General features: G+C 71.6%; 203 protein-coding genes, 1 tRNA gene, 5 pseudogenes and 1 riboswitch (1 of these 210 only partly in view). Of the genes and pseudogenes, 107 read left to right on the top strand and 102 right to left on the bottom strand.

The window, feature by feature from the left end:
- The first annotated feature begins 281 nt into the window (after window positions 1–281).
- Complete coding sequence (locus ACFVS9_RS06145; protein ID WP_389930456.1) at window positions 282–845, top strand: GNAT family N-acetyltransferase; 564 nt, start codon at window positions 282–284, stop codon at window positions 843–845.
- A 16-nt stretch (window positions 846–861) separates the two neighbouring features.
- On the opposite strand, the gene ACFVS9_RS06150 is transcribed toward ACFVS9_RS06145, so the two are convergent.
- From ACFVS9_RS06150 to ACFVS9_RS06195, 10 genes are all read right to left on the bottom strand, one after another.
- On the bottom strand, window positions 862–2511 hold the full coding sequence (locus ACFVS9_RS06150) for a type VI secretion protein (RefSeq protein WP_389930458.1): 1650 nt from the start codon (window positions 2509–2511) through the stop codon (window positions 862–864).
- Between the two features lies 1 nt (window position 2512).
- On the bottom strand, window positions 2513–3931 hold the full coding sequence (locus ACFVS9_RS06155) for an ATP-binding protein (RefSeq protein ID WP_383115364.1): 1419 nt from the start codon (window positions 3929–3931) through the stop codon (window positions 2513–2515).
- A gap of 18 nt (window positions 3932–3949) precedes the next feature.
- Entirely contained in the window at window positions 3950–5500 is a 1551-nt protein-coding gene (locus tag ACFVS9_RS06160; protein ID WP_383115365.1) for an SCO6880 family protein, read from the bottom strand.
- On the bottom strand, window positions 5497–6840 hold the full coding sequence (locus tag ACFVS9_RS06165) for a hypothetical protein (RefSeq protein WP_389930462.1): 1344 nt from the start codon (window positions 6838–6840) through the stop codon (window positions 5497–5499). Before ACFVS9_RS06165 ends, ACFVS9_RS06160 begins: the two co-directional genes overlap by 4 nt.
- Window positions 6830–7696: a hypothetical protein gene (locus tag ACFVS9_RS06170; protein WP_389930465.1), complete on the bottom strand. Its 867-nt coding sequence runs from the start codon at window positions 7694–7696 to the stop codon at window positions 6830–6832. Before ACFVS9_RS06170 ends, ACFVS9_RS06165 begins: the two co-directional genes overlap by 11 nt.
- A 193-nt stretch (window positions 7697–7889) precedes the next feature.
- Window positions 7890–8198 carry a hypothetical protein gene (locus tag ACFVS9_RS06175; RefSeq protein WP_014047394.1) on the bottom strand — a complete coding sequence of 103 codons (309 nt, stop codon included), beginning with the start codon at window positions 8196–8198 and terminating at the stop codon, window positions 7890–7892.
- Between the two features lie 356 nt (window positions 8199–8554).
- The gene (locus ACFVS9_RS06180; protein WP_389930467.1) at window positions 8555–9304 is read right to left on the bottom strand and encodes a DUF402 domain-containing protein; all 750 of its coding nucleotides are present in this window, start codon (window positions 9302–9304) and stop codon (window positions 8555–8557) included.
- Between the two features lie 59 nt (window positions 9305–9363).
- Entirely contained in the window at window positions 9364–10275 is a 912-nt protein-coding gene (locus tag ACFVS9_RS06185; RefSeq protein WP_389930470.1) for an oxidoreductase, read from the bottom strand.
- A gap of 9 nt (window positions 10276–10284) precedes the next feature.
- Entirely contained in the window at window positions 10285–10815 is a 531-nt protein-coding gene (locus tag ACFVS9_RS06190; RefSeq protein WP_389930473.1) for an AAA family ATPase, read from the bottom strand.
- Between the two features lie 26 nt (window positions 10816–10841).
- Window positions 10842–13418: a polysaccharide lyase family 8 super-sandwich domain-containing protein gene (locus ACFVS9_RS06195; RefSeq protein ID WP_389930815.1), complete on the bottom strand. Its 2577-nt coding sequence runs from the start codon at window positions 13416–13418 to the stop codon at window positions 10842–10844.
- A gap of 237 nt (window positions 13419–13655) precedes the next feature.
- Here ACFVS9_RS06195 and ACFVS9_RS06200 point away from each other — a divergent pair, with 237 nt between their 5' ends.
- Both ACFVS9_RS06200 and ACFVS9_RS06205 read left to right on the top strand, forming a co-directional pair.
- Window positions 13656–14492, top strand: a complete 837-nt coding sequence (locus ACFVS9_RS06200) for an alpha/beta fold hydrolase (protein WP_383115371.1) — start codon at window positions 13656–13658, stop codon at window positions 14490–14492.
- A 22-nt stretch (window positions 14493–14514) separates the two neighbouring features.
- Entirely contained in the window at window positions 14515–15048 is a 534-nt protein-coding gene (locus ACFVS9_RS06205) for a TetR/AcrR family transcriptional regulator (protein ID WP_383115409.1), read from the top strand.
- A gap of 128 nt (window positions 15049–15176) precedes the next feature.
- Here ACFVS9_RS06205 and ACFVS9_RS06210 read toward each other — a convergent pair.
- Window positions 15177–15302: pseudogene (locus ACFVS9_RS06210) on the bottom strand (DUF397 domain-containing protein); the annotation flags it as partial.
- A gap of 25 nt (window positions 15303–15327) precedes the next feature.
- Here ACFVS9_RS06210 and ACFVS9_RS06215 point away from each other — a divergent pair.
- Entirely contained in the window at window positions 15328–15606 is a 279-nt protein-coding gene (locus ACFVS9_RS06215; RefSeq protein WP_389930475.1) for a hypothetical protein, read from the top strand.
- Here ACFVS9_RS06215 and ACFVS9_RS06220 read toward each other — a convergent pair.
- Window positions 15594–17159, bottom strand: a complete 1566-nt coding sequence (locus ACFVS9_RS06220; protein WP_389930817.1) for an adenosine deaminase — start codon at window positions 17157–17159, stop codon at window positions 15594–15596. The two genes, ACFVS9_RS06215 and ACFVS9_RS06220, sit on opposite strands and share 13 nt — an antisense overlap.
- 126 nt (window positions 17160–17285) lie before the next feature.
- Entirely contained in the window at window positions 17286–17918 is a 633-nt protein-coding gene (locus ACFVS9_RS06225) for a histidine phosphatase family protein (protein WP_389930478.1), read from the bottom strand.
- Between the two features lie 363 nt (window positions 17919–18281).
- Here ACFVS9_RS06225 and ACFVS9_RS06230 point away from each other — a divergent pair, with 363 nt between their 5' ends.
- From ACFVS9_RS06230 to ACFVS9_RS06250, 5 genes are all read left to right on the top strand, one after another.
- Complete coding sequence (locus tag ACFVS9_RS06230; protein ID WP_383115374.1) at window positions 18282–18539, top strand: hypothetical protein; 258 nt, start codon at window positions 18282–18284, stop codon at window positions 18537–18539.
- Window positions 18536–20320 (top strand): alpha/beta hydrolase, encoded by a 1785-nt coding sequence (locus tag ACFVS9_RS06235; RefSeq protein WP_389930480.1) that lies wholly within the window; start codon window positions 18536–18538, stop codon window positions 20318–20320. The genes ACFVS9_RS06230 and ACFVS9_RS06235 overlap by 4 nt, the downstream gene beginning before the upstream one ends.
- A gap of 359 nt (window positions 20321–20679) precedes the next feature.
- Window positions 20680–20856: a hypothetical protein gene (locus ACFVS9_RS06240; protein WP_389930483.1), complete on the top strand. Its 177-nt coding sequence runs from the start codon at window positions 20680–20682 to the stop codon at window positions 20854–20856.
- Window positions 20857–20971: 115 nt separating this feature from the next.
- Window positions 20972–21961 (top strand): NlpC/P60 family protein, encoded by a 990-nt coding sequence (locus ACFVS9_RS06245; RefSeq protein ID WP_389930819.1) that lies wholly within the window; start codon window positions 20972–20974, stop codon window positions 21959–21961.
- A 301-nt stretch (window positions 21962–22262) separates the two neighbouring features.
- Complete coding sequence (locus ACFVS9_RS06250; protein WP_383115376.1) at window positions 22263–22994, top strand: phosphatase PAP2 family protein; 732 nt, start codon at window positions 22263–22265, stop codon at window positions 22992–22994.
- 268 nt (window positions 22995–23262) lie between these two features.
- Here the strand turns inward: ACFVS9_RS06250 and ACFVS9_RS06255 are convergent, their stop codons facing one another.
- Entirely contained in the window at window positions 23263–23496 is a 234-nt protein-coding gene (locus ACFVS9_RS06255; RefSeq protein ID WP_389930485.1) for a hypothetical protein, read from the bottom strand.
- A gap of 384 nt (window positions 23497–23880) precedes the next feature.
- Between ACFVS9_RS06255 and ACFVS9_RS06260 the strand changes: the two genes are divergently transcribed.
- From ACFVS9_RS06260 to ACFVS9_RS06275, 4 genes are all read left to right on the top strand, one after another.
- On the top strand, window positions 23881–25092 hold the full coding sequence (locus ACFVS9_RS06260; RefSeq protein WP_389930488.1) for a glycosyltransferase: 1212 nt from the start codon (window positions 23881–23883) through the stop codon (window positions 25090–25092).
- A 755-nt stretch (window positions 25093–25847) separates the two neighbouring features.
- Window positions 25848–28901 carry a tetratricopeptide repeat protein gene (locus ACFVS9_RS06265; protein WP_389930490.1) on the top strand — a complete coding sequence of 1018 codons (3054 nt, stop codon included), beginning with the start codon at window positions 25848–25850 and terminating at the stop codon, window positions 28899–28901.
- 348 nt (window positions 28902–29249) lie between these two features.
- Complete coding sequence (locus ACFVS9_RS06270; RefSeq protein WP_389930493.1) at window positions 29250–30137, top strand: hypothetical protein; 888 nt, start codon at window positions 29250–29252, stop codon at window positions 30135–30137.
- A gap of 99 nt (window positions 30138–30236) precedes the next feature.
- Complete coding sequence (locus ACFVS9_RS06275) at window positions 30237–30446, top strand: hypothetical protein (protein ID WP_383115381.1); 210 nt, start codon at window positions 30237–30239, stop codon at window positions 30444–30446.
- Between the two features lie 772 nt (window positions 30447–31218).
- Here ACFVS9_RS06275 and ACFVS9_RS06280 read toward each other — a convergent pair.
- Window positions 31219–31566, bottom strand: coding sequence for a metal-sensitive transcriptional regulator (locus tag ACFVS9_RS06280; protein ID WP_383115382.1), 348 nt, complete (start codon window positions 31564–31566; stop codon window positions 31219–31221).
- A 221-nt stretch (window positions 31567–31787) separates the two neighbouring features.
- On the opposite strand from ACFVS9_RS06280, the gene ACFVS9_RS06285 reads away from it, so the two are divergent.
- Both ACFVS9_RS06285 and ACFVS9_RS06290 read left to right on the top strand, forming a co-directional pair.
- A complete protein-coding gene (locus ACFVS9_RS06285) occupies window positions 31788–32408 on the top strand; it encodes a DUF47 domain-containing protein (protein WP_073743490.1) in 621 nt (206 codons plus the stop codon).
- A 5-nt stretch (window positions 32409–32413) separates the two neighbouring features.
- Window positions 32414–33412 carry an anion permease gene (locus tag ACFVS9_RS06290; RefSeq protein ID WP_383115383.1) on the top strand — a complete coding sequence of 333 codons (999 nt, stop codon included), beginning with the start codon at window positions 32414–32416 and terminating at the stop codon, window positions 33410–33412.
- Between the two features lie 232 nt (window positions 33413–33644).
- Here ACFVS9_RS06290 and pstB read toward each other — a convergent pair whose 3' ends face one another.
- The 11 genes from pstB to mshD all read right to left on the bottom strand — a co-directional run bounded on the left by pstB (window position 33645) and on the right by mshD (window position 45334).
- Window positions 33645–34421: a phosphate ABC transporter ATP-binding protein PstB gene (gene pstB / locus ACFVS9_RS06295; RefSeq protein ID WP_383115384.1), complete on the bottom strand. Its 777-nt coding sequence runs from the start codon at window positions 34419–34421 to the stop codon at window positions 33645–33647.
- Between the two features lie 37 nt (window positions 34422–34458).
- Entirely contained in the window at window positions 34459–35550 is a 1092-nt protein-coding gene (pstA, locus tag ACFVS9_RS06300; protein WP_389930497.1) for a phosphate ABC transporter permease PstA, read from the bottom strand.
- Entirely contained in the window at window positions 35547–36539 is a 993-nt protein-coding gene (pstC, locus tag ACFVS9_RS06305; protein ID WP_389930500.1) for a phosphate ABC transporter permease subunit PstC, read from the bottom strand. Before pstC ends, pstA begins: the two co-directional genes overlap by 4 nt.
- A gap of 132 nt (window positions 36540–36671) precedes the next feature.
- The gene (gene pstS, locus ACFVS9_RS06310) at window positions 36672–37808 is read right to left on the bottom strand and encodes a phosphate ABC transporter substrate-binding protein PstS (protein ID WP_383115387.1); all 1137 of its coding nucleotides are present in this window, start codon (window positions 37806–37808) and stop codon (window positions 36672–36674) included.
- 308 nt (window positions 37809–38116) lie between these two features.
- Window positions 38117–38542 (bottom strand): NUDIX hydrolase, encoded by a 426-nt coding sequence (locus ACFVS9_RS06315; protein ID WP_389930504.1) that lies wholly within the window; start codon window positions 38540–38542, stop codon window positions 38117–38119.
- Window positions 38539–39531 (bottom strand): CHAD domain-containing protein, encoded by a 993-nt coding sequence (locus ACFVS9_RS06320; RefSeq protein ID WP_389930507.1) that lies wholly within the window; start codon window positions 39529–39531, stop codon window positions 38539–38541. The genes ACFVS9_RS06315 and ACFVS9_RS06320 overlap by 4 nt, the downstream gene beginning before the upstream one ends.
- Window positions 39518–41764: an RNA degradosome polyphosphate kinase gene (locus ACFVS9_RS06325; RefSeq protein ID WP_383115390.1), complete on the bottom strand. Its 2247-nt coding sequence runs from the start codon at window positions 41762–41764 to the stop codon at window positions 39518–39520. The genes ACFVS9_RS06320 and ACFVS9_RS06325 overlap by 14 nt, the downstream gene beginning before the upstream one ends.
- A 270-nt stretch (window positions 41765–42034) precedes the next feature.
- On the bottom strand, window positions 42035–43021 hold the full coding sequence (locus tag ACFVS9_RS06330) for a hypothetical protein (RefSeq protein WP_389930509.1): 987 nt from the start codon (window positions 43019–43021) through the stop codon (window positions 42035–42037).
- Window positions 43018–43911 carry an ABC transporter ATP-binding protein gene (locus tag ACFVS9_RS06335; RefSeq protein ID WP_383115392.1) on the bottom strand — a complete coding sequence of 298 codons (894 nt, stop codon included), beginning with the start codon at window positions 43909–43911 and terminating at the stop codon, window positions 43018–43020. Before ACFVS9_RS06335 ends, ACFVS9_RS06330 begins: the two co-directional genes overlap by 4 nt.
- Window positions 43908–44318 carry a GntR family transcriptional regulator gene (locus ACFVS9_RS06340; RefSeq protein ID WP_383115393.1) on the bottom strand — a complete coding sequence of 137 codons (411 nt, stop codon included), beginning with the start codon at window positions 44316–44318 and terminating at the stop codon, window positions 43908–43910. Before ACFVS9_RS06340 ends, ACFVS9_RS06335 begins: the two co-directional genes overlap by 4 nt.
- 92 nt (window positions 44319–44410) lie before the next feature.
- Window positions 44411–45334: a mycothiol synthase gene (gene mshD / locus ACFVS9_RS06345; protein ID WP_389930513.1), complete on the bottom strand. Its 924-nt coding sequence runs from the start codon at window positions 45332–45334 to the stop codon at window positions 44411–44413.
- Window positions 45335–45853: 519 nt separating this feature from the next.
- Here mshD and ACFVS9_RS06350 point away from each other — a divergent pair.
- The 3 genes from ACFVS9_RS06350 (at window position 45854) to ACFVS9_RS06360 (ending at window position 49361) form a co-directional block, all read left to right on the top strand.
- On the top strand, window positions 45854–47659 hold the full coding sequence (locus tag ACFVS9_RS06350; RefSeq protein WP_383115395.1) for a bifunctional metallophosphatase/5'-nucleotidase: 1806 nt from the start codon (window positions 45854–45856) through the stop codon (window positions 47657–47659).
- 155 nt (window positions 47660–47814) lie between these two features.
- The gene (locus ACFVS9_RS06355) at window positions 47815–48261 is read left to right on the top strand and encodes a helix-turn-helix domain-containing protein (protein WP_383115396.1); all 447 of its coding nucleotides are present in this window, start codon (window positions 47815–47817) and stop codon (window positions 48259–48261) included.
- Between the two features lie 209 nt (window positions 48262–48470).
- Complete coding sequence (locus tag ACFVS9_RS06360) at window positions 48471–49361, top strand: phosphatidylinositol-specific phospholipase C (RefSeq protein ID WP_383115397.1); 891 nt, start codon at window positions 48471–48473, stop codon at window positions 49359–49361.
- 6 nt (window positions 49362–49367) lie between these two features.
- On the opposite strand, the gene ACFVS9_RS06365 is transcribed toward ACFVS9_RS06360, so the two are convergent.
- The 6 genes from ACFVS9_RS06365 to ACFVS9_RS06390 all read right to left on the bottom strand — a co-directional run bounded on the left by ACFVS9_RS06365 (window position 49368) and on the right by ACFVS9_RS06390 (window position 54905).
- Window positions 49368–50786, bottom strand: a complete 1419-nt coding sequence (locus ACFVS9_RS06365; protein ID WP_383115398.1) for a sensor histidine kinase — start codon at window positions 50784–50786, stop codon at window positions 49368–49370.
- Window positions 50783–51514, bottom strand: a complete 732-nt coding sequence (locus ACFVS9_RS06370) for a response regulator transcription factor (RefSeq protein WP_389930518.1) — start codon at window positions 51512–51514, stop codon at window positions 50783–50785. Before ACFVS9_RS06370 ends, ACFVS9_RS06365 begins: the two co-directional genes overlap by 4 nt.
- 47 nt (window positions 51515–51561) lie before the next feature.
- Window positions 51562–51744 (bottom strand): hypothetical protein, encoded by a 183-nt coding sequence (locus tag ACFVS9_RS06375; RefSeq protein ID WP_389930521.1) that lies wholly within the window; start codon window positions 51742–51744, stop codon window positions 51562–51564.
- 13 nt (window positions 51745–51757) lie between these two features.
- Window positions 51758–52939 carry a S1C family serine protease gene (locus tag ACFVS9_RS06380; RefSeq protein ID WP_389930523.1) on the bottom strand — a complete coding sequence of 394 codons (1182 nt, stop codon included), beginning with the start codon at window positions 52937–52939 and terminating at the stop codon, window positions 51758–51760.
- 94 nt (window positions 52940–53033) lie between these two features.
- A complete protein-coding gene (locus ACFVS9_RS06385; RefSeq protein WP_383115402.1) occupies window positions 53034–54077 on the bottom strand; it encodes a LacI family DNA-binding transcriptional regulator in 1044 nt (347 codons plus the stop codon).
- 24 nt (window positions 54078–54101) lie between these two features.
- The gene (locus tag ACFVS9_RS06390) at window positions 54102–54905 is read right to left on the bottom strand and encodes a response regulator transcription factor (RefSeq protein ID WP_383115403.1); all 804 of its coding nucleotides are present in this window, start codon (window positions 54903–54905) and stop codon (window positions 54102–54104) included.
- Between the two features lie 297 nt (window positions 54906–55202).
- Here ACFVS9_RS06390 and ACFVS9_RS06395 point away from each other — a divergent pair, with 297 nt between their 5' ends.
- The 8 genes from ACFVS9_RS06395 to ACFVS9_RS06430 all read left to right on the top strand — a co-directional run bounded on the left by ACFVS9_RS06395 (window position 55203) and on the right by ACFVS9_RS06430 (window position 60873).
- Complete coding sequence (locus ACFVS9_RS06395; RefSeq protein ID WP_389930527.1) at window positions 55203–56153, top strand: alpha/beta hydrolase; 951 nt, start codon at window positions 55203–55205, stop codon at window positions 56151–56153.
- Between the two features lie 41 nt (window positions 56154–56194).
- Window positions 56195–56449 carry a MoaD/ThiS family protein gene (locus tag ACFVS9_RS06400; protein ID WP_383115405.1) on the top strand — a complete coding sequence of 85 codons (255 nt, stop codon included), beginning with the start codon at window positions 56195–56197 and terminating at the stop codon, window positions 56447–56449.
- Window positions 56450–56459: 10 nt separating this feature from the next.
- Window positions 56460–57875, top strand: coding sequence for a hypothetical protein (locus ACFVS9_RS06405; RefSeq protein WP_389930530.1), 1416 nt, complete (start codon window positions 56460–56462; stop codon window positions 57873–57875).
- A gap of 133 nt (window positions 57876–58008) precedes the next feature.
- Window positions 58009–58704: a DUF2993 domain-containing protein gene (locus tag ACFVS9_RS06410; protein ID WP_389930532.1), complete on the top strand. Its 696-nt coding sequence runs from the start codon at window positions 58009–58011 to the stop codon at window positions 58702–58704.
- A gap of 253 nt (window positions 58705–58957) precedes the next feature.
- Window positions 58958–59038 carry an Ms5788A family Cys-rich leader peptide gene (locus ACFVS9_RS06415; RefSeq protein ID WP_350751515.1) on the top strand — a complete coding sequence of 27 codons (81 nt, stop codon included), beginning with the start codon at window positions 58958–58960 and terminating at the stop codon, window positions 59036–59038.
- Between the two features lie 148 nt (window positions 59039–59186).
- Complete coding sequence (locus tag ACFVS9_RS06420) at window positions 59187–60026, top strand: sulfurtransferase (RefSeq protein ID WP_383115750.1); 840 nt, start codon at window positions 59187–59189, stop codon at window positions 60024–60026.
- 48 nt (window positions 60027–60074) lie between these two features.
- Complete coding sequence (locus ACFVS9_RS06425; protein ID WP_383115749.1) at window positions 60075–60362, top strand: DUF1416 domain-containing protein; 288 nt, start codon at window positions 60075–60077, stop codon at window positions 60360–60362.
- Window positions 60363–60483: 121 nt separating this feature from the next.
- Complete coding sequence (locus ACFVS9_RS06430; RefSeq protein ID WP_383115748.1) at window positions 60484–60873, top strand: DUF3099 domain-containing protein; 390 nt, start codon at window positions 60484–60486, stop codon at window positions 60871–60873.
- An 18-nt stretch (window positions 60874–60891) separates the two neighbouring features.
- Here ACFVS9_RS06430 and ACFVS9_RS06435 read toward each other — a convergent pair whose 3' ends face one another.
- Window positions 60892–61254, bottom strand: a complete 363-nt coding sequence (locus tag ACFVS9_RS06435; protein WP_383115747.1) for a DsrE family protein — start codon at window positions 61252–61254, stop codon at window positions 60892–60894.
- A gap of 335 nt (window positions 61255–61589) precedes the next feature.
- On the opposite strand from ACFVS9_RS06435, the gene ACFVS9_RS06440 reads away from it, so the two are divergent.
- Genes ACFVS9_RS06440 through ACFVS9_RS06450 form a run of 3 tightly spaced genes read left to right on the top strand, consistent with a single transcriptional unit; the run spans window position 61590 to window position 63675 of the window.
- On the top strand, window positions 61590–62162 hold the full coding sequence (locus tag ACFVS9_RS06440; protein ID WP_383115746.1) for an FABP family protein: 573 nt from the start codon (window positions 61590–61592) through the stop codon (window positions 62160–62162).
- Between the two features lie 52 nt (window positions 62163–62214).
- A complete protein-coding gene (locus tag ACFVS9_RS06445) occupies window positions 62215–62679 on the top strand; it encodes a Fur family transcriptional regulator (RefSeq protein ID WP_383115745.1) in 465 nt (154 codons plus the stop codon).
- A 30-nt stretch (window positions 62680–62709) separates the two neighbouring features.
- On the top strand, window positions 62710–63675 hold the full coding sequence (locus tag ACFVS9_RS06450; protein WP_389930537.1) for a YgfZ/GcvT domain-containing protein: 966 nt from the start codon (window positions 62710–62712) through the stop codon (window positions 63673–63675).
- A 37-nt stretch (window positions 63676–63712) separates the two neighbouring features.
- On the opposite strand, the gene dtd is transcribed toward ACFVS9_RS06450, so the two are convergent.
- Window positions 63713–64162 (bottom strand): D-aminoacyl-tRNA deacylase, encoded by a 450-nt coding sequence (dtd, locus tag ACFVS9_RS06455; protein ID WP_383115743.1) that lies wholly within the window; start codon window positions 64160–64162, stop codon window positions 63713–63715.
- Window positions 64163–64277: 115 nt separating this feature from the next.
- Between dtd and ACFVS9_RS06460 the strand changes: the two genes are divergently transcribed.
- The 3 genes from ACFVS9_RS06460 (at window position 64278) to ACFVS9_RS06470 (ending at window position 67321) form a co-directional block, all read left to right on the top strand.
- Window positions 64278–64955, top strand: a complete 678-nt coding sequence (locus tag ACFVS9_RS06460; protein WP_383115742.1) for an ABC transporter substrate-binding protein — start codon at window positions 64278–64280, stop codon at window positions 64953–64955.
- Between the two features lie 52 nt (window positions 64956–65007).
- On the top strand, window positions 65008–65985 hold the full coding sequence (locus ACFVS9_RS06465) for an asparaginase (protein WP_383115741.1): 978 nt from the start codon (window positions 65008–65010) through the stop codon (window positions 65983–65985).
- A gap of 79 nt (window positions 65986–66064) precedes the next feature.
- On the top strand, window positions 66065–67321 hold the full coding sequence (locus tag ACFVS9_RS06470; protein WP_383115740.1) for a GNAT family N-acetyltransferase: 1257 nt from the start codon (window positions 66065–66067) through the stop codon (window positions 67319–67321).
- Window positions 67322–67352: 31 nt separating this feature from the next.
- Here ACFVS9_RS06470 and ACFVS9_RS06475 read toward each other — a convergent pair whose 3' ends face one another.
- Window positions 67353–68180: an alpha/beta fold hydrolase gene (locus ACFVS9_RS06475; protein WP_383115739.1), complete on the bottom strand. Its 828-nt coding sequence runs from the start codon at window positions 68178–68180 to the stop codon at window positions 67353–67355.
- 199 nt (window positions 68181–68379) lie between these two features.
- On the bottom strand, window positions 68380–68748 hold the full coding sequence (locus ACFVS9_RS06480) for a nuclear transport factor 2 family protein (protein ID WP_383115738.1): 369 nt from the start codon (window positions 68746–68748) through the stop codon (window positions 68380–68382).
- A gap of 88 nt (window positions 68749–68836) precedes the next feature.
- On the opposite strand from ACFVS9_RS06480, the gene ACFVS9_RS06485 reads away from it, so the two are divergent.
- Complete coding sequence (locus ACFVS9_RS06485; RefSeq protein WP_389930543.1) at window positions 68837–69760, top strand: helix-turn-helix domain-containing protein; 924 nt, start codon at window positions 68837–68839, stop codon at window positions 69758–69760.
- Here ACFVS9_RS06485 and ACFVS9_RS06490 read toward each other — a convergent pair.
- A complete protein-coding gene (locus ACFVS9_RS06490; RefSeq protein ID WP_389930546.1) occupies window positions 69728–70501 on the bottom strand; it encodes an ABC transporter permease in 774 nt (257 codons plus the stop codon). The two genes, ACFVS9_RS06485 and ACFVS9_RS06490, sit on opposite strands and share 33 nt — an antisense overlap.
- The gene (locus ACFVS9_RS06495) at window positions 70494–71462 is read right to left on the bottom strand and encodes an ATP-binding cassette domain-containing protein (protein ID WP_383115735.1); all 969 of its coding nucleotides are present in this window, start codon (window positions 71460–71462) and stop codon (window positions 70494–70496) included. Before ACFVS9_RS06495 ends, ACFVS9_RS06490 begins: the two co-directional genes overlap by 8 nt.
- Window positions 71463–71558: 96 nt before the next feature.
- Here ACFVS9_RS06495 and ACFVS9_RS06500 point away from each other — a divergent pair, with 96 nt between their 5' ends.
- Both ACFVS9_RS06500 and ACFVS9_RS06505 read left to right on the top strand, forming a co-directional pair.
- Window positions 71559–72332: a TetR/AcrR family transcriptional regulator gene (locus ACFVS9_RS06500; RefSeq protein WP_383115734.1), complete on the top strand. Its 774-nt coding sequence runs from the start codon at window positions 71559–71561 to the stop codon at window positions 72330–72332.
- On the top strand, window positions 72329–72961 hold the full coding sequence (locus tag ACFVS9_RS06505; RefSeq protein ID WP_389930551.1) for a TetR family transcriptional regulator: 633 nt from the start codon (window positions 72329–72331) through the stop codon (window positions 72959–72961). Before ACFVS9_RS06500 ends, ACFVS9_RS06505 begins: the two co-directional genes overlap by 4 nt.
- A gap of 202 nt (window positions 72962–73163) precedes the next feature.
- On the opposite strand, the gene ACFVS9_RS06510 is transcribed toward ACFVS9_RS06505, so the two are convergent.
- A complete protein-coding gene (locus ACFVS9_RS06510) occupies window positions 73164–73757 on the bottom strand; it encodes a DinB family protein (RefSeq protein ID WP_389930554.1) in 594 nt (197 codons plus the stop codon).
- A 482-nt stretch (window positions 73758–74239) separates the two neighbouring features.
- Complete coding sequence (gene map, locus ACFVS9_RS06515; RefSeq protein ID WP_383115731.1) at window positions 74240–75016, bottom strand: type I methionyl aminopeptidase; 777 nt, start codon at window positions 75014–75016, stop codon at window positions 74240–74242.
- Window positions 75017–75113: 97 nt separating this feature from the next.
- Here map and ACFVS9_RS06520 point away from each other — a divergent pair, with 97 nt between their 5' ends.
- Window positions 75114–75380, top strand: a complete 267-nt coding sequence (locus ACFVS9_RS06520) for a helix-turn-helix transcriptional regulator (RefSeq protein WP_383115730.1) — start codon at window positions 75114–75116, stop codon at window positions 75378–75380.
- A gap of 501 nt (window positions 75381–75881) precedes the next feature.
- Here ACFVS9_RS06520 and ACFVS9_RS06525 read toward each other — a convergent pair.
- Window positions 75882–76574, bottom strand: coding sequence for a TetR/AcrR family transcriptional regulator (locus tag ACFVS9_RS06525; protein ID WP_389930557.1), 693 nt, complete (start codon window positions 76572–76574; stop codon window positions 75882–75884).
- 53 nt (window positions 76575–76627) lie between these two features.
- On the opposite strand from ACFVS9_RS06525, the gene ACFVS9_RS06530 reads away from it, so the two are divergent.
- Complete coding sequence (locus tag ACFVS9_RS06530; RefSeq protein WP_383115728.1) at window positions 76628–77746, top strand: FAD-dependent oxidoreductase; 1119 nt, start codon at window positions 76628–76630, stop codon at window positions 77744–77746.
- An 85-nt stretch (window positions 77747–77831) separates the two neighbouring features.
- Here the strand turns inward: ACFVS9_RS06530 and ACFVS9_RS06535 are convergent, their stop codons facing one another.
- Entirely contained in the window at window positions 77832–78686 is an 855-nt protein-coding gene (locus ACFVS9_RS06535; RefSeq protein ID WP_383115727.1) for an alpha/beta fold hydrolase, read from the bottom strand.
- Window positions 78687–79060: 374 nt separating this feature from the next.
- Window positions 79061–80131, bottom strand: coding sequence for a hypothetical protein (locus tag ACFVS9_RS06540; RefSeq protein ID WP_389930561.1), 1071 nt, complete (start codon window positions 80129–80131; stop codon window positions 79061–79063).
- A 292-nt stretch (window positions 80132–80423) separates the two neighbouring features.
- Here ACFVS9_RS06540 and ACFVS9_RS06545 point away from each other — a divergent pair, with 292 nt between their 5' ends.
- From ACFVS9_RS06545 to ACFVS9_RS06555, 3 genes are all read left to right on the top strand, one after another.
- Window positions 80424–80933 (top strand): helix-turn-helix domain-containing protein, encoded by a 510-nt coding sequence (locus tag ACFVS9_RS06545; protein ID WP_383115725.1) that lies wholly within the window; start codon window positions 80424–80426, stop codon window positions 80931–80933.
- Window positions 80934–80961: 28 nt separating this feature from the next.
- On the top strand, window positions 80962–81648 hold the full coding sequence (locus tag ACFVS9_RS06550; protein WP_389930564.1) for a hypothetical protein: 687 nt from the start codon (window positions 80962–80964) through the stop codon (window positions 81646–81648).
- Window positions 81649–82100: 452 nt separating this feature from the next.
- Complete coding sequence (locus tag ACFVS9_RS06555; RefSeq protein ID WP_383115723.1) at window positions 82101–82436, top strand: DUF2516 family protein; 336 nt, start codon at window positions 82101–82103, stop codon at window positions 82434–82436.
- Here ACFVS9_RS06555 and ACFVS9_RS06560 read toward each other — a convergent pair.
- The 3 genes from ACFVS9_RS06560 to ACFVS9_RS06570 all read right to left on the bottom strand — a co-directional run bounded on the left by ACFVS9_RS06560 (window position 82418) and on the right by ACFVS9_RS06570 (window position 86870).
- Window positions 82418–83767, bottom strand: a complete 1350-nt coding sequence (locus ACFVS9_RS06560) for a PP2C family protein-serine/threonine phosphatase (RefSeq protein ID WP_383115722.1) — start codon at window positions 83765–83767, stop codon at window positions 82418–82420. The two genes, ACFVS9_RS06555 and ACFVS9_RS06560, sit on opposite strands and share 19 nt — an antisense overlap.
- Before the next feature lie 771 nt (window positions 83768–84538).
- A complete protein-coding gene (locus tag ACFVS9_RS06565) occupies window positions 84539–85606 on the bottom strand; it encodes an NlpC/P60 family protein (RefSeq protein WP_389930567.1) in 1068 nt (355 codons plus the stop codon).
- 478 nt (window positions 85607–86084) lie between these two features.
- The gene (locus ACFVS9_RS06570) at window positions 86085–86870 is read right to left on the bottom strand and encodes a class I SAM-dependent methyltransferase (protein WP_389930570.1); all 786 of its coding nucleotides are present in this window, start codon (window positions 86868–86870) and stop codon (window positions 86085–86087) included.
- A gap of 183 nt (window positions 86871–87053) precedes the next feature.
- Between ACFVS9_RS06570 and mshA the strand changes: the two genes are divergently transcribed.
- Both mshA and ACFVS9_RS06580 read left to right on the top strand, forming a co-directional pair.
- Entirely contained in the window at window positions 87054–88403 is a 1350-nt protein-coding gene (mshA, locus tag ACFVS9_RS06575) for a D-inositol-3-phosphate glycosyltransferase (protein WP_383115719.1), read from the top strand.
- A 439-nt stretch (window positions 88404–88842) separates the two neighbouring features.
- Window positions 88843–89349 carry a YbjN domain-containing protein gene (locus tag ACFVS9_RS06580; RefSeq protein ID WP_383115718.1) on the top strand — a complete coding sequence of 169 codons (507 nt, stop codon included), beginning with the start codon at window positions 88843–88845 and terminating at the stop codon, window positions 89347–89349.
- Window positions 89350–89467: 118 nt separating this feature from the next.
- On the opposite strand, the gene ACFVS9_RS06585 is transcribed toward ACFVS9_RS06580, so the two are convergent.
- Window positions 89468–90436 (bottom strand): phosphotransferase family protein, encoded by a 969-nt coding sequence (locus ACFVS9_RS06585; RefSeq protein WP_389930574.1) that lies wholly within the window; start codon window positions 90434–90436, stop codon window positions 89468–89470.
- Window positions 90437–90657: 221 nt separating this feature from the next.
- Between ACFVS9_RS06585 and ACFVS9_RS06590 the strand changes: the two genes are divergently transcribed.
- Window positions 90658–91437 carry a hypothetical protein gene (locus tag ACFVS9_RS06590; RefSeq protein WP_383115716.1) on the top strand — a complete coding sequence of 260 codons (780 nt, stop codon included), beginning with the start codon at window positions 90658–90660 and terminating at the stop codon, window positions 91435–91437.
- Between the two features lie 21 nt (window positions 91438–91458).
- On the opposite strand, the gene ACFVS9_RS06595 is transcribed toward ACFVS9_RS06590, so the two are convergent.
- Entirely contained in the window at window positions 91459–91701 is a 243-nt protein-coding gene (locus tag ACFVS9_RS06595; RefSeq protein WP_383115715.1) for a hypothetical protein, read from the bottom strand.
- The gene (locus ACFVS9_RS06600) at window positions 91698–91946 is read right to left on the bottom strand and encodes a hypothetical protein (protein ID WP_383115714.1); all 249 of its coding nucleotides are present in this window, start codon (window positions 91944–91946) and stop codon (window positions 91698–91700) included. The genes ACFVS9_RS06595 and ACFVS9_RS06600 overlap by 4 nt, the downstream gene beginning before the upstream one ends.
- Before the next feature lie 1756 nt (window positions 91947–93702).
- On the opposite strand from ACFVS9_RS06600, the gene ACFVS9_RS06605 reads away from it, so the two are divergent.
- A complete protein-coding gene (locus ACFVS9_RS06605; RefSeq protein ID WP_042163773.1) occupies window positions 93703–94065 on the top strand; it encodes a VOC family protein in 363 nt (120 codons plus the stop codon).
- Between the two features lie 261 nt (window positions 94066–94326).
- On the opposite strand, the pseudogene ACFVS9_RS06610 reads toward ACFVS9_RS06605, so the two are convergent.
- The 3 genes and pseudogenes from ACFVS9_RS06610 to ACFVS9_RS06620 form a co-directional block, all read right to left on the bottom strand.
- Window positions 94327–94944, bottom strand: a pseudogene (locus ACFVS9_RS06610) (DUF6039 family protein); the annotation flags it as partial.
- A 32-nt stretch (window positions 94945–94976) separates the two neighbouring features.
- Entirely contained in the window at window positions 94977–95180 is a 204-nt protein-coding gene (locus tag ACFVS9_RS06615; protein ID WP_389930578.1) for a hypothetical protein, read from the bottom strand.
- Between the two features lie 106 nt (window positions 95181–95286).
- Window positions 95287–96048 (bottom strand): phosphoglyceromutase, encoded by a 762-nt coding sequence (locus ACFVS9_RS06620; protein WP_351326922.1) that lies wholly within the window; start codon window positions 96046–96048, stop codon window positions 95287–95289.
- Between the two features lie 199 nt (window positions 96049–96247).
- On the opposite strand from ACFVS9_RS06620, the gene ACFVS9_RS06625 reads away from it, so the two are divergent.
- Entirely contained in the window at window positions 96248–97732 is a 1485-nt protein-coding gene (locus tag ACFVS9_RS06625; RefSeq protein WP_389930582.1) for an MDR family MFS transporter, read from the top strand.
- 112 nt (window positions 97733–97844) lie between these two features.
- Here ACFVS9_RS06625 and ACFVS9_RS06630 read toward each other — a convergent pair whose 3' ends face one another.
- Together ACFVS9_RS06630 and phoU are read right to left on the bottom strand one after the other, a co-directional pair.
- Entirely contained in the window at window positions 97845–97985 is a 141-nt protein-coding gene (locus tag ACFVS9_RS06630; protein ID WP_329231296.1) for a hypothetical protein, read from the bottom strand.
- 539 nt (window positions 97986–98524) lie between these two features.
- Window positions 98525–99202 (bottom strand): phosphate signaling complex protein PhoU, encoded by a 678-nt coding sequence (gene phoU / locus ACFVS9_RS06635; RefSeq protein WP_014154896.1) that lies wholly within the window; start codon window positions 99200–99202, stop codon window positions 98525–98527.
- Between the two features lie 198 nt (window positions 99203–99400).
- Between phoU and ACFVS9_RS06640 the strand changes: the two genes are divergently transcribed.
- Together ACFVS9_RS06640 and ACFVS9_RS06645 are read left to right on the top strand one after the other, a co-directional pair.
- Window positions 99401–100666, top strand: coding sequence for a sensor histidine kinase (locus ACFVS9_RS06640; RefSeq protein WP_383116353.1), 1266 nt, complete (start codon window positions 99401–99403; stop codon window positions 100664–100666).
- Entirely contained in the window at window positions 100663–101343 is a 681-nt protein-coding gene (locus ACFVS9_RS06645) for a response regulator (protein ID WP_383116354.1), read from the top strand. The genes ACFVS9_RS06640 and ACFVS9_RS06645 overlap by 4 nt, the downstream gene beginning before the upstream one ends.
- Window positions 101344–101400: 57 nt before the next feature.
- Here ACFVS9_RS06645 and ACFVS9_RS06650 read toward each other — a convergent pair whose 3' ends face one another.
- On the bottom strand, window positions 101401–102027 hold the full coding sequence (locus ACFVS9_RS06650) for a DUF461 domain-containing protein (RefSeq protein WP_389930587.1): 627 nt from the start codon (window positions 102025–102027) through the stop codon (window positions 101401–101403).
- A 664-nt stretch (window positions 102028–102691) separates the two neighbouring features.
- Between ACFVS9_RS06650 and ACFVS9_RS06655 the strand changes: the two genes are divergently transcribed.
- The 10 genes from ACFVS9_RS06655 (at window position 102692) to ACFVS9_RS06700 (ending at window position 114502) form a co-directional block, all read left to right on the top strand.
- The gene (locus ACFVS9_RS06655) at window positions 102692–103174 is read left to right on the top strand and encodes a CarD family transcriptional regulator (RefSeq protein ID WP_006380568.1); all 483 of its coding nucleotides are present in this window, start codon (window positions 102692–102694) and stop codon (window positions 103172–103174) included.
- Between the two features lie 322 nt (window positions 103175–103496).
- Window positions 103497–104261: a 2-C-methyl-D-erythritol 4-phosphate cytidylyltransferase gene (gene ispD / locus ACFVS9_RS06660; protein ID WP_389930590.1), complete on the top strand. Its 765-nt coding sequence runs from the start codon at window positions 103497–103499 to the stop codon at window positions 104259–104261.
- Window positions 104251–104769, top strand: a complete 519-nt coding sequence (gene ispF, locus ACFVS9_RS06665) for a 2-C-methyl-D-erythritol 2,4-cyclodiphosphate synthase (protein ID WP_383116357.1) — start codon at window positions 104251–104253, stop codon at window positions 104767–104769. The genes ispD and ispF overlap by 11 nt, the downstream gene beginning before the upstream one ends.
- Before the next feature lie 143 nt (window positions 104770–104912).
- Window positions 104913–105524, top strand: coding sequence for a GNAT family N-acetyltransferase (locus ACFVS9_RS06670; protein ID WP_389930594.1), 612 nt, complete (start codon window positions 104913–104915; stop codon window positions 105522–105524).
- 27 nt (window positions 105525–105551) lie between these two features.
- Complete coding sequence (locus tag ACFVS9_RS06675) at window positions 105552–107072, top strand: ABC transporter substrate-binding protein (protein WP_389930597.1); 1521 nt, start codon at window positions 105552–105554, stop codon at window positions 107070–107072.
- Between the two features lie 4 nt (window positions 107073–107076).
- The gene (locus tag ACFVS9_RS06680; RefSeq protein WP_389930600.1) at window positions 107077–108789 is read left to right on the top strand and encodes an ABC transporter permease subunit; all 1713 of its coding nucleotides are present in this window, start codon (window positions 107077–107079) and stop codon (window positions 108787–108789) included.
- On the top strand, window positions 108786–110042 hold the full coding sequence (locus ACFVS9_RS06685; protein ID WP_389930603.1) for an MFS transporter: 1257 nt from the start codon (window positions 108786–108788) through the stop codon (window positions 110040–110042). The genes ACFVS9_RS06680 and ACFVS9_RS06685 overlap by 4 nt, the downstream gene beginning before the upstream one ends.
- Window positions 110043–110102: 60 nt before the next feature.
- A complete protein-coding gene (gene cysS / locus ACFVS9_RS06690) occupies window positions 110103–111503 on the top strand; it encodes a cysteine--tRNA ligase (RefSeq protein WP_383116362.1) in 1401 nt (466 codons plus the stop codon).
- 106 nt (window positions 111504–111609) lie between these two features.
- A complete protein-coding gene (rlmB, locus tag ACFVS9_RS06695; RefSeq protein WP_383116363.1) occupies window positions 111610–112566 on the top strand; it encodes a 23S rRNA (guanosine(2251)-2'-O)-methyltransferase RlmB in 957 nt (318 codons plus the stop codon).
- A 298-nt stretch (window positions 112567–112864) separates the two neighbouring features.
- Window positions 112865–114502, top strand: coding sequence for a DoxX family membrane protein (locus ACFVS9_RS06700; RefSeq protein WP_383116364.1), 1638 nt, complete (start codon window positions 112865–112867; stop codon window positions 114500–114502).
- Between the two features lie 71 nt (window positions 114503–114573).
- On the opposite strand, the gene ACFVS9_RS06705 is transcribed toward ACFVS9_RS06700, so the two are convergent.
- From ACFVS9_RS06705 to ACFVS9_RS06715, 3 genes are all read right to left on the bottom strand, one after another.
- Entirely contained in the window at window positions 114574–115293 is a 720-nt protein-coding gene (locus tag ACFVS9_RS06705) for an NDP-sugar synthase (protein WP_383116365.1), read from the bottom strand.
- Between the two features lie 36 nt (window positions 115294–115329).
- Window positions 115330–115743: a hypothetical protein gene (locus tag ACFVS9_RS06710; protein ID WP_389930608.1), complete on the bottom strand. Its 414-nt coding sequence runs from the start codon at window positions 115741–115743 to the stop codon at window positions 115330–115332.
- 224 nt (window positions 115744–115967) lie between these two features.
- The gene (locus tag ACFVS9_RS06715; RefSeq protein ID WP_383116367.1) at window positions 115968–117104 is read right to left on the bottom strand and encodes an ABC transporter ATP-binding protein; all 1137 of its coding nucleotides are present in this window, start codon (window positions 117102–117104) and stop codon (window positions 115968–115970) included.
- Window positions 117105–117282: 178 nt separating this feature from the next.
- On the opposite strand from ACFVS9_RS06715, the gene ACFVS9_RS06720 reads away from it, so the two are divergent.
- Window positions 117283–117357, top strand: a tRNA-Thr gene (locus tag ACFVS9_RS06720).
- Window positions 117358–117487: 130 nt separating this feature from the next.
- On the opposite strand, the pseudogene ACFVS9_RS06725 reads toward ACFVS9_RS06720, so the two are convergent.
- A pseudogene (locus tag ACFVS9_RS06725) lies at window positions 117488–119010 on the bottom strand (tyrosine-type recombinase/integrase).
- A 5-nt stretch (window positions 119011–119015) separates the two neighbouring features.
- Complete coding sequence (locus ACFVS9_RS06730) at window positions 119016–119696, bottom strand: helix-turn-helix domain-containing protein (protein ID WP_389930611.1); 681 nt, start codon at window positions 119694–119696, stop codon at window positions 119016–119018.
- A 93-nt stretch (window positions 119697–119789) separates the two neighbouring features.
- On the opposite strand from ACFVS9_RS06730, the gene ACFVS9_RS06735 reads away from it, so the two are divergent.
- From ACFVS9_RS06735 to ACFVS9_RS06760, 6 genes are all read left to right on the top strand, one after another.
- Window positions 119790–120020, top strand: coding sequence for a hypothetical protein (locus ACFVS9_RS06735; protein WP_389930614.1), 231 nt, complete (start codon window positions 119790–119792; stop codon window positions 120018–120020).
- A gap of 233 nt (window positions 120021–120253) precedes the next feature.
- On the top strand, window positions 120254–121564 hold the full coding sequence (locus tag ACFVS9_RS06740; RefSeq protein ID WP_389930617.1) for a DUF3631 domain-containing protein: 1311 nt from the start codon (window positions 120254–120256) through the stop codon (window positions 121562–121564).
- Window positions 121565–121933: 369 nt separating this feature from the next.
- Window positions 121934–122761, top strand: coding sequence for a DUF2637 domain-containing protein (locus ACFVS9_RS06745; protein ID WP_389930620.1), 828 nt, complete (start codon window positions 121934–121936; stop codon window positions 122759–122761).
- A 309-nt stretch (window positions 122762–123070) separates the two neighbouring features.
- The gene (locus ACFVS9_RS06750) at window positions 123071–123622 is read left to right on the top strand and encodes a MobC family plasmid mobilization relaxosome protein (protein ID WP_389930623.1); all 552 of its coding nucleotides are present in this window, start codon (window positions 123071–123073) and stop codon (window positions 123620–123622) included.
- Window positions 123623–123627: 5 nt separating this feature from the next.
- Window positions 123628–125337: a relaxase/mobilization nuclease domain-containing protein gene (locus tag ACFVS9_RS06755; protein WP_389930626.1), complete on the top strand. Its 1710-nt coding sequence runs from the start codon at window positions 123628–123630 to the stop codon at window positions 125335–125337.
- 604 nt (window positions 125338–125941) lie between these two features.
- Window positions 125942–126235: a hypothetical protein gene (locus ACFVS9_RS06760; protein WP_389930629.1), complete on the top strand. Its 294-nt coding sequence runs from the start codon at window positions 125942–125944 to the stop codon at window positions 126233–126235.
- Window positions 126236–126500: 265 nt separating this feature from the next.
- Here ACFVS9_RS06760 and ACFVS9_RS06765 read toward each other — a convergent pair.
- A pseudogene (locus tag ACFVS9_RS06765) lies at window positions 126501–127382 on the bottom strand (SUMF1/EgtB/PvdO family nonheme iron enzyme).
- Window positions 127383–127512: 130 nt separating this feature from the next.
- Window positions 127513–128286 carry an aminotransferase class IV family protein gene (locus ACFVS9_RS06770; protein ID WP_389930632.1) on the bottom strand — a complete coding sequence of 258 codons (774 nt, stop codon included), beginning with the start codon at window positions 128284–128286 and terminating at the stop codon, window positions 127513–127515.
- 339 nt (window positions 128287–128625) lie between these two features.
- Between ACFVS9_RS06770 and ribA the strand changes: the two genes are divergently transcribed.
- From ribA to ACFVS9_RS06790, 4 genes are read left to right on the top strand one after another with little or no spacing between them, the layout of a single operon-like run.
- Window positions 128626–130161 (top strand): GTP cyclohydrolase II, encoded by a 1536-nt coding sequence (ribA, locus tag ACFVS9_RS06775; RefSeq protein WP_389930635.1) that lies wholly within the window; start codon window positions 128626–128628, stop codon window positions 130159–130161.
- Between the two features lie 47 nt (window positions 130162–130208).
- Window positions 130209–131528 carry a glycosyltransferase family 2 protein gene (locus ACFVS9_RS06780; RefSeq protein ID WP_389930638.1) on the top strand — a complete coding sequence of 440 codons (1320 nt, stop codon included), beginning with the start codon at window positions 130209–130211 and terminating at the stop codon, window positions 131526–131528.
- A complete protein-coding gene (locus tag ACFVS9_RS06785; protein ID WP_389930640.1) occupies window positions 131528–132637 on the top strand; it encodes a hypothetical protein in 1110 nt (369 codons plus the stop codon). The genes ACFVS9_RS06780 and ACFVS9_RS06785 overlap by 1 nt, the downstream gene beginning before the upstream one ends.
- The gene (locus tag ACFVS9_RS06790) at window positions 132597–133241 is read left to right on the top strand and encodes a hypothetical protein (RefSeq protein WP_389930642.1); all 645 of its coding nucleotides are present in this window, start codon (window positions 132597–132599) and stop codon (window positions 133239–133241) included. The genes ACFVS9_RS06785 and ACFVS9_RS06790 overlap by 41 nt, the downstream gene beginning before the upstream one ends.
- A gap of 2 nt (window positions 133242–133243) precedes the next feature.
- Here the strand turns inward: ACFVS9_RS06790 and ACFVS9_RS06795 are convergent, their stop codons facing one another.
- Window positions 133244–133744 (bottom strand): hypothetical protein, encoded by a 501-nt coding sequence (locus ACFVS9_RS06795; protein WP_389930645.1) that lies wholly within the window; start codon window positions 133742–133744, stop codon window positions 133244–133246.
- 202 nt (window positions 133745–133946) lie between these two features.
- Between ACFVS9_RS06795 and ACFVS9_RS06800 the strand changes: the two genes are divergently transcribed.
- The 3 genes from ACFVS9_RS06800 to ACFVS9_RS06810 are packed head-to-tail and all read left to right on the top strand — an operon-like array spanning window position 133947 to window position 139663.
- Window positions 133947–134432, top strand: a complete 486-nt coding sequence (locus ACFVS9_RS06800; protein ID WP_389930647.1) for an NUDIX hydrolase — start codon at window positions 133947–133949, stop codon at window positions 134430–134432.
- Between the two features lie 31 nt (window positions 134433–134463).
- Complete coding sequence (locus ACFVS9_RS06805) at window positions 134464–135549, top strand: glycosyltransferase family 4 protein (protein WP_389930650.1); 1086 nt, start codon at window positions 134464–134466, stop codon at window positions 135547–135549.
- Window positions 135524–139663, top strand: coding sequence for a hypothetical protein (locus ACFVS9_RS06810; RefSeq protein ID WP_389930652.1), 4140 nt, complete (start codon window positions 135524–135526; stop codon window positions 139661–139663). Before ACFVS9_RS06805 ends, ACFVS9_RS06810 begins: the two co-directional genes overlap by 26 nt.
- 97 nt (window positions 139664–139760) lie before the next feature.
- Here the strand turns inward: ACFVS9_RS06810 and ACFVS9_RS06815 are convergent, their stop codons facing one another.
- A complete protein-coding gene (locus tag ACFVS9_RS06815; protein ID WP_389930655.1) occupies window positions 139761–140459 on the bottom strand; it encodes a hypothetical protein in 699 nt (232 codons plus the stop codon).
- Window positions 140456–144370, bottom strand: a complete 3915-nt coding sequence (locus ACFVS9_RS06820; RefSeq protein WP_389930657.1) for a CHAT domain-containing protein — start codon at window positions 144368–144370, stop codon at window positions 140456–140458. Before ACFVS9_RS06820 ends, ACFVS9_RS06815 begins: the two co-directional genes overlap by 4 nt.
- A gap of 610 nt (window positions 144371–144980) precedes the next feature.
- Between ACFVS9_RS06820 and ACFVS9_RS06825 the strand changes: the two genes are divergently transcribed.
- On the top strand, window positions 144981–145607 hold the full coding sequence (locus ACFVS9_RS06825; RefSeq protein WP_389930660.1) for a hypothetical protein: 627 nt from the start codon (window positions 144981–144983) through the stop codon (window positions 145605–145607).
- A gap of 244 nt (window positions 145608–145851) precedes the next feature.
- Here ACFVS9_RS06825 and ACFVS9_RS06830 read toward each other — a convergent pair whose 3' ends face one another.
- The gene (locus tag ACFVS9_RS06830) at window positions 145852–147261 is read right to left on the bottom strand and encodes an NAD(P)/FAD-dependent oxidoreductase (protein WP_383116382.1); all 1410 of its coding nucleotides are present in this window, start codon (window positions 147259–147261) and stop codon (window positions 145852–145854) included.
- 63 nt (window positions 147262–147324) lie between these two features.
- On the opposite strand from ACFVS9_RS06830, the gene ACFVS9_RS06835 reads away from it, so the two are divergent.
- On the top strand, window positions 147325–148236 hold the full coding sequence (locus ACFVS9_RS06835) for an aminoglycoside phosphotransferase family protein (protein WP_389930662.1): 912 nt from the start codon (window positions 147325–147327) through the stop codon (window positions 148234–148236).
- Between the two features lie 29 nt (window positions 148237–148265).
- Window positions 148266–148751, top strand: coding sequence for a GNAT family N-acetyltransferase (locus ACFVS9_RS06840; RefSeq protein ID WP_389930665.1), 486 nt, complete (start codon window positions 148266–148268; stop codon window positions 148749–148751).
- A 91-nt stretch (window positions 148752–148842) separates the two neighbouring features.
- Here the strand turns inward: ACFVS9_RS06840 and ACFVS9_RS06845 are convergent, their stop codons facing one another.
- Window positions 148843–150039 carry an NAD(P)-binding protein gene (locus ACFVS9_RS06845; protein ID WP_389930667.1) on the bottom strand — a complete coding sequence of 399 codons (1197 nt, stop codon included), beginning with the start codon at window positions 150037–150039 and terminating at the stop codon, window positions 148843–148845.
- A 98-nt stretch (window positions 150040–150137) separates the two neighbouring features.
- Between ACFVS9_RS06845 and ACFVS9_RS06850 the strand changes: the two genes are divergently transcribed.
- Window positions 150138–150845 (top strand): pentapeptide repeat-containing protein, encoded by a 708-nt coding sequence (locus ACFVS9_RS06850; RefSeq protein WP_389930670.1) that lies wholly within the window; start codon window positions 150138–150140, stop codon window positions 150843–150845.
- A gap of 45 nt (window positions 150846–150890) precedes the next feature.
- Here the strand turns inward: ACFVS9_RS06850 and ACFVS9_RS06855 are convergent, their stop codons facing one another.
- The 3 genes from ACFVS9_RS06855 to ACFVS9_RS06865 all read right to left on the bottom strand — a co-directional run bounded on the left by ACFVS9_RS06855 (window position 150891) and on the right by ACFVS9_RS06865 (window position 154061).
- Window positions 150891–151388 (bottom strand): hypothetical protein, encoded by a 498-nt coding sequence (locus ACFVS9_RS06855; RefSeq protein ID WP_383116387.1) that lies wholly within the window; start codon window positions 151386–151388, stop codon window positions 150891–150893.
- Window positions 151389–151884: 496 nt separating this feature from the next.
- Complete coding sequence (locus ACFVS9_RS06860; protein WP_383116388.1) at window positions 151885–152511, bottom strand: response regulator; 627 nt, start codon at window positions 152509–152511, stop codon at window positions 151885–151887.
- A complete protein-coding gene (locus ACFVS9_RS06865) occupies window positions 152508–154061 on the bottom strand; it encodes a sensor histidine kinase (protein WP_389930821.1) in 1554 nt (517 codons plus the stop codon). The genes ACFVS9_RS06860 and ACFVS9_RS06865 overlap by 4 nt, the downstream gene beginning before the upstream one ends.
- Window positions 154062–154726: 665 nt before the next feature.
- Between ACFVS9_RS06865 and ACFVS9_RS06870 the strand changes: the two genes are divergently transcribed.
- The gene (locus tag ACFVS9_RS06870) at window positions 154727–155284 is read left to right on the top strand and encodes a heme-binding protein (RefSeq protein ID WP_383116389.1); all 558 of its coding nucleotides are present in this window, start codon (window positions 154727–154729) and stop codon (window positions 155282–155284) included.
- 35 nt (window positions 155285–155319) lie between these two features.
- On the opposite strand, the gene ACFVS9_RS06875 is transcribed toward ACFVS9_RS06870, so the two are convergent.
- The 5 genes from ACFVS9_RS06875 to ACFVS9_RS06895 all read right to left on the bottom strand — a co-directional run bounded on the left by ACFVS9_RS06875 (window position 155320) and on the right by ACFVS9_RS06895 (window position 161805).
- Entirely contained in the window at window positions 155320–156339 is a 1020-nt protein-coding gene (locus tag ACFVS9_RS06875; RefSeq protein ID WP_383116390.1) for a hypothetical protein, read from the bottom strand.
- Between the two features lie 6 nt (window positions 156340–156345).
- Complete coding sequence (locus tag ACFVS9_RS06880; RefSeq protein WP_389930674.1) at window positions 156346–158538, bottom strand: hypothetical protein; 2193 nt, start codon at window positions 158536–158538, stop codon at window positions 156346–156348.
- Between the two features lie 39 nt (window positions 158539–158577).
- A complete protein-coding gene (locus tag ACFVS9_RS06885; protein ID WP_383116392.1) occupies window positions 158578–159027 on the bottom strand; it encodes a hypothetical protein in 450 nt (149 codons plus the stop codon).
- 233 nt (window positions 159028–159260) lie between these two features.
- A complete protein-coding gene (locus ACFVS9_RS06890) occupies window positions 159261–160850 on the bottom strand; it encodes a M4 family metallopeptidase (protein ID WP_389930677.1) in 1590 nt (529 codons plus the stop codon).
- Window positions 160851–161229: 379 nt separating this feature from the next.
- A complete protein-coding gene (locus ACFVS9_RS06895) occupies window positions 161230–161805 on the bottom strand; it encodes a TerD family protein (RefSeq protein ID WP_014047525.1) in 576 nt (191 codons plus the stop codon).
- Window positions 161806–161978: 173 nt separating this feature from the next.
- Here ACFVS9_RS06895 and arfB point away from each other — a divergent pair, with 173 nt between their 5' ends.
- On the top strand, window positions 161979–162413 hold the full coding sequence (arfB, locus tag ACFVS9_RS06900; RefSeq protein WP_383118296.1) for an alternative ribosome rescue aminoacyl-tRNA hydrolase ArfB: 435 nt from the start codon (window positions 161979–161981) through the stop codon (window positions 162411–162413).
- Between the two features lie 336 nt (window positions 162414–162749).
- On the opposite strand, the gene ACFVS9_RS06905 is transcribed toward arfB, so the two are convergent.
- Window positions 162750–163256, bottom strand: a complete 507-nt coding sequence (locus ACFVS9_RS06905) for a flavin reductase family protein (protein ID WP_383118295.1) — start codon at window positions 163254–163256, stop codon at window positions 162750–162752.
- 347 nt (window positions 163257–163603) lie between these two features.
- Here ACFVS9_RS06905 and cdgB point away from each other — a divergent pair, with 347 nt between their 5' ends.
- Complete coding sequence (cdgB, locus tag ACFVS9_RS06910; RefSeq protein ID WP_383118294.1) at window positions 163604–165247, top strand: diguanylate cyclase CdgB; 1644 nt, start codon at window positions 163604–163606, stop codon at window positions 165245–165247.
- Window positions 165248–165379: 132 nt separating this feature from the next.
- Complete coding sequence (locus ACFVS9_RS06915; RefSeq protein WP_383118293.1) at window positions 165380–166375, top strand: carbohydrate-binding protein; 996 nt, start codon at window positions 165380–165382, stop codon at window positions 166373–166375.
- Window positions 166376–166513: 138 nt separating this feature from the next.
- On the opposite strand, the gene ACFVS9_RS06920 is transcribed toward ACFVS9_RS06915, so the two are convergent.
- The 3 genes from ACFVS9_RS06920 to ACFVS9_RS06930 form a co-directional block, all read right to left on the bottom strand.
- A complete protein-coding gene (locus tag ACFVS9_RS06920) occupies window positions 166514–167446 on the bottom strand; it encodes a 1-phosphofructokinase family hexose kinase (RefSeq protein WP_389930682.1) in 933 nt (310 codons plus the stop codon).
- Window positions 167447–167608: 162 nt separating this feature from the next.
- The gene (nagA, locus tag ACFVS9_RS06925) at window positions 167609–168763 is read right to left on the bottom strand and encodes an N-acetylglucosamine-6-phosphate deacetylase (RefSeq protein WP_389930685.1); all 1155 of its coding nucleotides are present in this window, start codon (window positions 168761–168763) and stop codon (window positions 167609–167611) included.
- A complete protein-coding gene (locus ACFVS9_RS06930; RefSeq protein WP_389930822.1) occupies window positions 168763–169656 on the bottom strand; it encodes an ROK family protein in 894 nt (297 codons plus the stop codon). Before ACFVS9_RS06930 ends, nagA begins: the two co-directional genes overlap by 1 nt.
- A 245-nt stretch (window positions 169657–169901) precedes the next feature.
- Between ACFVS9_RS06930 and ACFVS9_RS06935 the strand changes: the two genes are divergently transcribed.
- The 3 genes from ACFVS9_RS06935 (at window position 169902) to otsB (ending at window position 172416) form a co-directional block, all read left to right on the top strand.
- Window positions 169902–171179, top strand: a complete 1278-nt coding sequence (locus ACFVS9_RS06935) for an extracellular solute-binding protein (protein ID WP_389930687.1) — start codon at window positions 169902–169904, stop codon at window positions 171177–171179.
- Between the two features lie 39 nt (window positions 171180–171218).
- Window positions 171219–171461, top strand: a complete 243-nt coding sequence (locus ACFVS9_RS06940) for a DUF3263 domain-containing protein (RefSeq protein ID WP_383118289.1) — start codon at window positions 171219–171221, stop codon at window positions 171459–171461.
- A gap of 106 nt (window positions 171462–171567) precedes the next feature.
- Window positions 171568–172416, top strand: a complete 849-nt coding sequence (gene otsB / locus ACFVS9_RS06945; RefSeq protein WP_389930691.1) for a trehalose-phosphatase — start codon at window positions 171568–171570, stop codon at window positions 172414–172416.
- On the opposite strand, the gene ACFVS9_RS06950 is transcribed toward otsB, so the two are convergent.
- Together ACFVS9_RS06950 and ACFVS9_RS06955 are read right to left on the bottom strand one after the other, a co-directional pair.
- Window positions 172413–173792, bottom strand: coding sequence for a trehalose-6-phosphate synthase (locus ACFVS9_RS06950; RefSeq protein ID WP_389930694.1), 1380 nt, complete (start codon window positions 173790–173792; stop codon window positions 172413–172415). The two genes, otsB and ACFVS9_RS06950, sit on opposite strands and share 4 nt — an antisense overlap.
- 70 nt (window positions 173793–173862) lie before the next feature.
- Complete coding sequence (locus ACFVS9_RS06955) at window positions 173863–174813, bottom strand: glucosyl-3-phosphoglycerate synthase (RefSeq protein ID WP_389930824.1); 951 nt, start codon at window positions 174811–174813, stop codon at window positions 173863–173865.
- 153 nt (window positions 174814–174966) lie between these two features.
- Window positions 174967–175094, top strand: a riboswitch (SAM riboswitch).
- Window positions 175095–175112: 18 nt separating this feature from the next.
- Here ACFVS9_RS06955 and thrC point away from each other — a divergent pair.
- The 5 genes from thrC to ACFVS9_RS06980 all read left to right on the top strand — a co-directional run bounded on the left by thrC (window position 175113) and on the right by ACFVS9_RS06980 (window position 181822).
- Window positions 175113–176408 carry a threonine synthase gene (gene thrC, locus ACFVS9_RS06960; RefSeq protein WP_383118286.1) on the top strand — a complete coding sequence of 432 codons (1296 nt, stop codon included), beginning with the start codon at window positions 175113–175115 and terminating at the stop codon, window positions 176406–176408.
- 28 nt (window positions 176409–176436) lie between these two features.
- Window positions 176437–176712 carry a MoaD/ThiS family protein gene (locus ACFVS9_RS06965; RefSeq protein ID WP_359465597.1) on the top strand — a complete coding sequence of 92 codons (276 nt, stop codon included), beginning with the start codon at window positions 176437–176439 and terminating at the stop codon, window positions 176710–176712.
- A 433-nt stretch (window positions 176713–177145) separates the two neighbouring features.
- A complete protein-coding gene (locus ACFVS9_RS06970; RefSeq protein ID WP_003967346.1) occupies window positions 177146–177352 on the top strand; it encodes a cold-shock protein in 207 nt (68 codons plus the stop codon).
- 331 nt (window positions 177353–177683) lie between these two features.
- The gene (gene groL / locus ACFVS9_RS06975) at window positions 177684–179306 is read left to right on the top strand and encodes a chaperonin GroEL (RefSeq protein WP_389930698.1); all 1623 of its coding nucleotides are present in this window, start codon (window positions 177684–177686) and stop codon (window positions 179304–179306) included.
- A 497-nt stretch (window positions 179307–179803) separates the two neighbouring features.
- Window positions 179804–181822 (top strand): glycosyl hydrolase family 28-related protein, encoded by a 2019-nt coding sequence (locus tag ACFVS9_RS06980; RefSeq protein ID WP_389930701.1) that lies wholly within the window; start codon window positions 179804–179806, stop codon window positions 181820–181822.
- Between the two features lie 140 nt (window positions 181823–181962).
- On the opposite strand, the gene ACFVS9_RS06985 is transcribed toward ACFVS9_RS06980, so the two are convergent.
- Window positions 181963–182880: a hypothetical protein gene (locus ACFVS9_RS06985; RefSeq protein ID WP_389930703.1), complete on the bottom strand. Its 918-nt coding sequence runs from the start codon at window positions 182878–182880 to the stop codon at window positions 181963–181965.
- Window positions 182881–183268: 388 nt separating this feature from the next.
- Here ACFVS9_RS06985 and ACFVS9_RS06990 point away from each other — a divergent pair, with 388 nt between their 5' ends.
- Entirely contained in the window at window positions 183269–183844 is a 576-nt protein-coding gene (locus ACFVS9_RS06990) for a hypothetical protein (RefSeq protein ID WP_389930706.1), read from the top strand.
- A 172-nt stretch (window positions 183845–184016) separates the two neighbouring features.
- Here the strand turns inward: ACFVS9_RS06990 and ACFVS9_RS06995 are convergent, their stop codons facing one another.
- From ACFVS9_RS06995 to ACFVS9_RS07005, 3 genes are all read right to left on the bottom strand, one after another.
- Complete coding sequence (locus ACFVS9_RS06995; protein ID WP_383118035.1) at window positions 184017–184931, bottom strand: RNA polymerase sigma-70 factor; 915 nt, start codon at window positions 184929–184931, stop codon at window positions 184017–184019.
- Window positions 184928–186130 carry an NAD(P)/FAD-dependent oxidoreductase gene (locus ACFVS9_RS07000; RefSeq protein ID WP_389930708.1) on the bottom strand — a complete coding sequence of 401 codons (1203 nt, stop codon included), beginning with the start codon at window positions 186128–186130 and terminating at the stop codon, window positions 184928–184930. Before ACFVS9_RS07000 ends, ACFVS9_RS06995 begins: the two co-directional genes overlap by 4 nt.
- Window positions 186131–186255: 125 nt before the next feature.
- Complete coding sequence (locus tag ACFVS9_RS07005) at window positions 186256–186894, bottom strand: TetR/AcrR family transcriptional regulator (protein WP_389930711.1); 639 nt, start codon at window positions 186892–186894, stop codon at window positions 186256–186258.
- A 59-nt stretch (window positions 186895–186953) separates the two neighbouring features.
- On the opposite strand from ACFVS9_RS07005, the gene ACFVS9_RS07010 reads away from it, so the two are divergent.
- Entirely contained in the window at window positions 186954–188039 is a 1086-nt protein-coding gene (locus tag ACFVS9_RS07010) for an NAD(P)-dependent alcohol dehydrogenase (protein WP_389930714.1), read from the top strand.
- Here ACFVS9_RS07010 and ACFVS9_RS07015 read toward each other — a convergent pair.
- Window positions 187931–188197, bottom strand: a complete 267-nt coding sequence (locus ACFVS9_RS07015; protein ID WP_383118039.1) for a DUF397 domain-containing protein — start codon at window positions 188195–188197, stop codon at window positions 187931–187933. The two genes, ACFVS9_RS07010 and ACFVS9_RS07015, sit on opposite strands and share 109 nt — an antisense overlap.
- Window positions 188178–189019 (bottom strand): annotated as a pseudogene (locus tag ACFVS9_RS07020) (Scr1 family TA system antitoxin-like transcriptional regulator). The gene ACFVS9_RS07015 and the pseudogene ACFVS9_RS07020 overlap by 20 nt, the downstream one beginning before the upstream one ends.
- Before the next feature lie 118 nt (window positions 189020–189137).
- Between ACFVS9_RS07020 and ACFVS9_RS07025 the strand changes: the two are divergent.
- Window positions 189138–189377: a hypothetical protein gene (locus tag ACFVS9_RS07025; protein WP_383118053.1), complete on the top strand. Its 240-nt coding sequence runs from the start codon at window positions 189138–189140 to the stop codon at window positions 189375–189377.
- Complete coding sequence (locus ACFVS9_RS07030) at window positions 189367–189603, top strand: hypothetical protein (RefSeq protein ID WP_383118041.1); 237 nt, start codon at window positions 189367–189369, stop codon at window positions 189601–189603. The genes ACFVS9_RS07025 and ACFVS9_RS07030 overlap by 11 nt, the downstream gene beginning before the upstream one ends.
- A gap of 218 nt (window positions 189604–189821) precedes the next feature.
- Here the strand turns inward: ACFVS9_RS07030 and ACFVS9_RS07035 are convergent, their stop codons facing one another.
- The 6 genes from ACFVS9_RS07035 to ACFVS9_RS07060 all read right to left on the bottom strand — a co-directional run bounded on the left by ACFVS9_RS07035 (window position 189822) and on the right by ACFVS9_RS07060 (window position 195344).
- The gene (locus ACFVS9_RS07035) at window positions 189822–190502 is read right to left on the bottom strand and encodes a DUF4232 domain-containing protein (protein WP_389930717.1); all 681 of its coding nucleotides are present in this window, start codon (window positions 190500–190502) and stop codon (window positions 189822–189824) included.
- Window positions 190503–190984: 482 nt separating this feature from the next.
- Window positions 190985–191338 carry a PRC-barrel domain-containing protein gene (locus tag ACFVS9_RS07040; protein ID WP_383118043.1) on the bottom strand — a complete coding sequence of 118 codons (354 nt, stop codon included), beginning with the start codon at window positions 191336–191338 and terminating at the stop codon, window positions 190985–190987.
- A 191-nt stretch (window positions 191339–191529) separates the two neighbouring features.
- Window positions 191530–191700, bottom strand: a complete 171-nt coding sequence (locus ACFVS9_RS07045; protein ID WP_031093367.1) for a hypothetical protein — start codon at window positions 191698–191700, stop codon at window positions 191530–191532.
- Window positions 191701–191825: 125 nt separating this feature from the next.
- Window positions 191826–193337 carry a PTS transporter subunit EIIC gene (locus tag ACFVS9_RS07050; RefSeq protein WP_389930721.1) on the bottom strand — a complete coding sequence of 504 codons (1512 nt, stop codon included), beginning with the start codon at window positions 193335–193337 and terminating at the stop codon, window positions 191826–191828.
- Window positions 193338–193372: 35 nt separating this feature from the next.
- Window positions 193373–194341 carry an N-acetylmuramic acid 6-phosphate etherase gene (gene murQ, locus ACFVS9_RS07055; RefSeq protein WP_383118045.1) on the bottom strand — a complete coding sequence of 323 codons (969 nt, stop codon included), beginning with the start codon at window positions 194339–194341 and terminating at the stop codon, window positions 193373–193375.
- Between the two features lie 85 nt (window positions 194342–194426).
- Complete coding sequence (locus ACFVS9_RS07060) at window positions 194427–195344, bottom strand: MurR/RpiR family transcriptional regulator (RefSeq protein WP_383118046.1); 918 nt, start codon at window positions 195342–195344, stop codon at window positions 194427–194429.
- A 104-nt stretch (window positions 195345–195448) separates the two neighbouring features.
- Here ACFVS9_RS07060 and ACFVS9_RS07065 point away from each other — a divergent pair, with 104 nt between their 5' ends.
- Both ACFVS9_RS07065 and ACFVS9_RS07070 read left to right on the top strand, forming a co-directional pair.
- Window positions 195449–195817, top strand: coding sequence for a hypothetical protein (locus ACFVS9_RS07065; protein WP_383118047.1), 369 nt, complete (start codon window positions 195449–195451; stop codon window positions 195815–195817).
- Window positions 195814–196086, top strand: a complete 273-nt coding sequence (locus tag ACFVS9_RS07070; RefSeq protein WP_383118048.1) for a DUF4031 domain-containing protein — start codon at window positions 195814–195816, stop codon at window positions 196084–196086. The genes ACFVS9_RS07065 and ACFVS9_RS07070 overlap by 4 nt, the downstream gene beginning before the upstream one ends.
- A 427-nt stretch (window positions 196087–196513) precedes the next feature.
- Here the strand turns inward: ACFVS9_RS07070 and ACFVS9_RS07075 are convergent, their stop codons facing one another.
- Window positions 196514–197740 (bottom strand): Cmx/CmrA family chloramphenicol efflux MFS transporter, encoded by a 1227-nt coding sequence (locus ACFVS9_RS07075; protein WP_389930825.1) that lies wholly within the window; start codon window positions 197738–197740, stop codon window positions 196514–196516.
- Between the two features lie 72 nt (window positions 197741–197812).
- The gene (locus ACFVS9_RS07080) at window positions 197813–198457 is read right to left on the bottom strand and encodes a hypothetical protein (RefSeq protein ID WP_383118049.1); all 645 of its coding nucleotides are present in this window, start codon (window positions 198455–198457) and stop codon (window positions 197813–197815) included.
- A gap of 93 nt (window positions 198458–198550) precedes the next feature.
- On the opposite strand from ACFVS9_RS07080, the gene ACFVS9_RS07085 reads away from it, so the two are divergent.
- From ACFVS9_RS07085 to ACFVS9_RS07115, 7 genes are all read left to right on the top strand, one after another.
- Window positions 198551–199300, top strand: coding sequence for a LamB/YcsF family protein (locus tag ACFVS9_RS07085; RefSeq protein ID WP_383118055.1), 750 nt, complete (start codon window positions 198551–198553; stop codon window positions 199298–199300).
- The gene (locus ACFVS9_RS07090) at window positions 199297–199932 is read left to right on the top strand and encodes an allophanate hydrolase subunit 1 (protein WP_383118050.1); all 636 of its coding nucleotides are present in this window, start codon (window positions 199297–199299) and stop codon (window positions 199930–199932) included. Before ACFVS9_RS07085 ends, ACFVS9_RS07090 begins: the two co-directional genes overlap by 4 nt.
- Window positions 199929–200792, top strand: a complete 864-nt coding sequence (locus tag ACFVS9_RS07095) for a biotin-dependent carboxyltransferase family protein (protein ID WP_389930728.1) — start codon at window positions 199929–199931, stop codon at window positions 200790–200792. The genes ACFVS9_RS07090 and ACFVS9_RS07095 overlap by 4 nt, the downstream gene beginning before the upstream one ends.
- 147 nt (window positions 200793–200939) lie before the next feature.
- Window positions 200940–202355, top strand: coding sequence for a lipase family protein (locus ACFVS9_RS07100; protein WP_383118052.1), 1416 nt, complete (start codon window positions 200940–200942; stop codon window positions 202353–202355).
- A gap of 177 nt (window positions 202356–202532) precedes the next feature.
- Entirely contained in the window at window positions 202533–203222 is a 690-nt protein-coding gene (locus tag ACFVS9_RS07105; RefSeq protein ID WP_383113591.1) for a copper homeostasis protein CutC, read from the top strand.
- Window positions 203223–203526: 304 nt separating this feature from the next.
- The gene (locus ACFVS9_RS07110) at window positions 203527–206028 is read left to right on the top strand and encodes an MMPL family transporter (protein WP_389930732.1); all 2502 of its coding nucleotides are present in this window, start codon (window positions 203527–203529) and stop codon (window positions 206026–206028) included.
- 28 nt (window positions 206029–206056) lie between these two features.
- Window positions 206057–206722 (top strand): GPP34 family phosphoprotein, encoded by a 666-nt coding sequence (locus ACFVS9_RS07115; RefSeq protein WP_389930735.1) that lies wholly within the window; start codon window positions 206057–206059, stop codon window positions 206720–206722.
- 244 nt (window positions 206723–206966) lie between these two features.
- Here ACFVS9_RS07115 and ACFVS9_RS07120 read toward each other — a convergent pair whose 3' ends face one another.
- Window positions 206967–209024: a HelD family protein gene (locus ACFVS9_RS07120; RefSeq protein WP_389930737.1), complete on the bottom strand. Its 2058-nt coding sequence runs from the start codon at window positions 209022–209024 to the stop codon at window positions 206967–206969.
- 369 nt (window positions 209025–209393) lie between these two features.
- Here ACFVS9_RS07120 and ACFVS9_RS07125 point away from each other — a divergent pair, with 369 nt between their 5' ends.
- The gene (locus ACFVS9_RS07125; RefSeq protein WP_383113587.1) at window positions 209394–209585 is read left to right on the top strand and encodes a hypothetical protein; all 192 of its coding nucleotides are present in this window, start codon (window positions 209394–209396) and stop codon (window positions 209583–209585) included.
- Window positions 209586–210179: 594 nt separating this feature from the next.
- Here ACFVS9_RS07125 and ACFVS9_RS07130 read toward each other — a convergent pair.
- The gene (locus ACFVS9_RS07130; protein WP_383113586.1) at window positions 210180–211823 is read right to left on the bottom strand and encodes a DNA repair helicase XPB; all 1644 of its coding nucleotides are present in this window, start codon (window positions 211821–211823) and stop codon (window positions 210180–210182) included.
- A gap of 140 nt (window positions 211824–211963) precedes the next feature.
- On the opposite strand from ACFVS9_RS07130, the gene ACFVS9_RS07135 reads away from it, so the two are divergent.
- On the top strand, window positions 211964–212761 hold the full coding sequence (locus ACFVS9_RS07135; RefSeq protein WP_383113585.1) for a uracil-DNA glycosylase: 798 nt from the start codon (window positions 211964–211966) through the stop codon (window positions 212759–212761).
- A gap of 91 nt (window positions 212762–212852) precedes the next feature.
- Entirely contained in the window at window positions 212853–213764 is a 912-nt protein-coding gene (locus ACFVS9_RS07140) for a hypothetical protein (RefSeq protein WP_389930742.1), read from the top strand.
- A gap of 129 nt (window positions 213765–213893) precedes the next feature.
- Here the strand turns inward: ACFVS9_RS07140 and ACFVS9_RS07145 are convergent, their stop codons facing one another.
- Window positions 213894–216359, bottom strand: a complete 2466-nt coding sequence (locus ACFVS9_RS07145; RefSeq protein WP_383113583.1) for a helicase-associated domain-containing protein — start codon at window positions 216357–216359, stop codon at window positions 213894–213896.
- Window positions 216360–216422: 63 nt separating this feature from the next.
- On the opposite strand from ACFVS9_RS07145, the gene ACFVS9_RS07150 reads away from it, so the two are divergent.
- The 3 genes from ACFVS9_RS07150 (at window position 216423) to ACFVS9_RS07160 (ending at window position 219233) form a co-directional block, all read left to right on the top strand.
- Window positions 216423–217571, top strand: coding sequence for a hypothetical protein (locus ACFVS9_RS07150; protein ID WP_389930746.1), 1149 nt, complete (start codon window positions 216423–216425; stop codon window positions 217569–217571).
- A 496-nt stretch (window positions 217572–218067) separates the two neighbouring features.
- On the top strand, window positions 218068–218649 hold the full coding sequence (locus ACFVS9_RS07155; RefSeq protein ID WP_383113581.1) for a sugar O-acetyltransferase: 582 nt from the start codon (window positions 218068–218070) through the stop codon (window positions 218647–218649).
- 11 nt (window positions 218650–218660) lie between these two features.
- The gene (locus ACFVS9_RS07160; RefSeq protein WP_383113580.1) at window positions 218661–219233 is read left to right on the top strand and encodes a TetR/AcrR family transcriptional regulator; all 573 of its coding nucleotides are present in this window, start codon (window positions 218661–218663) and stop codon (window positions 219231–219233) included.
- A gap of 81 nt (window positions 219234–219314) precedes the next feature.
- On the opposite strand, the gene ACFVS9_RS07165 is transcribed toward ACFVS9_RS07160, so the two are convergent.
- From ACFVS9_RS07165 to ACFVS9_RS07180, 4 genes are read right to left on the bottom strand one after another with little or no spacing between them, the layout of a single operon-like run.
- Window positions 219315–220295 carry an ABC transporter substrate-binding protein gene (locus ACFVS9_RS07165; protein ID WP_383113579.1) on the bottom strand — a complete coding sequence of 327 codons (981 nt, stop codon included), beginning with the start codon at window positions 220293–220295 and terminating at the stop codon, window positions 219315–219317.
- A 1-nt stretch (window position 220296) separates the two neighbouring features.
- On the bottom strand, window positions 220297–221193 hold the full coding sequence (locus ACFVS9_RS07170; RefSeq protein ID WP_389930750.1) for an ABC transporter ATP-binding protein: 897 nt from the start codon (window positions 221191–221193) through the stop codon (window positions 220297–220299).
- Entirely contained in the window at window positions 221190–222275 is a 1086-nt protein-coding gene (locus ACFVS9_RS07175) for a FecCD family ABC transporter permease (protein ID WP_383113577.1), read from the bottom strand. The genes ACFVS9_RS07170 and ACFVS9_RS07175 overlap by 4 nt, the downstream gene beginning before the upstream one ends.
- Window positions 222272–223282, bottom strand: a complete 1011-nt coding sequence (locus ACFVS9_RS07180) for a FecCD family ABC transporter permease (RefSeq protein ID WP_383113594.1) — start codon at window positions 223280–223282, stop codon at window positions 222272–222274. The genes ACFVS9_RS07175 and ACFVS9_RS07180 overlap by 4 nt, the downstream gene beginning before the upstream one ends.
- A 313-nt stretch (window positions 223283–223595) precedes the next feature.
- Between ACFVS9_RS07180 and ACFVS9_RS07185 the strand changes: the two genes are divergently transcribed.
- On the top strand, window positions 223596–223680 hold the start of the coding sequence (locus ACFVS9_RS07185; RefSeq protein WP_383113576.1) for an HAD family hydrolase. It continues 542 nt past the right edge of the window; only the first 85 of its 627 coding nucleotides appear in the window; its start codon is at window positions 223596–223598; the stop codon falls past the right edge of the window.

Consider the following 223680-nt stretch of genomic DNA (forward strand, 5'->3'; position numbering starts at 1 on the left):
TACTGCAGGGGGGACCCTGTGGGAGAGTAGGACGCCGCCGAACAATTATTCCGGGAAAGCCCCGTGCCCTTGTGGCACGGGGCTTTTCTGCGTTCCGGGCCCGGTCAAAAGTTCACCGCCGAGCGGGCACTGCCCGGTTGCCGGCGACCGCGGATTCACCTGGGAAGGGCACCTCCCGCGGACGGGTCGTCAGGTCTCGCCCCGGGCCCGGCCACGGAAGCGGCCCCGGGGCCCGGCGAATCTCGTTTGCCCTGGTGGGGGTGGCGGGGCACGATCGGCGGATGGATTACGTCGTACGTGCGGTGAGGGCCGGGGAATGGCAGCGGGTCAAGGAGATCAGGTTGGCGGCCCTACGGGACCCGGTGGCCTCGATCGCCTTCCTGGAGACGTACGAGCATGCGCTGGCCAGGCCCGATGCGTTCTGGCAGGAGCGTACGGCGGGCGCGGCGTCGGGGGAGCACGGGCGGCAGTTCGTCGCCGAGGCGCCTGACGGCCGGTGGGCGGGGACGGTGTCCGTGCTCGTGGAGCGCCCGGGGGGCGAGCCGGGGTTCGGGGAGGCCGCCGAGGTCGGTCAGGCCCACCTGGTGGGGGTGTTCGTCCTGCCGGAGCACCGGGGGAGCGGCGTGGTGGACGCGTTGTTCCGCGAGGCGATCGACTGGTCCTGGTCGTTGGGCGGACCACCGCTGGAACGGGTGCGGCTCTACGTCCACGAGGCCAACGCGCGGGCCGAGGCCGCCTATCGGCGGATGGGTTTCGTCCCGACGGGCCGGACGCTTCCGATGGAGGGTGATCCGGCGTCCCTGGAGCTGGAGTTCGAGATCCGACGCCAACCCGGGGCGAAGTAGCCGCACCGGCGGTGGGTCAGCGCGGTTCGGGTGCCGGCAGGCGGTCCCGCCAGCGGGCGCGGGCCTGTTCCTCGGAGCGCATCAGGACCAGGGTGGTCATTCCCTGGTCCTGGCCGGCGGACAGGAGCTCCGGAAGCTGGGGAAGCGGAGCCACGGCCGCGACGTCGTCGAGGACGAGCGTCATTGGTGGGTCGAGCCGACCGTCGGTTGACCGTACGGCCATGCGGCGGCCGTGCTCGACCACGTGCGAGGCGAGTGCGGTGAGCAGGGGCATCGCACCGGGGTGGTGGCGGGGATCCTCGATGGGTTCACCCACCACATAGAGCGTTCCCCCTTCACGCGCAAAAGAATCCAGTACGAGCGCATCGGCTCGGTTGGGTGTGCACGCTTCCCGGATGTGGACCGAGGAGAGGGCCGCGAACGCGCGTACCGTCAGCTCCTGTGCCACCTCCCGGCGTTCGGGATAGGCGGTCAGCGCGGACTCCAGGAGCCCGGCGAGCCCGGCGGCCGCCTTGGGGTGGGTGCGGAGCAGGCGTACCGGTTCGTTGCCGCCCGAGCCGGAGGCCCAGCGGTGGACCTGGCGGAAGGGGCGGCCGTCCACGGCGGCGGCGTGCAGCCAGCACTGGAGCAGGGTCTGGGCGGTGTCGGCGACCGCGGCGTCGATCCGGGCCAGGGGGCGCACGGGGGTGAGCAGCGCGGCCGCCCGGGAGGCCGCCGTCGCGGGGTCCTCGCAGCCGGCGGTGGGCGCCCAGTGGAGGCGGGCCGGGGTGTCGCAGAGATGGCCCGGATCGTAGACGAGGACCGGACCGAGCTTGCTGCGGGCGTCCTTCGTCTCGGCCCAGACGGTGGGATCCGACGTCACGACGAGGGCGGCTCCGGCGGCGTCGCGGATGGCCTGGACGACGGCGGGCCGCCGGGTGGCGGAGGTGCCGTAGACGACGTGCGGGGCGCGCGGTGTGGGCACCAGCGTGGCCGTGTCGCGCGTGTACGCGGTGAGGGTGTCGGCGGGGGTGCTCTCCTGCCCTTCCGCAGGGGCGGTCACCGCTTCGACGGGCGCGGGGACGGCCCGGAACACCTCGGTGGGCGCGGGGGCCGGTGCGGCTTCCACGGGCGCCGGAGCGGGCGCCCAGGGCCCGTCGGCGGGTGCCGCCTCCGTCGGGGATGCGTGGCCGGGCCCGGCCTCGGACGCGTACGGGCCCGGGTGCCTGCGTTCGTGCTGCCGCCCGGGCTCGTACGGGGCGGGGCGGCCGTGTACGTCGTTCCGCTCGGGCTCGTACGGGGCGGGCTTCGTGTTCCTCTGCTTCCGGACCAGCCGCCAGCGTGTCACCACGCCCACCGCGAAGACCGTCAGGACCAGCAGCACCATCACTTCGCCGATGAACAGGCCCCAGAACAGCCCGTATCCGGAGAGGGCGCCCGGCGGGGTGTCGGGCCAGGCGCCGGGCAGGTCCGTCGGATCGACGGCGAGGGCGCGCAGGGCCAGCGGCGTACGGGTGAACGTGACGCCGTCCGGCCAGCCCCCGTGGGCGAGGAGTCCGGCCAGTCCGGTGGCCGTCCAGGCCAGCACCGTCAGCCCGAAGAGGAAGGCCAGGAGACCGATCAGCAGGCCGTCGGGGATACCGCCCTGGCCGCCGCGCCCCGGGCCCGATGGTGCCTGGCGTGCCATGTCATGCCACCGTTGACTCGGACGACTCGTTCAGCCGCTGCTGGTGCTCGATCCGTGCCGCCCGCTGCTCCGTCTCCAGCTCCGCGGCCCGTACGTCCTCGGGGAGCAGGTCGGCCACCGAGCCCTCGGTCATCGCCCGGTCGGTGAAGACCAGGGGGCGTTCCGCCTCGGTGATCAGGTGTTTGACGACCTGTACGTTGCCGTTGACGTCCCACACGGCGATGCCCGGGGTCAGCGTCGGGATGATCTCGACCGCCCACCTGGGCAGACCGATGACCTTGCCCGTGGCTCTGGCCTCGTCGGCCTTCTGGGCGTAGATCGTGCGGGTGGAGGCCATCTTCAGGATGGCCGCGGCTTCCTTCGCCGCGGCTCCGTCGACGACGTCGCTGAGGTGGTGGACGACCGCCACGAAGGAGAGGCCGAGGCGCCGCCCGAACTTCAGCAGGCGCTGGAAGAGCTGGGCGACGAACGGCGAGTTGATGATGTGCCAGGCCTCCTCGACCAGGAAGATGCGCTTCTTCCGGTCGGGCCTGATCCAGGTGTGCTCCAGCCACACGCCGACGATCGCCATGAGGATCGGCATCGCGATGGAGTTCCGGTCGATGTGCGACAGGTCGAAGACGATCAGGGGGGCGTCGAGGTCGATGCCGATCGTGGTCGGGCCGTCGAACATGCCGCGCAGGTCACCGTCGACGAGCCGGTCCAGGACGAGGGCGACGTCCAGGCCCCAGGCCCGTACGTCGTCTATGTCCACGTTCATCGCCTCGGCCGACTCGGGCTTCGGGTGGCGCAGTTGCTCCACGATGTCCATCAGGACGGGCTGGCGGTCGGTGATGGTGTCGTTGACGTAGGCGTGGGCGACCTTGAGCGCGAAACCGGACCGCTCGTCGAGGCCGTGGCCCATGGCGACCTCGATGATCGTGCGGAGCAGGGCGAGCTGCCCGGTCGTCGTGATCGACGGGTCGAGGGGGTTGAGCCGGATCCCGTCGTTCAGGGCGGCGGTCGGGTCCAGCCGGATGGGCGTGATGCCCAGCTCCTCGGCGATGAGGTTCCACTCGCCGACGCCGTCCTCGCCCTGGGCGTCCAGGACGACGACCTGACGGTCACGGAAGCGGAGCTGGCGCAGCACGTACGTCTTCTCCAGCGCGGACTTGCCGTTGCCGGACTCGCCGAGAACCAGCCAGTGCGGGGCGGGGAGCTGCTGTCCGTACAGCTGGAAGGGGTCGTAGATGTAGCCCTTGCCGGAGTACACCTCACGCCCGATGATCACGCCGGAGTCACCGAGGCCGGGTGCGGCGGTCGGCAGGTAGACGGCCTGGGCCTGGCCCGTCGACGTACGCACCGGGAGCCGGGTCGTCTCCACCTTCCCGAAGAGGAAGGCGGTGAAGGCATCCGACATCGCGGACAGCGGATCTCGCATGGCGTGACTCCCCTCTCTCTAGCGACGGATGCCGGTGGCGAACGGCAAGGTGTTCACGAAGGCGCGGTGGTGCTCCCGGTCGCACCACTCCAGCTTCAGGTACGACTTGCCGGCCGAGGCCCGGATCGTGCGCTTGTCGCGGGCGAGTGCCTCGGGGGACCGGGACGACACGGTGATGTACCCCACCAGATTCACTCCGGCCGCGCCGCTCGCGAGATCTTCACCCCGCTGGTCGAGCCTGCCGTGGGCCGCGATGTCGCGGGGGTCGACCGTGCGGTTCATCTTGGCCTGGCGGCTCGCCTCGGCGTCGTCGTTGGTCTTCTCCGTCAGCATCCGCTCGATGGCGATCTCGGTGGGTTCGAGGTCCATGCAGACCGCGACCGTGCGGATCACATCGGGCGTGTGGACGAGGAGGGGGGCCAGGAAGTTGACGCCGACGGGCGTCATCGGCCACTCCTTCACCCAGGCCGTGGAGTGGCACCAGGGGGCGCGCGTCGTCGACTCGCGGGTCTTGGCCTGGAGGAACGTCGGTTCGACCGCGTCGAGTTCGGCGGGCCATGCGTTGCGCTTCGTCATCGCCTGGATGTGGTCGATGGGGTGGTCCGGGTCGTACATCGAGTGCACGAGCGAGGCCAGCCGGCTCTGGCCGAGCGGCTGGCGGACCCGGATGTCGGCCTCGGCGAGCCGGGCGCAGATGTCGGTCAGCTCACGGGCCATGACGACGGCGAGACCCGCGTCGCGGTCCACCCTGCGGCCGCCCTTGGGCCGGATGGCGTGGGCCATGGCATTGGCCTCGGCGGCCAGGTCGCGGCTGTAGTGCATGCAGGCGACGAGGTAGGCGCGGTGCTGCTCGCTGGAGGTGGAGACCATCGACTGGAGCTGGTCGTAGGACTCCTGGAGCCAGGCCGGCGCGGACCTGTCACCGCGCTGGGCGACGTCCTTGGCGTGCGCGTCGGGGTCGGCGGGCAGCGTGCGGGCCAGCATCTGGAGGCGGGTCACGAAGCCGTCGCCGTTGGCGACGTGCTTGAGGAGGGTGCCGAAGCGGTCGACCAGGGCTTCCTGGTCCTCGCTGTCGCGCAGACCCACGCCGGGGCCCTCGATCTCGATCGCGGCGGTGACGGTGCGCCGGTCGGCGTGCAGCAGTACGGCGATCTCGTCGGGGCCGAACGGCGCGGCGAGCCAGCTGATCCGTCCGATGCCGGGCGGCGGCCCGATCTCCACCTCGCGCCCGTCGGCGCTCACACCGGCCTCGATGGCGCCGGAACGGTAGGCCGTGCCGCGGCGCAGGGTGCGCTTGAAGCTGCGGTTGATCTCGAACCACTTGTAGAAGGTGCGGCCCTTGTAGGGGACGTACACGACGGCCAGGGCGAGCATCGGGAAGCCCATGAGGGTCACGATCCGCAGGGAGAGGACCGGGACGAGGAGCCCGCTCATCATGCCGAGGAACGCTCCGGCGATGATCAGCGCGATCTCGCCCGTCTCCCGGTTCTTGCCGACGATCGCGTTCGGCCGGGCCCGGCCGATGAGATACGTGCGGCGGGGCGCGATCGCGTGCGACTGGATCGTCAACGCCCTCCACCTCCTGTGCTCGTGTTACCTGTGCTGCCTGAACCGCCTCGCGGGGAGCGGCTGCCGTGGGGGGTGCCGGAGGTGGGGCCGGATCCGCTGCGGGGCGAGGGCGCGGCGGAGCCGCCTCCCTGGCCCGGGGCGCGGGAGCTGTGGGCGGCGACTCCGCCGCTGACCGGGTTGGCCGGCCGGGCGCCGCCGCCCCCTCCGCCCTCGCCGCCGCCACCGCGGCCGCTGTGGGTCTTGATGCCCTGGGAGACGAGCGCGGCGGGCGAACTGATCATCGCGGCGGCCTGGGAGCCGTCGGTGGCCTGCTTGCGGTTGGTGCGCGCGCCCTGGATCTCGTCGCCGAAGCCGGGGACGAACCGGTAGATCATGGCGGAGGCGAAGATGGCGAGCAGGATGATGGCGAGGCCGGAGACGACGGCCGAGAAGGCGTTGGGCCCGTCGTCGGCCGAGAGGGCGCCGGCGAGGCCGAGCACGATGACGATGACCGGCTTCACCATGATCACGGCGATCATGATGCCCGCCCAGCGGCGGACGTGGCCCCACATGTTCTTGTCGACGAGCCCGGAGTACACGACGACGCCCAGCAGGGCGCCCACGTAGAGCAGGGCGGCGCGGATCACGAGCTCAAGCCACAGGATCCCGGCGGCGAGGATCGACACGAGCGAGACGACGATCAGCATGATCGGCCCGCCGCCGATGTCGTTGCCCTTCTTGAGGGCCTCGGCGAACGACCCGAAGAAGACGTCGTTCTGCCCGCCGGTCGCGGTGGAGATGACTTCGGTGACGCCGTCGGTGGCCGAGACGACGACGTACAGGATGAGCGGGGTGAAGGCCGAGGCGAGGACCGTGAGCCAGAGGAACCCGATGGCCTCGGACATCGCGGTGGTGAACGGCACGCCGCGGATGGCGCGCTTGGCCACGGCGAAGAGCCACAGGACCAGGGTGAGGATGGTGGACGCGGCGAAGACGACGGCGTACTGGGTGCGGAAGGTGGAGTTGGTGAAGTCGACGGTCGCGGTGCTGTCCACGGCTTCGCTGAGCTTGCCCACGAGGTAGGCGGCGGCGTCGGCGCAGCCCCGGGCGAGGGAGCTCAGGGGGTCCAGGGCGTCGTCGGTCACGGAGGGGGTGGTGCGGGCGCCATTGGCGGCATCGCCGTCCTCGCAGTAGTCCTTGGCGAGTCCGACGATGAGGTCGCAGGGATTGTTGCTGGTACTGGGTGACGGGGTCGGTGACGGGGCAGCGGCAGCGCGGGAGGCCAGCGCGATCATCGCTGCGGAGATGCTTCCCAGGACTCCGGCGAGCGGGAGTGCGCGGAATCGGCGGTTACCGGGCATAGGTGAAGCCTCCATATCCCTCAACCGCTCCGGCGATGTCGTCCGCAGTCGAGGCCCGGTTGTCGCCGTTGACGGGTGTCGGCCCCTCTGCCTGGCTCGACGATTCGATCTTCCAGTCGTCGCCGACCCACTTGAGCTTCTCTGTGATGGTGAACCAGGTGGCGGTGACGGGCTTGGTGGACCCGTCGCCCGCCATGCCGACGAGGCCTGTACACCAGACTTCGACGGTTGCGGCGTCCGGCTCCTGGGCTGTCACCTTGGTTCCCACCGGGATGGTTCTGGAGACGAACGTCAGCCCGCTGGGTGTACTGCCGTCCGCGTTCAGCCCGACGTTCGCGAGGAAACCGGCGGAGTACGCCTTGGCCATATCGTCCTGAAGAGCCGATACGACGGCAGGATCGTGGGTGGCCTGCAGGATGCCGTCACGCTTCGTTTTGTCGAACATCTCTGCGGACCCCAGCGCCACCGCGTAGTTCGCCGCCGCGCTCTGGGCTCCCTGTTCGTCATGCGCGAAGCCCGACGCGATCGTGCCGTTCTTGCCCTGGACCGGCTTCGTGCCCGTCGCGGCCGTGGGGCCCGCGCCCGCCGTTTCCGGCTTCTTCGTGTCGTCCCTGTTCGAGGACCCGCCCCCGCCCTGGTTCGCGAACGCGATCGCCGCGATCAGCAGCACCACCACGCCCACGGCCATGATCAGCGAGCGGGAGTTCCGGGCGGGCCGGCGGCTGTAGCCGTCGCCGTCGTCCCCGCCGGGCAGGCGGGTGCGGGTCTGGCGCGTGCCGCCGAGGGTGCTGTACGTGTCGTCGTTGCGGTTCCCCGGCTCGCTGCCGCCGTAGCCCCGCTCGTCGCCCTGGCTCATGCCGCGTACGCCCCCTCAGCCGTGTGCGGTTCCGCGTGGTACGACCGTAGCGGTGCTGGGTTCCGCGTGGGTGCGGTGTGGTGACTCGACATCAGGGGACGCAACCTCTGCCGGTGGGCACGACGGACGGGTGGGGTGGGCCGGTGGACGCGTGTGTACGGGTCCGGATGCGGTGCGGGGGTCTGACAGGAGGTCAGACAGCCATGCCGTACACAATGGTGAAGAGCGTGCCCAGCGACCCGATGATGAAGACGCCGGTCAGTCCCGCCACGATGAGGCCCTTGCCTTGTTCCGCGCTGAACGTGTCGCGCAGTGCCGTCGCCCCGATGCGCTGTTTCGCCGCGCCCCAGATCGCGATGCCGAGGCAGAGCAGGATGGCGACCGCCATCACCACCTCGATCATGATGCGCGCCTCGTTGCCCAGAGTCCCGAACGGGCCCCAGTTCGGGGCGATTCCGCCGATGATGGTGGTGATGTCGCCCTTTTCAGCTGCCAGGATCATGTAAGTCACCGCCCCTGTTGGGTAGTTCGCAGCCCATGCCGTGCGACACGGGTAGGCCTCTATCTTCGCTGATGAAACCTGCTTCGCACGACGCCTTCCCGGGTCTCTTTACCCGAATCTCGCACGTTTGACCGGAGAAGCCGTCCTGACCTGCGACTCGTATCGGAATCTGCCCGCCTGTGCATGGTTACTCTGTGTATCACGCTCCGTGACGGCTAGCAACGACAGTGGCCATGGTTCCGGGTGCGGTCGGTGCGTTCACGGGGCGCCGGGTATTCGTACGCGCTGTTCGAGAGCCGCGAGCGCGCCGGTGGCTTCCGGCGGACGCGTCGTCAGAGGCCTTGCGGGGAAGGCCTTCACGGTTCTCCGGGGCGCAGCACCGTGCTCAGGGGTGCCGGGCCCCGGGGTGGGGCCGTCCAGTGCGGTGGTGGCCCGAAGTCGCACCAGGAGCCGTCGAACGGGAACGTCCCCGCCTCGGCGAGACGGGCGACGCGTTCCCCCTCGGACCGGATCGCCGCCGCTTCCGCCGCCGACCAGTAGGCGGGGTGTCCGGTCTTCTCGGCGAACGACCGCTCGTCCTTCCATCGCCACTCGCGGTCCGCCGACACGGTGACGTCCAGTTCGTGGTCGGACACGTCGATGTCCTCGCCCCGGTGCGTCCGGTGCTCCAGATTCACGTACCAGCCGCTGAACCTCCGCTTCCGCCTCCGCCCGAAGAACCAGAACACCGCGTGCGCCGCTCCGGCCGGCTGGTGGATGAGGGCGCTCCCCATGGGCCAGCGGCCGGCCTTCGCGGGATAGCCCTGTGCGGGCCTGGTCTCGGGTGGGATGTCCCGGAGGTGGGTACCGCGGGGCAGTTCCGTACGCCACATCGGCGTGCCGGACTCCAGCCAGACCAACTGGCCCTCGGGCGTGCGTTCGACCAGGCGTACGGGTACGGAGGAGCTCAGGTGGCCGCCGATGAAGAGGTTCCAGCGGAGGACCTGCCCCGCCTCAGCCCGGTCCCGGCCGTCCAGGTAAGCCTCAGCCCGGTCCCGGCCGTCCAGGTAAGCCTCAGCCCCGTCCCGGCCGTCCGAGTACGCCCCTGTCCCGGCCCGGCCGTTCATGCCGTCACCCGTCCCACCCCGGCTCCCCGCCCCTGCCTCCGCACCCTCCCCGGTCCCGGTCATCGGGCCGGGAGGGCCAGGAGTGCCAGGTCCTCGGCGGTGAGCCGCAGGGCGCCGGCGGCCACGTTCTCGGCGAGGTGGTCCGGGTCGCCCGTGCCGGGGATGGCCAGGACGTGCGGTCCCTGGTGCAGGGTCCAGGCCAGCCGTACCTGCGCGGGGGTGGCCCCGTGGTCGCGTGCCACGGTCAGGACCGCTTCGTCCTGGGCACCGCTCGCGCCCTCCTCGCGTCCGGTGCCCGCGATGGCGAAGAACGGGACGAACGCGATGCCCTGTTCCCCGCAGGCGCGCACGAAGGCGTGGTCGTCGGCGGGGGAGCCCAGGCCGTACGCGTTCTGCACGCAGACGACGGGCGCGATGCCCCGGGCCTCGGCGAGCTGTCCCGGCGTGGCGTTGGAGACGCCGAGGTGGCGGATGAGTCCGGCCCGGCGGAGTTCGGCCAGGGCGCCGAAGTGCCCGGCGACGGACGCGGACGCCTGGCTGGGCGCGAGGCGCAGGTTCACCACGTCGAGGTGGTCACGGCCGAGCTGGCGCAGGTTCTCCTCGACCTGGCCGCGCAGCTGCTCGGGTGTGGCCCACGTCCACGCGCCGGACGGGTCGCGGCCCGGGCCGACCTTGGTGGTGATGACCAGGCCGTCGCCGTAGGGGGCGAGCGCGCTGTTGATGAGTTCGTTGGCGGACCGCAGCGGCGAGAAGTAGAAGGCGGCGGTGTCGATGTGGTTCACCCCGAGCTCGACGGCCCGGCGCAGGACGTGCAGGGCGCGGTCCCGGTCGCGGGGTGTCCCGTCGGCGAAGGCCGCGCCCTTCTGGGGGAGGCGCATCGAGCCGAAGCCGAGGCGGTTGACCGTGAGGTCGCCGAGCGTCCAGGTGCCGGAGGCCGATGCGTCGGTCGTTTCCGATGAGGGAAGCATCATCGGATTCTTTCACCGGCCGGGCCTCCCCAGCCTGGTGATGACGGTGTCCGCCACGCGGGACGGCGGTGTGCCGGTGGTGTCGAGGGTCTCCGCCTCCCGGCGCAGCCAGGGCAGGGCGTCGCGGTAGGCCGGGAGGTGGTCCAGCCGCCACTGCCTGGCGCCGGCGCTCTCGGGCGCGGTGTCGGTCCTGATGCGGTGCAGGAGGGTCTCCTGGTCCGTGTGGAGGAGGAAGTGGCGGACCGGGATCCCTGCCTCGGCCAGGCCGGTGCTCAGCTCCTGCCAGTACGTTTCCCGGAGGACGGTCTGAGGGATCACGAGCGTTCCGCCGACGTCGTCGAGGAGCTGCCGCGCCGTCTCTACGGCCAGGCCGCGCCACGGCCGCCAGTCCTGGAAGTCCCGCCGCGGCGGGCCGAGTACGTGCCCGAGCATCTCGCCGATCTTCTCGGTGTCGAAGAGCCGGGACCCGGGAATCCGGGACGTGAGCTCGCGCGCGGTGGTGGTCTTCCCCGCCCCGAAGGTTCCGTTCAGCCAGATGATCACACCGCAGAGGGTACGGGCGGCCCCCGTCAGGTCCCCTCGGCCAGATGCGCCGTGAGGCTGCGGCCGTAGGCGTGGTGGGTCGTGACGTCGAGTCGGGTGCCCCCGGGGACCTGGTGGACGCGGACCCCGGTGTCGGACGAGACGCACCGCAGGGGGCGGCCGTGGAGGGTGACCGACACGGAGCGCCGCTCCGTCGTGGGGTCGGACACCGCGACGGAGTACGTGCCGCTCCCGGTGCGCCGCAGCAGGACGGCGGCCGGACCGTCGATCGAGAGGCGTCCCGCCCGGTGCGTGCCCGGAGTGAAGGCGTTGGCGGCGGTGAGGCCCAGGTGCGTGTGCACGGCGGCCTGGAGGCGGACGGTGTTGGACAGCACGGAGAGCGGACCGTGGGCGTAGGCCGCCAACTGCCCCGCCGACGCGTTCGGCACGAGCGCGTGTGCCGTGGCGGCGGGCCGGCTCCTGGCGGGCTGCTCGTAGGACAGGGTGAAGACCTGCCTGGTCACCGGGGTGTCCGGGTTGTCGAGGCGTACGAGGCGCCGGCTGCGCGTGACCGTGCCGAGCGCGACGGACGGCGGCGGGCCGGACAGGAAGACGTATCCGACCGAGGTCTTGCGCCCTTCGTCGGCGTACCGCAGCCAGGCGGGCGGGGCGCTCCCATTCCTCCGCCAGGGGGATCCGTCGCGGAGGGCGCCCGTGACGGCGACGGGGGAGGACGGGTCGGCGATGCGGCTGTCGACCGTCGTCGTCACCGCGCGGCCGTCCAGGCCGGTCACGCCGGCGGAGAGCACGAGGATCTCGTCGTCGAACATGAACCAGGACCTGGTGGCGCGTGCCGCGCGGTAGGTGACGAGGTCCTCGGGCAGGGTGCCCGCCCGGTGGGCGGCGTACGCGGCGTCGTCGGACAGCACGAGACCGGCCGAGCCGTAGGCGCCGAGGTGTGCGCCGCCGGAGAACGCCTGGGTGGCGCGCGGGAAGTAGACGTACGCGTTCTGGGACTCGGAGGACGAGGTGAAGCCGCGCTCGGGGTTGTCGTACCAGAGGGTGCCGTAGAGCTCGGGGACGGTGCGCCGCTGCCCGGCGGGTGCGGTGACGCCCGCGAGGCGGTCGGGCGGGACCGCGGTGAAGTAGTCGACGCCGAACGCCTGCCGCTGGTCCTCGCCGGACAGGTAGAGGTAGTGGGCGCCGCTGCCCTGGAACCACGGCGTCAGGTTCTCGCCGCTCATGTACTCGTACATGCTGACGCGTGAGGAGCTGCGGGCCAGCGCGAAGGCGTAGCCGGGCCGTCGGTGCACGGTCCGGTCCATCGCGTTGTACGCGGTGTGGGAGGCGGCGGGCACCAGGTCCCCGGCGGGTACGGAGGAGGCCAGGATGTCCGCGTAGCGGGCGATGCTGACGGGGGAGACGAAGGCGGCCGGGTCCAGGCTCGTCCGGGAGGTCCCCCGGACGTGGGCGACGTAGCCCGCGAGGGCCTCGGTGTCGCTGCCGGAGGTGTACGCGGTGAGGTCGGTGACGGCCTCCACGACGGCGGTGACGTCCGCGTACCCGGTGCCGGTCCGGGAGACCGCGCGGCCCTTGACGATCTCCATCATCCAGCCCTCGAAGATCAGCGGGGCGAAGCCGTCGGCGACCCAGCCCCGCACGACGCCGGTCAGGCTGCCGTCGGGGACGTAGCCGGTGCCGTCGAGGATCTTGATGGTCTGGACGATGCGGGTGAGCAGTCCCTTGCCGTAGGAGCCGGTGTACGCGACGGAGCCGTGCTGGACGAAGGACCCGTCGGCGTAGAAGCCGTCGGTGACTCCGTGGCGCGGCCGGTAGGGGTCGACCGTCGCGAAGACGGTGAGCTGGTCGGCGAGTGCCTTGGTGATGCGGGCCCCGTCCCCGAGCAGGGCGCCCTGGAGGACCCGGTTCGTCGTGATGTCGGCGAGGTTGGCCCCGGTGTGGAAGCGCGAGTCGAGATCGACGTCGCCGCCCTTGCCGTTGCGCAGGTAGGCGTCCATGGAGGCGATGTACGTCGCGGTGAGATCCGGCCGGTACGCGGCGAGTTCGTCCCTGAGGAGGACCAGGGTCCTGGTCGCGTGGGCCGGGATCCCGATCTCCCAGTGGAACCAGTTGCCGTAGTAGCCCTCGGCCTGGTCGCCGAACCACTCGTCGTGCAGCCGGGCCAGGCCGTCGACGACCCGGCGCCGCACCGCCGGGTCGCCGTGCAGGCCGGAGTCCCCGGTGCCGGGGAGGCAGGTGGCGAGGGCGATCTCGTAGAGGTACTGGTACGACGTGCTCAGGTTGGGGTCGCTGGTGCCGAGCGGTACGCCGTCGAAGAGCTCGCCCTGCCCGGCGCCGTCCATCGCGGCGAGCCTGGCGCGTGCCGTGGCGAGCAGCGAGGCGAGTTTCGGGGCGACCTCGGGGCGGGCGTTGGACGCGGCGGTCCCCGCGAAGACCGCGACGGTGTTGGCGAGGAGGGTGTCCGGATCCTCCGCGCGAGGCGACGGGGCGCCGTCGCCGGGCCGGCCGCCTCGGGGGTCCGCCTCTGCCCGTAGCGCCTGGGACACCGTCCAGAGGGTGGCGGCGGGGATCACGGACAGCGCGGAACGACGTGAGAGCTCCACCAGCACGCTCCAGAATCCGGCGGGTAAGCGCTTGTTGCCCTGGCTTCCAGCCAACCAACGTCCTGTCCCGGGTGTCAACGGCGCGGCACGCGGCGGATGGCCGCGGCGGGGTGTCGGGCGGTCGGCGGTGGGGGGAAGAGGGCGGCGCCGGCCGGGGGCGGGAGCTGCCTTTGACAGTGGGAGCTAATGGCATTAGCTTTTAGCTAAGAACATTAGCCAAGCGCTTCGGAGGGCATCATGACCGAGTACCTCGCCATCGACGGCGGCCGGATCGCGTACGAGGTGGCGGGCTCCGGCCCGCTGGTCGTCCTCGCCCACGGCATGGGCGACAGCCGCGCCGCGTACCGCAACGTGATCCCGCCGCTGGTGGCGGCGGGCTACCGGGTCGCGGCGGTCGATCTGCGCGGCAGCGGCGAGTCCAGCGTCCACTGGACGGACTGGAGCCGCACCGCCCTCGCCGGCGACCTGCTCGCCGTGATCCGCCACCTGGGCGGACCGGCCGTGATCGTCGGCCACTCGGTCTCCGGCGGCGCCGCCACCATCGCCGCGGCGCAGGATCCCTCGCTGGTCACCGGGGTCGTCGAGCTGGCGCCCTTCACCCGCAAGCAGTCGATCGGCCTCGGCGACCTGAAGGTGAAGCGCTTCAGGCAGGGCATGCTGCGGCTTCTGGGTACGGGGCTGTTCGGCAGCGTGCCCCTCTGGCGCTCGTACCTCGACCTGGCCTACCCCGGTACGAAGCCTGCCGACTGGACCGAGCGCCTCGGCCGCATCGAGACCCTGCTGCGTGAGCCGGGCCGGATGAAGGCCGTGCAGGGCATGGGCCGCAGCACCCCGGCCGACGCGGGGGCGCAGCTCGGCAACGTACGCGGCCCCGTCCTGATCGTGATGGGCACCCTCGACCCCGACTGGGCCGACCCGCGCGCCGAGGGCACGGCGATCGTCGAGGCGCTGCCGTCCGGGCTCGGCCGCCTGGAGATGATCGAGGGCGCCGGGCACTACCCGCACGACCAGTTCCCCGACCAGGTGGTCCCGCTCGTGCTCGGCTTCCTCCGCACGGACGCCGCCCGTGCCTAGGGCCGGACTGGACCCGGCGGTCGTGGTCGCCGCCGGTGCCGCCCTCGCCGACGAGGTGGGCCACGCCAACCTGACGATGGGGCTGCTGGCCGACCGGGTCGGCGTACGCACCCCGTCCCTCTACAAACACGTGAACGGTCTGGAGGACCTCAACCGGCGGATCGCGGAACTGGCCCTGAGCCAGGCCGCAGACGCCGTCGGCGCCGCGGTCCAGGGCCGCACCGGGCGCGACGCCCTGGCGGCCGCGGCGCGTTCCTTCCGCGCCTTCGTCCTGGCTCACCCGGGCCGTTACGCCGCGACCATCGGCGTGGAACCCTCCGGTCCTGACGATCCGCTGGCCACGGCGAGCCGGGGGCTGCTCGACGCGTTCCTGACGGTCGTACACGGCTACGAGGTCCCCGAACCCGAGGTGAACCACGCCCTGCGCATGCTCCGTAGCCTCTGCCACGGCTTCGCCACGCTCCAGGCGGGCAACGGCTTCCAGTGGAGCTCCGACATCGACGAGAGCTTCGAGTGGCTGATCGCCTTCGCCGACCGGGGACTGCGAGCCGGCTGAGAACACCGCCCTGACCGCCTCACGCGCCCCGGGGGCCGACGTCCGCCGGGCTGCGGCGGATCCGGCCGACCGGGGGCGCGTGGCGGGCGGACCCGGCCGAGTCCTTCCGCCTCCTGTTCCTCGGCCGTGGTGGTCACCACGGTGTTGGGGTCGCCGCTCTCGGTGAGGGCCACCGAGCTTTGATCAGCGGCAACGTGCACGCAGGCCTCTCCTTGCGCGCAGTAGGACGACGCCTGCCAGGCGAGTGCGGACATCTGTATCCCTCAGAGGGTTCGGGCGATGGTGTGTACGACGTCGCGTGACGCGTCGGGCGCGAGTGCGGTGGCCTCGATCCGGCTCAGCGGCACCCGGTACTCCTCCAACTGCGGCTCCGCGCTCCAGGAAGACAGGACCGTGCGACTGATCGAGGTCGACGCTGTCGAGCTGTTCCACGGTGCCCCCGGCGTGCACCCCCGGCGGATACCCGGCCGGGGTGCGGGCGTGGGCGGCTGTGCTCGCACCCCGGCCGGGTCGGCCGTGCTCGCGCCGCCGGCGCGGGGCCGGGGTCAGCTGGTGTAGCGGGCCTCGAAGGCGTGGAAGGACTGTTCCTGACGCCATTCCAGCCGGGCCTTGGGGCTGGTGGCCAGGAACCTCTCGCACCGTTGCGACCGGGCGGCCCGGCACTCCTGGACCGGGCGGAAGCCCTGGCGTACGGGGTCGGGGCGCCACAGGCTGCGGCCCGGCAGGAAGGCGTACTCCAGGGAGGCGCGGGCCAGGTCCTTCAGCTCCGCGTAGTCCAGTCCGTAGGTGCGGGCCGCCCGCTGGTACTCCTGGCCGATGTCACCGCGCGAGATCCCCGGGTCGTCGGTGGACAGGACGACGGGGACGCCGTACTTCCGGTAGACCGGAAAGGGGTGCTCGGCGCCCTCGACCTGGAGGATCTGGGCGTTGCTGGTCAGCGGTACCTCGACGGCGATCTGACGGCGTGCCATGTCCCGGGCGAGCCGCCGCCAGTCGTCCTCGTGCACGAGGTCGACGCCGTGGCCGATCCGTTCGGCCCGGCCGGTCCGTACGGCGTCGTCGATGTGGAACGTGAGGTCCTCCGGCTTCACCAGGCCGGGGACGAGCTCGCCCGCGTGCAGGGTGATGTGGGCGCGCGGATAGACCCCGTGCAGGTAGTCCAGCATCCGCATGTGGAGGCGGTAGTCCCGCAGGGCGATCTCACCGTCCTCCGGCTGGACCAGGTTCACCGCGACGAACCTCTGGTCGTGTTCGGCGAGGCGGAGGCCCAGGGCGATCTGCGTGAAGACCCGTTCCGGGGAGCTGCCGCGGGAGACCTGGGTGACCCAGCGCACCGTGATCCGGCAGGCGGGGCGGGGAGCGGCGGTCGCGCAGCGCGCGGTGTCGCGGAACTCGGCGTCGGCGGTGTCGGCTTCCTCCTCGGCGTCCGCCACCAGCCGGTCGAGTCGGCCGCCTGCGAGCAGTCTGCGGTGCAGGGCGGCCAGGTCGGCGTCCCAGCCGACGTCCTCCGCCAGTTGCCTGGCCCCCGCGAAGGCGGGGCTGACCATGGTCTCCAGGTACGTCTGGTTCTGGGCGGCTGCGGTGCCCGCCACATCGGCGAGCATCTTCCCGCGGTGCCAGGTGGCGGCGCCGAACTTGCCGAACGTGGCGAAGAAGTGGTCGTGCCCCGACTCGTTCCGGGGGAAGTCCTGCATGGACCACGCCCGGATGACCGCCTGCCGGAAGCGGGCGTCGGTGAGGGCGTCGGCGGCGGGGCGGGTGCCGGGGCCGCACGGTGCCTCGACGGCGGTCATGGTGGCGTCGATGCAGAGGCCGTCGTCGGCCGCCATCCGGATCAGGTACTCGGTGCGTACGGCGCCGGAGAGATGGTTGTGCAGGTCACCTCCCTTGGGCAGGTCGCGGAAGAACCGGTCGGCCTCCTGCGGGTGGGTGCGCAGCCAGGAGGAGGTACCGGCCTCGGCGGCACTCACCGGCCGGGGCGGCGCCACGGACGCGGATGTGGCGGCCCGGGCCGGTGATCCGGTGGGCAGGGACGCGGCGAGAGCCGCTGCGGAGAGGCACGCGGCCGTCAACAGGCGTCGTAGTCGGGCTGAGTTGTTGGGTGTGGAGATCACGCCTGCATGATCACGAAGAGCGGGCCGTCGGGACCCCGGACCGCGTGGACGGGGTCCGGTAAACCATCCGTCCGGGGGACAGCCGGGCGCCCGGACCGGCGACAGTCGGTCGCCGGGACCGGCTCAGACGCGGAGCTCCGGCGGGAAGCCGGTCCAGTGGAGATCGGCCGGGAGGTGGCCCATGTCGTTGACCATGACCAGGGCCGCGGGCCTGCCGGGGGTGTACCGGATGACGGTCAGCGCGGCGTTGGAGTGGTTGAGCCCCAGCCAGCGCCAGGCGGGGGCGTCGAGGGCGTCGCGCACCAGCCAGGCGGCCAGGAAGGCGTGGGTGACGACCAGTTCGTGGCGGGGGCTGTCGCCGTCCACCGCCCCGGTGAACCGGGACATCGCGGTGGCCGCGAGCTCCGGGCCCCTGGCGCGCTCGTCCTCCGGGAACTGCTCCACGAACGCGAGGAGCCGGTCCGCCGAGCCTCCGGGAAGTTCCTCGCGTCGCGGGACGTACGGGACGTAGTCACCGGCCTCCTCCGACGCCCGCAACGGGATCCCCCGTCCGAGCTGCTCGTGGACCAGCCGGGCGGTCTGCGCGGCCCGGGGGAGGGGGCCGTGGTGGACGGCGGAGAACGGTACGTCCCGGAGCCGCTCACCCAGGAGCACCGCCTGGCGCCTGCCCCGCTCGGTCAGTTCGGTCTCGTCCGGGGAGGCCTCGGCGTGCCGGGCGATGTAGAGGAACCGGGTGGCGGCCGTGGGCGAGGTCATGGGGGCCTTTCGGCTGGTCGGACGGGTATCAGGGGGGACGGCGTCTCCCCCCGGCTGGTTCCGGGTCGCGGGAGACGGTGTCTTCGCCGGCCGGTTCCGGGTCGCGCGTTCGGGTGATGTCGGCGCGGGCTGTTCCTTGGGGGACGGGCATCCGGCTCGCGGCGCGGGCGCTGCCCGGCGTGTCGGGTGGACCGCGTTTGGCACAGTGCCGCTCCGTGACCGACGAACGGGGTGAGCGGGATGGCCGTGGTGCGTGGACCGAGTGATCCGGCGGGAACGCCGCCCAGCGGCGGTGAGTACGGCCGGAGGCTGAGGCACGGGGACGGCCCGTGGTTGCGCGCTGCGGGTGGTGCGGACGACCTGGTGACCCATCTGGGTCCGGTGCGGGCCGAGTTGGACCTGGCCCATCAGGGGCTCATGACGGGGGCGGGCCGGCTGACCGCCCTCGCGGAACTGGCCGCCGTACGGGAGTCCTGGGAGCGGCGGATCCAGGCGGCGCAGGGTGAGTGCGGCAGCCTCGCGGCCGGGCTGCGGGATGTCGCGCGCATCCAGGGAGCGACGGACGAGGCCGTCAGATCGTCCTTCGCCCCGGTTTCGCCCTGCGCGGGCGACGCGCGGTGACGCCCACGCCGACGCTGACCTGGGCACAGCTACGGGACCTGAAGTGCGCCGAGCTGGAGGGCGCGGCCGACGGGTGGGGCAGGTCGAGCAACCGGGCCGACGCGGCGCGGGACCGCGTCGAGCAGCAACTGCTCACCGGGCTCCGCGACACACAGGAGGGCGAGGCGGCGCGGGCGGCGGTGGCCCGGCTGCGGCAGCTGGGGCGGAACTTCCAGTACGTGTACACCGAGTGCGGTCTCCTCCGTACGACCCTGAACTCCCTGGCCCACGAGATCAGGACCCAGCAACGGGCCTTGACGGAGGCCCTGGACGACGCGGCCGCACTGAGGTTCACGGTGCACGCGGACGGGTCGGTGACCTACCCGGCGGGCGGCGAAGGCCTCGTCGACGGTGCGCCGTTGCGGGGCGGTACGGCGTCGTCGTACGGGACCCGGGGGCTGGCCCCGCCTTCGGGGCTGGTCGCGCCGAACCCCCACAGCGCCAAGGCCCAGGACATCGCGGACCGGGTCGTCGGGGCGGTGCGCGCGGCGGCCGAGATCGACTGGCGGTACGCGGGGATCCTGCGCCGTCTGCGGGCGGAGGAGGGCCTGAAGGTCCCGGACTCCACGTGGAAGGACACGGCGGCCGACGCGGCGGAGGTCCGGGATGCGGCGCGCGCGTACCTCAAGGACGCCATCCCGCGCGACGCCTCTCCTGCGGAGCGGCGCGACTGGTGGGCGGGGCTGACCCAGGAACAGCGCGAGGAGTACCTCGCGGTGTACCCGGACCAGATCGGGAACCTGGACGGAATCCCGGCCCTGGTCCGGGACGCGGCCAACCGGGACAACCTGCGGCTGCTGATCGGCGAGCTGGAGGGACGGGACGACGAGAGGTCGGCCACGCAGCTGGCGGGGCTGAGGGAGATCGAGCGGCAGTTGGGGGCGGCGGCCAAACCGGGGGAACCGCCGATGTTCCTCCTCGGCATCAGCGATGAGGGAAACGGGCGGGCGATTGTTTCGTATGGGAACCCGGATACGGCGCGCAACGTGGCGACATATGTGCCGGGGCTGAACACGTCCCTGGATGAAAATTTCGCAAAGAATGATCTCAAGCGTGCCCGTGACACGGTGATTGCGACCCGAGAAATTGACTCATCGAGTGCGATGATCGCTTGGCTTGGATATGACGCGCCGCAGCTTTTCGACGGTATGGACAGTCTAGCGGTGATGGGGAGCGGGAGGGCTGATATCGGTGGCCGATCCTTCAATGAGTTCATGGGCGGCCTGGCGGCCACGAATGAGCATGATGAGCCGCATCTGGTGGCCATTGGGCATTCCTACGGTTCGCGTACGGTGGGTTCCGCCACTCAGCAAAGTGGTGGGATGCCGGATGTCGATGACATTGTCCTGTTGGGCAGTCCAGGTGTTGGAGTTGAGCGGGCTGAGGACTTACAAGTTGGGAAAGATCACGTCTTTGTTGGCGCGGCTGAGAACGATTTGGTGACCAAGACGCCGTCAAAACTGCAAGGCAACATGGGTGCTGTAGCAGGGCCGATCGGGTACATCGCGGGTGGCCTCCTGGACCGAGACGACGACGATCTCTGGTTCGGCAAGGACCCCGCGAGTGCCGCGTTTGGAGCTAGGCGTTTTCATGCACACCGAGGCCCCTCGGTGATTACCGGAGGTTTCGCCGCGCACTCGCTGTACTTCGATCGAGGTGGCGCGGACTCGGTTTCGGCGGACAGTATTGCCTTGATTGCGGCAGGGAAAGGCGACAAGGTTAAGGTGGAGGAGCCGCGTTGAGGGTGTCTCGGTGTTTGATCTCGGCCCTTCTTTTGGGGTCAGTGTTTGTGACAGGTTGTGCAGATGGAAGGGTGCGCAATTTGAATATGCAAGAAGCTGCCGAAAAGTCAGACGAAATGCTTGACGATATTCTTCTGGCGATTTACCCAAGGGTAAAATGGGCGCACGGGCCGACAACTACGGGGAGCTGCGAGGTGTCTCGCAGGCGAACAGTCATGACCGTCATCTCGCCGGAGCGGCGGGGTAGTTTTCTCGGCCTTGTGGACAGGAAATTCCAGAAGTCAAGCTACCGGATTGAGGCGCTGAACAATGACGTAGAATTCCCGGCGATCTATGCACGAAGTGCGGAGGGGTACGGCATGAGCGTCCGGTTCGGTGGTGACGGGCAGGCGTTCTTCCGGGTCGACACCCCCTGCGTCCAAGAGTCGGAGGTCGCCGAGTCCACCACCCAGGCGACCGCGCCCACCTACGAGGGCATGGAGCACATCCCCCGCCCCAACATCCGCTCGTCCTTCTGGTCCGCCGGCGCCCCCTGACCCCTCGTAGCCGCCCCTGACGCCCCCTCATGCCCCGATCAACCCGTACACACCAGCGAATCTCGCGGTGAAGCGCGCCCGAATGGGGGATGGTTGGGGTGTGCGGAAATACTGGGTGTTCCTCGGCGGTGGGATCGGGCTGGGCCTGAGCTTCCTCGCCCTGCTCGTCGTCGGTACGTACTCCGCCGCCGCCGGGATCTCCGGGGCGAGCGGGGCGGTCGGGCTGGCCAAGGGGGCGGTGCCGGCGCGGTACCAGCCGATCGTGGAGAAGTGGGGCAACCTCTGTCCTGCCATCAACCCGGCACTCCTGGCCGCACAGTTGTACCAGGAGAGCGGCTGGAACCCCCGCGCCCAGAGCCCCGCCGCGGCGCAGGGCATCGCGCAGTTCATCCCCGGTACCTGGGCCGCGCACGGCATCGACGGCAACAACGACGGGAACCGCGATGTGTGGGACCCGGCCGACGCGATCCCGTCCGCCGCGTCCTACGACTGCGAGCTCGCCGGGTACGTCAAGAAGGTGCCGGGCGACCCGACGGACAACATGCTCGCCGCCTACAACGCCGGCGCCTACCGGGTGATCCAGTCCGGCGGTGTGCCCGCGATCAGCGAGACGCAGAACTACGTCAAGATCATCCGCTCCCTGGAGAAGAGCTTCGCCAAGCCGGTCGGCCGGGTGCAGCCCTCGCAGCAGGCCGCCGGGGCGATCTACTTCGCACAGAAGAAGCTGGGCACCCCCTATCTCTGGGGCGGGAACGGTACGGCCGACCAGGGGGGCCGGTTCGACTGTTCCGGGCTGACCCAGGCCGCGTACCGGACCGTCGACATCGAGCTGCCCCGGGTGGCGAACGACCAGTACAACGCGGGGCCGCACCCCTCCCGCGACGAGCTGCTCCCCGGGGACCTGGTGTTCTTCTCGGACGATCTGAGCAATTCGCGGGCCATCCACCACGTGGGTCTCTACGTCGGCGGCGGCTACATGATCAACGCGCCGTACACCGGTGCCGTGATCCGGTTCGACAAGATCGACACGGCTGACTACTTCGGGGCGACCAGGGTCACGAAGGACGGGGCCGCGGCACTCCCGACGGCGCTCCCGGAGGGCTGACAACCAGTCGTCCGTGGCCGGAACTCTCCGTGAAGCCTGGGCCCTGAGCTGCGACGATGAGTCACTCTTCGATAACGTCATGGTGATCATTCGGTGGAGAACGGAACGTACGCAGCTGACAGGTCGTTCCCTGGACTGGGACAGCATGCGCACATGACCATGCGTGTCTGCCCGGACCAGTCGGGCGTGACGGCATGATGGCGTGACGCGGCACTGAATCCGCACCGACCACGGGGGTCAGACCAAGGCGACGCGCACTGTTGTGCGTCGCAGCAGCAGACAAGGCAAGGGGCCGCGGCAGATGGCTGGACTCGCACTCGATGGGTCGAACCCCGATGTCAGCCTGCTCTACGACATCAATGGGCTGGCGAAGGCCGCTCCGACCTGGTTCGACCGGGTCATGGAGTTCGTCGGTGAATTCGGGATCATGCTCGCCATGGTCCTGGCGGTCCTGTGGTGCTGGTGGAGCGTACGCCGACGCGGGACGACGGAGGACTCGGTGACAGGGGTCGCCGGCCTCGTGTGGGCGCCCCTCGCCGCCGGGATCGCGTTGCTCATCAACATCCCGATCCGGAACTTCGTGGAGAGGCCGCGTCCGTTCCTCGACCACAAGGGGCTCGAAGTCCTCGTCGAGGGCAAGACGGACTACTCCTTCGTGAGCGACCACGCGACGATGGCGATGGCCATCGCGGTGGGGCTCTTCGTGGCCAACAGGAAGTTCGGTCTGGTGGCCATCGGGCTGGCGCTCCTGGAGGGCTTCTGCCGCATCTACATGGGTGTCCACTACCCGACCGACGTGATCGGCGGTTTCGCGCTCGGCACGGCGGTGGCCCTGCTGCTCGCCCCGCTCGCGATGATGCTGCTGACACCGCTGGTGGGGGCCGTGGCCCGTGCCGGGACGGTGGGCCGGCTCGTCCGCTCGGGCCGGGCGGTCGCAGCCGCCGACGGTCCGGGTGAGTCGCGGGGTATCCCCGAGCCGAGCCCGGGTTCCGGCCGTGGCGGCAGGCCGGGCGAGAAGGACCTCGCCGCGTAGGCGGAGGGCCGTACGGTCGTGAGGGGTGTCCCGTGAGGGGCACCCCTCACGCGTGTCCGCACCTGGTTCGGCGGCCGGCCCCGAGCCGGTCCCCGTGGTTCGGCACCCCCTGCACCGGCTGCGGCACCAACTGCGGCACAGGCCGCGGCACCGGTCACGCAGGAGGAACGGGCTCCGGCGCACAGTGTGAGGCGTGAGACGTGAGACGTGAGGCGCGAGGTGTGAGGCGTGACCCGGGTGTGCTCCGGCGATCTGCCTGAGGCGCAGGTCAGGCCGTGTCGTCAAACAGCCCGATAGCGTCCGGGAACCCTGTCAGGAACTCCCGCCGTACGGGGTCCGACTCCTCTTCGGCCATCGTCGCGAGCAGGTCGGCCAACTCGTCGTGCTGATCGCTGGACAGCTTGCGGACGAGGTGGGCGAACCCCTCCAGCAGCATGACGGCGGCGTCCGGGTCCAACTGCTCGTCGTCACAGCCTTCGACGAACCACAGGACATCGGCCAAACCCTCTGACAGAGCACGGATCAGGGACGGGTACACGGGCATCCGTACGAACTCCCAGCGGGTCGTGACAGCGGAGGCCGGCAGGCCATGGCAGCAGCGTCCGACCATCCCGGCAGGCACCGCTGACACCCTCACCCCGAGGGAGCGGCCACGCACGGGACGGTGTGCCGGGACCCGTGCTCCGGACCGGACCGTCCCGAGTCGTCCGGCGGTGGAGCGGAAGGGTGCGATGTCCCGGCACCACCCCGCCCCTGTGGTGTTCGATGTGCGGGAGCCAACGACAGCACGTCCACCGGGCCCGTGGCCGAGGTGCGCCGGGGCTTCGCCTCGCGGGCCGCGCTCGGGCCGGGCGGTGTGCGCCGAGGAGCCGAGGAGGAGCGCCACATGCGGATTCTGATCGTCACCGCCGGGTCACGGGGTGATGTCGCACCGTTCACCGGTCTGGGGAGGCGCCTCGCGGACGCCGGGCACCACGTCGCCGTGGCCGCCCACGCGTCCTTCGCCGCGCTCATCGGCGGGTGCGGCTTCGAACACCGGCTCATGCCGGGCGACCCGGAGGCCCTGTTGCGTGGCTGGCACCGGGCGGCGTCGCCGGAGGAGGCCCGGGCGTTGACGAGGGCGTACGCGGACGGGCTCGGCGACGGGGTGGCTGACGCCGTGGCGGGCGGTACGGACCTGGTGCTCTCGGCCGCCGGACCGGCTCCGCTCAGCAGGGCGGCCGGCGAGGCGTTCGGGGTACCCGTCTTCGGGACGTACCTCGTACCGGCCTTCGCCACACGGGAGTTCGCGCTGCCCAATGCGCGCGGCGCGGTGGCCCCGGGGCCTGAGGGCAACCTTGCCGCGGGCCGGTCCGTGGTGGAGCGCGCCGAAGGGGTCTTCGCGGGTGCCGTGACCCGGCTGCGCGCCCGTCTCGGTCTTCCCGCGGAAGCGCCGGAGGACACCCGGCCGGTCTTCCAGGGGTTCAGCCCGCTGGTGCTGCCGCGCCCTGCGGACTGGCCGTCCCGGGTCGAGGTGTCCGGGTACTGGTGGCCCGCCCGGCCGCAGGGCTGGCAACCCCCCGCCGAACTGGCCGACTTCCTCCAGTCCGGCCCGCCTCCTGTGTTCATCGGGTTCGGCAGCATGGCACCGGGGCAGGGAGACCGGCTCAGCGAACTGATCGCCCGGGCCGTGAAGCGGGCGGGCGTCCGTGCGGTGGTGCAGGCGGGCTGGGCCGAACTCGGCGGCTGGGGACCGGACATCCTGGCCATCGGCGACGTCCCGCACGACTGGCTGTTCCCCCGTACCGCCGCCGTCGTCCACCACGCCGGGGCGGGAACCACCGCGGCCGGGCTGCGGGCCGGAGTACCCGCGCTGCCGGTCCCCGTCATGGCCGACCAGCCGTTCTGGGCAACCCGTCTGCACCAGTTGGGAGTTGCCCCGAAACCCCTGCCGTTCCAGGACCTCACCGCCGAAGCCCTCGGGGTCTCCCTCACGGAGTGCCTGTCCGGACCGGACCTCCGTCGTCGCGCGGCCGAGCTCGCCCACGGCATCGCGGCCGAGGACGGCGCCGGCGCGGTCCTCGCCGGCATCGGTATCGGCTCGGCTGGCGTCGGCTGAGTCCGCCGGCCGAGCACGAGCACGCCTGCGCGTCCCGCGTGTGCGAGCACGCAGCGCATGAGCACGTACGTCCCGGAAGAAAGGGTGAGGCAGCCGTGAAAGAGGGCCGAGCAGGCACGGGCAGCCCCAACCCCGCCGGCCCGACACTGCCCCCACAGGGAGACCGGCGCCAGGCCGGTCGGTACGCGGCCCCCGGAACGGCCCGACGCGGGCCGCCACCGGGCCCGAGGCACGGCCCGACGCGTGCGGACACCAGGCTCCCGGCGCGTACCAACGCGTGCCGACACCGGGCCCGAGGCGCGTGCCGACGGGTGCTGACGCCCGGCTCGAGGCGCGTACCGACGGGTGCCGACACCGGGCCCGAGGCGCGTGCCGACGGGTGCGGACGCCCGGCTCGAGGCGCGTACCGACGGGTGCCGACACCGGGCCCGAGGCGCGTGCCGACGGGTGCGGACGCCCGGCTCGAGGCGCGTACCGACGGGGTGCTGACGCCCGGCTCGAGGCGCGTGCCGACGGGTGCCGACGCCCGGCTCGAGGCGCGTGCCGACGGGTGCCGACGCCCGGCCCGAGGCACGTACCGACGCGTGCCGACGCCCAGCGCGAGCCCGGCCCCGGCGCATGACCCACTTCGGCCGTTCCCCTTCCGGTGATACGGCGGCGGGGCATCATGTCCGGTGATCCGGGGGGTGGTGCGTGTGGCCGGTAGGCGGCCGTCGCGGCAGGAAGTCAATCGGCGGCGCGAGCGTACGGGGTTCGTGGGGCGGCGGGGGGAGCTGGCCGTCTTCAGGGAGACGTTCGCCCGCGACCCGGAGGAGACCGGCTTCCCGTTCCTGTTCCATGTGCGCGGCAACGCCGGTGTGGGGAAGTCGACCCTGGTGCGGCACTGGGAGGCGGTGGCCCGGGACCAGGCCTCCGTGGTCACCGCGTACGTGGACGACGAGGTGCACGACGCGATCGAGGCGATGGAGGCGGTCAGTTCCCGCCTCGGTCGGCAGGGCCACCCGCTGAAGCGGTTCGACAAGCAGCTCGCCACCTATCGCCAGCGCCGTCACCAGGCCGACAGCGCGGCCCCGGTACCGCAGCCCGCCCCGGGCGAGCGGGGAGCGGCGGGCGCCGTGCCGTCGCCGTCCAGCATGGTCGCCGCCCAGGTGGGGCTGGCCGGGCTGGGCGCGCTCGTGCCCGGGGCGGGGGCGCTCACCGGGGCCCTCGATCCGCAGCAGGTGGCACTGGGCGCGGACCGGGTGCGGGCCGTGCTGAACACACGGCTGCGCAGCCACGACGACGTGCAGCTGGTGATGCATCCGCTCGTGTCCCTCGCCCCCGTCTTCCTCGACGACCTGAACGAGGTCGCGGAGCGGTGCGCGCGCGTGGTGCTGTTCTTCGACGTGTACGAGAGGACGGGCCCGGTCCTCGATACCTGGCTGCGGACCATCGCCTTCGGGGACGAGTACGGCACCTTCCCCGTCAACGCGCAGATCGTGCTGGCCGGTCAACTGCGCCTGGACAGCCGCGTCTGGGGCGACTGGCTGGGCATGGTCACCGAGGTGCGCCTGGACGTCTTCTCCGAGGAGGAGGCCCGTACGCTGCTCTCCGCCCACGGGGTCACCGACGAACCCAGCGTCGAGCTGGTGCTGCGCCTCTCCGGTCGCCTGCCGCTGCTCGTCGACATGCTGGCCCGGAGCGATCCGGGCGGGGGCCAGGGGATGGGCGATCCCTCCGAGACCGCGGTCGAGAGGTTCCTGAAGTGGGAGCCGGACCCGGAGCGGCGCGAGGCGGCGCTGGCCTGCGCGCTCCCGCTCCAGATCGACGAGGACATCTACCGGGCGGTCGTGCCGGAATCCGTGGCGGAGAGCTACGCGTGGCTGCGGGGCATGGCCTTCGTCTCTCCCCAGGAGGGCCGCTGCCGCTACCACGACGTCGTACGCGCCGCGATGCTGCGCCTGCGGCGGACCCGCTCGCCCGCCCGGTGGCAGGAGTCGCACACCCGGCTGGCCCGGCTGTTCGAGGAGCGGCGGCTCGCGGTCGAGGCGGACATCGGCTGCGACCCCGAGGACCACTGGACGGACGCCGGCTGGCGGGAGCACCGGCTGAACGAGACGTACCACCGGCTGTGCGCCCATCCTCGGACCGCCCTGCCCGACGCGCTCACCCAGTGCGCCGACGCCGTCGGCCTCGACATCGCCACGGCACGCCGCTGGGCCCAGACCCTCGGCACGGCGGGGCTCGACGCCGACGCGGAGGCCGTCGTCTCCTGGGGCCGGCGTCTTGAGGCCGCGACGGAAGGGGAACAGCCGGGCCGGGTCGTGCTGACGCTGCTGCTCGACGCCCCCGAACTCGACTCCTCCCGGCGGGCGTTGGTCCACATGGTCCGCGCCGAGGAACTGCGGGACGCGGGTGATCCCGAGGCCGCGCTGCTGGACTGCGAGGCAGCCGTCGCCCTCGCCCCGGACGCGGTCCGCTCCCAGGCGGGTCTGGGGGAGACCTACCGGATCCTGGGCCGCCACGAGGAGGCGGTCGCCTCCTGCACCCGCGCGCTGGAGGCCGACCCGCGGTACGTCCTGGCGATCGGCACCCGTGGCGACGCGTACCGGAATCTGGAGCGCCACGACGAGGCCTTCGCCGATCTGGGGCGTGCCGTCGGGATCGATCCGCAGTACGCGTGGGCCTACGCGAGCCGGGCGCAGGTGTACGAGGCGGTGGGGCGGCCGGAGGAGGCGCTGGCGGACTACGGCCGTGCGGTCGGGATCGACCCGCAGTACGCCTGGGCCTACGGCAGCAGGGCGCAGGTGTACAAGCGCCTGGAGCGCCACGACGAGGCCTTCGCCGATCTGGGGCGTGCCATCGCGATCGAGCCCCAGTACGCGTGGGCCTACGCGAGCCGGGCGCAGGTGTACGAGGCGGTGGGGCGGCCGGAGGAGGCGCTGGCGGACTACGCCCGTGCGGTCGGGATCGACCCGCAGTACGCCTGGGCCTACGGCAGCAGGGCGCGGCTCCTGGAGGGGATGGGCCGGTTCGAGGAGGCGCTGGCGGACTACGACCGTGCCGTCGGTGTCGATCCTGAGTACGCGTGGGCCCACGCGGGCAGGGCGCAGGTGTACGAGCGGACGGGCCGGTACGAGGAGGCGCTGGCGGGCTACGACCGTGCGATCGGCATCGATCCGCAGTACGCCTGGGCGTACGCGAGCAGGGGGCGCGCCGAGGGGGCCGTGGGCCGTCACGAGGAAGCACTGGCCGACTACACCCGGGCCCTCGACATCCGTCCCGGCTACACCTGGGCCGTCCATGCCCGCGGTGCGCTGTTCGAGCAGCTGGGCCGTTACGGGGACGCGGCCGACGACTTCGCCCGCGCCGTCGAGGCCGATCCGTCCTCGGACCGGGCGCTGAGCGCCCGCGCCCGGATGTACCTGCGTCTCGGCCGGTACGAGGAGGCCGTCGCCGACAGTGCCCGGGCCGTCGGGATCGATCCGGAGAACGGCTGGAACCAGATGCTGTACGCGGTGGCGCTGCGTGCGGCGGGCGACGGCCGGCAGGCGGAGACCCGCTTCGCCCGTGCCTCCGAGATCTTCACGGCCGCCCAGGACGGAGACGCGGCCGAGGCCGTGGACACGCACCAGGGTCTGCTCGTCCTGCTCTGCGCCCGGTCCGACCGTGCGGGGGCCGCGGCCCGGTGCGAGGCGCTCATCCGGCTGGCACCGGGGGCGGACAAGGTCGGAGCAACCATCGGGAACCTGTTGTTCCTCCGCGCGGTCCTCCCCGGGACGGGGTCCGGCGTCGATGAGGTCGTGCGGCGGCTGCGCCAGGTGCTGTGACCCCGGTCAGCTCTGCTGTTCCGCGGCTTGGAGGTGTTCCTCGGCGTCGGTTCTGGCCCGGTCACGGGAACGCCGGGCCGCGCCCGACCAGCCGCAACCGCAGCGTGCCAGGCAGAACGAGCCCCGTTCGACGGTCGTGGTGCGGTGTGCCGGAGCAGGGCTGTGGACGGGTGAGTCCGGGGGGTCCTGATACACGCTTCCACGGTACCGGGGGCGCCCCGCGGCAGCCCGGGAGTGGGCCGATCGGCTGCTCCTGGGGGTCCCCCGGCGTGACGGGCCGTCCCGGCCGTCGTTAGGCGAGGCGGGCGGGAACTCGGTCAGGTGTACGTCGTTGGGGGTTGGCAGGCGATGGTGGTGCGAGGGCACACGTGCGGAGGCGGGGCACTGGCTGTGTGCGCCCTGGCCGTCGCCGGCGTGATGACGGTGGGCAGCGGCTGCTCCGGTACGGGCGGTGACCGCAGTGACGGTGCCGGCGAGCGCGCCGTCGTCGGGGACGGCGCGACGGGCACCCCCGTGGCCGTGGTCCGGCGGGCCGCCGGGGAACTGGCCGGCGCGGGCACCGCCCAGGCGCGTACGTCGATGGAGACCGCGGCCGGCGGGACCCGGGTGACGATCAGGGGCCGGGGGACGTACGACTTCCGCAGACAGCTCGGCCGGATCAGGGTCGTCCTGCCGAAGGACGCCGCCGGGGCCGACGAGCACCGGCCGATCACGGAACTGCTGGCGCCAGGTGCGCTGTACATGAAGAACCGCGGCGCCGGGGTGCCCGACGACAAATGGGTACGGATCGACACCACGGCCCTGGAGGACGGCAACCTGGTCACGGGCGGTGTGACCGACCCGACGGCGGCCGCCGAGCTGCTGCGCGGCGCGGACGAGGTGACGTACGTCGGGCGGACGGAGGTGGAGGGCGTCCCGGTCAGGCACTTCCGGGGCACCGCGGACATCGGGCGGGCGGCGCGGGCCGCCTCGCCGTCCTCGCGGGGTGCGCTCAGCGCCGCGGCGAAAGGGTTCAGCACGGATTCGGTGCCGTTCGACGTCTATCTGGACGACGCCGGCCTGCTGCGGAAGGTCCGCCACCGCTTCACCTTCGCGACCGAGGGACCGGCGGTGGCGGTCGTCTCGACGCTGCTGCTGCACGGCTTCGGTACGCCGGTCTCGGTGCGGCTGCCGTCGGATGCGGACATCTACACGGGTCAGGTCCAGCAGGGCCGGAGTGGCCCGGAAGCGCCGTAGGGAGGGGGCCGAAATGGTCCGTCCGTGCCATGCGCCGCGTGTGTCGCGCTCCCTACGCTAGGGGGTCGGTGCGCCAGCAGCCGGCGACAGCAGAGAGAGGTGACGCAGGTGGTGACGCTCAGCGCTCCGAACGCTCAGGACTGTGTGGCCCTCGCCGAGATCGAACTGTGCGGTGAGCTCATGATCGCCGCCGCGGGCGCGCTGGAGGACCGTCTCAGTCCTGACCGCATCGACGAGGTGCTCAACGTCAGGGCGGACCCCGCCGAGCCGGCGCCGACGATTCCCCGCCAGGTCCGTCACCGGGGCTGACCGGTCACCCGGCAGCCGGGCCACCGGGGCGACTCCGTACGCGGGGCAGCCCGTCCCCGGGACCCGACTGCGAAGCGGACCGATCCGCCACCAGGACCCGGTCGTCAGGCGGACTGATCCGCAACCAGGACCCGGTCGTCAAGCGGACCGGCCCGCCATCGATCCGCCAGCAGGACCGGGGCGACTTCGTAGGCCGGGCTATCCGTCACCGGGACCCGACGGCCACGCGACCGATCCGCCACCGGCGCCGCTCAGCCACCGGTCCGTCACCAGGACCGGAACCAGTACGTACGTGGGTCGATCCGTCACGCGGGGCGATCCGTCACCCGGACCCGACCGTCCCCGCGGCCGGAACGACTTCGTACGCGGACCGGTCCGTCACCGGGCCCCGACGGTCACGTGACCGATCCGCCACCGGCGCCGCTCAGCCGCCGGGGCCCGGCCGTCCCGTGGCCGGAACGACTTCGTACGCGGACCGATCCGCCACCGGGGCCGCCCAGCCACCGGTCCGTTACCAGGACCGGAACCAGCACGTACGTGGACCGGTCCGTCACCCGCACCGGCCGTCACCCGCACCGGCCGTCACCCGCACCGGCCGTCACCCGCACCGGCCGCCACCCGCACCGGCCGTCGCCCCGGCCGGTCCGTCACCTGGGCCGGTCCGTCACCTGGGCCCGCCCGGATCTGCCTGCCGCGTTCCGGCTCCACCCGCCGCGTTTCGGCCACATCCGCAGCAGTCCGGCCCCGCACCCCCGCGCCGCCCCGGCCTGTGTCATGTACGCAGGAGGCGGGCGATGGCCTTCGTGGCCTCCTCGACCTTCGCGTCGATCTCCTCGCCGCCCTTCAGCGCCGCGTCCGCGACGCAGTGGCGCAAATGCTCCTCCAGCAGCTGGAGCGCGAAGGACTGCAGGGCCTTCGTGGACGCCGAGACCTGGGTGAGTATGTCGATGCAGTAGACGTCCTCGTCCACCATCCGCTGGAGGCCGCGGATCTGGCCCTCGATGCGGCGCAGGCGCTTGAGGTGCTCGTCCTTCTGGTGGTGGTAGCCGTGGATTCCACGGTCATGGTCGGTGACGACCGCTTCCTTACCGGCTGGATCGGTGGCCTCGGTGGTGGTCATGGGGTCCTCCCGTTGTCCTCGTGGCCTGCGGTGAGCGTGCCGTTCTGTGCCGTCTGTATACCCCTGCCGGGTATATCGTAACGAATCCAGCCGAAACGTGACCGGGGGGCCGTGCTGATCACTGTGCCCGATGCGCGACACTGAAGAACGCCGGTTAGCCGTGGCCGGATGATGCGCCTAGCATCAGCCTGACCGAATCCAAAGCACCCCGAGGACCCCACGTGCGCTTTCGTCTGACCCCCAGGGAGACGAGCTTCTACGACATGTTTTCCGCATCCGCGGACAACATCGTCACGGGCTCGAAACTCCTGATGGAACTGCTCGGGGCGGATTCTGCCTCCCGAGTCGAGATCGCGGAGCGTATGCGGGCAGCGGAGCACGCGGGGGACGACGCCACCCACGCGATCTTCCACCAGCTGAACTCCTCCTTCATCACGCCGTTCGACCGCGAGGACATCTACAACCTCGCGTCGTCGCTCGACGACATCATGGACTTCATGGAGGAGGCCGTCGACCTGGTCGTGCTGTACCAGATCGACGAGCTCCCGAAGGGTGTCGAGCAGCAGATCGAGGTCCTGGCCAGGGCGGCGGAACTGACCGCCGAGGCCATGCCGAGTCTGCGGACCATGGACAACCTCACCGAGTACTGGATCGAGGTCAACCGCCTGGAGAACCAGGCCGACCAGATCCACCGCAAGCTGCTGGCCCACCTGTTCAACGGCAAGTACGACGCCATGGACGTGCTGAAGCTGAAGCAGATCGTGGACGTGCTGGAAGAGGCGGCCGACGCGTTCGAGCACGTCGCCAACACCGTGGAGACCATCGCGGTCAAGGAGTCCTGAACCTCGTGGACACCTTTGCGCTGATCGTGACCATCGGTGTCGCGCTCGGCTTCACGTATACGAACGGCTTCCACGACTCGGCGAACGCCATCGCCACCTCGGTCTCCACCCGGGCGCTGACCCCGCGTGCGGCTCTGGCGATGGCCGCTGTGATGAACCTCGCAGGCGCCTTCCTGGGCCAGGGGGTCGCCAAGACCGTCAGCGAAGGCCTGATCGCCACGCCCGAGGGCCAGAAGGGGATGGGCATCCTCTTCGCTGCGCTGGTCGGCGCGATCATCTGGAACCTGATCACCTGGTACTACGGCCTGCCGTCCTCCTCCTCGCACGCGCTGTTCGGCGGCATGGTCGGCGCGGCACTGGCCGGCGGGACGATGGTGCACTGGGACGGGGTGCTCGACAAGGTCGTCATCCCGATGTTCCTGTCCCCGGTCATCGGCCTGGTCGTCGGCTATCTGGTGATGGTCGTGATCATGTGGATATTCAGGAAGTCCAACCCTCACAAGGCCAAGCGCGGCTTCCGCATCGCCCAGACGGTCTCGGCGGCGGGCATGGCGCTCGGACACGGTCTGCAGGACGCGCAGAAGACGATGGGCATCGTGGTGATGGCGCTGGTCATCGCCGACGTCGAGGGCCCGAACGACGAGATCCCGGTCTGGGTGAAGATCGCCTGTGCGGCGATGCTGTCCCTCGGGACGTACGCGGGTGGCTGGCGCATCATGCGGACGCTCGGCCGCAAGATCATCGAGCTGGACCCGCCGCAGGGCTTCGCCGCCGAGACGACCGGCGCGTCGATCATGTTCGGCTCGGCCTTCCTCTTCCACGCGCCGATCTCCACGACTCACGTGATCACCTCGGCGATCATGGGTGTGGGCGCGACGAAGCGTGTGAACGCGGTCCGCTGGGGCGTGGCCAAGAACATCATCCTGGGCTGGTTCATCACGATGCCGGCCGCGGCGCTGGTCGCCGCGGCGAGTTACGGGGTCGTCGTACTGCTCTTCGGCTGACCGGACGCCGGAGGCCCCGGCGAACGGCTGACCGGACGCCGGTGCCCCCGCGAACGCCATGCAATGGGTCCGCCCCTGCTCTCTTGACGAGAGCAGGGGCGGACCCTTCGCCTTGTGGTGGCACCGCCATGCAGCACCCCAAGGCCGTCTGTGCCGGGCCGTTCGTCCGGGCCGGGACGGGGCCCGGGGCCGGTCGCGCACCAGGGCGCGCGGCCCAGGCCGGACCGGACGCCTAGCCGAAGCGGCCCGAGATGTAGTCCTCGGTCGCCTGCACCGACGGGTTGGAGAAGATCCGCTCCGTCTCGTCGATCTCGATCAGCCGGCCGGGCTTGCCCACCGCCGAGAGGTTGAAGAACGCCGTACGGTCCGAGACGCGTGCCGCCTGCTGCATGTTGTGCGTCACGATGACGATCGTGAAGCGCTCCTTCAGCTCCCCGATCAGGTCCTCGATGGCGAGGGTCGATATCGGGTCGAGCGCGGAGCACGGCTCGTCCATCAGCAGGACGTCCGGCTCGACCGCGATGGCGCGGGCGATGCACAGGCGCTGCTGCTGACCGCCGGAGAGCCCGGAGCCCGGCTTGTTCAGGCGGTCCTTGACCTCGTTCCAGAGGTTGGCGCCCTTGAGGGACTTCTCGACGATGTCCGACAGCTGGCTCTTGCGGTACGAGCCGTTCAGACGCAGGCCCGCCGCGACGTTGTCGAAGATCGACATGGTCGGGAACGGGTTCGGGCGCTGGAAGACCATGCCGACCGTGCGGCGCACGGCGACGGGGTCGACGCCGGGGCCGTACAGGTTCTCGTCGTCCAGCAGCACCTTGCCCTCGACGCGGCCACCGGGGGTGACCTCGTGCATGCGGTTCAGGGTGCGGAGGAAGGTGGACTTGCCGCAGCCGGACGGGCCGATGAAGGCGGTCACGGAGCGGGGCTCCACCGTCATCGAGATGTCCTCGATGGCCTTGTGGGAGCCGTAGTAGGCGGTGAGACCGCCGATGTCGATGCGCTTGGCCATGTGAATCACTGCTTCTTTCGGGTCGCTGATGGCCGCGTCAGCGACCGGTCTTGGGGGCCTTCCAGCGGGCGATGCCGCGGGCCACCAGATTGAGGATCATGACGAAGGCGATCAGGACCAGGGCAGCGGCCCAGGCGCGGTCGTAGGACGCGGCCTCGCCGATCTTGTACTGCTCGTAGATGTAGAACGGCAGCGAGGACTGGGCGCCTTCGAAGGGGTTCGTGTTGATCAGCTGGCTGCCGAAGACCAGCAGGATGATCGGTGCCGTCTCGCCCGCGATGCGGGCGATGGCGAGCATGACGCCGGTGGTGATACCGCCGATCGCGGTGGGCAGGACCACCTTCAGGATGGTGCGCCACTTCGGGATGCCGAGCGCGAGGGAGGCCTCGCGGAGCTCGTTGGGGACGAGCTTGAGCATCTCCTCGGTGGAGCGGACCACGACGGGGATCATCAGGATCGTCAGGGCCAGCGCGCCCATCAGGCCGGAGGGCTCGATGCTGCCGATGAGCATGATCGACAGGATGAAGAGGCCGGCCACGATGGACGGGATGCCCGTCATGACGTCGACGAAGAAGGTGACGGCCCTGGCGAGCGCGCCCTTGCCGTACTCGACGAGGTAGACGGCCGTCAGCAGGCCGATCGGGGCGGAGATCACGGTGGCGATCCCGACCTGTTCCAGGGTGCCGATCAGCGCGTGGTAGACACCGCCGCTGTCCTCGGAGCCCAGGACTCCGGCCATCGAGTGGCTGAGGAAGTAACCGTCGAGGCGTTCGGAGCCGCGGCTGATCGTGGTCCACAGCAGCGAGGCGAGGGGGACGACGGCGACGAGGAAGCACACCCAGACGATGCTGGTGGCGAGGCGGTCCTTGGCCTGGCGCTGGTTCTCGACCGCGGTCGTCGCGACGTACGAGAGGGCCAGGAAGATCAGGGCGGAGATCAGGCCCCACTGGACGCGGCTGTGCCAGCCGGCCGCCAGGGATATGCCCACGCCGAGGGCGATCGACACGGCGGCGAAGCCGAGCGGCGCCCAGCGGGGGAGGCTGCGGCTGCTGAGGCCGCCGTCCTTGCGGGGTTCCGGCGAGGTCCGCGGACGGTCGTCCTGGACGTCGGTGGTGGTGGCGTGGCTCATGCGTTGGCCCCCGAGTACTCCTTGCGGCGGGCGATGATGAGCCGGGCCGCGCCGTTGACCAGCAGGGTGAGGACGAAGAGGACGAGGCCCGAGGCGATCAGGGCGTCCCGCCCGAACTCGTCGGCCTCGCCGAACTTGGCCGCGATGTTCTGGGCGAAGGTCCCGCCGCCCGGGTTGAGCACGTGCAGCGAGATGAGGAAGCTCGGCGACAGGACCGTGGCGACGGCCATCGTCTCGCCGAGCGCCCGGCCCAGGCCCAGCATCGAGGCGGAGATGATGCCGGAGCGTCCGAAGGGCAGGACCGAGAGGCGGATGACCTCCCAGCGGGTGGCGCCGAGCGCGAGCGCCGCTTCCTCGTTCATCTTCGGGACCTGGAGGAAGACCTCGCGGCTGACGCTGGTCACGATCGGCAGGATCATGATCGCGAGGAGGACGCCGACGGTGAAGAGCGAGCGGGCGACGCCGACCTCGGTCTTCTCGAAGATGTACGTCCAGCCGAAGAACTGGTCGAGCCAGAGGTTCAGGCCCTCGAGGTACGGGACGAGGACGAGGGCGCCCCAGATGCCGTAGACGATGCTGGGCACCGCCGCGAGCAGGTCGATCACGTAGGCGAGGGGGGCGGCCAGCTTGCGCGGCGCGTAGTGCGAGATGAAGAGGGCGATGCCGACAGCGATCGGAACCGCGATGACCATCGCGATGATCGAGCTGACGACCGTGCCGAAGAGCAGGACCGCGATGCCGAAGACCGGCGGGTCACCGGCCGGGTTCCAGTCGAAGGTGGTGAGGAAGTTGCCCTCGTCCTTCGATATCGCGATCACGGAGCGGTAGCTGAGGAACACGGCGATCGACGCCATGATCACGAGCAGCAGGATGCCCGAGCCGCGGGAGAGGCCCAGGAAGATCTTGTCGCCGGCTCGCCCGGTGGACTTGGGGCGGCCGCGCGTGGCCGGCGGAGCCGGTGGGAGGTCGAGCGGTGTCGTGGAAGCCATGGTCTTTCCGGTCTGTGTGGGGGAGCGGCTGGCTCCCCTGGCGGCGGTGCACCGGATGGGTCGGGCGGTGGGGGCCGGTCCGGAGGGGTGCGCCGGACCGGCCCGCCTGTGCGTGCGTGTCGTGCGGTGGGACTACGAGAGGCCGGCGACGGTCTCGCGGACCTTGGCGTTGATCGCCTCGGGGATCGGGGCGTAGCCCGCCTCGGTCAGGACCTTCTGGCCGTCGGCCGAGGAGGTGTAGTTCAGGAAGGACTTGACCGTGCCGAGGGTGTCGGCCTTGTTGCCGGTGTCGCAGACGACCTCGTACGTCACCAGGACCAGCGGGTACGCGCCCTCGGCCTTGGTGGTGTAGTCGAGGTCGAGCGCCAGGTCCTTGCCGGTGCCCTTGACCTTGGCGGCGGCGATGGCCTTGGAGGCGTTCTCCGAGGTGGCCTTGACCGGGGCCGAACCACCCGTGTTGATGTCGACGGTGGTGATGTCCTGCGAGGCGGCGTACGACAGCTCGAAGTAGCCGATGGAGCCGTCGACGGCCTTCACCTGGGTGGCGACGCCGGAGGAGCCGGACGCGGCCTGGCCACCGGGGGCGGGCCACTTCTTCTCGGCTTCGTACTTCCAGTCGCTCGGGGCCGCGGCGTTCAGGTACTTGCCGAGGTTCTGCGTGGTGCCGGAGTCCTCGGAGCGGTGGAAGGGCTGGATGGCCTTGTCCGGGAGGTCGACGCCCTTGTTGAGGGCGGCGATCGCCGGGTCGTTCCACTTCTTGATCTTGGTGTCGAAGATCTTGGCGAGGGTGGAGGCGTCCAGCGTGAGGTTGTCGACGCCCTCCAGGTGGAAGCCGACCGCGATGGGTCCGCCGACCATGGGCAGGTTGATGCCCTGGCCGGTCTTGCAGATCTTCTTGGACTCGGCGACCTCTTCGGGCTTCAGGGCGGAGTCCGAGCCGGCGAAGCCGACGGTGCCCTGGTTGAACGCGACGATGCCCTCGCCGGAGGAGGAGGAGCTGTAGTTGATCTCCACGCCGGAGCAGGCGGCCATGTAGTTCTTGACCCAGAGGTCCATGGCGTTCTTCTGGGCACTGGACCCGGAAGCGCGCAGCTGGCCCTCGGCGCCGTCGCACTTGATGTCCGACGCGGCGGCGCTCGTCTTGCCGCCGGCGTCCGCGCTGCTGCCGGTGTTGTCGTCCGAACCGCACGCCGTGAGGACCAGGGCGCCGGAGACGGCGAGGGCACCGAGCGCGGTGGCACGAAGCCGGTTCTTGCGCTGAAGCTTCACTTTCGGGGTGTTCCTTCCAGGAGCCGCCGCGGCTGGTGGGGGCGAGGCGGCGTGCGATGAGGAGTGGTGCGTGGCGTGGTGCCGTGCACCTGGTACGTCCGAAATTAGGCAGAACAGGTGAAGCGCCCTACGGGGCAGAGTGAACGGCAGGTGAACCGTGCCGGGCGGGCTGGTTCTGCCGCTTCCGCGGCACGGCGGCGCGGCCCGGGGCGCGCCGGCGGTCGCCGGGGCCGGGTGCCGGGGCCTGGGGCGATCTCCTCCCAGGTGGGGGCGGGCCCGCTGCCGCGTACGGGGCAGCGGGCCCGCTGTCAGCCGTCGGACGGGTCGGTGTCTGCGGGGCCGGTGCGCAGGAAGGCGTCCAGCTGGACGCGGTCGCCGGGGCGGGTCAGCCGGGAACGGGCGGACGCGGGGGTCAGCCAGGCCAGCCGGTCGACCTCGTCGTTGGGCTCGAAGGCACCCCCGGCCTCCTCCGCCGCCCAGTAGCTGACCTCCTTGGGGCGTCCGTTCGCCGTGTACAGGGCGGTCGGCAGGGCGGCGCCGGGCACGCAGTGGTGGCCGGTCTCCTCCAGGACCTCGCGCAGCGCGGCCTCCAGTGGGGTCTCGCCGCGCTTCAGCTTCCCCTTGGGGAACGACCAGTCGTCGTAGCGCGGCCGGTGGACCAGGCAGATCTCCGTGCCGCCGTCCGGGGACCGGCGCCAGAGCACGCAGCCCGCCGCCAGGACGAGGCCGCTCACGGTGCGGTCACCGCCGCCGCGTGGGGCCAGGACTCCCGGAACACCCCGCGCGCCGCCTCCACCTCGTGCCGCTGGTCGGCGTGGAGCACGCCCAGGGCGTACGCCGTCGCCGGGGCGATGCGGGGGGTGCGGGCCGCGGCGGCGGCCGCCGCCGCGGCCTCCGCCGCGTCCCGGTGCAGGTCCAGCGCGTGGCCCGGCCCCGCCAGAGCGGGATCGGGGGCGCCCCGCAGGGTCTCGTGCGCGTACCGGTGCAGTCGCAGCAGCAGACGCGCCTGGTGCCAGAGGGCGTCGTGGGCCTCGTTGTACGGCTCCACCGCCTCGTCGGGCGGCAGCGCGGCCACCGCCTCCAGCATCCGCCGCTCGGCCACCTCGGCGGGGGCGTGCAGCAGCAGATCGGCGGGCCCGGCGGCCGAGGGCGCCAGGGGGACCTCCGAGGCGAGCAGCGCCACGGCGTCGGCGACGGCGTGGAAGCGGGAGGAGCCCAGTGCCTGGAGCGCCGCCGAGTGGGCACGGGTCCGGGCGAGGGTCAGCCGGCGTTCCAGGAGGGCCCCGGCCCGTGCCGTGCCGACGCCGAGCACGGCCCGCTCCTTGTCGGTCTCGGCCGGGCCGTCACCCGAGGGCGGCCGGGCGGCCGGGAGCGCGGCGCCGGAGAGCGGGTGCAGGGCGTCCAGGAGCCGGGTGAGCCGGGTGGCGTACGCGTGTTCGCGGGCCAGGGTGCCGGAGAGCCAGGCCAGTTCCGTACGGAGCTGGTCGGCCCAGGCCGGTTCGAGGGCACCCCGGAAGGTGTGCAGGGTGCCGCCGATCCGGCGGGCCGCGTGCCGCAGGGCGCGGGCCGCCTCGTCGGCACTGTGCGTTCCGGCGTCCGCGGGGGCGCTGTGCTCGCGGTGCAGCCGCAGGCCCCGTAGGAAGCAGGCGGCCTGCTCGCGCAGGTAGGGCGCGAGGACCGCCTCCGCGGAGAGGGCCGTCGTCTGGTGGTCAGGGCGTCGCACGCCGGCGCCTCCGGGCTTCGATGAGCATTTCCTGTACGTGCCGCAGCGGCTGCCCTTCCGCGTCCGTGGAGTGCCGGGTCCAGTTTCCGTCGGGACCCAGGTGCCAGGAGGAGGTGGTGTCGGACATGCCTGTTTCCAGGAGCCTGCTGAGGGCGGCGCGGTGCGCGGGGTCGGTGACGCGGACCAGTGCTTCGATCCGGCGGTCGAGGTTGCGGTGCATCATGTCGGCGCTGCCGAACCACACTTCGGGCTCGCCGCCGTTGCCGAAGGCGAAGACCCGGGAGTGTTCGAGGAAGCGGCCCAGTACCGAGCGGACCCGGATGTTCTCGGAGAGGCCGCTGACGCCGGGGCGGATCGCGCAGATGCCGCGCACCCAGATGTCGACCGGCACCCCGGCCTGTCCCGCCCGGTAGCAGGCGTCGATGACCGCTTCGTCGACCATCGAGTTGACCTTGATGCGGACGTAGGCGGTGCGGCCCGCGCGGTGGTGGGCGATCTCCTTGTCTATGCGGGCGATCAGCCCGTCGCGCAGGGATTTCGGGGCGACCAGCAGCCGGCGGTAGGTCTCGCGGCGGGAGTAGCCGGAGAGCCGGTTGAACAGGTCGGAGAGGTCCGCCCCGACCTGCGGGTCGGCGGTCAGGAGGCCGAGGTCCTCGTAGAGCCGTGCCGTCTTGGGGTGGTAGTTGCCGGTGCCGACGTGGGAGTAGCGGCGCAGGGTGTCGCCCTCCTGCCGGACGACGAGCGACAGCTTGCAGTGGGTCTTGAGGCCGACGAGGCCGTAGACGACGTGGCAGCCGGACTCCTCCAGCTTGCGGGCCCACTTGATGTTGGCCTGCTCGTCGAAGCGCGCCTTGATCTCGACGAGGACGAGGACCTGCTTGCCGGACTCGGCGGCGTCGATCAGGGCGTCCACTATCGGTGAGTCGCCCGAGGTCCGGTACAGGGTCTGCTTGATCGCGAGGACGTCCGGGTCGCCCGCCGCCTGCTCCAGGAACGCCTGGACGGAGGTGGAGAAGGAGTCGTACGGGTGGTGCAGCAGCACGTCGCGCTCGCGCAGTGCGGCGAAGATGTCGGGCGCGGAGGCGGACTCCACCTCGGCGAGGTCGCGGTGGGTGCCGGCGACGAACTTGGGGTACTTCAGCTCGGGCCGGTCCAGCGACGCGATGCCGAACAGGCCGGTGAGGTCGAGCGGGCCCGGCAGCGGGTAGAGCTCCGTCTCGGAGATCTTCAGCTCGCGCACGAGCAGGTCGAGGACGTACGGGTCGATGGACTCCTCGACCTCCAGGCGGACCGGCGGGCCGAAGCGGCGCCGCATCAGCTCCTTCTCCAGGGCCTGGAGGAGGTTCTCGGCGTCGTCCTCCTCGACCTCCAGGTCCTCGTTCCTGGTGACCCGGAACATGTGGTGGGCCAGGACCTCCATGCCGGGGAAGAGCTCTTCGAGGTGGGCCGCGATGATGTCCTCTATGGGGACGTAGCGCTGCGGGGACGCCTCCAGAAAGCGGGTGAGCAGCGGCGGCACCTTCACCCGGGCGAAGTGCCGGTGGCCGCTGACGGGGTTGCGCACCACGACCGCGAGGTTCAGCGAGAGCCCGGAGATGTACGGGAACGGGTGCGCGGGGTCGACGGCCAGCGGCGTCAGCACGGGGAAGACCCGCTGCCGGAAGAAGGTGAACAGGCGTGCCTGCTCCTTCTCGGTCAGGTCGGGCCAGCGGACCAGCTGGATGCCCTCGTCGGACAGGGCGGGCGCGACGTCCTGCTGGTAGCAGGCGGCGTGGCGCGCCATGAGTTCGCGGGAGCGGGTCCAGATCAGGTCGAGGACCTCGCGGGGCTGGAGTCCGGACGCGGACCGGGTGGCGACTCCGGTCGCGATGCGGCGCTTGAGCCCGGCGACCCGGACCATGAAGAACTCGTCCAGGTTCGAGGCGAAGATGGCGAGGAAGTTAGCCCGTTCGAGTAGCGGTGTGGCGGGGTCCTCGGCGAGTTCCAGAACACGTTCGTTGAACGCGAGCCAACTGCGCTCCCGGTCCAGGAACCGGCCCTGGGGCAGCGCGTCGCCGTCCCCCTCGGGCTCGTAGGCGTCGATGTCGTTGTCCAGATCGGGGTCCAGGTCCGCGGCGGTGGACAGGCCTGCGGGGACGGAGCCCGCGACGGCGTGCGGCCGGTGGGAGGCGAGGGAGCCGACCGACGGCTGTACGGGCTGGACCGGGACATCGGAGCTGGGCTGCTGGCTCATGGACCTATTCTTCCGCGCGTTCGGCTCCGCAGGCGCGTCGGAGCCGTGGAAGATCGCGGTGGAAGCGGAAGTCGGACCCGGGCCGGGGCCGCTCCCGTTGCGGGGGGTGGGCACAGCTGGCTGCATCCCGTGAGGGTCCCAAGCCCGTCTGAATGGCCGGTAACGACGACATGACGTACAGGAAGCGGTGTGACTGCGGTGACGTCTTCGTCTCACTGTGGGTGAACCCCCTGCCCGGACTCCCCCCGGGGCCCGGACAGGGGTGGTCTCTCAGCCGGTGCGGCGGCGCAGGGCGCGGAACGCGAGGGTGACGGCCAGGGCGGCGAGGGCGAGCAGGATGCCGGTCTCGACGAGCTGGACGGGCCAGAAGTGCGAGGCGGGGTGGTAGTCGAGGTAGCGGCCGGTGATGTCGTGGTCCGCCAGGCACCGGGTCAGGTCCGCCTCGGGCATGATCTGCCCGCACACGTCGCTCGGCAGCCGCTCGCCGCTGCTGGTGAGCTGGCCCGTCTCCACCCACCAGATCTCCTCGACCACCTCCAGGCTACGGCCGGTCAACGTGTCCCGGGGCCACAGGCCGCCGCGGAGGTAGGCGAAGGCCGTGATCACCACGCCGGAGACCAGACCGGAGAGGGTCAGCGCGAGGAGCGTGCGGCGGACCAGCAGCGCGATGAGGGTTCCCGCGCAGATGCCGAACAGGAGGTGGGCCAGCGGCACGGTGCCGGTGGTGGCGAAGACGGGCGCGTCGGCCCACCCGGGCAGGTAAGGAATGTCCGCGCGGGCCCGCGCCCAGTGCAGGAGGGCCGTCAGCACGGCCGTACCGGCCAGGAGCAGCGCGGTGGGGACCGCGAGCTTCGCGGCCAGCCAGCGCGCCGGTGACACGGACTGGGTCCAGGCGAGCCTGAAGGTGCCGCTCTCCAGCTCCCGGGCGATCAACGGGCCGGCGACGAAGGCGGCGGCGGCCACGGGCAGGGCCCTCAGGGCGAGGGTGAGGTTGTCGAGGATGCCGCGGTACAGGGACATGCTGTCCTGGTAGCTGCGGGCCGTCACGTCGCAGGCCCGGCCGGCGCCGCCGTCCGCCGGGCAGCCGGTCGCCGCGAAGGCCTCGGCGACCTGGGACGACCGCAGGGTGACGGCGACCAGGCCGACGGCCGTGAGGAGGGCGAGCGCGCCCGTGATCATCAGCGCCCATCTGTGCTGGCGCACCACGACCCGGGCGGGAGCGCGCAGGGAGGGGCGGGGCGGGGCGACGGTGCTCATACCGGGGCCACCTCCTCCGGGCCGCCGGCGCTCGGGGTGAGCAGGGGCGGTGCCTCCGGTGAGCGGAGGTGGGCCAGCAGCAGCTCCTCCAGGGTGGGCTCGGTGACGTCCCATCCGGTGTCGTCCAGGGGGCCCTCCCGCCGTACGAGCGCGGTGAGCTGACGCCCCGTCGTGCGCGCGTCGACGACCGTGTGCGGGGCGAGGTCGCGGACCTGCCCGGTGAGCACGCTGTGCGCGGCGACGATGTCCTCGCTCTCGCCGCCGAGCCGGATCCGGCCGCCGTCGAGGAAGAGGAGGTAGTCGCAGGCGCCCTCCAGCTCGGTGAGGATGTGCGACGACATCACGATGGTGGTCCCGTGCTCGGCCGCCTCGGCCATCAGGGCGCCCATCAGCTGGTGCCGCGCGAGCGGGTCGAGGTCGGCCATCGGCTCGTCGAGCAGCATCAGTTCGGGCCGCTTGCCGAAGGCGAGGGCCAGGGCGAGCCGGGTGCGCTGGCCGCCGGAGAGCGTGCGCACCCTGGCGTCCCGGGGGAGCGGGCCGGCGATCCGGCCTGCGGCGGCGGCGTCCCAGACGGCGGGGTTGAGCCGGCTTCCCGCCCACAGGGTGTCGGCCACGGTGAACTGCGGGTAGAGCGGCTTGTCCTGCGGGACGTACGCGATGCGGGTCCGGGCCACCGCGGGGGTGGAGCCGAGCACCCGCACCGATCCCCCGGCGGGCCGGATCAGGCCGGCCGCGAGGGAGAGCAGGGTGGACTTCCCGGAGCCGTTGGGCCCGACGAGCGCGCATATCCGTCCGGCGGGCAGCCTGAACGAGCAGTCGCGCAGCGCCCACCCGCGCTTTCGCCCGTAAGCCATGCCGAGGCCGTCCGCCTCGATCGCGGCACCTGTCATGAGTGCTGGTCCCCCTCGAATGTGCTGTTCAGTACGTCGGTGAAGAGCGCGCTCACGTCGTCCTTGTCCAGGCCGGCGGCGCGTGCTCCGCGGATCCAGTCCGAGAGTTCGGCGCGCAGCGGCGGGTCGGTCGTGACCGCCGCGCTGCCGAGGGTCCTGCGGACGAAGGTGCCGAGGCCGCGGCGGGCCTCGACGAGGCCTTCGCGTTCCAGTTCGCGGTAGGCCTTGAGCACGGTGTTGGGATTGATCGCCGTCGCCTCCACGACCTCGCGTGCCGTGGGCAGCCGGTCGCCCGGCTCCAGCACACCGAGGCGGAGCGCCTGCTTGGTCTGCTGGACGATCTGGAGATAGGTGGCGACGCCGCTGCGCCGGTCGATGCGGAACTCGACCGCTGCGGACTCTGCCATGTTCACCACCCTTTCACTAATTGAGTAGTGAAAGAGTGCCCCAAGGAAGGGGCGGCGTCAAGCGACGCCGCCCCCGGGTGTGCTGGTGCCGCTCAGGACTCCGTGCGGTACATCAGGTCGACCTCGTGCGTGGCGAAGCCCATCCGCTCGTACACCGACAGGGCCGCCGGGTTGTCGGCGTCCACGTAGAGCATGGCCGTCGGCAGGCCCAGGGAGGCGAGGTACCGCAGGCCGGTCGCGGTCAGCGCCTTGCCGAGGCCGCCGCCCTGGGCCTCGGGCAGGATGCCGACGACGTAGACCTCGCCGAGGTCCTCCTCGGCGTGCACCTTCGTCCAGTGGAAGCCGATGATCCCGCCGTCGCGCTCGGCCAGGAAGAAGCCCTCGGGGTCGAACCAGGGCTCGGCCTTGCGGTCGTCGAGGTCCCGCTGGGTGAGGGCGCCCTGCTCCGGGTGGTGGGCGAACGCGGCGCTGTTCACGGCGAGCCACGCCGCGTCGTCCTGGCCCGGCACGAAGGTGCGGACGGTGACGCCCGGCGGGAGTGCGGGCTCGGGGATGTCGAGGGAGTCCAGCGGGCGGCGGAGCTGGCGCAGTTCGCGGAAGAGGGAGAGGCCGAGCACCTGCGCCAGGTGCCGGGCGGCCGCCTTGCCGCCGTGGGCCCAGACCCGCAGCCGCTTCCCGGTCGCGGCCAGGAGTGCGGCACCCAGGGCCCTGCCGTGGCCGCGGCCCCGGTGGGCGGGGGCCACGACCAGCTCGGCGGCGGGGGCCTCGACGGGGTCGGTGTCCTCCAGCTGCGCGTACCCGGCCAGGTCGCCGTCGACGGTGAGCAGGAAATGCCGGACGCTCTCACGGTGCCCGCCCCTCAACTGCAACCGCCCCTGCTCGGAGACGGCCTGCCGGCCGTCGGTCCCGGCGGCCTCGCCGAGGAGGGCGAGGACGGCGTCGGCCTGCTCGGGGGTGAGCGCGTCGAGGGTCTCGATCTCGCGCCCGGGGGAGGGGAGGGGTGCGTCAGTCGTCATGGGTACGAGCGTACGGGGCGGGGGTGGGGCGCCGGGGGCGGCGAGCGGTCGCACGGCCCGTTCGGACGCCGCCCGGCGGTCCGGGACTTCAGGGGCGCCGCGGGCGGGGCCGCCCCGCGCGGGCACCGGCTCGCGCGTCCGGGCCGTGCGCACCCGCGTGCCCCGGGGCCCGCGCGGCGGGGGCGCGTGGCGCGGTCCCCGGGCCCGGCGCGCCCGTGCGGGCCTGGCGTGGGACGGCCGGGCATCTCGCGGGAGCCCGGGGGCGGTTCCGCCCTCCGCCGGCCGGTGCCGGTGTCCGCGCGGTGAGTTCGCCGTCCGCGAGGGCCGGCCTCCGGCGCGTATGCGCGCTGTGGCGCATAGGTCCGCATATGTCCCCCTTGCGGGTGACTGGTCCCTTTCTGAGGGTGCGGCAACCAGTTCGTAACCCCGCACATCTGTCGCGCTACGCGCGTTGACTCTAGGCTGCGGCAGGCGTGGCACCGCCACTCACCATCTTCCGCTGTACTCACAAGGGGACCGATGTCAGCGACACCACAGAAGAACCGCGCGTCCCGGCGGGTGCTCGCCGCCGCAGCCGGACTGGCCACCGTGGGCGCGCTCGTCGCCGCGATGCCGGCCGGTGCGCAGGACCGTGGCCACCACAAGCCCAGCACCGTCGACGTGCAACTGCTCTCCTTCAACGACCTGCACGGCAACCTGGAACCGCCGGCCGGTTCCGCCGGGACGGTCAGTGAGACGCAGGCCGACGGCACGGTGAAGTCGGTTCCGGCCGGTGGCGTCGAGTACCTGGCGACCTCGCTGCGCACCGCGCGCAAGGGTCACCCGTACTCCGTCACCGCGGCCGGCGGGGACATGGTGGGCGCGAGCCCGCTGCTGTCCGGGCTCTTCCACGACGAGCCCACCATCGAGGCGCTGAACCGGCTCGACCTCGACGTGACGGCCGTGGGCAACCACGAGTTCGACGAGGGGGCCACGGAGCTCGGCCGACTGCAGAACGGCGGCTGCCACCCGGTCGAGGGCTGCTACGAGAAGGGCAAGAAGTTCAAGGGCGCGGACTTCCCGTACCTCGCGGCCAACGTGACGAACGAGAAGACCGGCAAGCCGGTCCTCAAGCCGTACACGGTCTGGAAGAAGAACGGCGTCAAGATCGGCTTCATCGGGGTGACCCTGGAGGGCACGCCGAACATCGTCACGGCCAACGGCGTCAAGGGCCTGAAGTTCCACGACGAGATCGAGACGGTCAACAAGTACGCGAAGGAACTCGACCGCCAGGGCGTCAAGTCCATCGTCGCGCTGATCCACGAGGGAGGGGCCCCGGCTTCCGCCTCGTACAACTACGACTGCGACAGCCCGGGCGCCGGCGACGGCATCTCGGGTCCGATCGTCGAGATCGCCAAGGGCATCTCGCCGAAGGTCGACGCCCTGGTCACCGGCCACACGCACCAGGCCTACGTGTGCACGATCCCGGACCCGTCCGGCAAGCCGCGCATGGTCACCTCGGCGTCGTCGTTCGGCAAGCTCTACACCGACACGACCCTCACCTACGACCTCCGCACCAAGGACATCGTGCGTACGTCGGTGAAGTCCCCGAACGCCGCGAACCACATCGTCAGCCGGGACCAGCCCAAGGCCACCGACATGACGGCGCTGATCGCGCGCTGGAACACGCTCGCCGCCCCGATCGCGGGCCGCCCGCAGGGCTACATCTCCGCCGACATCAACGGCCGCGGCTCCACGGCCCCCGAGAAGCCGCTCGGCAACCTGATCGCCGACGCCCAGCTGGAGGGCCTGGCCCCGGCGGACAAGGGCGGCGCGGTCGTCGCGTTCATGAACCCGGGCGGTATCCGCTCCGACCTGGTGTACGCGGCGTCCGGCAGTGAGGGCGACGGCGTGGTGACGTACGGCGAGGCCTTCACGGTCCAGCCGTTCACCAACATGATGAACGTCGTCGACCTGACCGGTGCCCGGCTGGTCGCCGCGCTGCAGCAGCAGGTCAGCGGCTCCAACGAGGCGTCCCCGAAGATCCTCCAGGTCTCGAAGGGCCTCACCTACACGCTGGACATGACGAAGTCGGGCGCGGCCCGGGTGGTCACGGACACGATCCGCCTGAACGGTGAGGCGATCGACCCGGCGAAGACCTACCGCGTCGCGATGAACGAGTTCCTCGCGGGCGGCGGCGACGGCTTCGAGGCCCTCGGCCAGGGCACGAACAAGCTGGTCGGCGCGTCCGACCTGGACCTGTTCAACACCTACCTGGCGGCCCACTCCACGGCGTCCGCCCCGCTGGCCCCGCCGGCCACGGACCGGATCACGATCGTGCAGTAGCTCCGGAACCCACGACGGAGGGGACGGAGGGCCGGCGGGCCCTCCGTCCCCTCCGTCGTTCCCGGACGGCGTACGGGGCGGGACGGACGGCTCCGCGGCCCTGCGCGCCCCGCGCGGACTCTGCCAAGCTGCGGGTCCCCGAAGGAGGCAGAGCCATGCACGGCACCAGCCAGGACCGCACTCTCCTGCCCGAGCACCGCGCGGAACTCGCCGAACTGCGCACCTTCCTCGACCGGACGCAGCGCGGAGCCGGCCCCGCGCTGCTGAGCGGCCCGGACGGCACCACCCGCGCCCTCCCGCCGGAGGTCCACGAGGCGCTGGTGGCGGTGGTGAGGGTGCTGTCGGAGGGCAGGGCGGTGACGGTGGCGCCCATGAACACCACGCTCACCACGCAGGAGGCCGCCGGTCTGCTCGGGATCAGCCGGCCGACCTTCGTCAAGATCCTCGACGGGGGAGGCATCCCCTTCTCGCGTCCGGGCAGGCACCGCCGGGTGCTGCTCCAGGACGTGCTCGCCCTCAGGGACCAGTGGCGCACGGGGGGCGGGAAGGGGGCCGGCCGCCAGGCCGTGCCGGCCGGGGACCCGGGCCCGTCCGGCGGCTGACCCCCGGCCGTGCGGCGACCGGCCTGGGACGGTACGGCGACGGCCCGTCCGGTCCGGTGGACGACCCGGGCCCGTGCGCCGGCCGGGCCCGTCCTCCTCCGGCGGGATCCGGCCGCGCGGGCACCGGTCGCACGGAACCCGTTCCGGTATTGAGGTGTACCCGACATAATGTCAGGCCTCCCCCCACAGCCGACGGAGGCCGTTTCCGCATGAGCCCGTACACCGCCAACCGCCGGAGCTTCCTCACCGGAGCCCTCGCCGTCACCGCCGGAGTCCTCATCGGCGGGGCGCCCGCCGCCGCGGCCGACAGCCGGGTGTCCGGCGTCCAGGACTGGATGGGCGGCATCCCCGACGCCACCCCGCTGCGCAACCTCACGATCCCGGGCTCGCACGACTCCGGGGCCCGCTTCGGCGGCCCGTGGACGGAGTGCCAGAACACCACGATCGCCGAGCAGCTCAACAGCGGCATACGCTTCCTCGACGTCCGCTGCCGGATCACCGGCGACTCGTTCGCGATCCACCACGGGGCCTCGTACCAGAACATGATGTTCGGTGACGTGCTGATCGCCTGCCGGGACTTCCTCCGCCAGCGGCCGTCGGAGACGGTGCTGATGCGGGTCAAGCAGGAGTACTCGGAGGAGAGCGACGCCGCGTTCCGGCGGATCTTCGACGACTACCTCGACGGCAGGGGCTGGCGCTCCCTCTTCCACCTCGGTTCCACGCTGCCCGACCTCGGCGGGGCCCGGGGCGGGGTCGTGCTGCTCGCGGACAACGGGGGCCTGCCCGGTGTCCGCTACGCCGATCCGGCGGTTTTCGACATCCAGGACGACTACATGGCGGAGCCGTTCGCCAAGTACCCCAAGATCGAGGCGCAGTTCCGCAAGGCGTCGCAGCAGCCGGGGAAGCTGTTCATGAACTACGTGAGCACCGCCGCCCTGATGCCGCCGCGCTGGAACGCGGACCGGCTCAACCCGCAGGTGCACGCGTTCCTCGACGGGACGGCGGCGGGCTGGACCGGCCTCGGTATCGTCCCGCTGGACTACCCCGCCACCCGGTCCGGGCTGGTGGAGTCGCTGATCCGGCACAACCCCGCCTCCTGAGCCGGCTCACCGGCCCGGCGGCGGCTGGGGCGCCCCCGGCAGGCGGATCGTCGCCACCGTCCCGTCGCCGTCGGGCGCGGGACGCAGGGCGATGTCACCGCCCGCCTGCTGGACCGTGCGCGCCACGATGGAGAGGCCGAGGCCCGAACCGGGCAGCTGCCGGGCCGAGGGCGAGCGCCAGAAGCGGTCGAAGACGTGCGGGAGGTCCTCGGCGGGGATGCCGGGGCCGTGGTCCCGGACGGTCAGCTCGCCGCGGTGCAGGGACACCTCGACCGTCCCGCGCGGGGGGCTGAACTTCACCGCGTTGTCCAGGACGTTGACGATCGCCCGCTCCAGCGCGGCGGGCTCGGCGCGCACGTACCAGGGGGCCAGTTCGGCGGTGAGGTCCAGCTCGGGACCGCGCAGCCTGGCCCGGCGCAGGGCGGTGCGGGTGATGTCGTGCAGCGCGACCACCTGGAGCGGGCCGGGCTGGGCCGCGTCGGGGCGGGACAGCTCCTGGAGGTCGCCGATGAGGGCGGCCAGCTCGGTCATCTGCGCCTTGACCGAGGACATCAGGGCCCTGCGGTCGTCGGGCGGGATGGCGCGGCCCGTCTCGTCGCTGCGGGCGAGGAGTTCGATGTTCGTACGCAGCGAGGTGAGCGGGGTGCGCAGTTCGTGGCCGGCGTCGGCGATGAGCTGCGACTGACGGTCCCGGGAGGTGGCCAGGGAGCTCGTCATGGTGTTGAACGAGCGGGAGAGCCGGGCGATCTCGTCCTCGCCCTCCGCCGGGATCCGGATGGTCAGGTCCTCGGTCTCGGCCACGTGGGCCACGGCGCGGGCGAGGTCGTCGACGGGGCGCAGTCCGGTGCGGGCGACCCACAGGCCCGCCGCTCCGGCACCGACCACCCCGATGCCGGCGACGAGCACCAGCACCCAGGCGAGGGTGGAGAGGGGATCGGTCACCTCGCTCAGGGGGCGGGCGATGGAGACGGCGAGGCTCCCGGATTCCGTCCCCGGGCCCCGGACGTCCAGCCGGTAGGTGTAGACGCGCATGCTCTCGCCGTCTTCGGCCTTCGCCGTGTGCAGGGCGTAGGACCGCTGCCGCTTGGCCACGTCCAGGTCCTCGCGGCTGACCGGAAGCTTCGACGTGCCCGGGGCGACGCAGACCGTGCCCTGGGAGTCGACGAGCTGGACCGTCGCTCCGGTGAAGGGCCGGAGCGGCAGCGAGGTGTCGCCGTTGCAGTACGCGTACAGGTTCGACAGGTAGGGCTGGTCGACCTTGGAGTTGCGCAGCGACTCGTCCAGCTGGTGGTCCAGCTGTTCCCGCGTCACGAACCAGCAGGCCGCGGCCACCGCCGCCACCGCCGCGGCCACCGCCGCCGCGACCAGCAGGGCGAGGCGGGAGCGGAGGGGGAGGGCGCGGAGCCGGCGGGCCAGCCCGGTCACCCGTCACCGCCGCCGGAGCGCAGGGCGTAGCCGACGCCCCGCACCGTGTGGACCAGGCGCGGCTCGCCGCCCGCCTCCGTCTTGCGGCGCAGGTACATCACGTACACGTCCAGGGAGTTGGAGCTGGGCTCGAAGTCGAAGCCCCACACGGCCTTGAGGATCTGCTCCCGGGTCAGCACCTGCCGGGGGTGGGCCAGGAACATCTCCAGGAGGGTGAACTCGGTACGGGTGAGCTCCACCCGGCGGGCGCCCCGGGTGACCTCGCGGGTGTTGAGGTCCATGCGGAGGTCGGCGAAGGACAGGACGTCGTCGTCGGGGGCGGCGCCTCCCGCCGCGGCGGCGTAGGAGCTGCGGCGCAGCAGGGCGCGGATGCGGGCGAAGAGCTCGTCCAGTTCGAAGGGCTTGACGAGGTAGTCGTCCGCGCCGGCGTCGAGGCCGGTGACCCGGTCGCCGACGGTGTCGCGGGCGGTGAGCATCAGGATGGGTGTCGTGGACCCCGTGGCCCGGATGCGCCGGGCGGCGGTGAGGCCGTCCATGCGCGGCATCTGGATGTCGAGGACGATCAGGTCGGGGTCGTACGACCCGGCCTTGGCGAGGGCGTCGTAGCCGTCCACGGCCACCTCTGTTCCGTACCCCTCGAACGCGAGGCTGCGCTGCAGCGCCTCGCGGACGGCGGGCTCGTCGTCGACGATCAGGACGCGCTGCGGATCGTCTTCGGCGGGGCTCATCGCTTCTTCGTCCTCTTCCGTCATGGCGGGTGCGGTGTGCGGGGCCCTCAGCCTCGCACGGCCGCCCTCCGGCGTCGCGCGGCGCGGCGCCGCCGGTCGCCGCCGCCGCGGATCTCGGCCGGGCGGGAGGCGGCCGCGGCGGGGGCCGCGGCGGCCAGTCCGGCCGCCAGGGCGAGCGGCAGGGCCAGGTCGGACGGGCCGGCGGCCACGGGGGTGGTGCGGGGGTTCACGGGGACCTCCTCGTCAGGAGCCGTTGCCGGCGCGCAGGGTGTCCAGGTCGGCCTTGACGGTGTCGACCGGGATGGCGAAGCCGAGGCCCACGCTGCCCGCCGCCGAGCTCCCGGTGGAACTGGCCGAACTGGGCGAGTACATGGCCGAGTTGATGCCGATGATCTCGCCGTTCATGTTGATCAGGGCGCCGCCGGAGTTGCCGGGGTTGAGCGAGGCGTCGGTCTGGAGGGCCTTGTACGTCGTCTTGGACGAACCGGTGTCGCCGTTGAACTGCTGACCGCCGAACTCGAACGGCCAGTTCTGGCCGCCCTGTTGCTGCTGCTGGTCCTGCTGGTCCTCCTTGGCGACGGTGACGTCGCGGTCCAGCGCCGAGACGATGCCGCTGGTGACCGTGCCGGTGAGGCCCTCGGGCGAGCCGATCGCCACGACCTGGTCGCCGACCTTCACCGAGGAGGAGTCGCCGAGCGAGGCCGTCTTCAGCCCGCTCGCGCCCTGGAGCTTGATGAGCGCCAGGTCCTTGTCGGCGTCCGTGCCGACGACGTCGGCGCTGTAGGTCTTGCCGGTGCTGAGCGACACCTCGATCTTGGAGGCGCCGGAGATCACGTGGTTGTTGGTGACGATCTCGCCGTCCGCCGTGATGACGACACCGGAGCCGGTGGCCTGACCGGAGGACGAGGCCGCGCTGATCTCGACGATGGCGGGCGACACGGCGGCGGCCACACCGGAGACCGTGCCGGCGCTGCTCTGCGACACGGTGGTGCCGCTGACGACGCCGCTGGAGCCGGAGCTGCCGGTGCCGCCGCTCGCGAACTCGCCGATGAGGGTGGCGGTGCCGCCGCCGACCGCCGCGGCGGCGATGGCCACGGCCGCGAGCAGCGCGTACGGCCGCCTGATCCGGCGTTCGGGCTTCGGGGCGTCCGCGGCGGGCGCGGGTGCCGGCCAGGCGTAGGCGGCGGAGGGCGTCCCGGCCGTCTGCGGCTCGTACGCCGGGGGCGGCGGGTAGGCGGCCCGGTCCCCGCCGTAGGTGCCGCCCGCGTACGGGTCACCGCCGTACGAGCCGCCGCCGTGCGAGTCGGCCCCGTAGGAGGGGCCGGTGCCGTACGCGCCGGTGTCGTGCGAACCGGTGTCGTGCGAACCGTTGTCGTGGGAGGGGGACATCGGGTACTCGCCGCTCGGGCGGGGGCTGTCGGTCATGTCTACGAGAGTGGACAGCCAACATGAGAGCAGCCTGAGTGCCCGCTGAGAAGCCCGGCAGAACCGTGTATGCCCGATATAAGGGAGCGCCCGGCTACAGCGCCGTCACCGTGGGTTCGCCGCAGCCGCAGGACCGGCGGACCACCAGCGCGGACGGGAACTGCTTCAGCCGCTCGCGCCGCGACCCCGAGACGCGCAGCGAGTCGTCGAGGACCAGGTCGACGGCCGCCCGCGCCATCGCCGGACGGTCGGAGAAGACCGTCGTCAGCGGCGGGTCGGTGAGCCCCGCCTCCTTCACGTCGTCGAAGCCCGCGACCGCGAGCTCACCCGGTACGTCGATGCGCAGCTCGCGGGCGGCGCGCAGCACACCGATGGCCTGGTCGTCCGTCGCGCAGAAGATCGCCGGCGGCCTGTCGGGGCCGGAGAGCAGCTTCAGGGCGACCTGGTAGGCGTCGTAGCGGTTGTACGGGGCGTGGAAGAGGCGGTCCTCGGTCGGCAGCCCGGCCTCCTGCATCGCCCGGCGCCAGCCCTCGATGTGGTCGGCGACCGGGTCGCCGACCACCGGGGTCGACTCGATGCCGCCGAGGCACGCGACGTAGGCGTTGCCGTGCTCCAGGAGATGACGGGTGGCCAGCTGCGCGCCGCCGATGTCGTCGGTGACGACCGCGACGTCGTCGATCGCCTCGGGGCGCTCGTGCAGCAGGACGACGCGGGCGTCCCACGCCTCGATCTCGGCCGCCGCGCGCTCGCTCGGCCCCTGGCTGACCAGGATCAGCCCGGAGACCCGCATACCGAGGAAGGCCCGCAGATAGTGGACCTCGCGCTCGTCGCGGTAGTCGGAGTTGCCGACGAGCACCATCTTCCCGCGCTCGGCAGCCGCCTGTTCGACGGCGTGCGCCATCTCGGCGAAGAACGGCTGCCGGGCGTCCGGCACGATCATCCCTATGAGGTCGGTGCGCCGCGAGGCCATGGCCTGGGCCACCCGGTCCGGCCGGTAGCCCAGCTCCTTGATCGCGGCGAGCACCCGCTCGCGCGTGGCCGGGGCGACCGGCCTGGGTCCGTTGTTGATGACGTAGCTGACGACCGCTGTCGAGGTCCCCGCCAGTCTCGCCACATCGTCCCGCGTCACCTTGGCCACGCGCGGCAGTCTACGCGGATCGACCTACCGCTTGGCAGGCCGGACCGGGGCTTCTTCGGTGATCTCTTCCTCCGCCGGCTGCTCCGAACGGGTGACCTGCTCGTCCGCCGGCTTCGACGCCGCCTTGGCCCGCGCCTCCTCGGCCGCCCGGTCCACCTTCTCGGGGGTGACGAAGCGGTAGCCGACGTTGCGTACGGTGCCGATCAGCGACTCGTGCTCGGGGCCGAGCTTGGCCCGCAGCCGTCGCACGTGGACGTCCACGGTGCGGGTGCCGCCGAAGTAGTCGTAGCCCCAGACCTCCTGGAGCAGCTGGGCGCGGGTGAAGACCCGGCCCGGGTGCTGCGCGAGGTACTTGAGCAGTTCGAACTCCTTGAAGGTCAGGTCCAGGACCCGGCCCTTGAGCTTCGCGCTGTACGTCGCCTCGTCGACCGACAGATCGCCGTTGCGGATCTCCATGGGGGAGTCGTCGGTGGTGATCTGCTGGCGGCCGGTGGCCAGCCGGAGCCGGGCCTCGACCTCGGCGGGGCCCGCGGTGTCCAGCAGCACGTCGTCGATGCCCCAGTCGGCGGTGACGGCCGCGAGGCCGCCCTCCGTCACGACGAGGATCAGCGGACAGCCGGGTCCGGTGGACCGCAGAAGCTGACAGAGCGAGCGGACCTGGGGGAGGTCACGCCGCCCGTCGATGAGGATCACGTCGGCACCCGGGGTGTCGACGAGCGCGGGCCCCTCGGCGGGGGCGACCCGCACGCTGTGCAGCAGAAGGCCGAGGGCGGGAAGCACCTCCGTCGACGGTTGAAGGGCATTCGTCAGAAGCAGCAGTGAACTCATCGCCGCCCACCTGCCTGGGTCGTCGGTCGATCGTGCACGTTCAGCTCGCCCATTACGTCGGTCCTCCTCGTTCCCTGCGAGAGGGGCACTCCCGGGTCGGACCCGGGGGAGTATGCGGCACTGCTTCGTACTCCCGTACGGCCATCACCTGCGACGGCTGTCATACGGTTTTTACTGTGCGGTCCCGCGCCCGGGGACCGCTGAGCTTGTGGAAACGCTGCCGTAACAACGCTCGGAAAGCACAAAAGGACCCGGGGGCTGCTTTGCCCGGATCCTCTTCGCAGCAGAATAGCCCACATGAGTTCTGTGTCCGAGGGTCGATTCCTGAGTTCTTCTGTTCCCTCGATCACGCGCGGGCCCCGGCGCGCCACGTTGCGGGCCGGTGACGGGGTCCGTATCGAGGCGGTGTACACCCCGTGTACGGCGGGTTCCGGGCCCTCCGGGGACCCCGCTCCCGGAGGGACCGCCGTCGTCCTCGCACACGGTTTCACCGGCGCCGCCGACCGGCCGGCGCTGCTGCGGGCCGCCGCCGTGTTCGCCCAGCGTGCGGCCGTGATCACGTTCTCCTTCCGGGGGCACGGAAGGTCCGGCGGGCGGTCCACGGTGGGCGACCGCGAGGTACTCGATCTGGCCGCCGCGGTGAGCTGGGCGCGTTCCCTCGGACACCGCCGCGTCGTTACGGTCGGCTTCTCCATGGGCGGTTCCGTGGTGCTCCGGCACGCGGCTCTGTATACGGCTGTGGAATTCGGTGAATCCCGCGTCGGGGAATCGGGAACGGCGGAGGCCGAACGGGGGGAGCGGCGCAGTGGGGCGCAGAAGGCGCACGAGGGGCGCATTGAGGCACATTCGGGTGGGCGCGCGGATGCCCGTGCGGATGTGGTGGTCGCCGTGAGCGCGCCGGCCCGCTGGTACTACCGAGGTACGGCCCCGATGCGCCGCCTGCACTGGGTCGTCACCCGTCCCCTGGGGCGGCTCGTCGGCCGCCTCGGCTTCCGCACCCGCATCCACCGCGAGGACTGGGACCCGGTGCCGCTCTCGCCGGTCGAGGCGGTCCCGCTGATCACCGCGCCGCTGCTGATCGTGCACGGCGACCGGGACCCGTACTTCCCCGTCGACCACCCCCGGATGCTGAAGGCGGCCGCCGGGGAGGGAGCGGAGCTCTGGCTGGAGCGCGGCATGGGCCACGCGGAGAACGCCGCGGACGAGGGGCTGCTGACCCGTATCGCCGACTGGACGGAGTCGGCGTGATCCATGATGGGCAGTCGACGTACGACGAAAGGGGTGCCGCCATGGCAGCGGGCACGATCCGCTACTGGGCCGCGGCCAAGGCCGCCGCGGGGACCGCGGAGGAGCCGTACACGGCGGAGACACTCGCCGAGGCGCTCGCCGGGGCGCGCGAGCGGCACCCGGGTGAGCTGACGCGCGTACTGCTCCGATGCTCGTTCCTGATCGACGGGAATCCTGTGGGGACCCGTGGACATGAGACCGTACGGCTTGCCGAGGGCGGCACGGTCGAGGTGCTCCCGCCGTTCGCAGGAGGGTGAACCGCAGACCATGAGCAACAGCGATCAGCAGTATCCGTACGACCCGGGACACGACCACCGCTACCCGGACCACCAGGGTCAGCAGGGACAGCAGGGACAGCAGCCCTACGACCCGGGGCAGGCTCAGCAGCAGCCGTACGGCGCGGGGCAGGGGCAGCAGCCCTACGACCCCGGGCAGGGGCAGCCGTACCCGGGGCAGCAGGCCTACGGCCCGGCCGCCCCGGCGTTCGGGGAGCAGGGCGGGCAGCCGGGCTACGGGCAGCAGAGCGGGCAGCAGCCCGGCTACGGACAGCCGCAGAGCCACCCGCGGCCGCCGTACGGGCAGCAGCCCGCGCAGCCCGGATACGGCCCGCAGCCCGCGTACGGCCTTCAGCAGCCCGCCGTGTACCCGGAGCCGCAGTCCTCGGACGCCTCCCAGGGCCCCGGCGGCCAGGGGGCGGCCCAGACGTGGGAGGGCCAGACCTGGGACACGCAGTACCAGCCGACCGTCCGGCCACGGCAGCAGGCCGTGCCCCCTGCGCCTCCCGCGTCCCACACGCAGGGCGGCTACCCGCTGCCGCCCGAGGCCCCGGCGGTTCCGGCGGCCCCGGTCGCCCACGAGGCTCCGGCCGTCCCGGCCGCTTCCGGTGACACCGGGTACAGCGCGCCCACCACCCTGGGCAACAGCAGGATCACCGATGCCCAGCGGGCCCGCGCCGAGGGGCGCTCGCCGATCATCGCGCCGGGGATGCAGCCCGCCGCGATCACGGCCGGCCTCGGCCTGCTCCTCGCCCTCGGTGCCGCGATCGGGTCCTACGCCCTGCTCGTGCCCCTGGTCCTGCTCCAGGCCGTGACGGCCGCGGGGTGGTTCCGGCTCAACGGCATGTGGCCGGCCAGGCAGGGCATCGCGCTGGCCTTCGCCGGCGGGGTCGCGGCCGACGTCGCGCTGCTCGCGGCGGGGCGGAGCAACGCGCCCGCCGCCATCCTCGGCACGCTCGGGGTCTGGGTGCTGCTCACCATCGTCCTCCAGCTGCGCAGCCGGGCCGGGGCCGACGAGCGGATGTACGGCCTGACGGCCACCGTCGCGTCGGCCGCGCTCGCCGTGCTGGCGGCCGGGCACCTGGCCGCCGTCCCGGACGCGGTGACGGTGGGCGGCATCGCGGTCGCCGTGGCCGTGCTCGCCAGGGCCCTGCCGCTGCCCGGACCCGTCTCGGTCGTCGTGGCGCTCCTCGCCTCGGCGGGCGCGGGCCTGGTCGGCGGGGCGCTCACGGACTTCGGGGCGCAGGCCGCGTTCCTCGGGCTCGTGGCGGGCGGCTGCGCGCTGATCGGCCTGCGGGTCGCGAGCTACGACTACCCGTCCCGCTTCGTGCACATGACGGCGGGAGTGGCGCTGCCGCTCACCGCCGCGGCTCCCGCCGTCTACCTGATCGGCCGGGCGATCGGCTGACGCCGCGATGCCGGCCGGTTCGGGGGAACCGGCCGGGCCGGTGGGCTCGTCGATCACTCCGGGCCCGCCGCACCGCGGCAGTAGGCTCACGTGCACCAGAGGTCCGGCCGGTCCGAGTGGGGGAACAACAGGCATGCGAGCACTGCGAATACTGCTGGTCATGGCCGTGGTGCTGGGCGGAGTCCTCGTCGCCGTGGACCGTGCCGCCGTGTACTTCGCGGAGTCGGAGGCCGAGGGCCGGGTCACCTTCGGTGACGCCGAGGCCGGTTCGACCGACATCTCGATCAAGGGCTTCCCGTTCCTGACGCAGGCGGCCCGGTCGGAGTTCGACCGCGTCGACGTCACGGTCAAGGACATCCGGGCCAGCGCGGCGGGGCGGGACATCCGGATCAGCGAGATCCGGGCCCAGCTGCGGCAGGTGACGCTGGGCGCCGGGTACACCAGCGCGACGGCCTCCCACGCGACCGGCACAGCCGTCATCCCGTACGCGGCCCTCACCGAGGCGGCCGACGACGGCATCACGGTGGCCTACGGCGGCGACGGCAAGGTCAAGGTCTCCGGATCGTTCGAGATCCCGCTGATCGGCCGGACGGTCACCCGCAGCGTGCTCTCCACGGTCACCCTGGCCGACGGCGACACCGTCAAGGTGCACGCCGACGAGGTGCCGGGAGAAGGCATCCCCGGTCTTGAGGGCCTGGTCAGGAAGAAGACCGACTTCGAGCGCGGGATCGGCGGCCTGCCCGACGGCCTGGAGCTGGAGAAGATCGAGGTGGCGCCGGGCGGCCTGGAGATATCGATGAGCGGCGCGGACATCCGGCTCGCGGGCTGACGGCACGGCCCCGCCCCGGCCGTGGATATCCACCGGGCGGGCGGGGTAGGGGCTCAGCGGCGACGGCCCGGACGGCCGATCCAGATAATGAGACAGGCCTGTCCGTCCCACTGACGCCCACCCACCCCCGGCCCCCCGGATCCGGGCCGCCGGAGGGAGTCCATCACCTTGTCGTCCCGCATCGCGGACGATCCCGTCTCATCATCCGACACGGCGGTGACATCTCCGCCCGTACCTCCCTACGATCGGACACATGAAGCGACAGGCGGACCTCACGAAGCGGCGGGCAGTAGACCTGTGCCGCGTCGCCGCCATGCTCTGTCGCCCCTTCTGAGCGGGACCTCTCCCGTTTCCCCCGGCCCTTCGACGCTGTCAGGGCCGCCCGTGCCTCCCGTACGCGTTCGGCTCCGAGCACCTGCGCGTACACCTCGCACCCCGCACACAGCACCACCCCGCCGCAGACTGCCCCGGAGGAGAAACACATGAGCCGCGCAGACGTTCTGGTCGACGCCGACTGGGTCGAGGCCCACATCGACGACGCGCAGGTCGCGATCGTCGAGGTCGACGAGGACACCTCGGCGTACGAGAAGAACCACATCAGGAACGCGATCCGGATCGACTGGACCAAGGACCTGCAGGACCCGGTCCGCCGTGACTTCGTCGACCAGGCCGGCTTCGAGAAGCTCCTGTCCGAGAAGGGCATCGGCAACGACACGCTGGTCGTCCTCTACGGCGGCAACAACAACTGGTTCGCCTCGTACGCGTACTGGTACTTCAAGCTCTACGGCCACGAGAACGTCAAGCTCCTCGACGGCGGCCGCAAGAAGTGGGAGCTCGACTCCCGCGACCTGACCGACGCCGTCCCGTCGCGCCCGGCCACCGCGTACAAGGCCAAGGCCCAGGACGAGTCGATCCGCGCCTACCGCGACGACGTCGTGGCCGCCATCGGCAGCCTGAACCTCGTCGACGTGCGCTCCCCCGACGAGTTCAGCGGCAAGCTGCTCGCCCCGGCGCACCTCCCGCAGGAGCAGTCGCAGCGCCCCGGCCACGTGCCGAGCGCCCGCAACATCCCGTGGTCGAAGAACGCCAACGACGACGGCACGTTCAAGTCGGACGACGAGCTCAAGGCCCTCTACGAGGACGAGCAGGTCGACCTGGCCAAGGACACCATCGCCTACTGCCGCATCGGTGAGCGCTCCGCGCTCACCTGGTTCGTGCTGCACGAGCTCCTCGGCCAGGAGAACGTCAAGAACTACGACGGCTCGTGGACCGAGTACGGCTCCCTCGTCGGCGTGCCGATCGAGCTCGGCGCCAACAAGTAATTCCGCAGGGCCTGATCAGCAGGACCCCGACCCGAAGGACAGAACACCATGTGTGGAGCACAGGCCGGCGGCCCCGACGCGTCGACGATCAAGCCGGGCGAGACGACGATCCAGGGCAGCGTGACCCGTGACGGCGAGCCCGTCACCGGCTACGTCCGTCTGCTGGACTCGACCGGCGAGTTCACCGCCGAGGTCCCGACCTCGGCGACCGGGCAGTTCCGCTTCTACGCGGCCGAGGGCACCTGGACGCTCCGCGCCCTGGTTCCGGGCGGCACGGCCGACCGCACGGTCGTGGCGCGGACCGGTGGTCTCGCCGAGGTCGCCATCGCCGTGTAGTTCACGCGCGCATACGGCCGGAGGGCCGCACCCCAGGGGGTTGGACGCCACCTGAGCAGGGGTGCGGCCCTCCGTGCCGTTCAGCGTTCGCGTCCGTGCCGAAGACCCCTACGCTGGAGACATGTACGCCAGGCGAAGGCGCGCCTATTTCCTGATGATGGGCGGCTGCCTCTTCCTCTTCGTCTCCGCCTGGGCCTTCGTGCGTCTGTGGTCCGTCCCGGCCGCCGTGGCCATGTGCGTGGTCGCCATGGTCATACCGCCGGTCGCGGCGATCGTCGCCAACCGCCGTGGAGCGGACGACCGTTGGTGGGACGACCCCCCTCCGGGATCCCGCTCCCAGGGCTCCCGGCCCCCGGAATCCCGTCCCGGGGACTCCCGGCCCGCGAACTCCCGTCCTCCTGACACGCGACCGGGGAGGTCCCGGCCGCGTCCGCCGCGGGAGGAGCCCACGGGCGATCCGACGTCGGACCGGTGGTGGGACGAGCTCGACGGCAGGGACCACCGCAACTAGGCGGTGTCCGCGCGCCGGTCAGTAGACGAGGGCCTGGGTGCCGTCCGCCATGGCCTCCTGCACGAAGACCTGGGCGCCGGCGATCCGCACGCCCTCCAGGACGTCCTGCTCCGTGATGTCGCGCCGCGCCGCGCACTGGGTGCAGAGCGTGACCCCGCCGCCGGCCAGGATCGAGTCGATCAGGTCGGGCAGCGGCGCGGAGTGCGGCAGTTCGAATTCGGCGGCGCGCCCCGGCAGGGCGAACCACGCGGACTCGCCGGTCAGCCACAGCGAGACCTCGACCCCGCTGGCGACGGCCACGGCCGCCACGGTGAAGGCCTGCGAGCAGCGCTCCGCGGCATCGGCTCCGGCGGTCACCTTGATCACGAGCTTCTTCGGCATGGAGCGAATGGTAATCCCCGTCCGGGCGGCTCCCCCGAGGCCGGCCAGGGCCCGTGGGCGGTCCGGGAGCGCCCCCGCCGACCCGGCCCGGGAGAAACCCCGGGCCGCCGTGCCGGGCCCCCACCCATTAGGCTGGGGGCCCGGTGGCCCGCTGCCGTCATGTCGTCCGTTCCGAGGAGCTCCCGTGCTTGAGGCTTTCTTCTCCGCCCTGCTGGTCCTGGTCTGCGTCGGCGTGCTCGCCTTCGCCGCCGTGACCGTGAAGAAGCTGTACCAGGGCCAGCGCTGACCCTCGCCGAACACCTCCCGTACACCCTCACAGATCGTCTGAGCCGCTCATGATCGAGATTCCGTCCGACCTCCACCCGGACCTCGTGCCGCTGGCCTTCCTCCTCGGTAACTGGGCGGGTGCGGGCGTCTCCGACTTCCCCGGTGCCGAGAAGTGCAACTTCGGCCAGGAGGTCACCTTCAGCCACGACGGCCGTGACTTCCTCGAGTACGTCTCCCACTCCTGGGTGCTGGACGCCGAGGGCAAGCAGGTCAAGCCGCTGGAGTCCGAGTCCGGCTACTGGCGCATCGACAAGGACCGCAAGGTCGAGATCGTCATGGTGCGCGACCAGGGCGTCGTCGAGGTCTGGTACGGCGAGCTCGCGAAGCAGAAGCCGCAGATCGACATCGTCACCGACGCGGTGGCCCGCACCGCCGCCTCCGGCCCCTACAGCGGCGGCAAGCGCCTCTACGGCTACGTGCACAGCGACCTGATGTGGGTCGGCGAGAAGGCGACCCCCGACGTGGAGCTGCGGCCGTACATGTCCGCGCACCTGAAGAAGGTCGTCACCCCCGGAGAGGTCGCCGAGATGGCGAGGGGCCTCGGGGACCTGCCGGACGACGGCATCGCCTTCTTCAAGTAGCCGTTCCGTCCGGACCGGCCGGCCCGCGGCCGCCCCGCCCTACACTGGGCCTGTGGTGAGCACCGACTGGAAGACCGATCTTCGGCAGCGTGGCTACCGGCTGACGCCTCAGCGCCAGCTCGTCCTGGAGGCCGTCGACAAGCTGGAGCACGCGACACCCGACGACATCCTCTGCGAGGTGCGCCGGACGGCGTCGGGCGTGAACATCTCCACCGTCTACCGGACCCTGGAGCTGCTGGAGGAGCTCGGGCTGGTCAGCCACGCCCACCTCGGCCACGGCGCCCCGACGTACCACCTCGCGGACCGCCACCACCACATCCACCTCGTCTGCCGGGACTGCGCGAACGTCATCGAGGCCGATGTGGACGTGGTGGCCGACTTCACGGAGAAGCTGCGCGGCACCTTCGGCTTCGAGACCGACATGAAGCACTTCGCGATCTTCGGGCGCTGCGCCGACTGCGCCGCCGCCCAGGCGGCGGGGTCCGGGCCGCCGGAGGGACCGGACAGCGGGCGGTAGGTCCCGGCGGACGGGTCGTACGCTGGTCGCATGAAGAGCCCCTTGCTGTCCCTGCCCGGCGCCGTCCCCGCCGAAGGGCGCGACGAAGGCGTCGCCGCGCACTACGGCGACCTGTTCCGTGAGCAACGCGCACTCGCCGACGGCAGCGGTTTCGTCGACCTCTCCCACCGGGCGGTCATCACGGTCACCGGCGACGACCGGCTGGCCTGGCTGCACCTGCTGCTCACCCAGCACGTCAGCGACCTCGCCCCGAACCAGGCGACCGAGGCGCTGATCCTCTCCGCCAACGGGCACATCGAGCACGCCCTCTACCTGGTCGACGACGGCACGACGGTCTGGATGCACGCCGAGCCGGAGACCCAGGGCGAGCTGATCGCGTACCTGGAGTCGATGAAGTTCTTCTACCGGGTCGAGGTCGCCGACCGCACCGGGGACCTCGCCGTCGCGCACCTGCCGGCCGGTTCCATCGCGGAGGCCCCGGACGCCGTGGCGGTGCGCGAGACGCCGCACGGCCGCGACCTCTTCCTGCCCCGGGCCGCCCTGGAGGAGTTCGCCGCCGCGCACGGCCCGGCCGCCGGGATCCTGGCGTACGAGGCGCTGCGCGTCGAGGCGCACCGGCCGCGTCTGGGCTTCGAGACCGACCACCGCACCATCCCGCACGAGCTGGGCTGGATCGGTACCGCCGTGCACCTCCAGAAGGGCTGCTACCGGGGGCAGGAGACGGTCGCCCGTGTCCACAACCTGGGGAAGCCGCCGCGCCGCCTCGTCTTCCTGCACCTCGACGGCAGCGAGGTGCACCTGCCCGGCCACGGGACGCCGGTCCGGCTCGCGGCCGACGGTGAGGAGGGCCGCCAGCTCGGCTTCGTCACCACCTCGGCCCGCCACCACGAGCTGGGGCCGATCGCCCTGGCCCTGGTGAAGCGGAACGTCGCGGTGGACGCGGAGCTGATCGCGGGTGACACGGCGGCGGCACAGGAGACGGTCGTCGAGCCGTAGGGGCGCTACGCCCGTCCGTCCGGCCGTGTCCGCGCGGCTACACCTCGACGAGTACGGTGAACGGGCCGTGGTTCGTGAGCGAGACCCGCATGTCCGCCCCGAACCGGCCCGTCTCCACCTGGGCACCGAGCGCCCGCAGCCGGGCGACGACCTCGTCGACCAGCGGCTCGGCGACCTCGCCCGGTGCGGCGGCGTTCCACGTGGGCCTGCGGCCCTTCCTGGCGTCCCCGTAGAGGGTGAACTGCGAAATGACCAAAAGCGGTGCATTCACGTCCGAGCAGGACTTCTCGCCCTCCAGGATCCGCAGGGTCCACAGCTTGCGGGCGAGCTGCGCCGCCTTCTCCGCGGTGTCGCCGTGAGTGACCCCCACCAGCACACACAGCCCCTCGCCGACGATCTCGCCGACCGTCCCGGCCCCCGGCGAGCCGTCCGCGGCGCCCGCCACGGTGACGCTCGCGCCGTCCACTCTCTGTATCACTGCACGCATACAGACCAACCTATCTTGGGCTGAACGGGTACAGAGCACCTGCGTGAACACCGTGCGTAGTGGCACGATGCACGGTGTCGGTGTGCCGACGCACCGGTCGAGGGGACGGAACATCATGACGACACGTGGAACCGGGCGATCACCCGGCGCCGTACCGAGGACGCGCACCGCCGCCGGCTCTCGGCCGCCGGTGCAGCGGACCGTTGCCGCACCGGGCCAGCCGCCCATCCCGCCGCCCGTACACCTGCCCGGAGCGGTGTCCGTGCCCGGCCAGACCGGGGGCGGTGCGGTCGAAGGACTGGCCTCCGTCCGTCCGCAGCCGGAATTCGGCGGGCTGCGGCTGCCGGAACTGCGCACGGTGCGCCGTGACGCCCAGCGCGACGAGGCGGACCTCAGCTACGTACGCCGTCTGGTCCAGGGGCGGATCGACATCCTGCGGGCCGAGCTGGCCCGGCGGGTGGATCCGGAGGCGCCCGTGGTGGACCGGCTCTCGGAGATCCTCGCCGACACCCCGTCCGTGCACCGCTCCTCGGTGCGGCACGTCACCCTCACCACCCCGCGCAGCGACGAGTACCGGCAGCTGGCGGCGGACACGCTCGCCGAGATCGGCCTCTCCGACCTCGACGCCCGGACGGACGAAGAGCTCCTGACGGCCATGGGGCGGCTCGTGCGCTACGAGCAGCAGGTGTCCCGGCGCCGTCACCGGCTCCAGCGGGCCGTCGACGATTGCAGCGCGGAGATCGCCCGCAGGTACCGTGACGGGGAAGCACAAGTAGAGGACCTGCTCGCCTGAAGCGACCCTTCCGGGGGCGGGTCACGCCCGTCCCCGGAAGGCCGCCCGCCCCATGACCTCCTTCATAGCCCCGTCGTCGTCCTCCTCGTCCGTGTCCCCGGTCCTGGCCGAGGTCGTGCGGTCCGGTTTCACCGAGGGCCGCCACCGCGGGTCGCTGGTCGTCCTGGCCGCGGACGGGAGCGTGGAGCTGGCGCTCGGTGACCCGGCGGGCCCGGTCTTCCCGCGCTCGTCCAACAAGCCGATGCAGGCCGCCGCGATCCTGCGGGCCGGGCTCGGTCTCTCCGGCGAGCGCCTGGCGCTGGCGGCGGCCAGCCACTCGGGCGAGCCCTTCCACCTCGACCTGGTGCGCACGATGCTCTCCGAGCACGGCCTGACGCCGGAGGACCTCCAGACCCCGCCGGACCTTCCGCTGGACCCGGTCGAGGCGGAGGCGTACCTCGCCGCCGGAAAGGTGCGCGAGCCGCTCACGATGAACTGCTCCGGCAAGCACGCCGCGATGCTCGCCGTCTGTGTGCGCAACGGGTGGGACACCGCGACCTACCTCGACCAGGCCCACCCGTTGCAGCGGCTGGTCGGCGAGGTGGTCGCGGAGGCGGCCGGCGAGCCGGTCGCGGCGATCGGCACCGACGGCTGCGGGGCCCCGCTGATGGCGATCGGGCTGGTGGGCCTCGCCCGCGCGTTCCGTTCGTTCGTGCTGGCGGAGCCGGGCTCGGCGGAGCGCCGGGTCGCGGACGCGATGCGCGCGCACCCGGAGTACGTCGCGGGCACGCGGCGGCCGGACACCTGGCTGATGCGGGAGGTTCCGGGCACGCTCTCCAAGATGGGCGCGGAGGCGGTCCAGGCGGTGGCGCTCCCCGACGGCAGGGCACTGGCCTTCAAGATCGACGACGGTTCCACCCGCGCCCTGGGCCCGGTGCTGGCCCGCTCGCTCGAACTGCTCGGCGTGGACGCCCCGGTGGTCTCCCGGATCGGCCGGGCACCGCTGCTGGGCGGCGCCGCGGAGGTGGGCGCGATCCGGGCGGCGTTCTGAGCGTCCCCCGGGGCCACCGCGCCGGGGCGCCCGGAAAAGCGGGCGACAACCCGGACGGCCTGTGCCTAGCGTGGGCCGCATGAGCCTTGATCCGCGTACCGTCTCCGCAGCCGACTATCCCGACTGGCTGCGCGCCGTGGGGACCGGATTCCTCCGGGCGTCGGCGGCGGTGCCGGGGGAGGAGGAGGTCGCGGTGCGCCTGGCCCACACCGATCTCGCCCGTGTCCAGGGCGTGTTCGACGCCGGACGCTGCGTGGCCACCTTCCGGTCGTTCGCGCAGGAGCTGACCGTGGCCGGCGGCGCGAGGGTGCCGGCCGACGCGGTCACCGGGGTGACGGTGACCCCCACCCACCGCCGGCGCGGGCTCCTCAGCAGGATGATGGCCACGGACCTGGCGGCGGCGAAGGAGCGCGGCGACGTGGTCGCCTCGTTGATCGCCGCCGAGTACCCGATCTACGGGCGGTACGGGTTCGGCCCGGCGGCCTGGGCCACCGAGTGGGAGATCGACGTCCCCCGGGCGGGCCTGGACCCGCGCGCGCGGATCCCCTCCGAGGCGGACGGCGGCCGGATCGAGCTGGTCGACGGGGCCGACGTACGCAAGCTGGGACCCGAGCTGCACGGCCGCCTCGCGGCCCGCCAGCACGGTGTGGTCTCCCGGGACGAGCGCTGGTGGCTGCGTAACACGGGGGTGGACGTCCCGCCGTTCGAGACGTGGACGGAGCCGTTCTACGCGGTGTACCGGTCGGCGGACGGGGAGACCGACGGGCTGATCGCCTACCGCGCCGACGACCACTGGGGCGACGCGAAGCAGCCGCTCAACAAGGCGACGGTGACGGGCATGATCGCCGTGACCCCGGCCGCGGAGCGCGCCCTGTGGCAGTTCGTCTGCTCGATCGACTGGATCACCACGGTCCGCACCGGCTACCGCGCCCCTGACGACCTGCTGCCGCTGTTCCTCCCGGACCCGCGCGCCGCCCGCGTCGTGACCCAGGCCGACTGGCTGTGGCTGCGCGTCCTGGACGTCCCCCGGCTCCTGGAGGCGCGTACGTACGCGACCGAGGGCGCCCTCGTCCTGGACGTCCGGGACGCCTCGGGCCTGGCGGGCGGCCGTTTCCTGCTGGAGACGTCGGCGTCCGGCGCCTCGTGCGTTCCCACGGGCCGGGAGGCCGACCTCACCCTGGACGTGGCGGAGCTGGCCACGCTCAGCCTGGGAGACGGGTCGCCGGTGCGGCTCGCGGCGCTGGGCAGGCTCGACGAGAACCGGGCGGGGGCCGCGGCGAGGGCGGACACGGCGTTCCGGACACCACGGCGTGCGTGGTGCCCGGACGTGTTCTGAGACGTCTCCGGGGACGGGGCCCGGAGCGGCCTCAGCTCTTGAGGAAGTCCAGGAGGTCCTTGTTGAACCTCTCCTTGTCGCCGGGGACGAGCGCGATGCCGTGCGAGCCGCCCTCGTACACCTTGAGCGTCGCGTTCGCCACCAGCTGCGCGGTCTTGCGGCCGGTCGCGTCGATGGGCACGATCTGGTCGTCGTCGCCGTGGACGACGAGGGTGGGGATGTCGAACTTCTTCAGGTCCTCGTGGAAGTCCGTCGAGGCGAAGGCGTCCACGCAGTCCACGCCGCCTTCGATGGTCTGGGCCATGGCCATGTACCAGAAGGCGTCCTTGTTGCCCTGGGTGACCTTGTTGCCCTCACGGTTCGCGCCGAAGAACCCGACGGAGGCGTCCTTCCAGAACTGGGAGCGCTCGGCCAGGATGCCCTTCTTGATGCCGTCGAAGACCGACTGCGGGACGCCCTCGGGGTTGTCGGGCCCCTGGAGCATCAGCGGCGGCACCGCGGACAGGAGCACGGCGGACTTGACGCGCTCGGTGCCGTGCCGGCCGATGTAGCGGGCCAGCTCGCCGCCGCCCATCGAGTGCGCGACCAGCGTGACGTCCCGCAGGTCGAGCTGGGTGATGAGGTCGTCGAGGTCGTCGGCGAAGGTGTCGAAGTCGTAGCCCTCGTAGACCGGGGTCGAGCGGCCGTGGCCGCGGCGGTCGTGCGCGATGCCGCGGAAGCCCGCGTCCGCGACCGCTTTGAGCTGGTCCTGCCAGGCGTCGCCGTTCAGCGGCCAGCCGTGGATGAAGACCACGGGGCGGCCGTTGCCCCAGTCCTTGTAGAAGATGTCGACACCATCGCGGGTCGTGCAGATCGGCATGACGTACCTCCCGGGTCCGCGGAGGCCGGTCCGTGACCGGGTGTCCGCATCGGTGGCGAGCTCTCCGCGCCCCGGCGGCCGGGTGCCGTGCGGCGGCGTGGAACGAGCCTCTGCCATCCCCCCGTCCCATCTTCCACATCCCCGCACCGGGCGCACCTCGGCGGAGCGCGGCCCTCTCCCCGGCCCTCGTGCGGGCGGTTCACAGGGCCGCCACCGGGTCCGGCCCGCCCGCCGGGACGGGCTCGACGATCTCCCAGCGCTCGGCGATCAGCCCGTCCCGGACGCGGAAGACGTCGGCCACCGCGATGTCGAGGCCGGCGGCGGGAAGCCACCGCCGGGAGAACATCGTCACGTGGTCGCCTTCCGCCACGAGACGGCGGATGTCCACCCGCATCCCGGCGAGGGGCAGTTCCCGGGCCACCGCGAGCCAGTCCGCCTTCGTGGACGTCCGGAACGGCAGCCCGTGGTCCGCGAAGTCGTCACGGAGCAGCGGCGCGACCTCGTCGAGGCGGCCCTGGCCGTACGACTCCACGCAGGCGAGGACGAGTTCCTTGTTGTCAGTGCTCATGAGGGGAAGTGTGGGCGTGCGGCCGGGGGGTGTCGATGAACTCGGAGTTCATGGGCCCGGGCCGCGCCCACGCCCTAAGGTCGGTGCGGTGGACACCGTGGGCGGTCTTTTGCGCGAGTGGCGGCACAGCAGGCGGCTGAGCCAGATGGAGCTGGCGCTCGGGGCGGGTGTGTCACCGCGCTACGTCAGCCTCGTCGAGACGGGCCGGTCCAGGCCGACCGCCGGAATGGTGCTCAGGCTCGCCGACCGGCTCGACGTGCCCCTGAGGCATCGCAACCGCCTGCTGGTGGCGGCGGGGTTCGCGCCGCGCTATCACGAGCGGCCGCTCGACGGGCCGGACATGGCGGCCGTCCGGGACGCCCTGGTCCGGGTGCTGAGCGCGCACGAGCCCTATCCGGCGCTGGTCGTGGACCGGCGCTGGAACATCGTGATGTTCAACGCGCCGGTCGAGCACTTCCTCGCGGGCGTCGATCCCGGGCTGCTGGCCGAACCGGTCAACATGGTGCGGCTCGGGCTCGATCCGCGCGGTCTGGCCCCGTTGATCGTCAATCTGGAGGAGGTCCGCTCACTGTTCCGCGCGCGGTTGTCCCGCCAGGTCCGGCGGACGGGGGACCCGGTGGTGGCCGCCCTGTACGACGAGTTCTTCGCCGAGCCGGAGCAGGGGCCGGGGCCGGAGCTCGGCCGGGGCCGGGGGAACGGCCGGGAGTACGGGGACGGCCCCGGCCGTCCGCCCGGGGGACCGGGGTCCGAGGTGGCGACTCCGATGGTCTTCCGCTTCGCGGGCGGCGAGGTGCGGCTGTTCTCGACCGTCACGACGTTCGGGACTCCTCAGGACATCGTGCTCGACGAGATCTCGGTCGAGTCCTACTACCCGGCCGACGCCGGGAGCGCCGCCGTCCTGCGGAGGATGGCCGGCACCCGGCCGGAGCCGGGTCCGGTGCGGCGTCCCACGGAGGAGGACGGACCTTCACCCGTGGGGTCACCGCGTCCGGATCCTGAAGAGCACCCCTGACAGGGCGACGGCCACCAGCAGGATCCCGGCCGCCCACGCGAGCGCGGTCCAGGGGGCGTTGCCCACCGGCCGGTCCAGGAGGAGCCCGCGGAGGGACTCGATGGCGGGGGTGACCGGCTGGTGGTCGGCGAAGCCGTGGAGCCAGCCCGGCATGGTGTCGACCGGCACGAACGCGCTGCTCGGATAGGGCAGGAACGACATGAAGAAGGTGAATCCGCCGGCCGCTTCCGGTGTACGGGCGAGCAGTCCGACCGCCGCCGAGATCCAGGACAGGGCCACGATGTACGCGATCAGCACGGCGACGACGGCGAACCAGCCGGCCGGGGAGGCCTCGGGGCGGAAGCCGATGAGCAGGGCGACGCCGAACACCAGCGTGGTGGAGACGAGGTTGCGCACCGTGCTCGCCACGACGTGGCCGGCGAGGATCGGCGACCCGCCGATGTCCAGGGAGCGGAACCGGTCGATGATGCCGCCCCTCATGTCCTCGCTGACCGCCACCGCGGTGGTGGCGGAGCCGAAGCCGGCGCACAGGAACAGGACGCCCGGGACGACGTACATGACGTACGAGTCGTAGGCGGCGCCCGTGTCGATCGCTCCGCCGAAGAAGTGGACGAAGACCAGCATCAGCAGGACCGGCAGCATCATCGAGGTGATGACGGCGTCGGTGTTGCGGCGGCTGATGAGCAGGCTGCGGCCCGCCATGACCGTGGTGCGGGTGAGGACTCCGGGCGCGTCAGACACGGGAAGGCACCTCCGTCGTGCCGGTGGTGAGTGCGAGGAACACGTCGTCGAGGGTCGCGGTGCGCAGGGAGAAGCGGGCGACGTCGGTGCGGTGCGGGTCGAACTCGTCGAGCAGGGCGCGGGCGTGGGCGGCCGTGCCGTCGGTGGGGAAGCCCAGGGTGAGGGTCTCGGGGGAGCGGTGCGCGGCGCGGCCGGCGAGCCGGAGGTAGGCCGCGCGGCCGGTGAGGACGAGGTCCAGGCGATGCCCGGAGACCCGTGACTTCAGGTCCTCCGGAGTGCCCTCGGCGACGACGCCGCCCCTGTCGAGGACGGTGACGCGGTCGGCGAGCTGATCGGCCTCCTCCAGGTACTGCGTGGTGAGCAGGACCGTGGCGCCCCGGCCGGCCAGGTCGCGGACCACCTGCCGGAGTTCGCGCCGGCTGCGCGGGTCGAGGCCGGTGGTGGGTTCGTCGAGGAAGAGGACGCCGGGCTCGGGCGAGCCGACCAGTCCCGCCGCGAGGTCCAGGCGGCGGCGCATCCCGCCGGAGTAGGTACGGGCCGGCCGGCGGGCCGAGTCGGTGAGGCCGAAGCGGGCGAGGAGTTCCTCGGCCCGGAGGCGTGCCCGGGCGCGCGTCCGGCCGGACAGCCGGGCCATCATCCGCAGGTTCTCCTCACCGGTCAGCGTCTCGTCGACGGCGGCGAACTGACCGGTCAGGCTGATGGCGCGGCGCACCTGGCGCCGGGCGCCGACGACGTCGTGCCCGGCGACGCGCGCCGTGCCCGTGTCGGCGGTGGTGAGGGTGGCGAGGATCCGTACGGTCGTGGTCTTGCCGGCGCCGTTGGGGCCGAGCAGCGCGTGGATCCCGGCACGGGCGACCCGGAGGCCGACGCCGTCCAGGACCCGTACCCGCGCCCGCGGTCCTCCGTAGGACTTGGTCAGGCCGTGCGCCTCGATCATGACGTCACTCGTGGCCGTGTTCATGATGACCCCCCTTATGCGTATGGCGTACGCGTTACTGCGTAAGCATTACGCAAACCTAGGATGGTGGCAAGCCATTCATGGGGAAGGCGGCTTCGCGTGACGGAGAACAGCAGCGAGTCCGGCGGCACCGGCCTGCCGGCCAGCATCGAGGCCGCGTGGGGGCTGCGCGACCGGCCGGTCAAGGGGCCGAAGCCGGGCCTGACGCTGGACCGCATCGTGGCGGCGGCCGTCGCGGTCGCCGCGTCGGAGGGGTTGCCGGCCGTCTCGATGGGCCGCGTCGCCAAGGAGCTGGGCGTCTCCACGATGTCGCTCTACCGCTATGTCTCCGCCAAGGAGGAGCTGTACGTTCTCATGCGGGAGGCGGCCATGGGCGTCCCCGCGCCGCTGCCCGCCCTGGAGGACGGCGCGGGCTGGCGGGAGGCGCTCCGGCAGTGGGCGTGGGCCCAGCGGCGGATGTTCCGGCGCAGCCTGTGGTCCCTGCGCATCCCGATCTCGGGCCCGCCGGCCAGCCCGCATTCGGTCGCCTGGTGGGAGCAGGGCCTCCAGGCGCTGGAGGGCAGCGGGCTGCACGAGGGGGACAAGATCTCCGTCATCCTCCTCGTCGAGGGCTTCGTGCGGAACGAGGCCCTGCTGATGAGTGACCTCGCCGCCGCCGTCGAGGCGAAGGGCGTCCCGGCCCAGGAGGTGATGGCGCAGTGGGAGCGGACGGTGAAACGGCTCGTCGACCCCACCCGTCATCCGGCACTGTCCGCACTGCTGGCCTCCGACGTCATGAGCGGGCCCGACGACGGCGACCACGACTTCGCGTTCGGCCTCGAACGGATCCTCGACGGGGTCGAGGTCCTCATCGGGAAGGGTGCGCCGTCATGACCGCCGAGAGGACCGGCCTGCGGGAACGCAAGAAGCGGCTGACCTACCAGGCGGTCTCCGAAGCGGCGATCTCGATGTTCCTGGAGCGGGGCTTCGACCAGGTCTCGGTGGCCGAGGTGGCGGCGGCGGCCGCCATCTCCAAGCCGACGCTGTTCCGCTACTTCCCGGCCAAGGAGGACCTGGTCCTGCACCGGTTCGCCGATCACGAGGACGAGGCGGCCCGTGTCGTCTCCGCCCGCCCGGACGGCGTCTCCCCCCTGGACGCCCTGCGCCGCCACTTCCTGGACGGCCTGGACCGGCGTGACCCGGTGACCGGACTCTGCGACGTCCCCCAGGTGCTGGCCTTCCACCGGCTGCTCTACGGGACCCCGTCGCTCGTCGCCCGCCTGTACGGGTACCAGAGCCGCTCCGAGGCGGCGCTGGCCCGCGCCCTGGACCCCGGAACCCCGGTGGCGGCGCGGCTCGCGGCGGGCCAGATCATCGCCGTACTGCGGATCCTGGCCCAGGAGAACTGGCGGCGGATCGACGCGGGGGAGAGCGCGGACCAGGTGCACGGGGACGCGGTGGCGTCGGCGGGCCTCGCCTTCGCCCAGTTGGGGAAGGGGCTGTCCGCTCCTTCCCGCAGGTGAGGCCGGGCCCGGTCACCCGGCCGGGCAGCGAGGCCGGACCGGTGCCTGTGTCGGCGACGTCCTCCGGGATCGAGGTCCGGGGTCCGGAATGCGGGGCCCGGGACTGCGGCCGCCGGCCCCGCGCGGCGGTCCTCGGCCCCGTCCGTGTGGTGCGGGGCCCGGAAGTGCCGGTCGGGTGTCGCGTTCTCCGCTCCCGTCCGCCTCACGCACCCCGGTCGGCGTCGCGGGCCGACCGTTCCAGCCGGTCGCGGTGGCCCTGCCAGTAGGCCGCGTCACCGGGCGGCACGGAGCTGTTGTCCTCGCGCATCCCGACGGCGCCGTCGATCAGTTCCCGGACGATGTCGGCGTGCCCGGCGTGCCGATGCGTGTCGGCGATCACGCGCACCACGGCGTGATGCAGCGTCACGCGGGCCCGGTCCTGCGGCCACCACGGCACCGTGCCGACGGTGTCCAGCGGAAGTGCCTCGATCGTCGCGTCCGCATGTGCCCACGCCCGGCGGTAGAGCCCCGTGATCTGCTCACGGCACTCCTCGGCGGTGGCCCACATGTCGGCGTTGGGCTCCGCCCCGTCCGCGACCCACGGCAGCGGCTCGCCGGACGGCCGCCCGAAGGTGTCACCGAGGTACCCCAGTTCCACGCTGGCCACGTGCTTGACCAGGCCCAGAAGGTTCGTGCCGGTCGGCGTCAGCGGGCGCCGGGCGTCGTACTCCGAGAGCCCGTCGAGCTTCCACAGCAGGGCGTCACGCGCCGACTGGAGGGAGAGGCGGAGGTCGGTCCTGGCGTGGGTGACTGTCATGGGACCAGTCTGCTGACGGAACTGTCCCTGTCCACCGACTTGTTCGCCGTCACCCGGAGGGGCGGGAGGGCGGTCCTCCGTGAGTCCGCCGAACGGGAGCGGGCGGCGGCCCTCCGCAGCGGAGGCGATTCACCGGCTCCTGGGGGCAGGGCCCGCGGCGTGAGGCCGTCACTGCTGAACGGCGCTGTGCCGCAGGGTAGTTCGCCGGGCCGGTGGGCGGCTGGACGGCATGGGCGGCGCGCGACGGAGCCCCTCGGCCTGAGCGCTTCGGCTCCCGGGCGGTGGCCGCCGGGCCGCTCCCGGTGAGGTGGAGCGCCGGCGTGCTCTGTCGGCCTGACCTGCCGGCCCCGGCGGCGTTCCGCCGGTCGGTGACCTGCCTCGCGGGGCATCCCGAAGTAGCAGGTACGGCGGACGGGTTCACCGGCTCCGGCAGGGCGGGCGGGGCGTGCGGGGGCCGGTGAACCCCGTCGGCCGTACCGTCCTCATCGCTCCGAGGGACGCCGGGTGAGCACGAGCGGGCCGTCCTCGGTGATGGCGACCGTGTGCTCGGAGTGGGCGGTGCGCGAACCGTCCGCCGAGCGGATCGTCCAGCCGTCCGGGTCGTAGACGATCTTGTCGGTGCCGGCCGCGAACCAGGGCTCGATCGCGATCGTCAGGCCGGGCCGCAGCTTCCAGCCACGGCCGGCGCGGCCGTTGTTGGGGATGTGCAGGTCCTCGTGCATCGTGCGGCCGATGCCGTGACCGCCGAACTCGAGGTTGACCGGATAGCCGTACTCGGCGGCGACCGCGCCGATGGCCGCCGAGATGTCCCCGAGCCTGTTGCCCGGCTGGGCGACCTCGATCGCGGCCTCCAGCGCCACCTCGGTGGCCCGGATCAGCCGCAGGTCCTCCTCGGCCGGGGTGCCGACGACCACGGAGAGCGCCGAGTCCGCGGCCCAGCCGTCGATGCTCACGGCCATGTCCATGGTCAGCAGGTCGCCGTCGCGCAGCTTGTAGCTGTGCGGGAGGCCGTGGAGGACGGCATCGTTGACCGAGAGGCACACGACGTTACGGAACGGGCCCTTGCCGAAGGAGGGCTCGTAGTCCCAGTAGCAGGACTCCGCGCCGCGCTCCTTGATCAGGCGGCGGGCGTGCCGCTCCAGCTCCAGCAGGTTGACCCCCACGGCCGCGAGGTCGCCGAGCTCGGCCAGCACCTGGCCGAGGAACCGGCCCGTGACGTGCATACGCTCGATGTCTGCTGCTGATTTGTGCTCGATCACTGCGATCCTCGATTCCCCGGTGTGCCGACCGGTATATTTATACCAGAGTGGTGGTGGGGTGGTTGCCGCCGGAAATCCTCGGCTCTAGCATGTGCGCATGGTCCGCCATCCGCTCGCCCCCGAACAGATCGAGGCGGGCCGACGCCTCGGAGCCGCGTTGCGTGTCGCACGGGCCGGGCGCAGCCCCGCCGAAGTGGCGCTGGAGGCGGGGATCTCGCCGGAGACGCTCCGCAAGATCGAGACCGGCAGGCTGCCGACGCCCGCGTTCGGCACCATCGTCCGCCTCAGCGAGGTGCTGGGTGTGCCGCTGTCCGAACTAGCCTTCGTCTGGAGCACCGATCCCGCTCTGAGCAAGGCCTCCTAGCGGCGGTTCTCCGCAGCGCCCCCTTCGCCGACCGCTGCGCGTGCTCCGGGTGAGGCCTTCCGGCGGCGGCTGTTTGCCATGTGACAGTCGTGCCGACGCCCGTACCTGCTCCGGGTGAGGCCTTCCGGTGTGGCGGTCGTGCCGCGTGGCATCCCTGCTCATGGCTGCCCCGCTGGATGGTGGTGCGGGACGGCCGCCCGGCTCGCGGGGGTGAGGGTGTCTCCTGGCGCCGCGTCCGGTCGCATGCGGGGGCGTCCGTCGTCAGGGCTCGCGTACGGCGGGAACTGAGCGTCGGGCCGGTGCTTTCTGTCCTTGCCGTTGCTCGTCGGTGCTTGCCGATGCTTGGCGATGCTCGCCGGCCCTGCCTGTTCTTGCCGGTCCCGCCCGCCCTCGCCAGTCCCGCCCGCCCTCGCCGGGCCGCCTGTCCTTGCCGGTCCCGCCTGCCCTTGTCGGCCGTGCCGGCCCTTGCCCGCCCCGCTCACGTGCGGCAGGGCCTCCGCGTCAGGTGACCGGCCGGGTGATCCTGGTGGCCACGGCGTCGAGGACCCAGTCCAGACCCGTCGCGAAGGATGTCTCGGGGTCCACGTCCGCGCCGTCGTGCACGGCCTTCGTCAGGGCCGGGAAGCGGCCCGTGGCCAGCATTCTCGTCACGTGCGGGCCGGAGGCCCGCTGCCAGTCGTGCTTGGACATGCCCGTGGCGCGCTCGGCCCGCAGGTTCGCGATCTCGCGCCTGATCGCGCCGGTGAAGTAGGAGCTGACGGTCTCCACGGCGCGCAGGGCGGTGTCGATGTCGGTGATGCCGTCGAGGGCGGCCAGCGTGGCCTCGCTCACGGCGAGGCCGTTCGGACCCAGGGCGGGGCGGCCGCCGAGCAGGTCGGCCAGCCACGGGTGGCGGAGGGAAGCCTGTCTGGTGCGGTGGGCGAGGGTGTGCAACGCCTCCCGCCAGGTGTCCGGCTGTACTTCGGGGACGATCTCGGCCTGGACCTCGTCCACCATGAGGTCGAACAGCTCCTCCTTGGTGGAGATGTATCCGTACAGCCGCATCGGTCCGGCGTTCAGCCGGCCCGCGACCTTGCGCAGCGACACCGCCTCCAGCCCGCCCTCGTCGGCCAGTGCGATGGCGGCGGCCACGATCCGCTCCCGGTCGAGCGGCGCGGGGCGGGTCGGCGGCTCCGGTCGGTCCCACACAGTCATGGCACCACCGTACTCTTGCGATACGTCGTATATGGTCAATACAGTGTATCGCCATGAGACATCGCATCGCAGTGGTCGGGGGCGGTCCTGCCGGCCTTTCCTTCGCCCGCGTCCTGCACCGCCGCGGCCACCCGGTCACCGTCTTCGAACGTGATCACGCCCCCGGAGCCCGTCCCCCGGGCGGCACGCTGGACCTGCACGAGGGGATGGGCCAGCTCGCGCTGGCCAAGGCGGGGCTGCTGACGGAGTTCCGGGCGCTGTCCCGTCCCGAGGGGCAGGCCATGCGGATCCTGGACGCGGACGGGACCGTCCTGCGCGACTGGCGGCCCGGTCCTGACGACCGCGCCAACCCTGAGATCGACCGCGGGCAACTCCGTGACCTGCTGCTCGGCCCGCTCGACGTCCGGTGGGGACGGGACGTGACGCGGGTGGTGCCGGGGACCCGGGACGGCGTACTGGTCCATTTCGCGGACGGTCGGCAGGAGGCGTTCGACCTCGTGGTCGGCGCGGACGGCGCCTGGTCCCGGACCCGCCCGGCCGTCTCCCCGGTGACGCCGCACTACACCGGCATCACCCTGGTGGAGACCTCCCTGGACGACATCGACGCCCGCCACCCCGACCTCGCCCGGCTGGTCGGTGACGGCTCCGTGGCCGTGTACGGCGTGAACCGGGCCCTCGTCGCCCAGCGCAACAGCGGCGGTCACGTCAAGGTGTACGCCCAGTTCCGCGCCCCGCTGGACCGGCACGCGAACCTGGACCATGCCGACGCCGACGCCGTGCGCTCGTACCTGCTGGCCCTGTTCGACGGCTGGTCCGCCCCCGTCCTCGGCCTCCTGCGGCGCGGCACCGTGTTCGTCCGCCGTCCCCTCCACGTCCTGCCCGTCTCCCACACCTGGACCCACGTCCGCGGGGTGACGCTGCTGGGCGACGCCGCCCATCTGATGCCCCCGCTGGGGGCGGGGGCGAACCTCGGGATGCTGGAGGGTGCCGAACTCGCCGAGGCCGTGGCCGCCTGTTCCGGAGATCCGGACGAGGCCGTCCGCGCCTTCGAGGAACGGATGTGGGCCCGGGCCGGCAGGTGGGCGGAGATCACGACGGAGGGCCTGGAGCGACTGGTGTCCCCGGACCCGGCCGGAGCCCTGGCCCTCTTCGACGCGGTCCAGCCTTCCTGACCGCCGGGCGCGAGGGTGCGGGCGGTCCGCCCCGCCGTTCCGGGCGGAACCGCCGCTGCGGCACCGCCCGTCGTGCGATGGGGTGTCAGCGTGCCGCGAGGCCGGCGAGCCGTTCGGCGGCGGGCTTCGGGTGGGCGAGCCAGCGCAGGTGACTTCCCTCGAGTGTCTGGACGTCGAAGGGGTTGTCGGGTGTCAGCGCGTCCGCTTCGCGGATCATGCGGTCCTGCACGGCGAGCGGCAGGCTGGCGTCGTCGGCCAGCCGCACGTAGGTCCTGGGGATCCGGCCCCAGGTCGCGGCCTGGGCCCGGTCGGCGGACGTGCCGGTGTCGAGGTTCTCGTCGGGCTGGAAGGTGTTCAGGAAGGCCCTGAACTCGTCATCGGTGAGGTCGGCGGCGAGCGCCCTCTTGAACGCGGCGAGCGCTGCCGGGTCGGCGGTGCGGAAGTTGGTCCGGAGGAGGCCGAGTTCGCCCGGGTTCCCGACGAGGGTCGACGCGAAGGCCCCCGCGTCGACGCCAGCCATCTCCGGCTGGGCGTAGTAGTCGCCCACGTCCAGATCGACGGGGCACCAGGCGGAGACGTAGACGATCCGGTCGATCAGCTCGGGGTGGGCGTTGGCGACGGCGGTGGCCGTGATGCCGCCCCGGCTGTGGGAGACCAGGACGGTGGGCCCGTTCCGCTTGGCCTGTTCGAGGGCCTCGATCACCCGGGCGGCGTTGTCGGCGAGCGTGACGCCCTTGATCGCGCCCGGCTCCGCGGCGAGTGCGTCCAGCCGCTGGGGAGCCTGGTAGGCCGCGGGGAAGGTCGCCGCGAATCCGTGCCCCGGAAGGTCGACAGCGGCCGAGCGGTGCCCGAGCAGGGCGAGTTCGGCCTGCAAGGGGGCGAACGAGAACGAGTTCGCGAAGGCCCCGTGGACAAGGACGAAGGTCGGTGGATTCTGCATGCCTCACCCTCCAACAGAAGGATCTTCGGGGCAAGATCGAGGATGCGGAGGCCTTCGATCCGCCCGGCGGAGGTGCCGGTGCGCGATGGGGACGGCGTGGAGGGCAAGGACGGATCGGGTTGCCGTTCCGGCGGGAAGGCGTTCCGGCGGGAAGGCGTTCCCGCCGGCCCAGCGCTTGTGGCGGGCGGATGCGGATGTCGATGTGGAGGGCCGGAGAGGCCGGAGGGGCGGGAGGCGCCGGGGGTGCCGGTGTGCTGAGCCCCGCAACCCTGCGGCGGTGGAACGCCGTTCGCGGGGGAAGCGGTTCCGGCTCGGCGGGCCCTTCTGCCACCGGTCACCGGCTGCGGGGGAGGGGGTGAGGTGAGCCGGACAGCTCATTGGATCAGGTCGGTGTGCGGATGCTCGGGGGAGGCCGGGCAGACGTAGATCTGCATGTTGTCCGTGCTGCCCACTTCCACCCGCGTCGGCTGCGAGGGGTCCTGGCCCGCGTAGTGCCCGTCGGCGAGGGCGGCGGTCTGGTCCTCCCGCGGCGCCCAGCTGTGACCTTCGCCGCCGTCCCACTCCCAGGAAGCGATCGTCAGGAGCGGGACCATCCGCACCTCGCACACCGCGCAGTACCGGGGGTTCGGGTCCGTGCGGCCCCAAGGGGGCCAGCCGCCGACCTTCCAGCCGGGTGCGTTGCCCAGATGGGTGGAGTAGAAGTCGCGCGGATACTCCGCGTAGGAGCTGTCCGCGCCGGCTGCCTGCCACCTGCTCCAGTCCTCCAGCATCCGCCGGAGCTCCGGACTCAGATCCAGACTGTTGGGGTACTCGGTGATCGCTTCCGGCGCCAGCACGCACGGCTCGGGCACATAACCCGGGTAGTCCGCCTCGTACGGTTCCGGTGGCGCGGCCAGGACGTCGCCGACCTCCGTGGCCGACCGCCAGAACAGCGCGGTCGACGGCTTGTAGTCCGGCTCGTGCTCGTACGGGCACCAGAGGATCTGCAACAGGTCGGCCTGCCCGGGCGGCCGCAACAGGGGTATGTCACGCAGGAAGAGCTGAGCCACGGGCACCATCGGGACCGGGCATTCGGCGGGTCCGGGAGGGCCGGCGTCGAGCCGTTCGGAGAGCCGCGCGGCATCACGCTCCTTGAGCGCCTCCTCCTCGGGCGTGAGGGCGGCGGCCCGGCCGTCAGCGCGCCAACGGGACTGCAGGCGTCTGTCGAGCCGCACTTCGGTCGGTGACCGGCGGAACCCACTGTCCACGTGCAGGTGCGCGTCTTCACAGTGTGGCCACGGCTCGCCCGCCGGCCACAGCAACGGCCCGCCGACCGAGCTGTCCCCGGCCGAAGGCGACCCCGGACGCGGATGCAGCCGCGTCGCGGGACGGGCCCACGGCGCCAGCTCCGGGAAGACCGCTGTCACCTCGACGGGCCGCGCCGGAGTAGTGCGTACGAGACTCATGCCGATGATCGTGCCACCCGCTACTGACAGTCCTCGGCCCCCCGGACCCGCGCCCCGAGCGTCCCCGGTCAACTGGTTCCGACGCCCACCGGCCCGGCCGCGGTGACCACGGGCGTCCGAGTGACGTCATCGCGCCACGGTTCCCGCGAGGCCTGGCGACTACGGCCGACCGGTGACAGGGGGTCTGCGCAGTGACAGTCCTCGCTGCGCGGGCGGGGCCGCGAGGGTGGCGCGGAACACTTTTGCAAGCATGCGCTTGCAATAGTTAGCAAGGGTGGGGCACCATCGGGGCATGGCATCACTCAACGTCGGCAATCTCGGCGAGTACCTGCGTGAGCAGCGGCGTACCGCGCAGCTCTCCCTGCGGCAGCTCGCCGACGCCGCCGGGGTGTCCAATCCGTATCTCAGCCAGATCGAACGCGGTCTGCGCAAGCCGAGCGCCGAGGTGCTGCAACAGGTCGCCAAGGCCCTGCGGATCTCGGCCGAGACCCTCTACGTGCGGGCCGGGATCCTCGACGAGCGGGAGCGGGAGGAGCTGGAGACGCGTGCGGTCATACTGGCCGATCCGTCGATCAACGAGCGGCAGAAGAACGTGCTGCTGCAGATCTACGACTCCTTCCGCCGGGAGAACGGATTCGATGTCGCACCCGACACCGGCCCCGAGTCCCACGGTGCCGCCGACGCGGAGAGCAGAATCGACGCCGACGCGGAAAGCGGTACCGGCGAAGCGAACGGTGCCCGTCCGGATGCCCGCGGCCCCCGTACGGCCGGCGGCAGTGATGCAGACCCACCAGTGAACTGACTTCTGATGATCCGGGAGGACCACAGTCATGGCCATCACCGATGACCTGCGCAAGACCCTCACCGACCCCACCCCCCTCTACTTCGCCGCCGGCACGGCCGACCTCGCCGTGGAGCAGGCGCGCAAGGTCCCGGCTCTGATCGAGCAGCTGCGGGCGGAGGCGCCCGAGCGGATCGAGGCGGTGCGCAACACCGACCCGAAGGCCGTTCAGGAGCGTGTCACCACGCAGGCCAAGGAGGCCCAGGCCACCGTGCAGGCGAAGGTGACCGAGGTCTTCGGGACGCTGGACACCGACCTCAAGAAGTGGGGCGAGACGGCCCAGGACCTGGCGCTGCGGAGCGTGGGCGTGGCCGCCGAGTACGCCGTCCGGGCCCGGGAGACGTACGAGAAGGTCGCCGAGCGCGGCGAGCAGAGCGTGCGGACCTGGCGCGGCGGGACGGCCGAGGAGATCGTCGAGATCGCCGCCGTCGTCGAGGCGGAGCCGAAGCCCGTGCCGAAGCAGAAGTCCGAGACGGCCGCCAAGCCGGTGACCCCCGCCCGCCCGGCGGCCACGGCGAAGCCGGCGGCCTCCTCCGCGAAGCCGGTGGCCCCCGCCGCGAAGAAGCCCGCGCCGAAGGCCGCCGAGTCCAAGGCGGCCCCCGCGGCGACGGCGAAGAAGACCGCTCCGGCGCGGAAGCCCGCGGCGAAGAAGCCGACCCCGCCCTCCGCGAAGTAGACGGAAGCTCCCGCGAGCTGGACGGAAGCTTCTGCGAGGTAGAACGGAAGCTCCCGCGAGGGGACAGAGGTCCGCGAGGCCGCCGGAAGCCCGCGCGAGGTTGACGCAAGCCTCTGCGATGCCGGACGGAGGTCCCCCACGGGGACGGAGGTTCTCTACGGGGACGGAGGTCCCCCACGGGGACGGAGGTTCCGGCGCGAGGTCGTCGGAGGCCTCCGCGCCAGGTGGACGCAAGCCTCCGCCAGGCGTCGGAGGCCCCCGCGCCGAGCAGACGCAAGCCTCTGCCAGGCCGCCGGAAGCCTCCGCACCGCGGGCGCGGGTGCCCTGTGACGCAGGCCGATGCGGTTCCAGGATTGACGGGAGAGCGGGCCGGGCACCTTTCGGGGTGCCCGGGTCGTTGTCCCGGTACCTTGGCCGCGAGGCGCTCATCCACTGATTAGGCGGTGTTCACCGTGTTGCTCGAAGCATTCGGCTCGATTCTCCAGCTGCTGTACCTGGCCATGCTCGTCCTGGCTGTGGTCGCGCTGGTCTTCGCCGTGATGGCGCGCGAGGACGCCTACCGGGCCGCGGACAAGCAGAAGAAGTCCTTCTGGCTGATCATCCTCGGGGTCACCGTCTTCGTGAACCTCGTCATTCCGATCCTGTTCCTGCAGATCGCGGGTGTGATCGCGTCCATCGTCTTCATGGTGGACGTGCGTCCGGCGATCAAGGCCGTGTCGGGCGGTGGGAACCGCCGCGGAGGCTCCAGCAGCGACGGACCCTACGGCCCCTACAACGGCGGGCGCTGAGCGCCCGCCGACGAGGCGGCACCGGGGCGGGAGCGCGACGCGCTCCCGCCCCTTCCGCGTATCCGGGTCTCGTCGCGCTCCAGCAGGAGGACCGCCACGTCGTCGGTCAGCTCGCCGCCGTTCAGCTCCTGCACCTGGGTGACGGCGGCCTCCAGCAGGGCCTCACCGCCGAGGCCCTGGTCCAGCCGGCCGTTGACCATCGCGGTCATGCCCTCCTGGCCCAGCCGCTGGGTGCCCTCCGGGCCGACACGCCCCTCGATCAGCCCGTCGGTGTACATCATCAGGCTCCAGGAACCGCCCAGCTCGACCTGGCGGCGCGGCCACCGTGCGTGCGGCAGCAGACCGAGGGCCGGGCCGCCGTCCTCGTACGGGAGCAGGTGCGCCGCCCGTCCCCGGCGCGCGATGAGCGGGGCGGGATGGCCCGCGATGCACAGGCCCGCGCGGCGGCCGTCGGGGGCGATGTCCACGGTGCAGAGCGTCGCGAAGATCTCCTCGCTCTGCCGTTCGTGCTCCAGGACCTGCTGCAACGTCGAGAGCAGGGCGTCGCCGCAGAGACCGGCCAGAGTGAGCGCCCGCCAGGCGATGCGCAGCTCGACGCCGAGCGCCGCCTCGTCGGGGCCGTGCCCGCAGACGTCGCCGATCATCGCGTGGACCGTGCCGTCGGGTGTGCGGACCGTGTCGTAGAAGTCCCCGCCGAGCAGGGCGCGGCTGCGGCCCGGACGGTAGTGGGCGGCGAAGGCGAGGTCGGAGCCGTCGAGGAGCGGGGTGGGCAGCAGTCCGCGCTCCAGGCGGGCGTTCTCCTGGGCGCGCAGCCGGGACTCGGTCAGCTGGTGCTGGGCGGTGTCCGCGCGCTTGCGCTCCACGGCGTACCGGATGGCGCGGCTGAGGAGGCGCCCGTCGAGTTCACCGCGGAAGAGGTAGTCCTGGGCCCCGACACGTACGGCCTCCGCGGCGCGTTCGGCGTCGTCCTCCGCGGTGAGCGCGAGGACGGCGTGACGCGGTGCGACGCGCAGCACGTGCTTGAGGGTGGCGAGCCCGTCCGGGAGGCCGGTCTCCTCGTCGTGGCCCTCGGCGCGTGCGCCGGTGGGCAGGGCGGCCGCCTCCAGGTCGAGGTCGAGGAGGATGCAGTCGACGTCGTCGGTGAGCAGCCGGCCGGCCTCGGTGAGATTACGGGCGGTACGGACGCGGACCTTGGCCCCGGTGGTGGACGACAGCTCGGGAACGGCGAAGGTGCCCGCAGGGTCGTCCTCGATCACCAGGAGTGTGAGGTCGGCGCCGTGAGTGGTCTCCGCAGCGGGAACGGCACGTTGCTGCGGTACGGGTACGGGCATCGATTCGGGTTCCTTCCCTCCCCCCGAGGGCGCGGCAGATCGACGAACGACGAACCGCCGACGGGGACGATAGCGGTCCGTGGCGGGGGAACGGAATGGCGTCCGGTGATCATCCGCCGTCGGATGCGCGGCCATAAGCCGCGTCCCGACACGGATCCGGCGTGATGGGTGCGCGCGAAACGGACATGAGGTCATGACGAACATCACGCACCCGACACGGGTCGCACACATCAGCCGGGCCGCGTGAGCCGGACCGGGTCCCCGCGCCGGGTCAGCCCTGCCGGTCCGCCTCTGCCGAGCCGGGGTGCCCGAGCGGCCTTCCTGGGCCCGGGGCCGCTGATCCATCCCCGCCGGGCCGTGCGAGCCGTGCTGCCTCTGCCGATCCGCCTCCGCCGTGCCGCGTCAGCCACGTAGCCTCAGCCGATCCGCCTCCGCAGTGCCGCGTGGGCCCGGAGTACCTCAGCGGATCCGCGTTCCCGACCCCGCGTTCCCGAGCCCGGGTGCCCGGGTCCGCCGTGTCGCGGCAGACAAGCAGCCTCAGCCGCGCCGTGCCACGTACGTCGTACCGCGTGCGCCGTGCCGCATCCGTCGTGCCGCGCCGGCGAAGCAGTCTCAGCCGATCCGCTTCCGCCGATCCGCCTCCAGCGATCAGCCACCGGCGCATGTTGTCCTCGTGCCGTCCTCCGTCAGCGCCAGGCTCCCAGACCGTGCGGGGATGCCGGGCCGGGCGGCAACGGCCGCCCTTCGCCGGGGCGGCGCCGCGCACGTCCCCTACTTGTCGGGCCGGACCACGCCCAGGATCTGCATCGAGCCCGCGCCCGCCAGGGTGACGTGCCGGCCGGGCCTGGGCGCGTGCACGATCGAGCCGTCGCCGACGTACATCCCGACGTGGCTGGCGTCGCTGTGGTAGATGATCAGGTCGCCGGGGCGCATGTCCTGGATGGGGATACGGGGCAGCTGACGCCACTGCTCCTGGGAGGTCCGGGGGATCGGCCGCTTCGCCGCGGCCCAGGCCTGTGAGGTCAGCCCCGAGCAGTCGTACGAACCGGGACCCTCGGCTCCCCATACGTACGGCTTGCCTATCTGGCCGGTCGCGAACGCCACGGCCTGCTTGCCCGCCGCGCTGGCCTCGCGGTTGATGTCCTTGAGCGCGCCGGACGAGAGCCAGGCGGCCTGCGCCGTGGACGCGGCAGCCTGCTCCAGCTCCAGGAGCCTGGCCCGCTCCTCCTTCGCCAGCTGCGACTCGAGCTTCTCAGCCGCCGCTATCTGGGCGTCGATGCTCTTCTTGGCCTTGGCCTGCTTGACGCGATTCGCCTCGATCTTCTCCCAGTTGAGACTGGCGTCCTGGGTGTACGTCTCCAGGTCCTCCTGGGACTGCTCCAGTTCGGTCAGCATGCCCTTGGCGGCCTGCTGACCCTGCCGGGCCTGGTTGACGCCGTCCATGAAGAGGTCCGGATCGCCGCTCAGCACCAGCTGCGTACCCGGGGGCAGCCCGCCGTTGCGGTACTGCTCGCGGGCCTGGGCGCCCGCCCTGTCCTTCAGCTCGGCGATCTTCGCCTGCCCGTCGGCGATGGCCTTGGTCAGCCGGACGATCTCGCCCGACTGCTTCTCGGCCTGCTCCTCGGCGAGGTTGTACGCGTCCGTCGCCGCCCCGGCCTTGCGGTAGAGGAGGTCGATCTCCTCGCGCACCTCCTCCAGGCTCTTCTTCGCCGCGGCGGGAGCGGTCGCCGTCGGGCCGGGCTCCGGCACCGGAGCGGCCATGGCCTGGACCGGCGCGGTCAGCAGGGCCAGCGCGCAGACCAAAGTGATCGCGGCAGCGGCACAGTGGCGTCGGTCCACAAGCTCCCCCTCCGGGCGAAAGGCAACGAAAGCCATATCGCGTACATCTGACTTACCGTCAGTAACGTTCAGGTGACGACGCGATCGTGCCATGTCGTCCCGTAAAGCGACAGAGGTCCGCGCCACCTCCCCCTCACACAAGGGACGAACGGTGATCCACCGGTGTTCCCGGCCCCGGCCCGGCCCCGGCCCGGCCCCGGCCCGGCCCCGGCCCGGCCCCGGCCCGGCCCCGGCCCGGCCCCGGCCCGGCCCCGGCCCGGACGCGGCCCGGACGCGGCCCGGACCCGGACCGGACGCGAACCGGACGCGAACCCCGATGCGAACTCCGACTCGGGGCCGGACGCGAACCAGGACTCGGACCCGTCCGTACATGGGCAGGAGTCGGACCCACCCGTACATGGGCAGGACTCGCGCCCGCCCGGACCCACCTGGTCCCGGACCTGATCCGGCATCGCACGCCCCCGCGCGTCGGCCCCGTTCACCCGGTGGCCGGGCGCAGCGCCGACCAGCGCACCGTGATCTCGCCCTGCCGCCAGCGCCGTACCCCGTCCGTCAGGGGCCAGTCGGCGGACACCGCGCGGGCCGCCGCGATCCAGCGCTGCCGCGCTCCCAGCGACGCGTACGGGGAGGCCGTGGCCCAGGCCCGGTCGAGGTCCCGCAGGAAGGCGTGCACGGGTTCGCCCGGCACGTTGCGGTGGATCAGGGCCTTCGGGAGGCGCTCGGCCAGGTCCGAAGGGCGCTCCAGCGAGCCGAGCCGCGTCGCGAAGGTGACCGTGCGCGGGCCCTCGGGGCCGAGGGCGACCCACACGTGCCGGCGGCCGAACTCGTCGCAGGTGCCCTCGACCAGCAGCCCTCCGGGGGCGAGCCGCGCGCACAGCCGCTGCCAGACCGCGGCGACCTCTCCCTCGTCGTACTGGCGCAGCACGTTCGCGGCCCGGATGAGGGCGGGGCGGCCGGGTGTGGGGATCTCGAAGCCGCCGTGCACGAAGGTGAGGCCCTCGCGCTCGTACGGCTGCGCCGCCGCGACCCGCGCGGGGTCGATCTCGATGCCCACCACGGCCGTACGCGGTTCGGCGGTACGCAGCCGCTCCAGCAGTTCGACGGCGGTCCAGGGCGCGGCGCCGTAGCCGAGGTCGACCGCGAGGGGCGCATCGCTGCGGCGCAGGGCGGGGCCGTGCGTGGCGGCGATCCAGCGGTCCATGCGGCGCAGCCGGTTGGGGTTGGTCGTCCCGCGGGTCGCGGTGCCGATGGGGCGCTGGTGCATGGAGGGAGCGTATGCGAAGGACCGGTCAGCACACGTGTGACCTGGGAGGCGCCCTCCGGCACGCCGGAGGGATCGCAATTATTTGGCAAAGTGGAAATGAAAGGCAGAGTTCCGCTGTTCAGGAGCTTCGAAGGGGCCGTGCGCCCCGGACGTGTCATGCCCTGAGCGAGGAGGAGCGGACCCGTGAGCCAGTACGTCTCCCGGCTCGGCAGCAGCCGTGCGGCACCCCGTATCCGCTTCCCGGGCGGGTTCGCCGGAGTCCGCAAGCCTCGCCGGGTGGCGATGCTCTCGGTGCACACCTCGCCCCTGCACCAGCCCGGTACCGGCGACGCGGGCGGTATGAACGTCTACATCGTGGAGCTGGCCCGGCGCCTCGCCGCGATCGGCATCGAGGTCGAGATCTTCACGCGGGCCACCACCGGCGGGCTGGCCCCGACCGTCGAGCTGGCGCCCGGAGTGCTCGTACGGCACATCGACGCGGGGCCGTACGAAGGCCTCGCCAAGGAGGAGCTGCCCGCCCAGCTCTGTGCCTTCACCCATGGCGTCATGCAGGCCTGGGCGGGACACCGGCCCGGGTACTACGACCTCGTTCACTCCCACTACTGGCTCTCCGGCCAGGTCGGCTGGCTCGCCGCCCAGCGCTGGGGCGTCCCCCTCGTGCACGCCATGCACACCATGGCCAAGGTCAAGAACGCCTCGCTCGCCGAAGGGGACACCCCCGAGCCCGCCGCGCGGGTCATCGGCGAGACGCAGATCGTGCACGCCTCCGACCGGCTCATCGCGAACACCGCCGGCGAGGCCGACGAACTCATCAGCTTCTACGAGGCGGACCCGGCATCGGTCGCCGTCGTGCACCCCGGGGTCAACCTGGACCGGTTCCGCCCCGGCGACGGCCGCGCCGCCGCACGCGCCCGCCTCGGTCTGCCGCAGGACGCCCTGATTCCGCTGTTCGCGGGCCGTATCCAGCCGCTCAAGGCCCCTGACGTGCTGCTCCGTGCCGTCGCCGTCCTCCTGGACCGTGACCCGACCCTGCGCTCACGCATCGTCGTCCCCGTCGTCGGAGGCCCCAGCGGCAGCGGGCTCGCCAAGCCGGAGGGCCTGCAGAAGCTGGCCGCGAGGCTGGGCATCGCCGATGTCGTACGGTTCCACCCGCCGGTCGGCCAGGACCAGCTCGCGGACTGGTTCCGGGCGGCGTCCGTGCTGGTCATGCCCTCGTACAGCGAGTCCTTCGGGCTCGTCGCCATCGAGGCGCAGGCGGCCGGCACCCCGGTCGTCGCGGCGGCCGTGGGCGGCCTGCCGGTCGCGGTGCGGGACGGGGTCAGCGGTTTCCTGGTCCCCGGCCACGAGCCGGAGGCGTACGCGCAGGCGCTGGGCCGGTTTGCCGACAGCGCCGATCTGGCCTCCCGGATGGGCGAGGCCGCTGCCGCGCACGCGCAGTCGTTCGGCTGGGACACCGCGGCGTCGGCCACCGCGGACGTGTACACGGCAGCCCTGCACGACCACCGGCGCAGGGCTCGTTCGCATCACGGGTGAGGGAACGCGGGGTTCGGTCGCACCGCGGGTGAGGGGACGCGAGGTTTGGTCGCACCACGGGTGAAGGGCGGGGTTCGTTCGCACCACGGGTGACGTGGCGCAGGGTCTGTTCGCACCACGGGCGAGGGGGCGGTGGCCGGTCACCCCACGGTTGTGAGGGATGCGTAGCCGGTCCGCGATGCCGCCGCCGCGCCCTGTGCGCCGTGCCACGGACTCCCGGCCCTGAGGCCCCCTGGCACCCCGGAGGTGCCTGGGCTCCCCGGGGGGGGCCTGGGGTTCCCCGGCGGTCCCCTGGGCTCCCGGCCCTGGGATACGCACCGTGGGAGACCCAGGAGACCCAGGAGACCCAGGAGATCCAGGGGATCCACGGGATCCTTGGGATCCCCTGGGTCCCGGGCTCTGGGCTGAGCGCCAGGACGCCTTGTCGTACGCTCGCACCATGGCTGACGTATCCGACGAGGCAGCAGCGGCGCAGGTCATCGAGGCGACGCTGGACGACGCGGAGCTCGAATGGGAGAGCCCGCAGCCCGGCAGCTACGTCGTGAAGCTGCCCGGTACGCGGAAGCTGTCCACGACCTGTTCCCTGCTCGTCGGGCAGCACTCCCTCTCCCTCAACGCGTTCGTCATCCGGCACCCCGACGAGAACGACGCCGCCGTGCACCGCTGGCTCCTGGAGCACAACCTCCGCCTGTTCGGGGTGAGTTACGCCATCGACCAGCTCGGCGACATCTATCTCGTCGGCAGGCTCCCGCTCTCGGTCGTCACCCCCGGCGAGCTGGACAGGCTGCTGGGCGCGGTCCTGGAGGCGGCGGACGGTGCCTTCAACCCGCTGCTCGAACTGGGCTTCGCGAGCGCCATCCGCAAGGAGTACGCCTGGCGGGTCGAACGCGGTGAGTCCACGCGCAATCTGGATGCCTTCACGCATCTCACGCAGCGCCCGTCCTGAGAGAGCGGCGGACCACCGGTTACGACCCGGCGGGCCACCGGCTACGCCCCGGCTACATGCGGGCGGGTCGTCGGCAACCCCCGGGCGGGCCACCGGCCACCCCCGGGCAGGCCCTCGGCTACAGCTCCTCCAGCGCGGCGACGAGCCGGGGTGCAACCGCCTCCCACGTCCCGGCGACCTCCTCGGAGCCGTAGCCCCGGGGAACGGTCTCGGTGAGCATGATCAGGTAGAGGTAGCCGCGGTACAGGCCGAGACGGCGCCGCAGGGACGGTGTGAACACGACCGGCGAGCCCGTGGCACCGGCGTACCCGGCCAGGAAGTCCAGGTCCGCCTCCGGGTCGCCGAACAAGGACGTGGAAACGAGATCGGCGACCGGATCGCCCCAGAACATCCGCTCGCCGTCGATGATCCCGCCGACGCGCCGGGCACCGGGCTCCCCGGTCACCAGGAGATTTCCCTGCCACAGGTCGAAGTGGACCAGGGCGGGCCGGGTCACCTCGTCCAGCACGTCCGAGGCCCCGGCGAGTACCTCGCGTATCCGGTCCACCGGCAGCGGCAGTCTCGCTCCGTACCCTTCGGCGTCCCTGAGCACGGCGTCGGTCATGGCGGTGAACGCCTCGCGCCAGGTGGCGGAGAGGGGCCCCAGTGCTCCGCCGGGATACCCGAACCCGGGGCCCGTGACACGGTGCAGCCGTCCGACGATTCCACCGAACTCCGCACGCAGCCCACGGGTCTCATCGGGCGTCAGTCCGTCGCCGATCGCGCTCCAGGCACGCCCGGGGCGGGCGGTCATCACGATGTACGCCCCTGTCGGCGCCCCGGGGTCCAGCTCGCTGTGCACCACCCGGGGGATCGTGGCGCCGGCTTCGGCGGCGGCGTCGTAGAAGGTGACCTCGTTGACGAGCAGATGCTGTTCGTAGCTCAGACCGGCGCTGTGTGCGGGAGGTACCTTCACCACCCACTGTCCGCCGTCCCCGAAGGTCACGCGTGTGACGGTGTTGTACGTACCCCCGGTGAGCGGTTCGAGCGATACGGGCGCGGGGGCGCCGACGGCTTCGAGTACGGCTGTGGTCGCGTCGACAGGCACGGGCGGGGCCTCCCAGGGGCCGGCGGCGTACCGGCCGCCGCACAGGGCATTCACAGCGTGATCACAACGAAGTCACGATCACATCCCGTGAGCGCACGAAACGATCATCGGACAGTTGTCCGATCGTAGAGTGTGTCGCACCGTGACAGCCCTCCCGCGTCAGTCCTGAATTCCGCGACGGGACAACGCTGTTGCTCCTACCGACGAGAGATGAACGAACCATGCGCGCCACCTCCCTACGCCGTACCGCTCTCGCCGCCGCAGTGGCGTCCCTGGCCCTGCTCGCGACCGCCTGCGGCGGCTCGGACTCCGACAGCAAGGGTGACGCCGGCGCCCCGGCCGCCAAGGACGACGCGTCCTCCGCGCCGGCGGCGGTCAAGGCGCTGACGTCGGCGGAGCTGGAGAAGGTGTCGCTGGAGCAGGGCGACCTCGCGGGCCACAAGGTCACGAAGACCGGCCCGGAGGACATCGCCAAGCCCGACGAGGTCGCCGTGGACAAGAAGGAGTGCGAGCCCATCGGGTACGCGTTCTACGGGGTGAAGCGGGGCGACCCGGTCGGGAACGCCGGGCGCAAGGCCGTCCAGGAGCCGAAGAAGGACGAGAAGGCCGACCCCGAGGACCTGCTCGCCGGCATGCTCGACGTGACGTCGTCGCTGGTCACGCTCGCCTCGTACGAGGGGGACGGCGCGGCGAAGAACCTCGCCGAGCTCCGCGAGTCCGCGGCGGCGTGTGCGACCGGTGGCTTCACCCTGAGCATGAAGGGCTCGAAGCAGAAGGTCACCAAGCTGACCGAGGAGAAGGTGACGGGCGGCGAGGAGGCCCTCGCCTGGCGGGTGCAGATGGGGGAGGGCGACGAGGCGGCCCCCTTCAAGCTGGTGACCCTGCGTCAGGGGGGCACGGTCGCCACGTTCTTCTCGTTCAACCTCGGCAAGACGGGCGCCGACGCCGACTTCGCGCTCCCGACCGCGCTGGTCGACGCCCAGGCCAAGAAGCTCGGCTGAGCCCTCGGCCACCTCTCCGGGTCAGGGCAGCGGTACGAGTCTGACCACGGTGACCGTCAGCACGGACCCGGAGACGTAGTACAGGACGATCGCCCCGTACACGGTCGCCTCGCGCCGGTCGCGTTCACGCTTCACGGCGGTCGAGGCGTACCCGTACGGGTCGAGGGCCAGGGTGCGTTCCATCTCGTCCCGGAACGAGTCGCCGTCGCGCATCTTGGCCAGGGTGTCGTCGGCGGGGGGTGCGTAGGAGATGCGGAAACTCAAGCGACGTTCCGCCTCTCGGCCTCGTCCTGTGCCAGCCGGTCCAGGATCTCTTCGGCCTCGGGGTCGGGTACGGACTCGAGCATCCAGTGCCGCATGACGGCCTGGATCTCGTGCACCCCGGCCTCATTGATGGCGCGGTCGAACTCCTCGCGTCTCTCCTCGGGCAGCGCGGCACGGATCGCCGGAATGCTGTTGGGCACCTCGACCTCGGTGCCGCCGACGAAGGTCCTCAGAGACTCGCCCATGGTCGCTCTCCCCGATCTCCCCGCTCTCCGCGCCCCGTCTGTCCTCACCGCCGGGGGGTGTACCTGGGTAACAGGCAGGTGTAAGGCCCACGTTAGCGGGTGCTGTGGAGCGGGGCGAACTGTTGTGTGTTCAGGTGACGTGCACGCAGGATGAGTTGATGGCTTTGGTGATGCGGCGGTGGCGCTGGGGTGGCCGGGGTGGCTCGCAGAGAGCGTCCACGTGCGCCAGGGATGGTGCTCGCCGACAGGACCCCGCAGGCGGCATGTCCTTTCCGGACGCCGGGCCGGTAGCGCGCGGGCGCCGAGGTGAGGGGAGACCGGTGTCTGCCGGATCTCCTGCCTGCCGTCCGCACAGATGGAGGGCGCACATGGGGGCCCAGGGCCCGTATCGGCGGGATGCCTCTCGCTGAAGCCGACGACGTACGACGGGCGTGGAGCGGAAGGCCCTGGCAGAGCTGACCACGGAGTCCGCCCGGGCTCAGCCCGAAGCCGCCCGCCCACCTGGCGCCCGGCGCCCAGCCCACCGAAAAGCCCCCACCACGCGGAAATTCCGCAGGTGGGGGCTTCTTCAGCTCTGCTTACTTCTTCTTGCCCTGGGTCTTGCGGTAGATCTCGGCGACCAGGGTTTTTGCAGGTGGGGACGCTGATCGACTTGGCGTGAGCGGTCGCCATTTGGCCGCTATCGGGTGCCCTTGAATAATCTCGGACGGCCCAGGGACGGCCACCGTTCGCCGCGACGGTCACTGGCGACCGAAGAGAACGAAGCGATCGCGCACAGCGCGCGGGAAGGACGATGTCCGCCGTTTCCACCGGCGGCTTCTCCCGTAGTCGGGCCTGGACGGCAAGTCCTGCTGTTTGAGCATCGACGACCGGAATGGCTAAATGTCCCGTTTGGCGGACCCCGCAGAGACCGAAACCTTCCATGACCAGGATGCGACCCACGAGGACATTCGGCGCTTGGCCGACGAACGGACCAGGGCTTTGCGGGATTTACTCCGAGTTGCAACCAGCTGCGGGCCACCTCTTGGCGGTGAGCGAACAGCGCGCCGGAGACGGATGGTCAACACGTCTAGCTTCCGCTGCGCTGTCCCCCGTCGCCAGCACACACCAGTCGCACTGACCAACCGGTTGGTGGGGTGCTGCCTCGGCGACTGTTGGTGCCATCGGAACTGGTGTACAGCAGAGTTGACGAACACGGAAAAGGGGACCGTCCGCGCGCCAACTATGTCTCCCCCCATCTCCCTAGATGGGTGACGAGCCTTCTCCCCTCATCACAGAGAAGGCTGCCGGGGCGGGTTGGCCGGTGTCTTGCCGGGTTGAGGTCGAGCATGATCAGGTGCCGTACCCTGGTCTGCTCTCGGGCGGGCTGCGATCCTGTCCGAATTCGCTACGAGTGGCCCCGGGTCTTGCTTGACGCGAAACCGAACCGGGGAGGTGGCTAAAGCCGTGGGGCCAACCGCCCCCAGCCACAGAGAGTGACTCCCACTCCATGCCCGCAACCGCCGAGCGCGCCGCTGAGGCGGCCCGAGCCGGTGCGCGGCCAGTACGAGCGCGTTCTCCCAGTCCTCGGGCATACGTTCCAGGTTATCCGTCATGATCCGACGGTACGGCCGGGCAAAGGCGCCGAATGCTCAATAGTGTGCTGCCGTGGGACGTAGTCCGGAAGATCGTTGGTTCGGCTCCCGCCGTGGCACCTTCGTGGAAGACTGCGTGCGGGCATCCCGGTCCCCAACCACATTCCTGAAAGGGTGGATTAATGGCAGCGATCACGCAGCCCGGAGCCATCACCTTGAGTTGTCCCGACCCGGAATCACTGGCTGACTTCTACGCTCGGGCAACCGACTGGCAGAAGATCTTCACCAGCGAGTCGGCGGCATATCTGGCAGGCGAGAACGGCATGCGTATGGGATTCGTCAAGATTGACGGATTCAAAGCCCCGACCTGGCCGGACGCGGCCCATCGCGTACACATCGACTTCAGCGTCACGGACCTGAACAAGGCCGAGGCCGAACTCCTGGAACTGGGCGCCACCAAGCCCGAGGACCAGCCGGGCGAAGGCAAGTGGACCGTCCTGCTCGACCCGGTCGGCTACCCCTTCTGCATCACCGCGATGGCCTGACCGCCGTCCGGTGCCGACCGCCGTCCGGACCCACCGGTCCCGGCGGTTTCCTGACCCGCCGCCCATGAGGTTCCGTCCCGCGCACCCACGTACGCGTCCCCTGCCCCGGATTTCCGGAGCGGGGGCGCGTGCGTGTGTCTGACGCTCAGCCGAACGTCCGGGGCACCAGCAGACCGTCCCTGGTGCTGTCCTGGATGACGGTCTTGTCCCGGTGCCGCCGCCACGCTCCGGCGAGATCCACTCCTGGATGTAGGACGCCCGGGGCGCGCTCGGGTCCGGGCTCGCGTCCAGCGCCATCAGCTCTTGGTACGCCTCGATGTCCGCCATGTGGATGAACATGCGGAGGCGGTCCATCTGCCCGAACGCCTCCTCGAACAGCAGGACCGTGGTCCGGCCCTTGGCGTTCAGGTTGTACGTCTCGGCGAGCGTCCGGGCGAGCACCCGGGCCTCCGTCCGGTACGCGTAGTGCACCTGGGCGGTGCGGTGCATGAGCAGCCCGGACGACGCGCTGGTGAGCAGGCTCCCGAGGGGCAGCGAGCTCTGCCGCGCGGCCGGCACCAGTTGGAACCGGGCCCGGCCGTCCACCGTCTCGGCCGGGTTCAGGTCCTGCCGCGTCGTCTCCTGCTGCGCCATCGCCTCGGTGGCGGTGCCGAAGATGCCCCAGCGGTGCGGCAGCAGGACGGTCTCCCGCACGCTGCCCGCCTCGAACAGCTCCTCCCAGCCGTCGTCCTCGCCGGCGTCGCGCCCGAAGACACCGCTCCCTCGGTCGGCTCCGCGCCGGGTCAGCGCGGTGTAGTCCCCCAGGGAGCGCAGGTGGATCAGCCAGTGCGGGCGGCCCCGGGTGCCGAAGGCGTCCTCGAAGCTGAGTGCGGTGGCGATGCGAGCAGCGCCGCCACGGGCTCTGCGGGCGGCTACGGCGCGGCCGTCACGTTCGCGATCACCGGCAGCTTCGGGGGCGCCAGCTGCGCCTCGGCCAGCACGTCCGCGAACCGCCGCGCCGCCGACGGCATGTCCCGGGAGTGGAACGCGGCGCTGACCGGCAGCGGCACGCACCGGAAGGCCAGGGTGAGGATGCCGCGCGTAGTGTTTTTCCAGGCCCCTGTGGGCTCGTCCACCTTGAAGTGGATGCCGATCTGAGCGGGGCGGCCCCCAGACGGCCCAGCCCACCGAAAAGCCCCCACCACGCGGAAAACCCGCAGGTGGGGGCTTCTTCAGCTCTGCTTACTTCTTCTTGCCCTGGTTCTTCACAGCCTCGATCGCGGCCTTGGCCGCGTCCGGGTCCAGGTACGTGCCGCCCGGCTTCAGGGGGCGGAAGTCGGCGTCCAGCTCGTAGGCGAGCGGGATGCCGGTCGGGATGTTGAGGCCCGAGATGGCGTCGTCGGAGATGCCGTCCAGGTGCTTCACCAGGCCGCGCAGGCTGTTGCCGTGGGCGGCGACCAGGACGGTCTTGCCGTCGAGGAGGTCCGGGACGATGCCGTCGTACCAGTACGGCAGCATGCGGGTGACGACGTCCTTGAGGCACTCCGTGCGCGGGCGCAGCTCCGGCGGGATCGTCGCGTAGCGCGGGTCCGCGCTCTGCGAGAACTCGGTGCCGTCCTCGAGCGCCGGCGGCGGGGTGTCGTACGAACGACGCCAGAGCATGAACTGCTCCTCGCCGAACTCGGCGAGCGTCTGGGCCTTGTCCTTGCCCTGGAGGGCGCCGTAGTGGCGCTCGTTCAGACGCCAGGAGCGGTGCACGGGGATCCAGTGGCGGTCCGCGGCCTCCAGCCCGAGCTGGGCGGTGCGGATCGCGCGCTTCTGGAGGGAGGTGTGCACGACGTCGGGGAGCAGGCCGGCGTCCTTCAGCAGCTCACCGCCGCGGACCGCCTCCTTCTCGCCCTTGTCGGTGAGGTCTACGTCCACCCAACCGGTGAACAGGTTCTTCGCGTTCCATTCGCTCTCGCCGTGGCGGAGGAGGATCAGCTTGTACGGTGCGTCGGCCATGGGTCCGAGCGTAATCGAACCCGTGCGGCCTCCGCGCGCCTGGCCGAGGGGCGGACGGGGGGAGCGGGCGGGGGCTGACGATTGACGGGCGGCGTCAATTGAGTGGCGGCCGGGGATTCGGTCTTCGTAACGTTCGGACAGTCCCAGGGCCTCTTACATGGCCCGCATCGGTCCCGTGTACGCCCGAGGGGGAAGTCCTATGTCCGTCGCCGGTCTCAGAAAGGCGGCACACGAGACGGTCGCCGGCCTCCCCAGGGAGTTCTGGTGGCTGTGGACCAGCACGCTGGTCAACCGTCTCGGGGCGTTCGTCGCCACGTTCATGGCGCTCTATCTGACCCTGGACCGGGGCTACTCGGCCTCGTACGCCGGTCTCGTCGCCTCCCTCCACGGGCTCGGCGGAGTGGTGTCGTCGCTCGGCGCCGGGGTGATGACGGACCGGCTGGGGCGCCGCCCGACCATGCTGATGGCGCAGCTTTCGACGGCCGTGTCCGTGGCGGTGCTCGGCTTCATGGTCCACCCGGTGGCGATCGCGGGCGTCGCCTTCGTCGTCGGCATGGCCAGCAACGCGTCCCGGCCCGCCGTGCAGGCGATGATGGCCGACATCGTCCGGCCCGAGGACCGGGTGCGGGCCTTCTCGCTCAACTACTGGGCCATCAACCTGGGGTTCGCCGTCTCGTCGGCCGGGGCGGGGTTCATCGCCGAGTACAGCTATCTCGCGGGCTTCCTGGGTGAGGCGGCCCTGACGCTGCTCTGTGCCGTCGTCGTCTTCCTCAAGGTGCCGGAGTCCCGGCCCGAGACCGCCCCCCTGACCGCCGGGGTCCGCGCGCCGGACGACGTGAAGCTGACCACCGTCCTGCGTGACGGGCGGTACATGGGCGTCGTCGGGCTGTCGTTCCTGGTCGCGCTGATCTTCCAGCAGGGTTACGTGGGCCTGCCGGTGGCCATGGGCGCGGACGGGCTGTCCAGCTCCGACTTCGGTACGGCCATCGCCGTCAACGGCGTACTGATCGTGGTCCTGCAGATCCCCGTCACCCGGTTCATCCAGCACCGCGATCCGCGCCGGCTGCTGATCCTCTCCTCCCTGATCGCGGGTTACGGCTTCGGGCTGACCGCCTTCGCCGGATCGGTCGGGGTGTACGCGCTCACGGTGTGCGTCTGGACGCTCGCCGAGATCGTCAACGCGCCCACGCAGACGGGCATCGTCGTGCAGCTGTCCCCGGCCCACGGCCGGGGGCGCTACCAGGGCATGTACACGATGTCCTGGTCGGTGGCGGCCCTCGTCGCCCCGCTGATGTCCGGCTTCGTGATCGACCACTACGGGGCCGCCTGGCTGTGGGGGACCTGCGCGGTGCTGGGCACGGTGACCGCGTTCGGCTACTGGCTGCTGATGCGGAACCTCAGCCTCCCGGAACCGGTCGTCGCCGCGGCGGCACCTCCTGTCGCCCCTGTGACGCCTACTACGTCCGTGACGCCGACCGTGCCCGTGACGCCTGCCACACCTGCTGCCCCGGTCGTTTCACCCGTCGTACCCGTTGCACCCGTCGGTGCACCGGCCGCACCGGCCGCACCTCCAGTACTCGCAGCACCTGCCGTACCCGGAGCGCTGGTCGCACCGGCGGCGTCGGCCGCCACCGCGACACCCGCCTCGTCCTCCGAGCGGGCCACCGTGGAGCCCACGGTCTGAGGGAACGCCCGAGTGGGCAGTCGGAGGGTCAGTCCGAGGGTCAACCCGGGAGAGTGAGCGCGAGGTGGGCCGGCGCACCGCGGCTACTCACCCACCGGACCCGGCCCGGGACTCACCCGCCGCACTGGCACGGTGCGCCGGACTGGCAGCCGCACCCGCAGCCCGAGCCGCAGCCGCAGGCCCCCAGCACGGTCAGATGCACCACTTCGGTCGGGGTCTCCTGCTGGGGTTCGGTCACCGGGGAATCGGCCATGGTCCCTCCTCAGGACATACGACAGGGGTACGGCTCCGCGACACACGCACAGGAGTCCGCCGCACGCACGTACGACGAGGTACGGCATGGCGTGCCGCCCCCGCACCCATTGCATGCCCAGCCCCGAGGGCGCATCAACGGCGCACAAGCGCTGGAACAGATGTGCGGCACCTGAGCGAACCGCGCCCCCCTACGCCCCCTGAACCCGCGCCCCTACCGTCCCCGGGGCGAAGGGGGCGGCCTGGAGAGCTGCCCGAACTGATCGGCCCGGAGGCCCTGCCCGTACTGCTCCAGTACCTCCCCTGCACCCGGCCCCCCCCGGCACGCCCCAGGGCCCCCGGCCCCCATAAGCCCGGCACCCCCAGGGCTCCAGGCCCGCAGCACCGCCCAGCGCCCCCCCAGGAGAGCCAGCACCCCGCCACTCCTCCCGGCCGCCCCCAGGGCCCCCGCCCCCAGTACCGCTCCGGCCGATCCCGACGAGGTCCCCCGGCCCGTTGCGCCCCCCTCGGGCCGGCGTCCCCCCGCTCGGCGGCAGCCCCCTACGCCCCCTCCACCGGCGCCGCCGCCTGGATCTCGTCCGCGTGCTCACCCGTGACCAGGTAGACGACGCGCTTGGCGACCGACACGGCGTGGTCGGCGAAGCGCTCGTAGTAGCGGCCGAGCAGGGTGACGTCGACGGCGGTCTCGATGCCGTGCTTCCAGCGGTCGTCCATCAGGTGCTGGAACAGCGTGCGGTGCAGCAGGTCCATCTCGTCGTCGTCCTGCTCCAGCTGGAGCGCCAGGTCGACGTCCTTCGTGATGATCACCTCGGCGGCCTTCGCCATCAGCCGCTGGGCGAGCTGTCCCATCTCCAGGATGGTGGCGTGCAGGTCGTGCGGTACCGCCGACTCGGGGAAGCGCAGCCGTGCCAGCTTGGCGACGTGCTGGGCGAGGTCGCCCGAGCGCTCGAGGTCGGCGCTCATCCGCAGCGAGGTGACCACGATCCGCAGATCGGTGGCGACCGGCTGCTGGCGGGCCAGCAGCGCGATGGCGCGGGCCTCCAGGTCGTGCTGCAGGTCGTCGACCTTCTGGTCCGCGGCGATCACGCTCTCCGCGAGCTTGAGATCGGCGTCCAGCATGGATGTCGTGGCCCGTCCGATCGCCGAGCCGACGAGCCGGGCCATCTCGACCAGTCCTTCGCCGATCGAATCGAGTTCCTCGTGATAAGCGTCGCGCATGGAAGTCCCTCTCCAGGTCCTTGCTGGGCCGGGGTCTCTGAGCAGACCCCCACGCTGCCACGGTGAGGGGGCAACGCGTCGGGTTCCGGCCGCCTAAGTGAACCGGCACTATCCCCTCGGTGAACTCTGGGCGACGAGTGTTCGAGATGGCACCCGGATGGCTGGGAGAGTGTCGGCGCGCCCGCATAACCTTGAAGCATGGACGTGAACGCGGCGGTCGCCGCAGCTGCTGCGATCGCCGGTGTGTGTACCGGTGTGATCGCCATGCTGGCGTTCCGCTGGAGCGAACGCGAGCAGAAGCGCCCCACGCGTACGTCCCTGCGGCCCGACGGCAACGCGGCGCTGCCCCCGGGGGTGGACACCGTCCTCTCCGTGCTCAGCTCGTCCGCCGTCGTGCTCGACGAGAGCGACAGCGTGGTCAAGGCCAGCTCGGCCGCGTACGCGCTGGGCCTGGTCAGGGGCGGGCGGCTGGCCGTGGAGCCGATGCTCCACATGGCCAGGGACACCCGGCGGGACGGTGAGATACGGCAGGTCGAGCTGGACCTGCCGCGCCGGGGCACGGGCCGGGGTGAGGCGCTCGCCGTCTCGGCCCGGGTGGCCCCGCTGGGCTCACGCCTGGTCCTGCTGCTGGTCGAGGACCTCACGGAGGCCCGCCGCATAGAAGCGGTGCGGCGTGACTTCGTCGCCAACGTCAGCCACGAGCTCAAGACCCCGGTCGGCGCGCTCTCCCTGCTCTCCGAGGCCGTCATGGACGCCTCGGACGACCCGGAGGCGGTCGAGCGGTTCGCCGGCCGCATGCAGATCGAGGCGACCCGGCTCACCAACCTCGTGCAGGAGCTCATCGACCTCTCCCGGGTGCAGAACGACGACCCCCTGGAGGACGCCGAGCCCGTACGGGTGGAGGAGCTGGTCGTCGAGGCCATCGACCGGTGCCGTCAGCAGGCCGGTTCGAAGCAGATCACCATGGCCTCGGGCGGTACGGCGGACCTCTTCGTCTGGGGGAACCGCAGCCAGCTCGCGGCCGCACTCGGCAATCTCGTGGAGAACGCCGTCAACTACAGCCCCGCCCGCACCCGTGTCGGCATCGCCGCGCGGAAGATGGCCGCACCCGGCGGGGACCTGATCGAGATAGCCGTGACCGACCAGGGTTTCGGCATCTCGGAGAAGGACCGCGAGCGTGTCTTCGAGCGGTTCTACCGCGTCGACCCGGCCCGCTCACGGGCCACCGGTGGCACCGGTCTCGGCCTCGCCATCGTCAAGCACGTGGCCGCCTCGCACGGCGGGGAGGTCACCGTATGGAGCTCCGAGGGACAGGGCTCCACGTTCACCCTGCGACTGCCCGAGTCGGGCGTCGTACGGGGTCGTACCACCGGCGGACCCCTGGTCGTCAACGACGCTGTTGACGGCGACGGGCCGTACGAGACCGATTTTGAACCATTTCCCGCCCCGGAGGCTCTTCCGTGACCCGAGTGCTTGTCGTCGAGGATGAGGAATCCTTCAGCGACGCCCTGTCCTACATGCTCCGCAAGGAAGGCTTCGAGGTGGCCATCGCGGCCACCGGCCCCGACGGCCTCGACGAGTTCGAGCGCAACGGCGCCGACCTCGTGCTGCTCGACCTGATGCTGCCGGGCCTGCCCGGTACGGAGGTCTGCCGGCAGCTGCGTGTCCGGTCCAACGTCCCGGTGATCATGGTCACCGCCAAGGACAGCGAGATCGACAAGGTCGTGGGCCTGGAAATAGGAGCCGACGACTACGTGACCAAGCCCTTCTCCTCGCGGGAGCTGGTGGCCCGTATCCGGGCCGTCCTGCGCCGCCGCGGTGAGCCGGAGGAGGTCACTCCGGCCGCCCTGGAGGCAGGGCCGGTGCGGATGGACGTGGACCGCCACGTCGTCACGGTGGCCGGCGGCAAGGTCGACCTCCCGCTGAAGGAGTTCGACCTGCTCGAGATGCTCCTGCGCAACGCGGGCCGCGTGCTGACCCGCATGCAGCTGATCGACCGGGTCTGGGGCGCGGACTACGTCGGCGACACCAAGACCCTCGACGTCCACGTCAAGCGGCTCCGCGCCAAGATCGAGCCGGATCCCGGAGCGCCGCGCTACCTGGTGACGGTGCGCGGCCTGGGCTACAAGTTCGAGCCGTAGACCGGCCACCACGGCTGCCTGGGGGTGTCTCCGCCGGAGGCACCCCCACGCGTGCGGTCAGTGACCGGTGGCGGCTTCGTCCGTCGACCCGTCCGAGGGGCTCTGGGACTCCTCGCCCGGCGTGCCGGAGGAGGACGCGGACGGCGTGGCCGTGGGCTTCGTGGACGGCAGCGCGCTCGGGCCGAAGTCCTTGAAGAAGGTGGTCGCCGGGACGATCGCGGCGCCCAGGGCGATCTCGCCCGTCTCGCTGAACGTGAAGGCGACGGTCTGCACGTTGCCGTCGGCCCCGGCCTCGCGGCCGTTCTCGATCACGGCCGAGGCGTTGTCCTTCCCGCCGATGACGACCTGTCCGCCGGCCGGGACCACGAGCGGCCCCTTGCCCTTGGCTGCCTGCAGCTTCACCGAGGCACCGGTGCCGGGAAGCGCGATCTTCTCCACGACCTCCTGCTTCGTGCCGTTGTTGAAGAGGGTCGCGGCGATGACCGCCGGGCCTTCGGCGTCCGCCTCGGGCTGCGTGATGATGTTCAGGTTCTGGATCTTGATGTTGTCGACAGCCGTGGCCGCGTTGTCCGGCCTGACCTGAAGCGTCTGCGCGTCATTGCCGGCACTGCACGCGGACAGGGCGGCGATCGAGATCACGAGGGCAGTGGCGGCGAGGGCGCCGTGTCGAAGGCTGCGGCTCACGGCGGCGGCAACTCCTTGAACGTGTCGGACTGCGGACTTCGGACTCTGCGGACAGGAAGGCCCGAGCGGCCGTAAAGCCGCCCTAAGTGTGTGTCAGCGGGCTCAGGTTACCGAGCCGCCCTCCAGGGCCCGCACCCGACCCGCCCCTAGGGCCCGCCCGACCTGTGGACCCGGACCCCGCGCCGCGGTGCGGACATCTCCGTGCCCGGTGGCGGTGGTGCGCCCGGTCCCGAGGATTCGCACGGCGTTCACAAAACGCCGGTGAGCAGTGCGTCCGGCGCCGGATGATCGATTTCCGGACCGCGGCCTATTTCCCCCGCATAATCCACCCGGCCCCACGCCGTTGATCAATTTTATTGGTCACGGACGCTAAGGGTCGTACGACTGATCGAGGTCCGAACGGAGTACGGAAAGTTCATCATCCGGAATCCGGCAAAACGGGACGTTCGGCCCCTTCTGGAGGGCTTCCGGCATCTGTGACGGACGTGTTTCCGGGCGGCCGCGCGCCCGCTCCGACCTGCGAATATCGCCTTCCGGAAGGCTCCCGCAGCACGTTCGTGTCGCAGTTGTCAAGCCCCGAGATATGCCCTGACCTGCGAAAACGCCATTCAGGAGAAGCCGTTCTCGTGTTACTCTGGATAGCCACGGAAGGGGTACCTGTCACATGACGTTCAAGGTTGGCGACACCGTGGTCTATCCCCATCACGGGGCCGCGCTGATCGAGGCTATCGAAACTCGCCAGATCAAAGGCGTGGACAAGACCTACTTGGTGCTCAAGGTCGCCCAGGGCGACTTGACGGTTCGTGTGCCGGCGGACAACGCGGAGTTCGTCGGTGTGCGCGACGTAGTCGGGCAGGAAGGGCTGGACCGGGTCTTCGAGGTGCTGCGCGCGCCGTACGCCGAAGAGCCGACGAACTGGTCCCGACGCTACAAGGCAAATCTCGAGAAGCTCGCCTCCGGCGATGTCATCAAGGTCGCCGAAGTGGTGCGTGACCTGTGGCGTCGTGAGCGCGAGCGTGGACTCTCCGCAGGTGAGAAGCGCATGCTCGCCAAGGCTCGCCAGATCCTGGTGAGCGAGCTCGCTCTCGCGGAGAACACGAACGAGGACAAGGCCGAGGCGCTCCTCGACGAGGTCCTCGCGTCCTGAACCGGACGACCCCGGTGACCGGATGACGCCGGCGAACCGAATCCGGTCGTAAGAAATCTGTCGCGGTGCCCGCTGACCAGCCGTTTTTACGGTAAGTCGTCGGGCGCTGCGGCATGTTCGGATCCGAAAAGGGTCCGCCCGGAAAGGCGTCCGGCGCGCTCGCGTCCCCTCTGTCATCTCCACCGAGCCCTGCTACGGCTCGACCGACCAGGGGTCACGGAAGGGGTCCCGGTCGAGTCGAGGTGTCGCGCCCGGCTCGTTGCGGTGCCCCTACCCATGTCGGCCGTGGAAACAAACCTGCCGAAGCTTCGGAGTGCAACCGATGTCATCGATGTCACCGACGCCTGCTGAACCGAGCCCCTCCCGGACCGCGGCGGTGATCCCCGCAGCGGGCCGCGGCGTCAGGCTCGGACCCGGTACCCCGAAGGCGCTGCGCGCCCTCGGCGGTACGCCGATGCTGATCCACGCCGTACGGGCCATGGCGGCGTCCCGCGCCGTCACCCTCGTCGTCGTGGTCGCGCCCCCGGACGGCGCGCCCGAGGTGAAGAACCTCATCGACGGGCACGCCCTGCCCGAGCGCACCGACTACGTCGTCGTCCCCGGCGGTGCGACGCGCCAGGAGTCCGTGGGGCTCGGCCTCGACGCGCTGCCGGACGACGTCTCCGTCGTCCTGGTCCACGACGCGGCCCGGCCCCTCGTGCCGGTCGACACCGTGGACGCCGTCATCGAAGCCGTACGGGACGGGGCTCCGGCCGTCGTCCCGGGGCTCCCGCTCGCCGACACCGTCAAGGAGGTCGAGCCCGCCGGGGCGGGTGCGCCGGAGCCGGTCCTCTCCACCCCCGTGCGGGCGCGGCTGCGGGCCGTTCAGACGCCCCAGGGCTTCGACCGGGACACGCTGGTCCGGGCGCACGCGGGCGTGGACGTCGACGGTGAGGGCGCGACCGACGACGCGGGCATGGTCGAACGGCTGGGCCTGCCGGTCGTTGTTGTACCCGGGCACGAGGAAGCGTTCAAGGTGACCCGCCCCCTGGACCTGGTCCTGGCGGAGGCCGTTCTCGCACGCCGGAGGGCGAACGATGGATTCTGAGGCAGCGAAGCAGAAGCAGCCGGCTCCCGTGATTCCGCTGGTCGGGATCGGGACCGACATCCACGCCTTCGAGGAGGGCCGCGAGCTCTGGTGCGCCGGGCTGCTGTGGGAGGGGGAGGGCCCCGGGCTCGCCGGGCACTCCGACGCGGACGTGGTGGCGCACGCCGCCTGCAACGCCCTCTTCTCCGCCGCGGGGCTGGGCGACCTCGGGCAGCACTTCGGCACCGGCCGCCCCGAATGGTCCGGCGCGTCCGGTGTCACCCTGCTCACCGAGGCCGCCCGGATCGTGCGCGCCGAGGGCTTCGGGATCGGCAACGTCGCCGTGCAGGTCGTCGGTCTCCGGCCGAAGATCGGCAAGCGGCGGGAGGAGGCCCAGAAGGTGCTGTCCGACGCGGTCGGCGCCCCCGTCTCGCTCTCCGCGGCCACCTCCGACGGCCTCGGGTTCACCGGCCGGGGCGAGGGCATCGCCGGTATCGCGACCGCCCTGGTCTACCGCGCCGACGGCTGACGCGCGGCCGCGCCGGGACCGTGCCCCGCGCGGGCGCCCCGGCGCGGACCGCCGTCGGGCCCCGCCGCCTTATTGCACATCGGTTGCACGTACGCTGGTGCGGCAGTCATGTGCGGTACGGCCGAGAGCGAGGGTGAACGTCAGTGGTGAGCGCGACCGCCGGGGCGACGAGGGTGCAGGACGCGCCGGCCGGCACGGACGGCTACGTCCTGCGGACCGCCACCGCGCAGGACGTCGGTGGTGCGCGGGCGGTCATGCTGGACACCGTCTACCACGACCTGCGCTCGGGCTACGTACCCCGCTGGCACGCCGACATCATCGACCTGGAGGGCGCCTACCTGCGCCCCGCGCGCTGCACGCTGCTGGTCGTCGTGCGCGGTGACGAGGTCGTGGCGACGGGCGCGGTGCGGGACCGGGGGCCCCAGGCGCCGCCCAACCCCCAGTGGGTCGCCGACCGCTTCCCCTCCGGCTCGACGGCCCAGCTCTGCCGGATCTACGTACGCCCCGGACACCGCAGGCACGGGCTGGCGCGCCGGCTGGTGGGGGAGCTGGGGGACTTCGCCGCGCGGGCGGACGGCTACACCTCGCTCTACCTGCACACCGATCCCGCCGTTCCGGGCGCCGAGCCGTTCTGGCGGTCGCTCGCCCAGGAGGTCTGCGACGAACGGGAGCTGCCGGGCGGAGGCCAGGGCATCGTCCACTTCGAGCTGCCGATGCCGGTTCCCCGAGGGCTGACCACCTCGGACATCAGATGATAATCGTTTCCATATAGGGTGCCCGTCATGCCTACGTCCCGAAGCCGACGCCTCCCGCTGCCGGCCGTCGCCGCCACCGCCGCGCTGCTGCTCCCGCTCACCGCCTGTACCGCGTCGGACGGCTCCGGAGCGTCCGGTGACGCGCAGCGGCTCCGGGTCGTGATGGCCTTCCCGCCCGCCCAGGCCATGTCGCCGTACGGCGACGACGCGGTCACCCTCAGCCGCCTCGCCGTCATCGAGGGACTCACCACCCTGGACGCGAACGGTGCGGCGCGGCCCGCCCTCGCCGCGTCGTGGAAGCAGGACAACCCCACCACCTGGACGTTCACCCTCCGTGACGCCGTCTTCCAGGACGGCGCGAAGGTCGACGCGGACGCGGTCGTGCGCTCCCTCACCGCGGCGGGCAAGGCCTCCCCGCTGCCCCGGGTGCTCTCCGACACCCCCCTGACGGCGACGGCCGTGCCGGGCGGGAAGACCGTACGGATCGTCACGAAGAGCGCGGACCCGCTGCTCCCGCAGAGGCTCGCCAACCCGTCCCTCACGATCCTGTCCCCGGACGCCTACGCGAAGGGCAGGACAGACCCCGCCGGGCACGCCACAGGTCCCTTCACCCTGACCGGCGTCAAAGGGGCCGTCTCGGCGACCCTGGAACGCAACGACACCTACTGGGGCGGCAAGGCGAAGGCCCCGGGCGTCGACGTCACCTTCGCCGCGGACGGCACGGCGCGCGCCAACGCCCTGCGGACGAAGGCCGTCGACGTCGCGGAGTACGTACCGATCGCCCAGGCGTCCCTGCTCGGCGACTCCTACGTCCACGAGTTCCCCTCCGCGCGGACCAACGGCCTCTCCCTCAACACCCGGCGCGGCGTCTTCACCGACCCCGCCCTGCGCGCCGCCGCCCGCGAGGCCATCGACTCCGAGGCCCTGGTCGACGGGGTGTACGAGGGCCGGGCGGACACCGCGAAGGGGCTCCTGGGCCCCGGCGTCCCCTGGGCCGCCGGCAAGCGCACCGCACCCACCGGCCGGACCCCCGCGGCGAGCCGTGAGGAGGTGGCCAGGACGAAGGAGATCGTCCTCGCCACCTACACCAACCGGCCCGAGCTCCCCGAGGTCGCGACCCTCGTCCAGCAGCAGCTGGAGAAGCGCGGCTTCACCGTCAGGCAGGTCGTCCGCGACTACGCGCAGATGGAGGCCGACGCGCTCGCCGGGACGTACGACGCGTTCATCCAGGCCCGCAACACCCTGCTGGACACCGCCGACCCCGTCTCCTACCTCGCCTCCGACTTCACCTGCGACGGCAGCTTCAACATCTCCCAGCTGTGCGACAGGACGGTCGACAGCGCCGTGGACGACGCCGCCTCGCTCAGTGGCACCGACGCCCGCCACAGCGCGGCGATGGCCGCCGAGGCAGCCGTCCTGGGCTCCGACGCGCTCGTACCCCTCGTCCACGAGCGCTTCGTCCAGGGCTACGACGACGCCCGCGTCGAAGGCGTCTCCCTCGACCCGCTGGAACGCACCCTCATCACCGCCGACACCCGCGCCGGGTGACCGCGTGAAGTACCTGGCCGGACGGCTCGGCGCGCTCCTGGCCGTCGTCGCCGTCATCGGCCTGCTGCCCCGGCTGACCCGCACCGATCCCGCGCTGACGATCCTGCACGCCCGTTACGCCGACCGTCCGCCCACGCCCGCCGTGCTCGACGCGATCCGCGCGGAGACCGGACTCGACGGCGGCCCGTCGCACGTCCTCGGCGCCTGGGCGTCCGGACTGCTCCGCGGTGACCTGGGGGAGTCCTGGGTCTCCGGACAGCCCGTCGGCCCCGACGTCACCTCGGCCCTCGGCGTCTCCCTGACCCTCATGGGCGTCTCGCTCGCCGTCGCCGTCGTCCTGGCGCTCGTCCTCGCCGCGGGAACACTGCGCGGGGGCGCGCGCCGCCGGCTCGTGACCACCCGGGCGGGTGTCGGCGCCGCCGTGCTCGCCGCGCTGCCCGAATTCCTCCTCGCCGCCGTACTGGCCACCGTCCTGGCCGTACAGCTGGGCTGGTTCCCCGCCCTCGGCTGGGGCGGCCCCGAGCAGCTCGTGCTGCCCGCGCTCGCCATGGGCGTACCCGCGGGCGCGCTGCTCGGACGGCTCCTGGACGACGCGCTGCCCGGCGCGTTCGCCGAACCCTGGGCGCGCGCCGCCACCGCCCACGGGATACCGGGCCGCCGGATCGCGGCCCACGCCCTGCGCCGCACCCTGCCCGCACTGCTGCCCCAGCTCGGCCTCGTCGTCGTCGGGCTCACCGGCGGCGCGGTCGCCGTCGAGACGCTCTACGCCATCCCCGGCCTCGGCGGGACGGCCCTGGCCGCCGCGCTGGCCCAGGACCTGCCCGTCCTCCAGGCCTGCGTCCTGCTCCTGCTGCTCCTCGGCACCGCCGCCGGCCTCGCGTCCCGGCTCGCCTCCGGGGCCCTGCTCGGTCCCGCACGGACCGACGGCGCCCTCCCCCCGCTCGTCGCGCCGCCCCTGCCGGCCCGTCGCACCGTGGCCGCCGGTGCGGCCGTCCTGGGAGCCCTCCTCGCCGCCGTCCTCCTCACGGGACTGCTGCGCGACCCCCTGTACGCCGACGCCGCCGCACGCCTCGCCGCACCCTCCGGCGCCCACCCGCTGGGCACCGACTCCCTGGGCCGCGACGTCCTCGCCCGCCTCGGCCACGGGGCGGCCCGGACCGTCCTCACCGCGGTGGCCGTCGGCGCCGTCACGCTGCTCCTGGGACTGCTCGCCGGGGTCCTCCGCGCCGGGGCCCTCACCGAGACGGCCAACGCGCTGCCCGCGGTCCTGGCCGGCCTCGTCGTCGCGGGGATCACGGGCCCCGGCCCCTGGGGCGCGGCCGCGGCGGTCGCGGCGGTCGCCTGGGCCCCGCTCGCCGCCCACACCTCCGCGCTGTACGCCCAGGAACGCGCCGCCCCGCACGTCGGTGTGGCCGTCGCCCTCGGCGCGAGCCCCTGGCACCGGCTGCGCCGCCACGTCATCCCGGGGGTCGTCCCCCCGGTCGTACGCCACGCCGTCCTGCGCGTCCCTGCCGTCGCCCTGGCACTCGCCTCCCTCGGCTTCCTGGGCCTCGGCACCCCGGCCCCCGCGCCGGAGTGGGGGCGCATGCTCGCGGAGAACATGCCCTACGCCGAACGCGCCCCCTGGGCCGTCCTCGCCCCCGCCGCCGCCCTCGCCGCCCTCGGCGCGCTCGCGGTGCTGACCTCGGCGGCCGTACGCGGCCGGCGGCGCGGATGACGACCGCCACCACGGGAAGCCGCTCCGGCGCCACCCCGGAACTCAAGCCCTACCTCCGGCTCCTGACCGCCACCCAGTTCGCCTTCAACACCGGCTTCTACGCCGTCCTGCCCTACCTCGCCACGCACCTGGGCGACGGGCTCGGCATGGCCGGGTGGCTCGTCGGACTCGTCCTCGGGCTGCGCACCTTCAGCCAGCAGGGACTCTTCGTCGTGGGCGGCGCCCTCACCGACCGCTACGGCCCCCGGCCGGTCGTCCTCACCGGCTGCGTCCTGCGCATCGCCGGCTTCTGCTGGCTCGCCCAGGCCGCCACCACCGCCACCGTCATCGGCGCCGTCCTCCTCATCGGCTTCGCCGCCGCCCTGTTCTCGCCCGCCGTCGAGTCCGAGACCGCCCGGGCCGCCGTCGCCCACGAGAGGGAGACCGGGACGCCCCGGGCCCAGGTGCTGGCCGTGTTCTCCGCCGCCGGCCAGGCCGGGGCGTTCCTCGGGCCCCTGCTCGGCAGCCTCCTGCTGCTCCTGGGCGGCGGATTCCGGACGGCGTGCCTGGCCGGCGCCGTGGTCTTCGTCGGCGTGCTCGCCGGACACGCCCGCCTCATGCCGCGCCGGCCGCGCCGCGTCAGGACCGCCCGCACCGGTGCCGTCCTTCCCCGCGAGGTCTTCGCCAACCGGCCGTTCCTCGTGCTCTGCCTCGTCCACAGCAGCTACCTCGTCTCCTACAACCAGCTCTACCTCGCCCTGCCGACCGAGGTGGAGCGGGCCACCGGCTCCCAGAGCGCGCTCGGCGGGCTGTTCGCGCTCTCCTCACTGCTCGTCGTCGTCGCCCAGCTGCCCCTGACCCGCTGGTCCGCCCGTCGTGTCCCGCCGCGTACCGCCCTCGTCGCGGGGCTCGTCGTCGTCGCCGCCGGATTCGCCGCCGTGCCCCTCGCGCCGGGAGGGCCCGCCGGACTGCTCCCCGGGGCCACGCTCGTCGTCCTCCTCACGCTCGGCCAGATGCTGCTGGTGCCCGCCGCCCGGGGGCTCGTGCCCGACCTGGTCGACGACCACCGGCTCGGCCTCGCGACGGGAGCCCTCTCCTCCGTGTCCGGCCTCGCCGTCCTCGTGGGCAGCGCCGCCACCGGAACGCTCCTCGGCGCCCCCGGGCCCGTCCTGTGGACGGCGCTCGCCGCCGTCCCCCTGGCGGGTGCGGCACTCGCCCTGACGCTGGACCGGGGGCGGCGCCCGCCGGAGCCCGCCGGCACCGTCACCGATTAGTTGTGACACGTTTTCCACAGGGGGCCCTGGGCACTGGTGCGGGCCCACTACCCTTGAGGGGTGACTATTCGCCTGCATGACACCGACGCCCGGCAGATCCGTGACTTCGTCCCGCTCACCGCGGGCTGTGTCTCGATCTACCTCTGTGGCGCGACGGTGCAGGCCGCCCCGCACATCGGGCACATCAGGTCCGGGCTGAACTTCGACATCATGCGCCGCTGGTTCGAGTACCGCGGCTACGACGTCACGTTCATCCGGAACGTCACCGACATCGACGACAAGATCATCAAGAAGTCCGCCGAGCAGAACCGCCCCTGGTGGTCCATCGGCTACGAGAACGAGCGTGCCTTCAACGACGGGTACGCCGCCCTGGGCTGCCTCCCGCCCACGTACGAACCGCGCGCCACCGGGCACGTCCCCGAGATGATCGAGATGATGCGCGGCCTCATCGAGCGCGGCCACGCCTACGAGGCCGACGGCAACGTCTACTTCGACGTGCGCTCGTACGAGGGATACCTCGAGCTCTCCAACCAGGACCTCGACGACCTGCGCCAGCCCTCGGGCGACAACGAGACCGGCAAGCGAGACCTGCGCGACTTCGCCATGTGGAAGGCCGCCAAGCCGGGCGAGCCCAGCTGGGAGACCCCGTGGGGCCGCGGCCGTCCCGGATGGCACCTGGAGTGCTCCGCGATGGCGCACAAGTACCTCGGCAGCGCCTTCGACATCCACGGCGGCGGCATCGACCTGATCTTCCCGCACCACGAGAACGAGATCGCGCAGGCCAAGGCCTTCGGCGACGACTTCGCGAAGTACTGGGTGCACAACGGCTGGGTCACCCTGTCCGGCGAGAAGATGTCGAAGTCCCTGGGCAACTCCGTCCTGGTCGCCGACATGGTCAAGCGGTGGCGCCCCATCGTCCTGCGGTACTACCTCGGCACCCCGCACTACCGGTCGATGATCGAGTACAGCGAGGATTCCCTGCGCGAGGCCGAGTCCGCCTTCGCGCGCATCGAGGGCTTCGTCCAGCGCGTGGTGGAGAAGGCCGGGGGACCGGTCGAGGCCGCCCCCGAGGTGCCGCCGGCCTTCGCCGAGGCGATGGACGACGACCTCGGTGTCCCGCAGGCCCTCGCGATCGTCCACACCACCGTCCGGCAGGGCAACTCCGCCCTCGCCGCCGACGACAAGGAAGCCGCCGTCGCCCGCCTCGCAGAGGTCCGCGCGATGCTCGGTGTCCTCGGTCTGGACCCGCTCGACCCCCACTGGGCGGGCGAGAGCGACCGGGGCGAGGATCTGCACGGCGTCGTCGACACGCTCGTACGGCTCGTCCTGGACCAGCGCCAGTCGGCCCGCGAGCGCAAGGACTGGCCCGCCGCCGACGCGATCCGCGACCAGCTCAACCAGTCCGGCCTCGTCATCGAGGACAGCCCCAGCGGGCCCCGGTGGACGCTCGGACCGCGCTGAGCGGACCTTCGCACCATGCGTGAGCAGCGCAAATGTGCCGCCCGGCCGTCCGGGCGGCACACTTTCACTTGACGACGTCTTTCTGAAGCAACGAAACAGGTAGGTCATGGCCGGGAACAGCCAGCGCAGGAACCGCCGCACGTCCAACAAGAAGGGCATGCAGGTCGGCAGCGGCGGTAACCGACGCCGTGGTCTCGAAGGCAAGGGGCCGACGCCGCCCGCCTCCGCCCGCAAGGGACACAAGAAGAACAGGGTGGCGAACGCCCAGGCCAAGCAGGCCGCCGCCCGCCGCCCCGCGCCGCGCCGCGGTGGCGTCAAGGGCACGTCCGAGATGGTCGTCGGCCGTAACCCGGTCTTCGAGGCGCTGCGCGACGGGGTCCCCGCGACCACGCTCTACGTCCAGCAGTACATCGACAACGACGAGCGGGTCCGTGAGGCGCTCCAGCTCGCCGGCGAGCGCGGCAACATCAACCTCATGGAGGCCCCGCGCCCCGAGCTCGACCGGATGACGAACGGCCTGAACCACCAGGGCCTCGTCCTCCAGGTCCCGCCGTACGAGTACGCACACCCGGAGGACCTCACCTCCGCCGCGTACGACAACAACGAGGACCCGCTCATCGTGGCCCTCGACGGTGTCACCGACCCCCGCAACCTGGGTGCGATCGTCCGCTCCGTCTCCGCCTTCGGCGGCCACGGCGTCGTCGTCCCCGAGCGCCGGGCGGCCGGTATGACCGCCGGAGCGTGGAAGTCCTCGGCGGGCACCGCGGCCCGTACGCCGGTCTCCCGCGTCACCAACCTGACGCGCGCGCTGGAGGGCTACCAGAAGGCCGGCCTCACCGTCGTCGGCCTCGCCGCCGACGGCGAGCACACCGTCGAGGACCTGGAGGCCCTGGAGGGCCCCGTCGTCATCGTCATCGGCAGCGAGGGCAAGGGCCTGGGCCGCCTCGTCGGCGAGACCTGCGACTACCGCGTCCGGATCTCCATGCCGGGCGGCGCCGAGTCGCTGAACGCCGGCGTCGCCGCGGGCATCGTGCTCTACGAGGTGGCGCGCCGCCGCGCGTGACACCCGTCCGCCGGGACCCGGTACCGGGTCCCGGCGCCCTCCCGCGGCAGCGTCCGCGGCCCGCACGGGAGGGCACGGCCCGGCGTGACGTCGCGCATGCGCCGCCCGCGCGCCCTCCCGTGCCGACACACCGGCGTGACCGGCCCCGAAGGGCGTCCCACCAGCGACGGAGCGGTCCGGACACGTCCTGTCCGCCCGCCCGGGGGACGCCGACGGGCGGGGCCCGGAGGACGGTTGACGGGTCTCGGACACTCTGGAGGCGTCAAGGCAGTGTCCTAATCACACATCACTCGGTTAGATGAGTGTGGACACCAGAACGCCTCGGTTCGACGACCAACCCGCCCTGAGCATGACGAAGGTGGACAGCGACCCCGCGCAGGTCATCGTCAGCCACGCCAGCTTCCGGGTACAGCTCGCCCCGGGTCAGCGCACCCGTCTGCGCCCCGTGGGCTCCGCCGGACCGGCCAGGATCCCCGCCATGAGCGGCGCGGGCGGCCGCAGGAGGGCTCCCGTCGTCTGGAGCGGCAGGTCCGAACCGGGCGACCCCGGAGCGACCGGACTGCTGCAGGCCGTACGCAACTCCACCGCAGGCCACCTCGACACCCGGCCCGGCGGCGACTTCGGCCCGGGCTACGACGACGTGGGCGGCGGCACGCAGGTCATCCCGCGCCTCGACGAGACCCAGCCCAACCCCGTGCTCCTCGCGCCCCAGCGGCCCGGAGGCGGCCGCACAGGGCCGCTGCTGCCCCCCATGCGCCAGGCGGTCGGCGCCTACGACTCCGCCGACACGCTCTCCCGCGACGCGTACGACATCACCTACGACGAGGACGCCGCGGAGGACCGGGACGGCACCTCCGCCGCGGACCGGCGCCAGACCGGCGACAGCGTCCGGCACGCCTACTACCCGGGCCGCCGGATGAACCTCGGCGTCGTCCTCCTCCCGCTGCGCGTCATCCTCGGCTTCCTCTCGATCTACGCCGGGATGGGCAAGCTCTGCGACCCGTCCTACTTCGACGGCGGCGACCGCGGCTCCATGGTGAAGTGGCTGACCTCGCTGCACCCCTGGGCCGCCGCCGGGCCACTGCGCGACTTCGCGCTCTCCCACCCGGTCGCGGCCGGTCTCACCGTCGCCTTCCTCCAGGTCGTCGTCGGCGTCCTCACCGTCCTCGGCCTCTGGCAGCGGGTCGCGGCGGCCTTCGGCGTGCTGCTCTCCGCCGCCCTCCTGGTGACGGTCAGCTGGCGCACCGCCGCCGCCTACGACACCCCCGACATCATCCTGCTGGCCGCCTGGAGCCCTCTGGTCATCGCCGGCGCGCCCGTCTACTCCCTGGACGGCCGCCTCGCCGGGGAAGCCTGGCGCACGCTGGGCCCCCGTTCCGCGCTCTGGGACCTCCGCCGCCGGGTGCTGCGCCGCGGTGCGGCGGTCGCCACGGTCGTCGTGGGCCTGACCCTGCTCGTCGGTTCGATGCTCGGCGGGGCGGTGCGCTCCACCCAGGTCGTCACCGTGCCGGGCCCCGACAGCTACCCGACCAACCAGCTGCCCGGCTCGCCGCTCCCCGACGAGTCGACGGGCAAGAAGCGCGACCCCTCCCGCACTCCCGACAGCCGTGCCCCCGAGACGGCGCCCTCCAGCGCTCCCGGCACCCCGTCGGCGAAGGAGTCCACCCCGGACTCCCGGTCGGGGCGCGACTCCGGTCCCACGGCCGGTGCGAGCACGGGGCAGCCCAGCCAGACCCAGGGCACCGGCCAGGCACCGCCGGAGGAGCCCGCTCCGCAGGAGCCCCCGTCCGGTGACTCGGGTCCCAGCTCGTCCGGTTCGGCCTCCTCCGGCGGTTCGGACGGCGGCTCGGACGGCGGTTCCGACGGCGGCGGTTCGGACGGCGGTTCCTCGTCCGGCGGCGCCGGGCGGAACCCCATCGGCGGCCTGCTCGGCTGACAGACCCCACCCCGCACCACGAGGGCGGTCACCGGACATCCGGTGACCGCCCTCGTGCGCGTACGGACGGATCAGCCGCCCGTGTGCGCGCCCAGCTCCCTCGCCGCCTCGGTGAGGTCCTTCGCGGTGTCGATCGCCCGCCAGTAGGCCCCGTGCGGCAGCGGGAACCCGGCCAGCCGGCGCTCCCGGGCCAGCCGGGGGAACGTGGTCCGCTCGTGGTCGCCGCGGTCCGGCAGCATGGCGGTGAACGCGGGCGCGAAGACGTACACGCCGGCGTTGATCAGGTAGGGCGACGGAGGCGACTCGATGAAGTCGGTGATGTGCCCGAACGCGTCGGTCTCCACGGCGCCCCACGGGATGCGGGGACGGGCGAGCGCGAGCGTCGCGGTGGCGTCCCGCTCGGCGTGGAACGCGGCCATCTCGCGCAGCGAGAAGCGGGTCCAGATGTCACCGTTGGTCGCGTACCAGGGCTCCGACGGATCGGGCAGCCGCGCCGCGGCATGCTTGAGACCGCCGCCCCGGCCCAAGGGCTCGGTCTCGACGACGGTCGTGACGCGCAACGGGAGATCGGCCGACGCCAGCCAGTCCTTCAGCACATCGGCGAGATGGCCGCACGAGACCACGGCGTCGGTGACGCCCTCGGCGGCCAGCCAGGACAGCTGATGGCCGATGATCGGGGTCCCGGTCCCCGGGATCTCGACCATCGGCTTGGGGCGGTCATCGGTGTACGGGCGCAGCCGCGAGCCCTGACCACCCGCCAGGATCACGGCCTGCGTCGGATACGTATGCATGCCAGGCACGATATGCCGTGCCGGGACATACCCGGCTCAGCTGAACTGTGCGACGCCCGAGGCGAACGAGGTGTCGCAGACCGGGCGGGAGAAGCGGTGGGCGCGCGTCGGACCGTACTGGTCGACCGCGGCCTTGCCGAGCGCCTTGGCGATCGACATGCAGTGCTTCGCGAGGGAGGGCCGCTTCTCGACGGTCCGCTGGAGGCTCGTCAACGCGACCCCCGGGTCCTTCTCACGGAGCTCCAGCAGGAGCTTGTCCCGCAGGACCTCCTGGGGAGCCGGTGCCTTCGCCTGCTTGGACACGGTCTCCGAGGCTGCGGTCATCAACTGGGTCTCGGTGTCCTGCCCCGACCACTGCACGCGGGTGACCGCGAGGGTCCCGGACAGGACCATGACGACGGGCAGTACGAGAGCTAGGGTTCGGCCGATTCGGCGCGCGGTGTGGGTCACGCAGGCGAGCGTAGCGGGCAGTGACGACCTGACGACATTTCGTCACCCCTGCGGGGGATGGTTCGAGGAGTCTTTTCGAATCACGCGTTGACGGACTGGGGTGAATTGACCGGTGTGCCGGGGTATTTGGCGCCCATCGGGTCCAAAACCCGATCCGGCCCGCGACACGCGAACGGCCCCGCGTCCTGGAGGGGACGCGGGGCCGTTGCGCTGGAACGGACGGATCAGGCGGTCAGGCGCTCACCGGTCGACGTCGCGAAGACGTGCAGCTCGTCCGGGCGCGGCACGACGTGCAGCTCCGTGCCCTTCTCCGGAACGGCACGGCCGCCGACGCGGACGACCAGGTCCTTGTGCTCGCCACCGACCTGCGCGGCACCGTAGACGAAACCGTCGGCGCCGAGCTCCTCGACGACGTTGACCGAGACGGCCAGGCCGGCCGGGGCGTCGGCCGAGCCCTTGGAGAGGCCCTGAGCGGCGGCGCCGCCGTGCTCGACGATGTCGAAGTGCTCGGGGCGGATGCCGACCGTGACGGTGCGGTCACCGCGGTCCGCGGCGGCGGAGAGCGCCGCACGGGAGACCGGGACGACGCTGTTGCCGAACTTCACGCCGCCGTCGGTGATCGGGACCTCGACGAGGTTCATCGCCGGGGAGCCGATGAAGCCGGCCACGAAGAGGTTCGCCGGGCGGTCGTACATGTTGCGCGGCGAGTCGACCTGCTGGAGCAGACCGTCCTTGAGGACCGCGACGCGGTCGCCCATGGTGAGGGCCTCGACCTGGTCGTGGGTGACGTACACGGTGGTGATGCCGAGGCGGCGCTGGAGCGAGGCGATCTGCGTACGCGTCGACACACGGAGCTTGGCGTCGAGGTTCGACAGCGGCTCGTCCATGAGGAAGACCTGCGGCTCACGCACGATGGCGCGGCCCATCGCCACACGCTGGCGCTGACCACCGGAGAGCGCCTTCGGCTTGCGGTCCAGGTAGTCGGTGAGGTCGAGCATCTTGGCGGCCTCTTCGACCTTCGCCCGGATGTCGGTCTTGTTCACACCGGCGATCTTGAGCGCGAAGCCCATGTTGTCCGCGACGGACATGTGCGGGTACAGCGCGTAGTTCTGGAACACCATGGCGATGTCCCGGTCCTTTGGGGGCAGGTGCGTGACGTCGCGGTCACCGATGCGGATGGCACCGCCGTTGACGTCCTCGAGACCCGCGAGCATGCGCAGGGAGGTCGACTTGCCGCAGCCGGAGGGACCGACGAGGACGAGGAACTCGCCGTCCTCGATGTCGATCTCGAGCTGGTCCACAGCCGGCTTCGTGGAGCCGGGGTAGACGCGGGACGCCTTGTCGAACGTGACACTGGCCATGGCGATTCTTCTCCTCCACCGGCAGGAACGTGCCGGACGATCCGAGTAAGGGAGTGGTGTGGTCCACTGGAGTGAACCTGAGGTGACGCTACCTGGCGTTTTCGGATCTGTCAGCAGTCCGAGGTCCCGAATATCGAGCGGGTTCCGGTCCCGGCGTTGGTTACACTGCTTCCGCACTGCCTCCTTAGCTCAGTCCGGCCAGAGCAACGCACTTGTAATGCGTAGGTCGTCGGTTCGAATCCGACAGGGGGCTCGGAGAGAACCCCAGGTCGCATAGCCCGTGACCTGGGGTTTTCTGTTGCCCGGAGCATGGCGGGTCGCACGGCCGGGGTGCCGAGGGATGGCTTGCGTGACCGATGCGTGAGCGGAGGGGTGATCCGCCCCTACTCCTTGGGCTTCTTTCGGCGGTCCTTGTTCTTGCCCTGGGCCCGGGTCTTCTTGGCTCGCTTGGCCTTCTTCCGGGCCTTGTCCGCCTTGCGCGCGGTTTCTTCGGCATCCGTCTTCCGCTGGAGCGGGACCAGTTTCGCGGTGGCCTCGGCGGCGGTCCTGCCGACGTGGGGGAGGACGCTCTGGTAGATGTCCCGCGTGATCCGGGTGTCGCTGTGCCCGAGGGTGTCCGACACGATCTTGACGTCGATGCCGGCGGCGAGCATGAGCGTTGCGGCGCCGTGGCGGAGGTCGTGCAGCCGGATCGGCGGGAGACCGGAGGCGGCAACGAGGCGCTCGAAGAGGTCGGTGACCTTGCCGGGGTGGAGCCAAGAGCCGTCCTCCTGGGTGAAGACGAGCCGGTGTTCACCCAGGCCGGGCCCCACTCCGCGCGGTCTGCCTCCTGCTGCTTGCGGTGCCGCTCCAGAACGCCGACGGTGTCGTCGTCCAAGGCCACAACGCGGAAGCCGCTGTCTGTCTTCGGCTCGGACGACTCGACCTCCCACCCGTCCTGCACGAGCTGACCGGTAACGGTGAGGGAGTGCCGGTCGAGGTTGGTCTCCGACCACGGCTGGCCGCACGCCTCGCCCCGCCTCAGGCCGCGGAAGGCGACCAGGTGCCACATGGCGTACAGGCGGTCCGTGGCCACGAAGTCCAGGAAGGCGCCGGTCTGTTCCGGCGTCCAGACCATGACGGGCGAGGGCTTCTCGCCGGTCTGCTGCCACCGGGCGACCCGCTCGTCCGTCCACACCAGCGCCTTCGGCTTCCGGGCCGCGTCGATCTCGACGTGGGCTGCCGGGTTGAACGTGATGATCTGCTGGCCGATCGCGTCGTTGAGGGCGGCGCGGAGTGTCGCTTTGACGTGCTGGCGCGTGGAGGGCCCGGTGGCGCGGCGGTAGGGCGGCATCGCGTCGATCGCCTCCTTGAGAGCCTTACGGCGAGCGCGATTCTCCAACCCCTTCCATGGGACGATCGCCAGTTCCCCGACCGCTGAACGCCGTTGGGCGTTCTGCTCCAGGATCTCGGCGTTAGCGTCCGCGATGGCCGTGAACATTTCGCTGAGGTGGCTGACGCGTAGGCGGTCGAGACGCCGGCCGCCGATGTGCGGTTTTGAGGTGGACGCGGACGTCAGTCTCGTAGCGGTTCAGGCCGGACTTGCGAATCCGCTTGCCGGCCAGCCAGCGATCGAGCCATTCGGCGACGGTCAGGCTGCCGATGAGGTCCTGGCCGGAGTTGAGCCGCCGCCGGGTTTCCTCGACCTCCGGCAAGGGTGCCTTTTCGCTGCTGACGTCCGCGAGCATCGCGGCGATCAGCCGCCCCGTGCGAAGGAGCGCCGACTGCCGTCCTCGCGGGAAGGCAGTTCCTGGCGTACGGAGTAGGTGCAGTGGTTCCTGGCGCCACGCTTGGGGCAGGCGGTGCCGAGTTCCCTGCCGGTCTTCGGGTCGCGGCAGGAGCAGCGGCGGTAGGTGGAGCCCTTCAAGTGTCTTACTCCTCGGTGGTGTCGGGGGAGTCCTCCGGCGCTTCGGCGTCGGAGAGTTCGGGTGCGAGGTACGGCGGTGTCCCACCGTCCTCGCGGATGTAGTCCCGTGCGGTACGCAGTCCGTGCATGGCATGAGCTGCTTGTCTGGCGTAGTTCTCCCGGGCGAGCAGGGCCTCCGAGCGCGTTGCGGGACTGTGTGCGGTCTTGGCCTTCCACCGCTCGTACTCCTCGCCTCTGACGGCGGTGAGCGCCGCGTGGTGGTGGCTGGCGTGCGCCCGAAAGTTACGCAGCATCACGGACTCCGTCTCCAAGGCGTCGGGGGCCTCGCCGGTGAACCACTGCATGGCGTCCCAGGTGGGCCGGGGGTCATCCAGCGGTTGTTGCTGGACGTCGTCGACGTATCCCACTGGGTAGATGAGGCAGATCGGGTGGGTGTCGAGGGCCATGGCCAGGGCCATGACGTCGACGAGGGGCAGGGTGGCGCGGCGTCCGGACTCCATGTTCGCGATGACGTTGCGGGGGATCGGATGGCCGATCTCCGCACAGCGGTCGGCCAGGTCCTGGGCGCTCATGCGCAACTCCTTCCTTCGTCTCCGTACCTCGCCGGCCACGGTCGCCGTGACTTGGTCCTCCCACAGGGGGACGTCGTCCTCGTTCTCACCAGGATGAAATCTGTGTTGTGTCATGTAGACACATTAGCTCGATCATCCTGGTTGTACTGGCCTGGAGACGGACGCGATCGCAGTGTTCGCCGAGGGCTCGTCATGGACGGAGTGCTGATGCGCGAGAACGAGGGCCTCGGGCGGGGGTGCGGTATGAGCCGGGAGGAGCTGCTCGGCCTGCCGGTATCTGTTGACCTGGAGACGGGCAACCGGGCGCTGGGGCTGGGGCGGAGCAAGGGATACGAGTTGGCTAAGCGGGGTCTGTATCCGTGCAGGGTGCTCCGGCTGGGCAATGCCTACCGGGTGGTGACGGCCGACCTGCTCAGCCTGTTGGGTCTGGCCGCATGACGCGTCGTGCGAGGCGCGGGCGCTTCTGCGCTGAGCTGACACAGAAACGGTGGACTGTGGCGAGGCGTGGACGTACTGTCCGTTGTCCCTCGCGATCAACCGGTGCTCGCGAGACGCGAACGGGCCCCCGGCGGTGCAACGCCGGAGGCCCCAGCAACCCCGAACGGCCCGTGAAGAACCAACCCGGCGGCCAAGGCGTGCAAGCCTGCCACCGCCAGACGAGGAGCTGCCCCGTGGAACACACGGGAGCCGAACCCTATTCCGACGCAGACAAGCCCGCGTGGCCCCCGGTCGCCGTTCCCGGACGACCCGGCCACTCCCAGGACGACGAAGCCCGCGAGTACCCCGGCCATGGCGTCCGGTGGGCGGCTACGGCAGAGGCCCCTGTCCGAGAGTTGGCACCCGGGCCGGAGCCGATCGCCGATGCGGAGCCGACGGCAGGCTCGGCCCTGCTGGAGGAACTGCGCTCCCAGATAGCGAAGTTCGTGATCCTGCCCTCCACCGAGGCGCTGGACGCGGTCACGCTCTGGGTGGCCGCCACGCACCTGCAACCCGCCTGGCAGCACGCGCCGCGGCTCGCGGTGGTGGGCCCGGCCAAGCGGTGCGGAAAGTCGCGGCTGCTCGACGTGCTGACCGAGACGGTCCACGATCCGATGAGCACCATCAACACCACGCCGGCCGCGGTCTTCCGGTCGATCACGGAGGAGCCGCCCACGCTCTTGGTGGACGAGGCGGACACCATCTTCGGCACCCCGAAGATGGCGGAGAAGAACGAGGAGATGCGTGGCCTGCTCAACGCCGGCCACCAGCGCAACCGCTACGTCACCCGCGTCGTCGGCAACGACCACACCCCTCACCGGTTCGCGACGTTCGCGATGGCGGCGCTGGCCGGAATCGGTGACCTGCCGGACACCATCATGGACAGGGCCGTGGTGGTCCGCATGCGCCGCCGGGCCGAGGGCGAGTACGTGAAGCCCTTCCGCTCGCGCCGTGACATCCCCGTCCTGCACGAGCTGCGGGACCGGATAGCGCAGTGGGCGAAGCCGCACCTGGAGGTCGCGGCGGAACGGGAGCCGGAGATGCCGGTGGAGGACCGGGCCGCCGACACCTGGGAGCCGCTGGTCATCATCGCGGACCTCGCCGCAGGGCCTTGGCCCCGCCTCGCCCGTACGGCGTGCGGTCGGATGGTCGCCACCGAGGTCGAGGTGGAGGAGGACCAGCCCGGCGGAGCGCGGATCCTGGCTGACATTCGCAGGGCCTTCGCCGCTCAGCGCGAACCCGACAGCCTCACTACAGAGGACGTACTCCGCCTGCTCCGTCAGGACCCCGAAGGCCCCTGGGCCGAGTGGGGACGCGACGGGCTCACCTCCCGCCACCTGGGAGACCTGCTGCGCGAGTTCGGCATCAAACCCGGCAACGTCCGCCTCACCGACGGAACCCAGCGCAAGGGATACACGCGCAACAAGTTCCTCGACGCGTGGCGGCGCTACTGCCCCACCGTCCAGCCCGTCGACCACGCGGCCAGCACGCCCGAAACAGGTTGAGCCCCACGGCCACGGATGCCGTCCCTGCCGTCCCTGCCGTGATCCCGCAGGTCAGACGGCATGAGCTCAAGACGGAAGACGCGGCCAAGACGGATACGCGGCCCGACACGGCCTGATCGTCCCAGGACGGCGACCGGATCCGTCTTGTGCCGTCCCAGACGTCTCCGCCGTACCGCCGCAGGTCAGAGCTGCACCGTCCGGGACGGCACACCGAAGCCGAGCCGTCCCGGCCGCCGGGGGTGCGGAGCGCCCCGCCCACCGAGCTGGACGGCTCGGTGGAACGGCTGCCGTCCCGGCCCTGACCTGGGCTTGCAACGGCTGAGACGGCCAAGACGGATCATCAGACCACGAACCACAGGAGTACCCGGCTTGTCCCTCCCTACTCTCACCTCCCTCCGCACACCCAGCACATCACCCCACCGCCCGCAGCCTGCCAAGCACACCGCCGAGCGGTACGCGCTCGTCGCCGCCGGGGTCGTCATCGTGGCCCTGACCGCCGCCGGGTTTTGGCTCTCCTACGCCCACCTTGCCGAAGTCGCCGGGCAACACGGTCTGGGCGGCTCGCCCACCCGGCAGTGGGCATGGCCCGCGACCTTGGACGCCTTCATCGTTGCTGGCGAACTGCTCATGCTCAGGGCGGGCCTGCGCGCGGTGACCGACGGTTGGGCCATCGCCCTGACGGCCACCGGCTCGGTCGGCTCCATTGCGCTTAACGTGGCCGGAGTCAGCGGCACGGGCCGACCCGGCCCCGTGCCCGTACTCGACTACGTCGTCGCGGCGGTGCCCCCGACGGCCGCCCTGCTGGCCTTCGCCGTACTCATGCGGCAGATCCACCAGCTCGTCGACGGGTCCGACAGCGAAGCCGAGGCAGAGCTCGCCCCGCTGCTGGAAGCATCGGCCGTCCCTTCCGGTCAGCACCTCGAACTTCCGGCGACCACTTCCGCTCAGCAGGCGGAAGAGCAGCCGCAGCCGACCGGCAGGCCACGCAGCGGCCGACCGGCCGGCGCGGCGGTCGAGGAACTCGTAGAGATCGGGCGAACCGCCACAGCCGAGGAAGGGAAGCTGACCCGCGATTGCGTCCAGCGGGCCATACGGGATCGGGGACTTACGGTCGGTGGCCAACGACTCACCGAAGTGATGAACACCCTCCGGGCCGAACCCACCCCCACAAACGGCACCAGGCCGAAGAGCGCCTGACCGTCAGGCCGGTGGGCGCAATCCGTGCGCTTGCCAGCCCCGGTCCCTCGCCGCCCGACCCCGTATCCACACCTGTGGATGAGTCGACGGCCACCCAAGCTGCCGCCCCGCCCGCACCACTCCGGAGAACCGACCGTGACCAACGACCCGCACCACCCCGAGAGCAACCCGGACGGGCCGCAGATATCAACGAAGCCGATGACGCCCCTGGAACGTCTGCGGCGGGCGTTCGGACGGACGGCTCCTGGCGGAGCCAGTAGTACCCCGAGTCCGACTCATGGCCGGTCTTCGGGGTCTCCGCCCCAGGGGGTGGCGGAGACGGCCCAGCGCCAGGGGGCGCTGGGCCGGGAGGTCGGGGCCGAGGGCGGCCCCGACCTGGACACTCTCCACGACGTCCAGCGCAAGATCCTGCGCCCCACCCGCACCACCGAGACCGCTGCCAGCGAGCCGTCCGTGAAGAGCGCGCAGCCCACGATCCGCCGCTTCAGCGGTGACAAACGAGTCGAGCGCGTCGGCCCTCTGCGCTTCCTCGGCGAGGAGCGCGCCCTGCTCCAGGAGGCCGCCGCCGAGCACGGCTACAAAGGCGAATCCGGCTTCGCGGCCGACATCGTCCTCGCCTTTCTGGCTGGCCGCTTCACCGCGAATCTGCCCCTGCCCGAAGACCGCCGCCGCACCCACGTCTTCCGCGCACAGGTCCTGCGCCAGCTCAACCGGATCGGCGTCAACATCAACCAGATTGCCCGCGCCCTCAACAGCGACCTCACCCTGCCCGACATCCGCGAGCAGCTCGACCAACTCGACCGCCTGCTGTCGCAGATAGCCCAAGCCCTGTGCGGGCCCGCCGACCCGACAGAGGTCTGACCGAGATGATCGCCGCCATCAAGCCCTCCGGATCCAACACCCGCGGTCTGCTCGCCTACCTCTACGGTCCCGGCCGCCACGACGAGCACCTTGACCCGCACCTGGTGACCGCCTACGCCATGCTCGGCATGCCCGACCCCGGTCGCGACGAGAGCGCCACGCTCACCCAGCTCGCCCGCCACCTCGACGAGCCCGTCCGGCTGCGGAACGACGAGTTCGGCAAACCGGTGACCGGCCACGTGTGGCACTGCCCCGTCCGCACCGCGCCCGAGGACCGCCACCTCTCCGATACCGAGTGGGCGGAAGTCGCCCAGCGCATCGTGGCCGCTGCAGGCATCGCCCCCGCTGGCGACGACCTCGCCTGTCGGTGGATTGCCGTACGCCACGCCGACGACCACATCCACATCCTCGCCACCACCGTTCGCGAGGACGGCCGCCGACCCAAACTCCACGGCAGCGGTGTACGCGTTGGCGACGCCTGCCGCCAGATTGAGAAGGACTACGGCCTGCGGCAACTGAAGAAGGGCGACGGCAGCAGCATCCGCCGCCCCAACCAGGCACAGATGCACAAGGCCGCCCGCCTCGGCTGGGAGCAGACGAGCCCCGCATGGCTCCAGGACCGCATCCGCGCCGCCATCCCCCACGCCAGCACCGTCGAGGAACTCCTCGCCTACCTCGAAGCCGACGGCGTCGAGATCAAGGAACGCCGAGGACCCTCCGGCGACCTCCTGGGCTACGCGGCAGGCCGGCCCGACGACCTGACCGAGAACGGCGAGCAGATCTTCCACGCCGGCGGCAAGATCGCCCCCGACCTGACCCTGCCGAAGCTCCGCGCCCGCCTGGAAAGCACCACTCCCGAGGAATACCCCACCGCCCGCCGCACCCGGCCCACAACCCCCTGGCACCACGCCACCGACGCCCTCGACACCGTTCACACCAGCCTGGCGGAGGACACCCACGCCCAAGCCCACATCACCGCGCTCGGTGAACTCATCGAAGCCACCGCCCAGAAGGCCCCCGCCGACCTGCGCGGCCCACTACGAGCCGCCAGCCAGGCGTACGCCCGCGCGCAGCGCTCCCGGATACGGGCCGACGACCGCACCGCCCACGCCCTGCGGACCGCCGCACGCGACATCGCCACCACCGCGACAGGCCCCGACGGCAGCGCCCTCGCCGCGCTCGTTGCCGCCCTGCTCTGGGCCGCCATCCTCGCCACACGCTGGCACGACGCCAAGGGCCACGCCCACCAGGCCGACGCCGCCCGCGTCACCGTCCAACGCCTCAAAGCGGCAGCCGACCAAACCCTCGCCCCCGTACTCACCGAACTCACGGCCCGCCAGCCCGGCGAGACCGCCTGCCGCACACTCGCCCACGACGTACGGGCAGCCCTCCCCGCCGAAGCCGACCGCATCCTCACCGACACCGCCTGGCCCGCCCTCGCCACTGTCCTCTCCGACGCCGAAGCACGTGGCCACCAACCACACCAACTCCTCAAGGAAGCCGCCGCCAGGCGCGAACTCACCACCGCCCGCCAATCCGCCCGCGTCCTGATCACCCGCATCCACCACACCAGCCGCAACCCCGCACCCAACCCCCGCGCCGAAGCAGCCCGCCGACGCACAACCATGACCGCCTCCGCGCCCGCCTCGCAGCTCCTCAGCCCGAACCACTCGGTCGCACCGACGGCCGCGAGCCGCCGTACCCAACATCGGTGATTCATGTTCGACAAGGCACTCGGCCCCTGCGGGGAAGCGGTGAGGCCGGCCTCTCACGGCAATCTGGAACCATTACACAGAGTGACGGAGATCTTCAAGTTTGGGCCTTCATGTCACGTCAAGCCGCGATAGCCGCATGGCGCATAAGGTTCTTATTGTTGCAAATGGGTCATTTCGGGATGCCCTCTGACCTGCGAAAATCCGTAGAAGCCCGCCTGCCGGGTGAACGGCGTTGTCCCGACCAAAACCATCACAGGGCAGCGCCGTTGCCCCGTGATGGGGATTTTTGGGATGACTGCCTATTTTCGCAGGTCAGAAGGTTGCGGAAAATGGGCTGCACTCGAGAGCAGCGATCGGAGAGGGTTTTGGGGGCGGGGAGCAGGGGGAGGCTCCGGGGGCCTGCTGAAATTAATTCGAGAGGCCCATTCGCTGCATTTATGCAGGTCATTAGAGTGCCCCCCTGTCGGGCATTCCGAATTCCGTCAGCAGAGGCTTCGTGCGGCTCCAGCGGCCGGTTATGATGGACCCCTCCTCCGGATAGCCCCTGCCAAGTTGCTTCCGGAGAAGGGGTCCTTTGTGCATCAACCAATTGGAGGTTTCCCAAGTGGAAGAAGATGAGACTCGCGAAAAGTCCCATGCGGTGAATCATACCAGTGACGGCGAAATAGTGGCGGAAAATAAGGATGCACAGAGGGAAGATGTGCAGGTGGATACTTCTGGGTGGTTCAATAGCTTGCCCGCAGGAAAAGATTGGTGGCGCAGAATTTTTGCGCTAGTAATCATCCTGGGATTCTTCGCTGTACTGGTTCTAATGAAACCGGGTGCCGCAAGTATTAGTGCCGCCGGAATTTCGGCGTCGATAATTATTGCCGCATGGTTCAAAGTGGATCGCCGCTAGAAGAGATTCCATCTTCGATGTAATCTCGCCGCTAATTTCGAGATTCACAAAGTGGGCCGGCCGGGGAAATATAGTCGGCCCACTTTTGGCAGAATTGAGCGATTAATAATGCCTGAGACGGAAGCGATCCCCTCTGGCTCGGGATCGCGATGTTCTCCCGCATTGACGGGAGATCAATAATTGTCACATAGAGTAACCGGGTGGAGGGGGGTCGATTCTTTGAACCGATTGGTCAGCCATCGCGATAGCCCGGTCCCCGGTGTCGTCAACGCTCGCCCACAACCGGGACTGCGGACTCGGGGACGCAGCAGCGGAATCCGGTGTCGTCGTCGAGCATCGACGCCGAGGCGTCGTTGAAGGCGGACGGCGTCGCTCTGGCGAAGGGGCTGGTCCAGGCACCGGCCTTGAGCGCGTAGCGCCCGGGCTCGGTGCGGGTCGAACACCATTCCCAGGTGTTTCCGCACAGGTCGTACACCCCGTAGGGCGAGACGCCGCTGTGGTACCTGCTGACGGGAGTCGTCGAACCGAGGCCGCTCTCACGGGAGTTGCACTTGGCGGGGGTCGGCTGATCGCCCCATGGATAGACGCCGCCATGCGGGCCGCGCGCGGCCTTCTCCCACTGCTGGGCGGTCGGAGGTTCCTTCCCCGACCAGGACGCGTAGGCGGTGGCGTCGTGCTATGTGACGAGGACGACCGGGTGGTCGAGGATGGTCTCCGGGCACGTGCCACGAGGCCAGTGCTGGGGCGCTCGATGACCGGTGGCGGTGACGAAGCGGGCGTAGTCGCTGTTCGTCACCGGGTAGACGTCGATGGAGAAGGCCGGCAACCAGATCGGCCGGTTCTCCTCGCTCGACAGGAAGGTGCCGGCCTCCACGAGGGCCATCGTCTTGCCGTCGTGCGGATGCCGCGTGTGCTGCTGGATGAGCTGTGCCCCGTGTTCCGGATTTCCCTGGGCCGGCAGCACGGTGTCCAGGGAACGGGAAAGACTGGCGAACCTCGTATGGACGTCCGGGTCGCATGCTGCGAGGAAGGTGTCGAGAGCCGCCTGGTTCACGGGGCGCAGTCTGATGGTGTCCTTGCGCTGTTCCCACTTGGAGACCATCCGGTCGCTGACACCCAGACGCGCGGCGAACTCGGTCGTACTCATCCGTGACGCGTCGCGTAAGGCCCGGACCTCCAGGCCGGTCCACTGCTCGACCGTGGCCACCCTGCAACTCCCCGTAGCTGAAATCGGTAACGAGCCAGCCTAGCTCCTGGAGGGCCGCGCCACAGGGCGTTTACAGCAGCTCGCCCGGCACCTCCAGGTACTCCTTGCGCAGGGTGTCGATCACCGCGTGGGTCTCGGGCAGAACGATGCTGTCGACTCCACTGACGGCTCGGACACCCACGGCCGCGTTGGTCGCGAAGGCCGCTTGCATGTGCGGGAGATCGGCCAGGCCCACGGGACGCGTGTCGTGTTCGTGGGACTGCTGGAGCAGCCGCATCGTCACACCGGGAAGGCAGCCGGACTCGGGCCAGATCACCTCGTCTCCGTCGAAGAACCCGATGTTCCAGGTTCCCCCCTCGGAGGTGGTTCCCCGTCCGTCGACGAAGAGCGCGTCGTCGAAGCCGTTGAGCTGTGCGGTGCGGCGGTGGTGGAGGCTGGAGAAGAGCCCGACGCTCTTCACACTCGGCAGGTCCCGGGTATACGTACTCGACTGCGCCCGGAGCGGCGGCAGCGGCAGATCGGCGGCCGGCCGCGACGTGACCAGCACGCGAGGTTCGTCGGCGGAGCTTGGGTGTCCCATGTCCAGGTCCGGGTCGAAGACCGTCACCCGTACGACGGTTGCTCCGTTCGAGGGCACCGCTCTGCGAGCCAGGTCGCGGACGCGTTCGGGGTCCAGCTCCGCCCCGAACAGGGTCTCGCAGTCGCGCTGGAGCCGCTCCATATGAAGCGACAGCCCGCGCACCCGACCGTCCTCGACGCGCATCGAGGTGAAGTGCCCGTAGTTGGTCAGGGCCAGGTTCTGGAGCGCCTCGACCTTGACCGCTTTTCCGTTCAACTCTGCCATCCCGCCAGCATGGCAGCCCCCGGCAGGTCGATGTGGAACAAGCGTCCGACAGAGCGCTCAAGTTCGGTGAGAGTTCGGTCCTGAGGCGGTGGGAGGCCGTTCCGGGGTCGCTCGCTCCTCGGCCAGTCTGGTGCCGTGCCCACGAGATGCGCATACGTCTCGACCATCCGGGCCGACCACGGTCGGCCGACGGCTGTCGTCACCGCCGTACAACGCGATGGTCCCGCGGCGTGGATGAGAGAGGTCACCGTGCACGACACGCGAGATCAGACCCCTGAGCTCCCGGACGGAGCGGACGGAACACGCCACCGGCTCACGTTTCCCGTCGCCGGTACGGCGGTGGCAGCTCAGCAGGCTCGGCACCGCATCGTGGCCGCCATCCGTGCCTGGGACATACGGCTCGGCGAGGCGCGGTTGGGCGCGGTCGAGCTGGTGGTCGGTGAGCTGATCGCGAACGCCGCGCAGCACGCCGGTGCCGGCCCGATCACCGTGAACGTCCGGCAGAACGGTCCGGAGCTGATAGTCGCTGTCCACGACACCGGTACGGATCTTCCGCGGGCGACCGCCGTCGACCCGGACTCCGAGTCTGGACGGGGAGTGCTGCTCATCTCCGAGTTCGCCGACCGCCACGGTGCCGAACTCTCCGCCGCCGGAAAGCGCTGCTGGGCCGCGTTCGACCTTCCCCTGTCGTCCAACTCCAAGGGGAGCGCCATGACTCCGGCGCCAAGTACACCCGCTACGACGCCCCGAGCCATCGACTGTTTCACCGGCCCGTGGGAATTCTTGTCGAACTACTCGGCCGCGCCGGTCCAGCTCGACGGGGCGCTGTACCCCACCGTCGAACACGCCTACCAGGCTGCCAAGACCCTCGACGAAACCGTACGCGCCCGGATCGCCGAGGATCCCGACCCGGACGAGGCCAAGAGCCTGGGACGGCAGCATGCCGACCGCGCCGACTGGGAGGAGGCGAAGGTGGCCGTGATGCGCTCGCTGGTGGGGCAGAAGTTCCAGGACCCTGCCCTGCGCGAACGGCTCCTGGCCACCGGCACCGCCGAGCTGGTCGAGGGCAATGACTGGGGCGACGAGTTCTGGGGTGTGTGCGCGGGACACGGCCAGAACACGATGGGGCTGATCCTCATGGCCGTACGTGAGCAGGCCCGACGGGAGCAGGACCCGGCCACGGAACGGCACGATTCGGGAGCCCCGGCGACGGACATCGCGGGCGCCCTCGGCTGCGCAGCCCAGGCACGTATCCCCACCGCCCATGGCGTCTTCACCGCCTGGGGCTACCGCAATGTACTGGAGGGCGGGGAACACCTGGCCCTCACCCTCGGCCGGATCCGGGGTGCCGAGCGGGTCCTGGTGCGGGTGCACTCGGAGTGTCTGACCGGCGAGGCTCTGGGCTCGCTGCGGTGCGACTGCGGGCCGCAGCTGGACGCGGCCATGGCCGCGGTGGCCGCCGAGGGCTCCGGGGTGATCCTCTATCTGCGCGGTCATGAGGGCCGGGGGATCGGACTGCTGGCGAAGCTACGGGCGTACGCGCTCCAGGACGCCGGATTCGACACGGTCGACGCCAACGCGTCGATGGGGCTGCCCGCGGACGCGCGGGACTACCGGATCGCCGCCCGGGTCCTGGCAGACCTCGGCGTGCGGTCGGTGCGGCTGCTGTCCAACAACCCGGACAAGGCCGAGGCCCTCACGGCGCTCGGAGTCGAGGTGGCCGAGCGGCTGCCCCTGCTGGTGGCGGCCAACATCCACAGCCTGGAGTACCTGCGGACCAAGCGGGACCGTATGGGCCATGACCTGCCGGGGCTGCCCGAGGCAACAGATCTCGTCGGCACAACGGATCTCATCGGCGCGGAGTACGCGTCGTGACCGAGCCAACCGGACGGACCTTACGGCAGGATTTTCCCTTCCAGCGAGTGGCCGGCCCCGGCGAAGCAGCCGCCCCCTGGGCCCGATGGGGCCACGTCCCGCTGGAAGTGCTGGCCGAAATCCCGCTGCGGCCCGGGACGGTGCGTCTTGCCGCGCCCGGACGGCCGGGCTGGATCGGCCACGGCAGCACCTGGCGACAGGTGCCCGCGCGGCAGGTACTCGCCGCGCTCGCCGGAACCGTACGGACCGCCGGGCCCGTGCGCCTGGTCCTGACGGAGCGCGGCCGGAAACGCGTACTGGCGATTCTTGCCGAGGCAGAGGTTCCGCACCCGTGGGCGGTGACCGGGTGGCTCGGCTGGCCGGACATCAAGCCCGTCGGCACCCAGGGCCCCCGGACGAGCGAAGCTCTCGCCGCGCGGAGCAACGACTACTGGGCCCTCGACCTCGCCATCCGCTCCATCGGCCTCGACCGTATGGACACCTCTCGCGCGAACCCGTTGCCCTGGCGGGCCGGCGTCAGCATCGTGATCCCCACCCGTGGAGGACACGACGTACTCCCCGGGGTCGTGCACGCACTCGTGGAGGCCGCATCCCGCCTCCACCCCGGCACCCCGTGGGAAGCGGTCGTCGTCGACGACGCCAGCGATCCGCCCCTGAGCCTGCCGCCCGGACTGCCCGAACGGATCCGCCTGATCCGCTCGGAGACACAACTCCACTGCGGTGGCGCCCGCAACCACGGCATGGCGCACAGCCGTTACGGCCTGATCGTCTTCTGTGACGCGGACACCCACCTCGCGCCCGACTACCTGACCGAGCACATCACCCGCCACCTGCTCGCCCCGAACCTGATCACCGTCTCGCTGCGCGAGCACGTCCCCGCACACGCGCCGGTGCCCGGCCGCGCTCCGGACGGCAGCCGGGACTCCCGTGTCAGCGCCCACTATCCGCCCGGACGCCTCGGCCTGATCCCTGTCCCCGAGCCCGTCACCGTCCACCCGCTGGCGCAGACGCGCGCTTTCCGGGACTTCGGCCACGGCAGGCTTCTCGGCCCGGTGGATCTGCCCTTCATGGTCAAGGGCAACAACCTCGCCCTGCCAACCGCGACCGCCCGCTCCATCGGTTTCCCGCCCGACTTCACCGGCTGGGGCCCCGAGGACGTCTGTTTCGCCGCAAAAGCCATCGCCCGCGGCTCGTACGTCGTACCGGTCCTGTCCACCGGAGTCTTCCACCGCGAACACCCGCCCCGCTCCGGCAGCACCACCCGCCGGGACGCCGAGCTGGCCGCCAACCTCCACCGGTACGCCCGCCGATTGCACGAACGCGCCGCCCTGCCCTGGCAGGGGGCGACCCCAGTACGGGAGCGCTGATGACGCTCGACATCACGGACGCCTGGCACCCCACGGTGAACCCCTCCGCCCGCATGCCCGTCCACCACCTCCGCCATCTCGCGGTCCTCGGCCACGCGGAGGGCCTGCTCAACGAGTTCCCGCGCCACCGGGGCGGCACCACCATCCGCCTTCCGCGTATCCGGGACGGCCGGTTGCATGTCCTCGAACTCCCGGGACAGAGCACGTTCGCCCCATGGTGGCTCCCGGCCTCAGACCCCACTGCCGTACGGCATATTGAGGGCCTCTACGACGCGGCGCTGCTGCATGCCGAACCGTCCGCGCAGGAACGTGGCGCACTGGCCCGGCTACGGGACGGCTTCCGCCTCCGGTGCGCCCAGGGCGGGCTGACCATCGGTGAAGCCCTGTGGCAGGCCGCCGACGCGCTCCACCGGGAACTGGTCCCGTCCCTGCCCGAACTGACCCTCACCAGCCTGACCCGGTCCCCGGTACGGCATACCCTCGCCGACGCCCTCGCCCGGCTCCCCGGAGGCCTGCTCCCCCTACTCGCTCGGTGGGCAGAGCGGGAAGGCAGACACATGTGGCCACTGCTCGCGGTCGCCACCAGTACCCAAGGCATCCCCGTGCGCATCCGCCTGCACGCACGGAGCCGGCGCCTCGACGTCTCACCGCTGCCGACCTCCGGGAGCGCATCAGCCTCGGGCCGTCCCGTTCTGATCAGCGAGGACGATCTGATCGGCCTCCTCGACACCGGTCGACTGATCCCCGGCTCGCGACTGACCGCCCTCGCGGAGACGTCCCTCCACCTCGACGACACCGCCGTCAGGCACTTCGGCAATACCTACGGCAACTTCGACGTCCTGAGCAGCCTGTTCGCCGTTCCGGACGCGGCCCGAATCGCGGCCTGCGCGGACAACGAGGACTCCTGGCACTACGCCGACCTGCCCCACGGCGGTACCAGCCGCTACCCCCTCCACCTCATCGAACTGGCGGCCTGCTCCACCGACGCGCACACGGCCTCCGAAGCCCTCATCGCCGCCTCCGTGTCCCAGGGAGCCGCCGTACAGCTGGAGTTGAAGGGAGACCTTGATGCGACCGTACGCGGTGGAAGGGCTCGACTGCTCCGGTAAAAAGACAATCACCAAGCTGGTCCGTGAGCACCTCCAGGACCACGGGCTGAAGGCCGACATCGTGATCGGCCCTCTCCTCGGGGGCCGTCTCGGCCGCCTCGACGCACGACTCGCGAACATCACCGGCGCCGTCCGCCGCGGCAGCCCGACCGACCGGCTGCGCCGCGGCCTGTACGTGGCGGAACCCGTTCTTGACCGCCTCCTCCACCGCCCCGGCCCGAACCCAGCGCTCAAGGTGAGTACCCACTTCCGGGCCTGGGCCCGCGCCCAAACGGAGCAGGACCGGTGGATGGCCAGCGGCTACGACGCCACCCGCGCCGTACACATCCGGTACGCCGGCGCCACCCTGCTGTCCAGGGACTTCGACGTCCGCCTGGCCCGGCACCGCGCCGACGCCGTCACGGGCCGTACGTCCAAGGCCGAGGAACGGCGGTTCTTCGGCCCCAACCCCGAAGCCTTCGCGGCCTGGCACCGCGCTCTCGACCGCATCATGTCCGCGCGTGTCCCGCACGTCCTCCGTCTGGACAGCAGCACCGCCGCCCCCACCGAACTCGCCCGGCAGATCGCCCTGCACGCCGCCGCCTGCTGGGAGGCCGGACGGTGAGATCAGCCTCGTACCAGGCCCGCCAGATAGCCGGCATCCGGGCCGTCGCACACATGCACCAGATTGCGCAGCAGATACTCACCCGGCTCGCGGTCGAGCAGCATGTGGCGGACGTACGTCTTCCACCACTGCAACGCGCACGCGGCCTGCCTGCCGGACAGCAGCCACACCTCTATGGGATCGGAGGCGAGATAGTCCACGAGCTCGGCGCGGACCCGGTCGAACTCGACCGTGGTGGGCGCTCCCGCGTACACCGCCTCCACGCCCCGTTCCCCGAGGATCAGCCGCCGCTCGGCCTCCACCTCGAAGCCCAGCTGTCGCAGGGCCCTGCGCAGCACACCCAGGGTGGGCTCCGGGCCGGACCACAGCAGCCGCCCCGCCCGCCGGAGCCGTTCTGCCGCGCACTCCGGGCCCACGAGCGTGCCCCTGAAACCCTCTTCGGTCCGCGCACGTTCAGCAATCTGGGTGGCGGCCCGCTCCGCACCCGTACGCCACGGCTCCACCAGGCTCCCCGGCCCGTCACCAGCACACTGGGCCGCCAGAGCGGCGAAGAAACCGGCAGCGCGCCGTCCGCCGACCGTGCTGTGCGGTCCTTGGAGTGCGTCAGGCTTACAGAACACCAAGGGCACGCAAAGGAGTTCACACCCGAGTGGTTCTCCTGGGCAAGCTCATCCCCCAACTTGACTCACCACCAGGAGAAATGCAGTGGTCTCGTTCCGCTGGATCAGCGAGCCCCTCCCGGCCGACATCACCGTCCGCCAGGTCTACGGGTTCTGCTTCGACGACACCGGTCGCGTACTGCTCCGCGAGGATTCCGGCCGCTACGGACTGCCCGGAGGCAAGCCGGAGAGCGGTGAGGATGCCCCCGCCGTCCTCGTCCGCGAATGCCGCGAGGAAAGCCAGATCACCATCGGTGAGCCGGTCTACCTCGGCTACCAGGAGGTCACCGAGGAGGGCCGGCCGCCGTACGCGCAGCTCCGCCTGGCCGCCCGCATCACCGGCTTCCTCCCGCGCGAGCTCGACCGGGACACCGGCCGCACCTACGGCCGCCTGATCGCCCCGCTCAACAAGGCCCCGGCCCTGCTCGACTGGGGCATTGACGGCCTGCTCCAGTCCGCCGCCGCCGTCCACGCCGCCTACCGGCTCGGCCTCGATCCGGCCTCGGTACGCGAGGAGACCTGGCACAACTGACCCCCGCCCCCGCCCAACCAGGGAGCCCACCATGCGATGGCAGTTCCACTATCCCAAGCGCACCAGCTTCTATCCGCCCGACTACGAGAACCCCGGCCTCGGCGGCTGCGAAGCCTCCCTGGTCCTCCTCACCCGAGCCCTCGCCGCCCGAGGCCACCAGGTCGAGGTCTTCAACTGCTGCTACCGCCCAGGCACGTACGACGGCGTGACCTGGCGCATGACCTGGGAACTCGACTCCGCGCCGGTACCCGACGTCGCGGTAGCAGTCCGCTTCGACGAAGCCCTCTGGCCCACCGACTCCAAGGCCGAACACCACCTCTTCTGGATGCTCGACGACCGTACGCGCGGACCCGCCGCCTTCGCCGAGACCTTCCGCGATTGCGGCGGCCGGGTAGTCCTCGCCTCACAGGCCATGCGCCAGCGACTCGACGCTGCCACGGTCGCCATCCCCACCCACCTCATCCCGCTCCCCGTCGAGACGGACCGCTACACCGGGCCCGTCGAGGGCCGCGCGCCCATCTGCCTGTTCGCCAGCATGCCCAACCGCGGCCTCGACGCCGCCCTCGCCCTCTGGCCCCGGATTCGCGCCGCCGTTCCCGACGCCGAACTCTGGGTCACCAGCGGCTGGCAACTCTGGGGCTTCACCAACTCCGAATCCGACGACCGCTGGCACCAACTCCTCGGCGGCCACGCCCTCCCCGACGGCGTACGCCTCCTCGGCGCCCGCCCCCGCGCCGAACTGATCGAGATCCAGCAGCAGGCCGCCCTCACCCTCTACCCCTGCCGCTTCCCCGAGATGTTCTGCCTCTCCGCCGCCGAATCCAACGCCGCCGGCACCCCGGTGATCACCAGCCCCATCGACGCCCTCACCGAACGCGTCCACCACGACCGCACCGGCATTCTCATCGACGGCAACATCGACCACCCCGAAACCCAGCAAGCCTTCGCGGACGCCGCCATCGATCTCCTCACCCACCAGGACCGGCGCTACGCCATGGGCCGCTCAGGGCGCGCCGGGGCCTCCCACCTCGCTCCGGACCGAATTGCCGCGGCCTGGGAAGCGCTGACCAGCCAGTCCGCTCACGCATCTGATGCTGCCATTAATGCGCGTGTTTGATCCGATCCGTCTCTTCGGGCATCAACTGGTCACCCTGGGTGCAGAAGTCATCTCGATTGTCAGACCGGGGTGCCATGCTTCCTGGATGGCCAGCAAAAATAGGGGGCGGCGAGGACCGGTTCGTCCCGCCGCGCTCGCGCAGCAAAGCGAACCGAAGAGCGGACCAGCCGGATTGCTGTGGGCGACGACGCGTTCGGGGGCGCGGGCCGGTCGTGGGTTTCATTACCAGGATGCCGTCGGAGGGTGGCTGTGCGGGAGCATGCTGTCCGGTGCCCTCGGCGTCGATCGCATCGTCCCGGAAGGGCTGGAGGACCTCTCGTGTGATGGCTCAACTTCCTGGCATGTACAAGTGAAGTCACGTCAGGAACGAGTCGGTGACTTCACGGCCGCAGGCGTGGCCGCACATCTCGTCACCATGGTCGAGGCGCACGAGAAGCGTGAACAGGCGGGCGTGACCGGTCGGCCGATTCTGGTTCTCGAACGGCCTGTGGATGGGGAGTGGTTCACTGAATGGGGACGCCCGCTGAGCGTGCTCCCGAAAACCCACTCGGTATTGCGAGCTCTCGAAGTGAAGGCCGCGCAGTCCGGTCTGAGCAGAGATGAGATTGAAGCCTGGTGCGCCGTCGTCAGCATCTACGTGCTGCCATGGCGCGTCGCGGCAGAGGAGACCGGCGCCGCGGTGGTGCAGCGTTTTGGACTGCTGCCCGCAGCAGCGGAGCCGGTTGTTCTGGCCTTGCGAGACGCTGTGGCAGGCCATGCCGACGCCAATGCGGAGAGGGGCTTGGCGGAGGCCGCTGGGCTGAGCAGAACAAGTATTGAGCGCATCACGACGGAAGTCATCGAAACCATCGACCGGGACTCTTTGGAGGAAGCGCTGACGGCAGGCGTCTGCGAGCCAGTGGACTTTGACCGGCCGCTCCGGTCTGCTGGCTTTTATGAAGGCATCGACGTGCAACCCGGCCACATCGCCGCAGGTCTGCCTGCCCCAAGGCCCACTCTGACTGGTCAGGTTGCGACGGCGATCGACCGCGGGGAGAGCATTCTCCTCACCGGTCCGTCGGGAGTCGGCAAGTCGACCGTTATGTGGGCGGCTGCCTACGTGACCAGGCATGTGCTCTGGTACCGGATCAGGCGTCTACGGAACGAGGACACCGCCTCGCTGGTACGGCTCGCGAGAGCGCTGAAGCCCTCGACGCGCTCGCCGGTCGGATTCGTGGTGGATGGCATCGGGATCGGTGCGGCCGAGGCTTGGGACGTCCTTCACCGTGAGCTCGCCCCAATTCCGGGCGTGATGCTGCTGGGCTCAGTTCGGAGCGAGGACCTTCTGCCCCTTCGAAGCCGGGCCGACTGCACGCAGATCGCGGTGACGCTCGACGAGGACGTCGCGGAGCAGATCCACGCCGGGCTGTCAACGACCGGTGCTACGAAAGCTCCGCACTGGCGCGAGGCATACGAAGCGGCGGATGGGCTGACCCTGGAGTTCACGCACTTCCTCACTCGCGGGCGGCGGCTTGCGGATGTTCTGTCGGAACAGGTCTCCCGGAGGGTGGTCGAAGGGCGGCAGACAGAGATCGAGATCTTGGCCAGAATCGCGGTCGCCCATCGGTGGGGCGTCGACCTGCCGGTGCGTGCGCTTCAGCAGCAGCTCAACATCAGGGATGGGGATCTCCGAGCCGCACTGTCACGCTTGATCGACGAGCACCTCATCCATGAGCGACTGGGTCGTCTGTCCGGGCTTCACCGACTGCGCTCCGGCAGATTGGCCGATGCCGTACATGCGGTGCCGCCACCAATGCTGGACGAAACCGTCATCGCCGTGATGCGCATCTTGACAGACACACAGCTTCAGCCATTCGTGGCCGGCGTGCTCACGGAGTGCCCCGACCTTGATTCCGTCGTGCTGGAACAGATCACAGTTGAGCTCGAGCAAAGGCCCGGACCAACTGCGGCCATCGGCATCCTCCAAGCGCTGCGGCTGGTCGATTTCACCCGCTGCGCCGCAGGCTGGGCACGGATTCTCGACCGGCACCAGGTGGCGCTTGCGCACCGTCGCATCCTCCTGCAATTCGCGCTGATGGGCGGGGATCCTCTGCCCAACCTGAAACCCGAGATTGCCGCAGCCACAGCTGAGATCGGCGCGTCCGGCCCGCTGCACTCGCCGCTGCGCGACACACTGGCGGAGCGCCTAGGGACCGTTTGGTTGGCACGCGCCCTCGCGCAGTGCGCTGAGCCGGACGAGGCGCGGCGGTTTCTGGCCGTACTCGCCGGAACGAACCTGGACCTCACGGGCTGGCCGTCTGCACTCGCGGACTCACCGTTCGGTCGGCTCTTTGTCGACTCACCGGTCGAGATGCTGGGCGATCTACTCACCGCGGCGCGCGCCGTGTCAGTGGCGCTTGCCACCGGCCTGCTGGGACTCGCTGGTGGAGAAGAGGCCATTCTGACGAGACTCGGGGACCACTTTCCGTGGATGATCGAGGCGTCTGTCGTAAAGCGGGACGGCAGCCTTGTCGCGTACGCCCGGCTCCTGTACGTATCTGATCGGGTCCAGCCGGACGGAGAGCAGGCGCTCAGGGCGTTCGGGCGAATCCTGCTGCGCTGTCTTCCGCACTGCGAAGGAGTGGACGTTCAGAACCTGCTGCCGGGTGGACTTTCCCTGACCTTTGGTGACTTCACAAGTGGAGTCAGCCGCCTGCAACGGCAGTACGACCGCCCACCGACCCAGGTGGCGTGGATCCGAGCACAGGCTCTGATCGCTACGACGGTGGCTGGCACCTCCGACTGGACTAGTCGGACAGCCGCCGCAAGCACCGTGCTCCCCACACTGAACAAGTACTTGACAGACATGACTCGGATCTGGTGTACAGGCCGCAGCCGACCCCAGGACATCGCAAAACTTAAAACGATGCAAGTGGCACTGCAGGAGGAAGCCGCCACCTTGTCATTGCCCACCGACAGTACCTTTTTGTCCGCGCTGCCCGCGGACGACGCCGTTCCGGGCGGTGGACTGGATCACCTGCATCTACTTGTGGACGGGATCGTGGACAATCTCACTCGAAGGATTGTCGACCCTAAGGAGCATCGTGCACTCGCAGGCTTCGCCCGAGACTCGCTGAACGACAACCTGTCGCAGGTACGGGAGAGGGAGCGCTGGCAACTCATCGACCAGGAACCGCCGCCTGCCCTCGATGAGGTAGCGAAGACCCTCACCGACCTTCACGCTGTTCTCGCGGAGCTCGTCTGGGGCACCCTTGAGCCGAAGGCTCTGAGGAGTGCGGCACGGTCCGGGCCGTCCGCCCACGCCCTCGCCCGGGCGGCGGACCTCGCCCGTGCGGCCGCCGACACACGTGCATCCGCCGTACAGCTGAAATTCCAGGCCGATGCCGAGACCGAAGGTCTCTCTATCCAGTTGTACGCACGGCCGACCCCTGCCCCCGATGCGTCGGAGTGGCCGCCGGTGGAATTGGCAGTGGGCGTGGAACTCGCCGATCTCAACGGGTGGCCGTCGGCAAGTGAGCGTCTGAGTACCCTGATGCGCCAGGATCCAAGCTCCCAGGGCTACCGCAGGCCCGTCCTCTTTGTGCCCCTTGTCGATGGCAGGCCGGTCCGACTTCTCGCGCTGCAGCTCCATACCACGCTGTGGCCGGGAATTGACCTCTTCGACACCTGGGGCACTGTTCTCCCCGAGGCATGCCCGACTCCACTCACCAATAGCGTCATTGAGGCGCACCAAGCTCTACAGTGCCTTTCAGGTCTGGCGCATCTGACGACTCTGCGGGATACCGACCAGCGGCACCAAAGGATCGCCGACCAGGCCGTGGCCAGATTCCAGGAGGGGCATCGTGCGATCACGGAACTTGGGCCCGGAGACTCGGTCATCGTTGGGGTCGTTGATTTCCTAAGTTCCCTCGCTGTGCGGGTGGAAAGCGAGTTCAGTGAGAGCGCTGCTCTCCGAGACTCTGAAGCACCGATCCTCGCTGTCGCTGTCGCTCAAGGCATGACCGGCCATCCGACGGACGACTACCAGCAGTTGGAAGGTCTGACGTCAATCGCTCTGCAATGGGATCTGGATCCCAGCCGTGCGGCATCGCTCCTCGCTCGAGGCGATGGTTGAGGCCAATTGACAATCAAGTCCCCGGCCGGTGAGCCCGTCCACCACATCAGACCCGTCCTCGCCGTGTGGGCGAGTATCGCGACTTCCGTTTTTTCGGTCACCTGAAGTCGATGGTTCGCAAGGCACGGGGAAGCTTGGCCCTGTACGGGATCATGCCGAGACGACGCTGCTTGACTGTTGCGGCCATGGTGATGTGGGCCTGTGCCGGCACTCCGGCGGGGACCTGGACGATGAGGGTGAGCGACTCGTCGCCGACCAGGGGCGTGCTGGCGGTGGCGTTGAACCGCCACTCCGGGTCGCTGTCGCGCTCGCCCATGCCGACCACGAATACTTCCTCGCGGCCGCCTTGTTCCGGCGTGTACTCCACACCGGCCTCGACGAGCATGAGCTTGGCCGTCAGCTTCAGTTGGGTGGAGGCCGTCACGGGGAGGGCTCGCTTCTTCGGGGAGATGGACCACGCGATCGGCTGGCGATCCTCCGGTTCGCCGGGAGCCTCCATCCGGATACTGATGGCCGCGTTCGCGAAGGGATTTCCGTCGGGAGCTGGGCGGAACGAACAGACCAGGCTGAGGAGTAGGTAGTCGTACTCGCCGGCCTGCGACTCCAGAAATTCCTGCCAGTCCCCGTCGCCCTCAGCCGCCTGTCTGGCGGTGAGGGGACGTACGACCGGGGCGCCCAGGGAGATCCGGCCTGTCAGAGAAGGCTGGGGTGTGGGCGTCTGCAGGAGGAGCGTCGGCACAAGTTCGAGGTCGTAGGTCGGCGTTGTTGCTACAGGTGGTGGGTCGAGAAGGTTCATTCGGTGGCTCCGTGAGGGGATTCGGTGTTCGTGCGCCAGTCGCCGATGAAACAGAAGGCGCCCCAGTCCCGGTAGGCGGGGTGGTGGACGCGGGTCACGGACTGGGCGGTACGGAAGGCGCTGCGCCGGTTCGGGGTGACAGTGAGCTGTTCGTACAGCGTGCCGAAGAACCTGGTGGCTACGTCGGGTGCGACCGGCCAGAGGCAGCCGACTACGGCGGAGGCACCGGCCGAGAGGAAGGCGGCGGGCAGGCCGTGCAGATTGTCGTTGATGTCGAAGCGGCCGAGAGCCGACTCGCACGCGCTCATGGTGATGAGTTCGACGCCGCGCAGGTCGGTTCTGAGGATGTCGTGGGCGAAGACTCGGCCGTCGTCGCCGTTCTGCGGATCAGGTGCCAGGTATAGGCACTGGTGCCAGGGCGCCCACTCGTTGTGCGATCCATGGGCCGCCACGTGGACGTAGCGGGTCCCGGGCAGTGCTTCCAGGAAACGACGGGGCGTGGCGGCCGCCCCCAGAACCGGGGCGGCGCCACCCGTCGAAGCGGCGATCTGCGCGGTGTGGGTCTCCAACGAATTCGTGCCGCCGCTGTCGTACGCGAAGGAGACCAGCTCCGGGCCTGGTGAGGGCCGCGTGGGGTGAGCCGGACGGCTGAGAAAGGACAGGCTGGGTACCTGCGTAACGGTCCACTCGTCAGCCACCGGACCACGGTCGGTGGAGAGCAAGTGGAAGGGGAGGTAGTGAAGGGGGCCGTTCGGCCAGATGCACAGGTGGGTCTTGCCCTCGGTCAGCCAAGAAGGGAAGGCATCGGTGAACCCGGCCAGGTAGGTGCGGGAGTCGTCAGCGAGGAGCCGCTGGGCGGTGCGGGTCACTTGGCGGTGCAGCGGATCGGCGGTGATCTCACGACGGAGTGCGGCGATTTGCGGGGCGGCGGGTGACGTGTTGAGGGTGTGACCGGCCTTGGATACCCGGACCGATCCGCCCTCGATGTTCGGGAAAACCAATGTGCGGCAGGACAGCCCGTCGCGGGTGATCGCCAGCCCTTGCAAGGCCATGACGGGGTTGGCCGAGCCCTGGTGGTGCACCTGATGGAGAAAGAGCGAGAGCAGCACTGTTTCACTGGGTAGCAGGGCTTGGATTTCATCGATGTGCAGCAGTGGGAGGTGTGCCGGATTCCGGGAAGCGCGCAGCTCCCAGCTGATTCTGCGATCGGCGGCACGCTGAAGGTTGCGTACCTCGGCCTCGGTATCGCTGTCCGGCTCGGCCTCGCCAGAACCGAGGTAGTAGAGCATGGCGGTCTCGGCCCCGCCGGGTAGCTCGAAGTCGGGGAGGGGACCGGCAAGCGCTGCTTCGCTGAGTTGTGCGCGGTCGAGGATCCGGTTCAGAGCGGTGGTGAACTCCAGCGGGCCTGGGTGCCCCGCCATGATGGTGAAGTCCATGCCTTTCGCGGCCTGGTGCACGGCGTACAGTAACGCGATATTGACGGTGTCACCGGTCAGTTTGAAGGTCAGCGATTGATACAGGTCTCGCAGTTTCCAGTCCACCGTCTCATCCGTCCCGTTCCGCAGAAACACGGATGCCGGCACCAGCGCATGCGCCGCTCGGTCCGCTGACGGCCCTTCGCAGGCTTGGGCACACCCCAACCCGGCCTCGAGGGCCGCGAGAGCGAAATCGATCTGACCACATGTGGCGAACTGGAAGGCGGCGGCGGCGAAGTTGGCCGCGGCGGACTCCGGTTGCTGCTCTCTCTCGGCATGCATCCCCAGGTCATGGGCGATTACGGCGTCGAGATAACCCAGTGCGTCGGCGTGCCGCAGGAAGAGTTCAGGCTCCAACCGCCCTGCCTCTTTGAGGAGAGCGCGCGCAGACTCACCGGTTTGAGCCGGATCGGCATGGGCGGCGAGATGAATGAACGTCGCAGCGAGTTCAGCGGCGGACCACTCCTCGGCTTCCGCACGGGAGCGCACTTCGGCGGTGACCGCGTCCACTGGAGCCGGCTCCGGGAAGCAGGCAAGCCGGTCGTCGGCCAGGCAGTGCACCTCGCGTGCCCAGCGCAGTCGGCGTTGAGAGTCTCGTGAGAGATCCGGCAGGTCGCGGTCGGCCACTTCGAGCAGTTGGCCCTGGAGGTCGAGGCGGTGGGCTTCGTCGGCGAGAGTGAGGGCCTCGATGAAGACACAGGAGGCTTCGTGGTCTCCCTGCCGGGTCCGGAGGACCGAGAGAGGGACGGGTAGCAGGCCGGGCAATTCGTCCGGAAGGGCAACCTCGCCGAACCGGTGCAGGATGCGAAGTGTGTACAGACGGCCCAGTGGATCGCGCAGCGGGTCCAGAGCGTCGAACGCCTTCCGGGCAGTGAGCTGGATTTCCCGGTCGTACGACTCCTCCCGCACCCCGGCGAGGAAGGACAATGCCTCGGCCAGGGACTTGAGGACTCGCCCGAGCGCATGCCCCGACGACAGGTCTGCGGCATCCCGTAGGTACCCGACCGCGGCCGCCGCGGCTTTCGTAGGCGAGGGCATTTCCGGTTCTGCGGCGTGGGCGGGGTCATCCGGGTGGAGGGACCGGTGACGGTCCTGGCGGTTTCGCCAGACGTGGAGCGCGCTGTCGAAGGTCATCCCCGGCACTTCGCCGAAGTACGGGCTGAGGTGCAGCAGTCCGGCGGCGAAGAGGGTTTCGGCCAGCTCGTCCGTCTCGTCGCGTTCGCGCAGTACTTCGATCTGGGTCCGCAAGGTGTCGTGGGCGCGTCGGAACAGCCCTCCCTCGGGACGTCCGACCAGGCTCAGACGTGCGGCCTCGACGTAGGCATCGGCCGCTTGCCACCAAGGACTCTCCGGCCTTTTCCCCCACCGTACGGAGGCGGATTCCAACGCAAGAGTGAGTGCGGGCACCGCGTTATGTGGCGCACCGGAGCCGACGAGGCCCATGGCACCGACCACCACTGCGTAGACGGCCTCCCGGGACAGCACGAAGGCGGGATCCACGGCGCGGCGGATTGCTTCGGCCTCCGGAATGATTCGCGCGACGATTTTCGAGCCGAGGTCGGCGAGGGCCCGGGCCTGGCGCTCGCTGTCCGGCGTGAGCGGCGCCGTGGCGCTCGCTGGCTCACCGTCCCGCTCCTCCTCATGGCCCACGAACGTGCGGTCGAGGAGTAGCCGCATCGCCTGGCGGAGGTTCGTGCGGTGATCCGACTCCAGTCCCAGAGTCGCCTCGAGATCAACCGCGAGACGCAGCCATGTGACAGCTTCCCGCAGCAGGGAAACGGCTTCCGCAAGGGGTTTCTTTTCGGCCCGACGGCCGAGGGACACTCCGATACTCGACGCCGCGCCCGCCTGCTCGGTGGAGTTTTCAGGCGCCTCGGTGAACGCGGTACGCGCGGCGGATTCCGCCGCGGCAAGGTCGGCAGGATCGGCAGAGAATCCGAATCTCTGGATGTGGGCACCGGCGAGGCTCACCCGGCGGCGGGACCGTCGGGCGGGCGATTCCTCGGACAGCGCGGCCACGTCAGTGAGCAGTTCTACGGCGGAGTTGGCATCGGCCAGTCGGTCACTGAGCGGGCGGTTGGCGACCGCCGCTCGGTGGCGGAGGGCGAGGCCGAGGGTGGTGTCACGGTAGGGACCCGCGGGCGAGCTGCGGAGCAGGGCTGCCGCCTCGTCGAGTAAGGACGGATCGCCACTCTCCTCTGCGTCCAGCACCAGGTCGCTGGCGTGGTCCACAGGGTCCTGCCACGGGTCATGGCCGGTCTCCTCGGTGAGCCGGGACCAAAGTTCGCGCGGTACGCGCCGGTGATCGACCAGATATAGCAGGCCGAAGACATGCATCGCCCTGTTGAAGTCGGCCTCCGACCGCATGGCGTCACTGTGGGCGAGAGATCGTGCCCAGTGGTACGCGGCGACCGTGTGCAGGACGTCGGTATCCACCGCCCTCTGCTCGTCTAGGGCTCTGCCCGCGACTGCCAGTAGTTCTGCGGCTGCGTTGGCTCCTGCCTCGTCGAGCACGATATTCGTTGCCCCGCCGTTACTGAAATCCCGGACTCTGCCAGCCAGCTCACTGAGCAACGCATCCCTCAACCCCGTAACCTCCTGAGTACCCAGAGTAGGCAAGCTGGTGCTGGTTAGGGGGCTAAGTTGCTTGCCTTACCCGTCTCCCAGACCCTCAGCGGTGGGAATCCGGGCGGCCTCAGGGCTGGCTGAACGTTCCCCTCCTGAAGTCACAGTGGCAGGACGCTATCTCGCCCGAGCGAATGGGCCGGTGCCAATGAGCGGCCAATCTGCAGGGCGAGTTCGCGCTCGCAGCCGACTGCCTGATGTGTCACCGCTGTTGCATCGGGCTGGGTTGAGCAGCTCTGTACCACTGCCGAAGCACCACTTCACCGAATCGAGAGGTTCTGGCCCGTTGCCGGCCCGATGTACCTGGCGGCTACGAGCGGCGATTGCACCGCCGACGCGTCGCTGCCGCCCCAGTGTCTGCGGGCCTGCCGCTGATCGAAATTCCCGTTCGCAAGTCGAGAGGTCTGGCTACTCTCGCCAGGTGAGCTTTAACAACATTGCGCGGAAGGTTCGCGATGAGGCGCTTCCTCATGGGCTCCGCGTGACGCAGCTCCGATCTTGCGTGCAGTTGTACCGGCCGATCGGCTTTCACGCGACGCTGAGCTTTCTTGAATCCAAGGCAGGTCCCTACAGCAGAGACAAGGGTGCTTTGCTCCGCGCGTTGGGTGTGCTGGAGGCCAGCCGGGACGCGCGGCACGTGGAGCTGCGGGCGTTCGACGGGATGCGAAGGCTCGCCAAGGGCCAAGGCGCACGGCAACCGCGTCAGGCTGAGCGGAATCCGTATCGGGAGATGTGGTGGTCGGGAGCGCCGCGGGAGGGGGCCCTGCATGCTCTGTCATTCCTGCGCGACCGACAACGGATCCCGATGGTCGCCGGTGACCCTGTTGCTGCGGACCTGCACCGTTGTGTCATCGCCTGCATTGAGTCCGGTGGGGCATTGGCGCCGGAGGAGCGCCTCGTGCTGGCGGAGTGCGTCCGCAGACTCGGGGAGCGACGGAGCCTTGCTGTTTGGGAGGACGACAGGATGGGCTATCTCCGGACCCTCGATCTGCTCCGGGCTGCCCGTCACGTGGAGGTCGCAGCGGCTGGATGCGTGAGCGATGCGTGAGCGGACGCGTTGGGATGACGTGGTCAGATCTGGACTGGCCGTCAAGCAGCGGCTTTCTGAGCAGGCTGTTCCGGACTGGAGCGGTATACGGCGGAACCCCCGGCAGGACCCTGCAGGCCCTTGTAATGCGTAGGTCGTCGGTTCGAATCCGACAGGGGGCTCCGACGGATCCCCGGGCCTGCTTTCGGCCCGGGGATTCCCTTTCTTCCGGCCCGTCCGGTGAGCCGTGGGTCCTGCGGCTGGGTCAGTGGCGTCCGGAGATGCGGTCCGCCGCCTTCGCGAGGGGGTCCGTCGCCGGGGTCGATGACGCCGACTCCCGGCGGTCCGCCGTGCGGTAGGCGGCGTAGAGGCTGTGGACGCCGAGCCAGCGGAAGGGCTCGGGCTCCCAGCGGCGGACCTTGTGGCCGACCCAGGGGAGGGCCGTCAGGTCGGTGGGGCCGGCCTGGCCGGAGTCCTGCTGGATCAGGTCGCGCAGGGTGCGGGCCGCCAGGTTGGCGGTGGCGACGCCCGAGCCGACGTAGCCGCCGGCCCAGCCGAGGCCGGTGCTGCGGTCGAGGGTGACGGTCGCGCACCAGTCCCGGGGTACGCCGAGCACGCCGGACCAGGCGTGGTCGATGCGGGTGCCCGCGGTGGTGGGGAAGAAGCGCACGAGCAGATCGCGCAGGTCCTCGATGGTGGCGGGGTGCGTGCGGGCCGTGCCGTGGATGTTGGCGGCGGCGGAGGCGTAGCGGTAGGGGACGCCGCGCCCGCCGAGGGCGATGCGGTCGTCGGCGGTGCGCTGGGCGTACATGTAGGCGTGGGCCATGTCGCCGAGGGTTTCGCGGCCGTTCCATCCGATGGTGTCCCAGAGCGCCTCGGGCAGGGGCTCGGTGACGATCATCGAGGAGTTCATGGGGAGCCAGGTGCGTCTGTGGCCCTTGAGCCCCGCGGTGTAGCCCTCGGTGCAGCGCAGTACGTAGGGGGCGCGGACGGTGCCGTACGGGGTGACGGCGTGCTTGGGCTTGATCTCGGTGACGGGGGTCGACTCGTGGAGGGTGACGCCGAGGGCTTCCACGGTGTCGGCGAGGCCCTTGACCAGCTTGGCGGGGTGCAGGCGCGCGCCGTGCGGGGTCCAGGTGGAGCCGACGGCTCCGGAGACGCGGACGCGTTCGGAGGTCTCGCGGGCGCCGCGCAGGACGCGGTCGGTCTCGCCGAAGGCGATCTCCACGGAGTGGAAGTCCTTGAGGCGGGCGAGCTGGGAGGGGGTGTGGGCGACTTCGAGGACGCCGCCGTGGTGGATGTCGGCGTCGATGTTCTCGTCGCCCGCGACCCGGATGACCTCGCCGACGGTCTCGTTCATGGCCTTCTGGAGGCGGACGGCGGCGTCGTGGCCGTGCAGCCGGGCGTAGCGGTCACGGCCGGCGATGCCGTTGTAGAGCCAGCCGCCGTTGCGGCCGGAGGCGCCGTAGCCGCAGAACTTGGCTTCCAGAACGGTGATGTTGAGGAAGGGCACCGCCTTCTTGAGGTAGTACGCCGTCCAGAGCCCGGTGTAGCCGCCGCCGACGATGCAGACGTCGGCGCTGCTGTCACCGGGCAGGGGTTCGCGCGGGGTGGGGGTGCCCTCGTGCGCGTACCAGAACGATATGCCGCCGTTGACGGTACTGACGGTGCTCATGTGTCCCCTGTTTGTCCGTGTGCAGCCCAGTCGCTGGAGGGACGGTACCTCTAGGGTCGCGGTGTGATCGACGTTCCGGAAGAGCTGGTCCTGAATCTCTCCGACCACGGCGGCGCGGCGGGACGGGCGTTCGCCGGTGCGTTGCCCGCTCTGGCCGGGAGGTTCCTGGAGGAGTGGGGGCTGCGGCCCGACGGGGCCCCGATGAGCGGGATGTGCGCGCTGGTGCTTCCGGTGGTCCGGGTGGACGGTGGGAGCCCGGCGGCGCTGAAGCTTCAGCCGGTGGACGAGGAGACGGTGGGGGAGCCGGTCGCGCTGCGGGCCTGGGGTGCGGCGGGCGCCGGGGTGGTGGGTCTGCTGGAGCACGACGCGGCGACCGGGGCGATGCTGCTGGAACGGCTCGACGAGCGGCGCCCGTTGGCCGGGGTGGCGGATGCGCGCGCGGCGGTCCGGGTGCTCGCGGGGTCCTTGGCCCGGCTGGTCCGCGTGCCGGCCCCGCCCGGGATGCGGCGCCTGGGGGACGCGACGGTCAGGATGGTGGAGGGGGCTCCCGGGGCGGTGACGGGGCTGGCGGACGAGGGGGAGCGGCGGTTGCTGCTGGACTGTGCGGCGGCCGTCCGGGAGGTGGCGGGTGACCCGGGGGACCGCCTGCTGCACTGGGACCTGCACGACGGCAACGTCCTGGCCGGGCGCGCGGAGGAAGGGCGGGAGGGGGAGTGGGTCGTGATCGATCCGAAGCCCCTGAGCGGTGATCCGGGGTTCGAGCTGTTCCCGGCGCTGAGCAACAGGTTCGACGCGTCCGAGGTGCTGTGGAGGTTCGATCTGCTGTCCGGGACGCTGGGGCTGGACCGGGAGCGTGCGCGGGCGTGGACCCTGGGCCGGGTGCTGCAGAACGGGCTCTGGGGGGTCGGCGGTGGCGCCCGGCGGCTCCCGGCGGAGCACGCGGAGATCGCCCGGCGGCTGCTGGGGCGGGGCTGAGGGGCGGGGGCCGCGCTTAGGCTGCCCCCATGATTCGCGCAGCCACCCCCGAAGACGTCCCCCTCATCCACACCATGGTCCGTGAGCTGGCCGAGTACGAGAAGGCCCTCGACGAGGCCGAGGCCACCGAGCAGCAGCTGTGCGACGCCCTGTTCGGCGAGCGGCCGGCCGCGTACGCGCACGTCGCGGTGTCGGACGACGACGGCGACGTGGTCGGGTTCGCCCTGTGGTTCCTCAACTTCTCGACGTGGCGCGGGGTGCACGGCGTCTACCTGGAAGACCTGTACGTGCGTCCCGACCGGCGCGGCGGCGGCTACGGGAAGGCGTTGCTGACGGAGCTGGCCCGGATCTGCGTGGAGCGCGGGTACGGGCGCCTGGAGTGGTCGGTGCTGGACTGGAACGCCCCGTCCATCGCGTTCTACGAGTCCCTGGGCGCGCGCCCCCAGAAGGAGTGGACGGTGTACCGGCTGACGGACGGGGCGCTGGCGGACCTCGGAGCGGTCCCGGTCGTCTGACGGGCCGAGGCCGGGGAGCGGTGTCGGCAGTCTGTCGGGGTTCCCGAAGGTACGAGAGCTCCCCGGTCTCCGGCCTCGGCTGTGCTGGAGGTCAGGGGGCCCCCGCGGCCCGGGGGACGTCCCGTTCGGTCCCGTCGAGGAGCCCTACCGCCAGGACCGCCGCTTCGATGCCGCTGTTGAACGCGACCTCGCTGAGGAGCCCCGGGGCGGCGACCTGGTCGCCCGCGAGCAGGATCCCGTCGCCGCGGTCGACGGCGGGCCGGTCACGCCAGGTCGTGCCGGGCTTGTCGACGGCGCCGGTGCGCCCGGCGGCCAGTGCCTCGCGCCGCCAGGTGATGCGGTCACGCCAGCCCGGGAAGCCGAGGTCGAGCAGGTCGTCGGCGCGGCGGACGGCATCGGCACGGGGGGTGCCGGGAGCGAGGGGGATCTGGGCCTGGATGAGCTGCTCGCCCGAGGGGGCGAGGGTGGGGTCCTGGGTGGTGAACCGTTCGACCCAGCCGGGGGCGTCGAGGTCGGACACGACGAACGGGTCGCCGGGCCGGGTCCGCAGGGCCAGGTCGAGCAGGGCGGTCCTGCCGCTGTCCCAGGTCAGGGCGGGGTCCTTCAACAGGGTGCGGGCGGAGTCCAGGTGCGTGGCGACGATCACCGGTCCGCCGCGCAGCAGCCCGGGCAGGTCGTCGGGGCCGATGCGCGCCGCGGTTTCGATGCGTACGCCGAGATTCCAGGCCCGTGCGGCCATCCGGTCGATGAGCTGTGCCCAGCCGCCGACGGGATAGCGCGCCTCGGGCGGTAGCGCGGTGGCACGGCGCAGCCGTTCCTGGACGAAGGCGGCGGAGAGCGAACCGGGGTCGTGGTGGAAGAGGGCCACACCCATGTAGTGGGCCGCCGCGCGGGCGCCCTCCTCGCCCACCTGGCCGGTGGCCCAGCTCAGGAAGTCGGTGTCGACGGGCGCCTTGCGGGGGTTGCGGCGTGCGAGGCGCAGCATGGCCAGGGGCGGGGTCCTGCGCAGGGCGCCGTCCCGGCGGAAGAGGAAGCGGGTGGCCTCCCGGGGCGGTACGGAGGCGAGCGCGCCGAGCAGACCCCGCTGTTCGAGCCAGGTCCAGTGCGGTCCCCCGCGGTAGAGGGCGTGCGGGCCCTCGTTGGTGAGGTAGGGGCCTTCGGCGGTCCTGGCCCGCCCGCCGAGGGTGTGGTGGGCCTCGTGGAGGGTGACCTGGGCCCGGGACTCGGCTGCGGTGATGGCGGCGGTCAGTCCGGCGAAGCCGCCGCCGATGACGTGGATGCGCTGCATGACTGGGTCTCCTCGCTGTGGGCACTTCCGCATGGAGGACGGTTCGGCGGGCCGGTTCCGTGACATCGGGCCGGGCGTTGTCAGTGGTGTGCGTCACGATGGGGGGCATGGCACGTACTGGCAACAGGAGCAGCAGGAGCACGGGCGCGAAGGACGGGGTGGCCGAGGCACGGCGCCCGGAGGTCCGGCTGCCGCCTCTCGTGGCGTACGAGGGGGAGGGCCTGGAGCCCGACGGGGACTACGACGGTGTGCGGTTCGAGGAGACGGACCTGGCCGACGCGTCGGGCCCCGGAGCGCGGTTCATGGACTGCGAGCTGCACGGTTGTGCCCTGGACCGCGCCGAGCTGGTGCGGGCCAGGTTCATCGACTCGGTGCTGACGCGCGTGCGGGGTGTGGGCACCGACCTGGCGGGGGCGTCGCTGCGGGACGTGGAGGTCGTGGACGCGCGGCTGGGCGGGGTCCAGCTGCACGGTGCGGTGCTGGAGCGGGTGCTCGTGCGGGGCGGGAAGATCGATTATCTGAATCTGCGCAAGGCGCGGCTGAAGGACGTCGTGTTCGAGGGCTGCGTGCTCTCCGAGCCGGATTTCGGGGAGGCGCAGCTGGTGCGTGTGGAGTTCCGGGACTGCGTCCTGAAGCGTGCCGACTTCAGTTCCGCGCGGATGGAGTCCGTCGATCTGCGGACGGTCGCCGAGCTCGACATCGCCCGGGGTGTGGAGCGGCTGGCGGGCGCGGTGATCAGTCCGTCCCAGCTGATGGAGCTGGCTCCGGCGTTCGCGGCGCAGATCGGGGTGCGGGTGGAGGCGTAGGCGTACGCCCGCACGCGGCCGGTGAAGCCCGGGCGCGGGGCGTCGTCAGAGCCGGGGGAAGCGGGCCTGGAGGTCCCAGATGATGGGGTTGTCGGCGAGGCCTTCGTGCATGTCGGCCAGGTCGGCGATCAGGTCGTGCAGGAAATCGCGGGCCTCACGGCGCAGCAGGGAGTGGCTGAAGGTGAGCGGGGGCTCGTCGCCGGGCATCCAGTCGGCCTCCACGTCCACCCAGCCGAAGCGCCGCTCGAAGAGCATGCGGTCGGACGACTCGGTGAAGTCGAGCTCGGCGTACTGCTGGCGGTGCGAGCGGTTCCCCCGGGGGTCGCGGTCGATCTGCTCGACGATGTCGCAGAGCGCCCAGGCGAAGTCGAGGACGGGAACCCATCCCCAGCCTGTGGATACTTCGCGGTCGGCTTTGGTGTCGGCGAGGTAGACGTCCCCGGAGAACAGGTCGTGCCGCAGGGCGTGGACGTCCGCGCGGCGGTAGTCGGTCTGCGGGGGGTCCGGGAAGCGCCGGGAGAGGGAGTAGCCGATGTCGAGCACGGTTCGATGGTGTCATGCCCCGTGAGCGCCGTGTGCCGTGCGGGCGTGGGACCGGGGGGACAGGGGCGGCCGGTGGGTGCGGGCCGCCTGGCCGCGTGCTCTGCGGCGGGCGGGCAGGCGGCCGGTCGTGGGTTCGGGGTGAGCCAGGGGCAGGAGCGGTTGGCACGACGCCCGATCCGACCGCGTGCCCCTGCGCCGGGCGCGGGGCCTGGTCGCCCTGCCCAGGGCCGAGGGCGGGGGCGGCGCCGGGGCCGGGGACTGATGGCGGAGGGGCGGGCGCACCGGTACGGGCGGCGGGCCGGGGTGGGCACGGTCGTGCCGGGCGGCCCCGTTCCTGTGGTCTGGTCGGGCTGTACGTGCCGGGTCGGCCCGCGTTCGCATATCGGCTATCGGTTGGCTGTCCGTGCCGAGCCGGGGTCCCGGTTCTGTGGTCCGCGTGGCCGGTCCGTGCCCGGTGCTCGCCCTGGTCCCCTCGGAATGTCCGGCGGTTTGCGGGTTACGGGAGCAGCCGTTGTTCCTTGGCCACGGCGACCGCCCCGGCCCTGGTGTCCACGTCGAGCTTCTCGTAGATCCGGCCCAGGTGGGTCTTGACGGTGGCCTCGCTGATGAAGAGCGCTCGTGCGATGTCACGGTTGCCGAGGCCCTGTGAGAGCTGGCCCAGGATGTCGAGTTCACGTTCGGTCAGGGTGGGCCGGGGGCTGCGCATCCGGGCCATGACGCGGCTGGCGACCGGCGGCGAGAGCGTGGTGCGGCCCTGAGCGGCGGCGCGGATCGCGGCGAAGAGCTCCTCCGGGCGTTCGGCCTTCAACAGGTAGCCGGTGGCTCCCGCCTCGATGGCGCGGGTGATGTCCGCGTCGGTGTCGTACGTGGTGAGGACGAGGACGTGGGCCGCCCCGGCGGCCGCGATGCGGCGGGTCGCCTCGACGCCGTCGATCCCGGCGCCCAGCTGGAGGTCCATCAGGACGACGTCGGGGCCGAGCCGGGCGGTGAGGGCGACGGCCTCCTCGCCGCTGCCCGCCTCGCCCACGACCTCGATGTCGGGCTCTCCCCCGAGGAGGGCCAGCAGCCCGGCCCGTACGACGGCGTGGTCGTCGCAGAGCAGGATCCGTACGGGCGAGGTCATGCGCGTTCCTCCGGAGCGGGTGGGGCGGACGGTGGCGGGGGTGAAGTGGTCGGGTCAGGCGCGCTGGAGGGCGCGGTGGGGGCGGCTGGAGTGGTGGGTATGGCCGGGGTGTCCGGGGTGGAAGTGTGGGGAGGCGCCGGTGAGGCGGACTCGGTGACTCCGCCGGATGATGCGGGCGCGGTGGGGGTGTCCGACGGGGCGGAGTCGTCGGCTGACGGGGAGGGCAGGGGTACGGAGGCGGACAGGACGGTGCCTTCGCCGGGTGCCGATTCGACGGTCAGCGAGCCGCCGAGCTGTTCGACCCGGGCCCGCATCGCCGGCAGGCCGTGGCCGCGTACGCCGTCGGGAGGGCGGGGGAGCGGGCGGTCCGGGCTGAAACCGCGGCCGTTGTCGGCGATGTCGAGGACGACGCGGTCGCCCAGGTGCGTCAGCGTCAGTGCGGCGAGGGTGGCTGCCGCGTGCTCGGTGATGTTCGCGAGCGCGCCCTGCGCGATCCGCAGCAGCGCCGACTGCACCCGGTCGGGGAGCGGGGCGGCCGGGGTGCCCTCCACATGGCAGCGAACGGTGGGACCGCCGCGTGCCTGGGCGGTCTCCCGGGCGGCCAGCGCGTACAGCGCCGCCTCCAGCCCGCCGCCCTCGGCCAGATCGGCCGGGGCGAGGTCGTGCACGAAGCGGCGTGCCTCGGCGAGATTGCGTTCCGCGATGCCGGTCGCCGTCAGGACGTGGCGGCGGGCGGTGGCCGGGTCGGCGTCCCACGAGCGGTCTGCCGCCTGGAGCAGCATCTGCTGGCTGGAGAGGCCCTGGGCCAGGGTGTCGTGGATCTCCATGGACAGCCGTTGGCGTTCGGCGAGGGTCCCCTCCCGGCGTTCGGTGGCGGCCAGTTCGCGCCGGGTGCGGAGCAGGTCGTCGATCAGCTCGCGCTGCCGGGCGGCCAGGTCCCTTTGGCGTACGGCCTGGCGCTGCATGTGGACGAAGACCGCCGTGGCCACGGCTGCGACGGCGGGCGGGGCCAGGACGAGGTTCGGGTCGAAGCCCGTGGCGAGCCGCAGCTGTGCGGCGACGACGAACACGGTGAGGAGGGCCACGAGGGCCAGGGCGGCACGCGGCGGCAGGAGCCGCAGGCCCGTGTAGAAGAGCGGGACGGCGCACCACGCGAAGCTCGGCGCGAGGACGACGAGGACCATCCACACCACGACGAGGGCGCCGAGCCAGGTCAGCCGACGGGGTGTGGGCCGGGAGCCGAGTACCGGGCCGAGGAGGTACAGCGCGGCCAGGACCGCCGACAGGGCGATGATCCAGGGGGTGCGGGTCTCGCCGGGGTGACGCATCAGGAAGCGCGCGAGCGAGGCCCCGAGCAGCAGGAAGAACGCGGCGTGCATCAGGAGGGCCAGCCACCGGGCGTCGGGGTCGCCGGTTCGGTCCGTACGGTTCGGGCGGCCCGGCAGCCCCGTCGAGCCGGTGCCGTCCAGGCCGTCCAGGCCGTCCACACGCTCCGTGGCGTCCGCCGGGGCCGTCGGATCCGTCAGGTCCGTCGCGCGCGTCGGGTCCATCGAGCCGGTGCGTTCCCTCGCGTACGTCTCCTGTGACCGGTCCGTCGAGCCGACCTCGTCCAGCGGGTCCACCACGCCCGCGGTGTCCGTTGTGTCTGCCAAGCCTGCAATGCCTGCCGCGCCCGCCGAGTCCGCCCCATCTGCCGCGCCCGCCCCACCAGGCGTGCTCGCCGAGTCCGGCTCCTCCGCTCGCTCCGGGTCAGGCCCGGTTCCGTTCCGTCGCACGTCGTACCCCGCGCTCCTTCGCCCCCTGACCAACCCGGACTGCCTCAACCCGAACAGGCCCAACCCGAACAGGCCCCCGACCTGACTCAACTTGAACCGACCAGACCCGGCATGACCGAAACCGACCTGGCCCGACCGAAAACTGGCCCGACCCGACCCGACCCGACCCGGCCCGACCCGGCCCGATCGGATCAGATCCAGTCCGGTCCGGTCCGATCAGTGATGCCACGTCACCGCGCAGCCCCTGACCTGCGTGGACATCCCATGGTCACCCCTGCGGGCCCCCTCCGCATCAGCCGATCGGCTGATGGGGCCGTCGGCCGACGCGGGTGCGGCTTCCAGCCGGTACGCCGACCGTGCGGGCCCGGGTTCCGCCGGAGGATCGATTGCAGGAAGCCGGACGGTTCGAGACGGAGCCGGCAACACACGAGGAGACCACCATGAAGAAGATGTCGCTGCGTACCCGAGTCCTGACCGGTGCCGTCGCCGCCGCGGCGCTGGGCGCCGGAACCTTGGGGGCGATCTCCGCGAACGCGTCCACCCCGGCAGCGGCCCCCGCCGCCGCGGTGAAGGCCGACACCGCGGACCGTAACCTCCAGCAGTCCACCCGTCTGACCGTCGCCGCTGCGACCAAGGCCGCGCAGGCCGCCCTGGACGCGGCGAAGAAGGAGAACCAGCGCGTCTCGGTGGCCGTGGTGGACCGCGACGGCAACACCGTCGTCACCCTGCGCGGCGACGGCGCCGGACCGCAGTCCCCCGAGTCGGCCGTGCGGAAGGCGTACACCGCCGTCTCCTGGAACGCGCCCACCTCCGACCTGGTCAAGCGCCTGGAGCAGGCCCCGAACCTGAAGGACATCCCCGGCACCCTGTTCCTGGCGGGCGGTGCGCCCGTGCAGGTCAAGGGCGCACCGGTGGCGGGCGTCGGCGTCGCGGGGGCCCCGAGCGGTGACCTGGACGAGAAGTTCGCCGCGGCGGGCGTCGCCGCGCTCGGCCGCTGACGGCCGGGCCGGCGACGAGCGCGGCAGCCGTCAGGTCACTCGCAGGCGAGTGCTGTGCGGGCGGCGGCGGTGAAGCGGTCCCACACGTCGGACTCGGGAAAGAAGGAGGCCGCGGCGCGTTCCTCCTCGGTCTCCGGGGAGGCCCATTCGAAGGTGAGGCTGTCCGTCGCGAAGTAGGTTTCCTTGCCGCCGCAGACGGCATGCTCGAATCCCCGCGCCTTCGCGCTGGGCACCAGCGCGGGGTTCTGGATGATCGCGAGGCGGGCGAAGGGTCCGTGTTTCTGATCCCTGTCCAGACCCGTGGTGGGTTGTCCGAGGGAGAGGTCGCAGAACCAGGCGTCGTCACGGGAGCCTGAGGTCTGCTCCTTCAGAGGGCTGCCCGCGGGGGCTGTGGCGGCCAGGCTGAAGCCGGTCAGGCCGCATACCGCGGAGGGATCGCTCCTGGTCACCGCGGACGCTTCGAGGAGATCCGCCCCGGCGTTCTCAGGCTCCGGGACGGGAGGTGTGCAGTCGTGATCGGCGGCGAGCCCGCCGGCGGCTCCCCGAGCCAGCCGGGCGAGCTGCGCCGGATCCACGTCACCCTGCTCGACGTTGACGTGCAGGACCGTACGGGATCCCTGTGCCGTTCCGTCCCCTGTCGGTGTGCAGCCGGGCGGCAGGGACACCCAGCCGTTGCCGTTCTGGTCGAAGGCGCCGGGCAGGGTGCCGGGCAGGATGTTCTGGGCGCCCGAGATGTCCCACCCGCCCCGGGCGAAGGGGTCGACGGCATTGACGGACAAGGGCTCAAGGGCCACCCGCGCGTCCTTGGCGCCCGGCAGCCAGCCGGACTGCTCCACGAAGCAGCCGCCCGCAGGGTCGGTCCTTCCGGTCACCCGGCCGGAGCCGTCGAAGCTGTTCCCGGCGTCCTCGCTGCTCAGACGGCCGTCGCACAGGTCACGGGGCCCCAGGACGTTGGTGTTGGTCGCCACCGTCACGCCGGCCACCACGGCCAGTGCGCAGACGCCGGCCGTGACCAGCCAGACCCGGCGGCGCTTGCCGGATGTTTCCGTACTCACTTGTGCTCAGTCCCGTCCGAGGTAGGTCGCGGCGTCGCCACGTGATCCCGAGTACGACTGCTTGGCTTCGTTGCGCATGGCCTGCCAGGCGTCCCAGTTCGGGTCGTGCTTGCTGTTGTCGCGGTCCTCGACGTCCACGCCGCGCTCCACGGCCCAGGCGTCGATGAGGCTGTAGGTGCCGCCGACGCCCGAGCTGTAGTGCTTGGAGTTCTTCTCGACGGCCGCGGAGTCCGCTGCGGAAATGACGTCCTTGGACCACTCGTACGTCGCCGCGTCGATGAGCCGTTGCGCGGTGTCGCCCAGGACCGGCAGCCCGGTGACCGGGGCGCCGAGGACGTGGTAGGCGTACCGGGCCTGGTCGTTGGTCTGGTCGGTCTTGTCGTCGCGCTGGTCGAGGATCACATCGGATCCGATGGAGTTCATCGCGCCCATGACCTGGCCGAGGTCGCTGGCGGGGTTGATCCAGCGCAGCTGTCCCTCGCCGCCCTCGGCGGGGGCGTTGGTCAGCTGTTCCATCGCGTAGTTCCGCTGGGTGGAGTAGAGCAGGTCGGCGGTGTCGGCTTCCTCCGTCACCCCGCGCATGACCCGCATGAGTGAGTCCTTGCCGACGGTGATCCCGGCGTCGGAGCCGTCCTGCCAGACACCGTCCAGCCCTTCCGGGCTGCCGTACCGGCGGCTGTCGTTCTCCGCGAGGATGTTGTGGTTGTCGGCCGCGTAGTCCGCCAGGGCGTTCGCCAGGTTCTGGTGCATGTTCTTCGGTACGTCGTCGCCCGAGGCCCCGGCGTCGAGGTACTCGATGGTGTTCTGCATGATCCGGGCCTGGGCCGGGCTGTGCGGACCGGGGCGGCCGTTGGACTCGCCCTCGGACAGAGGGGGATGGCCGGTGGTCGCCGCCTCCAGCGCGGCGCCGATCCCGACGTGCCCGTAGGGGTCCTCGACCTCGACCTTCGGGTACAGGGAGAGCATGAGTTCGGGCCACTCGCGGGTGCCGTCGCCGTGGCCGGTCAGGTACTCCAGCCTGCCGTTGCCCTTGTCCGGGTCCGGACCGGGGTCGAGGAAGGCCGTCGCGGTGTCGGGGTCGCGGCTCATGATGCCGAGGAGGTTGTCGATGGCGTCGGCCCGGATGCCGTCGTGGCCGGCGCCGATCTGGACGAAGAGGTCCTTGTCCTTCTTCTCGGCGGCGATCATGTCGTCGCCGAGCTCGGCCATGAAGTCGGGGTCGAACTTCTCGTCGGCCATGTTCATCACGGCGACGAATCCCGAGTAGCCCTTGATCGGGTTGTTCGACTCGCCGAAGCTCTTGGTGCCGTTCTCCTTGAGGTCCTTGGTGAATTCCTCGTAGAAGGCCCGCTCCTTGGCGTTCTCGGGATTCGTGGTGGCGTTCGCGATGGAGTTGGCGAGCTCGCGTTGCATCCCGAGCAGCTGGGTGCGGCCGTTCTTGTCGTTCTCGGCCATGTCGAACAGCTTGTTGCCGAGCTTGATCGTGCCGTCCGCGCCGATCTTCTGGAGGAAGGGCTGGCTGAACTCCTTGTTCCCGCTGTTGTCGCGCAGCGAGCGCTCCAGCTCGGCCAGTTCCGCGGGGGAGACCTTCTCACCGGCGTTGAGTTTCATCGCCGTCGCGGCGGCCGCCTTCGCCTCGTACCCCTCGATGTCGCCGGTGGCCTTGTGGTTGAAGCCGCCCTGGGTGCCGTCGAGGTCGTCGCTGTCCTTGGTCACCGCCTTCATGGCTACGGCGAATCCGGTGTCGGCGTCGCTGACCGCCTGCACGGCCTTGGCTATGTGGTCGGTCCACGACTGCTCGGTACTGCGCAGATCAGGGTCATGGTGAGCGGTGAAGCGTTCGTTCTCCGTCAGCTTGCTGAAGTCCAGCCGGCACTGGCCCCGGTCGGAGACCGTCATCTTGGCGGCGACGGCCTCGTCGACCGCGGTCCTCACCTTGCCCCGCAGTTCGACGAACTGGGAGTGTGCGTCCCTGATCAGCGAGGCGATGGCCTTCGCCTCGGTCTGCGCCCCCGAGTACTCCTTGAGCGTGACGTCGAACCGACGGTTGGCGGCCTCGGCGCTCTGACCCACCCAGGCCGGGCCGAGGCTGACTCCGTGCACGTCGCGCTTGTAGGCGGCTTCGACCTTGGCGAGTTCCCCCGCCATCGACTCCCACTTGTCCGCGGCGGTGGTCAGCGCGGACAGATCCGTCGTCATGACTTCGTGATAGCTCGGCATGCTGTGTCGCCTCTCCCCTCAGAGCCCGTTGATGTTCGACGGTCCGCCGAGCTGTGAAGCGATGCCGAGATCGTTGGACCACAACTGGACGCGTGTCTGGCGCAAGGAGATGATCTCCGACGAGAGCCGGTTGCAGAGCACCCGGACCGAGTCGTCCCAGGCCTTGTCCGCCTTCTTCAGCGCGCTCGCCGTGTCCCAGCCGTCGGCGTCCTTGGGCCCGAACGCCCTGGCCGCCGCACCGTTGGACTCGTCGGCCCACTTACCCGCGGCACGCGTGTCGTCGAGGATGTGGTCGTCGATCGCGTCCGCTGCCGCCTTCTTCTCGGCGGGCGAGGACGCGAAGGAGGGGGCGAAGGGGCCGTACACGGGCGGGCCCCCCGGGTCGCCCGGCACCTGGTTCAGTCGCATGCCGGTCGACGCGTTCTCCTGGTGGGTGGATTTGATCTGTTCCCACTCGTCCCATGCCATGGAATCCCAGCCCCCGACTGCCCGCTCGCGCTCGATGTTCGTTGCCGTACGTAAATGCATACCAACATACAAGCAAGGGTGGCGTGGTGGGGATGTTCCTCGTGGGACACCAGGGGCGCCCGACCACGGCGCCCGGGCACGGGAACGGCGCCCGGGCACGGGAACGGCGCCCGGGCACGGGAACGCGCGGGAGCCGGCCGCCAGGGGGCGGCCGGCTCCCGCATCCGGAGGCGTTACTCGACGTTGACGCCGGTCCAGGCGGCCTGGACGGCCGCGAGTTCCGTGCTGTCGGCCCCGAACAGGTCGGTCGCCGCCTTCTCGGTCGCCACGCGGGCTCCCGCGTAGTCGGTGCTCGACGTCATGTAGACGGAGAGCGCCTTGTACCAGATCTGGTAGGCCTTCTGGCGGCCGATGCCGGTGACCGTGGAGCCGTCGGCGGTCGGGGAGTCGTAGTCGACGCCGTCGATGGTCTTGGCGCCGCTGCCCTCCGCCAGGAGGTAGAAGAAGTGGTTGGCGACACCGGAGGAGTAGTGCACGTCGAGGTCGCCGACGCCGGAGTCCCAGTAGTCCGCCGAGCCGCCGTCCTTGCTGGGCTGGTCCATGTAACGCAGCGGGGTTCCGTCGCCGTTGATGTCGATCTTCTCGCCGATGAGGTAGTCACCGGGGTCGGTGGCGTTGTCGGCGAAGAACTCGACGGAGGTGCCGAATATGTCGCTGGTCGCCTCGTTGAGACCGCCGGACTCGCCCGCGTAGTCGAGGTTCGCGGTGGCCGCGGTCAGACCGTGGCTCATCTCGTGGCCGGCGACGTCGATCGCGGTGAGGGCGCTCTTGTCGTCGGCGCCGTCGCCGTAGGTCATGCAGAAGCAGCTGTCGTCCCAGAACGCGTTGACGTAGCCGGTGCCGAAGTGGACGCGGGAGTAGGCGGCCCGGCCGTCCCCGGCTATGCCGTCGCGGCCCAGCTCGGACTTGTAGAAGTCCCAGGTCGTCGCCGCGCCGTAGTGGGCGTCGACCGCGGCGGTCTGGCGGTCGTCGCCGGTGCCGTCGCCCCAGGTGTCGTCGTCGTCCGTGACGAGGGTGCCGGTGCCGGTCTGCCCCTGGTTCAGGTCGTACGTCTTGTGGCCGCCCCGGTCGCCGTCGGTCAGTTCGAAGCCCGAACCGCTCCCGGTGGTCGAGAGCGTGACCTTGCCGCTGTACTGGCTGTTCCCGATGCCGGTCTCCACGGCCTCGAAGCTGTGCAGCTCCTTGCCGGTCGTGGCGTCGGTGATGACGTGCAGCCGGCTGGGTGTGCCGTCCTTCTGCACCCCGTTCCTGACGGTCTCGAAGGCGAGTGCGGGCTTCCCGTCGCCCGCCCAGACGACGGTGCGCGCGTTCGCGGCGGCCTTCAGCCCCGGCTTCGTCGAGGGCACGGTGATGCGGGCCTCGGTCGCCTTGTCGACGCCCTTGGAGGTGCCGTCGGCGGCGGTGTGGGTGACGAGGTCGCCGCCGAGGACCGGCAGCCCGGCGTAGGTGCGCTCGTAGCGGGTGTGCACGGTGCCCTGGGCGTCCTTGATCACATCACGGACGATCAGCTTCTCCTCGCTGCCGAGCCCGAGGGACTCGGCGGCGGCCGGAGCGTCGGCGCCGGCGGCCCGCAGCGCGGTGTCGCGCTGGTCCGCCGAGTTGACACCGAGGGTGCCGGCCCCGGCCGTGGTGCGGGCGGAAGAGGCGGTGCCGTCGGCGGTGTGGGGACCTGCCGTGGCCGTGCCTGTCTGTACGCCGACGACGACCATCGCTGCGACTGCGGTCAGGGCGGCGGCGCGACGGGTGTTCATGTGGGGGGTCATGCCTTCTCCGTTGCTCGTTCCTGTGGGGGGTACGAGCGGAGAGCGTGCCACCGAATGAACGACTTTGACGGAACGCCGACAATTGCCTCACAAGTTTTTGACCAGTTCTTGTCCGACTGGGGCACGATGCCGTCCGCTATGTGACGCGGACGGATCGGGCGGCGCGGATGCGCGGCGGGGGCGCGGACGTACGGCGAGGTACGGACGTACGGCGAGGTGCGGGTGAGCGGCTAGGCGCGGGTGAGCGGCGAGGAGTGCGCGTGCGGCGAGGCGCGGACGTACGACGGGATGCCGACGGGCCAGGAGGCGTGGGCGCGGACGCACGGGAGCCCCCGGCCGACCGGAGTCGGACGAGGGCTCCCCTGGAAAGGCTGTCGCGTCAGAGGTTGACGCCGAAGTCCTGGGCGATGCCGCGCAGGCCCGAGGCGTAGCCCTGGCCGACCGCGCGGAACTTCCACTCGGCGCCGTTGCGGTACAGCTCGCCGAAGACCATGGCGGTCTCGGTGGCGGCGTCCTCGCTCAGGTCGTAGCGGGCGATCTCGGTGCCGCCGGCCTGGTTGACGATGCGGATGAAGGCGTTGCGCACCTGGCCGAAGTTCTGGCTGCGGGCCTCGGCGTCGTAGATGGAGACCGGGAAGACGATCTTGTCGATGTCCGCCGGGAGACCCGCGAGGTTGACGTTGATCTGCTCGTCGTCACCCTCGCCCTGGCCGGTGACGTTGTCGCCGGTGTGGACGATGGTCTGGTCCGGCGTCGCCTTGTTGTTGAAGAAGACGAAGTGGCCGTCGGAGTAGACCTTGCCCGCGGCGTTGACCGCGATCGCCGAGGCGTCGAGGTCGAAGTCGGTGCCGGTGGTGGTGCGGACGTCCCAGCCGAGGCCGACCGTGACGGCGGTCAGGCCCGGGGCCTCCTTGGTGAGCGAGACGTTGCCGCCCTTGGACAGGCTTACAGCCATGGGAAGTCCCTTTCCTCGTCGTGTGCCGGGCTTCGTGCCATCACGAAAGCTACCGTCATCCGTCCTAACGCAGCCGGGAGACCGCCAGGTTCCAGCTCGCTTTACTTTCTTTGCCGAACTTCTGGTCGAACGCTCGCAAAACAAGGTGACGAACGGGCCGGGGGGCGGGGAACATGGGTGTCATGTCCGGGCCCTATGTCATCCGCGGTTCGGTCTCCCTTCCGGAGGCCGAACTCATGTGGCGTTTCTCGCGGTCCTCGGGGCCCGGCGGGCAGCACGTCAACACCAGCGACTCCCAGGTGGAGCTCCGCTTCGACCTGGCCGCGACCGGATCGCTTCCCGAGGTGTGGAAGGCGCGGGCCCTGGAGCGGCTGGCGGGCCGGCTGGTCGGGGGCGTGATCTCCGTACGCGCCTCGGAGCACCGCTCCCAGTGGCGCAACCGTGAGACGGCCGCCGTGCGGCTCGCCGCGCTCCTCGCGGAGGCGACCGCGCCGCCGCCCAAGCCGCGCCTCAAGAAGAAGATCCCGCGCGGTATCAACGAGCGGCGGCTGCGTGAGAAGAAGCAGCGCGGCGACACGAAGCGCGGCCGCTCCGGCCGCGACTGGTGAGGACCGCGCCGGGCCGACGGCGGGGCTGCCAGTAGCACCCTCGAAGCCGGCGCGACTGCTGGTGGCGCCCGTGAAGGCGCCGCGCCGGCCGTCAGCGGCCCTCGAAGCCCGCGCGACCGCGGGTAGCGCGCCGAAGTCGGCCCGCCTCCTGGTAACACCCCCGAAGCCGGCCCACCTGCGGGCAGCGCGCCCGAAGCCGCTCCGCCTTCCGATAGCGCCGCCCCCGACGCCGGCCCGACTGCCGTCAGCGACCCCCGGAACCACCGAAGCCGGCCCGCCCTCCCCGGGTGGCACCACCCCCGAAGCCGGCGGGGCTGCCGTCAGCGCCCCCGGGAGTCAGCCCAACTGCCGGTAACGCCCCTTGAAGTACGTCAGCGGTTCGCCGCCGCCGTTCGGCAGGGACGCCGTGAGCACCCGCCCGATCACCAGCGTGTGGTCGCCGGCGACGACGCTCTGCTCCGTGCGGCACTCCAGGGTGGCCAGCGCTCCTTCGACCAGGGGCGCTCCCGTGATGTCTCCCCGTACATGGGGGAGGTCCTCGAAGAGCAGGCGGTCGCTGATCCGGCCCTTCATGGCGAACCGTCCCGCGATCTGCCGCTGCCCCTCCTCCAGCACCGAGACCGACCACAGGGGCTGTTCGGCCAGCAGGTCGTCCATCCGTGAGTCGTTGCGCAGGCTCACCATGACCAGCGGCGGGTCCAGCGAGACCGACATGAAGGCGGTCGCCGTCATCCCGACGTCCTCGCCCCGGCCGTGCTCGTCGAGCGGCGGTTCCTGGGCGGTGACCAGCACCACGCCCGCGGCCAGGCGGGACAGGGCGGCGCGGAATTCGTCGTTGCTCACCCCCTCAGCATGGGGGACGGCTTCGGGACGCGGGACGGGGGGAGTCTTCTGCAGCACACCGGGCACGCTAGTGCCGCGGGACGCGGCGCCGCATCGGGCCAGGGGACCAGCCGGGTCCTAGGACTCCGGAACCATGTGCGCCGGTTTGCGTTCGCCACACCACAGCGGCCCCAGGAGGCATCCGGAGAATTCTTTACCATCTGTTGTGACTTGAGTCACAGAGAGCAATATTTGTTGACCCTGTGTACCGGGTGCACAGCTCACTGTGATTCAGTGGCCGGGACAGTGCAACAAGTACGTCGATATGAAACCTGGAGTTGCTGTCGAGGTCTCGGGGAGTGCGAGCAATGGAGGCCGAGTCGGAGCCGTACGTCCGTCTTGCGACCATGCGGCAGCTGCACCAGGCCGTCGCTGATCTCAACACGGCGCGGAGCCTGGCGGACACGCTGCAGTCGGTGGCCGACGGCATCGTCGGCGGTCTCGGCTACGAACTGGGCTGCGTCAACCTCGTCCGTCCCGACGGCGATCTCGTCATCGCCGCGTTCGCCGGCAACAGCGCCGCGGAAGCCCTGATCACCGGCCGTGTCGGCTCCCGCGAGTCCTGGGAGCGCAGGCTGTCGATGGGCGAGGCCTGGGACGAGCTCCGGTTCATACCCCACACCGAGGGCTGGGTGCTCCTCGACGACGACGTACCCCAGTGGCACACCGAGGGGCCGGAGCCCCGCTTCGAGGACGAGTGGCACCCCCTGGACCGCCTCTACGCCCCCATGTACGCCTCCGGCGGAGGTCTGGACCTCCTGGGGGTCATCTCGGTCGACAGGCCGCGCAACGGGCGCCGTCCCGGCGCCTGGGGCCGGGAAGCGCTCCAGATGTACGCATCCCAGGCGGCCATTGCGATCAGTAACGCGCGCCTCCGAGCAAACATGCAGCGCGCCCTGGTCCGGCTCGAACGCGAACAGCAGGCACTGCGGGCCAGCGAGGAGTCCTTCCGCCAGGCGTTCGAGTACGCCCCCAGCGGCATGGCCATCGCGGAGATGGGCGGTGACCAGCACGGCAGGCTGCTGCGCACCAACGACGCGCTCTGCCGTCTCCTGGGGCGCCCCGCCTCCGTCCTGCGCCGCTACTCCTTCGCGGACCTCGTCCACCCCGAGGACATCGGCACCCTGCTCCGCACGTCGGCCGAGGGCGGGCGGGCGGAGCTGCGGCTGGGGCGCAGGGACGGCACCTACCTCTGGGTCTCGCTGCGCAACTCCGTCGTCGCCGACACCACCGACGGGCCCCGCTTCCTGCTCACCCACGTCGAGGACATCGAGGAGCGCAAGCGCAACGAGCTGAACCTCGCGCACCGCGCCTCCCACGACGCGCTCACCGGTCTGCCCAACAGTGCCGAGCTGCGCTCCCGGCTCGGCGCCAGGCTGTGTGAGAGGCCTCACTCGGTCACCTCCAGCGCGGTCGAGGCGCTGGACGCTGCGTACGACGGTTCCGCGCACGGCTACCGCGCCGACGGGTACGAGGCGGAGGTCGCGCCGGGCACCGGCCCCTACGACCACCACGTGCACAGCGTGGCGCCCGATCCGGAGCACGACGACGGGACCAAGGGGCTCGCGGTGCTCTTCTGCGACCTCGACGGCTTCAAGTCCATCAACGACCGGTTCGGCCACCACGCGGGTGACGCGGTTCTCATCGAGGTGGCCAGGCGGCTCACGACCTGTGTGCGTGACGGTGACACCGTGGCGCGGCTCGGGGGTGACGAATTCGTCGTCCTCGCGGACGGCCTCGGGGCGGCGGATGCCGCGGATCTGGCCGTACGCTTGCGTAACGCCATCATTCCGCCCATCCGGGTGGACGGCCGGGCCGTCAGGGTCGGGGCGAGTTTCGGTATCGGCTGGGCCGAGTGCGGCATGACCGAGGAAGAGGTCCTGCACTCCGCCGACCAGCGGATGTACGTGGAGAAGCGGTCCCGGTCGAAGGTTCACCGCAGAGCAGGCTGACGTTCACGCCCCCGCTGTCCCCGTACACCGCCCGGTTTTCCGGGGGACCGAGGGCAATTCGACGCGTGCTCCGTTCGGGGTAGGCTCGGCCGGTCGGCGACGGCTGGCGACATGGTGAGGAGTGACCCAGGGATGACGGCCGGAAACAACGGCGAGAGCAAGCCCGAGGACGACGATCCGTTCGGCTATCTGTACGCGGACGGGCAGGCGGCGGGCGCACAGCCCCCCGGGCAGGGCGGCTACGGCTACCCCGGACCGGCCGCGCAGCCCGGCGTGCCCAGAACCTCGTACAACCAGGTGCGGACGGTCGGCGAGCGTCAGTACGGGCAGGTCCCCCCGCAGCAGGCGTACGGCCAGCAGCCCCCGCAGTACGGCCAGCAGTCCCAGCAGTACGGCCGCCCGAACCCGCAGTACGCGGCGCCGGAGACCTACCCCGGCGGCGCGGCCACCGCGCAGACGGCGTCCGTGCCGCACGGTGGCGGCAGGAACGGCGGGTCCGGCCGTGGCGGCCCCAACACGAAGGCCCTGCTGATCGCGGCCGTCGCCGTGGTCGCGGTGGTGCTCATCGGGATCGGCGCGGCGCTCATGACGGGCGACGACAGCGGTGACAAGAAGAGCGAGGCCGGTGCGTCGACGGGTCCGGCCGACGACGTGCAGGAGTCCCCGGAGCCGGAGAAGTCCCCGAAGGAGTCCGAGGGGCCCGTCGATCTGCCCAAGCAGGACGCGGCGACGCTGACGCTCGGCGGCACGGCCTCCCTGGACAACACCGTCAAGGGTGCCAAGAGCGCCAACGGCCAGTACATCAGCCTCAACGAGGTCGGCCGGTCGGCGACCTGGACGGTCGACGTGCCGGAGAGCGGCTCGTACACGCTGTACGTGACCTACGGCGTGCCCGGCCGGGACGCCAAGACGTCCCTCACGGTCAACGACGGTGACCCGCGCTCCATCAACATGAAGAACTTCGCGCACGCCGCGGAGGGCGACCTGGAGAAGGGCTGGACGACGACGTACGCGTACGTCGAGCTCGACAAGGGTTCCAACAAGCTGATGCTGTCGTGCAACGAGGGCGACTCGTGCGACGCGAACCTCGACCAGCTGTCGCTGAAGTCGGGCCACACCAAGGGCTGAAGTGTTCTCCGGACGTCCCGCCCGCACTCCGGGCGGACGGCGCCACTCCCGGAACACGCCCCCGGTCCGCACCACCGCTGAACACCACCGCGCCCCGGCCTCGCCCAGCGAGCCGGGGCGCGGTCGTGTGCGCGGGTCCTACGCGGCCGGCGTGTGCTGTTCGACGGTGACGCGGGTCAGCAGGTCCTCGTAGGCGGCGCGGTCGAACTCGCCTGCCGCCGGGGCCAGTACGGTCGCCGCCGACAGGGCGACCGCCCGTGCCAGCCGGTCCTGCCAGCCCAGCCCTTCGGCGAGGGCGGACAGCAGTCCGGCCACCGCGGAGTCGCCCGCGCCCGTCGGGTTTCCCCGCACGGCGGACGGCGGAGCGGCCCGCCAGACGCCGTCCGGGGTGACGGCCAGCAGGCCGTCGGGGCCGAGGGAGGCGACGACGCTGTGGGCGCCCCGTCGGCGGGCGTCGCGGGTGGCGCGCAGGGGCTCCCGGGAGCCGGTGAGCCGGGCGAGTTCGTCGGCGTTCGGCTTGACGAGGTCGGGCCGGGCGGCGATGCCGCGGCGCAGGGGTTCGCCGTCGGTGTCCAGGAGCACGGGTACGCCCGCGGAGCGGGCGAGCCGTATGAGTTCCGCGTACGCGCCGACGTGGACGCCCGGGGGCAGGCTGCCGCAGAGCGCGACGGCCTCGGCGCCGGGGAGGAGTTCACCGAACGTCCCCCGGAAGGCGGCCCATTCGTCGTGGCCGATGTGCGGGCCCGGCTCGTTGAGCTGGGTGGTGTCGCCGCTGGCGCGGTCGACGACGGCGAGGGTGCGGCGGGTGTTCCCCGCGACGGTGACGAGCGCGTCGGCGGGGCGCTCGGGGAGGGCCCCGAGGAGTTCGCGCAGGACGGCTCCGGTGGAACCCCCGGCGAAGCCGGTGACGACGGTGTCGTGGCCGAGCGCGGAGAGCACCCTGGCCACGTTGACGCCCTTGCCGCCGGGGCGTTCGGTGACCTCGTGGACTCGGTGGCTGCTGTGCGGGACGAGGGCGGGGACGGCGTACGTCAGGTCGAGTGCCGCGTTCAGTGTGACGGTCAGTATCACCTGTACCGGCCCCCGGTTCCTTGGTAGTCCGTTCCCCCGCACCGTCTCCTCGCGGTGCTGTCCCTGGTGATCATGCCAAAGAGGCGGCGGCCGTCCCAGCACTCCGGGACAACCGCCGTCTCTTCGTTACGTGTTCGCCCGGCCGTGGGCCGGGGGCCGCGGTCACGCGGTAGGGGGCTCCACGATCCACTCGCCCCGGCGCATGACGCCCTTGAGCGTGAAGTCGGCGTCCAGGACCACCAGATCGGCGTCCTTGCCCGGGTCCAGCGAGCCGACCCGGTCGTAGAGGCCGAGGAGCCGGGCCGGGTTGGCGGAGATGGACCGGACGACGTCCTCGACGGGGATCCGGTCGACGGTGACGGCCCGGCGGAACGCGGTGTCCAGGGTGAGGGTGGAGCCCGCGATCGAGCCGCCCTCCACCAGGCGCGCGACTCCGTCCCTGACCTCGACGGCGAGGGGGCCGAGCTGGTAGCGCCCGTCGCCCGCGCCGGCCGCGTCCATGGCGTCGGTGATCAGGGCGACCCGGTCGGAACCCGCGTGGTGGTAGGCGAGTTCGAGGGCGGCGGGGTGCAGGTGCGTGCCGTCGTTGATCAGCTCGACGGTGACCCGCTCGTCCTCCAGGAGGGCCGCGACCGGGCCGGGGGCGCGGTGGCCGATGGCGGGCATCGCGTTGTAGAGGTGCGTGGCGACGGTGGCGCCCGCGTCGATCGCCTCGACGGTCTGCTCGTACGTCGCGTCCGTGTGGCCGACGGCGGCGATCACCCCGTGCTCGGCGAGCAGCCGTACGGAGTCGATGCCGCCCGGGAGTTCGGTGGCCAGGGTGACCATCCTGGCGGTGCCGCGGGCCGCTTCGAGGAGCTTGCGGACCTCGGAGGGGTCGGGGTCGCGCAGGAGTTCCTCGCTGTGGGCGCCCTTGCGGCACGGCGAGATGAACGGGCCCTCGAAGTGGATCCCGGCGAGCTCGCCCTGCTCGACCAGTTCGGAGAGCATGCCGGCCTGGCGGGCCAGGAAGTCCATCTCGCCGGTGACGGTGGAGGCGACGACGGTCGTCGTGCCGTGGGCGCGGTGCGCGCGTGCCCCGGCCAGGACGTCCTCGGCGGTGCCGGTGGCGAAGGACGCGCCGCCACCGCCGTGGTTGTGGATGTCCACGAACCCGGGGACCACCCAGTGGCCCGAGAGGTCGACGGTGCGGGTGTCCTCCGACGTGCTGCCGGCGATCCGGGTGCCCTCGACGATCACCCGGCCGTTCTCGACGGTCCCGGTGGGAAGCACCACCCGGGCACCTGCGAGAACCGTGCTGTCTGCGCGTCCGGCCATCAGGCGGATACCTCCGTGGAGAGTAGATCCCAGGCGAGCAGCCCTGCGCCCAGGCATCCGGCGGTGTCCCCGAGGGCCGCCGGGACGATGTGGGGCAGCTTCTGGAACGTGACCCGTTCCTCGACGGCCGCACGCAGTGGTGTGAACAACGTTTCCCCCGCCTCGGCGAGACCGCCACCGATGATGAGCGTGCGGGGGTCCAGCAGAGTGAGCGCGGTGACCAGCCCCGCGGCGAGCGCGTCGACGGCGTTCCGCCACACGGCCAGGGCCGCGGGATCGCCCGAGGCGACGGCCTTCGCGCAGTCCGCGGCGTCCGCGTCGGGGTCGCCCGATGCCGCGGCCCACGCCCGGGACACGGCGGCGGCCGAGGCGAGGGTCTCCAGGCAGCCGCGCTGTCCGCAGCCGCACTCCGGGCCGTCCGGCCGGACGACGATGTGGCCGATCTCGCCCGCGTATCCGTGGGCGCCCGCCTCGATGGTGCCCGCGATGCCGATGGCGCCGGCGATGCCGGTGCCCAGCGGGACGAACAGGAAGCGGTCAGCGCCGCGGCCGGCGCCGATCCGCCCCTCGGCGAGGCCGCCGGTGCGGACGTCGTGGCCGAGTGCGACCGGCAGGCCGCCGAGCCGTTCGCCGATCAGCTTCCGCAGGGGGACGTCGCGCCAGCCCAGGTTGGCGGCGTAGACGGCGGTGCCGCGTTCGGTGTCGATGATGCCGGGCACGGCGACGCCCGCGGCGACGGCGCCTTCGCCGAGGTGCTCCTCGCCGTAGGCGTACAGATCCGCGGCGAAGCCCAGGATCGTCTCCACGACGGCTTCGGCACCGCGCTCCCTGCCGGTGGCCCGGCGTGCCTCGTGGAGCAGGGTGCCGTCGGCCCCGACCAGAGCGGCCTTCATTCCTGTGCCGCCCACATCGAGGGCGATGACGTGTCTCACGGGAGACAGTTTCGCCCGACGGACCCTAAAAGGTCTAGTCCACTATCGTGGTTTGTTGAGCACCCATACAAAACGGCCCTGCTAGATTTGCCGATTCGCCGTACGGGTGGTGTAGACCACCGGACGGTGTGAGCCTCCGTCCGGAGGCGGAGCTGGATCGCGGGTCCGTCGCCGGAACGGTGGCGCCCGCGTCGATCGATGTAGGGATGGACAGGGCTGTGCAGCGGCGCTTGGTAGGTCTGACCGCGGCGGTGGCCGCACTCGGTATGACGGCGGCGCTGTCGGGGTGCGGTTCGGACAAGGGGAGCGGCGACGTCACCCTGCGGCTGGTCGCCGCCGACTACGGGACCGGAGCGGACGACAGCTCCAAGAAGTACTGGGACGACGTCACCGGGAAGTTCGAGAAGGCCAACCCCGGCATCCGGGTCGAGGTCACCGTCCACTCCTGGAAGGACGTGGACCGCGAGGTCGCCCGCATGGTGAAGGACGGCCGGGCCCCCGACATCGCGCAGATCGGGGCGTACGCCGACTACGCGAAGGCGGGTGAGCTCTACGCCGCCGACGAGATGGTCGCCATCCGCACCGCGTCCAACTTCCTGCCCTCGCTGGCCGACGCGGGCGAGGTCGGCGGGAGTGTGTACGGACTCCCGTTCGTGGCCAGCACCCGTCTCCTCTTCTACAACAAGGGCCTGTTCGCCGAGGCCGGCCTCAAGGCCCCGCAGACCTGGGACGACATCAGGAGCGACGCCGCCGCGCTCGGCCGGCGCGGTGTGACCACCCCGTTCGCGCTGCCGCTCGGCCAGGAGGAGTCCCAGGCCGAGACCCTGATGTGGCTGCTCAGCGGGGGCGGCGGCTACACCGACGAGGTCGGCAACTACGCCATCGACTCCCCGGCCAACATAGCCACCCTCACCTGGCTGAAGGACAAACTCGTCGGCAAGGGCCTCACGGGACCCGTCGCCCCCGGGAAGCTCGACCGGCAGAAGGCCTTCGACGCGTTCACCGAGGGCGAGGTGGGCATGCTCAACGGCCACCCGACGCTGATGCGGGAGGCCGAGAAGAAGGGCATCGAGGTCGGCATGGTCCCGCTGCCCGGGATCGACGGGCCGACCGAGGGATCGATGGGCGTGGCCGACTGGATGATGGGCTTCAAGCAGAACGGCCACCGGACCGAGATCGGCAGGTTCCTCGACTTCGCGTACGGCGACGCCAACGTGCTGGACTTCGCCGACCGGTACGACCTGCTGCCCGTGACCAGCAGCGCGTCCGCCGCCATGGAGGCCGACAGCAAGCACGAGCCGCTGCACGCGTTCCTGTCGGCGCTGCCGAACTCCCAGCTCTACCCGTTCGGCAAGACCTCGTGGGCGCGGACCAGCGAGGCGGTCAAGGAGAAGATCGGCTCGGCGGTGGAGCCCGGCGGGAACCCGGAGAGGGTCCTGACGGACATCGCGACCCAGGCCCTCCAGGCGGAGAGCGCGGAGTAGGGCCTGTCGTGAGGACGGACCCTCTGTAGGTTGGTTGATATGACCGCAGATCCCGCCGGCCCGCTCCCCGACCAGCAGCGCGCGGTCCTGGCCCTGGAGCGCCGCTCCTGGCCCGGCCCCGGCGCGAAGGAGCGGGCGATCCGGGAGGAGCTGGGCATCTCCCCGGTGCGCTACTACCAACTGCTCAACGCACTCCTCGACGACCGCCGGGCGCTGGAGGAGGACCCGGTCACGGTGAACCGCCTGCGCCGGGTCCGCGAGGCGCGGCGGGGCCGCCGCTGAACGGGGCCGGGTGCACGGCGGGGCCGGGGAGCGAGTGGGGCGGCGGGCGCGGCCCCCGGGCGGGGAACCCGCGCGGCGGGGCGGTGCGGCCGCTACGCTCACCCGCATGGGCAACCCGGCACACCCCCTCCCGACCCCGTCCACCCAGGCCGGCCGTGAAGGCCTCGCCGCACTCCTGGCCCGGCCGGCCCGCGCCGTCGTCGCGCTGGACTTCGACGGCACGCTCGCCGACATCGTCCCGGACCCGGAACAGTCGCGCGCCCACCCCGCCGTCGTCCCGGCCCTCTCCGCGCTCGCCCCCCGGGTCGCCGCCGTCGCGGTGATCACCGGGCGCCCGGCCGGCACCGCCGTGCGGTACGGCGGCTTCGCCGGGGCGCCGGGCCTGGACCACCTCGTCGTCCTCGGCCACTACGGGGCCGAACGCTGGGACGCCCACACCGCCGCCGTCCACGCCCCCGCACCGGACCCCGGTGTGGAGGCCGCCCGGGCGGAACTCCCCGCCGTCCTGGCGGAGGCGGGCGCCGACAGCGGCACGTGGGTCGAGGAGAAGGGCCGCGCGGTCGCCGTGCACACCCGCCGCGCCGCCGATCCGCAGGCCGCGTTCGAGGCCCTGCGCGCCCCGCTGGCCGCACTCGCCGCACGCCACGGCCTCATCGTCGAACCGGGCCGTCTGGTCCTGGAGCTGCGGCCCGCCGGCATGGACAAGGGGGTGGCGCTGGAGGAGTACGTGAAGGAGACCGGCGCCGAGGCGGTGCTGTACGCCGGCGACGACCTGGGCGACCTCGCCGCCTACGCCGCCGTGGAGAAGCTCCGCACCCGGGGCGTCCCCGGCCTGCTGGTCTGTAGCGGCACCGGCGTCCCCGAACTGGCCGGGCGCGCCGACCTGTTGCTGCCCGGCCCGGCGGCCGTGGCGGAGCTGCTCCACTCACTCGCCCGGCGGCTCACCCAGGGTTAGGCCGTCCGCAGCGCGTCCAGCTGGTCCAGGAACCACCGCTGCGGCGGCAGCGCCGTCGCCGCGGCGGCCAGGCGCTCGGAGCGGGCGCCCCGCTCGCCGCCGTCCATCGTGAGGGCCTCGTGCAGCGCCGCCGCCGTGGCCGAGACGTCGTAGGGGTTGACCACCAGGGCGTCCTCGCCGAGCTCCTCGTACGCCCCCGCCTCGCGGGACAGGACCAGGGCGCAGCCGTGGTCCGAGACGACCGGGACCTCCTTGGCGACCAGGTTCATGCCGTCGCGGATCGGGTTGACCAGGGCCACGTCCGCCAGCCGGTAGGCCGCCAGGGAACGGGCGAAGTCGTCGTCGACGTGCAGCAGGACCGGGGTCCAGCCCTCGGTGCCGAACTCCGCGTTGACGGCGTCCGCGACCCGCTGGACCTCCGCCGTGTAGTCGCGGTACACCGCGAGGTCCTGCCGGGAGGGGTAGGCGAAGGCGATGTGCACCACGCGCTCGCGCCATTCGGGGCGTTCCTCCAGCAGCGCCCGGTAGGCGTGCAGCCCGCGCACGATGTTCTTGGACAGCTCCGTGCGGTCGACGCGCACGATCGTCCGCCTGCCGTCGCCCACCTGCCCGCGCAGGATCTCCATGCGCTCGTCCACGTCCGACTCGCGGGAGCGGCGGCGCAGGAAGTCGGCGTCGGCGCCCAGGCCGTGCACCCCGATCCGGGTGCGGCCCGTGCCGCCGAGGATCTCCGTGCAGCAGCCGATGAAGGCGTCGGCCCAGCGCCGGGTCAGGAACGCGGCGCGGTCGGCGCCCAGGATGCCCTTGAGCAGCTGCTCGCCGATGTCGTCGGGCAGCAGCCGGAAGTAGTCGACGGGCGCCCAGGGGGTGTGCGAGAAGTGGCCGATCCGCAGGTCGGGGCGGAGCTCGCGCAGTATGCCGGGGACCAGCGAGAGGTGGTAGTCCTGCACCAGGACCGCGGCGCCCTCGGCCGCCTCCTCGGCCAGGGCCTCGGCGAAGGCCCGGTTGTACGCCTCGTAGGAGGCCCACTGCCGGCGGAACTCCGCGTCGAAGACGGGCTCCAGGGGCGTCTGGTAGATCATGTGGTGCACGAACCACAGCACCGAGTTGGCGATGCCGTTGTAGGCGTCGGCGTGGACCTCCGCGTCGATGTCGAGCATCCGGACGCCGGGCTCGGACACACCGCGCCTGACCGCCTCGCGGTCGCCGTCGCCGAGGGCGGCGCACACCCACAGCTTGTCGTCGACGGCGCTCAGCCCGGAGACGAGCCCGCCCCCGCCGCGTTTCGAGTCGAGCGTGCCGTCGTCACGCCGTGTGTACGACACCGGGCCGCGGTTGGACGCGACGAGTACCTGGGCAGCGTGCTCGGAGACCATGTACCCGAACCTAGCCCGTTCGGGAAGCCGCCAAACGTGAAGTGCGCGCGGAGACCGGGGCGGAGGGCCGTCACGCCGCGTTGCGGGCCGCGTACTCCGCGATGTCCCGCATCGGCGGCCGTTCCTCGGTGTCCACCGCATGGGTGTGCGGGACGAACCCGCCCGGCCCCCGCTCGAACTGGGTGATCTCGGGCCGTACGAGTGCCCCCCCGGAGAGCCGCAGCTGCGCCGTGCGGTAGATCGCCGCCGCCATCCGGCCGAGGGCCTGGCCGTCCTGGTGCCGGTGCTTGCGCACGCCGACGTCCACCTGGGCCAGCGCGTCCAGTCCGGCCGTGTGCAGCGCGTCGACGAGCAGGCCCAGCTCGACTCCGTAACCGACCGGGAAGGGGAGGCGTTCCAGCAGGGAGCGGCGCACCGCGTACTCGCCGCCCAGCGGCTGGACGAATCCGGCCAGTCGGGGCCAGTGCAGGTTGAGCAGCGGGCGGGCCACCAGCTCGGTCACCCGGCCGCCCTGTCCGGCGGTGTCGCCCAGCGGCCGGTCGTACATGGCCTTGACGAACTGCACCTGCGGGTCAGTGAGCAGCGGGCCGACGATCCCGGACACGAAGTCCGCGGAGAAGTCCCGCAGGTCGGCGTCGACGAAGCAGACGATGTCCCCGCCGGTCACCAGGAGTGACCGCCACAGGACCTCGCCCTTGCCGGGGAGCGCCGGTATGCGGGGGAGTACGGAGTCCCGGTGCACCACCCGGGCGCCGGCCCGGCGCGCGACCTCGGCGGTGGCGTCGGTGGAGCCGGAGTCGATCACCACCAGTTCGTCGACGAGCCGGACCTTCTCCATCAGCTCGCGCCGGATCTCCGCGACGATCTCGCCGACCGTCGCCTCCTCGTTCAGCGCGGGCAGGACGACGCTCACGCGCGAGCGGTGCGGATCCCTCGCCCGAGCGGCCGTGAGGCGGTCGAGCGGGCGGTCGGCGGCTGACCAGGAACGCCTGGTCAGCCAGCGTTCCACCTCTTCCAGCACGGTCGATACTCCCTGTATGTGATCCATCTCGCGGTTCGGACGACTATCTCAACCGTCCAGTGCTTCGGTTACAGTCTTGAACAACGCGGATGACCCTCGCATGTCGGGGTCGGTCCGCGAAAAAACGCCCGGATCCATGGTCCGGTGCCATAGCGCTCATCCAGAGGGACTGAGGGAACGGCCCGTTGAAGTCCCGGCAACCCTCCTGCCGACCGCGAGGTCACGGTGGGGAAGGTGCCAATTCCGTCTTGTGGCGAAATACGTCGCGAGGAAGATGAGGAGAAAGGGCCTCCGCCATCATGGCCGTGCAGACAGTTGCAGCGAACACCAATTCTTCCGCCGTGGACCTCGGTCCCGCCGCGGCACTTTCCTGCCGCGAATGCGGCGAGCGTTTCGATCTCGGCCCGATCTTCGCCTGCGCGTCCTGTTTCGGGCCGCTCGAAGTGGCGTACGACCTGCCGAGCGGCTCCCCCGAAGAGCTGAAGAAGCGCATCGCCGAGGGACCGGACAACATCTGGCGTTACGCGCCGCTGCTGCCCGTCCCCGCCGACGTCGCGGACAAGCCCAACATCAACCCCGGTTTCACGAAGCTGGTCAAGGCGGACAACCTCGCCCGCGAGCTGGGCGTGACCGGTGGTCTGTACGTCAAGGACGACTCCGGCAACCCGACGCACTCCTTCAAGGACCGTGTCGTCGCCATCGCCGTCGAGGCCGCCCGCGCCTTCGGGTTCACCACCCTCTCCTGCTCCTCCACCGGCAACCTCGCCGGAGCGGTGGGCGCCGCCGCCGCCCGCGCCGGCTTCCGCTCCTGCGTGTTCATCCCGCACGACCTGGAGCAGGGCAAGGTCGTCATGGCCGCGGTGTACGGCGGTGAGCTGGTCGGCATCGAGGGCAACTACGACGACGTCAACCGCTTCTGCTCGGAGCTCATCGGCGACCCGCTCGGTGAGGGCTGGGGCTTCGTCAACGTCAACCTGCGGCCGTACTACGGCGAGGGTTCCAAGACCCTGGCGTACGAGATCTGCGAGCAGCTCGGCTGGGAGCTGCCCGACCAGCTCGTCATCCCCATCGCGTCCGGCTCACAGCTCACGAAGATCGACAAGGGCCTCCAGGAGCTGATCAGGCTCGGTCTCGTCGAGGACAAGCCGTACAAGATCTTCGGTGCGCAGGCCGAGGGCTGCTCCCCGGTTTCCACCGCGTTCAAGGCCGGTCACGACGTGGTGCGCCCGCAGAAGCCGAAGACCATCGCCAAGTCCCTGGCGATCGGCAACCCGGCCGACGGCCCGTACGTCCTGGACATCGCCCGCCGTACCGGTGGTGCCGTGGAGGACGTCGACGACGAGCAGATCGTGGACGCCATCAAGCTGCTCGCCCGCACCGAGGGCATCTTCGCGGAGACCGCGGGCGGGGTGACGGTCGGCGTGACGAAGAAGCTGATCGACGCCGGTCTGCTCGACCCGTCCCTGACCACCGTCGTGCTGAACACCGGTGACGGGCTGAAGACGCTCGACGCGGTCGCACCCACGACCGGCCTGTCGGCGACGATCCGGCCCAGCCTGGACGCGTTCCGCGACGCGGGCCTCGCCGCCGCCTGACCACCCGAGACCGAAGGAAGGCATCCACATGAGCGTCAAGGTCCGTATCCCCACCATCCTCCGCACCTACACGGGCGGTCAGGCCGAGGTCCCGGCCGAGGGCGCGACCCTCTCCGAGGTCCTCGCGTCCCTGGAGCAGAACCACCCGGGCATCGGTGCCCGCGTCCTGGACGACCAGGGCAAGCTGCGCCGCTTCGTCAACGTGTACGTCAACGACGACGACGTGCGCTTCGAGGGCGGCCTGGACGCGGCCACCCCGGACGGCGCCGGCGTCTCGATCATCCCGGCCGTCGCCGGCGGCTGATCCGCCCGGCGCCCCGCCGGCCGACACGCAGTGAACAGAACGGCCCCCTCCGTGAGAGAAACGGAGGGGGCCATTCTGCATGGTTGAGCACGGTACAGTTGGGGAAGTCCCCGCAGCTGCCCGCCGCCACCCGCATATGAGAATGCGCCCGGCCGCGACAAGAAGCAGCCAAAGTAAGCGAACCCCTTGTGGCATAAGTGGCCTTTGTCAGGCCCGACTTGCCCGGGAATCCAATGAATTCCCCCTATGCGGGCAGTTGTCTGTGCCCAGAATTCTCGTCCGATTGACCTGTTGCAGAGGGCAGTTGGGCAGATACATTCGGCCGCGGTCGACGCGTTCCGGCGCACGCCACCCTCTCCTGTCGGAGGGTGACTTCTGACCCGGGCCCGCGAAGTGCGGTCTCGTGCAAGGGCCAGTAATAGGGGAGTTGGGCATGGCTCAGGGCACCGTCAAGTGGTTCAACGCGGAGAAGGGGTACGGCTTCATCGCGGTCGACGGTGGTGCGGATGTTTTCGTCCACTACAGCGCGATCCAGATGGACGGGTACCGCACCCTCGAAGAGGGTCAGCGAGTTGAATTCGAGATCTCGCAGGGCCAGAAGGGGCCGCAGGCGGACATGGTCAAGCTCGCCGTCGGCTGAGCTCGGCACGGTCGGCCAACGACGCTACTCACACACGCGGGGCCCGTACCTCCCACCGGGGGAACGGGCCTCACGTGCGTCTCCGTGCCCCTCCCGCCGCCTGCGGCGACGCCCCGCGGTTGTCCACATCCCGAGGGGGACGCTTGCACTCGCAGGGGTCGAGTGCTAATCATTGGCGTTAGCACTCTCCAGGTGAGAGTGACAGAACTTGGACCGGGCCGGTGAGGCCCGCAGGCTCGGTGGGGCAAGGAACCGCCGAGCACGCAGGCCGTCCGTCGCGGGCGCCTCTCGGTCCGGAGCAATCCACCCCTGTCCGGGAGGACCACTTCACATGGCCAAGATCATCGCGTTCGACGAGGAGGCACGGCGCGGTCTCGAGCGCGGGATGAACCAGCTCGCCGACGCCGTCAAGGTCACCCTCGGCCCCAAGGGCCGTAACGTCGTCCTCGAGAAGAAGTGGGGCGCGCCCACGATCACCAACGATGGTGTTTCCATCGCCAAGGAGATCGAGCTCGAGGACCCGTACGAGAAGATCGGTGCGGAGCTGGTCAAGGAGGTCGCCAAGAAGACGGACGACGTCGCCGGCGACGGTACGACCACCGCCACCGTTCTCGCCCAGGCGCTCGTCCGCGAGGGCCTGCGCAACGTCGCCGCGGGTGCCAACCCGATGGCTCTGAAGCGTGGCATCGAGAAGGCCGTCGAGGCCGTGTCCGCCGCGCTGCTGGAGCAGGCGAAGGACGTGGAGACCAAGGAGCAGATCGCTTCGACGGCCTCCATCTCCGCTGCCGACACCGAGATCGGCGCCAAGATCGCCGAGGCGATGGACAAGGTCGGCAAGGAAGGCGTCATCACCGTCGAGGAGTCCCAGACCTTCGGTCTGGAGCTGGAGCTCACCGAGGGTATGCGCTTCGACAAGGGCTACATCTCGGCGTACTTCGCCACCGACATGGAGCGTATGGAGACGTCGTTCGACGACCCGTACATCCTGATCGTCAACTCCAAGATCAGCAACGTGAAGGACCTCCTTCCGCTGCTCGAGAAGGTCATGCAGTCGGGCAAGCCCCTGCTGATCATCGCGGAGGACGTCGAGGGCGAGGCTCTGTCGACGCTGGTCGTCAACAAGATCCGTGGCACCTTCAAGTCCGTGGCCGTCAAGGCTCCCGGCTTCGGTGACCGCCGCAAGGCCATGCTCGGCGACATCGCCATCCTCACCGGTGGCACCGTCATCTCCGAGGAGGTCGGTCTCAAGCTGGAGAACGCCGGCCTGGACCTGCTCGGCAGCGCCCGCAAGGTCGTCATCACCAAGGACGAGACCACGATCGTCGACGGAGCGGGTGACAGCGACCAGGTCCAGGGCCGCGTCAACCAGATCCGTGCCGAGATCGAGAACTCCGACTCGGACTACGACCGCGAGAAGCTCCAGGAGCGCCTCGCGAAGCTGGCCGGCGGCGTGGCCGTCATCAAGGCCGGCGCCGCCACCGAGGTGGAGCTCAAGGAGCGCAAGCACCGCATCGAGGACGCGGTGCGCAACGCCAAGGCCGCCGTCGAGGAGGGCATCGTCGCCGGTGGTGGCGTGGCTCTGCTCCAGGCCTCGGCCGTCTTCGAGAAGCTCGACCTGACGGGCGACGAGGCCACCGGTGCCAACGCCGTCAAGCTCGCGCTGGAGGCCCCGCTCAAGCAGATCGCCGTCAACGGTGGTCTCGAGGGTGGAGTCGTCGTCGAGAAGGTGCGCAACCTGCCGATCGGTCACGGCCTGAACGCCGCGACCGGCGACTACGTCGACATGATCGCCGAGGGCATTCTCGACCCGGCGAAGGTCACGCGGTCCGCCCTGCAGAACGCCGCGTCCATCGCCGCGCTCTTCCTCACCACCGAGGCCGTCATCGCCGACAAGCCGGAGAAGGCCTCCGCGGCTGCTCCGGGCGGCATGCCGGGCGGTGACATGGACTTCTGATCCTCGGATCAGCAGCTCCAGGCGGTACCCGCAGTATCCGTACGACGCCGGCCCCCGGGATTCGTTCCCGGGGGCCGGCGTCGTACGTGCGTCCCCGCCCCTGCGGGACCGGCGCTCCCGGCCACGGCGGTACGGAGGGACGGCGGTACGGCCTACGGCGGTGCGGCGGTACGGAGGGACGGCGGTGCACCGGGCGCGGAGCCGTGCCCGAGCCGTGGCGGCTGATGCGCGGGGGAGCGGCGGAACCGTGCGGCCCACCCCGCGTGTCATCCCTGCCCGTCGTTGTCCGGCTCCGGCTGCCGCTGTCGCCCCCCGGCCGTCCCGCCACAACCACCGCCGCGCGGTGATCCGCTGCGGGAGCGGCGAAAGTGGACGCAAAAAAGTGACGTGCTCTTGCATCTGGCCAGCAGTCACGCGAAATCTTCTCGCATGACTCTTGTGGTGGCGTTCCCGCGCGCCCTACCGTCTCCTCACCTTCCGAGAGAAACGGGCATGCGATGTCACGTCACATCACGGTCGCCGCGCTGACGGCCGCCGTTGTCGGACTGGGGGCGCTGACCGGCGCTCCCGCGGCGCAGGGCGCTCAGGGGGAACGGGCTCCCGCGCCGGTGGTGACGCGCGCGGGTCTCGATCCCGCGCTGGTGGCCGGCCGCGGCGCCGAGGTCCCCTTCGCCGAGCAGGAGGCGGAGAACGCCGCGACGAACGGCACGGTCATCGGCCCCGACCGCACCGCCTACACCCTGCCCGCGGAGGCCTCGGGCCGTAAGGCGGTCAGGCTGGTGCCCGGCGAACACGTCGAGTTCACGCTGCCGAGGGCCGCCAACGCGATCACGGTGCGCTACAGCATCCCTGACGCCCCGGGCGGGGGCGGTATCACCGCCCCGCTCGACGTCGCGGTCAACGGCAAGAAGCGCTCGACCATGACGCTGACCTCGGAGTACTCCTGGCTGTACAACCAGTACCCCTTCACCAACGACCCCTCGGCCGGGCTGCTCCAGCCCGGCTGGTGGATCACCGAGTGCGCCTGCGTCCCGAGTGGGACGACGCCCGCCCCCGTGATCGCCAAGCCCTTCCGGCCGAGCCACTTCTACGACGAGCAGCGCCTTCTGCTGGGGCAGAGGTACCGCGCGGGGGACACGGTCCGTCTGACGGTTCCGGCAGGCAGCCGGGCCGCCTGGACCGTCATCGACCTGCTCGACTCCGAGCTCGTGGGCCTCCCGCACGTCGAGCTCCGGGCGGCGAACGCCCTGCTGTTCGGGGCCGATCCCTCGGGGCGCCGGGATTCCGCGGACGCGATGGACCGGGTGATCGCCTTCGCCAAGCGCAAGAACCTGCCGGTGTACGTCCCGCCGGGCACCTACCTGGTCAGCCGGCACATCGTCGTCGACGACGTCACGATCAGGGGCGCGGGGAGCTGGTACACGAAGTTCAAGGGCCGGGAGACCGCCCTCGCTACCCCGACGCCGGACGGTTCGGTCCACACGGGGGTCGGCTTCTACGGCAAGGACGCGGCGGACGGCGGCAGCCGCGACGTGCACCTGTCCGGCTTCGCCATCGAGGGGGACGTGCGCGAGCGCATCGACACCGACCAGGTGAACGGCATCGGCGGGGCGATGAGCGACTCCTCCCTCACGGGCCTGCACATCCGCCACACCAAGGTCGGCATGTGGTTCGACGGCCCGATGTCGAACCTGAGGATCACGGACAACGTCATCGTCGACCAGATCGCGGACGCCATCAACTTCCACGGCGGGGTGACCGGTTCGGTGGTCTCCCAGACCTTCGTCCGCAACTCCGGCGACGACGGCCTCGCCATGTGGTCCGAGAAGCGCGCCAACACGGGCAACACCTTCTCCCGCAACACGGTGCAGAGTCCGGTGCTCGCCAACGGCATCGCGGTCTACGGCGGTACGGACAACACGGTCTCCGGCAACCTGGTCGCCGACCCCGTCCGCGAGGGCAGTGCCCTGCACGTCGGCGCCCGCTTCGGCGCGGAGGCGTTCCGGGGGCGGCTCGACCTCACCGGCAACACGACGGTCCGGGCCGGGACGTACGAGCTGAACTGGAGGATCGGCCTGGGGGCCATCTGGTTCTTCGCCCTCGACCGGGACATCGACGCCGACATCAGGGTGACCGGGAACCACTTCCTCGACAACACCTACAACGCGATCATGCTGGTCACCGACTGGCCCGTGAAGGACACCTACGAGATCCGGGGCGTGCACTTCAAGGACATCAGGGTGGACGGCACGGGGACGTCCGTGGTGAGTGCGCGTGCGGCGGGCTCGGCGACCTTCGAGAACGTGGACGCGCGCCACGTCGGGGCCGTGGGCGTCAACAACTGCGGGGCCTTCAACTTCACCCCCGCCGGTTCGGAGTTCACCCTCGTCGACCTCGGCGGCAACGACGGCGGGGGCACGGCGGGCGACTGGCTGGCCCCCTGGCTCCTGCCGAACACGCTCACCTGCGACGACCGCCCGCCGGTGGTCGCGCCGCCCGCGCCCGGCGCCTGGTGACACCACGGGCCGGGGCGGTCACCCCCGGAGGCTCACGGGCCGGGGTGGGCACCCTCAGGGGCTCACGGGCCGCGGTCGCCGACGGCCGCACCGCCTGAACAGGGGGCGGGGCCGGTACGGCATCGGACCGTGCCGGCCCCTCAGGGGCGCCCGGCAGCGTGCTGTCCCGTCCGGCCCCGCGCCCGGTCGGTCCGGTCCGGGCGGGGGACGAGTGCCGCCCGGACGGTCGCCATCCGCTCCCGGACCCCGTCGGTGGGGACGCTCCCGGGCGGGGGCGGCGGCAGGTGCGCGCCCTCGCCCCGGCAGGGGCCGCACAGCCCGCCGCGCAGCGCCTCCGGGCTGCCGGGCGCACGGCACTCGCCGCACTCCAGGGCGCGGATCGTGGCGGAGCGCGGGCCGGGGACGGGGCGTTCGGGGGGCAGCTTGTCGATGAGGCGGCGCCTGATGAGGGACGCGGCGTGGTGCACGGTGGCGGGCAGCCCGTGGGTGAGGGCGCGCAGCGTCTCGTCCTCGGTGGCACCCCGCTCGAACCACGCGCCGACCTGCGGCTCCAGGCTCGCGCACTCCGCCGCCGACAGGCTCAGCGCGGGCACCGTACGGCCCAGGGCGGCCAGCAGGACGAAGGCGCGGGTGCGCGTGGGCTGCCGCCGTGTCTCCTGCGGTACGTCGCCCCGGATGAACGCCGTCCACCAGTCGTCCTCGCGCGCGGTGCGGGAGAAGAACGTCCGGGTCACCCAGAGCATGACCTCGTCGGTGGCGACGCACTCGCTGCCCCGGCGCAAGTGCCCGGCCGCCTGGAGCCTGTTGAGGGCGGTCCGCAGGGCGCACTGCCCGTACGGGAGCCACTTGGCCAGTGTCTTGACGGAGATGTCGGAGCCGTCGGGCAGCCGGTCGATGTAGGTGGCGACGGCCGCCTCGCGGGGCGGCAGATGCGAGAAGTCGCGCTCGCCGCGCGGGCGTTGGTCCGGGGCGGAACGTTTGCCGTAACCGGGGTTCGCCATCGGGTGCGGAGGCTCGTACGGGGTGTGGGGGGCAGCACTAAGCTGGTCGGCAGCCATCAGATCGGTGTCCTGTTCAGTCGATCTCGTTGGTCAGACCCCTGTCCGGTGTTGGTGCACCGGCGGGGGTCGCTGTCGTTCGGCACGCTAGAGCGTCGCCACGGTCCGTGGCAACTCGATCACAAACGGTCAACTCGGCAGGTGGGGAGGGTGGGTGGGCGGGAAGAGGTACACCACCCATTCCTCCGGAAGAGCGCTCGGACTCCAGGGCTTGAGCTCCGGGAGGTCAACCCGTGGAGACGCCCGGCCCCCGATCGGATGAGGTGGGGCGGACCGCCGGGCGTGGCGCGGCACGGGATCTCAGGATGACCGGTGGCGGCGCCCTGGCCGGCAGGTCCCGGGGCGGGAGCACCCGCATGCCGCCGACCGATCCGCGCGGGGAGCGACCATGGCGAACGAGCTGAAGTACGGCGACAGGATCCACCTGCAGAACGGCTACGACGGCTGGACGGGCGGCTACCTGGACACCAACGGCCACAGCGGCGACTCCGGCGGCAAGTACGCCGTGTCGACCGCCGAGTCCCCCGTGCGCGGGGAGGGGACCGGCACCTGGGAGATCCTCTCGCCGTCGGGCAAGGCCACCGGTGCCCCGGTGGTCAGCGGTGACGTGATCCAGCTGCGCAACCTCTACGGCGGGGACGGCGGTTACCTCGACACCAACGGCCACGCCTCCTCGGACCAGCGCAACGCGGGCGCCAGGTACAACGTCTCCACGTCCAAGGACAGGGACCGCGCGCTCGGCTCGGGCACCGGCCGCTGGCGCGTCACCGCCCGGACGTCCACGCCCGCCGACGGGAGCATCCGCCCCGGCGACGTCATCCACCTGTGGAACATCTACGCCGACAACGGAGGCTTCCTGGAGACCAACGGCGTGGGTCCGGCCGCCGGGAAGTACGACGTCTGCACCAGCGCCTACTCCAACCGCGCCGCGGACGTGGCGGACTGGAGGGCCCAGCGCCCGTAGCCGGGCCGGAGCCCGAACGCCCGGTGCCGGGGCCTGCCGCACCTCGCGCGGGCCCCGTACACCGTCGTGGTCCGGTCCACGCCGCGCCCGGCCGGGCGGGCCGAGCGGCGGCTCCGCGCCCCTCCCGCCCGCCCGCCCCGTTCGCTTGCCGCCCCGTCCGGGCCGCCTGCGCTCAGCGCGTCCGGACGGGGCGGGGCACGCGCTTGCCGACGTCCCGCAGCTTGTCGGGGTTGGCCACGTTGTGGATGGCGGAGATCCGTCCCTGGGCGTCGAAGTCGAAGGTGACCGTGGAGATCACGCGGTCCGGCGCGCTGAAGACCAGGCCCGTCCCGCCGTTGATCTCGGCCAGCTCGGCCCTCATGTCGGCCGGATCGACGCCCTGGTAGGAGACCGTTCCCATCGCGGCGAACCAGGAGGCCACCGTGGCCGCGCCCACGACCGGGCGCAGGGCCTGGCGGACCTTGCCCCCGCCGTCGGTCCACAGGGTGACGTCCGGTGACAGCAGCTCCATCAGGGCGTTCATGTCCCCACCGGTCGCGGCGGTGAAGAACCGCTCGGTGGCGTCGCGTTGCCGCGTACGGTCCGCCGTGAAGCGCGGACGCCGGGCCGCCACGTGCGCGCGGGCGCGGTGCGCGGCCTGCCGCACGGCCGCCTCGGAGCGCTCCACCGCCTCCGCTATCTCGGTGTGACTGAAGTCGAAGACCTCCTTCAGCACGAACACGGCGCGTTCCAGCGGGCTCAGCGTCTCCAGCACGACCAGCATCGCCATCGAAACGGACTCCGCGTCCATGACGCTGTCGGAGGCGTCCCCGCTGGTCAGGATCGGCTCGGGAAGCCACGGCCCCACGTAGACCTCGCGCTTGTGCCGGGTCGAGCGCAGACGGTCCATCGCCAGGTTCGACACGATCCGCACCAGGTACGCCTTGGGGTCGGCCACCTGCGAGCGGTCGGCGGCCGACCACTTGATCCAGGCGTCCTGCACCGCGTCCTCGGCGTCGGCGGCGGTGCCGAGGAGGCGGTAGCCCACGGAGAACAGCAGGCCCCGGTACCGGTGGAACAGCTCCTGGTCGTCGTCCGGCCGGGTCATCGGGCCGCCCGCGTCCGGGTGGAGCGGCCGCCGCGGGGCCAGAACACTCCTGAGGCGGGCATCTTCTTCATGCGGCCGTAGGTCGGCCAGGGGGAGGCGGTCACGGTCTCCTTATATCGGGCCGCCACGCGGCCCGTCAGGCAGATTCGCCGGGGGCTGTCGTCGGGCCGGGTGAACTGCACGACCCCGTCGTTCCTGCCCAGGCTCACCGGCGTGTGGTAGTAGCCGAAGCGGAAGGGCTTGGGCCGCTTCCCCTCCAGGGCGCGGAGGACCGACAGCGCGGCGTGCACCCCGGACGGCATCCCGCTCTGGCAGGTGCCGTGCAGCACGCCGCGCCCCATGCGGATGGCCGCCGCGTCCCCCACCGCGTACACGTCCGGGTGCGACTCCGACCGCAGCGAGGCGTCGGTGACGACGCGGCCCCGCTCGTCCACGGCCAGTCCGGCGGCGGCCGCCAGGGGGGACACCCGGGTGCCGCTCGTCCACAGCACGACGTCCGCCGCGACGCTCTCCCCGCCCGCGAGCTCGACCGAACCGGGCAGCACCTTCACCACCTCGGCCGCGCTGCGCACCCGTACGCCGAGCCGGTCGAGCGCGGACCGCAGATACGCTCCGGCCCTCGGGTTCATGGTGGCACCGGGTTCGTGCCGCCCCACCAGGACGACGTCCAGTCCGGGGTGGCGCTCGGCGATCTCCGCGGCCGACTCGACACCGGTCAGTCCGCTGCCCACGACGGCCACGGTGCCGGTCCCGAGCCGTGCCAGCCGGTCGGCCAGGGCCTCGGCGTCCTCGGGGCCGTTCACGGTGTACGCGTGGTCCTCGACACCCGGGACCCCCGCCGTGTCGGCCACGCTGCCCAGCCCGTACACCAGCGTGTCGTAGCCGAGCACCCGGTCGTCGTCGATCCGGACGGTCCTGGCGTCCGTGTCCACGGCCGTCACCCAGCCGCGCACGAACGCGGCGCCCGTACCCTCCAGCATCTCCGGGATGCTCAGTTCGGCGACCTCCTGGCCCGTCGCCGTCATGTGCAGCCGCAGCCGCTCGGTGAACGTGTCCTGTGCGTTCACGAGGGTGACGGCCGGTCCGTTCCTCCGCCCCGAGCGGGCGGCCAGCTGGACGGCCGCCGCCATGCCCGCGTACCCCGCGCCCAGGACGACGACGTGGTGGCCGGCCGTTGTGCTGTTCTCCCGTGCGTTCATGGCTTCCGCCCTCTTCCGCTGCTCGCTTCTCGATGACGACCCCCCAGACGCACGGTCGCCCCCTATCTGTGACGCGGAGAAATGTGACCTGCCTCACGCCGGTGGTGGTGGTCCCCGGCCGGGCGCTACCCGTGGATCCGGTGGAGTCCCAGCGGCGCGGGAGGGGGCAGCGGCGCGGCCGGTCCGGCGCGGAAGGACTGGAGCAGATAGGCGACCAGGCGGCGGGAAGCGGCGGGGGCGTCGTCGCCCGCCCCCGTGGCGGCCCCGCAGTTGGCCAGCATCAGCAGCGTGATGTCACCCATGTCGAAGTCCTGCCGCAGCTGTCCGCCGTCCTGCGCCCGCCGGATCAGCAGGGCCAGCCCCTGCTCGGCGCGGGTGCGCTCCTCGGTGAAGTCGTCGTGGTCGGGGAACTGGGCGAGGAACGCCTCCGTGAACCCCCGCTCGGCCGCCTGCATCATGCAGATCCTCTCCACGACGGTGCGGAAGCCGCGCCACGGGTCCGGATCCTGAAGCCCCTCGTCGAGGACGGCGGCGCAGTGCGCGAGCTGTTCGGCGAAGGCCTCGGACACCAGGGTGGCGCGTGTCGGGAACCGCCGGTAGAGCGTGGCGACCCCGACCTTCGCGCGCCGGGCGATGGCCGCCATGGGTACGTCGATCCCGTGCAGGGCGAACGCCTCGCGGGCCGCGCGGAGGATCCGCTCGCGGTTCTCGCGGGCGTCGGCACGCAGCTCGGCGGAGGGTTTCTGAGAAGGCTGAACAGGCATGTTTCTCACTTCGGTCCAAATGGAGGGTGCCATCCACTTACCCGTCTAGCGTGGGGTCCATGGACGATATGCGCGCAGCGCTCTACGACCGGTACGGACCCCCCGAAGTGCTCTACGAGGGCCGCGTCCCCGTGCCCGGGCTCCGGCAGGGTGAGGTGCTGGTCCGTGTCCACGCGACGAGCGTCAACGGCGGGGAGCTGTACGGCAGGGCCGGACGCGTCCGCCTCGTGACGGGCCGCCGCTTCCCCCTGCGCACCGGGATGGACTTCGCCGGTGAGATCGCCCGCGTGGACGGCGCGGTGAAGGGGCTGCGCGAGGGTGACCGGGTCTGGGGACTCCTGGGCCGCACCTTCGGCAGCGCGGCCGAGTACGTCGCGGTCCGGCCGCGCCAACTCTCCTACGCCCCCGTCAACATCAGCCTCGTCGAGGCCGCCTCGCTCCCCGCAGGGACCACCGCCATCACCGCGTTGGAGACCAAGGCAGGGCTGAAAGCGGGCGAGCGGCTGCTGGTGCGGGGCGGCGCGGGCGGGATCGGCAGCGTCGCCGTCCAGCTCGGCAAGGCGCTGGGAGCGCACGTGACCGCGCTGGCCGGCGGGAAGAACCTCGATCTCGTCCGGGAGCTGGGGGCCGACGAGGCCTACAGCTACACGACGACGGGGCCGGACGACCTGGGCACGTTCGATGTCGTCCTGGACACCGTCGGCACCGAACACCGGGCCTTCCGGAGGCTGCTGGCCCCCGGCGGACGTATGGTCTCCATCGCCTTCGACATCGACCACCCGGGCGCCAGCCTCTCCTACCTGCTCGCCTCCACGGTCCACGGCTCCCGCCGGGTCCGCTTCTTCAGCGGCAACCCGAAGCACGACCTCTTCGCCCGGCTGACCCGCTACGTGGAGAGCGGGGCCATCCGCCCGGTGGTGGACACCGTCCACCCGCTCTCCGGGATCGCCGCCGCGCACCGGGCGCTGGAGGCGGGAGGCGTACGCGGGAAGCACGTGATCCAGGTGGTGCCGACGAGCCCGGAGCCTGGACGACGCTACAGGCGCTTGATACCGGCGACGAACGAAGCCCAGGCGCTCGTCCGGAACACGAGCGCCGGGCCGTCGGTCACCTTGGAGTCACGGACGGGGACCACATCGGGGTGACCGGTCGCGACTTCGAGGCAGTTACCGCCGCTGGCGTCGCTGTACGAGGACTTGCGCCAGGTGGCGACTTCGAGGCAGTTGCCACCATCCCCGCCGCTGTAGGAGGACTTGTGCCAAGTCGCAGTGGAGAGGTTGTAGTCAGAGCTGCTGATCTTCATGGGCGTAATCCTCCGACACCGATTCGATCAAGGCCAGGGACGCGTTGGGGACAGTGCGCAGGCCACTAGCAAATCGTAGGTCAGTTCGTACGAACGCACCGCTGCCGGATCATCGAGTAATTGCCCCGACCCCAGGCCGTCCAGGTAGGCAAGGGGCGGTGCGTCCGGGAAGGCCATCAACTTGAGGGGGCCACCCATCGCTGCGTGCCCACCAGCGATGTAGGGCAGAACCTGAATGATGACCCTTCGCTGCCGGATCAACTGCGTCAGGTGGCGAAGCGCCTCGGACATGACGGTGGGCCCGCCGACCCGTCGTCTGATCACGGCCTCGTCCAGAACCGTCCAAACCATGGGTGTTGTTGGATGCGCCAGCAGGTTGGCGCGCTCAAGCCTGGCCGCGACAAGCTCGTCGATTGTGGCCTCCGGGGTGGTGGGCCGTCCCGCCAGGAACACCGCTCGCGCATACGACTCAGCTTGCAGCAGCCCAGGGATGAGGAGCGGCGAGTACTCCTTGATCGTCTCTGCGACGGCCTCCGCCTCCGCAGCCTCCGCGAAGTGGTCTGGATACTTCGACTGCTTCAGGGCCGCGCAGTTCCGTACGAAGAAGCCGTCCGCGCCCAGCACCTCGTCCAGCTTCTGCGCCTGGTCCAGTTGCATCCGGCGCGTACCGGCCTCCAGCTGGCCGATGAAGGAGCCGCTGACGAAGAGCGGGGTGCCCAGGTCCTCCTGGGACAGGCCCGCCGACTCCCTTCTGTGCCGGAGTTCGGCGCCCAGGAGGGCTCGGGGGGAGGAGGCGGGGTCGAGCTTCTTCGGTCCGGGCAAGGCGACTCCCTGTGACACACGTGCGGGTGTTGGAACTGCACCTCTTCCACGGTAGTCCCGAATTGACCACGCTGAGTAGGCATAGCCACTACTCAGCGTGGAAATGGGGAAGATCATGATGACGGCTACGGAACGGCGCAAAGAGGCAGCGGGCAGAGTGCGGGCCGCGGAGGACGCGGTGGCCCGGCTGCGGGCAGGTCTGGCGGGGGTCGGCGTGAAGCTCCCGTCGCTGCGGATCGACCCCGTGTCGTGCGCGGGGAACGAGCCGGCCCCGCTGGTCGACCTGGGCCGGTGCTCGATCGAGACGGCGCTGCGGTTGAGTGTGCAGCTCGAAGCGGCGGCGGCTCATGACGGTTGAAGGACTGGAGCCGTGTACGCCTGAGCCCGGAACGTTCGCGGTGGACGGCCGGGACGGCCGGGTCGGCCGGGTGATGGGCCGCGTAGGACCGTATGTGCAGTTGCGTCCGCCGGGGGGCGGGGCGGAGTGGGACTGCCCGCCGGACGCCGTCCGGCCGGCCCCGCCGGGGCTCGTGCTGCGGGCCCGGGTGAGGGAGATCAACCGGGAGGGGCAGCTGCCACGCTGATGACGCGTCATCGGTGCTGCCCGTGGGGGGCCGTGCCGTTGGATGCCGGCGACTGCGTCGGGCTCCGGTGCGAGTGGCCCGGCGCGACGCTGCTGGACGCGGTGGGCGGCGTACGCGCTCCGGGAGAGCGGTACGCGGTGCTGATGGCGGGCCCCGCTGCCGGACGGCTCGGGGAGCGGTCCTCGGGGACTCGTCCACCGCACCACGCGGAGACGGTCCTACTGCTTGCCGGTGCCGACGGGGTCGACCCTGACCTTCGGGCCGGTGTCGGCGCTGACCGGGAGGCTGATCGAGACCGACAGGGCCTTGGAGTGGGTCTCGTCGGGCGGGGTGACCTCGATGGCGCTGACGTACACGCCGGTGCCGCCGGTGTTGTTCGGCGGGTAGTGGAGGGTGAAGCGGGTCGACTCGCCGGGGCTGACGGAGACGGCCGGGGCGGCGAGGTCGCTGCGCTCGGCGCTGAGGGGCCCGGAGGCGTCCTGGGACCTCAGGTCGACCCCGGGGAAGCCCTTGAGGGTGCAGGCGTCGTCGCCCGTGTTCTTGAGGCTGACGAGGAGGTCGCCCTCGCCCATCCCGTGCGTGACGCTGAAGTCGAGGTTCGCCGTCTTGCAGGCACCCGCGGTGGTCTGCCCCTTGCCGCTGCCGCCGGCGGACTCCGAGGAGGTCGAGCCGTCACCGGAGTGCGTGGTCTTCCCGCCGGACGTGGCGCTCCCGGACGCGGTGCTGTCGGGCGTGGTGCCGTCGGAGGAGTTCCCGTCGGAGGAGTTCCCGGCGGAGGACGAGGAGGCGGCTCCCGGGTCGTTCGTGCTCGCGGCGGAACTTCCACCCCCCTGGCAGGCGGTGAGCGAGAGGCCCGCGGTGAGGGCGAGAGCGGCGAAGGTGAGCGTCTTGGCACGCATCGTTTTCTTCCTTTCGGTCGGTGCCGTCTGTCAGGCACCTGTGAGCGTTACTGATCACGAGGACCCGCCCGGACCCGCGAGCCGTTCCGGCCGGCCGCCCGCTACTACATGCCTGTTACATGCGATTGGCCGGCCGGCGTGGCCTTCCGGACGGGTCGCGTGCCGGGCCTGTCCGGCGGTTGACCCGGGGCTCCCGTACCGCCGGTGGCCCGGGAAACGGGGCCCGGGCGCCTCGCGGGACACCGGGCCGGGGCGCGCTGTCCGCACGTTCGGCCACCGGGTCCCGGAGGTCTCGATTCCGGTTTCGTGGCCGTCGGCCGCTGGGACACACCCGTGACCGAGGGGCCCTTGACCGGCGGACGCGCGATCCCCTACCGCGAGGCGGCCCCGCGTTCTTTGCCGGCCTGGCCTGCGGGCACGGGACAGCGGGGCCGGCTCCGTAGGAGAAGCCGACCCCGCCTCTGAGCGTGGCACGCGGGGGATCACATGATCCGGTAGCTGTCGTAGTAGCCGCCGACCTGGGCGTGGTAGCCCGGGTCGCTCGCGTGGGTGTGCTTGTCGAACTCCGGGGAGTCCTTGATCTGATCCTTGGTCAGGTCGACGAATATCGTCCGGTGCTCCGTGTCGATCCCCTTGACCGTGCCTGCCGGAAGCAGGACGTCCTTGCCGAAGATCCAGACCCCGGTGTCGACGACCAGATAGGCGGAGCCCACCTCGTCGGAGTGCTTGTCGACCTTGCCGATGCTCCCGTCCGTCGCCTCGACCGAGAATCCGGTCAGATCGGCGCCCGCGGTGTGGCCGCTCGAAGGCTGGTAGCCCCACAGGTTGTCGCTCATAAATGGCTCCTTCCTCGACGGTTCATTCGGCACGGCGCATCCCGTCGTGATGAGGACGGGTGCCGCTCAACAAATCGGCTGCCCGTACTTCGGCGGCCCACACCCGAAGAATTGCGGGGCGCAATGCAAAAAGCGGGTGGCTCACGATCCGTAGATCGTGAGCCACCCGCGTCAGTGCTGGTCGGAGTCGTCTACCAGCGGTACCACCGGCCACGCTTGCCGCCGCCGGCCGCCGGACGTACGAAGAATCCGATGAGCCACACCACGAGCACGATCACCGCGATCCACCACAGTGCCTTGAGTGCGAAACCGGCACCGAAAAGGATCAGGGCGAGCAGAAGAACGAGAAGCAGGGGAACCATTGTTATCAACCTCCGTGACATCTGGTGCCCAGCAATCAATTGCCTACACACACGTGTTCGTCCGGAGGATTTTCAGGGCTTCTCGTGACCGTGCGGGGGCTGTCGTCGCGGCTCGTGGTGCGGGGTCAGACCCCGGCGGGTTCCTTCGCCGGGGCGCCGCCCGAGGGGGAGGCGGGGCCGGTGGCCGTGACGGTGGAGGAGGCAGCCTCCTGGGAGACGTTGAACTCCGCCAGCAGCGACTTGCTGAAGCCGAAGAAGTACGTGGCGACGAAACCCGCGACGTAGCCGACGAGCAGACCGCCCGCGTAGACCGCGATCGTGGCGCCGAGGCCGTGGTTGCCGTCCAGGAGCGGGAAGAGGGCCCAGCCGGACGGGCCGATGGCCGTGGAGCCGACCGAGTCGCCGAGCTGGTTGAACAGGCCCACGAAGCCGCCGCCGAACGCGCCGCCCACGCAGGCCGTGATGAACGGGCGGCCCAGGGGGAGCGAGACGCCGTAGATCAGGGGTTCGCCGACGCCCAGCAGGCCCGCGGGCATCGCGGACCTGATGGTCCTGCGGATCGACTCGTTGCGGGGGAGGCGGAGGTAGACCGCGGCCGCCGCGCCGACCTGGCCGGCTCCGGCCATGGCGAGGATCGGGAGCAGCACCGTGAAGCCCTGCTGCTCGATCAGGGTCGTGTGGATCGGGATCAGGGCCTGGTGCAGGCCCAGCATCACCAGGGGCAGGAAGAAACCGCCGAGCAGGAAGCCCGCGCCCGCGCCGCCCGTGGAGAGCAGCCAGTCCGCGAACGTGCCGATGGCGGAGGAGACCTCGCCGGCCACGTACATCAGGCCGAAGATCGTGACGAGGCCGGAGACCAGCACCGTGAGCGTCGGGGTGACCAGGACGTCCAGCGCCTCGGGGACCCAGCGGCGGCACCACTTCTCGACGTACACCGCGAGGACCGCCGCGCCGAGGGCGCCGAGGACGCCGCCCTGGCCCGGGGAGAGGGTCTGGCCGAAGGCCTCGATGTTCGCGACGCCGGGGAAGACGATGATGGCCGCGACCGCGCCGCCGAGGATCGGGGTGCCGCCGAACTCCTTCGCCGTGTTGTAGCCGACGAAGACGGCGATCAGGGCCATGAAGCCGGAGGCCATCGCCGCCAGGGCGGGCGTCACCGAGGTCAGCCAGCCGAGGTTCACCAGGAGGCCGTTGAGCCCGGCGATGATGCCGCAGCCGATCAGGGCGGGGATCAGCGGGACGAAGATGTTCGCGATCCTGCGCAGGAACAGCTTGAAGGGGGTGGCGTTCTTCGCCTTCTGCTGTGCCTTGAGCGCGGCGCCCTTGCCGGCCAGCTCCTCGGCGGTGCGGGCGGGCGCGGGGGTCCCGGACGCCCGGCCCTCCTCGACCAGCTGCTCGAACTCCGGGGCGACCCGGGCGACGGTGCCCGGACCGAGGACGATCTGGTAGGTGTCGTCCTCGACCACGCCCATCACGGCGGGAACCGCCTTGAGGGCCTCGTCGTCGACGAGGGAACGGTCGTGCAGGCCCAGCCGGAGCCGGGTCATGCAGTGGGCGGTCGAGCTGACGTTCGCAGCGCCACCGACGAGCGGCAGGATCGCGGCGGCGGTGGCGCGGTTCTTGTCTTCAGTAGCCATGGTGCGTGGTGCCTTGCTGTGCGGGGAGTGGTGCGTCAGGTGGTGCGGACAGCCGCGAGGGCTGCGCGGAGGTGGCCGTGGGATTCGGCCAGGAGCGTGCCGGCGGTGGGGCCGTCGACCCCGCCGAGGATGGTGAGGATGGCGTTCTTCACCTCGCCGTCGGTGGCGGCCAGTGCCGCCTCGATCTCCTGGTCGGAGGCGCCGGTGGCGAGGGAGACGATCCGGCGGGAGCGGGCGCGCAGCTTCTCGTTGGACGCGCGTACGTCGACCATCAGGTTCCCGTACGTCTTGCCGAGCCGGATCATCGTGATCGTCGAGAGCATGTTCAGGACGAGCTTCTGCGCCGTCCCCGCCTTGAGGCGGGTGGAACCGGTGAGCAGCTCGGGGCCGACGACGATCTCCAGACCGTGCTCGGCCGCGGCGGCGAGCGCGGAGTCCGCGTTGCAGGACAGCCCGATGGTGAGGGCGCCCACGGCGCGGGCGTGCTCGACCGCACCGATGGCGTAGGGGGTGCGGCCGGAGGCGGAGATCCCGACCACCGTGTCGTCGGCGGTGAGGCCCAGACCGTCGAGGTCGGCCGCGGCCAGCTCCTTGCTGTCCTCGGCGCCCTCGACCGCCTTGACCATGGCGGAGGGTCCGCCCGCGATCAGCCCGATGACCTCGGACGGGTCGGTGTTGAAGGTGGGCGGGCACTCGCTGGCGTCGAGGACGCCGAGACGGCCGGCGGTCCCGGCGCCCGCGTAGACCAGCCGGCCGCCGCGCGCCATGCGCTCGGCGGTCGCGTCGATCGCGGCGGCGATCTGGGGCAGCTTCTCGGCCACGGCGGCGGGGACGGTGGTGTCCTCGCCGTTCATGATGCGGGCTATGTCCTGCGTGGGCAGCTGGTCGATCTCGGCGAGCTCCGGCCGGAACGCCTCCGTGGTGAGGGTGGCGAGCTGCGCGCGCAGTTCGCCGTAGCCGTCGGGGGTGGGGGCGTCGGCGTTCGCGTCGGTGGTGGAGGTCATGGACGGCGTCTGCTTTCTCGTGCTCGTACGGTTCGCGGGTGCGGGTGCGGGTGCGGGTGCGGGTTGCGGTGCGAGGGTGCCGGGGTCAGCGGCTGCGCGGGGTGTGGCGGTGGGCGAGCGCCTCGTACGACGCGGACAGCGCGGGTGCGGCCGTCTCGTACGTCCGCTGGGCGACGCCTATGAACAGGCAGTCCACGACGAGGAGCTGACTCGTGCGGCTCGACATGGCGGCGGGCCGCAGCTCGCTCTCCCGGGCGGTGGACGTGGTCAGCACGTGGTCGGCGTACTGCGAGACCGGCCCGTCCGGACGGCCGGTGATCGCGACCGTCGTCGCGCCGCGGTCGAAGGCGACCCGGAGCGGCTCTATGACGTCGCCCGTCGACCCGGAGTGCGTGATCGCGATGGCCACGTCGCCGGACCGGAGCTGCACCGCGTTGGTCACGGCGAGGTGCGGGTCCGAGTGGGCGTGGGCTATCAGGCCGATGCGGAGCAGCTTCTGCGCCAGGTCCTGGCCGACGAGGGAGGACGCCCCCACGCCGTAGATGTCGATGCGGCGGGCGGTCGCGGCGGCCGCCACGGCGGCACCGAGCTGCACCGTGTCGAGGCCGGCGGCCGTGTCGGCGAGGGTCTGCTGCTCGTCGTAGGCCAGCTTGGTGACGACGTCGGCGATGGGGTCGTCGACGGCGATGTCGGCGGTGACGGCGGGCGCCCGGCCGGACTGCTGGTGGGCGGCGAGCCCGGCCAGCGCGAGCCGCAGATCGCGGTAGCCCGGGTAGCCGAGGAGGCGGGCGGTGCGCACGACGGTCGCCTCGCTGGTGCCGGTCAGCTCGGCGAGTCCGGTGACGGTCAGGGCGGCACACCCGGCGGGGTCACCCGCGACCGCTTCGGCGACCCGTTGCATGGAACGGGTCATGGACGGAGCGAGGGTCCGCACCTTGGCGGCGAGCGCCGCGGGGGCGGGCGGGGAATCCGGGTTGAAACTTTCCTTCACGTCATGGGTCACATTTGAAAGATATTTTCACGGACGAATCCCGTCAACCCCCCTTTGGTCCCCGCCCCGGGGCCGAGGCGGCCGGCCGTCCGGGAGGGCGGGGGACAATGGGACTCATGGAGTTGAACAGCCTGGAGCAGGAGCTGCACACCGCGCGTGCGCTGGTGATGGCCGACCTCGTCGCGGGCGATGTGGCCGAGGCCGGGATCGTCTCGATGGTCGAGGACGCGATAGTCCACCGGCGGTGGTGGGTCGAACAGTGGCCCGAGGGCGTGGCCTTCGTCACGGGGCTCGTGGCCCAGGACGTCCAGGACGCCCTCCTGGAGCGGCACGGGCGGTGGCCGTTGTGCCCGGTGTGCACGGGCGAGGGGCCGCACGCCCTGGACGTCGAGCCGGAGCTCGGCCCCGATCCGCACTGGGTCTGCACGAAGGCCACGGTGTCCGTCGCGCGGGTCGGCGCGCTCGCCGAGGTCCTCGGCCGGTGACCGTCTACATCGACCCGCCGACCTGGCCCGGACACGGCCGCATGTGGTCGCACCTGGTCAGTGACGTGTCGTTCGAGGAACTGCACGCCTTCGCCGCGACGATCGGCTGCCCGCCCCGCGCCTTCGAGCGCGACCACTACGACGTGCCCGAGGCGCGTTACGCCGATGCGGTGCGCGCCGGGGCGCTGGAGGTCGGATCGAAGGAGATCGTGCGCCGGCTCACGGACGCGGGGCTGCGGCGCCCGAAGGGGCGGCCCATCCCGGGCTGACGACCTCCGAGGGGGCCGCCTGGGCCGCATGGGCCGTCTCTTCGAGCCGGGCGAGCGGGCGTCCCGCTCCTGTGGGTGGCGTCGGGCCGCTGTCCGTCCTGGTCGGAGTCCCGCTCCTGTGGACGGCGTCGGGCCGCTGTCCGTCCCGGCCGGAGACCCGCTCCTGTGGAAGGTGTCGGACCGTTGTCGGTCGTGGTCGGCGGTCCGCTTTTGCGGAGGGTGCCGGAGCGTTGTCCGTTCCGGCCGGCGTCCCGCTCCTGTGGATGGCGTCGGATCGTTGTCCGTTCCGGCCGGAGACCCGCTCCTGTGGATGGCGTCGGATCGCTGTCCGTTCCGGCCGGAGACCCGCTCCTGTGGATGGCGTCGGACCGCTGTCCGTCCCGGCGGGCGTCCCGCCCCTGTGGATGGCCTCGGACCGCTGTCCGTCCTAGCCGACGGCGCGCTCCGGGCTGATGTCCTGCTCCGCGCCGCTGTACGCCGGTGCGCCCGCGATCCGCCGGGACGGCGTACCCCCGCCGCGCAGCCGCAGCGAGACCGTCACGGCCACCAGGCCGAGCACCAGCATCGCGGCGCCCGCCCAGGCCGTGGCCCGGAAGCCGAAGTCCGCGTCGATCACCGCACCGCCCAGCCACGGGCCGCTCGTGTTGCCCAGGTTGAACGCGGCCGTGGTCGTCGCCCCCGCCAGCGTCGGGGCGACCCCCGCGACGTTGAACATGCGGGCGTTGAGCGCCGGGGCCGTGTAGAAGGCGGACAGCCCCAGCAGGAAGGCCAGGACGACGACAGCGACCTGGTTCGACGCGAACAGGGCCAGGGCCACCAGGAAGACGGTCGAGGCGCCGATACCGCTCAGCAGCACACCGAAGAGGTGCGCGTCGGCGACCCGCCCGCCGATCGTCGTACCGATGAGCGCGCCGGCACCGAACAGCGCGAGCACCCACGGCACCCAGCTCGAACTCAGCCCGGCCACGTCCGTCAGCAGCGGAGCGAGATAGCTGAACGCGCAGAACACACCGCCCGCCGCGAGGGCCGTGATCACGATGGACAGCCAGACCTGGCGGTCCCTGTAGATCGCGACCTCCCGCTTGAGCTGCGGCTTCTCGTCCGGCAGCGGAATGCGCGGGATGCGGGTGACGACGCCCACCAGAGCCACGGCGGACGCCGCGCCCACCGCCCAGAACGCCGAACGCCAGCCGAAGCTCTCCCCGAGGAACGCGCCCAGCGGCACCCCGAGGACGTTGGCGATCGAGAGCCCGCCGATCATCACGGCCATCGCCCTGGCCCGTGAGTTCACCGGGACCATCGCGATGGCGACCGCGGCGCCGACGGCCCAGAAACCGGCGCACGCCAGCGCACTCACCACCCGGGAGACGAACAGCACCTCGTACGTCGGCGCCAGCGCGCCCGCGACCTGACCCAGCCCGAAGACCGTGATGAGCGCGATGAGGGTGGTGCGGCGGGGCAGCCGCAGGGTGGCTATCGCCAGCAGCGGGGCGCCGACCACCATGCCGATCGCGAAGGCGGATATCAGGAGTCCGGCCTTCGGGATGGAGACGTCCATGTCGTCGGCGATGGGCGGCAGCAGCCCGGACAGCATGAACTCACTGGTACCGAGGGCGAAGACCGAGAGGCCGAGGATGTAGACGGCCATCGGCATACGGGGACGGCTGGAAGCAGAGTCGGGCATGACAGTGGCCAACAGTGCCGTCCTCCCTGTCATTCCCCTGTCTCACTGGATGAGCAGCTCCAGTTCGGTGGTCAGGTTCTGTCGCGCCCTTGGTTCCCATTCCCGCACCCCGTGCGGCGTACGGAACAGCCGGGGCAGCTCCAGCAGCTGCCGCAGGACCGCGGCGCGCCCCTCGCGGAAGGCGTCGTCCGGGACGAAGCCGTACTCCTCGCGCACCTGGGCCGCGTACGCCGCGTAGTCCTTGGGGGCCGCCGCCAGGATCGCCAGGTCCGCGTCGCAGAGCACCTCACCGTTGGTGTCGCCGTCCGCCGGGTCGTGCGTGACGGTGAGCCGGACGAGCCGGGCGACCTCGGCCACGGACGCGCCGGGGACACCGGCCTCGGGCAGGGCGCGTTCGGCGAGTGCCGCGCTGCGCTCCTCGTTCTCCGAGCGGTCGGGGCGGTAGACCGCGTCGTGGAACCAGGCGGCGAGGCGCACCAGGTCCGGGTCGGAGGCATGGCCGGCCAGCGTGTCGACCCGGTCCAGGACCTGTGTGAGGTGGGCGGTGGTGTGGTAGCGCCGCTGGGGTTCGGCCCAGCGGCCCAGGAGGTTGTCGGCGTAGGGCAGCGGGTCGGGGCCCGGTGCGCCGCCCCGGGCGGCGGCGAGGGCGTCCTGCCAGCGGGTGCGGAGGGCGGTGGCGTCGGTCATGGGGCGACTGTAGAGCCGGAGGGGACCTTGTCGGGCGGGGCGGAGGGTCGTTAGCGTGCGGCCGTGACGGAACGGGCGGAACCCACGTATCTCATCGACCTCAACGCGGACCTGGGCGAGGGGTTCGGGCGCTGGACCCTCACGGAGGACGAGGCGCTGCTGACCTGCGTCACCAGCGCCAACGTGGCCTGCGGCTTCCACGCGGGCGACGCCTCCGTGATGCGGCGGGTCTGCGACCTGGCCGCCGAGCGCGGCGTACGCGTCGGGGCGCAGGTCTCCTACCGCGACCTGGCCGGATTCGGGCGGCGCGCCATGGACGTGCCGGCGGCCGAGCTGACCGCCGAGACCGCCTACCAGATCGGCGCCCTGCGGGTCTTCGCGGAGGCGGCCGGTTCCGCCGTCTCGTACGTGAAACCGCACGGCGCCCTCTACAACCGTGTCGTGCGCGACGAGGAGCAGGCCGCCGCCGTCGTCGAGGGTGTACTGCTCGCGGGCGGCCGGCCGGCGGTCCTCGGGCTGCCCGGTTCGCGGCTGCTCGCCCGGGCGGAGGCGGCCGGACTGACCGCCGTCGAGGAGGCCTTCGCGGACCGCGCGTACACCCCGCAGGGCACGCTCGTGCCCCGGGGCGAGCCGGGCGCCGTCGTGCACGACGCCGACGAGGTCGTGCGGCGCAGCGTCGGCATGGCCGTCGACGGAGCCGTGACGGGGGTGGACGGTACACGGATAGCCGTCGCGGCGCGTTCGCTCTGCGTGCACGGCGACACCCCCGGCGCGGCGGCGCTCGCCCTGCGGGTCCGGACGGCGCTGGAAGAAGCGGGCGTGCGCGTACGGGCGTTCGCGTGAACGGCGTCCGGGTGCTGGCGGCCGGGCCCCGCGCCCTGCTCGTGGAACTGGCGTCGGGGGACGACGCGGAGGCCTTCCACGCGGAGCTGCTCCGCCGCCGGGCCGCCGGGGAGCTCCCCGGGGTGCGCGAGATCGTCCCCGGCGCCAGGACGGTGCTGCTGGACGGGGTGGAGGACCGCACGCTCGCGGGGCGGCTGCGCGCGTGGACCGTGCCGCCGCTGAGCAGGGGAGCGGGGGAGACCGTCGAGATATCCGTCGTCTACGACGGGCCCGACCTCGCCGACGTGGCCGAGGCGTGGGGCGTCGCCGCCGACGAGGTGGCCCGCGTCCATGCCCGTACGCGGTTCCGGGTCGCCTTCTGCGGGTTCGCGCCCGGCTTCGGCTATCTCACGGGCCTGCCCGCGCACTTGAGCGTGCCGCGCAGGGCCACGCCCCGGACCCGGGTGCCGGCCGGGGCCCTGGCCCTCGCCGGGCCGTACACCGGGATCTACCCGCGCCCGTCGCCCGGCGGCTGGCAGCTCATCGGGCGGATGTGCGGGCCGGACGCCCTCTGGGACCCGGGGCGCGAACCGGCGGCGCTGCTCGCGCCGGGGGCGCGGGTCCGCTTCGTGCCGACGGGGGCGGGCGGATGAGCGCGGGCCTCGACGTGGTCCGGGCGGGCGCGCTGACCACGGTGCAGGACGAGGGCCGTACCGGCTGGGCGCACCTCGGTGTGCCCCGGGCCGGGGCGCTGGACGGTCCCGCCCGGCGGCTGGCCAACCGGCTCGTCGGCAACGCCCCCGACGCGGCGGTGCTGGAGACCACGCTCGACGGCTGCGCGGTGCGGGTGACCGGCCCCCGTCCGGTGCTCGCCGTGGTCGGCGGGGCGGCGTGCCGGGTCACGGTGGACGGCCGCCCGGCCCCCTGGGGGGCGCCCGTCCGGGTGCCCGTCGGCGCGGTGCTGGAGGCGGGGCCCGCCGTGCGGGGGCTGCGCGGCTACCTGGCGTTCGCGGGCGGCCTGGTGCCCGGACCGGTGCTCGGCAGCAGGTCCGCCGACCTGCTCTCGGGGCTCGGGCCCCCGGTCCTGCGGGACGGCGACGTCCTGCCGCTGGGCCCGCCCGGCGCGGCCCCGTGCGCGGACACCGTGCCCTGGCCCGGCGTCCCCGGCGAACTGGTGCTGCCGCTGTACCCGGGGCCGCGCGAGCGCTGGTTCACCGAGGCGGCGCTGCGGACGCTCACCAGCGCCGCGTACCGGGTCTCGGAGCGGAGCAACCGCATCGGGCTGCGCACGGAGGGCCCCGCCCTGCGGCGTGCCCGGGACGGCGAACTGCCCAGTGAGGGCATGGTGCTGGGCGCCGTCCAGGTGCCGCCGGACGGACTCCCCGTGGTGTTCCTCAACGACCATCCGACGACGGGGGGTTACCCGGTCGTGGGGGTGGTCGCCGAAGCGGCGCTGGCGGGCGCGGCGCAGGCGGTCCCGGGGACACCGGTGCGGTTCGTACGGGCGGCCTGACGGGAACGCCGGCCCGGGGCGCCGGCACGGTCGGAGGGGCGGGCCGACGGCACGTTACCGAAGCGTAACTTACCGGTGAGTTACCTCAGGTAATGCCCCGGTGCTAGCTTGCGCTCACCTTCATCGGAGCAGAGCGAGGAGTGAGCCGTGAGTCCGCGCAAGATCACCCGTTCGAGCTCGACCGTGAATACCCCCCACCTCCCGGAGCCCCGTCGGCAGGGACGCCGCACGGGTCTCCTGCTGGCCGCGTCGGTGGCGGCGGCCGCCTGTCTCGGCGCCATGGCCGTGCCCGTCTCCGCCGCCGCGCCGGCCGGCGCCGCTCAGGCCTCGGTGGTGTCCCGGGGCGTGACCATCCCCGACTTCTACAACCCGCCGGCGCAACTGCCCGCCGCAGACGGGGCGCTCGTCCGGACGGAGCCGCTGCCCCTCGGGATCAGCCTTCCCGGGCTGGACGGCCGCCCGATGCCCGGCACCGCGACGCGACTGATGTACAAGTCCACCGACGCGGGCGGCGGGCCCGTCGCGGTCACCGGCGCGTACATCGAACCGTCCGCCGCGTGGAAGGGCGGCGGCTCCCGCCCCCTGGTCGCGCTGGCCTCGGGGACCATGGGCCAGGGCGACCAGTGCGCCCCCTCGCTGTCGCTCCAGAACCCGCTGACCGTCGGCGAGGGCACGGTGTCCATCGGCTACGACAACATCGCCGTCTACCGCTTCCTCGCCGCCGGTGCCGCCGTCGTCGTCACCGACTACGTGGGCCTCGGCGCGACCGACCGCCTGCACACCTACGTCAACCGGGTCGACGAGGGCCACGCCCTCCTGGACGCGGCCCGCGCGGCGCGCTCCGTCGCCGGCGCCTCGGTCACCTCCGCCTCACGGGTCGGCCTCTACGGCTACAGCCAGGGGGGCGGAGCCAGCGCGTCGGCCGCCGAACTCCAGTCCTCGTACGCCCCCGACGTCAATCTGGCGGGCACCTACGCCGGAGCCCCGCCGGCCGACCTGACCGAGGTCATGAAGGGCATCGACGGCAGTGCCCTGGCCGGGGCGCTCGGCTGGTCGATCAACGGCTTCGCCCAGTCCGACCCGTCGCTCAAGGCCGTCGTCGACGCGAACACGAACGACGTCGGCAAGGCCGCGCTGAAGGACACCTCGACCATGTGCGTGGGCGACGCGATCCTCGGCTACGGCTTCACCGACAGCAGGAAGTGGACGGCGAACGGCAAGCCGATCGCCGACATCATCGCGGCCGAACCCAAGCTGCGGGCGGTCCTCGCCCAGCAGCGCATCGGCGACCTGAAGCCGACGGCGCCGGTGCGGCTGGCGACCGGGGTGCACGACGACATCGTCGGCCACGGGCAGGCCAGGCAACTCGCGGTGGACTGGTGCCGCAAGGGCGCGGACGTGACGTACGAGGCGGTCCTGCTGCCCAATCTCGGCGACAAGATCCTCACCAACCACCTCGCTCCGCTGCTCACCGACCAGGGGGCCGCGATCTCCTGGCTGACCGACCGCCTCTCCGGCAGGAAGGCCGCCTCCAACTGCTGGTCGATGCCGGTCCAGCCCTGACCCCCCTCACCCCGTGACCCCTGAGGCCGCGGCGCGTCCGCCCCGCGGACGCCGCCGCGGCCTCGCGCATCTTCAGGTACGCGTTCACATGGAGGGCTGCGCTCCGGGTGGCTGACCCGTAGTCTGGTTATTGGACTAGACCTGTAGCCCACAGCCGCTCCGAGGGAATGGAACACCATGAGCAACCGTGCAGTCCTGGAGGTGATCGCTCTCGACGCGGAGGACGCGGTCGCGGCGCAGGCGGGTGGTGCGGACCGCCTCGAACTGGTCACCGACATGGCGGCCGACGGCCTGACGCCCCCGCTCGCCGTGTTCGAGGCGATCAGGGCCGCCGTCGACATCCCGCTGCGGGTCATGCTCAGGGTCGCGGACGGGTTCGCGGCGGGCGACATCGATGTCCTGGTGGAGAAGGCCCGCACGATGCGCGCGGCGGGCGCGCGGGAGTTCGTCCTCGGGTTCCTGGACCAGGACGGGCACGCCGACCTGGTCGCCGTCGAGCGGCTCGTCGCCGAGCTGAACGGCTGCCCGTGGACCTTCCACCGCGCCATCGACCGCGCGGCCGACCGCGACGTCCTGCGCAAGCACCTCGCCGATCTGCCGGGCCTGGACACCTACCTCACGGCGGGATCGCCGAGCGGCGTGGACGCGGGCATGGAGACCCTGCTCGCCGAGGCGGCGCACGCGGACCTGCCGGGCTACGAGCCGCAGATCATGGTGGGCGGCGGCCTGCGTCTGGACCACCTGCCGCGTCTGCTCGCCGCCGGCGTCGACGCGTTCCACATCGGCGGCGCGGCGCGGCCGGGCGGCTGGAGCGGCCCGGTGGACGCGGCGGCGGTACGGGAGTGGCGCGCGGCGCTCGACGCCTGAGGGGCTACGGGGGCGACCGGAGTACGGGGGCGGGCCCCGGGCGGCTGAGGGCGGGCCCGCACGGCTTGAGGGGCCGGCGTTCCTCGGCGGGCCTTCGCGGTGGTGCCGCACGCGTGCTGTCGGCCGGGGGTGCCGGGGAGGGCCTTCGCGGAGGCGCCGCGCGTCCGGCGGGCGAGGCCGGGCGTGACCCGTTCTCCGGGCAGGGGCCGGGCGTCACCCGTTCTCCCACTCCGGCGTGCCGCGGCGGCGGGACCGGCTTTGAATGCTGAGTGTCCCAGGTGTCCGGCCCTGCCCCGGAGTTGACATGTCGCATCAGCAGCCCGCCCACGACTCCGGCACGACCCCGCGCCGGGTGGGGGTACTGCACAGGACGGGGGCGTGGTGCGCGCGCCACTTCGTGATCGTCATCGTCCTGTGGGTGGCGGCGCTCGCGGCGTTCCAGGGACTCCAGCACGCGTTCGGCGGTGACTACTCCGACAACTTCGCGATCCCCGGGACCCAGTCGCAGGACGGCCTCGACGTCCTCAAGGCCCATGACCCCGCGGCCGGGGGCTACGGCAGCCAGGTGGTGGTCCACGACGCGGACAAGCCACTCAGCGGGCTGAGCAGCCAGATGTCGTCGACCGTCACGAGCCTCCAGAAGCTGCCCGACGTGCTGTCCGTCCAGAATCCCCTCACGGCGCAGAGCAGCACCGTCGGCCCGGTCTCCGGGGACGGGAAGACCGCGTACATCACCATCCGGTTCAGCGCGCAGCCCTCCACCCTGGGGTCCGGTTACCTGCACGGGGTGGACTCCGCCGTGCAGCCGCTGCGCGCGGCGGGCGCCGAGGTCGAGTACGGCGGATCGCTGGGTGAACTGGCCCGGCCCGCGGCCAACGACCGCATCAGCGAGGCCATCGGCTTCGGGGTGGCCGTGCTGGTGCTGCTGATCGGCTTCGGCAGCCTCCTGGCGGCACTGCTGCCGCTGATCACGGCCCTCATCTGCGTCGTCTGCGGACTGGGCCTGCTGGGACTGCTGGCGGCGGCGACGACCTTCGCCACCGTGTCACCGACGCTGGCCACGATGATCGGGCTCGGCGTCGGCATCGACTACGCCCTGTTCCTGGTCACCCGGCACCGGCAGAACCTCATGGACGGCGAGGACCCGGTGGCGGCCGCCGGTACCGCGACGGCGACCAGCGGTCGGGCCGTGCTGCTCTCCGGGTGCACGGTGATCATCGCTCTCTGCGGACTCTGGGTCTCCGGCATCGGCTTCATCGGCAAGCTCGGCGTGGCGGCGGCCGTCACCGTCGTCACGGCCGTGCTCGGGGCCCTCACCCTGGTACCGGCCATGCTGGGGCTGATCGGGCGTCACATCGACCGGATCCACGTCCGCAAGCCGATCGCCGAGGTGGAGGCCGACGCGGAGCCGGCCCCGGCGACCGGGCCCCGGACCGGCTCCGGCGCGGGCTCCGGCGCGGGCTCCGCATCCGGCGGCGGGGCCACCGGGCCCGCTCCCGCCGGGGAGAGCAAGGGCGCTGATGCCGGCGGTGGCCGTCCCGGGGCCGGTTCCGCCGGTGATCGTGCCGGGGCTGGTTCCGCCGGTGGGGCCCCCGGGCCCGCGCCTGGCCGGGGGGCCGGGCAGGGCCCGGACGCGAGGCCCGTCCCGGGGAGGGTGCGGACGACGACGCACGGCACCTGGCACCGGTACGCGCAGCGGGTGGAGCGCCGGCCGTGGTGGTTCCTGGCCGGCGGGGTCGTCGTCCTGGCCGTCCTCGCCTTCCCCGTGTTCTTCATCCAGCTCGGGCACATCGGCGACGGCGCCGATCCCAAGTCGTTCACCGACCGGCGGGCCTACGACCTCATGTCCTCGGCGTTCGGCCCCGGGTCGAACGGTCCGCTGACGCTCGTGGTCGACCAGAGCAAGGTCCCGCAGGACGACCGGTCCTCGCTGGAGAGCAAGGTCCAGCAGTCCCTGACCAAGGTGCCGAACGCGGCCGTCATCACGCCGCTCACCCCCACCCAGGACGGGGACGTCCTCACGGCGACCGCCTACTCCGCCGCCGCCCCGCAGGACGCGCGGACCACCAGCCTGGCCAACCACCTGACGGACGACGTGCTGCCCGACGCCGTCTCCGGCACGGCCGCGCGCACCTACGTGACCGGTACGACGGCCGCCCAGGTCGACTTCCTGGACATCGTCGCCAGCCGGCTGCCCCTGATCATCGCGGTCGTGGTCGGACTCGCCTTCCTCGTGATCCTGGCCGTGTTCCGCGGGGTGCTCGTCGCGGTCAAGGCGGCCCTGCTCAACGTCCTGTCGATCGCGGCCTCGTACGGGGTCGTGGTCGCGGTCTTCCAGTGGGGGTGGGGCGGACCCGCGCTCGGCGTCTCGGGCGACGTCCCGATCGAGAGCTACGTGCCGATGATGATGTTCGCCATCGTCTTCGGCCTCAGCATGGACTACGAGATCTTCCTCCTGACCCGGATCCACGAGGCATGGCTGGCCACCAGGGACCCCAGGGCGAGCGTCGCGCACGCCCTGGAGATCACCGCGCGGGTCATCACCTGCGCCGCGCTGATCATGGTCAGCGTCTTCGCGGCGTTCATCCTCAGCGACAACATCGTCGTCAAGATGCTGGGCCTGGGCCTCGCCGTCAGCGTGCTCATCGACGCCACCGTCGTACGGCTGCTGCTGGTGCCCGCCGTGATGACCCTGCTCGGCCGCGCTGCCTGGTGGACGCCACGCTGGCTGGACCGGATCCTGCCGCACCTCGACGCGGAGGGATCGGAGGACCGGGAACCACCCGCTGCTCCCGTTCGTCACTAAGAGTAGGCGAATCAAGGGGGAAGTGGTCATGGCGGTCACACTGGGCGAAGAGATCATGCTGCTGTCTCTGGACGACGAGTCCGGAGCGGCGAAGGACCGGCAGGCCGCGGGCTGGGCGGTCGCGGGCGGAATCCTGCTCGAACTCGTCCTTGCGGGGCGCCTTTCGGTGAGCGGGGGGCGGTTGTCCGTGGCCGACCGCACGCCGACCGGTGTCGGCCTCCTGGACGAGCGCCTCCGTCTCGTGGACGCCTGGGCGTCGAAAAAGAGCACGTCACCCAAGGTGACGAACTGGCTGACGAGGGATCACCACAAGGCGGTCGGCGCCGCGATCGGGAGCCTGCGCGCACGTGGTCTCGTGGGCGAGGAGGAGCACAGGGTGCTGGGGCTCTTCCCGGTCCGCCGCTACCCCGGGACCGACGGGTCGGCCGAGCGTGAGCTGCGTGCCCGCCTGGCCTCGGTGGTGCTGCGCGGCGCGGACCCGGACGACCGCACGGCGGGCCTCGTCGCGCTGATACACGCGGCGAAGCTGCACCGCCTCGCGTTCCCCGAGGTCCCGGCGAAGGAGGTGAAGCCGCGCATGGAGACGATCGCGGAGGGCCAGTGGGCGGGCGACGACGTCCGCACGGCGATCCGCACCATGCAGGCGGCCATGGTGGCGGTCACCGCCGCCACCACGGCGGCGGTGACCTCCTGACCTGGCCTGACCTGGCCTGACGTGACGTGACGTGACCTGACCTGACCTGACCGGATGCGGGCGGGCGGCCTGACACGACGGGGCGGAACGCGCGCCCGCCCGCCCGGACGTGGTTCGGTCGCGGCGTGCGTCTGTCCCGGCCTGACGTGGTTCGGACGCTGCGTGCGTCCGTCCCCGCCCGACGCTGTGCGGACAGGTGCGGGCCCCGCCTACCGGGGCGGGGTGCGGCGGGGGTGGGGTGTCGTCAGCCGAGCTGTTCCGGCAGCGGTGCCGCGTGCAGGACCACGAGGCCCGAGACCGCGCGGGTCAGTGCCACGTACAGGCGGCGCAGGCCCGTGCGTTCGTCGGGTTCGCCGTCGACCACGGCCGCCGGTTCGTCCAGTACGACGTAGTCGTACTCCAGGCCCTTCGCCAGCGACGCCGGGACCAGGGTCAGCCGGGACTCCGCCGTCGTCTCCTCGCCGGGGGAGAGGCAGCTGTGGCCCGCCGCCGCGAGGGATGCCGCCAGGGCCGGGATCCGGGCGTCGGCGGCGATCAGGCCGATCGAACCCTCGTGGCGCAGCGACTCCTCGCACGCCGCGACCACGGCGGTGTCCAGATCCTCCGCCGCCACGGCGCGCACCGCGAGGGAGCCGGGCGTCTCACGCACCGACTCCACGGGGGCGAGGCCGGGCGAGATCGCGGGGAGCAGACGGGAGGCGTACGCGATCACCTCGCGCGGCACACGGAAGCCCGCCGTCAGCTCCTCGACCACGGCGTCCGCCTTGCCCAGGTGGAACAGTGCCTGTTCCCAGCTCTGCGTGGACCACGGCGTCGTCCCCTGCGCCAGGTCGCCGAGCACGGTGGCCGAACCGGTCGAGCAGCGGCGGCCCACCGCGCGGTACTGCATCGGGGAGAGGTCCTGGGCCTCGTCGATGACGACATGGCCCAGCGAGTGCGTCCGGGCCACCAGGTCGGCGGCCTCGTCGATGAGGACCGCGTCCGCCGCCGTCCACTTCGCCGACTTCACACTGCGGGCCGGCCTGTCCATCAGGACGTGCTTCTGCTCGTCGTCGGTGAGGATCCCGTCCGCGTGCGCGGCCAGGAACTCCGCGTCGGTCAGGAGCCGCAGCACGAGCTTCGCCGGGTCCACGGCCGGCCAGACCGCCTTCACGGCCGCCTTCACCGCAGGACTGCGGGCCACGGAGTTCTGCACCCGGTCGTCGGGCGCCTCGCCCGACTGCTCCATCTGCACGAGGACGGCGTGCGCGATGCGCTGCGGAAGGGCCTCGTGCGCGGCGCCGTACCGCATGTCGCGGGCGAGCAGTTCGCCGACCATCTCCTCGACCTCGTACGCCGGGACGCGCCAGCGGCGGGAGCCGCGTACGACGACGACCGGTTCGGCCGGGGGCGTCACGTGCGAGCGGACCGCCCGCCGCAGGACGTCCGCCATGCGGGCGTCGCCCTTGACCACGGCGGCGGCCGCCTCGTCCGTGCCGCGCACCTCGACACGGGCCGCCACCAGGTCCTCGACGGTGGCCTGCTGCACCTCCAGCTCGCCCAGCGCGGGCAGGACCTGCTCGATGTAGTGGAGGAACGAACGGTTCGGGCCGACGACGAGGGTGCCGGTGCGGGCCAGCCGCTCACGGTGGGCGTACAGCAGGAACGCCACCCGGTGCAGGCCCACGGCCGTCTTCCCGGTACCGGGGCCGCCCTGGACGCAGACCGTGCCGCCGAGCCCGCTGCGGACGATCTCGTCCTGCTCGGGCTGGATCGTCGCGACGATGTCGCGCATCGGGCCCACGCGGGGCCGCTCGATCTCCGCCTGGAGCAGCTTGCTGGTCTGCTCCTCCTCCGCCGGGTCGGTGAGGCGCTCGTCCTCGTACGCGGTCAGCTCGCCGCCGGTGTAGCCGAAGCGGCGGCGGCGGTCGACGTCCAGCGGATTGTTCCTGGATGCCTGGTAGAAGGGCTGGGAGACCGGTGCGCGCCAGTCGATGACCATGGGATCGCCGTGGGCGTCGTGGACGTGGCGGCGCCCGATGTAGAACTGCTCGCCCTCCGCGCCCTCCGCCTTCTCCGCGCCGACCTCGTGCAGGTAGTCGAGACGGCCGAAGAACAGCGGGGTGTGCGAGAGGTCGGCGAGCGCCTTGATGCGGTCGTCGATCTGGGCCTGCAACACGGCGGCGTTGACCCAGTTCGCCGTGACGTCTCTGATGTCGAGGGCCTGCACGTCCTCGCGCATGGCGCGCAGCGCCGCACGGGACGCGGCGAGGTGGTCCCGCTCCCTGACCAGTGGATTGCTTGACTCTTCGTGCGCGGGCACGGTGTTGCCTCCGGCTTTTCGACGCAGGACGGCGGACAGGGCTCACCGCCCGGTCCGCTCGGGGACGTTCACACGCAGGTGCGCACGCGCGGGTGGGCGCGTGCGGCTGTTGTCGTCGGCCGGTTTCCGTCCGGTCGGCAGCGCTCCCCCGGCTGCCGGCCGCTCATGGGGCGGGCCGGTACACGGTGCGGGAGGCGGGCAGACCGGCGATTGTATCGACTGCGGCCTCCTGCGGCGAACGGATTACGCACCGGCGCCCGTACCCCTCCCGTAGGGGACGGCATGCGACTTTCGGCCGACGGCGGGTCCCGCGGTCTTCGGCCCGCAGGCCGATGCGGGGACACGGGGGGCCGGAGCACCATGGAATACATGAGCACCGTTTACCTGAACCCGCACAGGACCGGTCCCGCACACGGCGCGACCGCGGCCACCGGTCAGTCATCCGGCCACCCCGTCGGAAACGCGGTGAGGGCCGTCTCGGTCTTCGTACGCACCGCGTTCGGTGTGGCCGTTCTCGGCGAGTACGCGGAGGAGGCGGGAGTCGTCCACCGCCACCGCTGAGCCCGGAGGCCCGCCCGCAGTACTGTCCCGAAGGCTTGTCGGCAGCACCGTCCGGAAGCCCTGCCCGGAAGGCCCGCTCCGAAGACCCGGCCCCCGGAGGCCAGCCCTTGGAGACCCGCCCCGGGGGGCCGCCCTCGCAGCTCGGCCACTTGGGGTCCGTGCTCGGAGGCCCGCCCCGGAGATCAGCCCTCGCAGGAGGCCCGCTCCGGAGATCAGCCCTCGCAGGTCGAGGCTGGCGCGGGGGGCGTGCTCGCAGTGCCTCCCCGGAGGCCCGCCCTCGCAGCTCGGCCACTTGGGGTCCGTGCTCGGATGCCCGCTCCGGAGATCAGCTCTCGCAGGTCGAGGCTGGCGCGGGATCCGCGCTCGTAGCGCCGCCCCCGGGGGGCCTGCTCCGAAGGCCCGGCCCCGGCGCGCTGCACCTACGTCGCCTCCCGACGAGCCCGAAGGGCTGATCGGTCCGCGAGGATCATCTCGGCTCCCGCCCCGAAGGCCGCCCGGTCCCGCCCCCGAGGCGGGCCTCCGCTCCAGCGCCGAGGGCCTGCCCGGTCGGCGAACGCCCGGACAGGCCCCCGTCGGCTCTCCGTCCGCGCCCTGTCAGCTCTCCGTCAGCAGTTCGTCGGCGTCGACGATCCGGTACGCGTAGCCCTGCTCGGCCAGGAACCGCTGGCGGTGCGCGGCGAAGTCCTGGTCGATCGTGTCGCGGGCGACCACCGAGTAGAACCGGGCCTCGTGCCCGTCCGCCTTCGGCCGCAGCACCCGTCCCAGCCGCTGTGCCTCCTCCTGGCGCGAGCCGAACGTCCCGGACACCTGGATGGCGACCGTCGCCTCCGGCAGGTCGATCGAGAAGTTCGCGACCTTGGACACGACCAGCACGCTGATCTCGCCCTGACGGAACGCGTCGAACAGCTTCTCCCGCTGCGCGTTGGTCGTCTCGCCCTTGATCACCGGGGCGTTCAGGTGCTCGCCCAGCTCGTCGAGCTGGTCGATGTACTGCCCGATGACGAGGGTCTGCTCGCCCTGGTGCTTGCGTACGAGCGCCTCGGTGACCTTCCGCTTCGTGTCGGTCGTCGCGCAGAACCGGTACTTCTCCTCGGGCTCGGCCGTCGCGTAGGCGAGGCGCTCCGAGTCCGTGAGGTTGACGCGGACCTCGACGCAGTCGGCGGGCGCGATGTAGCCCTGCGCCTCGATCTCCTTCCACGGGGCGTCGAACCGCTTGGGCCCGATGAGCGAGAAGACGTCCGACTCGCGGCCGTCCTCGCGGACCAGCGTCGCGGTGAGCCCCAGGCGGCGGCGGGCCTGGAGGTCGGCGGTGAACTTGAAGACGGGCGCGGGCAGCAGGTGCACCTCGTCGTAGATCACGAGCCCCCAGTCGCGGGAGTCGAACAGCTCCAGGTGCGGGTAGATCCCCTTACGGCGGGTGGTCAGCACCTGGTACGTGGCGATGGTGACCGGCCGGATCTCCTTGCGGGTACCGCTGTACTCGCCGATCTCGTCCTCGGTCAGCGACGTCCGCTTCACCAGCTCGTGCTTCCACTGCCGGGCCGAGACGGTGTTGGTGACCAGGATCAGGGTGGTCGCCTTGGCCTCGGCCATGGCACCCGCGCCGACGAGCGTCTTGCCCGCGCCGCAGGGCAGCACGACGACACCCGAGCCGCCGTGCCAGAACCCTTCGACGGCCTGCTTCTGGTACGGGCGCAGCGCCCAGCCGTCCTGGTCGAGCTCGATCGGGTGCGCCTCGCCGTCGACGTACCCGGCGAGGTCCTCGGCCGGCCAGCCCAGCTTCAGCAGCGTCTGCTTGATCTGCCCGCGCTCGGAGGGGTGCACGGCCACGGTGTCCGGGTCGAGACGCGCTCCTACCAGCGGCTGGATCTTCTTCGAGCGGAGGATCTCCTCCAGCACCGGCCGGTCGTTCGACGTGAGCACCAGTCCGTGGACGGGGTGCTTGGACAGGGTGAGGCGGCCGTACCGCGCCATCGTCTCGGCGATGTCGACGAGGAGCGCGTGCGGCACGGGGTAGCGCGAGTACTCCACGAGGGCGTCGACGACCTGCTCGGCGTCGTGCCCCGCGGCGCGGGCGTTCCACAGGCCGAGCGGGGTCACCCGGTAGGTGTGGATGTGCTCGGGCGCGCGCTCCAGCTCGGCGAAGGGGGCGATGACGCGGCGGCAGGCCTCGGCCTGCTCGTGGTCGACTTCGAGGAGGAGTGTCTTGTCGCTCTGGACGATGAGGGGTCCGGTCACGCGCGTCGGCCCTTTCCTGCGGGGGGTGGCCGTCCGGATGCGAACGGCCAAACGTCCAGTGTGCCTCATCGACCGCGCATGGGCGGGGCGCGTACGCGGCGGACCGTGATCACGGGGCCGCCGGCCCGTAGCGTGGCGGAATGGACGAGAGGGGGACGGCCGGTACGGCCCCGGGGCCCGGGGACCGGGCGTTCCCGGCGTGGCACGCCCCGCGGTGCGCCGACGTCGGTGAGCTGGACGCGCTGGTCACGCGGTGCCGCGCCTGTCCCCGGCTGGTCGCCTGGCGCGAGGAGGTCGCCGAGGTCAAGCGGGCGGCCTTCCAGGACCAGGAGTACTGGGCCCGGCCCGTACCCGGGTTCGGGCCCCCGGACGCGACGGTGGCGATCGTCGGGCTCGCGCCCGCCGCGCACGGGGGCAACAGGACCGGCCGGATGTTCACCGGGGACGCGGCCGGCGACTTCCTCTTCACCGCGCTGCACGCCGTGGGGCTCGCCTCGCAGCCGTCCTCGGTCCGCCCGGGGGACGGGCTGACGCTGCGCGGCGTACGGCTCACCTCGCCCGTCCACTGCGCGCCCCCGGCCAACAGGCCCACGCCCGGTGAGCGCGACACCTGCCGGGCCTGGCTGTCGGCCGAGCTGGACCTGCTGAGCCCCGGGCTGCGCGCGCTGGTGGTCCTCGGCGGCTTCGGCTGGCAGGCCGTGCTTCCGGTGCTCGTCGGGGCGGGCCGGCCGGTGCCGCGCCCCCGCCCCGCCTTCGGCCACGGCGCGCACGTCGTGCTGCCCGCCACGGGCCGCGGGCGGGAGCTGCACCTGCTGGGCAGTTACCACCCGAGCCGGCGCAACACGTTCACCGGCCGGCTCACCATGCCCATGCTCACCCGGGTGCTCCGGGAGGCCGCCTCCCTCGGCGGGCTCCCGGTCTCCCCGGAGGCGTCCTGACCGGCCCTCACCTCGGCCGACGGGTGGTCAGGAGCGGCTGATAGAAAGGAATGCCTGGTCGGCAGGTCGTCGGCCGCGGGGGAGGAACACCATGACCCAGCCACCGCCCTGGCCGCCGCAGCAGCCGTCCGGCGCGCAGCCGCCCTCGCCCTACGGGCCGCCGTCGGCCGGGTACGGGAATCCGCAGGGCGGGCAGCCCGTGCCGGACAACCCGTACGCCACCGAGCCGCCGCAGCAACCTCAGCCGGTTCAGCCGCCGCAGCAACCCCAACAGTTCCAGCCGCCGCAGCAACCTCAGCAGTTCCAGCAGCCTCGGCCAGTTCAACCGCCGCAGCAGTTCCAGCAGCCCCAACCTGTTCAGCCGGCCCAGCAGCCTTCGCCGTACGGCGCCTATTCCGTGCCGCCGCAGCAGGGGCAGCCCACGCCGCCCCTGCCCGCGCCCGCGCCCTCGACCTCGCCTTCGTCCTCAGGGAAGCCGCGTACGTCGCTGATGATGGGGGCCGGTCTGGTGGCTCTCGCCGTGCTGGGCGCCGGGATCTGGTTCGTGGTCGGTACCCGGGGCGGCGACGAGCCCGCGGCGCCCGTCGCGCAGGAGAGCCCGGCCACCGCCACCGCCGCGCCGAGCGCGTCGGAGGACACGTCCGAGGAGTCCCCCACGGTCCCCGCCGCGCCCGAGCCGACCGGGACCGGACTCCAGGCCGTCTGGCGCGCCGCCGACTCCACGATGCTGGGGCTCGGCGAGGAGTACCGCGACGAGCCCGCCCGGATCAACGCGATCCTCAGCACCACCGACGGCCTGGAGTGCGAGGGGCGGTGGCAGAAGGACCGGAGCGGTGGCTTCCTGGAGATGGCCCTGCTCTGCAAGGAGGACGGGGTCCGGGTCGCGGACAAGGACCGCGTCGGGAACCTGGAGCAGACCGGCGACACCCTGTCCGTCGAGTGGAAGAAGGGCGCCACCGGCACGGAGACCTTCGAGCGTGCCCGGGACGTCGATCCCGCCTGACATACCCCCGGCCGACAGGCCCACGCCCGGTGAGCATGACACCTGCCGGGCCTGGCTGCCGTCGGCACGTCAGCCCGTCAGCCCGTCAGCACGTCGGCCCGTCAGCGTCGGCACGCCAGCGTCAGCCCGTCAGGTCGTCTGTTCGTCGGCGAGTTCCGCGACGCCCGTGATCCGGTGCAGCGGATACGTGCGTACCTCGTCCGCCGTGTGGTCGTACGCCGTCACGAAGCCGCCCTCCACCTTGACCGGGGCGATCACCCGCTGGCTGGCCGCTCCGTCGGCGTTGACGTAGCCGATCCAGACCGCGGAGCCGGTCATCGCCGCGGCCTGCACCGTGGCCAGGGTCTCGGCGGGCGTCGTGCGCGGCAGGGAGCCCGTCGCAGCGGTGCCCGGGGCGTCCTTGCGGACGGCTCTGGCGGCCGAGTCGCCGGCCCGGACGGCCCGGACCGCCGCGGTGAGCAGGGTGGCGTCCGGGACCGGAGGGCCCTCGGGGACGGGGACGGGCGGCGTACGGGGCGGGGTGCGGCGGGCCCCGGCGCGGGTGATCAGGACGTCACCCTCGGCGGATTCCGCGGCCGGGGCGTAGCCCATCTCGCGCAGCCCTTCAAGGAGCGAGGCCGGGTCGGCCTGCGCGGCCAGGACGGTCGGCGCGAGCCGGCGCAGCCGCAGGGTGGCCGAGCGCTTGTCGGCCAGGATCTCGTTGAGCACGGCCTCGTCGTCGCAGCGCACGTAGGCGGAGGCGGCACCGATCCGCAGGTGGCCGTGGCGGCGCGCCACGTCGTCGATGAGGTAGCTCAGCGGCTGCGGGACCGGCGTACGGCTGTGGGTGGCCAGGAAGGCGTGGAGGTCCGTCGCGGCCCTCCCGGCGTCGAGGGCGCGGCGTACGGAGCCGGGGGTGAAGCGGTAGACCGTGGCCCCGCCCTTGGACTCGACGTCCGCGAGCACCGAGAGCATGTCGGCGAGCGGACGTTCCAGCGGTCCGGGGGCGACCGCCGTCAGGTCGGCCTGGAGCAGTACGTGGTCCAGGGGTTCGGGGATCAGCGGGGCGAGCAGGGCGGCGGCCCGGCCGGGCCCCTCGTCGAGCAGCGCGCGGGCCTGGGAGGAGAGGGCCCCGCGGCCGGTGATCCCCAGCAGCTCCGCCTCGTTGGCCGTCCACAGGGCGATCCTGGAGCGCAGGTCGGAGACGCCGTCGGGGGCCGGAGGCCCGCCCGGTGCCGGTGTACGCAGCGGCCGTTCCCAGCGGAGGCGCGCGAGCAGGGTCTGCGGATCGGGTGCGGTGCCGGGCGGGAGGGACGCGAAGAGGGCCAGGACCCGGTGGCGTACCTCGGGGGCGGCCGAGCGGTCCAGGTCGGGGCCGAGCGCGGACAGGGCCCGGCCCTTGGAGTCCTGGCCGCCGACCAGGCCGGCGGTGCGGGTGGCGGCGAGCCAGGCGGTGGCGAGGTGGGTCCAGCGGTCCTGGGCGGGGAGGTCCAGCCACTCGTCGGAGGCGGGCGTCGGCGCGTACCGCTCGTCCGTCTCGCCGTCGGAGGCCAGCAGGCCCGCCGCGTAGGCGAGTTCGATCCAGAAGGCGGCGACGGGCTCGGAGACGTCGAGCGCGGTGGCGGCGCGCTTCAGCTCCCGTACGCTCAGGCCGCCCGCGCGGAGTATGGCCGGGCCGCCGTCGTTCCAGAGCTTCAGCAACTCCTCGACGGTGGACAGCGCCATGAAGCCCTGGCCGGCCGCCGCTCTGTCCACAGCCTGGGGATCCCGCTCGGCCACCGCCGCGAGGGCCGGGGCCACGGGCTCGGGTACGCGGTGCGCGCGGCCGGCCCGCAGGTGCAGGGCCGCCTCGCGCGGCAGGACGACGGTGCGCGTCGACACGGGCAGCAACAGCCCGCGGTCGCGCAGCCATTGCACGGGCGGCGTGGGGTTCGGCGTGACCTCCCCGTAGGGCGGCCCCCACACCAGCCGGTCGAGCACGGCCAGCGCCTCCACCGGTGCGGTGTCCAGCAGTTCCGCCATCCTGGTCCGGTCGGTGAAGAGCCCCGCCAGGGCCGTGACGGCGGACACCGGGTCGTGGGTGGGGGGCAGCCCGGCGGCGGCCAGGATCTCCTGGAGCCGTCCGGGTGACATCCCGGCCGTGGCCTCGGCGACGGTCGGGCCGAGCCCCGTGGGGGAGGGGTGCTGCGGTGAAGGGGCGAGCAGTTCGCGCGCGGTGCGGACGAGGTGCAGCCGGGTGTCCTCGCCCCAGACCAGGGCCTGTTCACGCAGCGTCGTGAGGGCGGCGGGCAGGGCGGCGGTGATCGTCGCGCCCGCGTCGTCGCGCCCGTCGCCGTCGTCCTGCCCGTCACCGGTGAGGAGCGCGAGCAGCGTGTCGTAGGGAGCCGGGTCCGGTGCCACGGCCAGCGCCTCCGCGGTCTGCAGGGCGAACCGGTCGAGGTGCTCCAGCGCGCGGACGACGGAGGCGCGCGTACCGGCCCGCGTCGCGAGCTGGGTGATGTCGTTCGGCACGGGGTTGAGCAGGTCGGGGCGGGCGCGCAGCAGCCCTGCCAGCGATTCGTCGCTCCGGGCGCGCAGAGCCTCGGCGAGCGTGCGCGGTGGTGTGGTCGTCCCCATCCGTCCCACGGTAGCCGCTGGAACGCTACCGTCGGGGCAGGGCGGTGGAGGGAGAAGGAACGCGTGGGCATCGAGAGCGACCAGCTCGTCTACGACTATCTCAGCCGGGTCGGTGACCTGGCGCAGCAGCAACAGCTGCCGTCGGGCGCCCGGATGAGGCTCGTCGCGACGCTGCGGGGCGAGATCGAACGGCAGCGCGGCACGGACGGTACGGACTCTCCCGCCGCGGTCCGGCGCATCCTGGGCAGGCTCGGCGCACCCGGTGAACTCGTGTCCGCGGCGGCCGGGTCGGAGGACGGGGCGGTGCCGCTGCCCTCACCCCGGACCGGTGCTTCCCCGGACGCCCCGGAGCCGCGCCGGGTGCCACGGGCCCGGCTGGGTCTGCTCCGGAAAGACGCTTCGGGCAAGGGCGCGTCGCGGGACGCCGCGCCGCCGGTGAGCACGGAATCCGGGACCGGATCCGGGACCGCCGAGCCCGAGGGGGAGCCGCCGGCCGGTCCGGAACCGGTGCGGGACTGGCCGTCGGCTGCCGCACCGCACATGGCGGGCCTGGCCGAGGCTCCGTCGGAGGGGGAGCCCGAGTGGTGGCGGATCGAGCCGGGGCCGTTCGGCGAGGGGGTGCCCGGGCAGGGGGCGATGGGCCCCGGCACGGCGGTGCCCGGGTTCTCCGGCGGGCTGGAGAGCCCCGAGCTGTTCGGGATGCCGAGCGTCCCGAAGACCCCCGCACCGCGCCCACCGGTGGCAGCGGAGGAGCCGGACGCGGCGGCGGGCGAGGAGGAGGCGCAGCCCGCGCCCCCGCCCCCGCACCGGCGGAAGCTGCGGCTGCCCCGTCTCCGGCGGGTGGCCGTGGAGGGCGGCGCGGCGGCGCGGCCCCGCCTCTCGAACCCCTTGCTGCTGCTGGCGGCCCTGCTGCTCGTGGCCGGGGCGGTGCTCGGATCGTGGCTGGCGCTCGCGGGCGGCTGGCTGCTGGCGTACAGCTCGCGGAAGTTCTCGCGGGCGGAGGCGAAGTGGGTCGCGATGGGCCTGCCGGGCGTGGTCGTGGCGGGCGCGTTCGTCTGGCTGTGGGGACGCATGGACGGTCGCTGGGGCGAGCCCCTGGCGGAGGGCGCGGTGGGCGACGCGATGACCGACGTCTGGCCCGTGGTGGTGCGGGTCGCGGCGGTCGCGTCGGCGCTCTACCTGGTGTGGAGGTCACGCAGGCTCCAGGGCTGAGGCTCCACGGCTGAGGACACGGCTCCCAGGGGCTGCGCTTCGGTGCGCCGGAGCCTCTGGGGCGCGGCCGAGCGCGCGCGGACGGTTGCGCGACGGGGCGCGCGTACGGGGTGGTTCAGCGTGCACGGCGCGCGTACGGCGCGAGGGCAGGGAACGGCGCTCGCGCAGGGCGTGAGGTCGGCGTGCGGGGCATGTGCCGCGTGCGGCGGCGGTCGATGTGATGTGCGGACGCGCGTACGGCGCGCGCGGGCTGTGGGGCCTACAGGGTGCGCCGGGCGTACGGGGCCGCGCCGGGCCTACGGGGGCATCGGGTCTGCGCGGTGCCGGACCGAGGGGGCGCGGGCGTACGCCGCGCGTGGACGGGCGAGCGTCCCGGCGTCCCGGCGTCCCGGCACCCCTGCGCCCCGGCGGGACCCCGGCGGGCGCGGACGAGCGTGGCAGGGGTGTGCGGCACAGGAGTGTACGTTCGTACATTTCAGCGTGTACGCTCCTGCGCATGCCGACGGACTACTTCGCCAACGATCCGCGCACGAACCTGGAGCGCATGCTCGCGGGTGACCTCTACATCGCCGACGATCCCGAGATCGCCCAGCGACAGCAGCGTGCGATGCGCCTCATGGCCCGCTTCCAGGCGGCCCACACCGAGGACGCCGCGGCGGCCGGGGCGATCCTGGCCGAACTGCTGGACTCCGTGGGCGAAGGCGTCGATCTGCGCCCGCCGCTGTACGTCGACTACGGCAGCAACATCTCCATCGGCGCCCGCACCTTCGTCAACTACCACCTCACCGCGCTGGACGTCGCGCGCATCACCATCGGTGAGGACTGCCAGATCGGCCCCAACGTCCAGCTCCTCACCCCGACCCACCCCGTGGAGCCGGGCCCGCGCCGGGACAAGCTGGAAGCCGCGCTCCCCATCACCATCGGCGACAACGTCTGGCTCGGCGGCGGCGTCATCGTGTGCCCCGGCGTGACGATCGGCGACAACTCCGTGATCGGCGCGGGGGCCGTGGTCACGAAGGACATCCCCGCCGACGTCGTCGCCGTGGGCAACCCCGCCCGCGTCGTGCGCGGCATCTGACCGGCCGCCCCATGGCCACCGGACACACGGACCCGCAGCGGCGCGAACGCATCCTCGCCGCCACGCTCGACCACATCGCCGAGGAGGGGGTCGCCGGCGTCTCGCACCGCAAGATCGCCGTCCGCGCCGATGTGCCGCTGGGCTCGATGACGTACCACTTCAGCGGCATCGACGACCTGCTGCGCGAGGCGTTCACCCGCTTCGCCGACCAGATCGTGGCCGTGTTCGAGCTGCACCTCGGGCGGGTCGAGACTCCCGAGCAGGCCCGGGAGGCCGTCACCGACCTCATCCACCTGCTCTCCGAAGGGCCCCGCCGGGAACTGGTGCTCACCCAGGAGCTCTACACGCTGGCCGCCCGCCGCGACGAGTACCGCGAGCTCACCCACGCCTGGATGAACCGCAGCCGCCGCCTCCTGGAGCAGCACTTCGACCCGGACACGGCCCGTCAGCTGGACGCGCTGATCGAGGGGCTCGCCCTGCACCGGGCCCTCGACACCGAGCCGCAGACCCGCGAGCTGACGCGCCTGGCGGTGCTGCGCATGACCTCCGGCGCGCGGACCGGTCACCGGACCTCCAACCCGTAGACCGGCGTACCTTTCCCCGAACCGCCTGTGGGGCGCGGACCTGACCCCGCGCCCCACAGGCATCCCAGGGCTCGGCGGCCCCTACTTCGTCAGGTCCGCCTGAAGTTCGTCCAGGATCCTGTCGGCCGCCGTGTAGCCGATGCCCTGGATCCAGAGCTCGTCCTCGACCGCGAACACCTTGCCGTTCTTCACCGCGCCCATGTTCTTCCACAGGCCGCTGCCCACGGTCCGCGTCTCCTTGGACTTCTCGGCGTCGCCGTACGTCGAGTGGAAGACGACATCCGCGTCCGCCTGGTCGATCTTCTCCGGGCTGACGTCGTACGAGAAGCCGTCCTTGGCCTTGTCCACGATCGCGGGCCTGCCGAGCCCGACGTCGGCGAGGATCGTCGCGATGTAGTTCTCGCGGCCGTAGACGCGGATGTCCGCGCCCTCGACGAAGCGGACCATGTTGACCTCGGTGGCCGCCGCCTTCTCCTTGCCGCCGAGCGCCTCGGTGACCTCGCCGACGTGGGCGTCGTAACCGGCGATCACCTTCTCGGCTGCCGGGACCTTGCCCAGCGCGTTGGCGTGGACCTGGAAGTTCTCCTTCCAGGGGTAGCCCGTGTTCTCCGTCATGACCGTCGGGGCGATCTTCGTCAGCTCGGCGTACTTGTCGCCGTGCCGGATCTTGCTGGTGAGGATCAGGTCCGGCTTCAGCCCCGCGATGGCCTCCAGGTTCGGCGTCATCATCTCGCCGACGTCCTCGATGCCCTCCACCTGGTCCTTCGGGAGGTAGCTCAGGAATCCCGACTCCGTGCCGGTGTGGGTCGCGCCGACCGGCTTCACCCCGAGGGTGAGAGCGGAGTCCAGCTCGGCGGTGTCCAGGACCACGACCCGCCGCGGTGCCACCGGCACCTTGATGTTGCCCATGGCCGTGGCGACCGTGTGCGTCCCGCCGTCCGAGGAGGACCCGGACCCGGAACCGGAGTCCGGGTCCGGACCGGACGAGCCGCAGGAGGTGAGGGCCAGCGCCGCGGTCACGGCCAGCGAACCGGCGACGAGCAGACGGGACGAGGAGGGCATGTCAGAGAGCCTTTCCGGAGAAGGACGGGGTGGGGGTCCAGGGCGCGCCGGGCACGACGAGCGGTGAGCCGGTGACCGGGTCCGGGACGATGACCGCTTCCAGGCCGAAGACCTCGCGCACGAGCCCGGCGGTGACGACGTCACCGGGCGCCCCCTCGGCGACGATGCGGCCCTCCTTCATGGCGACGAGGTGGTCGGCGTACCGGGCGGCCTGGTTGAGGTCGTGCAGGACGGTGACGACGGTCCGCCCCCGGGTGCCGTCCGCCGCCGGGGCGGCCAGCCGGCGCACCAGGTCCAGGACCTCGACCTGGTGCGCGATGTCGAGGTACGTGGTGGGCTCGTCGAGCAGCAGCAGGTCCGTGTCCTGGGCGAGCGCCATGGCGATCCACACCCGCTGGCGCTGGCCCCCGGACAGCTCGTCCACCGGCCGGTCGGCGAGCGCCGTGACGTCCGTACGCTCCATGGCCTCCGTCACCGCGCGCTCGTCCGCGTCCGACCACTGCTGCCACCACCGCTGGTGGGGCTGGCGGCCACGGGCGACGAGGTCGGAGACGGTGATCGCCTCGGGGGCCACCGGGGTCTGCGGGAGCAGCCCGACCGACTGGGCGATGGTGCGGGTGGGTATGCGGGAGAGCTCCGTGCCGTCCAGGAGCACCGCCCCGCCGGCCGGCTTCAGGAGGCGCCCGAGGGCGCGCAGGGTCGTGGACTTGCCGCAGGCGTTCGGGCCGACGATGACCGTCACACACCCGTCGGGAACGGCCAGGTCCAGTTCGTGCACGACGGTGCGGTCGTCGTAGGCGAGGGTCAGGGCGCGCGCCGCGAGCCTCGAGGAACCCGAAGCGCTCCCGGTGCCGGCAGCGGCGTCCGTGTCCGTGTCCGTGGGACGGGTCGTCGTCATGCGTTGCCTCCAGTGCGGCCACCGTGGCCGCGGATGATCAGCCAGATCAGGTACGGGGCGCCGACCGCCGCCGTCAGCACGCCCACCGGGAGTTCGGTGGGGGAGAAGAGCCGGCGGGCCAGCAGGTCGGCGAAGACGACGATCACGGCGCCCATGAGCGCCGAGCAGAGCAGCGGGATCTGCGCCGTGCGCGTCATCCGCCGGGCGATCTGCGGGGCGAGCAGCGCCACGAAGTCGACCGGTCCCGCCGTCCCCGTAGCCACGGACGCCAGGATCACCCCGAGGGCGACGAGCCCGAGCCGTACCCGCCCGAGGCGTACCCCCAGCGCCGTGGCGGTGTCGTCGTCCATGGAGACGGTGCGCTGGGCGCGCGCCGCCCACAGCACGGCGGGCAGCAGGACGAGGAGCGCCCAGCCGATCGGGGCGGCCTCGTCCCAGCCCCGGCCGTTGAGCGAACCCGTCATCCAGATCTGCGCCTGCTGGGCGACCAGGTAGTCGCCCTTCGTCAGGAACAGGGTCGTCACCGACCGGAGCGCGATGGCGAAGCCGATCCCGATGAGGACGAAGCGGGTCGCGTGGAGCCCGCCGCGCCACGCGAAGACGTACACCAGCACCGCGGCGGCGACGCCTCCGACGACGGAGAGGTAGGGCAGGACGGTGTACGAGGTGAGGCCGAAGGTCATCGCGCCGACCGTGAGCGCGCTCGCGCCCTGGCTGACACCGATGATGTCGGGGCTGGCGAGCGGGTTGCGGGCGACGGTCTGGATCAGCGCCCCGGCGATCCCGAACGCCGCGCCCACGAGCAGCCCGACCACCATGCGGGGCAGCCGCAGCGTGCCCACGACCAGTTCGTCCGGGGACGGCTGCCCCAGGACGACCTTCACGACCTCCGCGGGCGCCACGAAGCTCTCGCCGACGCACAGGTAGGCGACACAGACCGCCGCCAGCAGGGCGGTGAGGGCCGCCGCGACGAGCGACGCCCGCCGGTGGAGCAGGAACCGGGCCCGCTTCCCGAGCCGCACGACCCGGTATCCGGCGGGCCGGACCGGGGCGCGTACGGGCACTGCCGTGTCCGCGCTCATGCGGGCACCGCCTTCCGGCGTACGAGGGTGACCAGGAACGGGACGCCGATCAGCGCCGTCATCACACCGGCCGGGACCTCGCCGGGTGGGAACAGGACGCGGCCGACGACATCGGAGACCAGGAGCATCACCGGTCCGACGAGGGCCGCCATCGGCAGCACCCAGCGATGGTCGCCCCCCACGATCGCGCGGGCGATGTGCGGGACCGCGAGGCCGACGAAGGCGATCGGACCGGCCGCGGCGACGCCCGCCCCGGTGAGCACGGTCGCTCCGATGCCGCCGACGACGCGGACGGCCGCGACGTTCTGCCCCAGGCCCTTCGCGACGTCGTCGCCCAGGGCCAGCGCGTCGAGCCCGCGGGCCACGGACAGCACGAGTACGGCGCCGATCAGGAGGAACGGCCAGATCTGCTGGGCGACCTGTGCCTCCCGGCCCGCGATCGAGCCCACCTGCCAGAAGCGGAACTCGTCGAGGGCCGACGCCTTCGTGGTGAGCACCGCCATGGTCACCGACACCAGCAGCGCGTTGATCGCGGCACCGCCCAGCGCGAGCTTCACCGGCGTCGCGCCGCCCCGGCCCCGGGAGGCGACCGCGTACACCGCGACGGACGCGACGGCGGCACCGCCGAACGCGAACCACACGTAGCCGGTGAGGGTGTGGATCCCGGCGTACGCGATGGCCAGGACGACGGCCACCGAGGCGCCCTGGCTGATCCCGAGGATCCCCGGGTCGGCGATCGGGTTGCGGGTGATGCCCTGGAGCACCGTGCCCGCGAGGGCGAGCCCGGCGCCGACCATGAGCCCGATCAGGGTGCGCGGCACCCGCATCTGGCGGATCACCTCGGCGGCGTCGGAGTGCCCGCCGTGCAGCAGGGCGTCCAGAACCTCCGACGGCGCGATGGTCCGCGCCCCCACGGCGAGGCTGAGCAGGACGGCGAGCAGCAGGGCGACGACGGCGGCGGCGATCGCGAACGCGCGTCTGGACAGGCGTGGAGCGGCGGCTGCCATCGGAACCAATCGGGTGAGCGTGGCCGGGGGAACTGCGGAGATCAGGACATTGGGAAGTAAGGCTTGGCTAAGTCTATGTGGGGCCCCTGGGCCGGGGCAGGGCGCCTGTGCCCTCCCGGTGCCGGGCGGACTGCGGCGCCCTCTCTCCGCTCCCGGCGCCTGCGCGGTTCCACCAGGGGCCGGGCGGGCGCCAGGGGTCCGCCTGCCGTGGAGCGGTGCGCGGCCCGTGGGGTCCTCACCGGGTCCCGGGCCCCGCGGCCGCCGTATCCAGCCCCCGGGCGGGCCGGTCACCCCGGCGGGGGTGGTCGGCACAATGGGGAGCATGCCCTCACACACCTTGACGGTCGGTTTCGACCTCGACATGACCCTCATCGACTCCCGGCCCGGTATCAAGGCCG

The sequence above is a fragment of the Streptomyces sp. NPDC058008 genome, from assembly GCF_042886395.1.
In the GTDB taxonomy this organism is placed as follows: Bacteria; Actinomycetota; Actinomycetes; order Streptomycetales; family Streptomycetaceae; genus Streptomyces.

Bases quoted from the DNA above. Each gene is read 5' to 3' on its own strand.
- ACFVS9_RS06145 (WP_389930456.1), top strand. From the start codon at position 282: ATGGATTACGTCGTACGTGCGGTGAGGGCCGGGGAATGGCAGCGGGTC.
- ACFVS9_RS06150 (WP_389930458.1), bottom strand. From the start codon at position 2,511: ATGGCACGCCAGGCACCATCGGGCCCGGGGCGCGGCGGCCAGGGCGGT.
- ACFVS9_RS06155 (WP_383115364.1), bottom strand. From the start codon at position 3,931: ATGCGAGATCCGCTGTCCGCGATGTCGGATGCCTTCACCGCCTTCCTC.
- ACFVS9_RS06165 (WP_389930462.1), bottom strand. From the start codon at position 6,840: ATGCCCGGTAACCGCCGATTCCGCGCACTCCCGCTCGCCGGAGTCCTG.
- ACFVS9_RS06170 (WP_389930465.1), bottom strand. From the start codon at position 7,696: ATGAGCCAGGGCGACGAGCGGGGCTACGGCGGCAGCGAGCCGGGGAAC.
- ACFVS9_RS06175 (WP_014047394.1), bottom strand. From the start codon at position 8,198: ATGATCCTGGCAGCTGAAAAGGGCGACATCACCACCATCATCGGCGGA.
- ACFVS9_RS06180 (WP_389930467.1), bottom strand. From the start codon at position 9,304: ATGAACGGCCGGGCCGGGACAGGGGCGTACTCGGACGGCCGGGACGGG.
- ACFVS9_RS06185 (WP_389930470.1), bottom strand. From the start codon at position 10,275: ATGATGCTTCCCTCATCGGAAACGACCGACGCATCGGCCTCCGGCACC.
- ACFVS9_RS06200 (WP_383115371.1), top strand. From the start codon at position 13,656: ATGACCGAGTACCTCGCCATCGACGGCGGCCGGATCGCGTACGAGGTG.
- ACFVS9_RS06215 (WP_389930475.1), top strand. From the start codon at position 15,328: ATGGTGTGTACGACGTCGCGTGACGCGTCGGGCGCGAGTGCGGTGGCC.
- ACFVS9_RS06225 (WP_389930478.1), bottom strand. From the start codon at position 17,918: ATGACCTCGCCCACGGCCGCCACCCGGTTCCTCTACATCGCCCGGCAC.
- ACFVS9_RS06240 (WP_389930483.1), top strand. From the start codon at position 20,680: ATGAGCGTCCGGTTCGGTGGTGACGGGCAGGCGTTCTTCCGGGTCGAC.
- ACFVS9_RS06250 (WP_383115376.1), top strand. From the start codon at position 22,263: ATGGCTGGACTCGCACTCGATGGGTCGAACCCCGATGTCAGCCTGCTC.
- ACFVS9_RS06260 (WP_389930488.1), top strand. From the start codon at position 23,881: ATGCGGATTCTGATCGTCACCGCCGGGTCACGGGGTGATGTCGCACCG.
- ACFVS9_RS06270 (WP_389930493.1), top strand. From the start codon at position 29,250: ATGGTGGTGCGAGGGCACACGTGCGGAGGCGGGGCACTGGCTGTGTGC.
- ACFVS9_RS06280 (WP_383115382.1), bottom strand. From the start codon at position 31,566: ATGACCACCACCGAGGCCACCGATCCAGCCGGTAAGGAAGCGGTCGTC.
- pstB (WP_383115384.1), bottom strand. From the start codon at position 34,421: ATGGCCAAGCGCATCGACATCGGCGGTCTCACCGCCTACTACGGCTCC.
- pstA (WP_389930497.1), bottom strand. From the start codon at position 35,550: ATGAGCCACGCCACCACCACCGACGTCCAGGACGACCGTCCGCGGACC.
- pstC (WP_389930500.1), bottom strand. From the start codon at position 36,539: ATGGCTTCCACGACACCGCTCGACCTCCCACCGGCTCCGCCGGCCACG.
- ACFVS9_RS06325 (WP_383115390.1), bottom strand. From the start codon at position 41,764: ATGAGCCAGCAGCCCAGCTCCGATGTCCCGGTCCAGCCCGTACAGCCG.
- ACFVS9_RS06330 (WP_389930509.1), bottom strand. From the start codon at position 43,021: ATGAGCACCGTCGCCCCGCCCCGCCCCTCCCTGCGCGCTCCCGCCCGG.
- ACFVS9_RS06335 (WP_383115392.1), bottom strand. From the start codon at position 43,911: ATGACAGGTGCCGCGATCGAGGCGGACGGCCTCGGCATGGCTTACGGG.
- ACFVS9_RS06340 (WP_383115393.1), bottom strand. From the start codon at position 44,318: ATGGCAGAGTCCGCAGCGGTCGAGTTCCGCATCGACCGGCGCAGCGGC.
- mshD (WP_389930513.1), bottom strand. From the start codon at position 45,334: ATGACGACTGACGCACCCCTCCCCTCCCCCGGGCGCGAGATCGAGACC.
- ACFVS9_RS06350 (WP_383115395.1), top strand. From the start codon at position 45,854: ATGTCAGCGACACCACAGAAGAACCGCGCGTCCCGGCGGGTGCTCGCC.
- ACFVS9_RS06355 (WP_383115396.1), top strand. From the start codon at position 47,815: ATGCACGGCACCAGCCAGGACCGCACTCTCCTGCCCGAGCACCGCGCG.
- ACFVS9_RS06360 (WP_383115397.1), top strand. From the start codon at position 48,471: ATGAGCCCGTACACCGCCAACCGCCGGAGCTTCCTCACCGGAGCCCTC.
- ACFVS9_RS06370 (WP_389930518.1), bottom strand. From the start codon at position 51,514: ATGAGCCCCGCCGAAGACGATCCGCAGCGCGTCCTGATCGTCGACGAC.
- ACFVS9_RS06380 (WP_389930523.1), bottom strand. From the start codon at position 52,939: ATGACCGACAGCCCCCGCCCGAGCGGCGAGTACCCGATGTCCCCCTCC.
- ACFVS9_RS06390 (WP_383115403.1), bottom strand. From the start codon at position 54,905: ATGAGTTCACTGCTGCTTCTGACGAATGCCCTTCAACCGTCGACGGAG.
- ACFVS9_RS06395 (WP_389930527.1), top strand. From the start codon at position 55,203: ATGAGTTCTGTGTCCGAGGGTCGATTCCTGAGTTCTTCTGTTCCCTCG.
- ACFVS9_RS06400 (WP_383115405.1), top strand. From the start codon at position 56,195: ATGGCAGCGGGCACGATCCGCTACTGGGCCGCGGCCAAGGCCGCCGCG.
- ACFVS9_RS06405 (WP_389930530.1), top strand. From the start codon at position 56,460: ATGAGCAACAGCGATCAGCAGTATCCGTACGACCCGGGACACGACCAC.
- ACFVS9_RS06410 (WP_389930532.1), top strand. From the start codon at position 58,009: ATGCGAGCACTGCGAATACTGCTGGTCATGGCCGTGGTGCTGGGCGGA.
- ACFVS9_RS06415 (WP_350751515.1), top strand. From the start codon at position 58,958: ATGAAGCGACAGGCGGACCTCACGAAGCGGCGGGCAGTAGACCTGTGC.
- ACFVS9_RS06420 (WP_383115750.1), top strand. From the start codon at position 59,187: ATGAGCCGCGCAGACGTTCTGGTCGACGCCGACTGGGTCGAGGCCCAC.
- ACFVS9_RS06425 (WP_383115749.1), top strand. From the start codon at position 60,075: ATGTGTGGAGCACAGGCCGGCGGCCCCGACGCGTCGACGATCAAGCCG.
- ACFVS9_RS06430 (WP_383115748.1), top strand. From the start codon at position 60,484: ATGTACGCCAGGCGAAGGCGCGCCTATTTCCTGATGATGGGCGGCTGC.
- ACFVS9_RS06435 (WP_383115747.1), bottom strand. From the start codon at position 61,254: ATGCCGAAGAAGCTCGTGATCAAGGTGACCGCCGGAGCCGATGCCGCG.
- ACFVS9_RS06440 (WP_383115746.1), top strand. From the start codon at position 61,590: ATGATCGAGATTCCGTCCGACCTCCACCCGGACCTCGTGCCGCTGGCC.
- ACFVS9_RS06450 (WP_389930537.1), top strand. From the start codon at position 62,710: ATGAAGAGCCCCTTGCTGTCCCTGCCCGGCGCCGTCCCCGCCGAAGGG.
- dtd (WP_383115743.1), bottom strand. From the start codon at position 64,162: ATGCGTGCAGTGATACAGAGAGTGGACGGCGCGAGCGTCACCGTGGCG.
- ACFVS9_RS06460 (WP_383115742.1), top strand. From the start codon at position 64,278: ATGACGACACGTGGAACCGGGCGATCACCCGGCGCCGTACCGAGGACG.
- ACFVS9_RS06465 (WP_383115741.1), top strand. From the start codon at position 65,008: ATGACCTCCTTCATAGCCCCGTCGTCGTCCTCCTCGTCCGTGTCCCCG.
- ACFVS9_RS06470 (WP_383115740.1), top strand. From the start codon at position 66,065: ATGAGCCTTGATCCGCGTACCGTCTCCGCAGCCGACTATCCCGACTGG.
- ACFVS9_RS06475 (WP_383115739.1), bottom strand. From the start codon at position 68,180: ATGCCGATCTGCACGACCCGCGATGGTGTCGACATCTTCTACAAGGAC.
- ACFVS9_RS06480 (WP_383115738.1), bottom strand. From the start codon at position 68,748: ATGAGCACTGACAACAAGGAACTCGTCCTCGCCTGCGTGGAGTCGTAC.
- ACFVS9_RS06495 (WP_383115735.1), bottom strand. From the start codon at position 71,462: ATGAACACGGCCACGAGTGACGTCATGATCGAGGCGCACGGCCTGACC.
- ACFVS9_RS06505 (WP_389930551.1), top strand. From the start codon at position 72,329: ATGACCGCCGAGAGGACCGGCCTGCGGGAACGCAAGAAGCGGCTGACC.
- ACFVS9_RS06510 (WP_389930554.1), bottom strand. From the start codon at position 73,757: ATGACAGTCACCCACGCCAGGACCGACCTCCGCCTCTCCCTCCAGTCG.
- ACFVS9_RS06520 (WP_383115730.1), top strand. From the start codon at position 75,114: ATGGTCCGCCATCCGCTCGCCCCCGAACAGATCGAGGCGGGCCGACGC.
- ACFVS9_RS06525 (WP_389930557.1), bottom strand. From the start codon at position 76,574: ATGACTGTGTGGGACCGACCGGAGCCGCCGACCCGCCCCGCGCCGCTC.
- ACFVS9_RS06530 (WP_383115728.1), top strand. From the start codon at position 76,628: ATGAGACATCGCATCGCAGTGGTCGGGGGCGGTCCTGCCGGCCTTTCC.
- ACFVS9_RS06535 (WP_383115727.1), bottom strand. From the start codon at position 78,686: ATGCAGAATCCACCGACCTTCGTCCTTGTCCACGGGGCCTTCGCGAAC.
- ACFVS9_RS06540 (WP_389930561.1), bottom strand. From the start codon at position 80,131: ATGAGTCTCGTACGCACTACTCCGGCGCGGCCCGTCGAGGTGACAGCG.
- ACFVS9_RS06545 (WP_383115725.1), top strand. From the start codon at position 80,424: ATGGCATCACTCAACGTCGGCAATCTCGGCGAGTACCTGCGTGAGCAG.
- ACFVS9_RS06550 (WP_389930564.1), top strand. From the start codon at position 80,962: ATGGCCATCACCGATGACCTGCGCAAGACCCTCACCGACCCCACCCCC.
- ACFVS9_RS06560 (WP_383115722.1), bottom strand. From the start codon at position 83,767: ATGCCCGTACCCGTACCGCAGCAACGTGCCGTTCCCGCTGCGGAGACC.
- ACFVS9_RS06570 (WP_389930570.1), bottom strand. From the start codon at position 86,870: ATGCACCAGCGCCCCATCGGCACCGCGACCCGCGGGACGACCAACCCC.
- ACFVS9_RS06580 (WP_383115718.1), top strand. From the start codon at position 88,843: ATGGCTGACGTATCCGACGAGGCAGCAGCGGCGCAGGTCATCGAGGCG.
- ACFVS9_RS06590 (WP_383115716.1), top strand. From the start codon at position 90,658: ATGCGCGCCACCTCCCTACGCCGTACCGCTCTCGCCGCCGCAGTGGCG.
- ACFVS9_RS06600 (WP_383115714.1), bottom strand. From the start codon at position 91,946: ATGGGCGAGTCTCTGAGGACCTTCGTCGGCGGCACCGAGGTCGAGGTG.
- ACFVS9_RS06605 (WP_042163773.1), top strand. From the start codon at position 93,703: ATGGCAGCGATCACGCAGCCCGGAGCCATCACCTTGAGTTGTCCCGAC.
- ACFVS9_RS06620 (WP_351326922.1), bottom strand. From the start codon at position 96,048: ATGGCCGACGCACCGTACAAGCTGATCCTCCTCCGCCACGGCGAGAGC.
- ACFVS9_RS06625 (WP_389930582.1), top strand. From the start codon at position 96,248: ATGTCCGTCGCCGGTCTCAGAAAGGCGGCACACGAGACGGTCGCCGGC.
- ACFVS9_RS06630 (WP_329231296.1), bottom strand. From the start codon at position 97,985: ATGGCCGATTCCCCGGTGACCGAACCCCAGCAGGAGACCCCGACCGAA.
- phoU (WP_014154896.1), bottom strand. From the start codon at position 99,202: ATGCGCGACGCTTATCACGAGGAACTCGATTCGATCGGCGAAGGACTG.
- ACFVS9_RS06640 (WP_383116353.1), top strand. From the start codon at position 99,401: ATGGACGTGAACGCGGCGGTCGCCGCAGCTGCTGCGATCGCCGGTGTG.
- ACFVS9_RS06655 (WP_006380568.1), top strand. From the start codon at position 102,692: ATGACGTTCAAGGTTGGCGACACCGTGGTCTATCCCCATCACGGGGCC.
- ispD (WP_389930590.1), top strand. From the start codon at position 103,497: ATGTCATCGATGTCACCGACGCCTGCTGAACCGAGCCCCTCCCGGACC.
- ispF (WP_383116357.1), top strand. From the start codon at position 104,251: ATGGATTCTGAGGCAGCGAAGCAGAAGCAGCCGGCTCCCGTGATTCCG.
- ACFVS9_RS06675 (WP_389930597.1), top strand. From the start codon at position 105,552: ATGCCTACGTCCCGAAGCCGACGCCTCCCGCTGCCGGCCGTCGCCGCC.
- ACFVS9_RS06685 (WP_389930603.1), top strand. From the start codon at position 108,786: ATGACGACCGCCACCACGGGAAGCCGCTCCGGCGCCACCCCGGAACTC.
- rlmB (WP_383116363.1), top strand. From the start codon at position 111,610: ATGGCCGGGAACAGCCAGCGCAGGAACCGCCGCACGTCCAACAAGAAG.
- ACFVS9_RS06700 (WP_383116364.1), top strand. From the start codon at position 112,865: ATGAGTGTGGACACCAGAACGCCTCGGTTCGACGACCAACCCGCCCTG.
- ACFVS9_RS06705 (WP_383116365.1), bottom strand. From the start codon at position 115,293: ATGCATACGTATCCGACGCAGGCCGTGATCCTGGCGGGTGGTCAGGGC.
- ACFVS9_RS06715 (WP_383116367.1), bottom strand. From the start codon at position 117,104: ATGGCCAGTGTCACGTTCGACAAGGCGTCCCGCGTCTACCCCGGCTCC.
- ACFVS9_RS06730 (WP_389930611.1), bottom strand. From the start codon at position 119,696: ATGACACAACACAGATTTCATCCTGGTGAGAACGAGGACGACGTCCCC.
- ACFVS9_RS06735 (WP_389930614.1), top strand. From the start codon at position 119,790: ATGCGCGAGAACGAGGGCCTCGGGCGGGGGTGCGGTATGAGCCGGGAG.
- ACFVS9_RS06755 (WP_389930626.1), top strand. From the start codon at position 123,628: ATGATCGCCGCCATCAAGCCCTCCGGATCCAACACCCGCGGTCTGCTC.
- ACFVS9_RS06770 (WP_389930632.1), bottom strand. From the start codon at position 128,286: ATGGCAGAGTTGAACGGAAAAGCGGTCAAGGTCGAGGCGCTCCAGAAC.
- ACFVS9_RS06785 (WP_389930640.1), top strand. From the start codon at position 131,528: ATGACGCTCGACATCACGGACGCCTGGCACCCCACGGTGAACCCCTCC.
- ACFVS9_RS06790 (WP_389930642.1), top strand. From the start codon at position 132,597: ATGCGACCGTACGCGGTGGAAGGGCTCGACTGCTCCGGTAAAAAGACA.
- ACFVS9_RS06805 (WP_389930650.1), top strand. From the start codon at position 134,464: ATGCGATGGCAGTTCCACTATCCCAAGCGCACCAGCTTCTATCCGCCC.
- ACFVS9_RS06810 (WP_389930652.1), top strand. From the start codon at position 135,524: ATGCTGCCATTAATGCGCGTGTTTGATCCGATCCGTCTCTTCGGGCAT.
- ACFVS9_RS06815 (WP_389930655.1), bottom strand. From the start codon at position 140,459: ATGAACCTTCTCGACCCACCACCTGTAGCAACAACGCCGACCTACGAC.
- ACFVS9_RS06830 (WP_383116382.1), bottom strand. From the start codon at position 147,261: ATGAGCACCGTCAGTACCGTCAACGGCGGCATATCGTTCTGGTACGCG.
- ACFVS9_RS06840 (WP_389930665.1), top strand. From the start codon at position 148,266: ATGATTCGCGCAGCCACCCCCGAAGACGTCCCCCTCATCCACACCATG.
- ACFVS9_RS06845 (WP_389930667.1), bottom strand. From the start codon at position 150,039: ATGCAGCGCATCCACGTCATCGGCGGCGGCTTCGCCGGACTGACCGCC.
- ACFVS9_RS06850 (WP_389930670.1), top strand. From the start codon at position 150,138: ATGGGGGGCATGGCACGTACTGGCAACAGGAGCAGCAGGAGCACGGGC.
- ACFVS9_RS06860 (WP_383116388.1), bottom strand. From the start codon at position 152,511: ATGACCTCGCCCGTACGGATCCTGCTCTGCGACGACCACGCCGTCGTA.
- ACFVS9_RS06865 (WP_389930821.1), bottom strand. From the start codon at position 154,061: ATGGACCCGACGCGCGCGACGGACCTGACGGATCCGACGGCCCCGGCG.
- ACFVS9_RS06870 (WP_383116389.1), top strand. From the start codon at position 154,727: ATGAAGAAGATGTCGCTGCGTACCCGAGTCCTGACCGGTGCCGTCGCC.
- ACFVS9_RS06880 (WP_389930674.1), bottom strand. From the start codon at position 158,538: ATGACGACGGATCTGTCCGCGCTGACCACCGCCGCGGACAAGTGGGAG.
- ACFVS9_RS06885 (WP_383116392.1), bottom strand. From the start codon at position 159,027: ATGGCATGGGACGAGTGGGAACAGATCAAATCCACCCACCAGGAGAAC.
- ACFVS9_RS06890 (WP_389930677.1), bottom strand. From the start codon at position 160,850: ATGACCCCCCACATGAACACCCGTCGCGCCGCCGCCCTGACCGCAGTC.
- ACFVS9_RS06895 (WP_014047525.1), bottom strand. From the start codon at position 161,805: ATGGCTGTAAGCCTGTCCAAGGGCGGCAACGTCTCGCTCACCAAGGAG.
- arfB (WP_383118296.1), top strand. From the start codon at position 161,979: ATGGGTGTCATGTCCGGGCCCTATGTCATCCGCGGTTCGGTCTCCCTT.
- cdgB (WP_383118294.1), top strand. From the start codon at position 163,604: ATGGAGGCCGAGTCGGAGCCGTACGTCCGTCTTGCGACCATGCGGCAG.
- ACFVS9_RS06915 (WP_383118293.1), top strand. From the start codon at position 165,380: ATGACGGCCGGAAACAACGGCGAGAGCAAGCCCGAGGACGACGATCCG.
- nagA (WP_389930685.1), bottom strand. From the start codon at position 168,763: ATGGCCGGACGCGCAGACAGCACGGTTCTCGCAGGTGCCCGGGTGGTG.
- ACFVS9_RS06930 (WP_389930822.1), bottom strand. From the start codon at position 169,656: ATGAAGGCCGCTCTGGTCGGGGCCGACGGCACCCTGCTCCACGAGGCA.
- ACFVS9_RS06935 (WP_389930687.1), top strand. From the start codon at position 169,902: ATGGACAGGGCTGTGCAGCGGCGCTTGGTAGGTCTGACCGCGGCGGTG.
- ACFVS9_RS06940 (WP_383118289.1), top strand. From the start codon at position 171,219: ATGACCGCAGATCCCGCCGGCCCGCTCCCCGACCAGCAGCGCGCGGTC.
- otsB (WP_389930691.1), top strand. From the start codon at position 171,568: ATGGGCAACCCGGCACACCCCCTCCCGACCCCGTCCACCCAGGCCGGC.
- ACFVS9_RS06950 (WP_389930694.1), bottom strand. From the start codon at position 173,792: ATGGTCTCCGAGCACGCTGCCCAGGTACTCGTCGCGTCCAACCGCGGC.
- thrC (WP_383118286.1), top strand. From the start codon at position 175,113: ATGGCCGTGCAGACAGTTGCAGCGAACACCAATTCTTCCGCCGTGGAC.
- ACFVS9_RS06965 (WP_359465597.1), top strand. From the start codon at position 176,437: ATGAGCGTCAAGGTCCGTATCCCCACCATCCTCCGCACCTACACGGGC.
- ACFVS9_RS06970 (WP_003967346.1), top strand. From the start codon at position 177,146: ATGGCTCAGGGCACCGTCAAGTGGTTCAACGCGGAGAAGGGGTACGGC.
- groL (WP_389930698.1), top strand. From the start codon at position 177,684: ATGGCCAAGATCATCGCGTTCGACGAGGAGGCACGGCGCGGTCTCGAG.
- ACFVS9_RS06980 (WP_389930701.1), top strand. From the start codon at position 179,804: ATGTCACGTCACATCACGGTCGCCGCGCTGACGGCCGCCGTTGTCGGA.
- ACFVS9_RS06985 (WP_389930703.1), bottom strand. From the start codon at position 182,880: ATGGCTGCCGACCAGCTTAGTGCTGCCCCCCACACCCCGTACGAGCCT.
- ACFVS9_RS06990 (WP_389930706.1), top strand. From the start codon at position 183,269: ATGGCGAACGAGCTGAAGTACGGCGACAGGATCCACCTGCAGAACGGC.
- ACFVS9_RS06995 (WP_383118035.1), bottom strand. From the start codon at position 184,931: ATGACCCGGCCGGACGACGACCAGGAGCTGTTCCACCGGTACCGGGGC.
- ACFVS9_RS07000 (WP_389930708.1), bottom strand. From the start codon at position 186,130: ATGAACGCACGGGAGAACAGCACAACGGCCGGCCACCACGTCGTCGTC.
- ACFVS9_RS07005 (WP_389930711.1), bottom strand. From the start codon at position 186,894: ATGCCTGTTCAGCCTTCTCAGAAACCCTCCGCCGAGCTGCGTGCCGAC.
- ACFVS9_RS07010 (WP_389930714.1), top strand. From the start codon at position 186,954: ATGGACGATATGCGCGCAGCGCTCTACGACCGGTACGGACCCCCCGAA.
- ACFVS9_RS07015 (WP_383118039.1), bottom strand. From the start codon at position 188,197: ATGAAGATCAGCAGCTCTGACTACAACCTCTCCACTGCGACTTGGCAC.
- ACFVS9_RS07025 (WP_383118053.1), top strand. From the start codon at position 189,138: ATGACGGCTACGGAACGGCGCAAAGAGGCAGCGGGCAGAGTGCGGGCC.
- ACFVS9_RS07030 (WP_383118041.1), top strand. From the start codon at position 189,367: ATGACGGTTGAAGGACTGGAGCCGTGTACGCCTGAGCCCGGAACGTTC.
- ACFVS9_RS07035 (WP_389930717.1), bottom strand. From the start codon at position 190,502: ATGCGTGCCAAGACGCTCACCTTCGCCGCTCTCGCCCTCACCGCGGGC.
- ACFVS9_RS07040 (WP_383118043.1), bottom strand. From the start codon at position 191,338: ATGAGCGACAACCTGTGGGGCTACCAGCCTTCGAGCGGCCACACCGCG.
- ACFVS9_RS07045 (WP_031093367.1), bottom strand. From the start codon at position 191,700: ATGGTTCCCCTGCTTCTCGTTCTTCTGCTCGCCCTGATCCTTTTCGGT.
- ACFVS9_RS07050 (WP_389930721.1), bottom strand. From the start codon at position 193,337: ATGGCTACTGAAGACAAGAACCGCGCCACCGCCGCCGCGATCCTGCCG.
- murQ (WP_383118045.1), bottom strand. From the start codon at position 194,341: ATGACCTCCACCACCGACGCGAACGCCGACGCCCCCACCCCCGACGGC.
- ACFVS9_RS07065 (WP_383118047.1), top strand. From the start codon at position 195,449: ATGGAGTTGAACAGCCTGGAGCAGGAGCTGCACACCGCGCGTGCGCTG.
- ACFVS9_RS07075 (WP_389930825.1), bottom strand. From the start codon at position 197,740: ATGCCGATGGCCGTCTACATCCTCGGCCTCTCGGTCTTCGCCCTCGGT.
- ACFVS9_RS07080 (WP_383118049.1), bottom strand. From the start codon at position 198,457: ATGACCGACGCCACCGCCCTCCGCACCCGCTGGCAGGACGCCCTCGCC.
- ACFVS9_RS07095 (WP_389930728.1), top strand. From the start codon at position 199,929: ATGAGCGCGGGCCTCGACGTGGTCCGGGCGGGCGCGCTGACCACGGTG.
- ACFVS9_RS07105 (WP_383113591.1), top strand. From the start codon at position 202,533: ATGAGCAACCGTGCAGTCCTGGAGGTGATCGCTCTCGACGCGGAGGAC.
- ACFVS9_RS07110 (WP_389930732.1), top strand. From the start codon at position 203,527: ATGTCGCATCAGCAGCCCGCCCACGACTCCGGCACGACCCCGCGCCGG.
- ACFVS9_RS07115 (WP_389930735.1), top strand. From the start codon at position 206,057: ATGGCGGTCACACTGGGCGAAGAGATCATGCTGCTGTCTCTGGACGAC.
- ACFVS9_RS07125 (WP_383113587.1), top strand. From the start codon at position 209,394: ATGAGCACCGTTTACCTGAACCCGCACAGGACCGGTCCCGCACACGGC.
- ACFVS9_RS07135 (WP_383113585.1), top strand. From the start codon at position 211,964: ATGGACGAGAGGGGGACGGCCGGTACGGCCCCGGGGCCCGGGGACCGG.
- ACFVS9_RS07140 (WP_389930742.1), top strand. From the start codon at position 212,853: ATGACCCAGCCACCGCCCTGGCCGCCGCAGCAGCCGTCCGGCGCGCAG.
- ACFVS9_RS07145 (WP_383113583.1), bottom strand. From the start codon at position 216,359: ATGGGGACGACCACACCACCGCGCACGCTCGCCGAGGCTCTGCGCGCC.
- ACFVS9_RS07155 (WP_383113581.1), top strand. From the start codon at position 218,068: ATGCCGACGGACTACTTCGCCAACGATCCGCGCACGAACCTGGAGCGC.
- ACFVS9_RS07160 (WP_383113580.1), top strand. From the start codon at position 218,661: ATGGCCACCGGACACACGGACCCGCAGCGGCGCGAACGCATCCTCGCC.
- ACFVS9_RS07165 (WP_383113579.1), bottom strand. From the start codon at position 220,295: ATGCCCTCCTCGTCCCGTCTGCTCGTCGCCGGTTCGCTGGCCGTGACC.
- ACFVS9_RS07170 (WP_389930750.1), bottom strand. From the start codon at position 221,193: ATGACGACGACCCGTCCCACGGACACGGACACGGACGCCGCTGCCGGC.
- ACFVS9_RS07175 (WP_383113577.1), bottom strand. From the start codon at position 222,275: ATGAGCGCGGACACGGCAGTGCCCGTACGCGCCCCGGTCCGGCCCGCC.
- ACFVS9_RS07180 (WP_383113594.1), bottom strand. From the start codon at position 223,282: ATGGCAGCCGCCGCTCCACGCCTGTCCAGACGCGCGTTCGCGATCGCC.